The 230,172-nt window shown below is 59.9% G+C and carries 192 protein-coding genes, 4 tRNA genes and 4 pseudogenes (2 of these 200 running past the window's edge); 112 read left to right on the top strand and 88 right to left on the bottom strand.

The genetic code is table 11. The annotated features are described in order from the left end of the window. Positions 1–50: the end of an anti-sigma factor antagonist RssC gene (rssC, locus tag PSH90_RS17735; RefSeq protein ID WP_003226553.1), read on the top strand. The gene continues 433 nt to the left of window position 1, outside the view; only the last 50 of its 483 coding nucleotides appear in the window; its start codon lies off the left edge, out of view; it ends in the stop codon at positions 48–50. Between the two features lie 129 nt (positions 51–179). Here rssC and tal read toward each other — a convergent pair whose 3' ends face one another. Beyond that, the gene (gene tal, locus PSH90_RS17730) at positions 180–1,106 is read right to left on the bottom strand and encodes a transaldolase (RefSeq protein WP_041477315.1); all 927 of its coding nucleotides are present in this window, start codon (positions 1,104–1,106) and stop codon (positions 180–182) included. Between the two features lie 202 nt (positions 1,107–1,308). Beyond that, positions 1,309–2,265, bottom strand: a complete 957-nt coding sequence (locus PSH90_RS17725) for a glycosyl hydrolase family 5 (protein ID WP_095182384.1) — start codon at positions 2,263–2,265, stop codon at positions 1,309–1,311. Between the two features lie 289 nt (positions 2,266–2,554). On the opposite strand from PSH90_RS17725, the gene PSH90_RS17720 reads away from it, so the two are divergent. The 8 genes from PSH90_RS17720 to PSH90_RS17685 all read left to right on the top strand — a co-directional run bounded on the left by PSH90_RS17720 (position 2,555) and on the right by PSH90_RS17685 (position 12,126). After that, positions 2,555–2,995 (top strand): low molecular weight protein-tyrosine-phosphatase, encoded by a 441-nt coding sequence (locus PSH90_RS17720; protein ID WP_073471426.1) that lies wholly within the window; start codon positions 2,555–2,557, stop codon positions 2,993–2,995. Positions 2,996–3,034: 39 nt separating this feature from the next. Further along, positions 3,035–5,257 (top strand): polysaccharide biosynthesis tyrosine autokinase, encoded by a 2,223-nt coding sequence (locus tag PSH90_RS17715; RefSeq protein WP_305381186.1) that lies wholly within the window; start codon positions 3,035–3,037, stop codon positions 5,255–5,257. A gap of 40 nt (positions 5,258–5,297) precedes the next feature. Further along, the gene (locus PSH90_RS17710; RefSeq protein WP_116657877.1) at positions 5,298–6,380 is read left to right on the top strand and encodes a glycosyltransferase; all 1,083 of its coding nucleotides are present in this window, start codon (positions 5,298–5,300) and stop codon (positions 6,378–6,380) included. A gap of 15 nt (positions 6,381–6,395) precedes the next feature. Then, positions 6,396–7,508, top strand: a complete 1,113-nt coding sequence (locus PSH90_RS17705) for a polysaccharide pyruvyl transferase family protein (RefSeq protein WP_305381185.1) — start codon at positions 6,396–6,398, stop codon at positions 7,506–7,508. Further along, complete coding sequence (locus PSH90_RS17700) at positions 7,505–8,737, top strand: oligosaccharide flippase family protein (RefSeq protein ID WP_370695106.1); 1,233 nt, start codon at positions 7,505–7,507, stop codon at positions 8,735–8,737. The genes PSH90_RS17705 and PSH90_RS17700 overlap by 4 nt, the downstream gene beginning before the upstream one ends. After that, entirely contained in the window at positions 8,728–9,831 is a 1,104-nt protein-coding gene (locus tag PSH90_RS17695) for a hypothetical protein (RefSeq protein ID WP_056791467.1), read from the top strand. The genes PSH90_RS17700 and PSH90_RS17695 overlap by 10 nt, the downstream gene beginning before the upstream one ends. 12 nt (positions 9,832–9,843) lie before the next feature. Next, a complete protein-coding gene (locus PSH90_RS17690; protein WP_305381182.1) occupies positions 9,844–10,890 on the top strand; it encodes an acyltransferase family protein in 1,047 nt (348 codons plus the stop codon). A 105-nt stretch (positions 10,891–10,995) separates the two neighbouring features. Then, a complete protein-coding gene (locus PSH90_RS17685; RefSeq protein WP_305381181.1) occupies positions 10,996–12,126 on the top strand; it encodes a GDSL-type esterase/lipase family protein in 1,131 nt (376 codons plus the stop codon). 99 nt (positions 12,127–12,225) lie between these two features. Here the strand turns inward: PSH90_RS17685 and PSH90_RS17680 are convergent, their stop codons facing one another. Continuing rightward, a complete protein-coding gene (locus PSH90_RS17680) occupies positions 12,226–12,639 on the bottom strand; it encodes a mannose-1-phosphate guanylyltransferase (protein WP_016770593.1) in 414 nt (137 codons plus the stop codon). Between the two features lie 31 nt (positions 12,640–12,670). Next, the gene (galU, locus tag PSH90_RS17675) at positions 12,671–13,504 is read right to left on the bottom strand and encodes a UTP--glucose-1-phosphate uridylyltransferase GalU (protein ID WP_041477294.1); all 834 of its coding nucleotides are present in this window, start codon (positions 13,502–13,504) and stop codon (positions 12,671–12,673) included. 387 nt (positions 13,505–13,891) lie between these two features. Between galU and galE the strand changes: the two genes are divergently transcribed. From galE to PSH90_RS17645, 6 genes are all read left to right on the top strand, one after another. After that, entirely contained in the window at positions 13,892–14,908 is a 1,017-nt protein-coding gene (gene galE, locus PSH90_RS17670; protein WP_305381180.1) for a UDP-glucose 4-epimerase GalE, read from the top strand. A 230-nt stretch (positions 14,909–15,138) separates the two neighbouring features. Continuing rightward, positions 15,139–15,375 carry a hypothetical protein gene (locus tag PSH90_RS17665; protein ID WP_016775457.1) on the top strand — a complete coding sequence of 79 codons (237 nt, stop codon included), beginning with the start codon at positions 15,139–15,141 and terminating at the stop codon, positions 15,373–15,375. 145 nt (positions 15,376–15,520) lie between these two features. After that, on the top strand, positions 15,521–16,582 hold the full coding sequence (locus PSH90_RS17660) for a polysaccharide biosynthesis/export family protein (RefSeq protein WP_052269119.1): 1,062 nt from the start codon (positions 15,521–15,523) through the stop codon (positions 16,580–16,582). A gap of 12 nt (positions 16,583–16,594) precedes the next feature. After that, the gene (locus tag PSH90_RS17655; protein WP_305381179.1) at positions 16,595–17,260 is read left to right on the top strand and encodes a YjbF family lipoprotein; all 666 of its coding nucleotides are present in this window, start codon (positions 16,595–16,597) and stop codon (positions 17,258–17,260) included. Then, positions 17,257–18,018, top strand: coding sequence for a capsule biosynthesis GfcC family protein (locus PSH90_RS17650; RefSeq protein ID WP_252867995.1), 762 nt, complete (start codon positions 17,257–17,259; stop codon positions 18,016–18,018). Before PSH90_RS17655 ends, PSH90_RS17650 begins: the two co-directional genes overlap by 4 nt. After that, positions 18,015–20,093: a YjbH domain-containing protein gene (locus PSH90_RS17645; RefSeq protein WP_252867994.1), complete on the top strand. Its 2,079-nt coding sequence runs from the start codon at positions 18,015–18,017 to the stop codon at positions 20,091–20,093. Before PSH90_RS17650 ends, PSH90_RS17645 begins: the two co-directional genes overlap by 4 nt. 323 nt (positions 20,094–20,416) lie before the next feature. Here PSH90_RS17645 and PSH90_RS17640 read toward each other — a convergent pair whose 3' ends face one another. The 3 genes from PSH90_RS17640 to PSH90_RS17630 all read right to left on the bottom strand — a co-directional run bounded on the left by PSH90_RS17640 (position 20,417) and on the right by PSH90_RS17630 (position 23,879). Beyond that, complete coding sequence (locus tag PSH90_RS17640; protein WP_252886552.1) at positions 20,417–21,811, bottom strand: undecaprenyl-phosphate glucose phosphotransferase; 1,395 nt, start codon at positions 21,809–21,811, stop codon at positions 20,417–20,419. Between the two features lie 390 nt (positions 21,812–22,201). Beyond that, positions 22,202–22,861, bottom strand: coding sequence for a helix-turn-helix domain-containing protein (locus PSH90_RS17635; protein WP_041477289.1), 660 nt, complete (start codon positions 22,859–22,861; stop codon positions 22,202–22,204). A 277-nt stretch (positions 22,862–23,138) separates the two neighbouring features. Beyond that, a complete protein-coding gene (locus PSH90_RS17630) occupies positions 23,139–23,879 on the bottom strand; it encodes a winged helix-turn-helix domain-containing protein (RefSeq protein ID WP_305381177.1) in 741 nt (246 codons plus the stop codon). 573 nt (positions 23,880–24,452) lie between these two features. On the opposite strand from PSH90_RS17630, the gene PSH90_RS17625 reads away from it, so the two are divergent. After that, on the top strand, positions 24,453–25,286 hold the full coding sequence (locus PSH90_RS17625; protein ID WP_150741238.1) for an undecaprenyl-diphosphate phosphatase: 834 nt from the start codon (positions 24,453–24,455) through the stop codon (positions 25,284–25,286). Here PSH90_RS17625 and PSH90_RS17620 read toward each other — a convergent pair whose 3' ends face one another. Both PSH90_RS17620 and dusA read right to left on the bottom strand, forming a co-directional pair. Further along, positions 25,287–25,658, bottom strand: coding sequence for a DUF2388 domain-containing protein (locus tag PSH90_RS17620; protein ID WP_056791440.1), 372 nt, complete (start codon positions 25,656–25,658; stop codon positions 25,287–25,289). Positions 25,659–25,733: 75 nt separating this feature from the next. After that, positions 25,734–26,708, bottom strand: a complete 975-nt coding sequence (dusA, locus tag PSH90_RS17615) for a tRNA dihydrouridine(20/20a) synthase DusA (RefSeq protein WP_256810666.1) — start codon at positions 26,706–26,708, stop codon at positions 25,734–25,736. A gap of 266 nt (positions 26,709–26,974) precedes the next feature. Here dusA and PSH90_RS17610 point away from each other — a divergent pair. From PSH90_RS17610 to PSH90_RS17600, 4 genes and pseudogenes are all read left to right on the top strand, one after another. Continuing rightward, positions 26,975–27,111: pseudogene (locus PSH90_RS17610) on the top strand (Lrp/AsnC family transcriptional regulator); the annotation flags it as partial. A gap of 421 nt (positions 27,112–27,532) precedes the next feature. Continuing rightward, positions 27,533–28,561 (top strand): annotated as a pseudogene (locus tag PSH90_RS27570) (methyl-accepting chemotaxis protein); the annotation flags it as partial. A gap of 33 nt (positions 28,562–28,594) precedes the next feature. Beyond that, the gene (locus PSH90_RS27565) at positions 28,595–29,467 is read left to right on the top strand and encodes a methyl-accepting chemotaxis protein (protein WP_370695147.1); all 873 of its coding nucleotides are present in this window, start codon (positions 28,595–28,597) and stop codon (positions 29,465–29,467) included. A 141-nt stretch (positions 29,468–29,608) separates the two neighbouring features. Next, the gene (locus PSH90_RS17600; protein ID WP_305381175.1) at positions 29,609–30,418 is read left to right on the top strand and encodes an EAL domain-containing protein; all 810 of its coding nucleotides are present in this window, start codon (positions 29,609–29,611) and stop codon (positions 30,416–30,418) included. A 58-nt stretch (positions 30,419–30,476) separates the two neighbouring features. Here the strand turns inward: PSH90_RS17600 and PSH90_RS17595 are convergent, their stop codons facing one another. The 5 genes from PSH90_RS17595 to PSH90_RS17575 all read right to left on the bottom strand — a co-directional run bounded on the left by PSH90_RS17595 (position 30,477) and on the right by PSH90_RS17575 (position 34,191). Beyond that, positions 30,477–30,896 carry a DUF6691 family protein gene (locus PSH90_RS17595; RefSeq protein ID WP_305381173.1) on the bottom strand — a complete coding sequence of 140 codons (420 nt, stop codon included), beginning with the start codon at positions 30,894–30,896 and terminating at the stop codon, positions 30,477–30,479. A 2-nt stretch (positions 30,897–30,898) separates the two neighbouring features. Further along, the gene (locus tag PSH90_RS17590; protein WP_305381171.1) at positions 30,899–31,333 is read right to left on the bottom strand and encodes a YeeE/YedE family protein; all 435 of its coding nucleotides are present in this window, start codon (positions 31,331–31,333) and stop codon (positions 30,899–30,901) included. Between the two features lie 190 nt (positions 31,334–31,523). Beyond that, positions 31,524–32,309: a transporter substrate-binding domain-containing protein gene (locus PSH90_RS17585; protein ID WP_252867942.1), complete on the bottom strand. Its 786-nt coding sequence runs from the start codon at positions 32,307–32,309 to the stop codon at positions 31,524–31,526. A 34-nt stretch (positions 32,310–32,343) separates the two neighbouring features. Continuing rightward, entirely contained in the window at positions 32,344–33,612 is a 1,269-nt protein-coding gene (locus tag PSH90_RS17580; protein ID WP_252867941.1) for a hypothetical protein, read from the bottom strand. 108 nt (positions 33,613–33,720) lie between these two features. Beyond that, positions 33,721–34,191, bottom strand: a complete 471-nt coding sequence (locus PSH90_RS17575) for a hypothetical protein (RefSeq protein WP_252867940.1) — start codon at positions 34,189–34,191, stop codon at positions 33,721–33,723. Positions 34,192–34,355: 164 nt separating this feature from the next. Here PSH90_RS17575 and PSH90_RS17570 point away from each other — a divergent pair, with 164 nt between their 5' ends. Next, positions 34,356–35,024: a ribonuclease T2 gene (locus PSH90_RS17570; protein ID WP_095182419.1), complete on the top strand. Its 669-nt coding sequence runs from the start codon at positions 34,356–34,358 to the stop codon at positions 35,022–35,024. 177 nt (positions 35,025–35,201) lie between these two features. On the opposite strand, the gene PSH90_RS17565 is transcribed toward PSH90_RS17570, so the two are convergent. After that, positions 35,202–36,059, bottom strand: coding sequence for a LysR family transcriptional regulator (locus PSH90_RS17565; RefSeq protein WP_252882388.1), 858 nt, complete (start codon positions 36,057–36,059; stop codon positions 35,202–35,204). 109 nt (positions 36,060–36,168) lie between these two features. On the opposite strand from PSH90_RS17565, the gene PSH90_RS17560 reads away from it, so the two are divergent. The 3 genes from PSH90_RS17560 (at position 36,169) to PSH90_RS17550 (ending at position 39,404) form a co-directional block, all read left to right on the top strand. After that, entirely contained in the window at positions 36,169–36,876 is a 708-nt protein-coding gene (locus tag PSH90_RS17560; protein ID WP_305381170.1) for a haloacid dehalogenase type II, read from the top strand. Positions 36,877–36,887: 11 nt separating this feature from the next. Further along, entirely contained in the window at positions 36,888–37,661 is a 774-nt protein-coding gene (locus tag PSH90_RS17555) for an aldolase (RefSeq protein ID WP_305381168.1), read from the top strand. A 174-nt stretch (positions 37,662–37,835) separates the two neighbouring features. Then, entirely contained in the window at positions 37,836–39,404 is a 1,569-nt protein-coding gene (locus PSH90_RS17550) for a sensor domain-containing diguanylate cyclase (protein ID WP_305381166.1), read from the top strand. A 161-nt stretch (positions 39,405–39,565) separates the two neighbouring features. Here PSH90_RS17550 and PSH90_RS17545 read toward each other — a convergent pair whose 3' ends face one another. After that, a complete protein-coding gene (locus PSH90_RS17545) occupies positions 39,566–39,925 on the bottom strand; it encodes a hypothetical protein (protein WP_095182427.1) in 360 nt (119 codons plus the stop codon). 189 nt (positions 39,926–40,114) lie between these two features. Here PSH90_RS17545 and PSH90_RS17540 point away from each other — a divergent pair, with 189 nt between their 5' ends. The 4 genes from PSH90_RS17540 to PSH90_RS17525 all read left to right on the top strand — a co-directional run bounded on the left by PSH90_RS17540 (position 40,115) and on the right by PSH90_RS17525 (position 44,893). Next, positions 40,115–40,555 (top strand): carboxymuconolactone decarboxylase family protein, encoded by a 441-nt coding sequence (locus PSH90_RS17540; RefSeq protein WP_016775423.1) that lies wholly within the window; start codon positions 40,115–40,117, stop codon positions 40,553–40,555. A 252-nt stretch (positions 40,556–40,807) separates the two neighbouring features. Beyond that, the gene (locus PSH90_RS17535; protein ID WP_252878582.1) at positions 40,808–41,299 is read left to right on the top strand and encodes a sigma-70 family RNA polymerase sigma factor; all 492 of its coding nucleotides are present in this window, start codon (positions 40,808–40,810) and stop codon (positions 41,297–41,299) included. Positions 41,300–41,387: 88 nt separating this feature from the next. Then, entirely contained in the window at positions 41,388–42,371 is a 984-nt protein-coding gene (locus PSH90_RS17530; RefSeq protein WP_305381164.1) for a FecR family protein, read from the top strand. A gap of 98 nt (positions 42,372–42,469) precedes the next feature. Beyond that, positions 42,470–44,893: a TonB-dependent receptor gene (locus PSH90_RS17525; RefSeq protein WP_305381162.1), complete on the top strand. Its 2,424-nt coding sequence runs from the start codon at positions 42,470–42,472 to the stop codon at positions 44,891–44,893. 85 nt (positions 44,894–44,978) lie between these two features. On the opposite strand, the gene PSH90_RS17520 is transcribed toward PSH90_RS17525, so the two are convergent. Continuing rightward, the gene (locus tag PSH90_RS17520) at positions 44,979–46,130 is read right to left on the bottom strand and encodes an MFS transporter (RefSeq protein ID WP_150634866.1); all 1,152 of its coding nucleotides are present in this window, start codon (positions 46,128–46,130) and stop codon (positions 44,979–44,981) included. 244 nt (positions 46,131–46,374) lie between these two features. On the opposite strand from PSH90_RS17520, the gene PSH90_RS17515 reads away from it, so the two are divergent. Further along, positions 46,375–47,355: a diaminopimelate epimerase gene (locus PSH90_RS17515; RefSeq protein ID WP_305381161.1), complete on the top strand. Its 981-nt coding sequence runs from the start codon at positions 46,375–46,377 to the stop codon at positions 47,353–47,355. 129 nt (positions 47,356–47,484) lie between these two features. On the opposite strand, the gene codA is transcribed toward PSH90_RS17515, so the two are convergent. From codA to PSH90_RS17490, 4 genes are all read right to left on the bottom strand, one after another. After that, entirely contained in the window at positions 47,485–48,720 is a 1,236-nt protein-coding gene (gene codA / locus PSH90_RS17510; protein WP_039763460.1) for a cytosine deaminase, read from the bottom strand. Between the two features lie 14 nt (positions 48,721–48,734). Then, on the bottom strand, positions 48,735–50,006 hold the full coding sequence (gene codB, locus PSH90_RS17505; protein ID WP_056791386.1) for a cytosine permease: 1,272 nt from the start codon (positions 50,004–50,006) through the stop codon (positions 48,735–48,737). 245 nt (positions 50,007–50,251) lie between these two features. Further along, positions 50,252–50,608 (bottom strand): 6-carboxytetrahydropterin synthase QueD, encoded by a 357-nt coding sequence (gene queD / locus PSH90_RS17495; protein WP_007915588.1) that lies wholly within the window; start codon positions 50,606–50,608, stop codon positions 50,252–50,254. Between the two features lie 85 nt (positions 50,609–50,693). Then, positions 50,694–51,773, bottom strand: a complete 1,080-nt coding sequence (locus PSH90_RS17490) for a patatin-like phospholipase family protein (protein WP_305381160.1) — start codon at positions 51,771–51,773, stop codon at positions 50,694–50,696. A 291-nt stretch (positions 51,774–52,064) separates the two neighbouring features. On the opposite strand from PSH90_RS17490, the gene PSH90_RS17485 reads away from it, so the two are divergent. Genes PSH90_RS17485 through PSH90_RS17470 form a run of 4 tightly spaced genes read left to right on the top strand, consistent with a single transcriptional unit; the run spans position 52,065 to position 54,666 of the window. Continuing rightward, entirely contained in the window at positions 52,065–52,373 is a 309-nt protein-coding gene (locus PSH90_RS17485) for a PepSY domain-containing protein (RefSeq protein WP_305381158.1), read from the top strand. Beyond that, complete coding sequence (locus PSH90_RS17480; protein ID WP_016775413.1) at positions 52,373–52,684, top strand: PepSY domain-containing protein; 312 nt, start codon at positions 52,373–52,375, stop codon at positions 52,682–52,684. The genes PSH90_RS17485 and PSH90_RS17480 overlap by 1 nt, the downstream gene beginning before the upstream one ends. A gap of 3 nt (positions 52,685–52,687) precedes the next feature. Then, a complete protein-coding gene (locus PSH90_RS17475) occupies positions 52,688–53,356 on the top strand; it encodes a response regulator transcription factor (protein ID WP_016775412.1) in 669 nt (222 codons plus the stop codon). Next, positions 53,353–54,666, top strand: coding sequence for a sensor histidine kinase (locus PSH90_RS17470; protein ID WP_076563606.1), 1,314 nt, complete (start codon positions 53,353–53,355; stop codon positions 54,664–54,666). Before PSH90_RS17475 ends, PSH90_RS17470 begins: the two co-directional genes overlap by 4 nt. 202 nt (positions 54,667–54,868) lie before the next feature. On the opposite strand, the gene PSH90_RS27560 is transcribed toward PSH90_RS17470, so the two are convergent. Continuing rightward, positions 54,869–55,573 carry a methyl-accepting chemotaxis protein gene (locus PSH90_RS27560; RefSeq protein WP_370695146.1) on the bottom strand — a complete coding sequence of 235 codons (705 nt, stop codon included), beginning with the start codon at positions 55,571–55,573 and terminating at the stop codon, positions 54,869–54,871. A gap of 201 nt (positions 55,574–55,774) precedes the next feature. Then, a pseudogene (locus PSH90_RS27555) lies at positions 55,775–55,831 on the bottom strand (hypothetical protein); the annotation flags it as partial. Between the two features lie 1,579 nt (positions 55,832–57,410). Between PSH90_RS27555 and PSH90_RS17460 the strand changes: the two are divergent. The 3 genes and pseudogenes from PSH90_RS17460 (at position 57,411) to PSH90_RS27545 (ending at position 60,612) form a co-directional block, all read left to right on the top strand. Next, a complete protein-coding gene (locus PSH90_RS17460) occupies positions 57,411–58,727 on the top strand; it encodes a Na+/H+ antiporter family protein (protein WP_056791374.1) in 1,317 nt (438 codons plus the stop codon). Between the two features lie 202 nt (positions 58,728–58,929). Next, positions 58,930–59,706: pseudogene (locus PSH90_RS27550) on the top strand (cache domain-containing protein); the annotation flags it as partial. An 84-nt stretch (positions 59,707–59,790) separates the two neighbouring features. Continuing rightward, on the top strand, positions 59,791–60,612 hold the full coding sequence (locus PSH90_RS27545) for a methyl-accepting chemotaxis protein (RefSeq protein WP_370695145.1): 822 nt from the start codon (positions 59,791–59,793) through the stop codon (positions 60,610–60,612). Between the two features lie 201 nt (positions 60,613–60,813). Here the strand turns inward: PSH90_RS27545 and PSH90_RS17450 are convergent, their stop codons facing one another. Further along, positions 60,814–61,749 carry a LysR family transcriptional regulator gene (locus PSH90_RS17450; RefSeq protein ID WP_095182150.1) on the bottom strand — a complete coding sequence of 312 codons (936 nt, stop codon included), beginning with the start codon at positions 61,747–61,749 and terminating at the stop codon, positions 60,814–60,816. Positions 61,750–61,862: 113 nt separating this feature from the next. Between PSH90_RS17450 and PSH90_RS17445 the strand changes: the two genes are divergently transcribed. The 3 genes from PSH90_RS17445 (at position 61,863) to PSH90_RS17435 (ending at position 63,481) form a co-directional block, all read left to right on the top strand. Beyond that, positions 61,863–62,348 (top strand): DMT family transporter, encoded by a 486-nt coding sequence (locus PSH90_RS17445; RefSeq protein WP_252884527.1) that lies wholly within the window; start codon positions 61,863–61,865, stop codon positions 62,346–62,348. A 3-nt stretch (positions 62,349–62,351) separates the two neighbouring features. Continuing rightward, positions 62,352–62,804, top strand: a complete 453-nt coding sequence (locus PSH90_RS17440; protein WP_095182148.1) for a DMT family transporter — start codon at positions 62,352–62,354, stop codon at positions 62,802–62,804. Positions 62,805–63,313: 509 nt separating this feature from the next. Beyond that, on the top strand, positions 63,314–63,481 hold the full coding sequence (locus PSH90_RS17435; protein ID WP_016775405.1) for a metallothionein: 168 nt from the start codon (positions 63,314–63,316) through the stop codon (positions 63,479–63,481). Between the two features lie 22 nt (positions 63,482–63,503). Here the strand turns inward: PSH90_RS17435 and PSH90_RS17430 are convergent, their stop codons facing one another. Together PSH90_RS17430 and PSH90_RS17425 are read right to left on the bottom strand one after the other, a co-directional pair. Next, positions 63,504–63,776 carry a hypothetical protein gene (locus tag PSH90_RS17430; protein WP_071172989.1) on the bottom strand — a complete coding sequence of 91 codons (273 nt, stop codon included), beginning with the start codon at positions 63,774–63,776 and terminating at the stop codon, positions 63,504–63,506. Between the two features lie 49 nt (positions 63,777–63,825). Continuing rightward, positions 63,826–64,053 carry a DUF6555 family protein gene (locus PSH90_RS17425; RefSeq protein ID WP_016775403.1) on the bottom strand — a complete coding sequence of 76 codons (228 nt, stop codon included), beginning with the start codon at positions 64,051–64,053 and terminating at the stop codon, positions 63,826–63,828. A gap of 137 nt (positions 64,054–64,190) precedes the next feature. On the opposite strand from PSH90_RS17425, the gene PSH90_RS17420 reads away from it, so the two are divergent. The 11 genes from PSH90_RS17420 to mnmH all read left to right on the top strand — a co-directional run bounded on the left by PSH90_RS17420 (position 64,191) and on the right by mnmH (position 79,167). Continuing rightward, on the top strand, positions 64,191–64,967 hold the full coding sequence (locus PSH90_RS17420) for a helix-turn-helix transcriptional regulator (protein WP_305381156.1): 777 nt from the start codon (positions 64,191–64,193) through the stop codon (positions 64,965–64,967). A 211-nt stretch (positions 64,968–65,178) separates the two neighbouring features. Beyond that, on the top strand, positions 65,179–65,352 hold the full coding sequence (locus PSH90_RS17415; RefSeq protein WP_073471384.1) for a DUF1427 family protein: 174 nt from the start codon (positions 65,179–65,181) through the stop codon (positions 65,350–65,352). Between the two features lie 31 nt (positions 65,353–65,383). Further along, on the top strand, positions 65,384–66,340 hold the full coding sequence (locus PSH90_RS17410) for a zinc-binding alcohol dehydrogenase family protein (RefSeq protein ID WP_305381155.1): 957 nt from the start codon (positions 65,384–65,386) through the stop codon (positions 66,338–66,340). 270 nt (positions 66,341–66,610) lie between these two features. Further along, positions 66,611–68,614, top strand: coding sequence for a type VI secretion system tip protein TssI/VgrG (gene tssI, locus PSH90_RS17405; protein ID WP_305381153.1), 2,004 nt, complete (start codon positions 66,611–66,613; stop codon positions 68,612–68,614). Then, the gene (locus tag PSH90_RS17400; RefSeq protein ID WP_150634879.1) at positions 68,611–69,477 is read left to right on the top strand and encodes a DUF4123 domain-containing protein; all 867 of its coding nucleotides are present in this window, start codon (positions 68,611–68,613) and stop codon (positions 69,475–69,477) included. The genes tssI and PSH90_RS17400 overlap by 4 nt, the downstream gene beginning before the upstream one ends. Continuing rightward, positions 69,474–73,064: a toxin VasX gene (locus PSH90_RS17395; RefSeq protein ID WP_370695105.1), complete on the top strand. Its 3,591-nt coding sequence runs from the start codon at positions 69,474–69,476 to the stop codon at positions 73,062–73,064. Before PSH90_RS17400 ends, PSH90_RS17395 begins: the two co-directional genes overlap by 4 nt. Beyond that, entirely contained in the window at positions 73,054–74,169 is a 1,116-nt protein-coding gene (locus PSH90_RS17390) for a hypothetical protein (protein WP_305381150.1), read from the top strand. The genes PSH90_RS17395 and PSH90_RS17390 overlap by 11 nt, the downstream gene beginning before the upstream one ends. Positions 74,170–74,400: 231 nt before the next feature. After that, complete coding sequence (locus PSH90_RS17385) at positions 74,401–75,516, top strand: hypothetical protein (RefSeq protein WP_305381149.1); 1,116 nt, start codon at positions 74,401–74,403, stop codon at positions 75,514–75,516. Positions 75,517–75,717: 201 nt separating this feature from the next. After that, positions 75,718–76,857 carry a hypothetical protein gene (locus tag PSH90_RS17380; protein WP_305381148.1) on the top strand — a complete coding sequence of 380 codons (1,140 nt, stop codon included), beginning with the start codon at positions 75,718–75,720 and terminating at the stop codon, positions 76,855–76,857. A 172-nt stretch (positions 76,858–77,029) separates the two neighbouring features. After that, on the top strand, positions 77,030–78,064 hold the full coding sequence (gene selD / locus PSH90_RS17375) for a selenide, water dikinase SelD (RefSeq protein WP_056788639.1): 1,035 nt from the start codon (positions 77,030–77,032) through the stop codon (positions 78,062–78,064). Then, the gene (gene mnmH / locus PSH90_RS17370) at positions 78,064–79,167 is read left to right on the top strand and encodes a tRNA 2-selenouridine(34) synthase MnmH (RefSeq protein ID WP_073471374.1); all 1,104 of its coding nucleotides are present in this window, start codon (positions 78,064–78,066) and stop codon (positions 79,165–79,167) included. Before selD ends, mnmH begins: the two co-directional genes overlap by 1 nt. A gap of 108 nt (positions 79,168–79,275) precedes the next feature. Here mnmH and PSH90_RS17365 read toward each other — a convergent pair whose 3' ends face one another. Then, positions 79,276–79,950, bottom strand: coding sequence for a histidine phosphatase family protein (locus PSH90_RS17365; protein ID WP_305381147.1), 675 nt, complete (start codon positions 79,948–79,950; stop codon positions 79,276–79,278). Positions 79,951–80,233: 283 nt separating this feature from the next. Here PSH90_RS17365 and PSH90_RS17360 point away from each other — a divergent pair, with 283 nt between their 5' ends. Together PSH90_RS17360 and hemB are read left to right on the top strand one after the other, a co-directional pair. Next, positions 80,234–80,932, top strand: a complete 699-nt coding sequence (locus tag PSH90_RS17360; protein WP_122611212.1) for a glutathione binding-like protein — start codon at positions 80,234–80,236, stop codon at positions 80,930–80,932. 255 nt (positions 80,933–81,187) lie between these two features. Then, positions 81,188–82,162 carry a porphobilinogen synthase gene (gene hemB / locus PSH90_RS17355; protein WP_150634882.1) on the top strand — a complete coding sequence of 325 codons (975 nt, stop codon included), beginning with the start codon at positions 81,188–81,190 and terminating at the stop codon, positions 82,160–82,162. Positions 82,163–82,258: 96 nt separating this feature from the next. Here the strand turns inward: hemB and PSH90_RS17350 are convergent, their stop codons facing one another. From PSH90_RS17350 to PSH90_RS17340, 3 genes are all read right to left on the bottom strand, one after another. After that, positions 82,259–82,702, bottom strand: coding sequence for a hypothetical protein (locus PSH90_RS17350; RefSeq protein WP_252867917.1), 444 nt, complete (start codon positions 82,700–82,702; stop codon positions 82,259–82,261). A gap of 122 nt (positions 82,703–82,824) precedes the next feature. Then, entirely contained in the window at positions 82,825–84,351 is a 1,527-nt protein-coding gene (locus PSH90_RS17345; protein ID WP_252876610.1) for an FAD-dependent oxidoreductase, read from the bottom strand. Between the two features lie 201 nt (positions 84,352–84,552). Beyond that, a complete protein-coding gene (locus PSH90_RS17340; RefSeq protein ID WP_305381145.1) occupies positions 84,553–86,757 on the bottom strand; it encodes a TonB-dependent siderophore receptor in 2,205 nt (734 codons plus the stop codon). Positions 86,758–87,025: 268 nt separating this feature from the next. Between PSH90_RS17340 and PSH90_RS17335 the strand changes: the two genes are divergently transcribed. Next, entirely contained in the window at positions 87,026–88,108 is a 1,083-nt protein-coding gene (locus tag PSH90_RS17335; RefSeq protein WP_305381144.1) for a DUF1615 domain-containing protein, read from the top strand. A gap of 70 nt (positions 88,109–88,178) precedes the next feature. Here PSH90_RS17335 and PSH90_RS17330 read toward each other — a convergent pair whose 3' ends face one another. The 12 genes from PSH90_RS17330 to PSH90_RS17275 all read right to left on the bottom strand — a co-directional run bounded on the left by PSH90_RS17330 (position 88,179) and on the right by PSH90_RS17275 (position 101,613). Further along, positions 88,179–88,697 carry a phage infection protein gene (locus tag PSH90_RS17330; RefSeq protein ID WP_217862971.1) on the bottom strand — a complete coding sequence of 173 codons (519 nt, stop codon included), beginning with the start codon at positions 88,695–88,697 and terminating at the stop codon, positions 88,179–88,181. Positions 88,698–88,829: 132 nt separating this feature from the next. Next, positions 88,830–89,522: an anti-sigma factor domain-containing protein gene (locus PSH90_RS17325; protein WP_305381143.1), complete on the bottom strand. Its 693-nt coding sequence runs from the start codon at positions 89,520–89,522 to the stop codon at positions 88,830–88,832. Continuing rightward, positions 89,519–90,046: a sigma-70 family RNA polymerase sigma factor gene (locus PSH90_RS17320; protein WP_095182134.1), complete on the bottom strand. Its 528-nt coding sequence runs from the start codon at positions 90,044–90,046 to the stop codon at positions 89,519–89,521. Before PSH90_RS17320 ends, PSH90_RS17325 begins: the two co-directional genes overlap by 4 nt. A 161-nt stretch (positions 90,047–90,207) precedes the next feature. After that, the gene (locus PSH90_RS17315; RefSeq protein ID WP_305381141.1) at positions 90,208–90,729 is read right to left on the bottom strand and encodes a DUF3455 domain-containing protein; all 522 of its coding nucleotides are present in this window, start codon (positions 90,727–90,729) and stop codon (positions 90,208–90,210) included. Between the two features lie 170 nt (positions 90,730–90,899). Then, positions 90,900–92,534, bottom strand: coding sequence for an ABC transporter ATP-binding protein (locus PSH90_RS17310; protein WP_305381140.1), 1,635 nt, complete (start codon positions 92,532–92,534; stop codon positions 90,900–90,902). A 1-nt stretch (position 92,535) separates the two neighbouring features. Beyond that, complete coding sequence (locus PSH90_RS17305; RefSeq protein WP_056788667.1) at positions 92,536–93,558, bottom strand: ABC transporter permease; 1,023 nt, start codon at positions 93,556–93,558, stop codon at positions 92,536–92,538. Then, on the bottom strand, positions 93,558–94,622 hold the full coding sequence (locus PSH90_RS17300) for a microcin C ABC transporter permease YejB (protein WP_305381139.1): 1,065 nt from the start codon (positions 94,620–94,622) through the stop codon (positions 93,558–93,560). Before PSH90_RS17300 ends, PSH90_RS17305 begins: the two co-directional genes overlap by 1 nt. Before the next feature lies 1 nt (position 94,623). Further along, entirely contained in the window at positions 94,624–96,489 is a 1,866-nt protein-coding gene (locus tag PSH90_RS17295; protein WP_305381138.1) for an extracellular solute-binding protein, read from the bottom strand. Between the two features lie 226 nt (positions 96,490–96,715). Further along, a complete protein-coding gene (locus PSH90_RS17290; protein ID WP_305381136.1) occupies positions 96,716–99,427 on the bottom strand; it encodes a TonB-dependent receptor in 2,712 nt (903 codons plus the stop codon). A gap of 207 nt (positions 99,428–99,634) precedes the next feature. Next, entirely contained in the window at positions 99,635–100,036 is a 402-nt protein-coding gene (locus PSH90_RS17285; RefSeq protein WP_095182129.1) for a biopolymer transporter ExbD, read from the bottom strand. Beyond that, a complete protein-coding gene (locus tag PSH90_RS17280) occupies positions 100,036–100,743 on the bottom strand; it encodes a MotA/TolQ/ExbB proton channel family protein (RefSeq protein WP_041477200.1) in 708 nt (235 codons plus the stop codon). The genes PSH90_RS17285 and PSH90_RS17280 overlap by 1 nt, the downstream gene beginning before the upstream one ends. Before the next feature lie 45 nt (positions 100,744–100,788). Next, complete coding sequence (locus PSH90_RS17275; RefSeq protein WP_305381135.1) at positions 100,789–101,613, bottom strand: energy transducer TonB; 825 nt, start codon at positions 101,611–101,613, stop codon at positions 100,789–100,791. A 1,071-nt stretch (positions 101,614–102,684) separates the two neighbouring features. Here PSH90_RS17275 and PSH90_RS17270 point away from each other — a divergent pair. Beyond that, entirely contained in the window at positions 102,685–103,308 is a 624-nt protein-coding gene (locus PSH90_RS17270) for a glutathione S-transferase N-terminal domain-containing protein (RefSeq protein ID WP_073471360.1), read from the top strand. A gap of 177 nt (positions 103,309–103,485) precedes the next feature. On the opposite strand, the gene PSH90_RS17265 is transcribed toward PSH90_RS17270, so the two are convergent. Beyond that, entirely contained in the window at positions 103,486–103,926 is a 441-nt protein-coding gene (locus PSH90_RS17265; protein ID WP_041477195.1) for a CBS domain-containing protein, read from the bottom strand. Here PSH90_RS17265 and PSH90_RS17260 point away from each other — a divergent pair. Both PSH90_RS17260 and PSH90_RS17255 read left to right on the top strand, forming a co-directional pair. Then, positions 103,925–104,146 carry a hypothetical protein gene (locus PSH90_RS17260; RefSeq protein WP_143170064.1) on the top strand — a complete coding sequence of 74 codons (222 nt, stop codon included), beginning with the start codon at positions 103,925–103,927 and terminating at the stop codon, positions 104,144–104,146. The two genes, PSH90_RS17265 and PSH90_RS17260, sit on opposite strands and share 2 nt — an antisense overlap. A 175-nt stretch (positions 104,147–104,321) precedes the next feature. Then, on the top strand, positions 104,322–106,682 hold the full coding sequence (locus PSH90_RS17255) for a DNA polymerase II (RefSeq protein WP_305381134.1): 2,361 nt from the start codon (positions 104,322–104,324) through the stop codon (positions 106,680–106,682). On the opposite strand, the gene PSH90_RS17250 is transcribed toward PSH90_RS17255, so the two are convergent. From PSH90_RS17250 to PSH90_RS17240, 3 genes are all read right to left on the bottom strand, one after another. Continuing rightward, positions 106,647–107,117 (bottom strand): DUF1810 domain-containing protein, encoded by a 471-nt coding sequence (locus tag PSH90_RS17250; protein ID WP_305381133.1) that lies wholly within the window; start codon positions 107,115–107,117, stop codon positions 106,647–106,649. The two genes, PSH90_RS17255 and PSH90_RS17250, sit on opposite strands and share 36 nt — an antisense overlap. A 24-nt stretch (positions 107,118–107,141) precedes the next feature. Continuing rightward, a complete protein-coding gene (locus tag PSH90_RS17245) occupies positions 107,142–107,963 on the bottom strand; it encodes an aldo/keto reductase (RefSeq protein ID WP_305381132.1) in 822 nt (273 codons plus the stop codon). A 249-nt stretch (positions 107,964–108,212) separates the two neighbouring features. Next, entirely contained in the window at positions 108,213–109,361 is a 1,149-nt protein-coding gene (locus PSH90_RS17240; RefSeq protein ID WP_056788705.1) for an aldose epimerase family protein, read from the bottom strand. Between the two features lie 345 nt (positions 109,362–109,706). On the opposite strand from PSH90_RS17240, the gene PSH90_RS17235 reads away from it, so the two are divergent. The 3 genes from PSH90_RS17235 to PSH90_RS17225 all read left to right on the top strand — a co-directional run bounded on the left by PSH90_RS17235 (position 109,707) and on the right by PSH90_RS17225 (position 112,224). Continuing rightward, on the top strand, positions 109,707–110,456 hold the full coding sequence (locus PSH90_RS17235) for a hypothetical protein (RefSeq protein WP_016775367.1): 750 nt from the start codon (positions 109,707–109,709) through the stop codon (positions 110,454–110,456). Positions 110,457–110,691: 235 nt separating this feature from the next. Continuing rightward, positions 110,692–111,477, top strand: a complete 786-nt coding sequence (locus PSH90_RS17230; RefSeq protein WP_125927590.1) for a sulfite exporter TauE/SafE family protein — start codon at positions 110,692–110,694, stop codon at positions 111,475–111,477. A 186-nt stretch (positions 111,478–111,663) separates the two neighbouring features. Then, the gene (locus PSH90_RS17225; protein WP_095182121.1) at positions 111,664–112,224 is read left to right on the top strand and encodes a DUF4174 domain-containing protein; all 561 of its coding nucleotides are present in this window, start codon (positions 111,664–111,666) and stop codon (positions 112,222–112,224) included. 282 nt (positions 112,225–112,506) lie between these two features. Here the strand turns inward: PSH90_RS17225 and ampC are convergent, their stop codons facing one another. Continuing rightward, a complete protein-coding gene (gene ampC / locus PSH90_RS17220) occupies positions 112,507–113,673 on the bottom strand; it encodes a class C beta-lactamase (RefSeq protein ID WP_305381131.1) in 1,167 nt (388 codons plus the stop codon). A gap of 160 nt (positions 113,674–113,833) precedes the next feature. On the opposite strand from ampC, the gene PSH90_RS17215 reads away from it, so the two are divergent. After that, entirely contained in the window at positions 113,834–114,706 is an 873-nt protein-coding gene (locus tag PSH90_RS17215) for a LysR family transcriptional regulator (RefSeq protein WP_305381130.1), read from the top strand. A 118-nt stretch (positions 114,707–114,824) separates the two neighbouring features. On the opposite strand, the gene gudD is transcribed toward PSH90_RS17215, so the two are convergent. Continuing rightward, positions 114,825–116,168: a glucarate dehydratase gene (gene gudD / locus PSH90_RS17210; RefSeq protein ID WP_236169587.1), complete on the bottom strand. Its 1,344-nt coding sequence runs from the start codon at positions 116,166–116,168 to the stop codon at positions 114,825–114,827. A gap of 25 nt (positions 116,169–116,193) precedes the next feature. Beyond that, positions 116,194–117,540, bottom strand: a complete 1,347-nt coding sequence (locus PSH90_RS17205) for an MFS transporter (protein WP_305381128.1) — start codon at positions 117,538–117,540, stop codon at positions 116,194–116,196. A 354-nt stretch (positions 117,541–117,894) separates the two neighbouring features. On the opposite strand from PSH90_RS17205, the gene PSH90_RS17200 reads away from it, so the two are divergent. After that, positions 117,895–118,608 carry a FadR/GntR family transcriptional regulator gene (locus PSH90_RS17200; protein ID WP_016775357.1) on the top strand — a complete coding sequence of 238 codons (714 nt, stop codon included), beginning with the start codon at positions 117,895–117,897 and terminating at the stop codon, positions 118,606–118,608. Between the two features lie 91 nt (positions 118,609–118,699). Further along, complete coding sequence (locus PSH90_RS17195; RefSeq protein ID WP_305381127.1) at positions 118,700–118,930, top strand: hypothetical protein; 231 nt, start codon at positions 118,700–118,702, stop codon at positions 118,928–118,930. Between the two features lie 159 nt (positions 118,931–119,089). On the opposite strand, the gene yegQ is transcribed toward PSH90_RS17195, so the two are convergent. Then, a complete protein-coding gene (gene yegQ / locus PSH90_RS17190; RefSeq protein ID WP_305381126.1) occupies positions 119,090–120,418 on the bottom strand; it encodes a tRNA 5-hydroxyuridine modification protein YegQ in 1,329 nt (442 codons plus the stop codon). 156 nt (positions 120,419–120,574) lie between these two features. On the opposite strand from yegQ, the gene PSH90_RS17185 reads away from it, so the two are divergent. Next, a complete protein-coding gene (locus tag PSH90_RS17185) occupies positions 120,575–121,636 on the top strand; it encodes an AI-2E family transporter (RefSeq protein WP_041477173.1) in 1,062 nt (353 codons plus the stop codon). Here PSH90_RS17185 and PSH90_RS17180 read toward each other — a convergent pair. From PSH90_RS17180 to PSH90_RS17170, 3 genes are all read right to left on the bottom strand, one after another. Continuing rightward, positions 121,633–121,815 carry a hypothetical protein gene (locus tag PSH90_RS17180; protein WP_041477171.1) on the bottom strand — a complete coding sequence of 61 codons (183 nt, stop codon included), beginning with the start codon at positions 121,813–121,815 and terminating at the stop codon, positions 121,633–121,635. The two genes, PSH90_RS17185 and PSH90_RS17180, sit on opposite strands and share 4 nt — an antisense overlap. Positions 121,816–121,918: 103 nt before the next feature. Continuing rightward, a complete protein-coding gene (locus PSH90_RS17175) occupies positions 121,919–122,113 on the bottom strand; it encodes a hypothetical protein (RefSeq protein ID WP_056789862.1) in 195 nt (64 codons plus the stop codon). A gap of 230 nt (positions 122,114–122,343) precedes the next feature. Next, positions 122,344–122,724 carry a hypothetical protein gene (locus PSH90_RS17170; RefSeq protein ID WP_024013471.1) on the bottom strand — a complete coding sequence of 127 codons (381 nt, stop codon included), beginning with the start codon at positions 122,722–122,724 and terminating at the stop codon, positions 122,344–122,346. Between the two features lie 243 nt (positions 122,725–122,967). Between PSH90_RS17170 and PSH90_RS17165 the strand changes: the two genes are divergently transcribed. Both PSH90_RS17165 and PSH90_RS17160 read left to right on the top strand, forming a co-directional pair. Next, on the top strand, positions 122,968–123,786 hold the full coding sequence (locus tag PSH90_RS17165; protein WP_305381125.1) for a shikimate 5-dehydrogenase: 819 nt from the start codon (positions 122,968–122,970) through the stop codon (positions 123,784–123,786). A 187-nt stretch (positions 123,787–123,973) separates the two neighbouring features. Further along, positions 123,974–124,492 (top strand): cupin domain-containing protein, encoded by a 519-nt coding sequence (locus PSH90_RS17160; RefSeq protein WP_252876595.1) that lies wholly within the window; start codon positions 123,974–123,976, stop codon positions 124,490–124,492. Positions 124,493–124,624: 132 nt separating this feature from the next. On the opposite strand, the gene PSH90_RS17155 is transcribed toward PSH90_RS17160, so the two are convergent. Further along, positions 124,625–125,269, bottom strand: coding sequence for a YceH family protein (locus PSH90_RS17155; protein WP_041477166.1), 645 nt, complete (start codon positions 125,267–125,269; stop codon positions 124,625–124,627). Between the two features lie 125 nt (positions 125,270–125,394). On the opposite strand from PSH90_RS17155, the gene PSH90_RS17150 reads away from it, so the two are divergent. After that, positions 125,395–125,904 carry a DUF1993 family protein gene (locus tag PSH90_RS17150; RefSeq protein WP_041477165.1) on the top strand — a complete coding sequence of 170 codons (510 nt, stop codon included), beginning with the start codon at positions 125,395–125,397 and terminating at the stop codon, positions 125,902–125,904. Positions 125,905–126,061: 157 nt separating this feature from the next. On the opposite strand, the gene sstT is transcribed toward PSH90_RS17150, so the two are convergent. Next, positions 126,062–127,294, bottom strand: a complete 1,233-nt coding sequence (gene sstT, locus PSH90_RS17145) for a serine/threonine transporter SstT (RefSeq protein ID WP_095182114.1) — start codon at positions 127,292–127,294, stop codon at positions 126,062–126,064. Between the two features lie 307 nt (positions 127,295–127,601). Between sstT and PSH90_RS17140 the strand changes: the two genes are divergently transcribed. Next, complete coding sequence (locus tag PSH90_RS17140; RefSeq protein WP_024013467.1) at positions 127,602–128,759, top strand: MFS transporter; 1,158 nt, start codon at positions 127,602–127,604, stop codon at positions 128,757–128,759. Here the strand turns inward: PSH90_RS17140 and nhaR are convergent. Beyond that, the gene (nhaR, locus tag PSH90_RS17135) at positions 128,754–129,653 is read right to left on the bottom strand and encodes a transcriptional activator NhaR (RefSeq protein WP_016775345.1); all 900 of its coding nucleotides are present in this window, start codon (positions 129,651–129,653) and stop codon (positions 128,754–128,756) included. The genes PSH90_RS17140 and nhaR overlap by 6 nt on opposite strands. Before the next feature lie 133 nt (positions 129,654–129,786). On the opposite strand from nhaR, the gene PSH90_RS17130 reads away from it, so the two are divergent. Next, positions 129,787–130,029, top strand: coding sequence for a hypothetical protein (locus tag PSH90_RS17130; protein ID WP_024013465.1), 243 nt, complete (start codon positions 129,787–129,789; stop codon positions 130,027–130,029). Between the two features lie 29 nt (positions 130,030–130,058). Continuing rightward, on the top strand, positions 130,059–130,808 hold the full coding sequence (locus PSH90_RS17125) for a TerC family protein (RefSeq protein WP_056788748.1): 750 nt from the start codon (positions 130,059–130,061) through the stop codon (positions 130,806–130,808). A gap of 190 nt (positions 130,809–130,998) precedes the next feature. On the opposite strand, the gene PSH90_RS17120 is transcribed toward PSH90_RS17125, so the two are convergent. Next, on the bottom strand, positions 130,999–131,163 hold the full coding sequence (locus PSH90_RS17120) for a hypothetical protein (protein WP_252867897.1): 165 nt from the start codon (positions 131,161–131,163) through the stop codon (positions 130,999–131,001). A 235-nt stretch (positions 131,164–131,398) separates the two neighbouring features. Between PSH90_RS17120 and PSH90_RS17115 the strand changes: the two genes are divergently transcribed. The 3 genes from PSH90_RS17115 to PSH90_RS17105 all read left to right on the top strand — a co-directional run bounded on the left by PSH90_RS17115 (position 131,399) and on the right by PSH90_RS17105 (position 132,586). Then, positions 131,399–132,070, top strand: a complete 672-nt coding sequence (locus tag PSH90_RS17115; RefSeq protein WP_305381124.1) for a peptidase C39 family protein — start codon at positions 131,399–131,401, stop codon at positions 132,068–132,070. A gap of 90 nt (positions 132,071–132,160) precedes the next feature. Then, positions 132,161–132,367: a DUF6021 family protein gene (locus PSH90_RS17110; protein WP_056788754.1), complete on the top strand. Its 207-nt coding sequence runs from the start codon at positions 132,161–132,163 to the stop codon at positions 132,365–132,367. Between the two features lie 12 nt (positions 132,368–132,379). Next, positions 132,380–132,586, top strand: a complete 207-nt coding sequence (locus tag PSH90_RS17105) for a hypothetical protein (RefSeq protein ID WP_041477156.1) — start codon at positions 132,380–132,382, stop codon at positions 132,584–132,586. 54 nt (positions 132,587–132,640) lie between these two features. Here the strand turns inward: PSH90_RS17105 and pbpG are convergent, their stop codons facing one another. Then, on the bottom strand, positions 132,641–133,579 hold the full coding sequence (pbpG, locus tag PSH90_RS17100; protein WP_095182110.1) for a D-alanyl-D-alanine endopeptidase: 939 nt from the start codon (positions 133,577–133,579) through the stop codon (positions 132,641–132,643). Between the two features lie 230 nt (positions 133,580–133,809). Further along, positions 133,810–134,664, bottom strand: a complete 855-nt coding sequence (gene folD, locus PSH90_RS17095; RefSeq protein WP_016775338.1) for a bifunctional methylenetetrahydrofolate dehydrogenase/methenyltetrahydrofolate cyclohydrolase FolD — start codon at positions 134,662–134,664, stop codon at positions 133,810–133,812. A gap of 275 nt (positions 134,665–134,939) precedes the next feature. Here folD and PSH90_RS17090 point away from each other — a divergent pair. The 11 genes from PSH90_RS17090 (at position 134,940) to PSH90_RS17035 (ending at position 145,932) form a co-directional block, all read left to right on the top strand. Continuing rightward, positions 134,940–135,016: transfer RNA gene (locus tag PSH90_RS17090), tRNA-Arg, on the top strand. Positions 135,017–135,048: 32 nt separating this feature from the next. Beyond that, positions 135,049–135,124, top strand: a tRNA-His gene (locus tag PSH90_RS17085). A gap of 57 nt (positions 135,125–135,181) precedes the next feature. Beyond that, a tRNA-Leu gene (locus PSH90_RS17080) sits at positions 135,182–135,266 on the top strand. Positions 135,267–135,343: 77 nt separating this feature from the next. Beyond that, positions 135,344–135,419: transfer RNA gene (locus PSH90_RS17075), tRNA-His, on the top strand. 401 nt (positions 135,420–135,820) lie between these two features. Then, entirely contained in the window at positions 135,821–137,131 is a 1,311-nt protein-coding gene (gene tig / locus PSH90_RS17070) for a trigger factor (RefSeq protein WP_016775337.1), read from the top strand. 92 nt (positions 137,132–137,223) lie between these two features. After that, positions 137,224–137,859 (top strand): ATP-dependent Clp endopeptidase proteolytic subunit ClpP, encoded by a 636-nt coding sequence (gene clpP, locus PSH90_RS17065; RefSeq protein WP_016775336.1) that lies wholly within the window; start codon positions 137,224–137,226, stop codon positions 137,857–137,859. A gap of 112 nt (positions 137,860–137,971) precedes the next feature. Further along, positions 137,972–139,255, top strand: a complete 1,284-nt coding sequence (gene clpX, locus PSH90_RS17060; RefSeq protein ID WP_016775335.1) for an ATP-dependent Clp protease ATP-binding subunit ClpX — start codon at positions 137,972–137,974, stop codon at positions 139,253–139,255. A gap of 163 nt (positions 139,256–139,418) precedes the next feature. Next, positions 139,419–141,815: an endopeptidase La gene (gene lon, locus PSH90_RS17055; protein ID WP_016775334.1), complete on the top strand. Its 2,397-nt coding sequence runs from the start codon at positions 139,419–139,421 to the stop codon at positions 141,813–141,815. Between the two features lie 149 nt (positions 141,816–141,964). Next, entirely contained in the window at positions 141,965–142,237 is a 273-nt protein-coding gene (locus PSH90_RS17050; RefSeq protein WP_016775333.1) for an HU family DNA-binding protein, read from the top strand. A 227-nt stretch (positions 142,238–142,464) separates the two neighbouring features. Next, entirely contained in the window at positions 142,465–144,336 is a 1,872-nt protein-coding gene (locus tag PSH90_RS17045) for a SurA N-terminal domain-containing protein (RefSeq protein ID WP_236168547.1), read from the top strand. A gap of 741 nt (positions 144,337–145,077) precedes the next feature. Further along, entirely contained in the window at positions 145,078–145,932 is an 855-nt protein-coding gene (locus PSH90_RS17035) for a DUF2242 domain-containing protein (RefSeq protein WP_252886453.1), read from the top strand. Positions 145,933–146,318: 386 nt separating this feature from the next. Here the strand turns inward: PSH90_RS17035 and PSH90_RS17030 are convergent, their stop codons facing one another. Both PSH90_RS17030 and PSH90_RS17025 read right to left on the bottom strand, forming a co-directional pair. Beyond that, the gene (locus PSH90_RS17030; protein ID WP_056788764.1) at positions 146,319–147,359 is read right to left on the bottom strand and encodes an AraC family transcriptional regulator; all 1,041 of its coding nucleotides are present in this window, start codon (positions 147,357–147,359) and stop codon (positions 146,319–146,321) included. Between the two features lie 3 nt (positions 147,360–147,362). Continuing rightward, complete coding sequence (locus PSH90_RS17025; RefSeq protein ID WP_252882308.1) at positions 147,363–148,493, bottom strand: nitrilase-related carbon-nitrogen hydrolase; 1,131 nt, start codon at positions 148,491–148,493, stop codon at positions 147,363–147,365. A gap of 208 nt (positions 148,494–148,701) precedes the next feature. On the opposite strand from PSH90_RS17025, the gene PSH90_RS17020 reads away from it, so the two are divergent. Both PSH90_RS17020 and PSH90_RS17015 read left to right on the top strand, forming a co-directional pair. Then, on the top strand, positions 148,702–150,741 hold the full coding sequence (locus PSH90_RS17020) for an NADPH-dependent 2,4-dienoyl-CoA reductase (RefSeq protein ID WP_150634907.1): 2,040 nt from the start codon (positions 148,702–148,704) through the stop codon (positions 150,739–150,741). A gap of 125 nt (positions 150,742–150,866) precedes the next feature. Then, complete coding sequence (locus tag PSH90_RS17015; RefSeq protein WP_305381122.1) at positions 150,867–151,790, top strand: 1-aminocyclopropane-1-carboxylate deaminase/D-cysteine desulfhydrase; 924 nt, start codon at positions 150,867–150,869, stop codon at positions 151,788–151,790. 141 nt (positions 151,791–151,931) lie between these two features. Here PSH90_RS17015 and PSH90_RS17010 read toward each other — a convergent pair whose 3' ends face one another. Then, positions 151,932–152,438, bottom strand: coding sequence for a collagen-like protein (locus PSH90_RS17010; RefSeq protein WP_082530311.1), 507 nt, complete (start codon positions 152,436–152,438; stop codon positions 151,932–151,934). Between PSH90_RS17010 and PSH90_RS17005 the strand changes: the two genes are divergently transcribed. Then, the gene (locus PSH90_RS17005; protein WP_143498023.1) at positions 152,416–152,757 is read left to right on the top strand and encodes a hypothetical protein; all 342 of its coding nucleotides are present in this window, start codon (positions 152,416–152,418) and stop codon (positions 152,755–152,757) included. The two genes, PSH90_RS17010 and PSH90_RS17005, sit on opposite strands and share 23 nt — an antisense overlap. An 86-nt stretch (positions 152,758–152,843) precedes the next feature. On the opposite strand, the gene phnX is transcribed toward PSH90_RS17005, so the two are convergent. Both phnX and PSH90_RS16995 read right to left on the bottom strand, forming a co-directional pair. Then, positions 152,844–153,671, bottom strand: a complete 828-nt coding sequence (phnX, locus tag PSH90_RS17000) for a phosphonoacetaldehyde hydrolase (protein WP_095182103.1) — start codon at positions 153,669–153,671, stop codon at positions 152,844–152,846. A gap of 142 nt (positions 153,672–153,813) precedes the next feature. Then, positions 153,814–154,923, bottom strand: coding sequence for a 2-aminoethylphosphonate--pyruvate transaminase (locus PSH90_RS16995; protein ID WP_305381120.1), 1,110 nt, complete (start codon positions 154,921–154,923; stop codon positions 153,814–153,816). A gap of 113 nt (positions 154,924–155,036) precedes the next feature. Between PSH90_RS16995 and PSH90_RS16990 the strand changes: the two genes are divergently transcribed. Then, positions 155,037–155,897, top strand: coding sequence for a LysR substrate-binding domain-containing protein (locus PSH90_RS16990; protein WP_305381118.1), 861 nt, complete (start codon positions 155,037–155,039; stop codon positions 155,895–155,897). A 96-nt stretch (positions 155,898–155,993) separates the two neighbouring features. On the opposite strand, the gene PSH90_RS16985 is transcribed toward PSH90_RS16990, so the two are convergent. Beyond that, on the bottom strand, positions 155,994–156,866 hold the full coding sequence (locus tag PSH90_RS16985; protein ID WP_122612111.1) for a LysR family transcriptional regulator: 873 nt from the start codon (positions 156,864–156,866) through the stop codon (positions 155,994–155,996). A gap of 271 nt (positions 156,867–157,137) precedes the next feature. Here PSH90_RS16985 and PSH90_RS16980 point away from each other — a divergent pair, with 271 nt between their 5' ends. Both PSH90_RS16980 and PSH90_RS16975 read left to right on the top strand, forming a co-directional pair. Further along, positions 157,138–158,463 (top strand): MFS transporter, encoded by a 1,326-nt coding sequence (locus tag PSH90_RS16980; protein WP_305381117.1) that lies wholly within the window; start codon positions 157,138–157,140, stop codon positions 158,461–158,463. Positions 158,464–158,535: 72 nt separating this feature from the next. Then, entirely contained in the window at positions 158,536–159,927 is a 1,392-nt protein-coding gene (locus PSH90_RS16975; protein ID WP_305381115.1) for an FAD-dependent oxidoreductase, read from the top strand. Positions 159,928–159,935: 8 nt separating this feature from the next. Here PSH90_RS16975 and PSH90_RS16970 read toward each other — a convergent pair whose 3' ends face one another. Then, positions 159,936–161,324: a type VI secretion system Vgr family protein gene (locus PSH90_RS16970; protein ID WP_305381114.1), complete on the bottom strand. Its 1,389-nt coding sequence runs from the start codon at positions 161,322–161,324 to the stop codon at positions 159,936–159,938. A 221-nt stretch (positions 161,325–161,545) separates the two neighbouring features. Here PSH90_RS16970 and PSH90_RS16965 point away from each other — a divergent pair, with 221 nt between their 5' ends. Continuing rightward, positions 161,546–162,250, top strand: coding sequence for a YebC/PmpR family DNA-binding transcriptional regulator (locus tag PSH90_RS16965; protein WP_252882301.1), 705 nt, complete (start codon positions 161,546–161,548; stop codon positions 162,248–162,250). Positions 162,251–162,352: 102 nt separating this feature from the next. On the opposite strand, the gene PSH90_RS16960 is transcribed toward PSH90_RS16965, so the two are convergent. The 4 genes from PSH90_RS16960 to PSH90_RS16945 all read right to left on the bottom strand — a co-directional run bounded on the left by PSH90_RS16960 (position 162,353) and on the right by PSH90_RS16945 (position 166,472). Next, a complete protein-coding gene (locus PSH90_RS16960; protein ID WP_252882300.1) occupies positions 162,353–163,666 on the bottom strand; it encodes a leucine-rich repeat-containing protein kinase family protein in 1,314 nt (437 codons plus the stop codon). Between the two features lie 207 nt (positions 163,667–163,873). Continuing rightward, complete coding sequence (gene zapE / locus PSH90_RS16955) at positions 163,874–165,004, bottom strand: cell division protein ZapE (RefSeq protein ID WP_305381112.1); 1,131 nt, start codon at positions 165,002–165,004, stop codon at positions 163,874–163,876. Positions 165,005–165,213: 209 nt separating this feature from the next. After that, entirely contained in the window at positions 165,214–165,969 is a 756-nt protein-coding gene (locus PSH90_RS16950; protein ID WP_110600761.1) for an anti-sigma factor, read from the bottom strand. Continuing rightward, entirely contained in the window at positions 165,966–166,472 is a 507-nt protein-coding gene (locus PSH90_RS16945) for an RNA polymerase sigma factor (RefSeq protein WP_056788806.1), read from the bottom strand. The genes PSH90_RS16950 and PSH90_RS16945 overlap by 4 nt, the downstream gene beginning before the upstream one ends. Before the next feature lie 156 nt (positions 166,473–166,628). On the opposite strand from PSH90_RS16945, the gene PSH90_RS16940 reads away from it, so the two are divergent. Beyond that, positions 166,629–167,735, top strand: a complete 1,107-nt coding sequence (locus PSH90_RS16940) for a catalase family peroxidase (RefSeq protein ID WP_236168558.1) — start codon at positions 166,629–166,631, stop codon at positions 167,733–167,735. Further along, the gene (locus tag PSH90_RS16935; RefSeq protein ID WP_129999585.1) at positions 167,732–168,277 is read left to right on the top strand and encodes a cytochrome b; all 546 of its coding nucleotides are present in this window, start codon (positions 167,732–167,734) and stop codon (positions 168,275–168,277) included. Before PSH90_RS16940 ends, PSH90_RS16935 begins: the two co-directional genes overlap by 4 nt. Positions 168,278–168,336: 59 nt before the next feature. On the opposite strand, the gene PSH90_RS16930 is transcribed toward PSH90_RS16935, so the two are convergent. Next, positions 168,337–169,488, bottom strand: coding sequence for a M14-type cytosolic carboxypeptidase (locus tag PSH90_RS16930; RefSeq protein WP_236168559.1), 1,152 nt, complete (start codon positions 169,486–169,488; stop codon positions 168,337–168,339). A gap of 95 nt (positions 169,489–169,583) precedes the next feature. Between PSH90_RS16930 and PSH90_RS16925 the strand changes: the two genes are divergently transcribed. Next, positions 169,584–169,802, top strand: a complete 219-nt coding sequence (locus PSH90_RS16925) for a hypothetical protein (RefSeq protein WP_143979101.1) — start codon at positions 169,584–169,586, stop codon at positions 169,800–169,802. Positions 169,803–169,906: 104 nt separating this feature from the next. On the opposite strand, the gene PSH90_RS16920 is transcribed toward PSH90_RS16925, so the two are convergent. Then, the gene (locus tag PSH90_RS16920; RefSeq protein WP_041477380.1) at positions 169,907–170,305 is read right to left on the bottom strand and encodes a DUF3077 domain-containing protein; all 399 of its coding nucleotides are present in this window, start codon (positions 170,303–170,305) and stop codon (positions 169,907–169,909) included. A 130-nt stretch (positions 170,306–170,435) separates the two neighbouring features. Between PSH90_RS16920 and PSH90_RS16915 the strand changes: the two genes are divergently transcribed. Continuing rightward, entirely contained in the window at positions 170,436–171,095 is a 660-nt protein-coding gene (locus tag PSH90_RS16915; RefSeq protein WP_071172928.1) for a LexA family transcriptional regulator, read from the top strand. Positions 171,096–171,137: 42 nt separating this feature from the next. Here the strand turns inward: PSH90_RS16915 and PSH90_RS16910 are convergent, their stop codons facing one another. The 4 genes from PSH90_RS16910 to PSH90_RS16895 all read right to left on the bottom strand — a co-directional run bounded on the left by PSH90_RS16910 (position 171,138) and on the right by PSH90_RS16895 (position 176,803). Beyond that, positions 171,138–173,087, bottom strand: coding sequence for an acetyl/propionyl/methylcrotonyl-CoA carboxylase subunit alpha (locus PSH90_RS16910; protein ID WP_305381110.1), 1,950 nt, complete (start codon positions 173,085–173,087; stop codon positions 171,138–171,140). Continuing rightward, positions 173,087–173,899: a gamma-carboxygeranoyl-CoA hydratase gene (locus tag PSH90_RS16905; RefSeq protein WP_305381108.1), complete on the bottom strand. Its 813-nt coding sequence runs from the start codon at positions 173,897–173,899 to the stop codon at positions 173,087–173,089. The genes PSH90_RS16910 and PSH90_RS16905 overlap by 1 nt, the downstream gene beginning before the upstream one ends. Before the next feature lie 120 nt (positions 173,900–174,019). After that, positions 174,020–175,627 carry a carboxyl transferase domain-containing protein gene (locus PSH90_RS16900; RefSeq protein WP_305381106.1) on the bottom strand — a complete coding sequence of 536 codons (1,608 nt, stop codon included), beginning with the start codon at positions 175,625–175,627 and terminating at the stop codon, positions 174,020–174,022. 12 nt (positions 175,628–175,639) lie between these two features. After that, the gene (locus tag PSH90_RS16895) at positions 175,640–176,803 is read right to left on the bottom strand and encodes an isovaleryl-CoA dehydrogenase (RefSeq protein ID WP_130903010.1); all 1,164 of its coding nucleotides are present in this window, start codon (positions 176,801–176,803) and stop codon (positions 175,640–175,642) included. Positions 176,804–177,103: 300 nt separating this feature from the next. Between PSH90_RS16895 and PSH90_RS16890 the strand changes: the two genes are divergently transcribed. Then, complete coding sequence (locus tag PSH90_RS16890) at positions 177,104–178,801, top strand: AMP-binding protein (RefSeq protein ID WP_305381105.1); 1,698 nt, start codon at positions 177,104–177,106, stop codon at positions 178,799–178,801. A gap of 656 nt (positions 178,802–179,457) precedes the next feature. Here the strand turns inward: PSH90_RS16890 and PSH90_RS16885 are convergent. The 3 genes from PSH90_RS16885 to PSH90_RS16875 all read right to left on the bottom strand — a co-directional run bounded on the left by PSH90_RS16885 (position 179,458) and on the right by PSH90_RS16875 (position 182,030). Beyond that, positions 179,458–180,357 (bottom strand): hydroxymethylglutaryl-CoA lyase, encoded by a 900-nt coding sequence (locus tag PSH90_RS16885; RefSeq protein ID WP_252886437.1) that lies wholly within the window; start codon positions 180,355–180,357, stop codon positions 179,458–179,460. A gap of 145 nt (positions 180,358–180,502) precedes the next feature. Then, positions 180,503–180,901 (bottom strand): MerR family DNA-binding transcriptional regulator, encoded by a 399-nt coding sequence (locus PSH90_RS16880; protein WP_039763349.1) that lies wholly within the window; start codon positions 180,899–180,901, stop codon positions 180,503–180,505. Positions 180,902–181,100: 199 nt separating this feature from the next. Next, positions 181,101–182,030, bottom strand: coding sequence for a LysR family transcriptional regulator (locus tag PSH90_RS16875; protein ID WP_262135995.1), 930 nt, complete (start codon positions 182,028–182,030; stop codon positions 181,101–181,103). Between the two features lie 171 nt (positions 182,031–182,201). Between PSH90_RS16875 and PSH90_RS16870 the strand changes: the two genes are divergently transcribed. Next, on the top strand, positions 182,202–183,431 hold the full coding sequence (locus PSH90_RS16870; RefSeq protein WP_305381103.1) for an acyl-CoA dehydrogenase: 1,230 nt from the start codon (positions 182,202–182,204) through the stop codon (positions 183,429–183,431). Positions 183,432–183,552: 121 nt separating this feature from the next. Here the strand turns inward: PSH90_RS16870 and PSH90_RS16865 are convergent, their stop codons facing one another. Both PSH90_RS16865 and xthA read right to left on the bottom strand, forming a co-directional pair. Continuing rightward, positions 183,553–184,887, bottom strand: coding sequence for a phosphate ABC transporter substrate-binding/OmpA family protein (locus PSH90_RS16865; RefSeq protein ID WP_305381101.1), 1,335 nt, complete (start codon positions 184,885–184,887; stop codon positions 183,553–183,555). Between the two features lie 179 nt (positions 184,888–185,066). Then, complete coding sequence (gene xthA, locus PSH90_RS16860) at positions 185,067–185,879, bottom strand: exodeoxyribonuclease III (protein ID WP_305381099.1); 813 nt, start codon at positions 185,877–185,879, stop codon at positions 185,067–185,069. Positions 185,880–186,139: 260 nt separating this feature from the next. Here xthA and PSH90_RS16855 point away from each other — a divergent pair, with 260 nt between their 5' ends. The 7 genes from PSH90_RS16855 to PSH90_RS16825 all read left to right on the top strand — a co-directional run bounded on the left by PSH90_RS16855 (position 186,140) and on the right by PSH90_RS16825 (position 197,434). Continuing rightward, complete coding sequence (locus tag PSH90_RS16855; protein ID WP_305381097.1) at positions 186,140–186,790, top strand: N-acetyltransferase; 651 nt, start codon at positions 186,140–186,142, stop codon at positions 186,788–186,790. A 66-nt stretch (positions 186,791–186,856) separates the two neighbouring features. Beyond that, on the top strand, positions 186,857–188,584 hold the full coding sequence (locus tag PSH90_RS16850; RefSeq protein ID WP_056788842.1) for an autotransporter assembly complex family protein: 1,728 nt from the start codon (positions 186,857–186,859) through the stop codon (positions 188,582–188,584). Continuing rightward, positions 188,581–192,255 carry a translocation/assembly module TamB domain-containing protein gene (locus PSH90_RS16845; RefSeq protein ID WP_305381095.1) on the top strand — a complete coding sequence of 1,225 codons (3,675 nt, stop codon included), beginning with the start codon at positions 188,581–188,583 and terminating at the stop codon, positions 192,253–192,255. Before PSH90_RS16850 ends, PSH90_RS16845 begins: the two co-directional genes overlap by 4 nt. 251 nt (positions 192,256–192,506) lie before the next feature. Next, a complete protein-coding gene (locus PSH90_RS16840; RefSeq protein ID WP_016775300.1) occupies positions 192,507–192,989 on the top strand; it encodes a MarR family winged helix-turn-helix transcriptional regulator in 483 nt (160 codons plus the stop codon). After that, positions 192,979–194,448: an efflux transporter outer membrane subunit gene (locus PSH90_RS16835; RefSeq protein WP_305381094.1), complete on the top strand. Its 1,470-nt coding sequence runs from the start codon at positions 192,979–192,981 to the stop codon at positions 194,446–194,448. The genes PSH90_RS16840 and PSH90_RS16835 overlap by 11 nt, the downstream gene beginning before the upstream one ends. A gap of 15 nt (positions 194,449–194,463) precedes the next feature. Next, the gene (locus tag PSH90_RS16830) at positions 194,464–195,666 is read left to right on the top strand and encodes an HlyD family efflux transporter periplasmic adaptor subunit (RefSeq protein WP_305381092.1); all 1,203 of its coding nucleotides are present in this window, start codon (positions 194,464–194,466) and stop codon (positions 195,664–195,666) included. Positions 195,667–195,904: 238 nt separating this feature from the next. Further along, positions 195,905–197,434, top strand: a complete 1,530-nt coding sequence (locus PSH90_RS16825) for a DHA2 family efflux MFS transporter permease subunit (protein WP_024013426.1) — start codon at positions 195,905–195,907, stop codon at positions 197,432–197,434. A gap of 179 nt (positions 197,435–197,613) precedes the next feature. Here PSH90_RS16825 and lpxH read toward each other — a convergent pair whose 3' ends face one another. Continuing rightward, a complete protein-coding gene (lpxH, locus tag PSH90_RS16820) occupies positions 197,614–198,360 on the bottom strand; it encodes a UDP-2,3-diacylglucosamine diphosphatase (protein WP_305381090.1) in 747 nt (248 codons plus the stop codon). Continuing rightward, the gene (locus PSH90_RS16815) at positions 198,357–198,863 is read right to left on the bottom strand and encodes a peptidylprolyl isomerase (RefSeq protein ID WP_095189877.1); all 507 of its coding nucleotides are present in this window, start codon (positions 198,861–198,863) and stop codon (positions 198,357–198,359) included. The genes lpxH and PSH90_RS16815 overlap by 4 nt, the downstream gene beginning before the upstream one ends. Before the next feature lie 251 nt (positions 198,864–199,114). Here PSH90_RS16815 and PSH90_RS16810 point away from each other — a divergent pair, with 251 nt between their 5' ends. Then, positions 199,115–200,812: a glutamine--tRNA ligase/YqeY domain fusion protein gene (locus PSH90_RS16810; RefSeq protein WP_024013424.1), complete on the top strand. Its 1,698-nt coding sequence runs from the start codon at positions 199,115–199,117 to the stop codon at positions 200,810–200,812. Positions 200,813–200,830: 18 nt separating this feature from the next. Continuing rightward, a complete protein-coding gene (gene cysS / locus PSH90_RS16805) occupies positions 200,831–202,213 on the top strand; it encodes a cysteine--tRNA ligase (protein ID WP_095182076.1) in 1,383 nt (460 codons plus the stop codon). 181 nt (positions 202,214–202,394) lie between these two features. Here the strand turns inward: cysS and PSH90_RS16800 are convergent, their stop codons facing one another. Then, positions 202,395–204,230 carry a sigma-54-dependent Fis family transcriptional regulator gene (locus PSH90_RS16800; protein ID WP_252876569.1) on the bottom strand — a complete coding sequence of 612 codons (1,836 nt, stop codon included), beginning with the start codon at positions 204,228–204,230 and terminating at the stop codon, positions 202,395–202,397. Between the two features lie 382 nt (positions 204,231–204,612). Between PSH90_RS16800 and PSH90_RS16795 the strand changes: the two genes are divergently transcribed. The 6 genes from PSH90_RS16795 to PSH90_RS16770 are packed head-to-tail and all read left to right on the top strand — an operon-like array spanning position 204,613 to position 210,565. After that, positions 204,613–205,707, top strand: a complete 1,095-nt coding sequence (locus tag PSH90_RS16795) for an ABC transporter ATP-binding protein (protein WP_016775291.1) — start codon at positions 204,613–204,615, stop codon at positions 205,705–205,707. Continuing rightward, positions 205,707–206,819, top strand: coding sequence for an ABC transporter ATP-binding protein (locus PSH90_RS16790; RefSeq protein ID WP_016775290.1), 1,113 nt, complete (start codon positions 205,707–205,709; stop codon positions 206,817–206,819). The genes PSH90_RS16795 and PSH90_RS16790 overlap by 1 nt, the downstream gene beginning before the upstream one ends. Further along, positions 206,816–207,682: a carbohydrate ABC transporter permease gene (locus tag PSH90_RS16785; protein WP_007912484.1), complete on the top strand. Its 867-nt coding sequence runs from the start codon at positions 206,816–206,818 to the stop codon at positions 207,680–207,682. Before PSH90_RS16790 ends, PSH90_RS16785 begins: the two co-directional genes overlap by 4 nt. Before the next feature lie 9 nt (positions 207,683–207,691). Beyond that, the gene (locus PSH90_RS16780; protein ID WP_073471306.1) at positions 207,692–208,492 is read left to right on the top strand and encodes a carbohydrate ABC transporter permease; all 801 of its coding nucleotides are present in this window, start codon (positions 207,692–207,694) and stop codon (positions 208,490–208,492) included. 10 nt (positions 208,493–208,502) lie between these two features. Continuing rightward, entirely contained in the window at positions 208,503–208,775 is a 273-nt protein-coding gene (locus PSH90_RS16775) for a DUF2160 domain-containing protein (protein ID WP_038861868.1), read from the top strand. A gap of 47 nt (positions 208,776–208,822) precedes the next feature. Next, positions 208,823–210,565: an ABC transporter substrate-binding protein gene (locus PSH90_RS16770; protein ID WP_016775286.1), complete on the top strand. Its 1,743-nt coding sequence runs from the start codon at positions 208,823–208,825 to the stop codon at positions 210,563–210,565. Positions 210,566–210,700: 135 nt separating this feature from the next. On the opposite strand, the gene PSH90_RS16765 is transcribed toward PSH90_RS16770, so the two are convergent. The 4 genes from PSH90_RS16765 to PSH90_RS16750 are packed head-to-tail and all read right to left on the bottom strand — an operon-like array spanning position 210,701 to position 226,421. Then, entirely contained in the window at positions 210,701–213,379 is a 2,679-nt protein-coding gene (locus PSH90_RS16765) for an RHS repeat domain-containing protein (protein WP_305381089.1), read from the bottom strand. Continuing rightward, complete coding sequence (locus PSH90_RS16760) at positions 213,376–217,986, bottom strand: SpvB/TcaC N-terminal domain-containing protein (RefSeq protein ID WP_305381087.1); 4,611 nt, start codon at positions 217,984–217,986, stop codon at positions 213,376–213,378. Before PSH90_RS16760 ends, PSH90_RS16765 begins: the two co-directional genes overlap by 4 nt. Beyond that, the gene (locus PSH90_RS16755) at positions 217,983–222,833 is read right to left on the bottom strand and encodes a neuraminidase-like domain-containing protein (protein ID WP_305381085.1); all 4,851 of its coding nucleotides are present in this window, start codon (positions 222,831–222,833) and stop codon (positions 217,983–217,985) included. The genes PSH90_RS16760 and PSH90_RS16755 overlap by 4 nt, the downstream gene beginning before the upstream one ends. A 9-nt stretch (positions 222,834–222,842) precedes the next feature. Next, positions 222,843–226,421 (bottom strand): Tc toxin subunit A, encoded by a 3,579-nt coding sequence (locus tag PSH90_RS16750; protein WP_305381084.1) that lies wholly within the window; start codon positions 226,419–226,421, stop codon positions 222,843–222,845. Between the two features lie 426 nt (positions 226,422–226,847). Here PSH90_RS16750 and PSH90_RS16745 point away from each other — a divergent pair, with 426 nt between their 5' ends. After that, positions 226,848–230,172 carry the 5' portion of a hypothetical protein gene (locus tag PSH90_RS16745; protein ID WP_305381083.1) on the top strand. 1,838 nt of this gene lie beyond the right edge of the window, so only the first 3,325 of its 5,163 coding nucleotides appear in the window; its start codon is at positions 226,848–226,850; its stop codon lies off the right edge, out of view.

Raw genomic sequence — 230,172 nt, 5'->3', positions numbered from 1 at the left:
CCAATCGTGAAGCGTTTCATGATCTGGTGAATGCGCTGGAGCGGCATTGATTCAGTGAATTGAGGATGCTTAGGCCAGCCTCTTCGCGAGCAGGCTCGCTCCCACACGTTGATCACCAGTCACCATAAAAAAGGGCGAACCCTCACAGGTTCGCCCTTTTTGCGTTCTACAGACTCAAATCACAGCTTGGCCTGCAGCAACGCTTCCAGCTTCTCCTGGTCGCGGGCGAACTGACGGATGCCTTCAGCCAGTTTCTCGGTGGCCATCGCGTCTTCGTTGGACAACCAGCGGAATTGCGCTTCGTTGAGGCTCAGACGCGCTTCACCGGCATTGCCCGGCGCCAGTTTGCGTTCCAGCTTGCCGGTATCGGCGGCCAGCTTCTCCAGCAGTTCCGGGCTGATCGTCAGGCGATCGCAGCCAGCCAGTTGCTCGATCTGGTTGATGTTACGGAAGCTCGCGCCCATGACCACGGTCTTGTAGTCGTTGGCCTTGTAGTAGTTGTAGATGCGCGTCACCGACTGCACGCCCGGATCATCGGCGCCGGTGTAGTCGTTGCCGTTGGCCTTCTTGTACCAGTCGTAGATGCGGCCCACGAACGGCGAGATCAGGAACACCCCGGCGTCGGCGCAGGCGGCGGCCTGGGCGAAGGAGAACAGCAGCGTCAGGTTGGTCTGGATGCCTTCCTTCTCGAGGATCTCGGCGGCGCGGATGCCTTCCCAGGTCGAGGCGATCTTGATCAACACGCGGTCGCGGCCGACGCCGGCCTTGTCGTACAGCTCGATCAGGCGATGCGCGCGCTTGAGGATCGCATCCTGGTCGAAGGACAGGCGCGCATCCACTTCGGTGGAGATGCGGCCCGGAACCACGTTGAGAATTTCTTTGCCCACTGCGACGCCGAAACGGTCGCTGGCCAGGCCGACATCGCCCTTGCAGTCGCGAACGCAATCGTTCAGCAGTTCGGCGTAACCGTGAATGGCCGAAGCCTTGAGCAGCAGGGAAGGGTTGGTGGTGGCGTCGACCGGTTTGACTCGGGCGATCGCTTCGAAGTCGCCGGTGTCGGCAACCACGGTGGTGAACTGTTTGAGTTGTTCCAGCTTGGAAGTCATGGGCGTGCTCTATCCTATGGGTCTGAAGACATTACCCGAGCGCTGACGGGCACTCAAGGGTGCATTGGTGGATCGATGGCCCCTGCGGCAACAACCTGAAAACGATTGTTTGAAAGGCGGGGCGCGGTGTCGCTGAATACGATGCCAAAACAGCCCACAGGTTCAAAGCAACCGACCTGTGAACAGGCCGGTCGCCCAACGCCTACTCAGCGTTCAACACACCTTCCACGGACAACCGCGCCGGTTTTGGCTGGCCGTCAGAGGTCAGAAAGCCGAAGTTCTTCTCGCGATCGTTGCTGCCTGAATCACTGTTCCGCCATTCATAGATAGAGGTCAGGGGAATATTGAGGCGTTTAACGTCGGTAATAAACGCATTGATCTTGGTTGCTTGCCCCTCAGGACCGCCGTTGGAGGCGAGGGCCGACACCCCCCATTCACTGATGACCCCCGGCAGATTGAAGTTCTGCTGGATGAAGGTCTGCGCGTTGCTGATCTGCGTGGCGGTCATGCCGTAAGGGTGGTAGGACACGGCGTTCAAGCATTTGGGGTACTCGCTGACGATACTTTTCAGCGCCACCGTCGACGCCGAGCCCGCGCTTGGCGGCCGGGCGAAGCCGAAACCGACCCGTGGTGTCGTCTGTGGCTGAGCTTCGAAGGCCTTGCACATGCCGGCCATGAACGGCACGAACGTTGTGTCGAAATTGCGCGTCGGCCAATAGGTTTCCAGGTCCGGCTCGTTCCAGATTTCGATCGCCACCAATTGCGAGCTCCAGGATTTTTCCAGCCCGGTCACAGTGTTGGCGAACTTACCGCCGGCGGCGTTCAGTTCCTCGGGCGAAGTGGCCGGCAGTGCCTTGATCGCGCGCACCGTCAGCAGCACCGGCAGGCCGGCGGAAGCGGCGGCGGCGAAGGCGTCACTGACCTGTTTCTGATACGTCTTGGCGGTGAGGCTGTCGCTCCACACACCGAAGCGCACAAAGCTGAAGCCTGCTGCCTTGATCTGCGCGGCATCGGCGGCGGTAAAGCTCTGGATTTTCACCTGCACGCCGATGGTTTTCGCCGGAAGGTTGGGGAACAGCTCACTGGCGTGAACCTGGCTGGCGGCACCGAGCGCCATCAGGGCGAGGGCGGCGAGTTTATTGCGCTGTGCTGTTTTCATGTCTGCTCTCCTGAAGAGAATGACAACTACGAATATTTATCCCGTTACTCAATTTCCGATAACGGTGATGGCACTAAGTGCGCGAATGTTATTTTTTGTCAGGAAAACAGCAACTGAAAATCACAGTTATTTTTAGTCCGCTAATTGTGGTTGGGGCGGCTTAAAACGCTGTGGTACTTAATGTTCCTGTACTAACAGGGCGAAGCTATTTCTGAGTGCAGGAAAGTCGTGAGGGTTCATTAACTTTCGCGACATGTTGGCTGTTTGATATTACACAGGAAAGCAAGACTTGTTCAAAAAGATCCTCGTTGTCTGCGTGGGCAATATATGCCGAAGTCCGACGGCTGAACTGCTGCTGCGCAACGCGCTGGGCCAGTCCGCCATCACCGTGTCCTCTGCCGGGCTGTCCGCCCGCGTGGGCGAGGGCGTGGAGGCCTCGGCGCGGCAGGTTCTCGAAGAGCACGGGCATTGCGCCGAGGCCTTCAAGGCGCGGCAACTGACCTCGGACATCGTCAATGACTCGGACCTGATCCTGGTCATGGAAAAAGCCCACGTCAATCAAGTGCTGAAGATTGCCTCGCACGCCCGAGGCAAAGTGTTTCTGCTCGGCAAGTGGCAGAGCGAGCGCGAAATACATGATCCGTATCGTCAAGGCAAAGCCGCGTTTATTCATGCCCACGCATTGATTGAAGATGCTGTTAGTTCATGGGCGAAGCGTCTCGGGCATTGATGAATATTCTTCAGAACAGCAAATGGTAAGAACAGACTTATGCAGTTACCGTCCGTAATCGGCACCCGCGACAATGATCAAGACAGTATTGATCTGCTCGGCATCTTCGGCAGCCTGATCGACCAGAAGTGGCTGATCGGCGTGCTGACGGGCGCCTTCATGGTCACCGGCGTCGCCTATGCGGTTCTGGCAACGCCGGTGTACCTGGCGAACGCGCTGGTGCAGGTCGAACCGAAAAAGAACGACATGCTCGGTTTCTCCGACCTCAACAGTATGCTCGGTGGGCAATCGCCGTCGGTGACCGAAATCGGCATCATCAAATCCCGCGCGGTGATCGGCAAAACCGTTGACGACCTGCGCCTGGATATCGACGTCACGCCCAACACGTTCCCGTTGATCGGCGGCTTCCTTTCGCGGCGCTATCGCGGTGACAGCGAGACCAGCGTCGCGCCGCCGCGTTTCGGTTTGAACAGTTATGCCTGGGGCGGCGAACGTCTGGAATTCACTCGGCTGCAATTGCCGAAAGACCTGCTCGGCAAGAAACTCACCCTGATCGCCGGCGAGCAGCAGCGTTTTCAGCTGTTCGATGAAAACGACAATCTGCTCGCCGAAGGCGTGGCCGGCGAAGCGTTTGCCAACGATGGCGTGGAAGGGCAGATCGCGCACTTTTCGGCCAACCCCGGCACGCGCTTTCAGGTGGTGCGCAATCCTCGGATTGTGACCATTCAGGGCTATCAGGACGCGCTGGATATCTCCGAACAAGGCAAGGAGTCGGGGATCATTCGTCTGGCGCTGGCCAGCTCCGACGCGGCCGAGGCGGTGAAGATCCTCAACAAGATCGCCTCGCTCTACGTCGAGCAAAACGTACGGCGCACTTCGGCGGAGGCCGCGCAGAGCCTGGCGTTTCTGCAGAGCCAGTTGCCCCAGGTCAAGCGTGATCTGGCCAAGGCCAGCGACGCTTTGAATGCCTACCAGACCCACGGCAAGACGGTGAACATTTCGCTGGAAACCCAGTCGGTGCTGGGCCAGTCGGTGGCGCTGGAAACGCGCATCTCCGAGCTGAAAATGCAGCAGGCCGAGCTCGATCGCAAGTTCACCAAACAGCACCCGGCCTATCGCGCCTTGATGACGCAGATCGGCGAATTGACCCAGCAGCAGAAATCCCTCGAAGGCAAGGTTCAGGACCTGCCGGCCACCCAGCAGGAATTGCTCAACCTGACCCGCGACGTCGAGGTGGCTTCGCAGATCTACACGCAGTTGCTGAACAAATCCCAAGAACTCGACATCGTCCGCGCCGGGGCCGTCGGCAACGTGCGCCTGATCGACACCGCCGATGTCGACCTGACCAATCCGATCAAACCGAAGAAACCACTGATCGTGCTGATCGCGACATTGCTCGGCGCGTTTGTCGGCGTGGCGCTGGTGCTGCTGCGCAAATCCCTCAGCCGTGGCCTTGAAGGCCCGGAAGGCATCGAGCAGTTGGGCCTGCCGGTTTACGCGTCGATTCCCTACAGCGCCTTGCAGGAAGAAGAGGACAACAAAAAGGGCCGCGCCCGCGATGGCGTCGACAAGCCGGCGTATCTGCTGGCGCTGCGCAACCCGACTGATCTGTCGATCGAATCGATCCGTAGCCTGCGCACCTGCCTGCACTTTGCCGGGCTCGATTCGACCAACAACCGCATCATGATTTCCGGGCCGAGCCCGCAGGTCGGCAAGACCTTCGTTTCGTCCAACCTTGCGGCGGTCATGGCCCTCAGCGGCCAGCGCGTGGTGCTGATCGATGCCGACATGCGCAAAGGGCACCTGCACAAAACCCTCAACACGCCGATCAGCAATGGTTTGTCCGACCTGCTGGTCAAGCGCTGCACCCTTGAGCAGGCGATCAACAAGGTCGAAGTCGACAACCTGCATTTCATCAGCCGGGGGCAAGTGCCGCCCAATCCTTCCGAGCTGCTGATGCATGCGAACTTCCGTGAGCTGCTGGCAGAACTCAGCGAGCGCTATGACCTGGTGATCATCGACACGCCGCCGCTGTTGGCAGTGACCGATGCCGCCATCGTCGGTCGCGAGGCCGGCATCAGCCTGATCGTCACCCGCTTTGGGGTGAACCCGGCCAAAGAGATCGAACTGACCATTCGCCGCTTCGCCCAGAACGGCATCGAGTTGAAAGGCGCGGTGTTCAACGGCGTCGAGAAGCGTGCGGCCAGCTATTACGGCGGCACTGGCTATTACAACTACGAATACGCGTCCGACAAATCCTGATGGTTGCCGATTGTTCTTTCCTGTTTGAAGTGGGTGAGTTGTGAAAAAAATACTGCACGTGGCAGAGACGATCAAAGGTGGCGTGGCGACGGTGATCCGCACGATCTCGGCATCCCCCGAAGATGACGCAGCGAATTATCAACTGGTCTATCTGGTACCCGAGGATCAGGCCAAGGAGCTGCACGGCATCGCCCCGCAACAAGTGCGCACCTTCCCGCGCAGTGGCCGCAACGTGCCGTCGCTGCTGCGTTTCGCCTGGCGCCTGAGCCAGGTGCTGCTCAAGGAAAAGCCCGACGTCGTGCATTTGCACAGCACCTTTTCCGGGGTGATCGGCCGTGTGGTGTGTGTGCTGTTGCGACCATGGCGCAAGCCGAAAATCGTCTACTGCCCGCATGCGTTTTCGTTCCTGATGGAAAGCTCGCCGACCAAGCAGAAGGTCTACGCGTGGATCGAGCGCGTGCTGCAGAAAGTCACCGACGTGATCATCTGCGTCAGCCAGTACGAGCTGGATAAAGCCGCGCGTTTCGGTATCGAGCGCAAGCGCATGAAGCTGATCTACAACGGCATTCATCACAAGGATGACGCGCCAAAAACCGCTGGCGCCGAGCCGATTCATCTGCTGTTCGTCGGGCGCCTGGATTACCAGAAAGGCTTCGACGTGCTGCTCAAGGCCTACGCCAAGGTCAACCGCAACGACCTGAAACTCACCGTGGTCGGCAGTGCGGTCAACGAAGATTCGGTCGAGTGCCCGCCGATGGATTCGGTCGAGTACCTGCCGTGGGTGACCCCTAGTGAAGTGCAGGCGCTGTATCAGAAAGCCGATGCGCTGATCGTACCGAGTCGCTGGGAAGGCTTTGCCATGGTGCCGCTGGAAGGCATGGCCATGGGGCTGCCGGTGATCGCCAGCAACTGCACTTCACTGCCGGAACTGGTCACCAATGAAGTGTCCGGCTACGTCTTCCCCTCCGGCGATCACCAGGCGCTGGCCGACGTTTTGACGATCATCCAGAAGCCGCGCCTGCTCGACCTCGGCAACGAAGGCCGGAGCATTGTCCGCGAACGTTTCAGCGCCGCGTTGATGATCCGCCAGACCTACGACCTGTATCACGCTCCCACTTATTAAGTAGAACTCAAGCTTATGAACGTAACGATTTTGCATGGCTACAGTGCGTCCAACTCCGGTGACGGTCTGCTCGTCGATCTGGCCATTGCTCTGGTGCAGCGTAACTTCGGTGAAGACACCGCGATCAGTGTCGTGGCGTCCGACCCCGAGTCGTTCAACTACTTGCCGCACCCGCGTTTCGATGCGCCGGTGATGGCGGCCAAGGGTCTGGGGCGGGTCAAGCAAGCGGTGTTTCTCAATCAGTCCTATGCCGGGCTCGCTGATCTGCTGAAGAAGACCGATCTGATCGTCGGTGTCGGCGGCGGTTACATGCGTTCGAAAAGCGCCTTCGAGCACATCAAGCTGAAGCTCGGCCATGCCAAGCAACTGGAAACCGCGATTCTCAGCAAAGTGCCGTCGGTGTACCTGCCGCAGAGCATCGGCCCGTTCCACGGCGAGAGCAGCAAGATCGTCGAACACTACGCCAGCGCCGATGCGGTGTTCGTGCGTGACAACCGTTCCTCGGCGATTTTTGACGCTTGCGAAAACGTCTACCGCGCGCCGGATCTGGCCGTGCAGTCGCTGGCGAGCAAGATTCTTCAGCAACCGAAATTCACCCGCTGCGCCGCCTCGCCGGCGACCGTCTGCGTGGTGCTGCGCAAGCCACCGGAGTGGAGCAAAGAGAAGAAGGTCGCTTACGTGGCCAATCTGAAACTGCTGCTGCAGCGTCTGAAGAACAAAAGCAAAGTGGTCTGCGCGGTACAGAGCGCGGTGCGTGGCAACGATGACGGCGCGTTCTACCGCGAGCTGGGCATCAACGAAGACCTGCTGTCGCTGAAGGCAACCATCGCCAAATACCAACCCGATCTGGTGATCTCGGTGCGTCTGCACGGCGCCATCGAATCGCTGCTCTCCGGCGTGCCGGCGTATCACATCAGCTACGAGCGCAAAGGCTTTGGCGCCTATCAGGACATGGGCGTCGAGGACTGGGTGATCAATGGCGGCGACATCGACGTCGACACCATCATCAACACCGTTTACGCGCCCAATGCCTTGGCGGATTTCGGCAAGCGCCTGAACGACACCTGCCGCGAAATCGAAGCGAAAACCGTGGCCATGGACGAAATCATCAAGGGTGTCGTTCGATGATATTTCGGCTGTTGCTTCGCGGCGGAGCCTTGGGCGCGAAGTTCTTGCTGGTGTTGGCCATCACCCATTACCTCGGTTACGAGGCGCTGGGTTTTTACGGTGTGGTGGTCGCGGCTTCGCTGATCGCTTCGAAGTTCTACAGCGTCGGCTTCAGTTCCGAAATCAACCGTTTGATCAGCGTCGGCGGCAGCTCGCGGCGGTTGGTCGACAAGGTTCTGCTGCTGTATCTGGCGGTCGGGCTGTTGTTGTCGGTACTGACGGTGCTGGTCTATTCGCTGTTCCAGTCGGTGGAAGCGACCGCCACGCTGATCCTGTGCGTGACCCTGGTGCTGCTCACCGAGCACCTGTCGTTCGAAATCAATTCCTTCGTGTTTTCTGCGCAGAAAGCCACCGCCGGCGCCTTGCTGTTCTTCATCAAGACCGGCCTGTGGGCGGTGTTGGCGGTGGGCGGCATGGTGCTCGGCTGGGTCGCGGGCATCGCCAGTGTGTTGTGGCTGTGGGTCGCCGCCAACGTGCTGGTGATCATCGCCGGTTATCTGATCGTGGTGAACGTGCACAAGGGCCGCGAAGCCGCGCCGCTGGATACCGCGACGGTGTGGAAGGCCGGGTTGCCGTTCTATCTCGGGACCGGTCTGATCGCCCTGAGTCAGTACGCCGAGCGCTTTCTGATCATCGACCTGGAGCCCTACGCCAGCCTCGGTAAATATGTGTACGCGTGGTCGGCGGCGAACACTTTGCAGGCGTTGTCGTATGCGGTGGTGGCGGTGGTCGGCATTCCGGTGTTGGCCAAGCGTTTCCAGGCCGATCAACAGGCGTTCACGGTCAGGCAACTGTTCGTCAACAAATGGGTGATGCGCTCGCTAGCGGTCTCCGCCGTTGTGGCCGTGGCGATCTATGTGTTTTTCAATGTGCTGCTCGATTACGTCGCCGCCAGCGTGCCGCGTCCCGATAACGCGATTCTCGCGGTGCTGATTTTTTCCTTCGCGTTGCGGGCGATTGGCGACATCGTCTGGGGCGGTTTGATTGCTTCGAAAAACAGCCGGGTGTCGCTGGCCAGCGCGGCGCTCTGCCTGCTGATTTCGGTGCCGGTCAGCTATGTGCTGATCAAGCATTACTCGATCTACGGCGCGGCGTGGGGCAATGTTTTCGCCATCGTCGTGCAACTTGGTGTGATTGCAGTGTTGACCCGTGTCACCGGCGCAAAGAAGGCTGCGCTGTCATGGGCCTGAAACTGCCGCGCATCGAGTTTCGCGGGCGCACATTCGATTCGTCGATTTCCTTTCTGATCCTGTTCACCGGACTGTTTCTGTCAGTGGCGATGCCGCTGTTGGTGCCGCGTGATCCGGGGCCGGATGCGATGACCTTGTGGTCGTCGTATGCGCGTGCCGACAACTGCAATTTCTGGAACCCGTTCTCGCCGGATCGCTCGTCCTACGAGTGTTCGGCGTTCCTGCTGCGGCCCACCGGGATCAATCTGACCAATGCCTGGGCCTACGGCATGTTCTGCAATTTCTTCCTCACCGCAATTCCGGTGGTGGTGTTTCGGCGCATGCCGCTGACCATTTTCGGCACTCTGTGCCTGTGGGGCATCGTGCGCTCGTTTTTCCTCGAGAACCTGACCAAGGAAATCATCGTGTCCGTGGCGGTGTTGAGCATTCTGCTCAGCGCATTGACGCGCAAATATCGCGGCGGGTTTTTTCTTTCAGCGGTGATTTACGGCGTGCTGATCCGGCCGTACTGGATTCTGTTTTCGCTGTCGTGGGTCGGCGTCTGCGTGATGAAAAAATACGTTTCGCGCTTCACCTTCTTTCTGATGCTGTTCCTGTTTTATCTGGCGGTGGCCATGGCCATTCAGCTGGCGCTGGGCTTTCCGGTGTCATCGATCCGGGCGAGCAACAACGAGCTGCGCACGGCGGGCGAGGAGGGCTCGAAGTCGCTCATCGTGTCGTGGCTCAGCGGCAGTGACTTCGTCTCCCAGGCACTGGATTCGATGATCATTTTCTTCCGCCTGTCGTTCCCGGTTGAGCTGATTCTGCTGTCCGGGCCGGGGCAGGTGATCTTCGTTGCGCTGATGATCATGACCGCGCTGCTACTGTTCAAAGTCATCACTTCGACCGACTACAAGGGCGCGCCGATCCAGACCAAACCCAAGGAACTGATCGCGATTCCGCTGGCGTTTCTGTTGGTGCAAGGCTTGTTCGAGCCGGACTTCGGCTCCTTTGCCCGCCACTTCTCGATGGTCGTGCCGGTGTTGTTCGTCGGCCTGGGCTTGATGCTGCGCGCGAACAAACCGGTGCAGGTCGAATCAAGAATTCTCACTTAAGGCAGGTGCTCTATGTCGAGCAAGAAAAAATCCCTGGAGATCGAAACCCTGCGCGGCCTGGCGTGCCTGCTGCTGGTTCTCTATCACGTCATCGGTCCGCTGGGCGGCGGCTTGAAGATCGACATCGGCTCACCGTTCCGGGTCATCGCCGACTCGATGGTGTATGTGCGCATGCCGCTGTTCACCTTTATCTCCGGCTACATCTATTCGATCTACAAGATTCGCGGCAATGACTTTTCCGCCTTCTTCGCTGGCAAGGTGCGGCGGCTGATCGTGCCGCTGTTCTGCGTCGGCGTGCCGTTCTCAGTGCTGCAAGCGGTGGGGCCGGGGGTGAACAAGGACGTCGGCGTGATCGACGCGTTGTTGTCGTTCTGGGTACCGATCAACCACTTCTGGTTCCTGCAGGCGGTGTTCAGCATTTTCATCTTCGTCGGCTTGCTGGAATGGCGCGGCCTGCTGCGTTCAGCAACGCGGCTGTATGGCTTGTTTGCGTTTGCGGCCGTGTTGTTCCTGCTGCCGCCGTTGCCGCTGGATGCTTTCGGTATCAACGGTGCGATTTACCTGCTGCCGTTTTTTGTTGCGGGGATGATCGGTCAGGAAAATGTCGATGTTTTGAAGCAGCGTTTCAAAGTGATCGGGCCGCTATTGTTTGTGCTGATCTCGCTGACGTTGCTGTACGTCGCGGCGATTGATCGAGAGCTGATTGTCGATCGCCGCAGCCTGATTGGTTTGACGGTGGGTTGCGTGTCTTGCATTGCGTTGCTGTCGAGTGACATGCGTTCGAAAGCGCTGACCTGGCTGGGCGGGTACTCCTATGCGATTTTCCTCTTTCATGTGCTGTTCGCAGCGACCTCGCGGTTTGTCCTCGGGCGCCTGGGCGTAAAGGATGAGAGCTTGCTGGTGCTCGGTGGTCTGAGTTGTGGATTGCTCGGGCCGGTGCTGTTGGCGATGGTGTTCAGTCGGTTCAATTTCACTTCGGTGTTGTTCCTTGGCGAGCGTGCGGCGAAGAGGAAAGCACCGGTGATTGTCGCTTCGGTGGTGCAGACGCAGAACAGCTGAAAGCTTCGCGAGCAGGCTCGCTCCCACAGAGGTTGTGTGGATTGCGTCTTTTGTGGGAGCGAGCCTGCTCGCGAAGGGGCCATCCCGGACAAAGGAAAATATTCAATGATGCCAGTAGACGCCCCTCAAACAGTCGCCACCTCGGCCATCACGGTAGACGATGCCCGCCAGCGCTTTGCGCAGTGGCGCGACGGCAAGACCGGCAAGGTGCTGGCGGTTTCGGTGATCGGCGACAGCTACACCGCCGGGCAGGATTTCTACCTGAACAAACTGGTGCAGCGAGTGGCCGCCGAGGTGGGTTTTGCCGGCCCCGGTTACGTCGGTTTCAACCACGGCGCGGCGCTGGGCGGCACGCACTTCAAATACACCCGCAGCAGCGACAAATACTTCGGCGGCGGCTGGAAGGTTTCCGACCTGGGCCAGGCCAGCCCGGACAGTCGCACGATCAGCGGCAAGCCGGGTGCCTGGTTGCAAGTCGATGCCAGCCCTTCGCCGCGCATCGATACCACGGTCACTCAGGCGAAACTGTTGTATCTGGGCAATGGCGAGTCCGATGAGTTGCGCTATCGCTGGTCGCCCGCCCAAGACTGGCAACCGTTGAAACTCGCAGGCTCAGGTGTTCAGAAAGTCGCGCTAGCGGGCGCTCCATCAGCCGCAGACTGGTCATTCAGACTGGAAGTGGTGAAGGGCGCGCCGACACTGTTCGGCCTGTGGCTGGGTAACCATCAGCAGGGCGTGCGAGTGTCGAAACTGGCGGCCTCCGGCGCGGCATCGGCGGATTTCTATCACGCCGATCCGCAGTGGCAGACGCAATGGAAAGCTGTGGTGTCGAAGATTCCGGCCGACGTGTACCTGATCATGCTCGGCGGCAACGATCAGGGCTTCGGCGTCAAACCTGCGCAGTACCTGCAGAACGTTCAGGGCCTGGTGAGCATGCTGCGCGAGATCCAGCCAGCGGCGAGCATCAACCTGATCATGCGTCAGGACACTACGCGCTCCAGCGCTTACCCGATGTCGGCCTATGCGCAGGTGCTCGAGCCGTGGGCGCGTGAGCAGCAGCTCGGTTTCGCCAACCTGCAATGCGCGTTCGGCCCCGACGTCAAACGCTACGCCAGCGCGATGATCGGCCCGGACAGGATTCATCCGTTGCCGGCCACGGGCGGGAAGGTGATTGCCGATTACTTTTATGGCTGGATAACTGGTACGAGTACCGGTTGCGACGACTCGCCACCATGATCGTTCCCACGCGGAGCGTGGGAACGATCAATGCTGACTGTGCTGGCGCTTTCGGGAGCAGGCTCGCTCCCACAATGGATCGGCGTGAAGCCCGGGTGATCAGGCGTCGTGCTTGAAGGCGTCGATGAGCCCCAGCAGTTCGTCAAGCTTGCGCGGCATCAACCGCGCATCACAGCGCGTCTCGACGTTAATGATGATCGCCGGGTCGTTGCAGCAGATGCGCACGCGAAAGCGCCAGTCGCTGAAGATCACTTTCAGGCCATCGCGGTCATCCATTTCCAGCGCCTGTTCGCCATACAACGCCTTCAGGTGCGCGAGCAGCGGATAGGGATCGCGCAGCGGCCGGCGAATATCGCCGGACGCAGGGAACACGCCGATCCGCTCCACCAGCAGAATCGTGCCCAGCCAGGTCTCGTTGGCGCTGGGCAGCGGTTGATGGCGCGACAACCAGCTCATCACCCCGAGGTTGCCCACCTCACGTTCAATCTCTGTCGAATGTTGTGCAATGTTCATGGTTGCCTGCCTTTGGTGGTGGGGAGCCGTCTCAGCGGCCCTTGAGGTACACGTTGTCGTAGCAGAAGTTGGTCGCCTGCAAGTAACCCTCGGCATCGCCGCAATCGAAGCGCAGGCCTTTGAATTTGTAGGCCAGCACGCAGCCGTTCTGCGCCTGTTTCATCAGTGCGTCGGTGATCTGGATTTCGCCGCCCTTGCCCGGTTCGGTGTCGGCAATCAGGTCGAAGATGTCCGGGGTGAGGATGTAGCGCCCGATGATCGCCAGGTTCGACGGCGCGTCCTGCGGCGCCGGTTTTTCCACCATGTTGTTGACCCGGTAGATGCCCTCGGAAATCAGCTCACCGGCAATCACGCCGTACTTGTGAGTCTGGTCGGCCGGGACTTCCTGGATGGCGACGATCGAGCAGCGAAATTTCCTGTACAGCTGAATCATCTGCGACAGCACGCCGTCGCCTTCGAGGTTCAGGCACAGGTCGTCGGCCAGCACCACGGCAAATGGCTCGTCGCCAATCAACGGGCGGCCGCTGAGGATCGCATGCCCAAGGCCTTTCATTTCCACCTGACGGGTGTAGGAGAAGGTGCAGGTGTCGATCAGCTCGCGGGTGCCGGCGAGGAATTTCTCTTTCTCGGTGCCACGGATCTGGTGCTCGAGTTCGTAGCTGATGTCGAAGTGGTCTTCCAGCGCGCGTTTGCCCCGGCCGGTGACGATGGCCATGTGTTGCAGGCCAGCGTCCCGTGCTTCTTCAACGGCGTATTCGATCAACGGCTTGTTGACAATCGGCAGCATCTCTTTCGGCATGGCTTTGGTCGCCGGCAAGAAACGCGTGCCGTAGCCGGCAGCGGGGAACAAACATTTACGAATCATAAAAGTATCCTGGACAGTCATGGAACACAGGCGACGGTTGCGCACCAGAAAGTGGCGGCAAGTTTCAATGATTATTGAAGGCTTACTTTAATACCCGAGTCAGGTTGTTGCTGGCAATTAGTTGCGCTGTTAAAAAGCGCTAATGTTATGAGATGTCGACTACTTGGTTATAAGTTATTTTTAGTCGGTATCTGTCGATAGTGATAAGTATCCAGGGAGTGCTAATAAGTACCCGTCAAACAGTTTGACCGGCAAAAATAATTATTGCCAGTGGTTGAACTAAATTTGTTTGAGGCTGTTGTCGCCCTGTTTGTGTGAATTGCTCCGCATATCCACCAGGCATGGCTTGACACGCTACCGGGTATTTATTCAATGACGGACCGCGCTATGAAAATTCTGGTAACGGGTGGTGCCGGCTATATCGGCTCGCATACCACACTTGCATTGCTTGAAGCAGGTTATGAAGTTGTCGTTCTGGATAATCTTTGTAACAGCAGCGACGCAGCACTTCACGCCGTTGAGGCCATTTGCGGCAAAAGTGCATGGATGATTCGCGGCGACGTCTGCGATCGCGCGTTGCTGGATCGTATTTTCCGCGAGCATCAGATCGACGCCGTGCTGCATTTCGCCGGGCTGAAAGCCGTGGGCGAAAGTGTGCGTAAACCGCTCGAATACTACGAAACCAACGTCGGCGGCAGCATCACCCTGTGTCAGGCGATGGCAGCGGCGGGGGTGTTCCGGCTGGTGTTCAGTTCCTCGGCAACGGTGTACGGCGAGCCCGAGGAAATGCCGATTCGCGAGGATTTTCCGACGGGCAATCCGACCAATCCCTACGGCCAGTCCAAGCTGATCGTCGAGAACGTGCTGCGCGACCTGAGCCTCGCCGAGCCGCGCTGGAGTATCGCGCTGCTGCGCTATTTCAATCCGATCGGCGCCCACGCCAGCGGGCACATGGGCGAAGACCCCAACGGCATCCCGAACAACCTGGTGCCGTATATCAGCCAGGTCGCGGTCGGCAGTCTGCGCGAACTGTCGATCTTCGGTAACGATTACCCGACCGCCGATGGCACCGGCGTGCGCGATTACATCCATGTCGTCGATCTGGCGGATGGGCATTTGAAAGCGTTGCAGTCGATCAGCGAGCGCACCGGCATTCACACCTGGAACCTCGGCACCGGCGATGGCTACAGCGTGCTGCAAGTGCTGCATGCCTTCGAACAGGCCTGCGGGCGGCCGGTGCCGTACCGGATGATGCCGCGCCGCGCCGGTGATATCGCCGAGAGTTTTGCCGATGCTTCGAAAGCGGCGAAAGAGCTCGGCTGGAAAGCCTCGCGCAACTTGCAGGACATGGTTGCCGACACTTGGCGCTGGCAGTCGAATCATCCCAATGGTTATTCAGGGTGATGGCCATTTAGTCCGATGTTAGTTTCAGTCAGGTTGTTAGATAACGTCGGGAAATTACAGTGGCAATGCCTTTTGCAAGTCCGTAGATATAAACCTGCCGTTCGACTTTAGCAGTTGCACAGGACTGTGAAAGAACAACGGATCTTGTTCGCGCTCTTTGCGGACTTGAAAGCTACCAGCTCTGACACAGATCTGTTTTTTAACAGTTCGAATGTTAGAAAGGAGTTGTTATGAAAAAAGTGATGGCAGTTGCCCTGTTGACGATGTTGAGCAACTGGGCTGCCGCCGCTGAAGCACCGTTGACAGCGGTAACCAATGTAGGTGGCAGTGTGGCGGCTTCGCAAGCGCCCGCGGCCAGTACTGCAATGGTTGCCAGTGCTGTAGCGGCGTCCAACAGCGGTGGCAGTGCCAACGGCGGTACCACCGGTACGACGGGTACCACCGGTACAACCGGCACGCATAACTAACAGGAACATTTGTTAGTGCAGTACAGAGTCGCCCGACGCAAGTCGGGTGACTTTGTTTTTTGGATTCGCCCTTGAATAGCGTAGTGCCATTATGACTCGTAGTGTTTATCTTTTAATGTTGGCAAGTCTCGCTTTGCAAGGTTGCATGTTTTCCCCCGGCCAGTACCTGAGCACCAGCGATATCACCCGCCAGGGTGCCAGCGAAAGCAGTCGGGTCGAGCTGATCCCGATCACCCCGAAGCTGATCGCCATGAACCGCGCCACGCAAAAGCGTGAGTCACTGCCGGCGGAGCTGCTGGTGACGCCGGCGGAATATCGCATCGGCAACAACGACGTCCTGTACATCACCGTCTGGGATCACCCGGAGCTCACCGCCCCCTCCGGCGCGCAACAACAGATCGATGCCAACGGCCGACTGGTGCGCTCCGATGGCACGCTGTATTACCCGTTCATCAAGGAAGTCCAGGCCGCCGGCCGGACCATCCAGCAACTGCGTGCGGACATCGAACAACGCCTGTCGGCATTCATCGCCGAGCCGCAGGTCGACGTCGCGGTGTTGCGCTTCGCCAGTCAGAAAGTCGTGGTCACCGGCGCCGTGACGAAGGCCGGCCCGCAAGCGATTTCGACCAATCCGTTGAGCGTGGTCGAAGCCCTCGGTTCCGCTGGCATCGACACCAATAACGCCGACTTGTCGGGCCTGCTGCTGACGCGCAACGGGCGGGTCTATCCACTCAATCTCGACACGCTCAATCAGCAGGATTCCGAACTGCAGAACGTCTACCTCAAGGGCGGCGATCAGCTGTATCTGCCGTACAACGACAACAAGCGCATCTACGTCATGGGCGAGGTCAACCAGCCGCGCGCGCTGAGCTTCAAGACCGCAACCATGAACCTGTCCGACGTGCTCGGTTCGGTCGGTGGCCTGAGTCAGACCAGCTCCAACGGCAACGCGGTCTATGTCATTCGCGGTGTGGAAAATCTCGACGTCGAGCCGGCGAAGATCTATCAGCTCGAAGCCGAATCACCGACCGCCATGGCACTGGCTTCGCACTTCCAGGTGCGGCCGCAGGATGTCGTCTATGTCGGCCCGGCCAACGTCACTCGCTGGAACCGTTTCATCAGCCAGTTGGTGCCGTCGGCGTCGATTGTCGGCACCGGGGCTTCGGCAGCGAAGAACTGGAGCGAATACAGCAACAACAGCAAATAAGGCCGCCCGACTGTGAACCTATTGAAAGTGGGCGTCTGCCTGATGGCGGCCTCGTTGCTGTGCGGCTGCAATCCTCTGATGAGCGCGTCGCTGAACAACCTCAAGGCCGCCGTCGTCGGCCCCGACGAGGTTGATGTGACAGCGGCTGAGGTCGCCGGGGTCAACTACCCGCAACTGAAACTGACCACGCCATCCGGCTCAGGCGTGCTGGCGCTGGTGCGCGAGCGTGAAGACCTGCAATTCTGGGTCGCCTCCGGCAAGCAGGTTTTGCTGCTGCGCGATGGCCTCGCCGTGCGCAGCATCGGCCTCGGTCTGCAAGGTGATCTGGATGGCACACGGCTGGCCGATGACTCGCCGTTCAAGCAAGGCCTGCATCACGTCGCCGACGGTTTCACCACGCGCCGCTGGATCGATCTGTACAAGGGCCAGGAAGTCGGCGTGATCGTCAACAGCCGCTTTTCGCGCCGTTCCACCGAGACCCTGGAGATTCTCGACAAGGCTTACTCGGTGCTGCGCGTCGATGAACAGATCGACGCCCCAGCCATCGGCCTCAGCGCAACCAACCATTACTGGGTCGACCCGCGCGACGGTTTCATTCTGCAAAGCGAGCAACAACTGACCACGCAATTGCGCGTCAAGCTGGTTCAGCTGACTCCTGATCGCAGGCATCTGCCGTGAAGCGCTTAAGCATTTTGGCTGCGGGTCTTTTGCTGATCGCTGGGGTGAGTCAGGCCGCTGTCACGGTGTCCGGCGACGTCGCCAATCCCGGTCCGATCGCATTGCCGCCGGGTGGACGCCTGTTCGATGTGATCAGCGAAGCCGTGCCCAATGCCGAAGGCTATTGGCTGGCGGGCGGCTTGTTGCGCCAGTCGCTGGTCGAGGAACAGACACGGCTCAAGGTTGGTGTGCTGTTCGATCTCGAGGTGCTGCAGCGCATGGCGACGCTGTTTGATCGGCCAAGCCGCGCGGCACTGGCACAGCGCGTTGCTGAAGAAGTCCGGCAAATGCCAGTGACCGGACGGCAGATCGCTGACCTCGATCCGGTGGCGGTGGAAGTCGGCTTCGCGCGCAACATTCGCCTGGATGACGGCGATCGGCTGATCTATCCGAAACGGGTTGATGAAGTGCAGGTGTTGGGCGCGGTCACCGAGCCGTGCCACCTGCCGTACCAGCCATTGCAGGAGGCCCGCGAATATCTCGAAGGCTGCTCGATTCTCGACGATGCCGAGGCCGATTACCTGTGGCTGATCCAGCCCAACGGCGTGTCGCGGCGCGTCGGCATCGCGCACTGGAATCGCGAGTCCGGGCAGTTTCCGGTGGCCGGCAGCAGGATTCTGGTGCCGATAAAAAATGATGATCTTGATCCGCCTCTTCCTGAATTGAATCAGCAGTTGGCCGAATTCATTGCCACGCAGCTGGCCGAGGTGGTTCGTTGAAGTTACGTTTTGCAGCTGTGTTGTTATTGCCCTGCGGTCTGGCCCACGCCGAGCCGCGCATCACCCAGAATGACTTCGGTGGCACCGGTCTGTTGCAGACGCCAACGGCGCGCATGGCCCCGGCCGGCGAGCTGAGCGTCAACGCCAACCGCACCGACCCGTACAGCCGCTACAGCGTGTCGTTGCAACCGCTGGACTGGCTCGAAGGTTCGTTTCGCTACACCGCGATCACCAACCGGCCCTACGGCTCGGAGGCCCTCAGCGGCAGTCAAAGCTACAAGGACAAGGCGGTCGACGCCAAAGTGCGCCTGTGGCAGGAAAGCCACTGGGCGCCGGAAGTGGCGCTGGGCTTTCGAGATATTGGTGGTACCGGTTTGTTCTCCAGCGAATTCTTCGTCGCCAACAAGCGCTTCGACAATTTCGATTTCAGCGCCGGCATCGCCTGGGGCTACATCGGTAATCGCGGCGACTTCGACAACCCGCTGGGCTACGTCAGCAATCGCTTCGATACGCGACCGGCGCTGGAAGGCACCGGCGACGTCAACTCCGGCTCGTACTTTCGCGGCAAGCCTTCACTGTTCGGTGGCGTGAGCTACCAGACGCCGTGGGATCGGCTGAGCCTGAAGCTGGAATTCGAAGGCAACGACTACAAGAACGAGCCGAAGGACAACGAGATCAAACAGGACTCGCCGATCAACCTTGGCGCGGTGTTCAAGGTGACCGATTCGATCGATCTGAGCGCTGCCTGGGAACGGGGCAATACGGCGATGTTCGGCGTGACCTTTCACACCAATTTCGTCAGCCGCAAAGCGCCGGCCAAGACTTACGATCCGACTCCCGAACCGCTGCCGGCGAAGGCGCCGACGACCTCGATGGAACAGGTCAACTGGGCCGATGTGTCGCGGCGTTTGCAGCAGAACGCCGGGTACAAGGTCGAGCGCATCAGTCAGCGCGATTCCGAACTGATCGTCTACGGCGAGCAGCAGCGGTATTTCCATTCGTCCAAAGCCGTTGGCCGCGCGAGCCGGATTCTCGACAACAGCGTCAACGACGACATCGACTGGTTTACCGTGGTCAACAAGCGCTACGACCTGCCGCTGGAAGAAACCAGCCTGCCGCGCCAGACCTTCCGCGAAGTGATCAACAATGAAGAACCGTTGGAGTCGCTGCATCGCACCACCGAAATCAACCCGGCGATGCCGCGCAATGAGAAGACCCTCTACACCGAAGCGCCGCAGCATTTCAGCTACGGCGTGGGTCTGGGCTTCAAGCAGAACGTCGGCGGCCCGGATGGTTTGCTCTATCAATTCAGTGCTGATGCGGACGCGGAATATCGCTTCAACCGCAACACCTGGTGGAGCGGTTTGCTCAGCGCCAACCTGGTCAACAACTTCGACAAATTCGTCTACGACGCGCCGAGCGGATTGCCCCGCGTGCGCACGGATTTGCGCCAGTACCTGACCACCTCAAACACGACCATGCCGTTGTTTCAGCTCAGCCATGCCGAGCAGTTGGATAAAGACCTGTACGGCATGGTGTACGGCGGCTATCTGGAATCGATGTTTGCCGGCGTCGGCGCGGAAGTGTTGTTCCGCCCGACCGGCGAGCGCTGGTCGCTGGGCGCGGATCTGAACTGGGTGCGCCAACGTGATTTCGATCAGGGTTTTGCCTTGCGCGATTACTCGGTGGTGACCGGGCATATCACCGGCTATACCGACCTGCCGTTCGACACGCTGGCGGCGGTCAGTGTCGGTCGTTATCTGGCCGGGGATTGGGGCACGACCGTGGATATCTCGCGTGAGTTCTTCAATGGCGTGCGCGTCGGTGCCTGGGCAACCATCACCACGGCCAGCAGCGCCGAATATGGCGAAGGCAGTTTCGACAAGGGCCTGTACCTGTCGATCCCGTTCGACGAGATGATGAGCATGTCGACCATGCGCCGCGCCAACCTGGTCTGGGCGCCACTGACCCGAGATGGCGGCGCCAGACTGAGCCGCAGCTATCAACTGCACTCGATGACGGATAGCCGGGAAGGGGACATGTTCTATCGCAACTTCGAGAAGATTACCGAGTAGGCGCTGGTCTGTGGGAGCGAGCCTGCTCGCGAATGGTCCGGCACATCCAATATCTCCAGTGCCTGACACACCGCTTTCGCGAGCAGGCTCGCTCCCACAGTTGATCGGCGTCACGCCACACATCCAGGTCATCACCCGAATCCCTGTGGGAGCGAGCCTGCTCGCGATAGCTTCGTGTCAGCCGACATCGTCATTGACTGACCCACCGCCATCGCGAGCAGGCTCACTCCTACAAGGTTTGTGCCGGTAGTCGATACCGGTTACCAAAATCCCGCCCACAAAAAAGGGGACTTTCGTCCCCTTGTAATCTGCAGCGCTGAGCCTCAGTAAATATCCTTCGACAACAACGTAAACGGCGTCTTCACCAGGATCTTCAGATCCAGCCACAACGACCAGCTGTTGATGTACTGCAGGTCGATCTCGACACGCTTCTGCATCTTGTCGATGGTGTCGGTCTCACCCCGGCAGCCGCTGATCTGTGCCAGGCCAGTGATGCCCGGTTTGATTCGGTGACGCGCCATGTAAGCGAGGATCTTGCCCGAGTAGTAATTGTTGTGCGCCACCGCATGCGGCCGTGGCCCCACCAGCGCCATGTGCCCCTGCAACACGTTGAACAACTGCGGCAACTCATCCAGCGAAGTACGGCGGATAAAACGACCTACTGCGGTAATGCGCGAGTCATTGCGGCTGGCCTGTTTCACTTCGCGGTCATCGTGGACACGCATCGAGCGGAATTTCCAGACCTTGATCACCTTGCCGTTCCAGCCATGGCGGTCCTGCTTGAAAAACACCGGGCCGGGCGAGTTGATTTTCACCGCCAGAGCGATGATCAACAGCAGCGGACTGAGCGCAATGATCGCCAGGAACGCCACGGTTTTCTCAACCAGACTCTTGCTCAGGGCAGCGGTGGGGCGGCTGGTCAGCGGACTTTCGTTCAAGTAGATCGCCGGCAGGCCGTCCACGACTTTCACCGAATGATTGAGCAGGGTCAGGCTGTTCAAGTCCGGCACCCACACCACATCGACGTTGGCGCCGAGCAAGTCGACATACATCGCTTCGATCTTCGCGGCTTCGCAAAGCGGCAGGGTGATGTACAAGCGGCGGATGTCGTGGGCTTCGATCAGCTCGAGCAACTCGTCCTGAGCGCCAACGACACGCGGTGCGTCGGAAGCGAGGACCGGTTTGTCACCGTTGCTGACCAAGCCAATCAGCGGCAGGTTTTCCAGTTGGCTGAGTTTTTTCGCCAGGCCCAACGCCAGTTCGCCGGTGCCGACAATCAGCGTGCGGTGTTCGCTTTTACGCGAACGCTGGTAGAACTTGGAAAACGCATGCAGCGGAGCGTAGAGGAACGCCTGACCGAGGAAGCCATACACCGCCCAACTCAGAATCACCTGACGGGAAAACAGCTCATCGGCCTGGCAGACAAACGCGATGCACGCCAGCGCGGCCATGGTCATCGACCAGCCCATGAACAAGCGGCCGAGGCCGGTCAGGTAGTTGTCGCGTTTGCGATAAACGCCGCTGAATGTGTAAGCCGGCACCGAAGCCAGAACGGCGAGGGTGGCGCACATTCGGTAGTAGAACGCGACGGTGCCGGTATGCTGTTCAGCGAGGATGAACAGCAGCGTCACAACGAAGGCCTGTGCCAGCGCCCATTGGCCCCAAAAGGTCAGTCCCTTGAGGCCCGTGCTTCGATTAATACTGAGAGAAAGATCCATACGATATCCCCAAAAGACGTCCATTCAGGTTTCAACAGTTGAAAGCCGAGTTGTTATGCAGACTTATTATTTTTGTTTTAGCGAGTGTCTTGAGGTAACAACATCGAGAGCCGAACTGTCGTCAGCCAATAGACTAAGTTATTGCCGGGAATGGTGTCTGACGAGTTCTAACAAGATGGCGCAATGCCAACTTTTTAATATTTAAATAGAAGGTTGTTAGAAAAGGTCGTAGAGCGAGGGATGAAAAAGTGAGGGTGTATTTGTTACTGTTGAAGGGTGGAGGCAGGGAAGCTTTTATTGAATCAGGGAGGGAAAACCAGACAGAGTGCTCTTCTTGTTGTTGTAGTCGCACTTTATATCTGTCTGTCTCGGTTTTAGTGGCGCCGGTGATTACGCTACGACTTCCTGGATCAGGCAATATCCGCGATTTCTTACGGCTCGGAACAATCGCTCGCCATTACTCGCACTCTTGAACTTGTCCTGCAATCGGCTCAGGCACATTTCCAGGCCACGGTATTGCTCGGGTTCCCGACCAATGCTGATGATCAGGTCATCACGACTGACCACGCGCTCTTCATGGCTCAGCATTTTCCTGACCAGAGCGGTTTCCAGGCCAGTCAGGCTGATCGCAACATTGTCCTTGAGCAACACGCCTTGTTCATCGTCGAGATGCCAGGTATCGCTGCAAGGCTCAGTGCTCTCGCTGACATTGGAGATATGAGCGCGTTCTGCACTGCGTGTCGGGAAGCTTTGAAACGGATTGTCTGTTTGCGCGGCTCGCCATTCATTTTCAAGAGTGGCCAGTATGCGTTGAGTATCATGTTCGATACTGCGCGCAACATTCTTTCGGCTGAGGCTTGGGTAACTGAACTCCATGACCATCGGGGCGGAAGAGGGCGAAGCAACACCTTCAACAAACATTTGTGCCTGCGACGTGCCAAACGAATTGAAACGCTCACTGGACAAGATGCTTTCCAGTTCACGTTGCGACGTTGTGCTGTGCGTCACAACAACAAAATATTTTCTGGGGAGGGTTGTACTCGTTTCCATGTCTCTCTCCTAAATACACACCAAAATTGGCTAAAAGATAAATCGGCAGGCGAGCAATGACTTCCTCGGAAGTAATCGTAGGCAGGGTTCTGGCCGAAAATGGCCATCGATAAATTCCACTCGATCTGCTGCTATGTTATGGAGTTTTATTGTTATGTGGCGTGATGCCGTGCTCATTCAAGTGCTTGAGTTTTAATAAGTATGAGGCGCAATTGGAACGATATGGTTGCATCAGACGATCCTTCGTACGTATGCAAAAGGGAAGACTGCCCGAGACTCAGGCAGTCGATATCAGGCCCCGCATCAGGCGATAGCCGTAGCCGCGGATGCTCTGAATCGCGTTTGTACCATACATGTCCTTGATTTTTCCACGCAAGCGACTGATTGATTTTTCCAGTGCCCGAGGATCGTAGAAATTGCTGTTGAGGCCCATGATGCTGGCGATTTCATCATGACTCAGAATGTGATTGCCGGTGTGCGCAAAGGCCTCGAGGATCTTCATCTCGGCGAAAGAGATATCTAGTTTGCGCCGACTGTCCATCAGGCAGATCCGCGTCGGATCAAGCGTGAGATTGATATCTCGTTGCCAGTCTTCGCTGTTGAAGAACTCCGCGAGCAAGTCTTCGCTGTCATCGCTCAATGTGTTGAGCTTGATACAGGCATCCGCCCCGGCGAGGAAATATTTGATCTTGTTGACGGCGCCGCGGCCGGTGACAATTGCGCAAATAAGTGGCTTCAAGTTGTCATCGCGCAGGTTCTGCACCAAGGCCAGATTTTCTTCGATGGCTTGTGGATTATCGATGATGACGAAAATGGCGCGGTAGGAACCGATGTAACCGTGCTGCTTATATGAACTAGTGAAAGCACCTGTTTCCAGAGTCATATCGGGCTGCACGTGCTTTGCGATCACCGATCTCAAATGATCAGCCACACCCAGTGTACGACCCAGCGCAAGAACACCGGATTCATCATTTGTCGGGCGCGGACTTCTCGTCGCCAAGTTCCCTGAGAGCATCATGCGTTGACTCGAATTAGGTGCTGACATCGGGATGTTAAAGCACCGGTTCTCATCTGTGACTGACAATTGGTAACATTTGCGCGGATTTTAGACGTGCCTCCCGAGTTTTCTAACAATAACTAAGCTTTTCAGGCTTTTAGTTGATTTTCTCGGGCTTGTGAACTAATGGAAAAGTGATGGCTATATGCGATGGTGCCACTATTTTGAGCTTGTGACGATGGCGTTGTCTATGTCCTTTTGCCACTGATTGGCCATGTCAACAATGTGTGAAGTTGATCACACTTCATATCTGAACTGAAATATTTGTTGTAATAGATGTAAATTTTTTCCGTTTAGTTCGTCGGCCGACGATTACTAACATGACTTGAGTGTGGCAGTCCGTTAAACCTATTCTTCGAAATCAAAAGGTCGCGGCCTTCGGCAGCTTCTACATGGAAATGCATTCCAAATGTAGGAGCTGTCGAAGGCTGCGATCTCTTTAGATCTTTATATGCGCCAATTGTGTAATTCAGATACTCAACCCCTGAGTGTTATTGACTGGTCGCTCACCCTGAGTGCTCTGACGGAGGATTAATGGATTTCTGGACCCTTTTCCAGGTATTGATATTAGGCGCGGTTGAAGGCCTGACCGAGTTCTTGCCCATCTCGAGTACCGGCCACCAGATTATTGTCGCCGACCTGCTCGAGTTTGGCGGCGAACGCGCCATGGCGTTCAACATCATTATTCAACTGGGGGCCATTCTTGCGGTGGTCTGGGAGTTTCGTCCGAAGATCTTCGAAATCGTCAAAGGCCTGCCCACCGAGCGCAACGCGCAACGTTTCACCCTTAATCTGCTGATCGCGTTTTTCCCGGCCGTTGTCCTCGGTGTGTTGTTCGCCGACGCGATTCATGAATACCTGTTTAACCCGATCACCGTTGCCGTCGCCCTGGTTGTCGGCGGCATCGTCATGTTATGGGCCGAACAGCGAAGCCATGTGGTCAGCGTCGAACATGTCGATGACATGCGCTGGTCTCACGCGTTGAAGGTCGGTTTCGTACAGTGCCTGGCGATGATTCCCGGCACCTCACGCTCCGGCTCGACCATCATCGGCGGTCTGCTCTTCGGCCTCTCGCGCAAAGCCGCCACCGAGTTCTCGTTCTTCCTCGCCATGCCGACCATGGTTGGCGCTGCCGTGTACTCCGGCTACAAATACCGCGACCTGTTCCAACCCAACGACCTGCCTGTCTTCGCCCTCGGCTTCGTCACCGCATTCATCTTCGCCATGATCGCCGTGCGTGGCCTGCTGAAATTTATCGCCAACCACAGCTATGCCGCGTTCGCGTGGTATCGGATCGCGTTTGGTTTGTTGATTCTGGCGACTTGGCTGTTCGGCTGGGTGAACTGGACCGCCGCAGCGGCCGCCTGATCACTGAGCGCTGATCAACGCCGCCACGGCGAGATCATTTAACCCCGAATCCGCCGACTCCTGGCGATAGCGCTGCAAGGCCGAGGTGAAATACGCGGCTTGCAGCATGCCGTCGCTGGCCAGATAGAGTCGCGCGTCTTCTTGCTCCTCGGCAGAGTAAACACGCTTGTGACTGTCGGTCGTTTCCTGGCTAGACGAAATAGGTGCGAGGATCAAAGACACCAAAGTGAAGCCGGAAAACTGCGTCACCTCCCACGGCGTATCGGTACGGCCCATGCAAAAGCCATCGCAGTGCGCATAAACGTTGGAGGTGAAGCTGAACAAAGCGAGGAGGGTGAAACGCTTGAAACCTGAACAAGTAAACGCGGGCATAAACGAAAGACATCCTGTCAGTACATCAAAACACCGGGCAACGCTCATGCGTCGCCCGCACGCTCAATCCATCAATCAACGACCTTCAAGCAACTCAGCCGCCTGATCCAGCAACGCCAGCGGATCCTTGGCCTTGTGAATATCCACCGACAACAACTGACGGAATTTCCGCGCCCCGGGGAAACCGGTGCCCAGGCCCAGCACATGCCGAGTGATGTGATGCATCGCCCCACCGGCCAGCAGATGTTCGGCGATATACGGCCGCAACTGCGCCAACGCCTCAGCCCGACTGATCACCGGCGCGGTACTGCCGAACAGTTGCTGATCGACCTCCGCCAGCAAATACGGATTGTGATAAGCCTCACGCCCCAACATCACGCCATCGAACGTCTGCAGATGCTCATGGCAGGCCTCCATGGTCTTGATCCCGCCATTCAGCACAATCTCCAGCTCCGGAAAATCCGCCTTCAGCTGCGCCGCGACGTCATAGCGCAACGGCGGAATGTCACGATTCTCCTTCGGCGACAACCCCTCCAGAATCGCAATCCGCGCATGCACGGTAAAACTCGTGCAGCCGGCATCCCGCACAGTACCGACGAAATCACACAGCTCAGCGTAACTGTCCCGACCGTTGATCCCGATGCGATGCTTCACCGTTACCGGAATCGACACCGCATCACGCATCGCCTTCACACAATCGGCCACCAACTGCGGATGCCCCATCAGGCACGCGCCGATCATGTTGTTTTGCACACGATCACTCGGGCAGCCGACGTTCAGGTTCACCTCGTCGTAGCCGTGTTCCTCGGCCATGCGCGCGCAGGCGGCGAGATCCAACGGAACACTACCGCCGAGCTGCAAGGCGAGCGGGTGCTCGGCTTCGTTGTGGCGGAGGAAACGCTCGTGATCGCCGTTGAGCAGCGCGCCGGTGGTCACCATTTCGGTGTAGAGCAGGGCGTTCTTCGACAGGAGGCGTAGGAAGTACCGGCAGTGGCGGTCCGTCCAATCCATCATGGGTGCCACACTGAAGCGGCGAGACGGCTCAGGCATGGATTTTACTGGGCTGAAGCTCTGATTCTGGACCATTTTACTCAACGTGTTTTCGGCGTGCTTTTGGGCGTTTTCAAGGGTGTTCAGCATCTGGTTGGTACGATGTACCAATTCGAAGCCAATGCGTACCACTTTCGTTTATGGCAGCTGTCAGGACATGAAAACTGGCGGATGGCAGCATGCGCTACACCGCATCCGGCGGAATGGAGTGCAAGTCTACCAAGACAGCCACATTTTCGCCCCGGAAACGGACTACGCGATCTGGATTGCTGGCAGAGGATCTTGATAGCTCCAGCAACTTCATCGAGCAGGTGCTCCGGCGTCAGATGGGGATTGCCTCTATTGAGTCCCGTGCTTGCGCGAGGCCACGACCGGTAGGCGTATTGCCATTCCCACCTGGTAAAGGATTGAGTCGCCAAGCGTTTGAATGCGCATTTTCAGCCCCCGTTTCACGCCGATAGCGATGTGCCACAAATCATGATGGCAATGCGTCATTACGTCGCTCAAAAAGTTCAACGATTATACAAAAATATAAAGTTGTACAAGTTTTCGCAAAATTAATAGCATCCCTTCAGACACCTTTGCTGAAACGATAAATCCAGCCTGCATATGCTCTGTTGCGACGTGATGGCTTTGTCTGCCGGTGCTCGCGTCGGGTTGTTTTCGACGCTTCAACAGCATCGGCATTTGCATTTCAGGGACCGCTGGAGCGTCCCGTACTACGCCCTGGATGACGACCCCCGAATGTCTGGACGGTGACTGTGGTTACCGGAGATCAATTTTTTTGTGCCTGGCGTTTCGCGTCAGGACGTTTGAGGCTGAATATGGCAGTAGCATCGAATTTCCTCGGTGACATCAAAGTTTCCCGCAAGCTGGGAACCGGCTTCGGCATTCTTCTGCTGGCCGTTTTGGCGGTTGCCTTCATTGGCTATAACAGCAACAGCGTGCTGGTTGATCGCTTGAGTACGACGCGTCTGATCGGCACGTTGAATGACGCTACGCAAAATATGCGTCTGTCCGAGAAACAGTACGAAGCCGCCGCTGACGCAGCCTTCGCCGAGTCCTATAACGCGCAGTTGAATGTCTTGCAGGGCCTTGTGGGCAAGGCGCTGGACACCTTGACCCGCGCTGAAAACCAGCAAGCCTTGAAGGCTTTGCAAACCACGATTGTTGCCTACGACCAGAAGGTCAAACGGCTGATCGCTGCCGATCAATCGACCACCGATGCGCTGAAACCGCTGACGGCGCTGTCGGACAAGTACGCGCAAACTTTTGCCGGCATGCTTGAAGGCACCACGACCAGTGCCTTGGCGTCTGCCGATGGTGAACGCGTTCGGGAGCTGCGCACGGTGGCCGATTTGCGCAATGGCATGACCACGTTTCGCCTGATGTTGCGTCGTTACATCGCGGTGCCCAACGACGTGAACAAAAAACTGCTGATGGAAACCATCGATAGCTTCTTGAGTGATATCAGCAAGGCGCGCACCAGCCTGCCGACGGCGCTGTCGAGCCAACTGGAAGAAGCCCACTCCGGCATGCGGCGTTATCGCGAAGTATTGGTGGAAGTGGCCGGGCTGTTTGAGCAGAAGCAGAACATGCGCGAGCAGGTCGACCAGCAAAGCAAGGCGATGGACAAGATCATGAGTGGCCTGATGGACACCCAGCAGCGCCTTGCACATGAGGATCAGCATTCGGCTTTTATTCAGATGGCGGTATTGACTGCGTTGGCGCTGGTGATCGGGCTGTTGGCTTCGGTGGTCATCTCGCGCCAGATCACTGCGCCGCTAGCGCTGACGGTTGATCTGGCACGACGGATTGCCAAAGGCGACCTGACGGTACAGGCCAGGTCTGCGCGCAAAGATGAGTTGGGCGATCTGCAAAATGCGATGCAGGAGATGGCGCAGAACCTGAACACGCTGGTGCAAGGTATCGGCAATGGCGTCACGCAGATTTCCACCTCTGCGGAAAAGCTCTCGGCCATGAGCGAGCAGACCAGCGCAGGTGTACGTCAGCAAAAAAGTGAAGTGGATCAAGTTGCCACAGCGATGCACGAAATGGCTTCGACGGTGCAGGAAGTTGCGCGTAACACCACCGATGCCTCCGCTGCCGCGACCCTCGCCGATCAGCAGGCGCGCCATGGCAGCACGGTGGTCAAGCAGGCGACGGTGCAGATCAGCGAACTTGCCATGGCCATTGAGGAGTTGGGCGGTGCGATGAATGTGCTGACTCAGGACAGCGAGCAGATCGGCAAAGTCATCGATGTGATCAAAGCCGTCGCCGAGCAGACCAATCTGCTCGCGTTGAACGCCGCTATCGAAGCCGCGCGGGCGGGTGAGCAGGGTCGTGGTTTTGCTGTGGTGGCAGACGAAGTGCGCTCGCTGGCGCAGCGCACGCAGGACTCGACCAAGGAAATCGAAGCGCTGATCGTCACCCTGCAACAAGGCACGCAAGCGGCCGCGACGCTGATGACCTCAAGCCGCGAGCGCACCCTCGATACGGTGGTACTGGCGCAGAAGGCCGAATTGGCGATTACCGAGATCAATCAGTCCATCGGTACGATCCAGGAGATGAGTCTGCAGATCTCGGCCGCCGCCGAGCAGCAAAGTGCCGTGGCCGACGAAATCAACCGCAGCATTGTCAGTGTGCGTGATGTGGCTGACCAGTCGGCTGTCGCCAGCGAAGAAAGTGCGGCGGCGACGATCGAATTGGCGTCCCTGGGGCAGGACCTGCAGCGAATGACCGCGCATTTCCGCACCTGATCTTTTCAACTTGGCGCACGCGGTGCCTTCAACTATTCAGGCGCCGCAGGGCTACAGTTATTGCCTTGTTTGCAGATAACTAAGGCCAGCAGCTGTTTTATTTATCGCCATGGAAGGTTGCACGCCGTCATCAGGTGGTTCATGACCGACTTTCCAAAATCATTCGCGTCTCCCGGTGGCTGCCAGGGCTGTAGAAACAAAGGTGTGCCAGAGATGGATTTCGCCTTCGCTTTCCAGCCCATTGTGGATCTGCGCGATCAAACGACGTTTGCCCATGAAGCGTTGGTTCGCGGCGTAAACGGTGAAGGCGCCTTGTCTGTCCTGGAGCAGGTGGACGATCAGAACCGTTATCGATTCGATCAACTGTGTCGTGTGCGGGCGATTTCCACGGCGGCTGAGTTAGGCATGACGCAGTACCTGTCGATCAACTTTCTGCCGAACGCCGTGTACCGTCCGGAGATGTGTATTCGCAGCACGCTGGAAGCGGCGCGCACATACGGCTTTCCGCTGGAGCGGTTGATCTTCGAGGCTGTGGAAGGCGAGCACGTCGAAAGCAACAAACACTTGATGAATATCTTGCGTGAGTATCGTGAGTTTGGTTTCAAGACGGCCATCGACGACTTTGGCGCAGGCTATTCCGGCCTTAACTTGTTGGCGGATTTTCAGCCAGACCTGATCAAGCTGGATATGGCGCTGATCCGCAATATTCACCGTGACCGCGTACGCCAGACCATCGTGCGCAACGTGGTGAACATGTGTAGAGAGTTGGGCGTGGAAGTGATCGCCGAGGGCATAGAAGATGCCGAGGAAAGAGACTTTCTCGCCGATTGCGGCATTTACCTGATGCAGGGCTACTGGTTCGCCAGGCCGGCCTTTAAATCATTGGCGCAGATCTCGACGAGTGCGTGGCAGGGGAGATCATCCAATCCGCGATCTTGTGCAAAACATTGATCACCACCAACACTGGCTGCCGTGGGTGCCCTGCGCCTTAATGTCGGTTGTTCTGCGGTCACGGGTTGCGTCGGGTTTCCAGCAGCGTAAATAGCCCCATGCCTGCGAGCATCGCCAATACGAAAACGATTGCTTGCCAGTGGCCCGTCAACAGGATGGTCACTGCCGGGCCAGGGCAGATGCCGGCTATCCCCCAACCGACCCCGAACAGCAGGCTGCCACCAACCTGACGTCGGTCCAGCTCTTTTCGGGCGGGTAGTTGCATGGGGTTGCCCAGTACCGATTTGCGTTGCCGGCGTGCCCAGGTCAGCGGGCCGATAGCGATGGCAATGGCGCCCACCATGACCAATGCCAGCGAGGGATCCCAGGCCCCGGCCACGTCGAGGAACGCCAGGACTTTCGTCGGATTGGCCATGCCCGCCAGAAGTAATCCGACGCCGAACAGCAGGCCGGCCAGGAATGCATTGAGTTTGAGCACGTTCAAACTCCCGTCAGATGGCGCAGGACAAATACGGTGAAGAACCCGCTGAGCATAAAGCAGGCAGTGGCGAGCATCGAACGTGGCGAAAGGCGCGATATGCCGCAAACGCCATGGCCGCTGGTACAACCTGAGCCATAGCGTGTGCCAAGCCCTACGAGTAACCCTGCGAGAATCAGCCCTGACCAGCCGCTCTGGAACTCGATCGGCGGTAACGCCTTGAACAATCCCCACAACAGTGGCGCCACCAGCAGGCCAAGGATGAACAGCGCCTTCTCGCTGGCGCCTTCACGATTGCGTTGCAGCAGGCTGCCGATCAGGCCGCTGATGCCGGCAATACGTCCATTGCCGACCACGAACAGACTCGCGGCCAGGCCGATCAGCGCGCCGCCGGCAAGGGAAGACCAAGGCGTGAAATTGAGCCAGTCGACATTCATGGGACGCCTCAAGCGCAGTAGCGGTGGATGTGCGGTATGCATCGCGGCGGAAGCGAACGTGTCGCTGTGATTTCAGTGTAGGCCTTGTCTGCTTTTTGGAATTACGGCTGCCACTTTTCTCCACCGCGTGCCGACCGCGTGCATTGAGCGAACCGTTCCCTCAATGCGCGCGTCGGCCGGGTTCCTTGGCTTACTGCGGCACCGCAATCCACTCACTCAACGTCTGCTGATACTTGCCAGTGACCTTGCTCAAATGCAGCCACTGATCGACATACAGTTTCCAACTGATGTCATCGCGCGGCAGCAGGTAAGCCTTCTCGCCGTATTGCATGTATTGATGCGGATTCACCGCGCACAAACCGGGTTTGAGTTTCTGCTGATACAGCGCTTCCGAGGCGTCGGTGATCATCACGTCGGCTTTGTTGTCGAGCAGTTGCTGGAAGATCGTCACGTTGTCGTGCAGGGCCAGTTGCGCTCTGGGCAGGAAGGCGTGAACGAAAGCTTCGTTGGTGCCGCCGGCCGGTTCCACCAGGCGCACGTTGGGCTGGTTGATCTGGTCGATGGTCTGGTATTTGGACTGGTCGGCGCAGCGCACCAGCGGGATTTTGCCGTCAGTGTCGAGGGTGTTGCTGAAGTAGGCTTTTTTCTGCCGTTCCAATGTGACCGAGATGCCGCCCATGCCGATGTCGCATTTGCCGGCCTGCATGTCGGGCATCAGGGTTTTCCAGGTGGTCTGCACCCATTGCACCTTGACGCCGAGGCTGTCGGCCAGGGAGCGGGCCATGCTGATGTCGATGCCTTCGAAGTCGCCATCGCTGCGCTTGAAGGTGTAGGGCTTGTAGTCGCCGGTGGTGCAGACACGCAACTGGCCTTGTTGCTGAATGCTGTCGAGGTGGGAAGTGCCTGGAGCGGCGTGAGCGCTGGCGGCCAGGGTCAGCAGGCCGCAGAGGATCATCGTGCTTTTTGGAGTTGTCATGAAATCCGTCTTGTTCAAGGGGCGGTGGGCCAGTCTAGTGAATGGTTCTTTCACGTGTCATCCCAATGGTTCTCAATCGAGGAGTTTCTACACGTGCAGAGTCTTGTGGTGGTGAAGTGATCGGTGTCAAAACTGCTGAATGAACTGTCTCCCAATTGAGCAAATGTTCCGCCCTTTGTTGCCATGTAAGTCCGCGAGTCATCGCGGGCCGCAACGGTTTTCGCGTTACCTTGCTGTGACGGGTTGCTATACAGAAAGGGGTATAGCGAGGCAATTCGTACAAATTCAGATAGCGCAGGTCGCTACTGCATAAAAGCAGAATGTCTCCGAATGAAAACAGTGGAAACGCGGTAACTTCGACCTTTTTCTTTTCGTTGAGCCGAGTCCGCCATTGCCGGTTGTCCACGTCTCCAAGACTGATCTCCGCGTCGAGAATAAAGCGTGCCGGACCTTGCTGACGTATCGCCAGATTCCCGGCCGCAGCGTATGTAATGGTTGGCATGGCGCCGGGCGACAGGAGCAGAAACGCAGCGAAGAGCACCAATGCCGCCACGGCTCCATACGCGATGCGCGCAAGGAAGTGACCTTTACTGATGTAAAAGATGAAAACGGGAACCAGACTCAGGATGAGTGTGCCGAGAGAAAACAGGCCAATAATTGTCACGGCTTTAGCGTTGTCTTCCCCAACGTAGGTAGAGAGGATCAGCAACGTTGGCAGTGAAGCAAACAAAACTGCGAGTCCTATGACACCCCCCACAAACAAGCGAAAGCCATTTTTCTTCCACCTGTTCAAGTGCATTGTGTCTTCATCGACAATGGCTCGAAATTGTCTGAAAAAGAACAATGCAAAGTAGGCGGTCAGTGTGAGGAAAAAGATCATTCCTACTGAAATTCCGGCACTGAAAGTGTTCGGGTAGATAAACAACAAAATAATGAACACACAGAAACCGATGCACAGGGGAAGCAGCAACCAAGCGGCGACTCGACTGTGCTTTTCCGGCACTTTGTCAAACATTGATACGGTGACGCCATAGAACCAGGCGCTGGCAAAAAGTACACCCAAGTAGCCGACCATGATCAAAACGATCAACAGCAACCAGAGCGCCAATGCAGCTTTCGCATCGATGGCTGCTAGAAACAAGTCTGTGCGGCCAATTGCGCGCGTGTAAATGTACAAGCCGAGAATAGCCATGCCTGCACCCAGGAACCCTAGCGTAACGGTGATTTGACTCCAGTAATCGAGGACGTGTTTGAAGTTGCGTTTAAAGAAAAGCGAGAAGGTCGGGGCGGTTGAAGCATCCATGTAATCAGAGATTCCATTCATTGGTTGTGAGTCTAAAAAGCGGCCGGCCTTCGTCGGAAGGCAGGCCATATCAGCGGGGCGGGTATCGCAGTCACGAAAAGCGAGGAGCTAAAGTCCCAACCCCTCCTGGACCACTTGCAGCAGATTATTTTCGGTCAAGGCAATGGCATCCAGCTCCTGCCCGGTTTCAACCGTCTGCAACCACCAGTGACTTTCGTGGTGTTCATCGACAGTGCGCAGCAGATAGGTATTCCTGTCTTCCAGAGTAATCTGCACGCGCCCAGCGCCATCCTCGGTAAACCGCGCAATCGGATCGAACGTAAGGCTGTGATGATTAGCCTCGATTACCAACTGGTCGATCGCGTAATCATGGCTTTCACCATCCGGCGAACTTTCGCAAACGTGCGTAGGATTTCGCCGAATCTTCAGTCCTACTTCGGTGACTGGTTGCAGCCAGCCCTCAATGCGGTGGTACAAGTCGTACACCTGAGCAGGCCAGCAATCGATTTCCAGCGCCGCATCAGCCTGGGTGTGCCGTGTCTGCTTGAGTCTGGCGGCGAGTTCGTCTGCTTTACTCATGTCGGTTCCCTTGTTGGATGTCTGCCTGTTCAGCGTAGACCTTTGCACGGCGCAGGGCCTTGCCTTGCGTCATGCGCTTGCAATACAAGCGTGTCGAAATCAGCACTGGCCAGGTCTGGCCAACAACGAAAACCACGGACGCAGGCGTCCCAAGGAACGGGTTAATGAAAAAGCTGTTTACAATTCTGGCGCTGATCGCGCTGACGGCCGGTAGCATCGGCACGAGTTCGGCGCGTCAGCCGGCGTCGAACAAAGCGCAGGCCGAATCGGTGGCGGGGGTGTTCGACTACTACCTGCTGGCGCTGTCCTGGTCGCCGACCTTTTGTCTGACGCACAAGGACGATGCGCAGTGCACCGGCAAGGGTTATGGTTTTGTCCTGCACGGTTTGTGGCCGCAATACGCCAAGGGCGGCTGGCCGCAATCCTGTCCGCCGCTGACCAGGCTGTCGGCGGCAGAAACCAGCAAGGGCCTGACGATGTACCCGACGAAAAAACTCCTTGATCACGAATGGTCCAAGCACGGTACCTGCAGCGGTCTTGGCGCAATGGGTTATCTGGACAAGTCCGATCAGGCCCTCGGCGCGGTGAAGATTCCGCAGGCGTTACAGCCGTTCGGCTCGACGTCGTACTACTTCGAAGCGCAAGAGATTGTCGATCTGTTTCGCAAGGCCAATCCGGGTATTCCCGAGGATGGAATTGCGGTGATTTGCAGCGGCCCGCAGCTGTCGGAAGTGCGGGTGTGCATGGACAAGGATTTGCAGTTCGGCGCGTGTGGCAAAGGGGTGAAGACGCAGTGTCGGGCGGGGGATATTCGGGTGCCGCCGGTACGGTGAGCCATCCGTAATGAGCCAGGAAAAACAGGCGCTCCCGTGAGCGCCTGTTTTTTTGGTCTGAGGATTTTGAAATGTGAATATGAATACGAACCACGCTACTACTCAAACACCATGAACATCCCCACCGCCGACCTGCTCCGCGAAATCAACAAACCCGAATAAGGATCCCCGGGGGGTTCAGGCAAATCCCCCCGCATCCACCCCCAATTCTCCACGCAAAAACTCCACCAGCCCCCGCTGCAAGCCGCTCAACACTCCCTCGCGGCTGACCAGCGCCAGTTCTGTCGGCGCCAACTCCGGCAGATCCCTACACACCTCGTGCTCTGGCAATACCGCCGAAACCGGCAGCACCGAAACCCCCAACCCGGACGCCACTGCGGCTTGAATTCCGGTCAGGCTGTGGCTGCCGAACGCCACTCGCCACGGTCGCTGCGCCACATCGAGCAGGCGAATCGCCCGTTGTCGGTACAGGCAGCCCTGCGGAAACAGTGCCAGCGGCAGCACACCGCTGGAGGTGTCGAACTCGGTGCCTTTGACCCATACCAGTCGTTCCGGCCAGGTAGCCCATGCCGGGCCGCTGTCGGGTTCGCGTTTGATCAGGGCAATGTCGATGTCGCCGGCGTCGAGGCGTTGGCGCAGGTCGAGGCTCATGCCGCTGATGGTTTCCAGGCGCGCCTGCGGATGGTTGCGGGTGAAGCCGGCGAGGATCAGTGCCATGCGCCGGGCGTCGAAGTCTTCCGGCATGCCGATGCGCAGCACTTCCAGGTCGACGTCGCTGGCCAGCGCTTGCGTGGCTTCGGCGGACAGCGCCAGTAACCGGCGCGCGTAGTGGATCAGCAGTTCGCCGTGTTCGGTGACCGCGACGTTCACTCCGGTGCGGTCGCGCAGGAGTAGCGGGTGGCCGACCAGATCTTCGAGTTTGCGCACCTGCTGGCTGACCGTCGATTGGGTGCGATGCACACGTTCGGCAGCACGGGTGAAGCTGCCTTCATCGACCACGCAGACAAAGGTTTTCAGCAATTCCAGATCCAGCATGGCGGTATTCCTGATAGTTGTTTTGCGAATGAGGATTGAGTGTTTATTTAATTTCACACTATCACCGCACGCTCATAAGCTGAAGTCCTCACTGTGGAGGAATCGACCGATGACCTTGAACAACACGCCGCGCCCGCACTGGCTGACCTTCGATTGCTACGGCACGCTGATTCAGTGGGATGAAGGCCTGAAAGCCGTGGTCGAAAAAATGCTCAGCGACAAGGGCGAGCACGCCGTCGACGCCACTAAGTTGATCGAAGTCTACGACCGTCACGAGCACCGTCTCGAACAAACACCGCCGCACCGTTCCTTTCGCGAACTGAGCACACTCGGCCTGCAACTGGCGCTGGCAGAACTGGGCTTGCCGAGCCAGCCCGAGGACAGTCAGCGTCTGGCGGCGGCCATCCCGAACATGCCGCCATTTGCCGAAGTGGTCGACACCCTCGCGCAGCTCAAAGCCATGGGCTTCAAGCTGTGCATTGTCTCCAACACTGACGACGACATCATCGCCGGTAACGTCGCGCAACTCGGCGGCCATATCGACCGGGTGATCACCGCGCAACAGGCCGGTGCCTACAAACCGGCGCCGCGCCTGTTCGACTACGCTCATGAGCAATTGGGCGTGACCCGGGATGAAGTGGTGCACATCTGCGCCAGCCCCATGCTCGATCACACGGCGGCGCGGGACATGGGTTTTCGTTGCGTGTGGATCGATCGCGGCACCGGGCGCCAGTTGTTGCCCGACTATCGCCCCGACGCGATCCTGTCCAGCCTCGATCAAGTGCTGCCGCTGTTCAAATCCCTCGGCTGGACCTAAGGAGGATTGCCATGGCTCATATCTTGAGCGGCACTGGCAAAGCCAGACCAACCGCGACGCTGAACCTGGAAACCGAAGCGATCATCACCGCCCGCAACGAACTCGCTGCGTGCTTTCAACTGGCCGAATTGCATGGTCTGGAGGAGGGCATCTGCAATCACTTTTCGGCGATGCTGCCGGGGCATGATGATCTGTTTCTGGTCAATCCATACGGCTACGCTTTTTCGGAAGTGACCGCGCAGAATCTGCTGGTCTGTGACTTCGCCGGCAACGTGGTCGATGGCGAAGGCGAGCCCGAGGCGACCGCGTTCTACATCCACGCGCGCCTGCACAAACAACTGCCACGGGTAAAAGTCGCGTTCCACACGCACATGCCGCACGCCACCGCGTTGTGCCTGTTGCAAGGCCCGCCGCTGCTGTGGCTGGGGCAGACTGCGCTGAAGTTTTACGGGCGCACAGCGGTGGACGAGGATTACAACGGTCTCGCACTGGACGCATCCGAAGGTGACCGCATCGCCAGCGTCATGGGCGACGCCGACATTCTCTTTCTGAAAAACCACGGGGTGATTATCGCCGCGCCGAGCATTGCCGAAGCCTGGGACGATCTGTATTACCTGGAACGCGCCGCGCAGGTGCAACTGCTGGCACTGGCCACTCAGCGCGAATTGAAACCGGTGCCCCATGCGATTGCGCAGCGCGCCTATGAACAAATGCGTGAAGGCGATGCGCAAAGTGCCCGCGCACACTTGACCAGCGCGATGCGACGCCTGGCCCTGCACAACTGATTAACCGTAAAGAAGCAATCGTAAATAAATCGACGAAAAGCGATCATCCAAACTCGCGACGCGCCGATAACTGGGCGGGAGGCGGGCGTTTGCCCGGTACATCCCGGTGGGCTACGCTCACACATACAAGGGTTTCGGGCTCGCGCCCCTGTCGTACCTGCCCAGGACATGCTTTTGCCAATCCCCAATCACGATCCGCATCAAGCCCCCGGCACGCTCAAGCGCCTGCCGCTACGCAAAGCGGCGGTGCTGTTTATCGTTGCGGTGAGCCTGTGCCTGTGCGGTCTGCTGTACCTGCAACTGGAGCAGTCGCGGCGTCAGGATCTGGCGGTGGCGAAAATGGCTTCGGGCAACCTGACCCGGGCCATGGCGCAGCAGGCCGAAGACACTGTGCGTGCAGCGGATCTGGTGATGACCAGCCTGGTCGACTGGATTCAGGACGATGGTTACGGGGCGTCGCAGCGCCCTCGGTTGCAGCGGATCTTTGCCCGCCGCGCGCAGCAACTGGATCAGTTGCATGGCATCTTTCTCTTCGATCGCGAAGGGCAGTGGGTCATTACTTCGTTCGCCGATCTGCCTCGTGGCAATGGCGTGGCCGATCGCGAATATTTCAAGTTCCATCAGCAGAATGCTTCGACGGTTGCGCACATCGGCCCGGCGATTCGCAGCCGCGAAAACGGCGAGTGGATCATTCCGATTTCCAGACGCGTCAACGACCAGCTCGGCAACTTTCAGGGCGTGCTGATGGCGGGCATCCGCATGTCCTACTTCGATCAGTTCTTCAAAAGCTTCAGCCTCGATGACAGCGGCATCATGTTTCTGGCGCTGACCGACGGCACCTTGCTGGCGCGACGGCCCTTTGATGAGTCGTTGATCAACACCTCGGTGGCCCACGGCGAGATCTATCAAACCCTGCTGCCGAACGCTAACGCTGGCACCGCGATGCTCAACTCCGTGGTCGACGGCGTGACCCGCTTGTATGGCTATCGACAGCTCGCCTCGTATCCGCTGGTGGTCTCTGCTGCGACGTCTCAAGACACGATTCTGCAGGGCTGGTATGACCGCGCCTTCCAGTCCAGCGTAATTGTCGCGCTGGTGATCCTCGGGGTTGGCCTGTTCGGCTGGGTGTTCATTCATCAAGTGCGCGACGGCGAGCGTATCGAGAAAAACCTGCGCAAGGCGCAACTGGCGCTGGAGCAGATCGCCACCCACGACAGCCTCACGGGACTTGCCAATCGGCGCTTGTTCGAGCGCTCGCTGGACATCGAATTTGCCCGGGGCGCGCGCCAGGTCAGTCCGGTCAGCCTGATCATGCTCGATATCGATTTCTTCAAGCGCTACAAAGACGCTTACGGACATGTCGCCGGCGATCAATGCCTGGCGCAGGTTGCGCAAGTGGTGAAGGCCTGCTGCCAGCGCAAGTCGGATCTGGCGGTGCGTTATGGCGGCGAAGAGTTTGCCGTGCTGTTGCCGGACACGGACATCAACGGCGCGCTGGCGATAGCCGGGCAGATTCGCCGCAGCGTGATCGACAAGCACATCATCCACAGCGGCTCGCCGACCGGTTATCTCACCGTGAGCCTGGGCTGTTATTCATTCATTCCGCATGGCAACGACAGCCCGCAGGTGTTTATCCAGCGCGCGGACGCGGCTTTGTATGAGGCGAAAAATGCCGGGCGCAATCGCGCGGCGGTGTTTACAGCTGAAGAGGGTTTTGCCGAGCTGATGCGTTCGGATCGCTGATTTTTTTTCAATCAACAGACATCAGAAGTGGGAGCGAGCCTGCTCGCGAATCGGTGTGTCAGCTTGCATCAAGGTTGGCTGACAGACCGCTTTCGCGAGCAGGCTCGCTCCCACATTGGGTCCTGATGTAAGCAGGACTATCTGGGATGGCTCTTGTTCGTTCAGCTGCCCGTGCCACCGCCCGCACCACCCGTGCCGCCGCCGGCCGAGCCGGTGCCGCCACCCGCGCCGGAACCCGAACCACTGGCGCCGCCATTGGTGCCCGTGCCAGTGCCCATGCCCGAACCAGTTCCTGTCCCTGTCCCTGTCCCGGTTCCTGTGCCAGTTCCGTTATTGGTTCCACCCGAATTGCTGTCAACGGAAGGCGAGCCCGGCGTGCTGTCTGGCGGCATGGTTGAACTGCTGGCGCCGCCGGACTTGGTGCCCGTCGCATCGGTGCTGTCGTTGGCAGCGAAGCTGGCGGCGGATGCCGTGGCGAGCAGGCCGGCCAACAATAACGAAGTGAATTTGCGCGTCATCATGGTACGTCTCCTGATAAAGGGGATTACCTGATATTGGTCAGGCGCACTGAAACCTTGGTGCCCGTCGAGTGACGAGCGGTCAGTCGCCGCGCCAAGTGGCCTACCGTTCTTCTGCAATATTGGCTATTTGCCGAACCACCCCCGGGGACTAACGTAGCCACACATTCAATCGCTACCCCGGAGCCCACCATGCAACCTCGTGCCGATTTCTACACCGCTTCCCCCGATGCCATGAAAGCGATGATGGCGCTGGAAAATGCCGTCTCGAAACTGTCGCTGGAAAAGAGCCTGCTCGAACTGGTCAAGCTGCGCTCTTCACAGATCAACGGCTGCGCATTCTGCATCGACATGCACACCGCCGACGCGATCAAGGACGGCGAAACCCCACGCCGCCTGTTCGCCGTGACAGCATGGCGGGAAGCGCCGTTCTTCAGCGAGCGTGAACGTGCCGCACTGCTGTGGACCGAGTCGCTGACGCAACTGAGCCTGACCCACGCGCCGGACGAAGACTATGAAGTCGTCGCTGCGCAGTTTTCGCCGAAGGAACTGGTTGACCTGACGGTGGCGATCAACACCATCAACGGCTGGAATCGCCTGGCAGTGGGCTTCCGCAAACTGCCGCAGGCCTGAGACATTCACGCTTTTACCTTGTGGGAGCGAGCCTGCTCGCGAAGGCGACGTGTCAGTCACCATCATCGTTGCTGACATACCGCATTCGCGAGCAGGCTCGCTCCCACAGGGTCCTATTCAATGCCCATCGGAGCTCGGCGTCGTCGGTGCTTGTACCTTGCGCATCAAGAACACCATCACAGCGTGCATTGCTTTGTATTAATACGAAGCATTACTATTCACGCCCCTTTCTCACCACGCCGCCCATCCCCCATGCGCTCCCGCAGATCCGGCTTTTTCGAGCATTACGAAGAGTTGATCGGCACCTGGACTCGTCGCCTGCGCAATCGCGCGCAGGCCGAGGATCTGGCGCACGACACCTTTGTGCGGGTGCTCGAGGCGGATTCGGCGGCGGTGCAGCAGCCGCGTGCGTATTTGCATCAGACCGCGCGCAATATCGCCGTTGATGGTTATCGGCGTGAGGACCGGCGGGGCGTCATGGAGGCGGAGGCGGTCGAGGACAGTGCGTCGTCGGCGGGCGATCCGGAGCATTACATGCACGCGATCCAGTTGGCCGATTCCATCGAACGCGCGCTCACCGAGCTGCCGCTCAACTGCCGCAAGATCTTTGTATGGCAGAAGATCGAAGGCCTGACGCAGGCAGAAATCGCCGAACGCCTGGGGCTGTCCAAGAACATGGTCGAAAAGTATATGATCCGCACCCTGCGCCATCTGCGTGAGCGGCTGGATGGCTTGCAGTCATGATGACGTGTGACGTCGAAAAGATCGCAGCCTTCGGCAGCTCCTACAGGGGGGCCTGCCTGCTCTCAACCTCAGCCGGACAGAATATTCCATGATGGAGACGAGAGATTGCGCCTGTGGGCAAGCGGCGGTGCGTGACGAGGCGGCGGCATGGTTCGTGCGATTGCAGGAGCCGAATGTCAGCGTCGAGCAACGGCAGCGCTTCGAGGCCTGGCTGAACGAGCATCCGCAGCACCGTGCAGAATTCCAGCTGCTACAGGACTTGTGGGCGGCTGCTGATCTGCTGCCGACGTCGCGTCTGCAGGCCCTTGCCGAAACTCCGCCAGCTCGCCGCCAACGTCGGCCGATGCTGCGTTATGCCGTCGCCGCGAGTGTTCTGGCCGTGGCGCTGGGGCTTGGCCTGTTCAGCGGGCTGAATCATCCAGGCGGTTACCGCGCTGAATTCGCCACGGCGCCGGGCGAGCGCAAACATGTGGCGTTGCCGGACGGTTCGGTGATCGATCTGAACAGTCGCAGCCGCTTGCAGGTGCGTTATGAGCAGGATCGACGGGTGATCGAATTGAGCGCGGGCGAGGCGATGTTCAGCGTTGAACACGACGCCTCGCGTCCGTTTATTGTCGAAGCCGGCAGCGGCAGGGTCACGGTCACCGGTACGCGTTTCGATGTGCGCCGCGATGCCACGCAAACCCGCGTGGCGGTGGAGCAGGGCACGGTGAAGGTGCAGGGAAGTGCTGCCCCGGACAACGAGTTCATCAACCTCACCGCAGGCCTCGGCACTGCGGTCGATGCCCAAGGCCAAGTGCTGCCGGCTTACGCGGTCAACCCGGCGCAGCTGACCGCATGGCGCAACGGCAAACTGGTATTCAACAACGCCAGCCTCAGCGAAGTAGCGGTGGAAGTATCGCGCTATCGCGACAAACCGCTGACGGTATCCCAGCCGAATGTGGCCAGCCTGCGCCTGACCAGCGTGTTCAAATCCGACGACACCGACGCCTTGCTCAAAGCCTTGCCGAGCATCCTGCCGGTGACGGTGCGCACCCTTGCCGATGGCAGTCAGGAAATAATTTCCAGATAGCATTCAGGTTTTTTCCCCGCTCATCGTCTTCCTGTTCAACTGCAACTGGTTTGCATTAACAGCCGCACACTCTTGCGATCCACAGGACTCCGTACGACGTGAACATCACAACCCCCAATAAAAAATCCCCTTGGTTGCCACTGGCCTTGGCGCTCGCGGTCATTGCCGCGATGCCGTTGGCGTTTGCCGCTGAAGCCATTCATATCCGCGCGCAACCGCTGGGCCAGGCCTTGAGCGAACTGGGCCAGCAAACCTCGCTGCAGGTGTTTTTCAGCCCCGAGCTGGTGGCCGGCAAACAAGCTCCAGCGGTAGACGGCGACCTTTCGCCAGAGCAGGCGCTGCGGCAGTTGCTGCAAGGCAGCGGCCTCGATTATCAGATCAGCGAAGGCTCGGTGACGCTCGCCCCGGCCGCCACTTCCGCAGCCAGCAACGGCCCGCTGGAACTGGGTGTGACCGACATCAAAGTGGTCGGCGACTGGCTCGGTGACGCGGACGCTGCGGTGGTGCAGAACCACCCCGGCGCACGCACGGTGATTCGCCGCGAAGCGATGGTCGAGCAGGGCGCGATGAACGTCAGCGACGTGCTCAAGCGCGTGCCTGGCGTGCAGGTGCAGGACTCCAATGGCACCGGCGGCAGTGATATTTCCCTCAACGTCGGCGTGCGCGGTCTGACTTCGCGCCTGTCGCCACGCTCGACTGTTTTGATCGATGGCGTGCCAGCGGCGTTCGCGCCTTACGGCCAGCCGCAACTGTCGATGGCGCCGATTTCCTCGGGCAATCTCGACAGCATCGACGTCGTGCGCGGCGCCGGTTCCGTGCGCTACGGGCCGCAGAACGTCGGCGGCGTGATCAACTTCGTGACCCGCGCGATTCCGGAGAAAACCACCGGCGAAATCGGCACCACCCTGGAAACCACGCAGTACGGCGGCTGGAAACACATCGACACCGCGTTCGTCGGTGGCACCGCCGACAACGGCATGGGCGTCGCGCTGCTGTACTCCGGCGTCAACGGTCACGGTTATCGCGAGCGCAACAACGGCAATGACATCGACGACGTGCTGCTCAAGACGCATTGGGCGCCGACCGATAAGGACGATTTCAGCCTCAACTTCCACTACTACGACGCCAGTGCCGACATGCCGGGTGGCCTGACTCAGCGTCAGTACGATGACAAACCGTACGAGTCGGTGCGTGACTACGACCAGTTCACAGGCCGGCGCAAAGACGTGTCGTTCAAGTGGATCCGCCAGATCGACGAGCGCACCCAGGCAGAAATTCTCACCTACTACACCGACAGCTTTCGCGGCAGCACCATCGCCGCGCGCGATCAGCGCACCCTCAGCTCATACCCGCGTTCCTACTACACCTTGGGCATCGAACCGCGCGTGTCGCGGGTGTTCGATGTAGGCCCGACCACCCAGGAAGTCAGCGTCGGTTATCGCTATCTGAAAGAGGCGATGCACGAAGAATCGAGTCGTCTGGCGCTGGTCAACAACCAGCCGGTGGTCACGCCGACCTCCGACGGCCATGTGTTCCAGGATCGCACCGGTGGCACCGAGGCCAATTCGGTGTATGTCGACAACAAGATCGACGTCGGCAACTGGACCATCACCCCGGGCATTCGCTTCGAACACATCAGCACCGATTGGCACGACCGCGCCGTGCTCGACACCGCTGGCCGCCCGGTACCGGAGAAAAACCGCAGCATCGAAAGCAACGAACCGCTGCCGGCGCTGAGCGTGATGTATCACCTGTCCGATGCCTGGAAGCTGTTCGCCAACTACGAAACCTCGTTCGGCAGCTTGCAATATTTCCAGCTCGGCCAGGGCGGTTCCGGAGACAGCACCGCCAACGGTCTGGAGCCGGAAAAGGCCAAGACCTACGAGATCGGCACGCGCTACAACGATGATGTCTGGGGCGGCGAGGTGACGCTGTTCTACATCGATTTCGATGACGAGCTGCAATACATCAGCAACGACGTCGGCTGGACCAACCTCGGCGCGACCAAGCACCAGGGCATTGAAGCCTCGGTGCATTACGACATGGCTGCACTCGACCCGCGCCTCGATGGCCTGACCGCCAACGCCGGGCTCACCTACACCCGCGCCACTTATAAAGGCGAGATCCCCGGCTTCAAGGGCCGCGATCTGCCGTTCTATTCGCGGCAGGTTGCGACAGTCGGTTTGCGTTACGACATCAACCGCTGGACCTGGAACATCGACGGCTTTGCCCAATCGAAACAGCGTTCGCCGGGCACCGGTGTGAATGCGGATGGCAGCTTCAATGGCAACTACATCACCGAAGGCACAGCAGACGGGCAGTACGGCGACATCCCGGGTTACGTGACCTGGAACGTGCGCGGCGGTTATGACTTTGGTCCGCAGGTGTCGAACCTCAAGCTTGGTGCCGGGGTGAAGAACGTCTTCGACAAGCAGTACTTCACCCGCTCCAGCGACAACAACTCGGGGATGTATGTCGGCGCACCGCGCACGTTCTTCGTGCAGGCCAGCGTCGGCTTCTGATAGAGCGCGGTGCCTCCTTCGCGAGCAGGCTCGCTCCCACATGGACCACTGAAACCCTGTGGGAGCGAGCCTGCTCGCGAAGCTTTCAGACCTTGAGGACTTTGCCGCCGATCGCCACAGCCACCAGCAATACCGCCATCAGTCCAAAGGCAAAACTCAGGCTGCTGGCATGGGCGACAAAACCGATCACTGCCGGCCCGGCGAGAATCCCTGCATAACCCAGCGTGGTAATCGCCGGCACCGCGATGCTCTCCGGCATCACCGTTTGTTTGCCCACCGCCGTGTACAGCACCGGCACGATGTTCGAGCAACCGGCGCCGACCAGCGCATAACCGAGCAGCGCCGCTTGCCAGCTCGGCGCGAAGGTGGCGAGAAACAGTCCCGCCGCCGCCAACAGACCGCCGAACAGAATGATCCGCGTAGCCCCCAGCTTGCGCACTATGCGATCACCAAGCAGACGGCCGACGGTCATGGTCAGGGCAAACGCTGCGTAACCCATTCCCGCATAAGCCGTGTCGATCCCGCGTTCCTGAGCGAGGAACACTGCGCTCCAGTCCAGCGCCGCGCCTTCGGTGAGGAACACGATGAAGCACATGCCGCCGATAAACAGCACGATGCCATGGGGAATGGCGAACGCCGGGCCGGAGCTTTCGCTGCCGTAGGGCAACATGTGCGGCACGCACTTGAGCAAGGCGCCGATCAGCAAAACCACTACCACCAGCATCGCCGCCAGCGGTGTCAGGCCGAGGCCGAGCAGGGCGCTGACACCCGCCGCACCGACGATGCCGCCGAGGCTGAACAGGCCGTGGAACCCCGACATCATGTGCTTGCCGCTGGCGCGTTCAACGATCACTGCTTGCAGGTTCACCGTCGAATCCACCGTGCCGAGACCGGCGCCGAACATGAACAGCGTGGCGATCAGCGCCGGGATCGATGACACCGTCGCCAGCAACGGCAGTGCCGCGCAGATCAACAAGGTGCCGGCGGTTGCTACACGTCGGCAACCAAAACGTGTGGCAAGAATCCCCGCCAGCGGCATCGCCAGAATCGAGCCGACGCCCAGGCACAACAGCAATAACCCCAGCGTGCCCTCATCCAGCCCGGCCCGCGCCTTGGCATACGGCACCAGCGGCGCCCAGGCGGCGATGCCGAGGCCAGCGATGAAAAAAGCGACGCGGGTGGACATCTGTTGCAGACGTCCGGGGACGAACGTGTCTTGGGGGTTGAGGCTGGTCATATCGATCCTTGGCAAAAAAACAACTGCATCCCGAGTGACATTCTGACGGCGTTGAGGTTCGATCTCAGGCCTTTCGGGGCATAACGGTGAACATCCTACCCTGTGGGAGCGAGCCTGCTCGCGAAAGCGGTGGGTCAAATATGGAATTGTCGACTGACGCACCGCCTTCGCGAGCAGGCTCGCTCCCACACTGGTTTGCGGTTTACAGTCGGATTTTCGCCAGCATGGAATATGGGAACAAGGCATGACGACGTTCTACGACGCACGCGGCAATATCTACGCCGTGGTCTCACCCCAAGCGTTGCGCGAGGCCGGGATTGCTTTGCCGGCCAGCGCCGCCGAGTGCGCCGGGTCTCGGCAGCAATGGAGCGAAGCCGCCATCGCCCTGTGCTGCGATTGGCCGGAAGGCCAGCGTCCGGCCAACAGCAAACCCCACCGCAGCGACGGCCTGCTGATCGGCCCGTTCCAGGCATCTGCGCCGTTCGATGTGCTGATCGTCAACACTGACGGCAGCCTCGCCGAGCGCAGCGGTAACGGTCTGACGATTTTTTCTCAGGCCTTGACCGAGCAAGGCTTGATGCCGGAGCAGGGCGCCATGCTGCGCGTTCATCATGACAAGGGCGAAGCGCTGGAAACGGCGGTGACACCAGCCGAAGTCGAAGGCGTGCGCGGTTTCTGGCTCGACCTCGGTCAGCCCAAATTTGGCCCGGAGGTTGTGGGTGCGCATACGGTTGAAAGCGTTCAGTTCAACAATCGCGACGTCAGCCATGTCCAGCCCCTGGCACAACTCGATCCTGACTGGGAGCGCAGCCAGTTCGTACGCATCGGCAATCCGCATTGCGTGACGCTGCTAAGCGATCCGGCCATGTTGCCGAGTAACGAGCAGATGCTTGAATCACCGCTGAACGAAAGGCTGACGGCAATTGCCTATGCCATGCCCACCGGTGCCGGCAATCCCTGCCCGGCGGGCGTCAATCTGCAATGGGCCGCGCTGGCGTCGCCGCAGCAAATCCTCGCCCGGGTATTCGAACGTGGTGAGGGACCGACCGCGTCATCCGGCACCAGCGCCAGCGCAGTGGCGTGTGCTGCGTGGCGGGTGGGTTGGGTCGAGGCGGGTGAAGTGCGGGTGGTCATGCCGGGTGGCACCGCACCGGTTTTGCTTGAGGTTTCGCAAGGGGAGTTGCTGCGCGTCAGATTGTTTGGCACGGCGCGGTTGATGGATTGACTCGGCCGACGCTATCGCTGGCAAGCCAGGCTCCCACAGGGTTTTGCATGAGGGCCCAATCATGTGCTCAACACAAAACCTGTGGGAGCCTGGCTTGCCAGCGATGAGGCCATCAGCCCCAGCGCAATCTCAACTGAACTCCACCACCGGCATCTGCCGCTTCATCAACACCTTGCCGCCGCGAATCGAATACAGCGGCAGGCCTTGGCTGCGGATCACTTCGTAGTCGCTGTCCGCCGAGAGAATCAGCAGGTTCGCCGGGCGGCCCTGTTCGAGTCCGTAACGCTCGCCCAGGTGCATGGCTTTGGCGCTGTTGTCGGTGACCAGATCCAGCGCGCTTTGCAGGTTGCGATAACCGAGCATGTGGCAGATGTGCAAACCCGCTTCAAGCACGCGCAGGATGTTGCCGTTACCCAGCGGATACCACGGGTCGACGATCGAATCCTGACCGAAACACACGTTCATGCCGGCTTCGAGCAGTTCGTTGACGCGGGTCACGCCCCGGCGTTTCGGGAAGTTGTCGAAACGTCCTTGCAGATGAATGCTTTCGGTCGGGCAGGAAACAAAACTGATCCCGGAATGGCCGAGCAGGCGGAACAGTTTGGCGCAGTAGGCGTTGTCATAAGAGCCCATCGCCGTGGTGTGGCTGGCGGTGACGCGGGCGCCCATGTCGCGGCTGCGCGCTTCTTCGGCAAGCACTTCAAGGAAACGTGAATGCGGATCGTCAGTCTCGTCGCAGTGCACGTCGACCAGGCAGCCGGTACGCTCGGCCAGGTCCATGAGGAACTTCACCGAGCTGACGCCCTGATCGCGGGTGTACTCGAAATGCGGAATGCCGCCGACCACGTCAGCGCCCATGCGGATCGCCTCTTCCATCAGCTCGCGCCCGTTGCGGAACGACTCGATGCCTTCCTGCGGGAACGCGACGATCTGCAGGTCAATCAGGTGACGGCTTTCCTCACGCACTTCGAGCATGGCTTTGAGCGCGGTGAGTTGCGGGTCGGTGACGTCGACGTGGGTGCGCACGTGCTGAATGCCGTGGGCGGCCAGGGCCTGAATGGTCTTCTTGGCGCGGGTCTTGGTGTCTTCTTCGGTGATGGTGACTTTGCGCTCGCCCCAGCATTCAATGCCTTCGAACAGCGTGCCGCTCATGTTCCAGCGCGGCTCGCCGGCGGTGAGGGTGGCGTCGAGGTGGATGTGCGGCTCGACGAAGGGCGGCACCACCAGATTGCCGCCGGCATCGAGGTCATCCGCGCCGAGGGTCGGCGCTTCGGTCTGACGGGCGATGCTGTGGATCAGTCCGTCTTCGAGGTGCAATTCGTGCAGGCCTTCCTGGTTGCGCAGGCGGGCGTTGATGATGTGCATCAGGCAAATCCTTTTTATAGGTCTTGTAGTGGTGCGCTGACGCGACGGGCGCCCAGCACACCGGTGACGATGACATACGTTAGCGCGGCAGCGGCAATGCCTACCAGCGGCGCGACCCAGGGCGAGCTGAACGCAGCGACGGTTCCGACCCCGTAGGCCCCGAGGCCCGGCCAGTTGAACGCTGGCAACCGTGCGTCGGCCAGACGCGGATAGTGCCCGCGCCAGCGGTAGAAGAAGTCAGCCATGATCACCCCGCCAATCGGCGGAATCACCGTGCCGAGCAGGATGAGATACGGCACCAGCATGTCGTACATGCCCAGCAGGGCGAGCAGAGTGCCGATCACCGCGCCACCGAGGGTCACGGTCTTGCGCCGCCCGGTGCGCAGCAGGTTGCAGCCGGCGACGGCGAAGTTGTAGATGGTGTTGTCCTGAGTGCTCCAGATGTTCAGCAACAGCATGGCCATCGCGGCCATGGCGAAGCCCTGCAACAGCAGCACTTCAACCACATCCGGCTGTTGATAGACGATCGCGCCGTATGCGCCGATCAGCACCATCAGGCCGTTGCCGATGAAAAAACCGATCAGGCTGGCCAGCACTGCCACCTTTGCCGAGCGGGAAAATCGCGTCCAGTTGGTGGCTTGCGTTGCGCCGCTGACGAAGGTGCCGAACACCAGCGTGATCGCTGTCGACCAGTCCAGAGAACCGCTCGGCACCACGCTGAGCAAGCCTTCGAAGCCACCGACTTTCACGGTCGCTGCCCACATCGACAGCATCAGCAGCAACATCATCGCCGGCACCGCGATGTACGAGAGAATTTCCAGTCCGCGATAACCGATGTACGCCGTGGCGCAGAAGCCGAGGCCGAACAGCACCATCAGGACCAGCACGGTGCTTTCATCGAGATTGAAATACTTGCCGATCACCACCGCCGCCGTCGCCGTGCCCCACGCGTACCAGCCAATCTGGGTGAAGCCGAGAATCAGATCGCTGAGCTTGCTGCCGACCTCGCCAAAACAGAAACGCCCCATCAGCACCGAATTGAGGCCGCTCTTGAAGGCGATGTAACCCAGCCCTGCGGCGTAAAGGCCCAGCAGCAGATTGCCAACAATGATCACCGCCATCATCTCGGCGAAACCGAACGCGACCCCGAGCTTGCCGCCGGCAAACATGGTCGCAGTGAAAAACGTGAAGCCCAGTAACACCATCGCCGTCGAGGCCAGGCCTTTGCGCGCGTGCATGGGGACTTCACTGAGCGGGTAATCGTTGCCGGAGGCGTTCTGCGTCATGGGGCAGTCCTTGCTGGAAGGGGAAGACGCAGAAGGGTTGCAGCGGTCGTGCCAAGCGGCGCAAGTGACCGAATGTGGAGACGCGACTGGGGTTTTCAGCGCAAAAGCAGTGCACTGAAAGCACCAGGAGCCCAATGTGGGAGCGAGCCTGCTCGCGAATACGGAGTGTCAGTCACCGAATAAATTGACTGGAACGACGCTTTCGCGAGCAGGCTCGCTCCCACAGGGGCGGGGAGATCTGTTGCTTATTCGCCGCGATAGATGCAGCCGCTGGTGCACGTCTCATGAATGCGGATCGCGCTGAGTTCCGGCAGCAATGGCTTCATCTCATTCCAGATGAATTTGGCCAGCACTTCGCTGGTCGGGTTTTCCAGGCCAGGAATGTCGTTCAGGTAGTTGTGGTCGAGGCGCTCATACAGCGGCTTGAAAATCGCTTTGATCTCGGAGAAATCGCGAATCCAGCCAGTGTGCGGATCGAGGTCGCCGCTCAGGTGCAGCGCGACCTTGAATGAGTGGCCGTGCAGGCGTCCGCACTTGTGGCCGTCCGGGACGTGCGGCAGGCGGTGGGCGGATTCGAAAGTAAACTCTTTGAAGATTTCCACGGTATTTTCGGCTCTGTTCAGATGGCGTTCGCCGCAGCGATTCGGGCAGGCGGCGAGTTTATCAGCTTGTCTTTGGCCGTGCTGACTAAAGGGTCAGCAAGCGGTCGGCGAGGCGTCCGTTGGCCGTCAGCTCGAGGAATTCGTCACCCAGTCTCCGGCTCTCGTCCATCGCCGTGTGCCAGTATTTCTGCCGGCCCGGCGCATCGCCCATGAAGCGTTTGAAGTCGTTGCGATCGGGCAGTTTGCCGTAGGGCAGGCGCGCCAGATATTCCTTCGATGGCGCGACCAGCAGCACATCCTGCAGACGCTGCACCGAAGCGCGGCGCCATGGCAGCGTCTTGTCGAACCAGCCGGGAATCACCCGATCGGTGAAGTGCGGATAGAGCACGATGCCGTCGCCGCTGTAGGGCAGGTCGAGGTGGTAGTCGAGCAAACCGCCGTCACGGAACGTACCCGCGCCGGCGCCGGGCAGGTCGCGCACCCCTTCCATGACCATCGGAATCGACCCGGAAGCGAGCAGGGCCTGGCGCAGGTTGCCGGTATTGAGCGCAACGAAACGCGAGGGGAAATCGGTCAAGGCATCAAGCGGCGGCGCCAGGCGTGGATCGTGGATGATCAGCCGCTCAAAGTGTCGCGACAGCCGTGCACGGCCGCGCAGGTTGTCGGCGATCACTGAACCTAGTGCCAGACCGAGGCGCCCGCGATGGTCTTCGGCGAGGCGGCCCTGGCTTTTCACCACCATGATGTTCAAGCGGTAATCGGCGTTTTCAAGAATGCTCGCATCGCGGCCGTCGAGCAGGTCGTTGAGCATGCGCTGCGAGCTTTGACTGATCTCGGCCATGGTCACGCCTTTGTTGAAATGCTGCTCGGCGTATAACTGGCCGAGGCGGCGAATGCCTTCGGCGGCGTCCGGCAGGCAGGCGCTGGCGAAGCGCCAGGAACCCACCGAGGCGCCGATCAGCGAACGCTCACGCGGCGCACCCGGCAGCCACTCGCCGAACAACGCCAGATCCAGCCCCTGTATCCCCAACGCCTTCGGCCCACCGGCCGCACCGGGCAGGGTGCCGACGTCTGCGGCGTGCAAACCCTGCGCACGAATCCGCGCCATGGCCCGTGGGCCGGCCTTGAGGGTGAGGGCGGGAAACTTGATGTGGATGGCGGTCATACCGGTCTCGATCGTTAGCAAGCTGGCGATTATAAGCACATGTTGCAGGCCCATGTAGGAGTGAGCCTGTCCCACAAACGGGGCAGACGCAAAACCAGTGTGGGAGCGAGCCTGCTCGCGAAAGCGGCGGGTCAGAAACATCGCTGCAGCTGACACTCCGTCTTCGCGAGCAGGCTCGCTCCCACAGGGAATCTTGCCAACAGTGGGGCACAATGATGGCCATTCAGTTTCAGTTAAGTTGACCTCGCTATGGTGCCCACCGTAAGCAACATATAAGAATTCGGAGACACCATGAAAACCCTGACTGCCCTGACCACTGCCTCGATCCTCGCCCTTGGCGCCAACACTGCGCTGGCGCGCGATCTCGGGCCTGACGAAGCGCTTCGTTTGCGCGACGCTGGTACTATCGTCTCCTTCGAGAAGCTCAACGCCATCGCGCTGGAAAAACACCCCGGTTCGGAAATCACCGAGACCGAGCTGGAGGAAGAGTACGGCAAGTTCATTTACCAGATCGAACTGCGCGACCCGAAAGGGCTGAAGTGGGATCTGGAGTTGAACGCGGTCGATGGTGAAGTGCTCAGGGATCATCAGGATACGTAATGAAGCTGAATAGTCGCGCCACCCGCCTGACGGCGCTGGCGCTGGTGTTGTTGTGCAGTACGGCCATGGCTCGCGACCTCGATCAGGACGAGGCGCTGGCCCTGCGTCGCGATGGTGTGATCCTGCCGCTGGAGCAAGTGCTGCAGCAGGCCATGGATCGCTACCCCGGCGCCAAACTGCTGGAAGTCGAGCTGGAAGAAAAACACGACGTGTACATTTACGAAGTCGAATTGCTGACGGTCGAAGGCGTGGCGCGCGAGCTGCACCTGAAGGCCGATACCGGCGAGTTAGTCAAAGACAAGGAAGATTGATCGATGCGTTTGCTTCTGGTGGAAGACCACGTACCGCTGGCCGACGAATTGCTCGCCGGCCTGCAGCGCCAAGGCTACGCGGTGGATTGGCTGGCCGATGGTCGTGATGCGGTGTATCAGGGCAGCAGCGAGCCCTATGACCTGATCATCCTCGATCTCGGCCTGCCCGGCGTGCCGGGGCTGGACGTGTTGGCGCAGTGGCGCGCGGCCGGTCTGGCGATTCCGGTGCTGATCCTTACCGCGCGCGACTCCTGGGCCGAGCGCATCGAAGGGCTGAAGGCCGGCGCTGACGATTACCTGACCAAACCGTTCCACCCGGAAGAACTGTACCTGCGCATTCAATCACTGTTGCGCCGCTCCAAGGGCCAGGCCAACCAGCCGACCCTGCAAGCCGCCGGCCTGCATCTGGACGAAGGCCGCCAGTGCGTGGTTCGCGACGGCGCCGACATCCAGCTGACCGCCGCTGAATTCCGCCTGCTGCGTTATTTCATGCTGCACCCCGAGCAGATCCTCTCGAAAAGCCACCTCGCCGAACACCTCTACGACGGTGAGACCGAGCGTGACTCCAACGTCCTCGAAGTCCACGTCAATCACCTGCGGCGCAAGCTCGGCAAAAGCGTGATCGAAACCCGTCGCGGTCAGGGATACCTATTCGGCGGACAAGCTTCATGAGATCAATCCAGCGCCGTTTGAGCCTGGGTCTGATCAGCGTGATGGTGGTGGTCGGTCTGGTACTGGCGCAAACCAGCCTGTGGTTGTTCGAAGTCGGTTTGCAGCGCTACCTCGAAGCCGGCCTGCGCAACGACAGCGAAAGCCTGCTGGTTGCGCTGGTGCGCGGCCCGCAAGGTCTGCAACTGGATGAACGGCATCTGTCGCCGGCCTATCAGCGACCATTTTCCGGGCATTACTTTCGCATCGATTTTTCCGACAGCCACTGGCGTTCGCGCTCGCTGTGGGATCAGGAACTGCCGCTGCTGCAACACCCGGGGCTGCACAGCAATCTGCAACTGGGCCCGGGCGGGCAACGCTTGTTGATATTGCGCTCGGACTATCGACGCCTGGGTCAATCGATCTCGATCAGTGTCGCCCAGGATTACACGCCGGTCAGCGACAGCTTTCAGCGCATGCGCCAGATCGGCCTCGGTCTGGGGCTGGCGGCGTTGCTGTTGATCCTGTTCCTGCAACGCCTGACCGTGCGCCGCGCGCTGAAACCGCTGGAACGCGCGCGCGAGCAGATCGCTCAGTTGCAGCAGGGCCAGCGCTCGCAACTCGACGATCAGGTGCCGGTGGAGCTGGAGCCGCTGGTGGCGCAGATCAACCATTTGCTCGCCCACACCGAAGACAGCCTCAAGCGCTCGCGCAATGCCCTGGGCAACCTTGGCCACGCGCTGAAAACCCCGTTGGCGGTGCTGCTCAGCCTGGCCTCCAGCGACAAGCTTGATGACCATCCCGAGCTGCGCAGGATTCTCAAGGAACAACTGGAGCAGGTGCAGCAGCGCCTCAATCGCGAACTCAATCGCGCGCGGTTGTCGGGGGATGCGCTGCCCGGCGCGTTGTTCGATTGCGATGCCGAGCTGCCAGGGTTGCTGGCGACGCTGAACATGATTCACGGCGAGCATCTGGCCCTGAGCTACGTCGCACCGCCGGGCTTGCAACTGCCGTGGGATCGCGAGGACTTGCTCGAACTGCTCGGCAACCTGCTCGACAACGCCTGCAAATGGGCGGATGCCGAAGTGCGCTTGAGTGTGATCGAACGGTCTGACGGCTTTGCTCTGAGCGTGGAAGATGACGGCCCGGGGATTCCCGAAGAGCAGCGGTCTCAGGTGTTCAGCCGTGGCACGCGGCTGGATGAGCAGACCCACGGGCATGGGCTCGGCCTTGGGATCGTGCGGGATATTGTCGATACCTGGGGTGGCTTGCTGGTGCTGGGCGAAAGCGAGTGGGGCGGGTTGAAAGTGGTGATTGAACTGCCTCGGCGGTGAGCCCTTGAAAAGCCCCTCACCCTAACCCTCTCCCAGAGGGAGAGGGGACTGATTGTGTTGTTCTTGAGAGATGCACCCACTTGAAATCCGAGTCGAACTCAGGACTTGAATGGCATGAGGATCGGCTCCCTTTCCCCCTCGCCCCTTGGGGGGAGAGGGCTGGGGTGAGGGGGGATTGGAACTGACACCCCGCACTTGTGCATCAAACGCGAAACTGATCCATCAACCGCTGCTGCTGATTCGCCAGGCTGTTGAGCGACTGGCTCACGCGCGCCGATTCATTGGCCTGCCCGGACAGCGACTCGGTCACATCGCGAATCGTCGCCACGTTGTTGTTGATCTCCTCAGCCACTGCGCTCTGCTCTTCGGCGGCACTGGCGATTTGCAGGTTCATGTCGCTGATCACCGTCACCGCATCGCCGATCTGCCGCAACGCCGTGACAGCCTGACCCACCTGCTCAACGCTGCCCTGGGCCTGACGATGGCTGTTGCCCATCGCACCGACCACTTCCTGCGTGCCGTTCTGCAATTGCTCGATGACCTGGCGGGTTTCCTCCACCGACTCCTGAGTGCGGCGCGCGAGGTTGCGCACTTCATCGGCGACCACAGCAAAACCGCGTCCGGCTTCACCGGCACGGGCGGCTTCGATGGCGGCGTTGAGTGCGAGCAGGTTGGTCTGCTCGGCGATGGCGCGGATGGTTTCCAGCACCGTGCCGATCTTCTCACTGTTGGCGGCCAGGCCTTCGACCTGGACCATCGCTGCGCTCATGTCGGCGGCGAGGGTGTCGATGCTCGCGGTGGTGTGGTCGATCACGGTCAGACCCTGGCGGGTGGCGCGGTCGGCGTCCTTGGCGGCTTCGGCGGCCTGGGCGGCACTGCGCGCGACGTCCTGGGCGGTGGCGCTCATTTCGTGGGACGCGGTGGCGACCTGATCGACCTGACGGTATTGCTGCTCCATGCCGGCGCTGGTCTGGGTGGCGATGGCCGAGGACTGGTCGGCAGTGTTGCGCGCGTCCTGCACCGAGCGCTTCACCTCGGCAATGATCGGTTGCAACTTGTCGAGGAACTTGTTGAACCAACCGGCCAACTGGCCCAGTTCGTCCTGCTTGTCGTAGGCCAGGCGCCGGGTCAGGTCGCCTTCGCCGCTGGCGATGTCTTCAAGCATGTGCGCCACACCGAGGATCGGCTTGGTCACGCTGCGCGCCATCAGCCACACCAGCAGCAGACCGATCAGGGCGGCGAACAGGCCGAGGCTCAGTTCGATCAGCGTGCCTGAGGTATTGCTCGCATCCAGTTGCTGCTTGAGCGCTTCGGCACGGCTGACCAGGACTTGCTCCGGCACATCGAGCAACACACCCCACGCCGGTCCATCGGGAATCGGCTGGAACGGCGACAGCACTTTCAACTGGCCATTGCTGTGCAGGCTGCTCACGCCAGTGCTCGAGGCGAGCAGGCGCAGCAACTCGCTGCCGCTGGCCTGATCTACCGCATCCAGGCGCTGGCTGAGTTTGCCGGCATCCGGGCTGTAACCGGCGAGCAGGCCGGCGGGGCTGACAATACTGACGGCGGTCTGACCGTCGTAAAGCTTGCGGCTGGCGTTCTGGCTGATCGCTTGCAGGCTATTGAGGTTGATGTCGACCGACAGCGAGGCGATGACTTTGCCATTGACCTGCAGCGGGAAGACGATGCTGGTCATCAGCACTTTCTGGCCATCGATGACATAGAAGTACGGCTCGATCACGCAGGGTTTGAGCGTGGTGCGCGGGCAGGTGAACCAGGCATTCGCAGCCTGACCGCTGGGGCCGGTGCTGGTGTCGCTCATGTCGCTTTCCGGCAGCGCCATCGAAGTGACTTTGCCCGGGGTCGGCTGCGACCAGTACAGGGCGAAACGGCCCTTGTCGTTGCTGCCCAGTTCAGCCTGATCGGCGAACAGTTCGTCCTTGCCGTCCAGCGCATTGGCTTCGAACACCAGCGACAGGCCGAGCAGGTCCGGGTTGGCTTGCAGCGCGGATTTGACCTGACGGGTCATGTCCTCGCGCAGGTCGAAGGCATCGAGAAAGCGCTTCTCGGCCTGCTCACGCAAAAACAGTACCTGCCGCGAGAAACCGTGGCCGTACTGATAGGCGTCCATGAATTGCTGACGAATGCCGGCGGCCTGCACTTCACCTTGCGATTCGATCCGCGCCTGCGCCGACTCGGTGAGCATCTCCATGCTCGAGGCCTTGACCAGCGCCGAGCTGTGTTCCATGCGATACAGCGAAAGACCGACCAACAGGGTCACGATACCGGCCAGGCAGAGGCCGGCGAGCAGGGTGATTTTCCACTGGATGGAAAGTTGTCTGAGCGACATGGAAAACATCCTTATCCGATAAATATCTGAGACTTTGCACTGTAGCGGCCGCGTTTCGGCTTTCTTTATGCCGTGAGCGCAATATGACCGATTGCCGCATGCGGGGCCTGTGGTCCTGTGGTCCTGTGGTCCTGTGGCGAGGGGATTTATCCCCGTTCGGCTGCGAAGCAGTCGTGACACCTGCGTACAGGGTTGATTTAAAGTTTGCCGGGGGCGGCTTCGCCACCCAACGGGGATAAATCCCCTCGCCACAGGGCTTTGACAGCGCCGCCACTCTGCGGCACAGTGCGCGCCCTCTAATAAGACCCTTCATACAAATCCGCCGGCCAACCCCGGGCGGACTCATCCTGTCTGGCGGTGTGTTTTCACCCGCAGTGTTTTTTGAGGTAGTGAAATGAATGCAGTCATAGCAGCCGTCGGCGTCATGCTGATCCTCAGCCTGTCGCGCGTGCATGTGGTGATCGCGCTGATCGTCGGGGCGCTGGTCGGTGGCCTGACCGGCGGTCTGGGCATCGACGCAACACTCAAGGCGTTCAACAGCGGCCTGGGCGGCGGCGCGACGGTGGCGTTGTCCTACGCCTTGCTCGGCGCGTTCGCCGTGGCGATTGCCAAATCCGGTCTGGCCCATGCGCTGGCCGACAAGGCCCTGGCCATGGTGGATCGGCAGCACGCAACCGGCGGCGGTAACGTCAAATGGCTGCTGATCGGCCTGCTGTGGGTGGTGGCGATTGCCTCGCAGAACATCCTGCCGATCCATATCGCGTTCATTCCGCTGCTGGTGCCGCCACTTCTATATGTACTGACCAAGCTGCAACTCGATCGCCGTCTGATCGCCTGCGTCATGACCTTTGGCCTGATCACCCCGTACATGTTTCTGCCGGTGGGTTTCGGCAACATCTTCCTCAACGAAATCCTGCTGGCCAACGTCGCCCGCAGCGGTGTCGACATCAGCGGCATCAATGTCACCCACGCCATGGGCATTCCGGCGCTGGGCATGGTTTTCGGACTGGCGATCGCGTTCATCAGCTACCGCAAGAAGCGCGTTTATGACCTGGCCAAAATCGAACAGGTCGAGCAGACGGCGGTGCACTACAACCCGCTGAGCCTGATGATCGCCGGTGTGGCCATCGCTTCGGCATTCGTGGTGCAGTTGCTGCTGGACTCGATGATTATCGGCGCTCTGGTCGGCTTCCTGATTTTCTCGGTGTCGGGCATCGTCAAATGGCGCGAGACCGATGACCTGTTCACCGAAGGCATGAAGATGATGGCGATGATCGGCTTCATCATGATCGCCGCCTCAGGCTTTGCCGAAGTGATGAAGGCCACCGGGCAGGTGCAGACGCTGGTCGAATCGTCGGCGGCCTGGATCAATCACAGCAAAGGCGTCGGGGCTTTGTTGATGCTGCTGGTGGGCTTGCTGGTGACCATGGGCATCGGTTCGTCGTTTTCCACCGTGCCGATTCTCGCAGCGATTTTCGTGCCGTTGTGCGTGCAACTGGGCTTCAGCCCGATCGCCATCGTCTGCATCGTTGGCACTGCCGGTGCGCTGGGCGATGCCGGTTCACCGGCCTCGGACTCGACCCTCGGCCCGACCTCCGGCCTGAACATCGACGGCCAGCATCACCACATCTGGGACACCGTCGTACCGACCTTCCTGCACTACAACCTGCCGCTGCTGGTGTTTGGCTGGGTGGCGGCGATGGTTCTCTAAAAAATCCACAATTGCCCCATGTGGGAGCGAGCCTGCTCGCGAAGGCGTCGTGTCAGTCGACACACAGGTTGCTGAGCCAACGCTTTCGCGAGCAGGCTCGCTCCCACAGGGGGGGCGGCGATGTTTCAAGACTCAACTTTTGCCCCGGCGTGCCGTTAAAGCCTTTAACCACGCCAACAAAATCAAAAGAGTGAGTCCCCCGATGCGCCTGAGTCTCAAGGCTAAAGTCCTGTCCCTTGCCGTTCTGCCGGTGCTGCTCTTTGCGCTGGTCATCAGCGTGACCACGCTGTTCATCCTCCAGGAACAGGCGCGCAAGGAGGTCGAACAGACCCGCGAGCGGCTGCTCAGCGACGCCAAAGCCACCCTGCAAAGTTACGTCGCCGTGGCCATGACCACGATCAAACCGCTGTACGACGCCGCCGCACCGGGCGACGACGCGGCGCGGGCGCAGGCGATCAAGTTGCTCTCGGGCATCCGCTACGGCAAGGATGGCTACTTCTTCGGCTACGACTCCGAAACCGTGCGCCTGTTCAAGGCCAACGACCCCGACGGCGTGGGCAAAAGCTTCAAGGACAACCGCGATCCGAACGGCGTCTACGTCAACCTCGGCCTGGTCAAAGTGGCCAAGGACGGCACCCACTATCTGCAATACAGCTCACCGCTGCCGGGTAACGCCAAGGTGCTGGTGCCGAAACTCGGCTACACCGAATACCTGCCGAAGTGGGACATGGCGGTCGGTACTTCGGTCAACCTCGACGGCATCGAAGCGCAAGTGGCGCAGGTCGAGGCGCAAGTGCAGGAGCGCGTGCAAGGCGTGGTGCTGAGCATTGTCGGCGTTGCGGTGCTGGTGCTGTTGGTGATCGCGGCGGCGGGCATGCTGCTGGCCAACACCATTCTGCGCCCGCTGACCCTGATGAAAGCCAACCTCGACGACATCGCGGCGGGCGAGGGCGACCTGACCCGGCGCCTGAACATCACCAGCCAGGACGAACTCGGCGAACTGGCCGGCTCGTTCAATCGTTTCGTCGACAAGATCCACGGCCTGGTGCGGCAGATCACCGAGATGACCACGCAACTGACCGGTCTGGTCACCCAGGTCTCGGAACAGGCGCAGCGTTCCGATCAGGCCATGGAGCGTCAGCGCCACGAAACCGATCAGGTCGCCACGGCGATCAACGAAATGTCCGCCGCCGCTCAGGAAGTGGCGAAGAGCGCGCAAAACGCCGCCGTCGCCGCTCAGCAGACCGACGAAGAAGGCCAGAGCGCCAAGCGCGTGGTCGCGGGCAGCATCAAACAGATTCATGCACTGGTCGACGACATCCGCAACAGCGGCGTGTCGCTGGACAGCCTGCAGCAGGACGTCAGTTCGATCGTCGGCGTGCTTGGGGTGATTCGTTCGATTGCCGAGCAGACCAACCTGCTGGCGCTCAACGCCGCGATCGAAGCGGCACGTGCCGGTGAGGCCGGGCGCGGGTTTGCGGTGGTTGCGGACGAAGTACGCGCGCTGGCCAGCCGCACGCAGATCAGCACCCAGGAAATCCAGGGCATGATCGACCGCTTGCAGGCCGGCACGCAGCAGGCGGTCGAAGCGATGCGCCGTTCCAGCGAGGCCGGCGACGGCACTTCGCAGCAAGCCAATCAGGCCGGTGCATCGCTGGACGCCATGGCGCAGTTGATCGCGACGATCAACTCGATGAACGCGCAGATCGCCAGCGCAGCGGAAGAGCAGACGGCGGTGGCCGAAGAGATCAACCGCAGCGTGCATCAGATTGCCGTGGCGGTGGACAGCGTCGCCGATGAAACGCAACTGGGCGCGCAAACGTCGCGCAGTCTGGCGGAGCTGGGGCAGCGGTTGGGCAAGCTGGTGGGGCAGTTCCGTATCTGATGGCCTGAAAAGCCCCTCACCCTAGCCCTCTCCCAGAGGGAGAGGGAACCGATTGGGGAATATTGCGGGATTACGCCGACCTGAAAGTCCTGCTTTGAATCCATAATCGACGCGGTTTTTCAGGTCGATGCAGTAGGTGGGACACCTCGGTCGGTTCCCTCTCCCTCAGGGAGAGGGCTAGGGTGAGGGGGCTCTTGATCTTCAGGCTCTGTCCCAATAGGGAATCTCGCCAAAGCACTCGACAAAAAAATCAATTACCGTCCTCACCTTCACCGACAGCCGTCGGCTCCCCGGCCACAGCACGGCGATCTGCTGCGGTTCCAGGCTGTTCGACACCTGATACTCCCTCAGCACCGGCACCAGCGTGCCCTCGCGCACCGCTTCGCCAATCAGCCACGACGGAAACATCACCAGCCCGAGGCCTTGCTGAGCGGCCTGGGTCAGGGTGTCGGCGTGGTTGCCGGTGATCGGGCCTCTGACCGTGTATGGCGTCCAGTCCTCGCCGTCGCGGCGGAAAAACCAGCGCTGCTGACCGGCCGCGCCTTTGTAGGCCAGGCACTGATGTTGCGCGAGTTCGTCCGGGTGCTGCGGCGTGCCGTGGCGTTTGAGGTAGGCCGGGCTGGCGGCGACCTGAAAACGGTGCGGCGCCACAATGCGTGCCTGCATGCTCGAATCGTGCAGCGCGCCGATGCGAAACAGCAGGTCGGCGCCTTCCTGTAGCGGGTCGACGTAATGGTCGGTTTGCTGGATATCCAGTTGCAGCTTCGGATAGCGCGCGCAGAGCTCGCCCAGCCAGGGCGTCAGATGGCGTTGGCCAAACACCACTGGCGCGTTGATGCGCACCAGTCCGGTGGGTTCGCTTTGCTGTTCCTGCAACGCCTGTTCGGCCTCTTCCAATTGCACCAGCAGTAACCGCGCATGGTGGCCGAGCGTGCGCCCGGCTTCGGTCGGGGTGACGGCGCGAGTGTGGCGGTAGAGCAATTGCTGGTTCAGCGCCTGTTCCATCAATTGGATCTGCCGCGAAATGGAGGAGGGCGCGACCCCTTCGCGGCGGGCGACTTCGGAGAAACTGCCGTGGTCGAGGACCGCCACAAACAGCCTTAACGCTTTGAATCCGAGTTCGTTGAGCCCGTGCATGCCGTGTCTCGCTGTGCGTGTTGCGCAAAAGTGTTGTCCGGATGCTCCCATTTATCGCACAGCGGCACCAGCCGATAATTCGCGCCATTGTTTTTGAGCGTGGAAGGTTATGTATGCAGACGTTGGCTGAAGGGGTGGTTGCTGCACCGGTGAAAAAATCGGTGTTGCGTCTGCTGTTGCTGCCGCTGGTGATTCTCGCTGGCATGGGCTTGTCGGTAGAAGCCGGATTGCTCGGGCCGCTGGGTGAGCAGGTCGGGCATTTGTGGGCGACGTTGAGCATCTTCGGCGTGGGTTCGGCGATCCTGTTTTTGCTGTTGCTGTTTGCCGGTCCGCAAAAAGGGCCGGCGCTGACCGAACTGCCGCGCTGGCAGTTGATCGGCGGTTTTCTCGGGCCGATCTACGTGGTGGTGCTGACGCTGGCGACGCCGCACATCGGCATTGCCATGACGATGATTGCGATTTTGTCCGGTCAGGTCGGCAAGAGTGTGCTGATCGACCATTTCGGCTGGTTCGGCGCGACGCGCAAGAAGGTCAACGGCGAGCGCTGGCTGGCGTTGGGCTTGATTGTGGTGGCTTTGGTTCTGATTGCGCGGGGGTGAGTGATGGGTCTGGTGATTTTGTTGGTGGTGGTGGTATTGGCCGGAGCGGTGTTGAGTGTGCAGGCCGCGATCAATGGTCGTCTGGGTGAAACGGTGGGGGTGCTGCGTAGCAGTCTGCTGACCTTTGCGGTGGGCGCGGTGGTGACCGGGTTGTTGATTCTGTTTTTCGAGCCGGCGCAGGCGGTGAGTCTGCTTGAGGTGCCGAAGTGGCAGTTGACCGGGGCGCTGTTCGGCGTGGTGTACATGATGGTGATGGTGGGTGCGGTGCCGGTGGTCGGGACGGCTGTGGCGACGGTGGCGGTGATTGTCGGGCAGTTGGGGATGGGGATGTTGATCGACAATTTTGGCTGGTTGGGGAATCCGGCGATCGGCTTGTCTCCGAGTCGGATGTTGGCGATGGTGTGTCTGGCGGTGGCTTTGGTGTTTATGTATCGGAGCAGTTTGCGTTCTGAGTGATTGGATTTGAGTACATATCCGTTGCTGCGGTTGTTGCTGATTACGGTTCCGCTCTTACAGCGGGTCACTTTTTCAGACGCCAAAAAGTAACCAAAAGGCTTGGCCCCGGCGTTCGGCCCGCTCGCTGGGGCTCGGGGTTCCTTCGCTGCGGGATCGATCCTGGCGCAGCGGCTCCGGTTTGCTTCGCTGCACCTACACTCGCTGTGTTTGGCTGCGCCAAACGGTCGCTGCGCTCCCACGCCCGGATCGATCCCTCCACTCAGCCTGCCGATGGGGCCGGCACGGCAAGATCAAGGGCGGTACGCGAGCTTGCGCTCATTGTGTGTAGGAGCTGCCGAAGGCTGCGATCTTTTGCTTTTGCTGTTCTGTGGGAGCGAGCCTGCTCGCGAAAGCCATCTCTGCGTCGCCCAATCTCTCAACAGTTGGCCAGCCTGCAACACCACCTTCTACACTGTCCCTTATGGCTTGATCGCAAGCCTCAGACAACCACTACGCAAGGAGTCTGTCCCATGTCCGATAAAAAATGCGACTGCCCGGGCTGCAACTGCACGATCAAAGAAGGCGAACATTCCTACGCTGTACACGGTAAACACTATTGCTGCGAGGCTTGCGCTCATCACCACAAACACGGTGAAGAGTGTGCGATGAAGGGTTGCGGTTGCGCTCATCCGAAATAAGCGCGGCAAAAAAAAGTGGAGCCTAATCAGGCTCCACTTCCATTTTCAGACTGTCGTCTTCCTGTCGTTCAAAGTGCCTCACCGTGCCTTGCAGTGTTCGCCCTTCGACCTTGACCACCACAACCTTGGCTTGGTGGAGGTCTTCCGGTACCGGTGCCTGGACGCACAAGGTGAAGCGGTAAGGGTCATCCGCGACCGTTTCCAGTGCGACTGCGCAATTCACCGTTTTGGTGATCTGGCCGAAGAAGGTGGTCAGGCCGTAGTCCAGTCGGGCCGGGTGATAAGTGTCGGTCATCGGTCGATTCCCCCTGTCGATTGCCAAGCCTGCGGTGGAGGCGGTGGGGTCAGTTGGTCTGGCGCCAGGTGACGTTTTCCAGGCCGAATTTTTCTGCCATCGGTTTGCTGGTTTTTTGCACTTTCTCGCGGCCGAAGCGCGGGATGCGACCCACGCCCGCGTCGCAGCTTGCCCAATGCCAGGCTTCGGCGTTGTCCATTTTGTCCGAGCGGATAATGAACGACTTGGGGGTGCCATGCAGTGTGTAGTCGATGACGTAAAGTTTTGCGTTGTTCATAAAGCCCGAATTCCTCCCTGTGGTATTAAACGGATCGCGCTGTGCCGGGAAAATTCATTCGGATTGTCCGACGGTATCTATCGTTGGCGAGTGCGCGGCGTGCTGGTTACCATGGCGGCTTCGCCAACCCCCTGTGAATGCTCGCCATGGCCCTCGCCGCGCCCCCTGATCTGACCGACACCGATGTGCCCGTGCAACCGCTGGCGCGGACCTATCCGCGTGGTTTGTTCATCGAGCCGCACGAGCATGTCTGGGGGCAGTTGCTGTATGCGATGAGCGGGGTGATGTGGGTGGAAACCCCGCACGAAGCGCTGGTGGTGCCGCCGCAGCGGGCGGTGTGGTTGCCGCCGGGGGTGCCGCACGGGATTCGTGTGGTGTCGGATTTGCAGATGCGCAATATCTACCTGCGCCCGGCGCTGGCGGCGACCCTGGATACGACGGTGCAGGTGATTGAAGTCGGTGGTCTGCTGCGCGAGTTGATCGTCGGGCTGGTGGCGCAGGGCGATGACGGCGAGGCTGAGTATTACGATGCGCTGGTCGGGCTGGCATTGCTGGAACTGCGCCGGGCCAGGCGTTCGCAGTTGAAGATTCCACTGCCGGACGAGTCCGACCGGCGTTTGATGAATCTGTGTCAGGCCGTGATGGCCGCGCCGTCGCTGGAGATCCCGTTCGAGCAGCATGCGGAAAACGCCGGGGCCAGCGTGCGTACGCTGGCGCGGTTGTTCAAGGACAGCCTCGGCATGGGCTTCGCCGAATGGCGGCGCCAGGTACAGTTGGCGACGGCGGTGGCAGCATTGATTCAGGGCGTGGCGGTGAGCGTCATTGCTCGCGAACTGGGTTATTCACCGAGCAGTTTCAGCGACATGTTTCGCCGGGAACTTGGCGTAGCGCCTTCGCAATTCTCGGCAACTTGAACAGATCCATGTGGGAGCGAGCCTGCTCGCGAAAGCTTTGCACCAGGCAATGAAGTGCTGACTGGAAGACCGCATTCGCGAGCAGGCTCGCTCCCACACGGTTCTATGGCGGCTGCAGAAGGTTTGTCCGAAATTCAGAAGTCCTTGGCCGATACCGCTCCGGCTCATTCCCTAGACTCTGCCCATCACTTATCGCGGCGGAGTTCCTTTCATGAACTACCTCATTTCTCTGGCCATCGGCCTGGGCGTCGGCCTGCTCTACGGCGCGCTCGATTTCCGTTCTCCCGCCCCACCGGCCATCGCGCTGGTCGGTCTGCTTGGCATGTTGGCCGGTGAGCAGTTGTGGCCGCTGGGCCGGCAACTGGTCGCTGGCTGGTTGTCCTGAATTTCCCTTTTTCTTTTCGGTGGATGTGCCCATGAAAGCGTTGCAATTCGATCAGACCGGCGACCTGTCTTCCCTGCGTTTCGTCGACGTTCCGACCCCGGTGCCCGGCGCCGATGAAGTGCTGGTGCAGATCAAGGCTGCCGGGCTCAACCCCAGCGATGTGAAAAACGTCCTCGGGCGTTTTCCCTACACCACACTGCCACGGGTTCCGGGGCGGGATTTTGCCGGGGTGGTGGTCGAGGGGCCGCAAGCACTGATCGGTCAGGAAGTCTGGGGTACCGGGCGCGAGCTGGGCTTCTTCGCCGACGGCGCCCATGCGCAATTCGTCAAACTGCCGGCCCGTGGCGTGTCGCACAAACCGGCGCATTTGAGTTTTGCTCAGGCGGCCAGCCTTGGCGTGCCGTACACCACGGCGTGGGATGCGCTGGAACGCAGCCTGGTCAGCGCCGACACGCGCTTGCTGGTGATCGGCGGCGGGGCAGTGGCAACTGCGGCTTTGGCCCTGGCAAAAGTGCGCGGCGCGCAATTGCTGGCGGCGGCGCGCCGGCCCGAGCAGGTCGCCGATCTGCAGCAGCAGGGCTATCAGACGATTCAACTGGATAAGCCAGAAGACCTCGGTGCCCAGGTCAATGCGGTGTATCGCGGCGGCGCCGATGTGATTTTCGACACCACCGGTTTCTGGCTGCCGGCCTCGGTGGCGGCACTGGCGACCTTCGGCCGCATCGCCATCATCGCCGCACCGGTCGACGGCCATGTGCAATTGCCGGCGCTGGCGCTGTATCGCAAGGGCGGCTCGGTGGTCGGGATCAACTCGTTGTTGTACGGCGTTGAGGCGTGCGCGGCGATGCTCGAGCAGTTCGGGCGCTTCTTCGATGAGGATCGCTTGCCGCTGCCGCAGGGCCTGATGCAAGTGCCGCTGGCTGAAGGGCTGGCGCGCTATGCAGAGGTCAATCAGGGTGGTGGCGACAAGATCATCTTGCTGCCCTGATTCACGCAAATCCCTGTGGGAGCGAGCCTGCTCGCGATGACGGTAGATTAGTTAAACGGTCGGCGACTGACACACCGCTTTCGCGAGCAGGCTCGCTCTCACAGGGGAAAGGCATAGGATTCGGGATCATTTCCGTAGGACCCCGGGCGTTTCTCTGTGGGCCACGTCCTTTTCGCTCGCAGACCGGCAAAACAGGGAAACCTCTGACTTCACCCATTGCAGTGCACCGTTGCACAGTCCCGTCTTTCACTCAGACACAGGGACAGGTGGATGCGCATCGCTGGCAGGCCCGTTGTTTTCACTCTCGAGATAGAAGGCGTTGCCCACGATCTTCAAGTGTTCGGTTTTCGCACCCGGGAAGTGCTCAACCAGACCTATGAACTGGATCTCGAGCTGGTCAGCGAGCGGCCCGATCTGGATCTGGAAGGCTTGCTGCATCGGCCGGCCTTTCTCTGTTTCGGTGCCGACGGTAGCGGCATGCACGGGCTGGTCTATCGGGTCGGTCAGGGTGATTGCGGTGTTCGGCTGAGCCGTTACCAGATCACCCTGGCGCCACACCTTGCCTACCTCGCGCATCGGCGCAATCAGCGGATTTTCCAGAACCTGAGCGTGCCGCAGATCATCGCCAATGTGTTGAGCGATCACGGCATGCAGGCCGATGCCTGGCATTTTCAGCTCAGCGCCGAGTACCCGGCGCGGGTGTATTGCGTGCAATATCAGGAATCCGATCTGCACTTCATCCAGAGGCTGTGCGAAGAGGAGGGTCTGCACTTTCACTTCCGTCACCGCCGTGAGGCGCACCTGTTGGTGTTCGGCGACGATCAAACGGCGTTCCTCAAACACGACGTGACGACGCGCTATTTGCAGGGCAACGGCCTGGTTGCCGATGCGCCGGTTATCGACCAGTTCACTGTGCGCCTGGAGCCACGCTCCAACCTCGTCGAGCGCCGCGATTATCACTTCGAAAAGCCTGCGGTGCAGTTGGACGCCAAGGTCAGTGCAGCGCGGTTTCCGCTGCTGGAAGATTATGAGTTTCCCGGGCAGTTCACCCATCGCGAGCGCGGCAAGCACCTCAGCCAGCGTGCGCTGGAGCGCCATGGTGCCGACTATCGTCTGGCTAACGGACGTAGCAATCAGGCGCTGATGCGCGGTGGCAGTTTCATGACCATGGCGGATTACTCGCGCGCCGACTGCAACGATTTATGGTTGCTGACCGAGGTCGAGCACATCGGCAAACAGCCGCAAGTGCTCGAGGAAGCGTTCACCGAGCAGGCTGACGCAGATGGTTTCAGTCAGGGCTATCGCAACCATTTCGTCGCGACGCCGTGGGACGTGGTGTTTCGCCCGCAGCTCAAGCATGTCAAACCGCGCGTCAGTGGCAGTCAGTTGGCGGTGGTGACCGGCCCGCCCGGCGAAGAAATCTACAGCGATGCCTACGGCCGCGTGAAAGTGCAAATGCTCTGGGATCGCGACGGCCAGCGTGATGAACAGTCAAGTTGCTGGCTGCGCGTGGCCACTGCCTGGGCACATGACCGCTACGGCAGCGTGCAGATTCCTCGCGTCGGTATGGAAGTGCTGGTGGGGTTCACCGATGGCGATCCGGACAAACCGCATGTGCTCGCCTGCCTGCCAAACGCCGAAACCCCGGTGCCACTGGACCTGCCGGCGCAACAGACGCGTAGCATCTGGCGCAGCCAGAGCAGTCCCGGTGGCGGTGGTTACAACGAACTGCGCATCGAGGACCGGCAAGGCGCGGAAGAAATCTCCATCAGGGCGCAGCGCGACTTGGTGCAGCACGTGCTCAACGACTTGCGTGTGCAGATCGACAACCTGCACAGCCAAGTGATTGGCGGCGTCTCCAGCCTTGAGTTGCGCGACGAGGAACATCACCTGACCCACGGCAATCGCCTGACTGAACTCAAGCAGGACGATCATCTGTGGGTGCAGGGCGAGCAGCATGTGCGGGTCGCCAGCCAGCGCGTCAGTGCCGCGCAGCAGCTGCATTTCGGCGCGGGCGAGCAGGTGGTTTTCAACAGCGGCCTGCAGATCACTCTGGCTGCTGGCGGGCATTGGCTGACGGTCGGCGCCGCCGGCATTTTCAGCAGTGTGCCGGTGGTGCAGGGCGGGGCGCCGACGGTGTGTCTGCCAGCGGAACCCTTGCTGCCGGGGGCCGCGCCGTTGCTCAAGGCGACGTTCGATGCCGTGCAGCAACGGCATGCGCTGCTGACCACGCGGACCTCGCGTTGCCTGATTTGCGAGGCGGCCCAGGCATGAGCCTTTTGACGGATTGGCCTGAAGGTTTGCCGTGGGCTGAGCAGCAGGCGTTTGTGCTGCTCGACGGTGCGACGATCGCGGATTTGCCGGCGCAACTGCGAAGGCTCGACCCCGCCGCCAACGCTTTTGCGCTGTACGACCAGCCACCGTTTTCGGCCCTGCGTGACGTCTCGCCGCTGCTGGTGGCGCTCGCTGACGCCGACGATCCGGTGGCGCGGTTTTATCGCCAGTACGCCCAACAGGAATGGGGCGTGCTGTTGTTCAGCGCCGCGCCGGCGCATGAAATCGTCGCGCACTTGCGTCAGTTGCTGATCGTCGAGTTGCCGGTCGGCTCGCCGGTGTTGTTGCGGCTGGCGGATGCCGCCGTGGCGCAGGCGCTGTTTGCCAGCGGCGATGCGAGTCTGTTCGGGCCGCTGGGGTGCGTGGTCACGGCGGATGGCGCGCGGGGAGTCTGGCACTGTCAGCGACCTCGGCACGGGCAGGGTGGGGCGCTGGTGGCGCCGTATCGGTTGAGTGCGGAGCAGGATGCCGCGCTGGATCGGGTGGATCGGCGGCGAGTGTTGCTCGACATCGATACCCACCTGCTCAAGCACTTTCCTGACTTTCATGTCGGGGACACGGCAGTTGAACGTTGGCAATTGCTGGAACGCATCCACGCCCATGCCAGCGAGCTTGCCTTGAGCAGCCCGTCCGAGATTCTGCTGTACGCCAACGTGGTGGCATGGCTGGACGATGCAGCGTGCAGTCGGCATCCGCAGATCCATCAGCTGATGCACACACCTTCGCTGCAATCCCCCGGCGAGCGCGTTGCGATTGCCGCTGCAATAGCCTTTCGATGGGCCTCTGAGAGACATCAATCATGAACCACCCCGCCAACCTCGATGCGTTAGCCGCCTCGAAAGCACCTATTGGTGCACCCGCCGCCTGCCCCTTGCGCAACACCCACGTGCAACTATTGCCCCTCGCGTACGGCCTGGTGGAAAAACCCTTCGACCCCAGCACCGAAATCACGCTGCCGTACACCCTGACCACGCGCCCCATGGGCATCCGCCGCCTGCGCGATGGCTGGCTGTACATCGTCGACAGCCTCAGCGGTGAGCTCTACGAATACCGCGTGCTCGACGGCGTCATCAGCGCATTGCTGCATCGCGGCAAAAGCGTCAGCGAGGAGCAGCGCAGCGCCATCGAAGAACGTCCGGCTTTGATCTTCTCGCGTAAAAGCACCCTCTACGTGACCTTCGCCGACGTGCAGTTGAGCGCGGCGAAGTGCCGACAGGTGCTGGACAGCGCGGAGGAGCGCGAGCACTTCCTGCAGGCGGTCGATCTCGGCCCGGTGCATTGTCTGATCGGCGGCGAGCATCTGCTCACCGTGGCCCAGGCGAAACAGTGGCTGGCGGAAGTGGCCTGCACAGCGAAACCGCTGGCCGAGGCGGACGCCACGCGGATGCCGACGGTGCAGGTCAGCGATGCGCCGGAGCATGAGCGAGAACCTTATTTGTGGGAAAACCCACGGCGTTTTCGCGAGGCGCATATCGGCGAATTTCTTGGTCGGGTGCGCGGACCTTATCAGGACGACACGCTGTTTCTGCTGGTCAACGACGACCTCGGGGTGATGCGTGATCTGGCTGATTATCAGGACCTGGTGGTCGGCTGGATCGAGCAGTGGAGCAACACCGACAACAACGAGCGCGACTACCTGCTGGCCAGTTACATCGAGTCGCTGAGCCAGCTCGGATCTCAGGACTTCGACACTTTGGCCAAGGCCAGCGACGATCCGCGCGCCCAGGCATTGTTTGCTGAACTGGAGCAATTGCCCGAACCGGATCGGGAAAATACCCGGCAGGCGCTGCTCGACTATTTGAACAAGGGTGGTGAGGTCGAGCCAGTTGCAGTCGAAGCCACGCCTGAGTTGCAACAGCTTCGCGAAAAGGCATTGGACGAGTCACTGGCGCTGAACCGCTTCGACGGCGTTGCCCCGGATTTCACCGCGCACGCTCGCGTCACCGCCGAGGCGGACCGACGCTTTTACACCCGCGAATATTTTTCTGAAGTCGCCCCGGCCGATTTCGTCGAGCGTCATCTGAGCACACTGGCCGAGCTCGGCAAGGATCAGAGCCGACGCATGAAAGACGTGCTCGACGGCCCGCTGCTCAGCGGCAAACGCGGCATCAACGACCTGATCGACCGCCCGGCCATGGACGAGGTGCTGAACAGTCATCGCGACAACCTCGGACGCTGGAATCGCCTGCTCGAACGCATCACCGCCGATCGCGCGCAACTGCTGTGCGCCGGGCGTTTCCATCGCTCGGCTTGGTATTTCGACGGGCAACTGCCGGCGCAGATCGATCAGGCGCTCGCCAGCGAATACGCCTGCCTCAAGGACATCGGCCGTAGCGACGCGGCCAATGAGCAAATGCTCGGTTACCTCGAGCAGCACCCGCAACTGACACGCCCGTTGTTCTACACCTTGCCGCTGCGCTTGCAGACCGAGCAGGCCGGGCAATATTCAACGCTGTTCAACGCCGGCATGGCGATGTTCAACAACCTGCCGGACTGGCTGGCCAAATTGCAGAGCATCGAGCAGCCACAGCTTCCAGCCCTCGACGATCTGCCGGCACACAGCCGCGTCCTCGCCGATGCCGTGCAAGACACCTACAGCCCGGCGCTGAACCTCGGCCTGAGCCGGGCGCTGGAAGGCTTTGATCTCGCCGGCGAGAAAATCCCCGACCTCGACGAACTGTTCCAGCGCCTGCCCAAAGCCCTGCGCCTGCGCGTCTTCGACGCCGCGCGAACCAGCGGCGTGACCTTCACCGTATCCACCCCGGCGGAACAAGCGGCGCTGCAAGCCACGATCAAGGAAGTGCTGCGCGAGCGCGACTACCTGAAAACCCTCAACCGCGAACGCAACCAGCTCACCCACAACAAAAACCGCCAGGGCCACAAAACCGCCCGGGCGGTGGAAATGCAGCAGGAAATCGTCCGCGTGCGCACGCAACTGGCCTTGTTCGAAGGCCGCCTTGCGGCAGCGCTAAGCCCGATTGACGAACTGCCGGATCGCTCGGCACGGCTGTATGGCGCCACCCCGGCGAAAGCGGGCGTGACGGTGGTGTTTCCGCCGGCGCAGCACGGGGAATTGCGAGGGTTGCTGGAGAATATTCGCGCGGGGGTGGCGGGGGTTTCGAAGGCGAGTCTGGTGCGGACGGAGGGGATGGGGTTGTTGGTGGTGATGGTGCAGGTGGTGAATTTGGTGGGGGCTTATCGAGAGGTGATGAAGCAGACGAGGGACAGGAAGAAGCGGGCGGAGTTTTCCGCGGCCCTTGCCGCGACAGGCGCGGCGGGTTTTACCGCTGCGCAGGGGCTTGCTGATACAGCTTTGAAGGCTCGCAGCACGAGTCTAGTTGGGAGTTTGCAGCTTGAAGCGTTGCAACAGGTTCGTGTGCAAATGGGTAAGTTGCATGTTGGTTTGGGCTTTTTTACTTATTTTTTTGGTTTAAGAACTTCTATTACCAGCCTCGGAAACCAGGATCGAAAATGGCAAGACGCGATCCGCAGTGGCACTCCATCTGAGCAAAGGGCGGCTGCGCTGGCAACGTTGGGCGCTGCAGGTATGGTTGCAGCTAACGGATATGGAGCGAGTAACACTGTCTACGCTTCTTTCAAAGTGTTCACTGCACCTAATAGCTCGGCACGCACGGCCGCTTGGGCTGCAGCTGGTACACGTCTTTCTTTAGTGTTCTTTCGCTTCAATTTGGCCGGTGCGTTGTTCACCGTGCTGGAGTTCGTCGGTACTTGGCTGTTCAATCGTTACAACCTTTCTGCCCATGAGAAGTGGCTGAAAATTACGCCTTGGAGCCGTGATGACGAGATGCGCGGAGACCACTCTCTGGATGACTATCAAAATTATCTGGCGTTTTTGATACACGCTCCTTACGCCCAATCAGGACCTGATCCCAGTGACACCTGGCTGAAGACTTTATTATTTGGCGCCAAACCCAGTGATATCCATTTGGTTCTGCCGAGGCTGGCACTAAATGATCTTCTGCCACCGTTAAACGGTAAACCGAGTCAACGCTTGGGAATCGGTGGCCATAGACTTGTTGCACCGCTGCATGGTCGCGGTGTGCCGCAAGTACGCAAGGAAGTCATTAGTGAGGAGATATTGAGCAGTCTGCGAATCGTGAAGTCATCGACAGATGGTTTGGTGCTTTGTCTTCAGTACCCCATCCGTCACGATTCTGACTATACGCCTGCAAAGGAAACGCTCGAACTTGCCATATGTATCCAGACCGTCAATGGCAAAGGTGGGGCGGAGTCAAGAACGCGCGTGATTCATATTGACCCTCTGGATAGCGGTCATTTTGCTGTAGTAACTCCTGGCTCGGTTAAAGACAATCCTCCGGTTTTGCTGGTAGAAACTCAATACCTCGAATGGGCTGACCATGCTGAATAATCGCAGTAATCCTCTTTCCAGTTCGGAATATGAGGGGGTTAAAAAAGCGGGCGATATTGAGCCGTTTCCTAGCGGGAAGATTACCTATCTCGCACCGTTGCCATTACCTACATCAATGCCGCCTTACGGACCTCATATCGGAGCGTTCAATGACGGATACATGGATTTTGGTCTCGGCTCACTGGAGGTATTCCCATGGCAGCTAATTTTCGGCGGAACGACCGCAGGCACTTTTATGGTGCTCGTTTTATTTCCTTTGTTCACGGGCTTGCTAGGAATTCTTTTTGGCTATGGGAACGAGGCAATTTGGGAATCAATGGTAGGTGTATTCGAAGTGGCATTGGAAAATGAGTTAATTTGCGGCCCCTTGACCCTGTTCATCGGCCTCGGCGTCTGGCACCACGTCCACAAAAAGCGCCTCTCCCTCATCCCAACCCGCTTCAACCGCCAACGCCGCGAAGTCTGCTTCATGCCCGAAGGCGCCATCGAGCCAGTCTTCGTCCCATGGGAATCGCTGTCTGCCTGGATCATCGAAGCCAAAGGCGCCACCCAGTTCGGCATCCACCGCCAATACGGCATGGGCATCGGTTTCTACCAAGGTGAAACCCTCATAAGCCAGGAATTCCAATGCGCCGGCCTGGAGCTCGCGATCAGCCATTGGGAGGCGATTCGCGGTTACATGGAGTACGAAGTCAACGACCTCAAATCAATTCAGGATTTGCAGGATCTGCAAGGCCCGGACGACCCGCCCTACGAAGGCCTGCACACTTTCCGTAACGCCCGCGCGCGGATGCACCAGCAGATTCGTGAAGGCCGCCGCTCGCGGCTGTCGGGGTTCTTTTGGTACCTGTATCACGTCATGACTTTATGGACGATTCCAAACCGTTTGGTCGAATGGGAAGTGCGCCGACTCGAAAGAATCGGCAAGCAGGCGCTGCCGGAAGTCATGCGCGCCTGGTCCGAGCCGCTGCCGAAAGAGCAATGGGCCAAGCCCAGTGAAGAGTTGTTGCGACTGGGTGAACAAGTGCGGCGGATGCACAAGCGCCAGCCGCATCGGCCGATTACACAGATTTTTGCTGAGGTTTGCAGGCGGGCTGTGGACTGATGCAGAGCAGTTTTGTGACCAGAGGAGGGGAGGTTTTTTGCCTGTTTGAGCGCCTTCGCGAGCAGGCTCGCTCCCACAGGGGACCGCGTTGGATGCGGATGTTTCGGTTGATCTTGGCCAAAGTGGGAGACCCTCGGGGTGGCGGCCATTTCTCAATTGTTGCTCCCGGGTCGGTCAAGGAAAACCCGATGGTTCTGCTGGTAGAAACTCAATATCTCGAATGGGCCGACCATGCTGAATAATCACAATGAGCCTCTTGTTGATGCGCAAAGTGAGGTGATCAGAAAAGCGGGCGATGTAGAGCCGTTCCCAAGCGGAAGAATTACCTATCTCGCACCGTTGCCATTACCTACAGCAATGCCGCCTTATGGGCCTCATATCGGAGAGTTAAACGACGGATACATGGACTTTGGGCTTGGATTGCCAGAGGTATTTACGTGGCAGCTAATTTTCGGTGGGCCAACCGCAGGCGCCTTTATGATTATCGTTTTATTTCCTTTAGTTACAGGGTTACTAGGCGTTATTTTTGGCTATGGAAACGGGGCCATTTGGGAATCAATGGTTGGTGTGTTCGAAGCGGGTTACGAGAACCAATCAATTTGCGGCCCCTTGATCCTTCTTATTGGCCTCGGCGTCTGGCACCACGCTCACAAAAAACGCCTCTCCCTCATCCCAACCCGCTTCAACCGTCAACGCCGCGAAGTCTGCTTCATGCCCGAAGGCGCCACCGAACCTGTCTTCGTCCCATGGGAATCGCTGTCCGCCTGGATCATCGAAGCCAAGGGCGCCACCCAGTTCGGCATCCATCGCCAATACGGTATGGGCATCGGTTTCTACCAAGGCGAAACCCTCACCAGCCTCGAATTCCAATGCGCCGGCCTGCAGCTCGCGATCAGCCATTGGGAGGCGATTCGCGGTTACATGGAGTACGAAGTCAACGACCTCAAATCGATTCAGGACCTGCAAGACCTGCAAGGCCCGGACGACCCGCCCCACGAAGGCCTGCACACTTTCCGCAATGCCCGCGCGCGGATGCATCAGCAGATCCGTGAAGGCCACCGCTCGCGGCTGTCGGGGTTCTTTTGGTACCTGTATCACGTCATGACTTTATGGACGATTCCCAACCGTTTGGTCGAATGGGAAGTGCGCCGTCTGGAAAGAATCGGCAAGCAGGCGCTGCCGGAAGTCATGCGCGCCTGGTCCGAGCCGCTGCCGAAAGAGCAATGGGCCAAGCCCAGTGAAGAGTTGTTGCGACTGGGTGAACAAGTGCGGCGGATGCACAAGCGCCAGCCGCATCGGCCGATTACACAGATTTTTGCTGAGGTTTGCAGGCGGGCTGAGTGCTGATGTTGAGCAGTTTTGTGACCAGAGGGAGGGAGGTTTTTTGCCTGTTTGAGCGCCTTCGCGAGCAGGCTCGCTCCCACAGGGGACCGCGCTGGATGCGGATGTTTCGGTTGATCTTGGCCGAGGTGGGAGACCCTCGGGGTGGCGGCCATTTCTCAGTTGTTGCTACCGGGTCGGTCAAGCAAAACCCGATGGTTCTGCTGGTTGAAACTCAATACCTCGGAAGGGCTGACCATGCTGAATAATCACAATGAGCCTCTTGTTGATGCGCAATGTGAGGTGATCAGAAAAGCGGGCGATGTAGAGCCGTTTCCAAGCGGAAAGATCACCTATCTCGCACCGTTGCCACTGCCCACACCGATGCCCCCTTATGGTCCACATATCGGTGAGCTCAATGATGTTTACATGGACTTCGGATTAGGCCAGCCGCAAGTTTTTATGTGGCAAATGACGTTGGGGGGGCCGGTCAGTTTAGCGGTTATGGTCATTTTCATATTCCCCTTGATTACGGGAATGCTGGGTGTCGTATTCGGCTATGGTCCAACACTCATTTGGGAATCAATAGTGGGTATATTCCAAGCAGGATATGAAAGCGCTTTACTGACCGAGCCTTTGATTCTACTGATCGGCCTGGGCGTCTGGCATCACTTCCACAAAAAACGCCTCTCCCTCATTCCAACCCGCTTTAACCGCCAACGCCGCGAAGTGTGCTTCATGCCCGAAGGCGCCATCGAGCCGGTCTTTGTCCCATGGGAATCGCTGTCCGCCTGGATCATCGAAGCCAAGGGCGCCACCCAGTTCGGCATCCATCGCCAATACGGTATGGGCATCGGTTTCTACCAAGGTGAAACCCTCATAAGCCAGGAATTCCAATGCGCCGGCCTGGAGCTCGCGATCAGCCATTGGGAGGCGATTCGCGGTTACATGGAGTACGAAGTCAACGACCTCAAATCGATTCAGGACCTGCAAGACCTGCAAGGCCCGGACGACCCGCCCCACGAAGGCCTGCACACTTTCCGCAATGCCCGCGCGCGGATGCATCAGCAGATCCGTGAAGGCCACCGCTCGCGGCTGTCGGGGTTCTTTTGGTACCTGTATCACGTCATGACTTTATGGACGATTCCCAACCGTTTGGTCGAATGGGAAGTGCGCCGTCTGGAAAGAATCGGCAAGCAGGCGCTGCCGGAAGTCATGCGTGCCTGGTCCGAGCCGCTGCCGAAAGAGCAATGGGCCAAGCCCAGTGAAGAGTTGTTGCGACTGAGTGAACAAGTGCGGCGGATGCACAAGCGCCAGCCGCATCGGCCGATTACGCAGATTTTCGCTGAGGTTTGCAGGCGGGGCTGACTGGGCGGTGCAGGCAGGTTCGATAGCTTTCGCGAGCGGGCTAGCTCCCACAGGAGACCACCGTACAAATGTGGGAGCGAGCCTGCTCGCGAAGGGGCCGCTCGGTCAGCACAAAAATCTGCGCTCTCGCGCTCTGCTAGAATCCGCCCCATTCATTGCCAGAGACTCTCCCATGAGCGAGCCGATTCGTCTGACCCAATACAGCCATGGCGCCGGTTGTGGCTGCAAGATTTCCCCACAGGTGCTGGAAGTGATCCTCGCCGGCAGCGGCGCACAGAACCTTGATCCAAAACTCTGGGTCGGCAACGCATCGCGCGATGACGCGGCGGTGTATGCGATCGATGCCGAGCGCGGTGTGGTGTCGACCACCGATTTCTTCATGCCGATTGTCGATGACCCGTTCGATTTCGGCCGCATCGCCGCAACCAACGCGATCAGCGACATCTACGCGATGGGTGGCGATCCGTTGATGGCGATCGCGATTCTCGGTTGGCCGGTGAATGTGCTGGCGCCGGAAGTGGCGCGGGAAGTGATTCGTGGCGGTCGCTCGGTGTGCGACGCGGCGGGCATTCCGTTGGCGGGGGGGCATTCGATCGATGCGCCGGAGCCGATCTTCGGCCTCGCCGTCACCGGCCTCGTGGAAAAGCGCCACATGAAACGCAACGACACCGCTACCGCCGGTTGCCTGTTGTACCTGACCAAACCGTTGGGCATCGGCATCCTCACCACCGCCGAAAAGAAGGGCAAGTTGCGCGCCGCCGACGTCGGTGTCGCCCGCGACTGGATGTGCACCCTGAACAAGCCTGGCAGCCGCTTCGGCAAACTCGCCGGCGTTACGGCGATGACCGACGTCACCGGTTTCGGCCTGCTCGGGCACTTGGTGGAAATGGCCGACGGCAGCCAGTTGACCGCGCGCATCGCCTACGACCGCGTGCCGCGTCTGGACAGCGTCGAGTACTACCTCGATCAGGGCTGCGTGCCGGGCGGTACGCTGCGCAACTACGACAGCTATTCGAGCAAGGTTGGCCGCGTGCAGGAACTGCACAAACGCGTGCTGTGCGATCCGCAGACCAGCGGCGGTCTGCTGATTGCGGTCACGCCTGAAGGCAATGACGAGTTCCTCGGCGTTGCCGCCGAACTGGGCCTGAACCTTGCGCCGATCGGCGAACTGGTTGAGCGACAGACGAACGCGGTCGAGGTGATTTGATGCTCCGCGACTGCACCGACTACCGCGACATTTTCCTCAACGACCGGCCAATGATGGATGTCCGCGCGCCGGTCGAGTTTCACAAAGGCGCGTTCCCCGGCGTGGTCAATCTGCCGCTGATGAATGATCTGGAGCGGCAGAAGATCGGCACCTGCTACAAGCAGCATGGCCAGCAGGCGGCAATCGAGCTGGGCCACCAACTGGTGTCCGGCGCAGTCAAGGCCGAGCGCATCCAGGCCTGGGCCGAGTTCGCCCGGGCTCATCCCGATGGTTATCTGTATTGTTTTCGCGGTGGCTTGCGCTCGCAGATCACCCAGCAATGGTTGCGCGACGAGGCCGGCATCGACTATCCGCGCGTCGGCGGCGGCTACAAGGCGATGCGCAGCTTTTTGATCGACACCCTTGAGCAGGCCGTCGCGCAGTGTGATTTCGTTTTGCTCGGCGGCATGACCGGCACCGGCAAGACCGAAGTGCTGGTGCAGTTGCGCAACGGTGTGGATCTGGAAGGCCACGCCAACCATCGCGGCTCCAGTTTCGGCAAACGCGCCACCGGGCAGCCGTCGAACATCGATTTCGAGAATCGCCTGGCCATCGACTTTCTGAAGAAACGCGATGCTGGGATCGAGCAGTTTGTGCTCGAAGACGAGAGCCGTGTGGTCGGCAGTTGCGCCTTGCCGTTGACGTTGTATCAGGGCATGCAGCAGTACCCGATGGTCTGGCTGGAAGATCGTTTCGAGGATCGTGTCGAGCGGATCCTGCGTGATTACGTCATCGATCTGTCGGCGGAATTTGCCTCGCTGCACGGCGAAAACGGTTTTGCGCTGTTTTCCGAACGTCTGCTGGAGAGCCTCAACAACGTACAGAAACGCCTCGGCGGTGAGCGCCATTCGCGGATGCTGGCATTGATGGAACAGGCGCTGGCCGAGCAGGGCCGCAGCGGCGCGGTGGACCTGCATCGCGGCTGGATCGAGGGTTTGCTGCGTGAGTACTACGACCCGATGTATGTATTCCAGCGCGAGAAGAAGGGCGGGCGGATCGAGTTTGCCGGGGAGCGTCAGGCGGTGATCGAGTATTTGCGCGCGAGGGTGAGTCAGAAGGCTTGAGGCGCAAGCGGATGGCCTCTTCGCGAGCAGGCTCGCTCCCACAGTTGAAATGCGTTTCCCTGTGGGGGCGAGCCTGCTCGCGAAGACGCAAGGTCAGGCGATACAAACTCAGGTCGGGCAAGTGTCCTTGCCGTTATCCAGTCCCTGTTTGTAGATGTGGCTCTGCAAACTGGCCTTGCCGTTGTGCCACTTCAGGGTCAGCACATACAGCGAATCGAAGTCATCGCCGGCCCAGTCATCGGTGATCTTTTGTCGCTCGCCCACTGCGTTGCCGGCGACCTTGTTGATCAGATCCGGCAGATAACCGTGGGACCAGGCGGTGTAGATCGTCGAGTTGTGATACTTCTCGTCCAGCAGCTCGCGGGCCAGATCGCTGGTGTCGTTGGCGGAGAACTCGATGTTCACCGGCAGGCCGAGCTTGATCGCGGCCGGGCTGATGGTCATCAGCGGACGAATGTAGCTGTAGGAATTGTCCAGCTCGCCTTCCTCGACGTTGCGCGTCGGGTTGGCGGCGAACACGTAATCGGCCTTGCCGAATTTTTCCGGCAGCAGCGTCGACAGGTCGATGGCGCGGTTCAGGCCCTGGCAGTTGAGCTGGCCGAGGCCGCCTTCGGGCTTTTCCGCGTGGCGCAGGAACACCAGCGTCTGTGTGCCGTCCGCCGGTTGGGCGCGGCTTTCGCTGGATTCGAGGGACAGAAAAAGCGCGCTGACTGCCAGCAGGAAGGGCAGGGCCACGTACGCGCGATGTTTGAAACGTTTGGCGAAACTCATCAGGTTCGTCATCAATTCGAGGGTTCTTCAGCAAAATCGGTTAAGGCTGACAAACCTTGGCACCGCGGGCTCCCAGCACCGGGTGTTTCCCTGTCATAAACAGCTTCCTCTGCGAGAAAGGCATAACTCAGAGTCCTGTAATGCCCGTTTGGTTCGATCCGGGCCAGTGCGCAGCACTCTAACGGCAACCTTTGCGGGCATGCAGGCAGGTTAGCGACAGGATGTTACGGTTCGTGTAGGCGCAGCGGCAGGCCTACTTTATGATCGGTTTTCAATTTGTGACTGGATGCTTCCAATGACCGATCTGTCTGCATTCCCGATTACTCAGAAATGGCCGGCGCAGTACCCGGACTGGATTCAGCTCTACTCCCTGCCGACCCCCAACGGCGTCAAAGTGTCGATCATGCTCGAAGAGATCGGCCTGCCGTACGAGCCGCACCGCGTCGGTTTCGACACCAACGACCAGACCTCGGCGGAATTTCTCTCGCTGAACCCGAACAACAAGATCCCGGCGATCCTCGACCCGCATGGCCCGGAAGATAAACCCCTGCCGCTGTTCGAATCCGGCGCGATCCTGATTTATCTGGCCGACAAGAGCGGCCAGCTGCTCGCTCAGGAAGGCGCGCTGCGCTACGAGACCATCCAATGGCTGATGTGGCAGATGGGCGGCATTGGCCCGATGTTCGGCCAGCTCGGTTTCTTCAACAAATTCGCCGGCAAGGATTACGAGGACAAGCGTCCACGCGATCGGTATGTCGAGGAGAGCAAACGCCTGCTGAATGTGCTCAACACTCGCCTCGAAGGCCGCGACTGGATCATGGGCGAGCGCTACACCATCGCCGACATCGCCACGTTCCCGTGGGTGCGCAATCTTCTCGGGTTTTATGAGGCCGGGGATCTGGTCGGCATTCAGAATTTCCCCAATGTCACCCGAGTGCTGGAGCGGTTTCTAGCTCGCCCGGCCGTCATTCGTGGCCTGACCATCCCATCCTGACTTTCAGTTGTACACATGCCCCCTGTGGGAGCTGGCTTGCCAGCGATGAAGCCAGCACAGTCAACCTCATTGGTGACTGACCTGCCGCCATCGCTGGCAAGCCAGCTCCCACAGGAATTTGAAATGTACATGCAGGATTATTACAAGCCCGGTAACGCTCTCTTGATCGATCCAGGTTTGTCCCGCACCCGCCGCAAGGCATAAGCTTCGCCCCCTACGACTTTCGTCTCATCCGCTGTTTTCAGGAAAGGCCCCATGTCCAGTCAGTTCCCCGAAGCACGTCCCCGCCGTCTGCGCCGCAATGCGAGCCTGCGCAGTCTGTTCCAGGAAACCGAGTTCAGCCTGAACGATCTGGTCCTGCCAATCTTCGTCGAGGAAGACATCGACGACTTCGTGCAGATCACCAGCATGCCCGGCGTGCAGCGCATCCCCGAGCGTAAACTGGCCAGTGAAATCGAGCGCTATGCCCGTGCCGGGATCAAGTCTGTGATGACCTTTGGCGTGTCCCATCATCTCGATGCCAACGGCAGCGATACCTGGCGCGAAGACGGTCTGGTGTCGCGCATGTCGCGCATTGCCAAGGACGCCGTGCCGGAAATGATCGTGATGTCCGACACCTGCTTCTGCGAATACACCGATCACGGCCATTGCGGCGTGATGCACAACCACGAAGTCGACAATGACCAGACCCTGATCAACCTCGGCAAACAAGCCGTAGCGGCCGCCCGCGCCGGTGCTGACGTGATTGCGCCGTCGGCGGCGATGGACGGCCAGGTGCGCGCGATTCGCCAGGCGCTCGACGCTGCCGGCTTCACGCAGATTCCGATCATGGCCTACTCGACCAAATTCGCTTCGGCACTCTACGGCCCGTTCCGCGAGGCTGGCGGCAGCGCGCTCAAGGGCGACCGCAAAAGCTATCAGATGAACCCGATGAACCGCCGCGAAGCCCTGCGCGAATCGCTGCTTGATGAACAGGAAGGCGCCGATGCGCTGATGGTCAAACCGGCCGGTGCTTACCTCGACATCATCCGCGACATCCGCCAGGCCTCGAACCTGCCACTGGCGGCGTATCAGGTCAGCGGCGAGTACGCGATGATCAAGTTCGGCGCCCAGGCTGGGGCGATCGATGAGGATCGCGTGGTCCGCGAAAGCCTTGGCGCAATCAAGCGTGCGGGGGCGGATCTGATCTTCACTTACTTTGCGATGGATCTGGCGTTGGCGGGGATCTGAGAAAGGAATCGCAACTTGCAGCATTGCCTATATGGAATGGTTGCTCCTTGTAGGCAGAGGCGTCAGGTTGCGATCGTCTCCATGATCCGATTTTTATCAGAAAAGAGCTTTGCTGAGTTTGACACCTAGCGACGCAGTGACATACAGCGTTGAAGCACCAGTTTTGTGTTCGACTGGATCGAAATCAGCTTTGATTACTCCACTGAAACGAGTTTTATTTTCAGAAATCGTTAGATGCAAGATTGATTGATTGGGCGATGCGTACGTCCAACCTGCATGATTTGCAAAGTAGAATGCGGCGTACTGGTAGTAGGTCGAAGGTATTTCATATGTTCCATCTTCCAGATCGCTGAAAATTTGAAATATAAAAGACCTGTCGTTGGCCTCCGTTCTCCCTCGGAACTCATATTTTACCCGCTGGGTTGAACGCAACTCGATCAAAGCAGCATTTAAAGGTTGGTGGTCGGCGACTTCGAACAGTGCGTTTAATGTTCCAGTGACCTCTATGTCTTGCACTTGTTCTGCGGTGGACAGTTCCATCTTGATTGCTCCTTGAAAACGGTGAGCAATGATTAGAGGTGGCGCTGCGCAATGCGTCCACTGTCAGAGTTGACAGGTGTTCAGGTCTTTCCGACGAATGGCTGGCCAACAAAGTGTGAAGGTCACTGAAAAGGCCGGATGCCGTGATCGAGGAAGTAGCGTTCGATCACCTTCGGATCGGCGCTGCTATCGGCAATCGCCACATAGGTATCCGGCCGCAGCAGGTAAAACCCGTTGCGCCCCAACCCCGCCGTTTTGAACGCCGGGCGCCAGTCGAAGACGTGCAGCGGCAAGTGGTGTTCGGCGCACCAGGCGATCATCTCGTCGCTGGTGTCGCCATAGACATGCACCTGCCAGCATGGCTGCCGTAGCGGTTCGAAATTATCCCCTTCGCCATCATGCGCCCACGGCAAGCGGTCGCCGCCGTGCACGTGGCCGGCTTCACCCTGGCTCAGTGGCATGCCGCGATAGTTGAGGGTGACTTGCGAGACCGTGCGAAACAGGAATTCGCGGCTGGCTTCGAACCCGGCCATTTTCGGCAGCAGAAACGGCGCCACACGCATCCGTAGCAGATCGGCCATGCGACCCTGCGCGGTGACGAAACTGAAGACCTTGTCGGTGGTGGAGACCAGTCGGCGAGCGAAGGCGATGCGCTCGGTTTCGTAGGTGTCGAGCAGTTTCGGTTCGGCACCACCGCTGAGCACGGCGGCGAGCTTCCAGGCCAGATTGATTGCATCGCCAATGCCCGTGTTCATGCCCTGGCCACCGGCCGGACTGTGTACATGGGCGGCATCGCCGAGCAGAAACGCCCGGCCGTTGCGAAAGTGCTCGGCCACGCGGTGATGCACGCGGTAGGTGGAGAACCAGTGCACGTCTTCGATATGCACTTTCAGGTGTTCGATGGCGCGGCTGCTGACGTCGGCAAATTGCAGGGTTTCGGCACGCTCGGCGCGTTCGTCACGCACCGTGCCGATCAGTCGCGCGCGGCCTTCGCCGGCCAGTGGAAACACCGCGAGAAAATCCGCTTGGTCCAGGTCCAGATGCAACTCGCCATTGAGCGCCGGGCCGCTGGCCGTGATATCGGCGACGTAGAAAATCTGCTGATAGGTGCCGCCGGGGAAGTCGGTGTCGAGGGCTTTGCGCACCACCGAACGGGCGCCGTCGCAACCGGCCAGATAACAGGCCTGACAGACTTCCTGCCGGCCATCGGGCAGGCGCAGGTGGGCGGTGAGGGTGTCGCCGGTTTCCTCGAAGCTGTCCAGTGCGGTATTGCGCTCCACACTGACGCCGTAATCTTCGAGGCGCTCAAGCAACAGCCGTTCGTGCTCGTCCTGCGGGAAAATCTCGACAAACGCGTAGGGCGTCAGGCCTTCGCCGATGCGCTTGAGGGGCAACTGCGCGACCGGTTTGCCGTTGACCCAGAAATTCGCCGCAGCGACCTGATGGCCGCGACGCACGATGGTGTCGGCGAGGTCGAGTTGGCGATACAGCTCGAGGGTGCGTGCCTGCACGGCCAGAGCGCGGGAAGTGGTGCCTGGCGCCGAGGTCTTGTCGATGATGCGCACGCGCACGCCGAGTTTGCTCAGCCACAGCGCCAGGACCAGACCGGTCGGGCCGGCGCCGATGATCAGCACGTCGCTGCGGTTCATGGGGCTGTCCTCCTGTGGCTGTGCAGCAAGTATGGATCAGGTCGCCAGTTCCGGCCTCTTCGCGAGCAGGCTCGCTCCCACAGGGAACGCATTCCAGTGTGGGAGCGAGCCTGCTCGCGAAGCGTCCGGTCAAGCACCACAAAAACCAGAAAGGCCCCGCAACCGTGAAGCTGCGGGGCCTTTTCTGCGACGCAATGACGCTTAGAAGTCGATCGTCCCCGACAACTTCGCCACTCGCGGTTCGCCTTGGGTCAGGTAGCCGCCCTGAGCCGATTCCCAGTACTTCTTGTTCGCCACGTTTTCAACGCCGAATCGCAGCGTCACGTCCTTCTCCGACACCTTGAACGCATAACGCGCGCCTGCATCGAAGCGGTTCCACGTTGGCAGGCTGAGGTTGTTCGCTGCGTCGGCGTATTGCCCGCCGGTGCGCAGCATCCGCGCATTCAGCGCAACGCCTTGCAGGCCTGGCACGTCCCAGTCCACGCCAGCGTTGAACTGGAAGGTCGGTACGCCGATGGCGTGGTTACCGTCGTTGGCGCCATTGAGGGTGTTTTTCAGTTCGGTGTCCATCAGGGTCAGGCCACTGATCAGGCGCAGGCCGTCGATCGGCTCGCCGAACACGTTCATCTCCACGCCTTTGTTGATCTGTTCGCCTTCACGGACGTAGGTGCAAGTGGTCGGACTGTTAATTTCGCAGTAGCCATCGCTTGGCTGTTCGATGCGGTAAACACCGAGGCTCGCACCGTAGGTGCCCATGTCGACTTTCACGCCCAGTTCGGTCTGCTTGGAGCGTTTCGGTGCGTAGACCTCGTTGCCGTTGGTGACGCGGAAACCGCCGGAGCTGGTCGGCGAAGTCGGCCCTTGGGCCAGGCCTTCGATATGGTTGGCGTAGAACGACACATGCTCCCACGGCTTGAACACGATGCCGTACACCGGAGTGGTGATCGATTCGTCGTAGCTCGACGAACGCGGGCCGCTGCCGTAGCTGGCGTAGCTGTAACCCTGCACCACCAGTTGCTGACGACGCAGACCGGCGGTGACCAGCAGGCGATCGTCGAAGAACCCGAGGGTGTCGGAAATCGCCACGCTGCGGTTGAAGGTCTTGCCGACGATGCCCGGATCGTTGAGATCGCCACCGGCGAAGTTGCCGACCGGCGCTGGGGTAGTGATCGGGTGATAGATGTTGTTGGAGTAGCGGGTCAGGTCGAAGTCATAAGCGCTGCGCTGCTCGGCCCAAATCCCGGTCAGGCCGAAATTCAGCTTGTGGCTGACTGGCCCGGTGTTGAATTTGCCGTTGAGGCCGGCCATGACGCTGGTGTTGTCCTCATCGTGGGGGACGAACGAGCCGGTGGTGAACGAGGCGCCGCTGTTGCCGACCAGCGTGGTCGAGTTATAGCGCCCGACTTCACGGGTGTGCTTGGCGCCACCGGCGGCGTAGGCGGTCCAGTTGTCGTTGAGGTCGTACTCGGCGCGGAGCATGCCGAAGGTGTCTTCGATGTCGGTGTAACCCCATTTCGGCGCGTAGTTGGTGTCCGCCGATGGCGCATCCGGGATGTGCGTGGCGGTGCCGAGGTTGACCGAGCTGCGGCCGCCGTTGACGCGTTCCTTCTGATAGGCGAAGTCACCGGAAACCCGTAGCGCATCGCCGCGATAATCCAGACCGATGGCGAACAGTTTCGAGCGCTGGTTCTCGTGATCGATACCGGTGTCGCCTTCGCGCTGCGACAGGTTGACCCGCGCGCCGAAGCGGTTGTCTTCACCGAAACGCTGGCCGATATCGAAGTGATGACCGATGCGGCCTTCGCTGTTGATGTCGGTGGTGTAACGACGCAGCGGCACGTCGCCGGCGCGCTTGGGTTGCAGGTTGACGCCGCCGCCGATGCCGGAGCCGGTCGGCGTTACGCCGTTGATGAAAGCGTTGGGGCCTTTGAACACTTCCACGCGCTCCAGCGCATCGGTGGAAATGATCTGCCGGGGCAACACGCCGTACAGGCCGTTATAGGAAATGTCGTCGCCATTGAGCGGCAGGCCGCGAATCATGAAGACCTGCGCCTGGTTGGAGAAGCCCGAGGCCTGGCGCACGGAAGAATCGTTGAGCAGCACGTCGGCGACGTTTTCCGCCTGCTGATCCTGGATCAACTGCTCGGTGTAGGACGCCGCACTGAAGGGCACGTCCATCATGTCCTGATTGCCGAGCACGCCCAACTGGCCGCCGCGCGCAACCTGACCGCCAGCGTAGACCGGGGGCAGGGCGTTGGGTGTCGGGGCTTGGGCATTGACGTTGACGTCGTCGAGCACCAGCTCTTTGCTGTTTTGTTCAGCGGCGTGGGCGGTAACGGTCAGGGAGCACAGCAGGGCAAGCAAAGTCGGGCGAAATGGAGCGCCGAGTCGAGCTGAAGCGGGCATGTCGGATCCTGGAGGCGAGCGGCCAAAGAAAAATAAGGGCGGCGCGGAACTCCTTGCGCTAATGCGACTCCAGGCGCGAATGATAGGGTTTCGCAGTAACGTTTTGCAATCAGTTTGTCATCAGCGTGTAGGAGCTGCCGAAGGCTGCGATCTTTTGATTTTGATCTTGATCTGATCTGCAAAAAGCAAGATCAAAAGATCGCAGCCTGCGGCAGCTCCTACGGGGGTTGTGTATGGTGTTGTGGCTAATTTGATTGGATGGAGCAACATGCGATTACTCATTACTCTCGGCGCCGTGCTACTGCTCGCCGGTTGCGCCAGCCAGCCCAGCAACGAACCGGCGCCGCGTCCGCCGGCTGAAGTGAAGGCGGAAATTGTTCGGCTGTTGCCGGCAAAAACTGCCGACCGTCAGGGTTGGGCCACGGACATATATGCCGCGTTCGCCGCGCAAGGCATCAACACCACCACGCAGAATCTGTGTTCGGTACTGGCCGTGGCCGAGCAGGAGTCGACTTTCCAGGCCGACCCGACGGTGCCCGGGCTGGGCAAGATCGCCCGCGACGAAATCGACCGCCGCGCCGCCAAGGTGCACATCCCCAGCCTGCTGGTCAGCGGCGCTTTACAAGTGCGCTCGCCCAACGGCAAGAGCTACAGCGAGCGTCTGAATGCGGCGCGCAGTGAAAAGGAACTGAGCGCGATTTTCGACGACTTCATCGGCATGGTGCCGATGGGCCGTACGCTGTTCGGCGGCTTCAACCCGGTGCACACCGGCGGGCCGATGCAGGTCAGCATCGAATTCGCCGAGGAGCACGCCAAGGATTATCCGTACACGGTGGACGGCACGATCCGCCGTGAAGTGTTCAGCCGGCGCGGCGGCATGTATTTCGGCATCGCCCATTTGCTCGGTTACCCGGTGAATTACCGCGAGCCGTTGTATCGTTTCGCCGATTTCAACGCCGGCTGGTACGCCAGTCGCAATGCCGCGTTTCAGAATGCGGTCAGCCGCGCGTCCGGCATCCCCCTGACTCTGGACGGCGACCTGATTCGCTACGACTCGATCATGCCCGGCAGTACCGAACTGGCGGTGCGCACCCTCGGCAAGTCGCTGGGCATGCGCAACCCGACGATTCGCGATCAACTGGAGAAGGGCAAAACCCTGGAATTCGAAGAGACCAGACTCTATCAACGCGTGTTCGAACTGGCGGAGCGGGCCGAAGGCAAGGCGTTACCGCGCGCGGTATTGCCGGGGATTGTGCTGCAGAGTCCGAAGATCACCCGCAAACTCACCACTGCCTGGTTCGCCAAGCGCGTGGACGAGCGTTACAAGCGCTGCATGGCGAAGGCCGGATAAAACACGCAGACATAAAAAACCCGGCTGCGGGAGCCGGGTTTCTCTGCGGTGTTGCGCTTGCAGTGATGCATCAGGCAACACGGCGTTCGATCAGACGATCCGAGCCACCTTCAGCAACGCGGCGTTCGATCAGACGATCCGAACCACCTTCAGCAACACGGCGTTCGATCAGACGATCCGAACCACCTTCAGCAACACGGCGTTCGATCAGACGATCCGAACCACCTTCAGCAACACGGCGTTCGATCAGACGATCCGAACCACCTTCAGCAACGCGGCGTTCGATCAGACGATCAGAGCCACCTTCGGCAACGCGGCGTTCGATCAGACGATCCGAACCGCCTTCGGCAACGCGGCGTTCGATCAGACGATCCGAACCACCTTCGGCAACGCGGCGTTCGATCAGACGATCCGAACCACCTTCGGCAACGCGGCGTTCGATCAGACGATCGGAACCACCTTCGGCCAGACGGCTTTCGATCAGCTTGTCCGAACCGCCTTCGGCGATCATGGTGTGCGCCGGGGTGGCGGCGAAAGCGTTAACTGCGAAAACCGAGAAAGCAATGCTGAGAAGAGTCTGGCGTTTCATGATGGTGTGCTCCGGGGTGTTGTTGGTTGGTATGGAGCTGATGTTACGCCCGGAATTTTTTATGAGAACTTCATTGCCGTGATGGTGAACATCGACGTCGATGATGGTTGCGGACAACCGCGTAGCAGAGCCTCAGAGCACCTTCACCGCACGCCCGATCGCCTGAATCGGCCCGGTCGGTTTGCCGATCGGTGAGCCATTGGCGCCTTCCAGGGTCAGCTCAAACAGCTGGTTCGGTTGCAGCGGCGGCAACTTGTCCAGCGGCACCGACAACGCTTGCCCCGGTTTGACCAGTCCCAATGACACCGGTCTCGACCAGCCGTCAGCCTTGGTCCAGAACTCCAGCGCCTTGTCCGCCGGCACCTCGACCACCCCTAGCGGAATCAACTGGATCTCCCGCGCATTGCTCGCCTGAATCACCCAACCCGGCGCCTTGTCCTGCGGCGCCACCAGCACGACCAGATAACTCGGTTTCGGCGCAGTCTGGGTCAGTAGCATCGTGCCCAGAATCAGCGTCGCAGCCAGGCCCGCCGCACTCAGGCCACGCCACAGTGGCAGCAGATTCCACCACGAAGTCAGTGGTTTCTTCACCGTCAGCCGTTCGAGACTGCGCTCGATACGTGGCCATAACTGCGCCGAGGGTTGCTGAGGTTCGGCCAGATCGGTCAGCTCCAGCAGACGTCGCTCCCATGCGTCGACTGCCGCGCGCAACTCAGGATCGTTCGGCAGGCGCCGTTGCACCTCGATGCGCTGTTCGAAGGACAAGGTGCCGAGCACGTATTCGCCGGCCAGTTCATCCCGTTCCTGCGCTGATTCGCCGGTCATCCCATGCACTCCCGCAAAGCATTGAGGCTGCGCTTGATCCACGCTTTGACCGTGCCCAGCGGCGTGTCGAGGCGCGCGGAAATCTGCGCGTGGCTATAACCGTCGACGTAGGCATGGAGGATGCAGCTGCGCCGCTGCGGTTCCAGTTGTTCGAGGCAGCGATGAATGCGCGCCGAGTGAACATCGACCGCCTCATCAGACGCCGCTGTCTCATGTTCTTCGCTGAACGGCGTTTCCCGACTTTGCTTGCGCAACTGATTCAAGGCCAGGTGCCGGGTCACGCTGAACATCCAGCCCCGCGCCGAGCCGCGCGCCGGGTCGAACCCGGCCGCGCCGTGCCAGATCTTGATGAATGCCTCATGCACAATGTCCTCCGCCAGCGCCGTATCGCGCACCAGCCGCTTGGCCACGCCGAGCAGGCGCGGGCCTTCCTGCACATACAAATCGCGCAAAGCCGCGCGCTCGCCCCGGGCACAGGCGGCGAGGCGGGCTTCATAATCGAAAACGGATTCGGGTAAAGGCATGGGGTGCAATCTAGCTCACATTTCCCAAACATCCAGATGCATTGTTCCCAGTGGGAGCGAGCCTGCTCGCGAATGCGGTGGGTCAGAAAGTAATAAGGCGACTGACACTCCGTCTTCGCGAGCAGGCTCGCTCCCACAGGATTGTGCATTGCTTCCGAATATCAGTTCGCCGCCCAGAAAATATAATCCGCCTGGTACTTCACCACTTCCTGCTTGCCCTTGTTCGCCATCGTGCACTCACTGCCCGGCGCGACGCCGCCCTTGAGCGCGACACGCTGGATATAGCTGACCCCGGTCATTGCGCCTTTGCCCTCGGCGGGATTGGCCTTGACCAGTTGATAGGGCAGGTTGCCCGGGCTCGACGGTGCCACGGCGAGTTGTGTGCCGGTGACTTTCGAACCGTCCTTGGCTTGCCAGGTCGCTGGCGGGCCGAAATAGGTGCCGACCTGTTTGCCGCTGCGATCATTGAGCACCGCTTTCGGGCCGACAAAGGTCCATTCGGTCTGCCCGGCCATATTGGGCTTGTCGCGGCATTCGTAGGTGATCTCGCCAACCCCGGTGGTTTCCAGGGCAATCTTGTGCCCGTCCGGCACCTTGATCGCGTCGGGATAACTGCTCTGGGCGAAGCCGGTCGCGGTGAAAGCGAGCAAACCGGTGAAGCCAATCAGCTGGGTGATGTTCATCCGATGATTCTCCGAAAAGGGAAGGGCGCTGACAGCACCAGAGTGGGCTGTTACAGGGACTACCCGTGGCGGAGGCGATTGGATGCAGTGCCGGAAAAATATTTTTCAAACACCACCTATCAAACCTGTGGGAGCGAGCCTGCTCGCGAAAGCGTCGGGCCAGCCAGCACTTATGTGACTGATGCACCGCATTCGCGAGCAGGCTCGCTCCCACAAGGTTCTTCATCAGGCTTCAGGCCGGAGGCTTTCAGTAACTCTTGGGTGTATGGATGTTGCGGCGCAGCGAAAATCTCCCGCGACGGTCCTTGTTCAACCACCTTGCCGTCCTTGATCACCATCAAGTCATGCGCCAGCGCATGCACCACCGCCAGATCATGGCTGATGAACAGGTACGTCAGCCCATGCCTGATCTGCAACTGGCGCAACAACTCCACCACTTGCTTCTGCACCGTGCGATCCAGCGCCGACGTCGGTTCGTCGAGCAGGATCAGCGCCGGTTCAAGCACCAGTGCGCGGGCGATGGAGATGCGCTGGCGCTGGCCGCCGGAAAATTCGTGGGGGTAACGATGGCGGCTTTGCGGATCGAGGCCGACTTCCTTGAGCACGCGAATCACCGCTGCCTCGCGCTCGACCTCGCTACCGATGCCGTGGGTCAGCAAGCCTTCGGCAATGATCTGCTGCACCGACATGCGCGGGCTGAGGCTGCCGAACGGGTCCTGAAACACCACCTGAATCTGCCGGCGCAACGGGCGCATCAGACGCTGATTGAGCAGGCTCAACTGCTTGTTGCCGAAACGGATATTGCCCTCTGATTCGACCAGGCGCAGGATCGCCTGGCCCAGCGTCGACTTGCCCGACCCCGATTCGCCGACAATCCCCAGGGTCTTGCCGCGTTGCAGGGTGAAACTGACGCCGTCCACCGCTTTGATGTAATCCTGCTGGCGGCTGAAGAGTTTTTTCGGCAGGGCAAACCACACCTTCAAATCATCGACTTCCAGCAGGTTGTGCTCGTACTCACTGGGCACTGGCGCGCCGCTCGGTTCCGCTTCGATCAACAACCGGCTATAGGGGTGTTGCGGCGCTTGGAACAGCGTCTCGCAATCGGCCTGTTCAACGATCTCGCCCTGACGCATTACGCACACGCGCTGAGCGATCCGGCGTACCAGATTGAGGTCGTGGCTGATCAGCAACAGCGACATGCCGAGGCGCTGCTGCAACTCGATCAGCAGCTCAAGAATCTTCTGCTGTACGGTCACGTCCAGTGCCGTGGTCGGTTCATCGGCAATCAACAGTTCCGGCTCGTTGGCCAGCGCCATGGCGATCATTACCCGTTGGCGCTGACCACCGGAAAGCTGATGCGGATAGGCTTTGAGTCGCTGCAACGGCTGGCGAATACCCACCAGTTCCAGCAGCTCCAGCGTCCGCGCGCGGGCGGCGCGGCCCTTGAGGCCCTTGTGGATTTCCAGCACTTCGCTGATCTGTTTTTCCACCGTGTGCAGCGGGTTCAGCGAAGTCATCGGCTCCTGGAAAATCATCGCAATGCGATTGCCGCGCAGACCACGCATCTGCTGTTCGCTGGCGTGCAGCAAATCCACGCCGTTGTAGCGAATCGCTCCGCTGCTGCTGACGCTCTGGCCAGGCAGCAGGCGCAGGATCGAATGCGCCGTCACCGACTTGCCCGAGCCGGACTCGCCGACCAGCGCCAGACACTCGCCACGGCGAATATCGAGGCTCACACCGTGCACCACTTCTTGCCCGGCGAAGGCCACCCGCAGGTCGCGAATTTCAATCAGGTTGTCTTGCATGTCAGCTCCTCGGATCAAAGGCATCTCGGCACGCTTCACCGATGAAAACCAACAAAGACAGGATCAGCGCCAGGGCAAAAAACGCCGTCAGCCCCAGCCACGGTGCCTGCAGATTGCGTTTGGCCTGGCCGATCAACTCGCCCAGCGATGCGGTGCCGGCGGGCATGCCGAAGCCGAGGAAATCCAGCGCGGTCAGGGTGGCGATGGCGCCGGTGAGAATGAACGGCAGGTAGGTGAGGGTGGAAGTCATGGCGTTGGGCAGAATGTGCCGGCGCATCAGTTCGCTGTCGGTCAGGCCCAGCGCGCGCGCGGCTTTCACGTATTCGAGATTGCGCCCCCGCAGGAACTCGGCGCGCACCACGTCGACCAGCGCCAGCCAGGAAAACAGCGCCATGATCCCCAGCAGCCACCAGAAACTCGGCGAGACGAAGCCGGACAGAATGATCAGCAGATACAGCACCGGCAGCCCCGACCAGATTTCCAGAACGCGCTGCCCGAGCAAGTCGACCCAGCCGCCGTAGTAGCCCTGCAAGGCCCCGGCGAGAATGCCGATCAACGCGCTGATCGCGGTGAGGATCAGCGCGAACAGAATCGAGATCCGCGTGCCGAAAATCACCCGCGCCAGAACATCGCGAGCCTGATCATCGGTGCCCAGCCAATTGCTTGATGACGGCGGGCTGGGCGCCGGTTCGGTGAGGTCGTAGTTGACCGTGTCGTAACTGAACGGGATCGGCGGAAACAGCATCCAGCCGCCCTGATCCTCGATCAGTTTGTGCACATAGCTGCTGGCGTAATCCGGTTGGAACGGCAACTCGCCGCCGAAATCGGTTTCCAGATAATCGCTGAGGATCGGGAAGTAAAAGGCGTCGTGGTAGCGGATCACCAGCGGCTTGTCATTGGCGATCAGCTCGCCACCGAGGCAGATCAGGCACAGTCCGATAAACAGCCACAGCGACCAGCGCCCACGGCGGTTGGCCTTGAATTGCGCGACGCGGCGCTGGCCCAGAGGCGACAGTGTGAACATCAGGCAGTCCTCGCCGAGAAATCGATGCGCGGGTCGAGCAGGGTGTAGCATAGGTCGCCGATCAGCTTGATCAGCAGGCCGAACAGGGTGAACAGAAACAGCGCGCCGAACACCACCGGATAGTCACGCGACACCGCCGCTTCGTAGCTCATGCGCCCGAGGCCGTCGAGGTTGAAGATGGTTTCGATCAGCAGGGAGCCGGCGAAAAACACTTCGATCAGCGCCGACGGCACGCCGGCCACCACCAGCAGCATGGCGTTGCGAAACACGTGGCCGTACAGCACGCGCCGCTCGGTCAGGCCCTTGGCTCGTGCAGTGATCACGTACTGCCGGCTGATCTCGTTGAGAAAGCTGTTCTTGGTCAGGATCGTCAGCGTGGCGAAGCCGCCGATCACCAGCGCCGTGACCGGCAGTACGAGGTGCCAGAGGTAGTCGCCGACCTTGCCCAATGTGCTCAGTGTGGCGAAGTCGTCCGAGACCAGTCCCTGCACCGGAAACCAGTTGACGTAGCTGCCGCCGGCGAACACCACGATCAACAGAATGGCGAAGAGAAGCGCCGGCATCGCATAACCGACGATGATCGCCGTGCTGCTCCAGACATCGAAGGCGCTGCCGTTCCTGATTGCCTTGCGAATGCCCAGCGGGATTGAAATCAGGTAGGTGATCAGCGTCGCCCACAAGCCCAGCGACAGCGACACTGGCAGCTTCTGCACGATCAGGTCGGTGACCTTGGCGCCGCGAAAGAAGCTGTTGCCCAGATCCAGTTGTGCGTAGTTTTTCAGCAGCAGCCACAGGCGTTCGTGCAGCGGTTTGTCGAAGCCGTAATGGTGTTTGATTTCCTCGATCAGCGCCGGGTCCAGCCCACGGCTGCTGCGCCCGGCACCGCCGACCGCCGCGACTTCGCCACCGCCGCCCATGCTGTGCCCGCCAAAGCCTTGCAGGCGAGCGATGGCTTGTTCCACCGGGCCGCCGGGTGCGGCCTGCACGATAAGAAAATTCACCACCAGAATGCACAACAGCGTGGGGATGATCAGCAGCAATCGGCGACTCAGATAACGCAGCATGTCACTGGCCTCCCGCAAGCTGAGCGCTCATCTGCTGAGTCGTCAGCGGCCTGGCCGAGACTTCCCACCAGGTGTTGAGACCTTCGTCATACGAAGGTTGCACGGCGGGCATGCCGAAGCGGTTCTGATACACCGTCGGCGTGCCTTTGGAGTAGTAGTTGGGAATCATGTAGTAACCCCATTGCAGCACCCGGTCGAGGGCGCGGGCGTAATGCACCATGGCTTCGCGGCTGTTGGCCTGGACCAGCCCGTCAATCAGTTGATCGATTGCCGGATCGGCCAGCACCATCGCGTTCGAGCTGCCGACTTGCGTGGCACTTTGCGAGCCGTACAGGCTGTACAACTCGCGGCCCGGGGAGACGATCGGATCGCCACTGCGCGGGAACGCGCAGACGATCATGTCGTAATCGCGGGCGTTGAGACGGTTGATGTATTGCGCCGAATCGATGCGGCGCAGATTGAGCGTGATGCCGATCTGCGCGAGGGTGCGTTTGAACGGCAGCAGCATGCGATCGAAGCCGCCCTGGCCATCGAGAAAGGTGAATTCCAGCGGCTCGCCGGCGGCGTTGACCAGACGATTGTTTTTCGCCGTCCAACCGGCTTCGGCGAGCAGCTTCAGCGCTTGCAGTTGCTTGTCGCGGATGTAGCCGCTGCCATCGGTTTTCGGCGCTTCATAGACCGTGGTGAACACCTCGTCAGGGACCTTGCCGCGCAGCGGTTCGAGGATCTTCAATTCCTCGGCATCGGGCAGGGCGCTGGCGGCCATTTCACTCTTGGGCCAGAAGCTGTTCTGACGCACGTAGAAGCCGCGCATCATCTGTTTGTTGGTCCACTCGAAATCCCAGAGCAGGCTGATCGCCTGACGCACGCGGCGATCCTTGAAGAACGGGTTCTGCAGGTTGAACACGAAGCCCTGAGCGGCGGTGGGTTTGTCCGGGGCGAGGATCGACTGCTGCAAGCGGCCGTCACGCAGTGCCGGGCTGTCATAGCCGACCACGTAACCAGAGGAGGAGAACTCACGGTTGTAGTCGAACGCGCCGGCCTGCAACAGCTGGCGGGCGACGTCGGTGTCGCCGTAGAAATTCACCGTCAGGCTGTCGAAGTTGTACATGCCGCGACTGACCGGCAGGTCCTTGCCCCACCAGTCCGGGTCACGCTGGAAACTGATGCTGCGCCCGGCGTCGACCTTGCTCACCCGGTACGGGCCGCTGCCCAGCGGTGGCTCGAAGCCGCCGCCGTTGGCGAAGTCGCGGGTTTTCCACCAGTGCTCGGGCAGCACGCGCAGCGTCGCCAGATCCAGCGCGAGGGTGCGATTGAGGTTGTTCTTGAAGGTGAAACGGACCTGCCGTGGACTTTCGACCAGCACGTCCTGCACGTCGGCGTATTGCTGGCGGTAACTCAGGCTGCCCTTGGTCATCAGCAGGTTGAAGGTGTAGCGCACGTCTTCGGCGGTGATCGGCGCGCCGTCGGCGAAACGTGCCTTTGGGTTGAGGGTGAAACGCACCCACAAGCCCTCGGGGTCGCGCTCGATCTGCTGCGCGACCAGAGCGTAAACCGTGTAGGGCTCGTCCAGCGAGCGGAACGCCAGCGGCGCGTATACCCAGTCATTGACCTGCACTACCGAAATGCCCTGATCGGCATACGGCGTGATGTAGTTGTACTGACCGATCTCCATCGACGCACGGCTGAGCGAACCGCCCTTGGGCGCGTCGGGGTTAACAAAATCGAAATGCTTGAAGCCGGCCGGATACTTCGGCGCCTCGCCGTACACCGTCAGCGCATAACTGCCGCCGGCCAGCGCCGAAGTGCCGAAGCACAGCAGCGCACTGCCGAGCAGCAGGCCAGCCATGTTGCGCAAAAAACTCATGAAGTCACCCTTGAAATCCCTGAAGGAACCCGGACCCCCGGTGGGAGCGAGCCCTTGTGGCGAGGGGATTTATCCCCGATCGGCTGCGCAGCAGTCGCAAGATCAATGCATGCGGTACTTCTGATTCTCCGCGTCGGCAGGTCTTGGGGGCGCTTCGCACCCCATCGGGGATAAATCCCCTCACCACAAAGGCTCGCTCCCACAGGGGGATGCGCTTTATCTCGGGTTAGAAGTGGTAAGTCATGCGCGCAAACAATGTCCGGCCCAGCGGGTCGGTGTAGCGCGGGTCATAGCCGCTCTGGAAGTTGTAGGCCTGGTTGGAGAACGGCGGGTTGCGGTCGAAAACGTTCTTCATTCCGGCATCAACGTCGAGCACTTTGTTGAAGGTGTAACCGGCCGACAGATCCCACACCGAATACGACGCCACCCGCGCGTGCGTCTCGCGGTCGTAATCGTTGTAACCGGTGGTGAAGCGGTTGGTCAGCGCTGCCCGCGCCGCACCGAGGCTCCAGCTGCCGGTGAGGTTGTGCTTCCAGCGCGCGATCACGCCGTCACCCTGAAAGTCGCCGACCTTGTCGGTGAACGGGCCTTTGATGGTGCTCTGGAAGTCGTACTCGTCGACATAGGTGCCTTGCAGGCCGAGGCCGAACTGACCGTACGGCGTGTTCGGGAAGCGATAGTCGAGCGACACATCGACACCATTGGTTTCGACGATGCCGAGGTTGGCGTTGCCGGTGACGATGTAGTTGAGCGTGCCGTCGGCGTTGCGCACGAAGCGGTCCGGATAGGCGCCGGCCTGATCGAACACGGTGGATTCCGGGAACGGCTGGATCTGGTTGGAGATGTGAATCCACCAGAAATCCAGACCCACCGACAGATTGCTGATCGGCTGGTAGACGAAGCCCAACGTCACGTTGCGCGCCTTCTCCGGGGCCAGATCTTCGTTGCCACCGATCTGGTTGAGGAACTGCTGACCGCAATCGCGGCCGCCGTTGCCGCCCGGTTGCACCACGCCGCCGGTACACAGCACCGGATCGTTGTAGTAACCCTGAGTGAACGTGATGCTGCGCGGCGAATACAGCTCGTACAGCGATGGCGCGCGGAAACCTTCGCTGTAGGCACCACGCACCACCAGCTCTTTGATCGGCTGATAACGGAACGAATATTTCGGGTTGGTGGTGCTGCCGAAGTCGCTGTATTTGTCGTGGCGCACAGCGGCGGACAGTTCGAGGCTGTCGAGCACCGGCACGTTGAGTTCGGCATAGGCGGCCTTGACGCTGCGGTCGCCCTCGACGCTGCCGGCCGGGTCGATGCCGAGGCTCTGGATGTCGCCGGCGAACGACTCGAAGTCCTGATGGAATTTCTCCTTGCGGTACTCGCCGCCCAGAGCCAGGCCGGACGGACCTGCGCCGAACCAGTCACCGATTTCACGGCTGACGCGACCATCGAACCCGGCGACGCGACCCACGGCTGTGGAGTAGGCGCCGTGGTAGGCGGCGGCATCGATGTACTGCTGGCCGGCAGCGGTCTGCGGGCCGAACGGGTTGAGCAAACCGCTGGCCAGGCCGTCAATCATCGCCTGATCGCTGACATAGCCACTGGTGACGCTGGAGACGATTTTGTTCTGGTTGTACGAGGCGCCGACGTTGTAATCCCAGCCGCCAACCAGACCATCGAAGCTCAGCAGAAAGCGCTGGCTGGTGTTCTGGTCTTTCGATTCACGCGGGCCGGCAGCGGTTTCACGCCAGTTCACATCGACCGGCTGCGTCGGGTCGAGGGCGAAATCGGTGGGCGCCGGGGTGATGCCGTTGCCGGGGTAGTACGGCGACGAGGAATCCAGGCTCAGACCAGTCAGTGGCGCCGGGCCGACGGCGACGGCGTTGTTGTTGCGCGACCAGAAATATTCAAGGTTGGCGTTGTGATCATCGCCGAGCTTGGCGGTGGTCTTGCCGAAGAACGAGGTCTTCTCGGTCTGCGGCACCAGATCGATGTATTCACGGGTGCTGAAGCGGCACAAGCCGTCGCGGGCGATCAGGTTGGGGCCGTTGCAATTGCTGTTGGCCAACGGGTTGGTGGCGTTGCCGTTCTGGCTGTAGTTGCCGGGGAACGCGGTGCCGGAAGTCTGATCGAGACCGCGACCGGGCGCATAGTCGGTGGCGAAGGAGCGGTCGTTGGCGTCGAGGTTCTGCTGCTTGTTGTAGTTGAACACGCCGAGGACGTTGAAGCGGTCTTCTTCCAGATCGCCGTAGCCCCAACTGGCGCTCATGTCCTTGGTCGCGCCGCCACCGCTGTGGGTCGGCGTTTCGCCGCCCAGGGTCAGGGCGCCATCGGTGAGAGATTTTTTGGTGATGAAGTTGATCACACCGCCGATGGCGTCGGTGCCGTACAGGGCCGAGGCGCCGTCGCGCAGCACTTCCACGCGTTCGATGGCGGCAAACGGGATCATGTTCAGATCCACCGCGCCGCCGGCCGAGTTGGTCCCCGACAGGGCGTTATTGGCCAGGCGTCGACCGTTGAGCAGCACCAGCGTTTTGTTCGCGCCGATGCCGCGCATGTCGGCAAACGACGCACCGCCAGTGGCCGCGCCGACGGAGCCGGCGCTGTTGTTGATCGACTGGCTGCCGGTGATGCGCTGCACCAGTTCGGCGGTGGTGGTCACGCCCTGTTTGCGCAGCTCGTCAGCCTTGAGGATGGTGATCGGCACCGCCGTTTCCGCATCGACCCGGCGAATCGCCGAACCGGTCACTTCGACCCGTTGCAGTTGCGTGGTCGGCGCCGCCACGACAGCGGCTGCCGGCGTGGCACTGTTGTCGTCCTCGGCCGCTTGCACGGTCCCGGCGCCCATCCCCATGGCCACCAGATACAGCGGAACGAAACGGTGGCGAGACATCGTTGCCACCAAAGGTTTGAGCGTGAAGCGTGGAGTGTTCATCAGCATGGTTGTTTCCGATTTTCAGACGTTATCGAATTGGCCTTGTGAGCCGCTCATTGCTCCGCTTCCGGTGATACCGCGCGCGGAAAACCACTTTCTTCAAGCAAGCCGATCCCCTCCGAAGACGCGTGGCGTTTTTTCGGTCGGCCGGGTGCGACGGGATTTCTTTCAGCGGCGCCGGGCGGATGTTTCAACACCCATCCGGCACCGCACTCAGTGGGTGGTCATCACCGAAATCTTGCTGATGCCGGAGCGCTCGATCGATGCCATCGCCTTGGCCACCTGGCCGTAATTGACGGCGGCATCGGCCTGCAACTGCACGCGCACGTCGGCGTCCTTGGCCTTGACCTCCTTTAGATTGGCCTCGAGGGATTCCGGGGCCAGTTCGGTCTTGGCCAGATAGAACTTGCCGTTCTGATCGACGCTGACCACCACCGGGTCTTTCTTTTCGGCAGGGGCGACGGCGTCGGTTTTCGGCAGGTTGACCTTGATCGCGTTGGTCATTAGCGGCGCGGTGACAATGAACACCACCAGCAGCACGAGCATCACGTCGACCAGCGGCGTGACGTTCATTTCGCTGAGCACTTCATCGCTGTCTTGAGTGGAAAACGACATCAGCTAGCCTCCCGCACGGCGGTGGTGCTTTTGCTGGCAATGGCCTGGCGGCTGATGGAAAAGGCACTGCGCGAGGCGAGGGCGTCGAAGTCGTGGGCGAAGTCGTCCATGTCCGCTGAGGCCAGTTTCAGCCGACGCAGGAAGAAGTTGTAGATCAGCACCGCCGGCACCGCGACGGCGATGCCCACGCCAGTGGCGATCAGCGCGTGGCCGATAGGCCCGGCGACCGCCTCAAGGCTGGCCGAGCCGGTTTCGCCGATGCTTTGCAGGGCTTCCATGATTCCCCACACGGTGCCGAACAAACCAATGAACGGCGCGGTGCTGCCGATACTGGCGAGGATCGCCTGGCCGTTTTCCAGCGAGCGACGTTCCTTCTGGATCTGCTGGCGCAGGTTGCGTTCCAAGCGATCGGAACGGTTGATGGTGTGCGCCAGTTGCTGCGTGGTACGCGGCGAATCTTCCACCAGCAGGGCTTCAAAACCGCTGCTGGCGATGCGCGCCAGCGAGCCCGGATACTGGCTGGCGTGTTCGGCGGCGGTGAGCAGGTCCGGCGCGCTCCAGAAGGCTTTGGCGAACTGTTTGTTCTGCGCTTTCTGGCGCAGGTACTGGGCCGACTTGACCAGCAGGATCGCCCAACTGACCACGGAAAACAGCACCAGACCCCAGAGCACACCGGGGACAATCATCGAAGACAGTGAATCGTTCATGGCTACACCTCGCTTGCGTTAATCAGTAATGAGTCGGTTGCGCCGTCATTGCGGCAATTTGAAATCGATGGTCTGGGTGGCGAAGCCGTCGATCGGCGTGTCACCGCGCTTGGCCGGAATGAACTTCCAGTTCTTCACCGCCGCGACGGCCGCCTCATCCAGTTGCGCCTTGCCGCTGGACTTGGTCACCGTCACCGCACCGGCACGGCCGTTGGCCAGCACCTGAATGCGCAGCACCACGCTGCCTTCCCAATTGCGGCGCAGCGCCAGCGACGGGTATTCCGGCGGCGGGTTGCCAAGGCTGGCCAGGCCGGAAATCGCCGCCGACTCCTTGACCGGAGCGGGCGCAGCAGGTGGTGCCGGTGGTGCGCTCGGTGTCGTCGGCGCCGCAGGTGCGGCAGGTTGCGCCGGGGCCGGCGGCGCTTTCGGTGGCTCGACTTTCTTCACCGGTTTGGGTTTCTCGACCGGTTTTGGTTTTTCGATTGGCTTGGACTTCTCCACCGGTTTGGGCGGCGGCTTGACCGCGTCCTCGTCTTCCACCGGCTGCTCGGGTTCCGGCGGCGGTGGAGGCGGGGGCGGCGGTGGTGGTTCCGGTGTCGGTGGGGCCGGAGGCGTCGGGCTGGTCAACTCGACGGTCATTTCCGGAATTTCCGGCGGCGTCGGCAGTGGCTCCGGCCGCGCCTGATGGAAGAACCACCACGCGCCGCCGTGTATCAGCGCCGATACCGCGATCAGCAAAAGCATCTGTGGTTTGTTCAACCCGCCGGGTCGTGACGTGTTGGCTGCAAACGCCGGCTTGCCCGTTGCCGGCGGGACCGGCGCTTGCTGCAACGGCCCCGGCAGGGTTTTGTGCTTTACCGCATCGTTCATTAAAGCTCCCTCGGGTCAGATGAAGGGCAATAAGGTGCCGTCCGAACATATGGCTGATGTTCGAGTGAGTGGGTGCAACTTTCTTCAAGGTGTACGCGAGCCGATAGTTGGACTATCTGTTTAAACGGCCTCGAACAAACTTAATGGCTTAGTAGCATCTATATCGATTGTTCATTATCCATTCCGTGGCTTGTTGTTGTGCGGAGACGTGAGCTGTCTCAGGTTTGTTACAGTTTGCAACAGGTGTGCCAGATGTTGCTGAAACCGGTTGAACGCATATCTTCGGTGTTACTGATGTCGCATTTATATAAGTTTCAAATTCGCATACGGTTTATTCAGCGCGAAGCGGTTCTCAAGTCCTCGCAGAAGGGCTTTTTCCAGAGCGAGTCAGAGGGAACGCTGTATCACGCCAATCGACGGGATAGAGCGGCTGCTCGGTGATCAGGCTTAGCACCTATCGGTGCGTAGCGAATCGATTTGGTGCAGGTCAGTCATTCAGCGGCTCACGGGACAAGTTCCTTATTTTGATTCTGGAGTATTGGTAACTGCATCACATTTGGGCGTGCGCTTTTGGTGCAGCTTCAATGACGGGTAGTCATTGTTCGAGAATCTTGTTGTTGTGCCTTTTATTAATTGCCGTATTTAAAAAATAAATAACACTCGGCGCCCGGCGATCGCTCGATCGCCAGGCACGCAAAGTGTGCATTGGGTTTCAGGTAATAAAGGAGAAGCGCGCCAGGCTGAATAGGTTCGGCTGAACTTGGGGCTGGATTTGCGAGTAAGTCGGGTATGTCGTACGGCGGAGCATTTGAAGATTCACGGGTGAACTCCTTGTTGCCAGCTCGGACAGGCGAACTTTTGGTTCGCTGTCGCACCTTACAAGAACGCGGATAGCGTTCGATGAATGCTCTTGGTGCGGGATGGGCACCGCCAGCGCTGATTGGCGAAGGTTGATTTCGCAAGTCGGCAGTGCATGGGAAAAGCGTGCCAATCACGACACATTTGCAGAATTTTCTACGTCATGCCAGCCAGCCATCTACCCTGTGCAAAGGCCTTATTGGGGGAACGGACATGTACCAGCTCTACGGGCACAAGAATTCCGGCGCGGCTGCCATCGAGGCGGCACTGGAGTTGTGCCAGATCGCCTATCGCTTCATTGATACCGAAGCCAGCGCCGAGGCCGACGAAGCGCTGGGCAAACTCAATCCGCTGAAACAGATACCGACCCTGCAACTGCCGGACGGCAGCGCCATGACCGAAAGTGCGGCGATCCTGATTCACTTGGGCCTGACGTTTCCCAAGTCCGGCCTGCTGCCGAGCAAGGCTGCCGATCGTGATCAGGCGATTCGCGGCCTCGCCTATATCGTCAGCAATTGCTACGCAGCGGTCGGCATCATCGATTACCCCGAGCGCTGGTTGAGCACGCCCGACGAGAGCGCACGGCAAAACCTGATCGCCGGCACCCGCCAGCGCCTGCACTTCAGTTGGGAGGTGTTTGCCGATCAGTTTTCCGGGGAGCTGTATCTGGATGATGAAACGCCCGGCGCACTGGATGTGCTGGCGGCCGTGGTGAGCCGCTGGGCCGGCAGCCGCGAACACCTGCGCCAGACCCGCCCGGGCTTTTATGCGTGGCTGCAAAGGATCGACCGGCACCCGGTGCTGGCACCGGTGTTTGAGCGGCACTGGCCGGCCTGAAAGGCGAGATCGTTCCCACGCTCTGCGTGGGAATGCCTCAACGGACGCTCCGCGTTCGGCTTTAGAGGGACGCGGAGCGTCCCGGGCGCATTCCCACGCAGAGCGTGGGAACGATCATCACTGACCTGGCGCATTCGCGAGCAGGCTCGCTCCCACAAGGGGATCACGGCGGTGGGCTCAGTCGCCGCGGATGTACTGCTCCAGCTGTTTGATCAGCTCGGCCTGTTCGGCAATTGCCTCTTTCACCAGGTCGCCGATCGACAGCAAACCGATCAGTTGCCCGTCCTCGACCACCGGCAGGTGGCGCAGGCGTTTGTCCGACATGATGCCCAGGCAGGTGTCGACGGTTTGTCGGGTATCCACGGTAATCACGTCCTTGACCATGATGTCGCGTACTGGCGTGCCCACCGAAGAGCGTCCGTGCAGTACCAGTTTGCGTGCGTAATCGCGCTCGCTGATGATGCCGACCACTTTGTCGTCTTCGACCACCAGCAAGGCGCCGACGTTTTTCTCGGCCATCTTCATCAGCGCTTCGAGCACCATGTGATCGGGTTTGATCTGGTGCACTTCCTGATTTTTCTGATCTTTGAGCTTGAGCAGTTGGGCGACGGTCTTCATGGCGGTTACTCAGGTGTTGTCGTTGTTCATCAAGCATCGTAGACGCAGCCGCGCAGAGCAAGGTGGCAAAGCGGCAGTTAGCGTGCAAAAAACGCCATTTGCCGGAAAAAACATCTTTGTATCGGTAAATGAAGCATCTGTGGCCAAGGGATTTATCTGTAACAAGGGGGGTTATCTGTGGCAGAGGATTTTCTGTGGCGATGGGATTTATCTGTGGTGATGGGATTTATCTGTAGTGATGGGATTTATCTGTGGCGAGGGGATTTATCCCCGCTGGCCTGCGCAGCAGGCCCTTTCATTAAAAGCGGGGCCGCTTCGCGGCCAGCGGGGATAAATCCCCTCGCCACAAATGCTGCGTAGAATGGCGCTCTGATTGAAACGTTGAGGTCGCAGTGGTGGATTTACAGCAGGGCTTCGTCCTGACCCGGCATTGGCGCGATACGCCGGCCGGCACCGAAGTCGAGTTCTGGCTGGCGACCGACGCCGGGCCGCGCCGTGTGCGTCTGGCGCATCAGCCATCGGTGGCGTTTATTCCCGCCGCCCAGCGGGAAGCGGCCGAGCGTCTGCTGCACGATGAAAAGAATGTGGAACTGCGACCGTTGGCGCTGCTGGATTTTCAGCATCGTCCGGTGCTCGGTCTGTATTGCCAGCAGCACGGCCAGTTGATGCGCCTCGAAACCGCGCTCAACCGCGCCGGCGTCGACGTCTTTGAAGCCGACGTGCGCCCCCCGGAACGCTATCTGATGGAGCGCTTCATCACCGCGCCGGTGCTGTTTGGCGGCACGCCTGATGCTGACGGCGTACTGATCAACGCCCAACTGAAACCCGACCCTACTTACCGGCCGAAACTGCGCCTGGTCTCACTCGACATCGAAACCACCGAAAACGGCGAGCTGTACTCCATCGCGCTGGAAGGCTGTGGCGAGCGCCAGGTGTACATGCTCGGCGCGCCGAACGGCGACGCCAGCATTGTCGATTTCGACCTTGAATACTGCGATTCGCGCACGCTCATTCTGAAGAAGCTCAACGACTGGTTCGCCCGCCACGACCCTGACGCGATCATTGGCTGGAACGTCGTGCAGTTCGATTTGCGCATCCTCCATGAACACGCACGGCGTCTCGGCGTGCCGCTGAAGATCGGTCGTGGCGGCGAAGAAATGCAGTGGCGCGAGCACGGCAGCCGCAATCACTACTTCGCCTCGGCAGCGGGGCGGCTGATCATCGATGGCATCGAGTCGTTGCGTTCGGCGACCTGGAGTTTTCCCTCGTTCAGCCTGGAAAACGTCGCGCAGACCCTGCTCGGCGAAGGCAAGGCGATCAACAACCCATACCAGCGCATGGACGAGATCAACCGCATGTTCGCCGAGGACAAACCGGCGCTGGCCAAGTACAACCTCAAGGACTGCGAACTGGTCGCGCGGATCTTCGCCAAGACCGAACTGCTGACGTTTTTGCTTGAACGCGCCAGCGTCACCGGTTTGCCGGCCGACCGCAGCGGCGGTTCGGTCGCCGCGTTCACCCATTTGTACATGCCGTTGATGCATCGCCAGGGCTTCGTTGCACCCAATCTGGGCACCAATCCACCGCAGGCCAGCCCCGGCGGGTTTGTCATGGATTCACGCCCGGGGCTTTACGAATCGGTGTTGGTACTCGATTACAAAAGCCTCTATCCGTCGATCATTCGCACCTTTCTGATCGACCCGGTGGGCTTGATCGAGGGCCTGCAACACCCGGACGACGCTGACTCGGTAGCGGGTTTTCGTGGCGCACGCTTCTCGCGCAGCCGGCATTGTCTGCCGTCCATCGTGGCGCGGGTGGCCGAAGGACGCGAAACCGCCAAGCGCGAACACAACGCGCCGCTGTCCCAAGCGTTGAAGATCATCATGAACGCCTTCTATGGTGTGCTCGGCTCCAGTGGTTGCCGTTTTTTCGATACCCGGCTGGCCTCGTCGATCACTTTGCGCGGCCACGAGATCATGCTGCGCACCCGCCAGTTGATCGAAGAACAGGGCCACGCGGTCATCTACGGCGACACCGATTCAACCTTCGTCTGGCTGCGCCGCCTGCACGGTCAGGAAGAAGCAGCGCAGATCGGCCATGCGCTGGTCAAGCACGTCAATGATTGGTGGCGCGCGCATGTGCGTGAGGAATACGGGCTGGAAAGCGCGCTGGAATTGCAGTTCGAGATTCACTACAAGCGCTTCCTGATGCCGACCATTCGCGGCGCGGAGGAGGGCAGCAAGAAGCGCTACGCCGGACTGGTCACCCGCGCCGATGGCAGCGAGGAAATGGTCTACAAGGGCCTGGAAACCGTGCGCACCGACTGGTCGCTGCTGGCCCGGCAATTTCAGCAAGAGCTGTATGAGCGGATTTTTCAGCGCAAGCCGTATCAGGATTACGTGCGCGACTACGTGCGCAAGACGCTCGCTGGCGAGTTCGACGATCGGCTGATCTACCGCAAGCGCCTGCGCCGCACCCTCGACGATTATGAACGCAACGTGCCGCCGCACGTCCGCGCGGCGCGGCTGGCCGACGAATACAACGCCGAGCACGGGCGGCCACGGCAATATCAGAACGGCGGCTGGATCAGCTACGTCATCACCCTGGCCGGCCCGGAGCCGCTGGAGGTGCGCCGCGCCGCTATCGACTACGACCACTACATCACTCGGCAGCTGCAACCGGTGGCGGATGCGATTCTGCCGTTTGTCGACGACGACTTCTCAACCCTGATCGGTGGGCAACTGGGCCTGTTTTGAGTCGAGCAATTGCAGCGTCCATTCATCGAGAATACCGTGGAAGTAGCGCTCCAGTGCCTGATGGAACAGGCTGTCCTCGGCGCTGAACTGGGCGAACAAAGTCATCGAAGAATGAAATTTCAGGTCATCGGGATGGCCGAAAATGTCTGCAATCGAGCGCTGCGGCACATTCAGCACCAGTTGCGTGCAAGTGCGCAGCCGCGCCCCGAGCAGCTCCTGGGCCAGATACGCCTGGGCTTCCTCGGCTGAACCAATGGCAAAGCGCCGGGCCATCTCGCTGCCGCCCAACCCGGCGAATTGCGGGAAGACGAACCACATCCAGTGGCTGCGCTTGCGGCCCGTCTCGAGTTCACGCTGGACCCGTTCGAACACCGGGTCCTGAGCCTGGACAAAACGTTGCAGGTTGTACGGGTCGTGCAGATCTGTGCTTCTCATGGCGAAGCCCTCGCAGTCGGCAGCTCAGACCATGGCCAGTCGCTGCTTGCGTTGTGGCGCCGGAAACACCTTGTCCAGCGCCGCCAGATCCCCGGCGTCCAGTTGCAACTGCGCCGCCTCGGCATTGAGTTGCACATGCTCCGGGCGCACAGCCTTGGGAATCGCAATCACGCCGTCCTGACGCAGGAGCCACGCCAGCGAAACCTGCGCTGGAGTGGCGTTGTGACGGCTGGCAATGTCTTGCAGAACCGGCTCGGCGAGCATCGCGCCGCCCTGGCCGATCGGGCAGTAAGCCATCAACGGCAGGCGCTGATGCTGGCACCACGGGAGCAGATCGAATTCGATGCCGCGCTCCTCGAGGTTGTACAGCACCTGATTGGTGGCGCAGGCCGAGCTGGAGAGTTCTTCGAGGTCGTCGACATCGAAATTCGACACGCCCCAACGGCCGATCTTGCCGTCCTCGCGCATGCGTTCGAAGGCTTCGACGGTTTCCTCCAGCGGATACTGACCGCGCCAGTGCAGCAGATACAGATCGATGTAGTCGGTGCCGAGCCGACGCAAACTGCGCTCGCAGGCTTGCGGGATGCCCTGGCGGCTGGCGTTGTGCGGATACACCTTGCTGACCAGAAAGACTTGATCGCGCAGACCGGCGATGGCTTCGCCGACTACCGTTTCGGCACCGCCCTCGGCGTACATCTCGGCGGTGTCGATCAGGGTCATGCCGAGCTCGATGCCCGTGCGCAGCGCCGCCACTTCACGGCTGTGCGCCGAACGATCCTCGCCCATGCGCCAAGTGCCCTGACCAATCACGGGAACCTGTACGCCGGCCAATTCAAGAGTACGCATCCAAACCTCCTGCCTTAAAGAGTCGATATCTTTAGTGGGCAGCAGGATAGAGCAAGGGTTCCCGGAAGGAAGGAGGAGTCAAGGATGAAACCGGTCAATCGTGGCGAGGGGATTTATCCCCGCTGGGCTGCGAAGCAGCCCCGATCCTGCAACTCGCGCTGTATCAGACAGCGTTCTATTGCAGGTTTTTGGGGCTGCTTCGCATCCCAACGGGGATGAATCCCCTCGCCACAGGGGGAGCATGGCAGGTTACTTGGTGGAGAACTTGAGGATCACGCTGTGGGCGTAAGTCTGCCCCGGATCAAGCCGCGTGCTCGGGAAGTCCGGCTGGTTCGGCGAATCCGGGTAGTGCTGGGTCTCGAGGGTGAACGCGCCCCAGTGTGGATAGACCTTGCCGCCCTTGCCCTTGACCGTGCCGTCGAGGAAGTTGCTGGTATAGAACTGCACGCCCGGCTCGCTGGTGAACAGTTGCAGGACGCGTCCGGATTGCGGATCGCTGACTTCGGTGGCGAGCTTGCTGACATCGCCCTTGGTGTCCAGCGCCCAGTTGAAATCGAAGCCGCCCTGTTTCGGCTCGGCGAATTTCAGCTGCGGATGATCAGCCTTGATGTGCGTGCCGATTGCCGTCGGTTTGCTGAAGTCCATCGGCGTGCCGGCGACAGCCGCCAGCTCCCCGGTCGGGATCAGTTTGGCGGTGACTGGCGTGTAATGGCTGGAGTTGATCATGGCGACTTGCTTGAGAATATCGCCATTGCCGGCACCGGCCAGGTTGAAGTAGCTATGGTTGGTCAGGTTGAGCACGGTCGGCTTGTCGGTGCTGGCCTTGTAGTCGATGCGCAGCTCGTTGTTGTCGGTCAGGCGATAGGTGACTTCGGTGGTCAGATTGCCCGGGAAGCCCATCTCGCCGTCGGCCGAGAGGTAGGTCAGGGTTACGCCAACCGAATCCTTGTCCTTGGTTTCTTTGGCCTTCCAGACTTTCTTGTCGAAACCTTCGGGGCCGCCGTGCAGGGCGTTGGATTTGTCGTTCTGCGGCACTTGATAACGCTTGCCATCAAGTTCGAAAGCACCTTCGGCCAGGCGGTTGCCGAAACGGCCGATGGTCGCGCCGAAGTACGCGGTGCCTTTCTGATAGCCCTGCACATCGTCAAAACCCAAGACGATGTCGTCGAACTTGCCGTGCTTGTCGGCGACTTTCAGCGCTTGCAGGGTCGCGCCGTAGGTGATCACGGTGGCCTGCATGCCGTGGCTGTTGCGCAGGATGTATTGTTCGACGGGCGTGCCGTCATTGGTTTTGCCGAAGGCTTTGTGTTCGGCGGTCAGGCCCGCCGCGTTGGCGGAAAGGGTAGCGATCATCAGGGACAGTCCGAGGCCGGAGAGCAGGTGACGGGATTGAAGCATGGTTGACCTTCCTTTTTGTTGTTGTTTTCGTATTGACCGTAGGAGCTGCCGAAGGCTGCGATCTTTTGATCTTCATCTTGATCTTGATTTTTAGAAGCAAGATCAAAAGATCGCAGCCTTCGGCAGCTCCTACATGTCACTAGTCATGCTATTTGAGTCGAGAGAGAAGATTTATAGCGGATTTACCGTTTTTGGCAAATATAAAGTCCGACTAATTGACATGGCGAAAAGCGCCGAAGGTCGGCTTCACCGCCGGAGCACTGCACTTTTTCGCAATCGGCGGCTCTATGCATGGCCAGGATGCGGTGACTCCCGCCGCACAGGAATGTGCCTGTCCGAGATTTCATGCCGAGTGTTTTTGCCCTGATCACCGCCGCTCACCGCCGCCCGTGCCTGCTGCTGGCCTGTCTGTTGTCGCTGTTGCTCAGCGGCTGCAGTCACCAGAACGGCAATGGATTTTTCAATCAGATACGTGAAGGGCAGCCGCAGGAATTTCTGCAGACCAGCGTCGACCGCATGGCCACCCTGGCGATGCGCGACAACCTCGACAGCCTCTATCGATTGATGGGCAAGCTCTACCTGCGCAACCCGGAAGAACTGCGCAAATCCGGTTTCCTCACCGTCAACGCCGCCGTGAAACAGGTGCGTCTCGCTGTCGAGCAACAGCAGCCGTTGCCCGTGCTGGGCGGGCGCAAGGATCTGGCGGCGCTGAGCTATGCGATGAGTCCGGAATTCCTCGGCGACCGCGTCGGCGCCTTCATCTATGCGATCGGCAGCATGCTGGTTACCGCCCACGGCAATCGCACCGAGTTCTACATGACCGACGCGATCAACCCGACGTTCGTGCACAACGCCGCGCGTAACATCGAAAAAGCCATGTGGATTCTGTCGCAACGGCAGAACAAGGAAGGCCAGCCGTTGCTGTTCTCCAACGAAATCTCGGAGGAGGGCAGCAACCTCAGCTTCGCCACCGAATTCAGCAAAATCGTCGCGCGCCTCGACCTGCTCACGCAGATGCTCGATGAGCGCTATCGCAGGATCGGACTGAATTACGCGCAAAGCCTCTTGTTCTTGAATTTCCTGCCGGTGCAGTGAACCCGGCAAGTTTTCTGTAGCGCCAGGGGCCACTGTGGGAGCGAGCCTGCTCGCGAAAGCGTTGCATCATTCAACTCATCGGTCGGCTGACACCCCCTTCGCGAGCAGGCTCGCTCCCACAGGGATCTGCGGTAAATTCGATATGGCATAACGATAGACCGCATCGATATATGTGGTTATAAGAAAAATCGCTATGCTGCGGGCCAGATTTTCCTGTCGTTTTCTGGACGTTTGAATGGAATTGGCAAATTTCGGCCTGGTGATTGCCGGGCTGGTGGTGGGGTTTATCGTCGGCATGACCGGTGTGGGCGGCGGTTCGTTGATGACGCCGATCCTGCTGTGGTTCGGCATCAACCCGGCGACGGCGGTGGGTACGGACCTGCTGTACGCCGCGATCACCAAATCCAGCGGCGTCCTCGTTCACAAGAAGAACAAGAACATCGACTGGGCGATCACCGGCTGGCTGACCCTCGGCAGTGTGCCAGCCGTGGCCATGACCCTGTGGTTCCTCAGCACCCTGCACACCGCGCCGGACGCGATGAACGCCATTATCAAACAGGCGCTCGGTTTCGTCCTCTTCGCCACGGCGCTGGCGATTTTCTTCAAAAAACGCTTGCTCGAATTCGCCCACAAACGCGCGGGTGGCAACTACAACCCGAGCGGTTCGCGCCTGAATATCATGACGGTGATCACCGGTCTGATCCTTGGCACCATGGTCGCCCTGACCTCGATCGGCGCCGGCGCACTGGGCACCGTCGCCTTGTTCATCCTCTACCCGCTACTGCCAACCCGGCGCCTGGTCGGCACCGAAATCGCCCACGCCGTACCCCTGACCCTCGTCGCCGGCCTCGGCCACGCAAGCATGGGCAACATGGATTGGGGCGTGCTGGGCTTCCTGCTGATGGGCTCGCTGCCCGGCATCTGGCTCGGCAGCCACCTGACCGGACGTATCTCCGACGAAGTCCTGCGCCCGTGCCTGGCGACGATGCTGGTGTTGATTGGTTACAAGTTGGCGTTCTGACTCAGCCTGGAGAAAACACTTCCTGTGCAGCGGCCGTAGGGAGGTGCCGATGATCGCTTACGTCATGTTGCGCAAAGTTCTCCCTGACCTAAGCTTCTGACAGGGCAATGCCTTTTTGCCAGACGCCGCCGGAACAATCGCCACGATGCGCAATCAGTAGTGCGTGGATATCAAAAGGAGATGCGCATGCTCATCAGGTCCCTGACCCTGACCCTCTTGCTGGCAATCGCCGGCCCCCTGTTAGCCGCCGACAGCGATTCACCCCTGGCCGGGGACGTGGGCCGCGCCCGTCCGCTGATCGTGATTGCGCAAAGCACCGTTGATCCGGTGTGGCTGAGCCTGAAAAAGTCACTCGAAGACCCGGCCAACAAAAAGGGCGTCACCGACCGCAACATCAAGGTCTACACCATCCTCAGCATGTCCGGCCAGCTCGACGGCAAGGACATGGGCCAGCAGGACACCATGGCCCTGCTGCGCTCGCTGAAGCTCGGCGCCGGCGCCTATCCAAAAGTGTTCCTGGTGGGCAAGGACGGCGAAACCAAGCTCTCCGCCTCGGGTGATGAAGCCAAGGCATTGAGCCTGGCGAAGATCTTCGAAACCATCGACGCCATGCCCATGGCCGAAAAAGAAGCCGCCGCTGCGGCCGCAGCGCAAACACCCGCCGCCACCGAGCCGGAACCGGCCAAAGGCGCGAAGGGCAGCAAACCGGCCAAACCGAGCAAACCGCCGCAGATGCCGGATGATTGATTGCGCGTTGCGTGAGTGAAGCAAAATCCCTGTGGGAGCTGGCAAACCAGCTCCCACATTTTTTTGTGAAGTGCACAGTTCAAATGTGGCAGCGAGCCTGCTCGCGATAGCGGTTTTTCAGGCGCTGAAAGGTGACTGATCGAGCGCATTCGCGAGCAGGCTCGCTCCCACAAGTCATCTGCTGATCGAAAGTTGTTGCAGCCTGCGACACCTCCAACGTTAACCGAGTGAAAACCCGATCCTGTAGGAGCCGCAGAAGGCTCGGGCTGCGATCTTTTGCTCTTAATCCGCCAACGCCGCGAAAACCGTGTGCGCAATCTTCACCCGTTCGACGTTCGGGTAATTCTTGTTGGCCAGAATCACGATGCCCATGTCCCGCGACGGCACGAACGCTACATACGCACCAAAGCCCCGTGTAGAACCGCTTTTGTTGAACAGCACATTGGCCGGCTCAGCTTGCGGTGGGGTCAGCCACTCGACTTTGTGAGGTTCCATGGCCATGGGGGTCGAGTTGCCGTTTTGCAGTTTTTCCAGGCTGATCGGGTAGGCGTAGCGTTCCCAGCCCAGGCCTTGGGTCATGTCGTCGACGCGGTAATAACCAATGTGCGTGTTGGCGATGGCTTGGTGCAGATCAGGCCCAAGGCTGGCCGGTTTCAGTTGTGCCTGGACGTAACGCAGCAGGTCGGCGGCGCTGGTTTTGATGCCGTAGGCCTCGGCGTCAAGGGCGCCGGGGCTGACGCGCACGGGTTGGTCGGCGCTGTCGTAGCCTTGGGCGTAAAGCTTCGACTGCGCTGGCGGCACGCTGAGGAAGGTGTGCTGCAAACCGAGTTTCGGCAGCAGGGTTTGCGTCATTGCCTGCTCGAACGGCTGGCCGAGGCTTTTCGCCGTCAGGTAGCCGAACAGGCCCAGGCTCGGGTTGGAATACAGGCGATGGCTGCCGGCGGGAAATTGCGGTTTCCACTGTTGGTAATAGCCGAGCATCTTGTCGGAAGAATCCGCCTCGGCAGGAAATTGCAACGGCAGACCGCCAGCACTGTAGGTGCCCAGTTGCAGCACGCTGATGTTGTCGAAGGCGCTGCCCTTGAGCTCCGGCCAGAGCTGGCTGGCCTTGCTCGACAGGTCAAGTTTGCCGGTGGCCTGGGCGTAACCGGCGAGGGTGGCGGTGAAGGTTTTACTCACCGAGCCGACTTCGAACAGGGTGTTTTCACTGACTTTTTGCCCGGTGTCTTTGGCAGCGACTCCGTAATTAAAGTAATGCGCCTGGCCATTCAGCGTGATCGCTACGGTCAGCCCCGGGATGTTGTTTTGCTGCATCACCGGGGTGACGGCTTGGCTGACCAGTGCCTGCAATTGCGCATCCGTCGGCGTTGCGGCATGACAGGCAACGCTGCCGAAGAACAGTGCGAAAGCGCTGTGGGAAAAGACCTTGCTCGGGTTGAAGGAACACATGAGTGAATCACTCTCCATGAGTGTCGTTTGTTGTATCCCGCTACACTGCGGGTGATTTTTTCATCGGGCGGCTGATCAGCGCGGTTAATTTAGGCACTTTGCCGACCTTCGACAAACGATGAAAACTCGCACGAACCCTTAGAAAAATTTGGGACAACCCATGATTCGACCGCAACTGCCGCTCAACGCTCTGCGCGCGTTTGAAGCCTCGGCACGTCATCTGAGCTTCACCCGCGCCGCCGTCGAACTGTGCGTAACGCAGGCAGCGGTCAGCCATCAGGTCAAAAGCCTGGAAGCGCAGCTCAACCTGACCCTGTTCAAACGCCTGCCCCGTGGTCTGATGCTGACCAGTGAAGGCGAAACCTTGCTGCCGGTGCTCAGCACCTCATTCGACCACATTGCGCAGATGCTCGAGCGTCTGGCTGGTGGGCAGTATCGCGACATGTTGACGGTCGGCGCGGTGGGCACGTTTGCCGTGGGCTGGCTGTTGCCGAGGCTGGCGGACTTTCGGGCGAAATATCCGCTGATCGATTTACGCCTCTCGACGAATAACAACCGGGTCGATGTGGCGGCGGAAGGGCTGGATTACGCGATTCGTTTCGGCGCTGGCGCCTGGCATGGCATTGAGGCGACACGCTTGCTCGATGCGCCGTTGTCGGTGTTATGCGTGCCGGAGATTGCCCGGCAACTGCACGCGCCGGCGGACTTGTTGCAGCAGACCTTGCTGCGTTCCTATCGCACTGATGAATGGCCGCAGTGGTTTCAGGCGGCGGGCCTGGCGACCCAGGCTGCGCCACCGCAAAGCATCGTCTTCGATTCGTCGCTGGCGATGATTGAAACGGCGTTGCAGGGCGGCGGCGTGGCGTTGGCGCCGCCGCTGATGTTCGCCCGGCAACTGGCAGCGGATGCGATCTGCCAGCCGTTCGCGATCGAGATCACCACCGGCAGTTACTGGCTGACGCGGTTGCAGTCGCGAGCGGAAACGGTGGCGATGAAAGCGTTCAAAACCTGGTTGCTGCATATCTCAAGCTGAAAACCGATTTGTAGGAGCTGCCGAAGGCTGCGATCTTTTGATTCTGTTTTGAAGATCAAAAGATCGCAGCCTTCGGCAGCTCCTACTCCCACAATTGAAATCAGCGGCGCCTGCTAGATCACCGCACCAGACACGGCCGCTTGTTATCGAATTTCCACCCCGGAATCAGGAACTGCATCGCCACGCTGTCGTCCCGCGCGCCGAGGCCCATGCCTTTGTACAGTTCGTGAGCCTTGGTCACTTGATCCATGTCCAGTTCCACGCCCAGTCCCGGTTTCTGCGGCACTTGCACGCAGCCGTCGACAATTTGCAGCGGTGCCTTGGTCAGGCGCTGACCGTCCTGCCAGATCCAGTGGGTGTCGATGGCCGTGATCTCGCCGGGTGCGGCGGCGGCGACGTGGGTGAACATGGCCAGGGAAATATCGAAGTGGTTGTTGGAATGCGAGCCCCAGGTCAGGCCCCATTCGTGGCACATCTGCGCGACCCGCACCGAACCCTGCATGGTCCAGAAGTGCGGGTCGGCCAGCGGGATGTCCACTGACTGCAACTGAATCGCGTGGCCCATTTCTCGCCAGTCGGTGGCGATCATGTTGGTCGCGGTTTTCAGCCCGGTGGCGCGGCGGAATTCAGCCATGACTTCGCGCCCGGAATAACCGTTTTCCGCGCCGCAAGGGTCTTCGGCGTAGGCGAGTACGTGGTGCTGATCGCGGCATAGACGAATCGCCTCTTTCAATGACCATGCACCGTTCGGATCGAGGGTGATCCGCGCGTCGGGGAAGCGCTCGGCCAGTGCCGTGACCGCTTCGATTTCGGCATCGCCACTGAGTACGCCGCCCTTGAGTTTGAAATCCTTGAAGCCGTACTTGGCGTGCGCCGCCTCCGCCAGACGCACGACCGCTTCGGCGGTCATGGCCTTCTCGTGGCGCACACGGAACCAGTCGTTGTCGGCGTCCGGTTCGCTGCGGTAGGCGAGATCGGTTTCGTGTTGATCGCCAACGTAAAACAGATAACCGAGCATTTTCACTTCGTCGCGTTGCTGACCTTCACCGAGCAGCGCCGCCACCGGCACGTCCAGATGCTGGCCGAGCAGGTCGAGGAGGGCGGCTTCCAGGCCGGTGACCGCGTGAATGGTGATGCGCAGGTCGAACGTCTGCAGGCCACGGCCACCGGCATCGCGGTCGGCGAAGGTCTGGCGCACCTGATTGAGAATTTTCTGGTAGGTGCCGATGGGGCTGCCGACCACCAGATTGCGCGCGTCTTCCAGTGTCTGGCGAATGCGCTCGCCACCGGGCACTTCGCCGACGCCGGTATGGCCGGCGTTGTCCTTGAGGATGACGATGTTGCGGGTGAAAAACGGCCCGTGGGCGCCGCTCAGGTTGAGCAGCATGCCGTCGTGACCGGCCACCGGAATCACTTGCATGTCGGTGATGATCGGAGCTTTGGCGGTGTCGTGAACAGTCATTATTGTTTTCCTTGTCGAGACGAAGTCAGGCGTGTTTCGGCGCGGCGTCGGCCACGGCTTTTTCAGCAGCGGGTTTCGGCGTGGTGCGCGCAGCGAAGACGATGATTGCGGCGATGATCGAGGTCGCGGCCAGACCATAGAGGCCGCCCTGAATCGAGCCGGTGTGTTGCTCCAGCAGGCCAAAAGTGGTCGGTGCGACGAAGCCGCCGAGGTTGCCCACCGAGTTGATCAGCGCGATTACTGCCGCCGCAATGCGTGCATCCAGATAAGCCTGGGGAATCGGCCAGAACAGCGACGAGGCGGATTTGAAACCCAGCGCCGCAAAGCAGATCGCGACGAAGGCAAAGATCGGCCCGCCAGTGGTGGACATGAACATCCCCGCTGCGGCGATCAACAGGGCGGTGGCGACCCAAGCTTGTTGATGTTTCCACTTCGCCGACAGCGAGGCGAAGGCGTACATGCCGACGATCGACAGCAACCATGGAATCGAGTTGAACAGGCCGACCTGCACCTCGCTGAGTTCGCCCATCTTCTTGATGATGCTCGGCAGCCAGAAAGTCGCCGCATAAATGGTCAACTGAATGAAGAAGTAGATTAGGCAGAACAGAATGATCTGCCGGTCCTTGAGCAGTTTGCCCAGCGACGGCCGGATCGGCGTCGCCGCTTCGCGGGCCTTTTGCTCGTCGTCGATGGCGCTGACCAACGCATCCTGTTCGGCGCGGCTCAGCCATTTCGCGTCGTGGGGTTTGGCGTCCAGCCAGAACCAGACAAACACGCACAGGCACACCGAGAACATCCCCTCGATGAAGTACATCCATTGCCAGCCGTGCATGCCCAGCCCATTGATCTGCAGGAGCAGACCGGACAGCGGGCCGGAGATCAGCGAGGCCACGGCAGAGCCGCTGAGGAAGATCGCGATCGCCTTGCCGCGCTCGACGCCGGGCAGCCAACGGGTGAAGTAATAAATCACCCCGGGAAAGAACCCGGCCTCGGCGACACCGAGCAGGAAACGCAGAATATAGAAGTGGGTTTCGTTCTGGATGAAGGCCATGCAGGCCGCGACTATGCCCCAAGTGAACATGATGCGGGTCAGCCAGATGCGTGCGCCGACTTTCTGCAAAAGCATGTTGGACGGCACTTCGAACAGCGCGTAACCGATGAAGAACAGCCCGGCGCCGAAGCCATAAGCGGCAGCACCAATGCCCAGATCGGTTTCCATGTGGGTGCGGACGAAGCCGATGTTCACCCGGTCAATGTAATTGACGATGAACATGATCACGAAGAGCGGCAGGACGTGGCGTTTGACTTTGGAGATGGCTGAGGCGAGCGTCGGGTCGACGCTGTCCTGCATCCCGGAGATGGAGGTTTTCACTGATGTTTCTCCCACTGATTATTTTTATGCGGGTAGGACTGGGTGCTGCATTGTTGCTAGACATCATACAACTGTAATTTTTTGTCCTACAAGTGGGGAGGGCGATCAAATTCTTCTGATTGTTCGTTTTTTTATGCGAAAACCGGATTCTAGCTCGTATTCATTGAAAATTTCGCCAGTCGAGCGCAGCGCCTTTTTGAGGTATGAGTGGTGATGCGTGATGGCTGGCTATCGAAAATATTCGACGTAATTGAGTGTTGTCATACAAGTTGATGTCCCATCGACCGCTAAAATCCATCTCAACCGTCATCCCGCAGTGCTACGATCGGCAAGCCCCGATCACCGGAACCGACCATGCAAGAAGACCTCGACGCGCCCGCGCGCAAACGCACGCACAACCTCGCTCATGACCTGGTGGAAAAGCTCACCCAGAGCATCCTGCTCGGGCAACTGTCGCCCGGTGACAAGCTGCCTTCGGAGAACTCCATCGTTCAGGAGCACGGCGTCAGCCGCACGGTGGTGCGCGAGGCGATTTCCAAGTTGCAGGCCTCGGGGCTGGTGGAGACGCGCCATGGCATCGGTACTTTCGTCATCGAACGTGCAGCGGAGCAGGGCCTGCGCCTGAACGTCGATACGGCGCTCGGCGTGCGCAGCATTCTCGAATTGCGCATGGGCCTGGAGACGCAAGCGGCCGCACTGGCGGCGCAGCGGCGCAGTGAGCAGCAGGTCCAGCAGATGCGTCAGGCGCTGGATGACTATCAACGGCTGCTGGCCAACAATGACAGCTGCGTGGAAGCCGATCGGCGTTTTCATCTGCTGATCGCCGAGGCCACCGGCAACGCTTGTTTCAGCGAGATCATGCAGCACCTGGGCAGTGCGATGATCCCGCGCAATCGCCTGAATGCCGCCGAGCGCGGCGCGGCGGATCTGAGCAAGCTCGGCCACTTGGCCAATCTGGAACACGAGGCGATTCTGAATGCGATCAAGCGTCAGGACGCCGATGCCGCCCGCGCCGCGATGTGGCTGCACCTGACCAACAGTCGCGATCGCTTTATCGCCCAAGGCTGATGCCGCTGGTCTGATCTATCGCACGCCGTCAAAGGTCGCGCTTCCAAACAATACGCCCCGGATAATCCGGGCCAGTATTGTGAGGTGCAGCATGGCTGATGACGCACTTGTTCCCGGTGGCATCGCGCCCACTGAGCAGACCCGCCCCGTATCCGGCACTGACGAGCCGACCCTGAGCGATCACGACGCACCGCCGGGCATGGACCCGGGCCGCGACCCATTGAGCGATGCCGACCGGCCGGATGACTGGAAGGATCCGCCGGATGACGACAATGTACCGCCGGCGGACGAGCCGACGCCGTTGTCGGATGATTTGCGCTGAGGTCTGGATTATTCATTGAGTGGGCCGGCCTCTTCGCGAGCAGGCTCGCTCCCACAGTGGATGACACAAACTCCCTGTGGGAGCGAGCCTGCTCGCGAAGACGGCATCGGCTTCGCTGCAAATTACGGCCATGCGGCGAGTGCCAGACAATATCGCCAGTCAACCAACTCGCAAATCCCGCATCAACAACCCAAAGCGCAAATCCACCGCATCCGGAATCGGCAGATACACCGTATGCCCGTCCCCTGGCGCCACTTCGATCGCTTGGCCGCTGACACTCTGCAATTCATGCAGATCAAAATGGAAATTGCCCTTGGGCGTCATCAGTTCCAGATGATCGCCCACGGCAAAACGATTCTTCACTTTCACTTCGGCCAGGCGATCACGGCGCTCGCCGGTGAGCTCGCCAACGAACTGCTGACGCTCCGACACCGAACTGCCGTGTTGATAATTCTGATATTCGTCGTGCACATGTCGGCGCAGAAAACCTTCGGTGTAGCCGCGCTGGGCCAGCGATTCCAGATCCAGCATCAGGCTGCGATCGAACTCGCGCCCGGCCACGGCATCATCGATCGCCCGGCGATATACCTGGGTGGTGCGTGCGCAGTAGAAATGCGATTTGGTCCGGCCTTCGATTTTCAAGGAGTGCACGCCCATGCGCGTCAGCCGTTCGACATGCTGCACCGCGCGCAGGTCCTTGGCGTTCATGATGTAGGTGCCGTGTTCGTCTTCGAAAGCCGGCATCAATTCGTCGGGGCGGTTGGCTTCCTGGAGCAGGAAGACTTGATCGGTCGGTGCGCCGAGACCCAGCGTCGGCTCGGGTTCAAAGGTCTGGACGATCTCGCCGAGCTGGTTTTCCGTCGCTTCTTGCGCCGTGTACTTCCAGCGGCAGGCGTTGGTGCAGGTGCCCTGATTGGCATCGCGCTTGTTCATGTAACCGGAAAGCAGGCAGCGCCCGGAATAGGCCATGCACAGCGCGCCGTGCACGAACACCTCCAGCTCCATGCCCGGCACCTGCTCGCGGATTTCACCGATTTCTTCGAGCGAGAGTTCGCGCGACAGGATGATCCGGCTCAGCCCCTGTTGCTGCCAGAACTCGACGCTCGCCCAATTCACCGTGTTGGCCTGCACCGACAGGTGAATCGGCATCTGCGGAAAATGCTGGCGCACCAGCATGATCAGGCCCGGATCGGACATGATCAGCGCATCCGGGGCCATCTCGATCACTGGCGCCAGATCTTTGAGAAACGTCTTCAGCTTGGCGTTGTGCGGGGCGATGTTGACCACGACGTAGAAGCGCTTGCCCTGCGCCTGCGCCTCACGGATGCCCAGCGCCAGGTTGACATGATCGAACTCGTTGTTGCGCACCCGCAGGCTGTAGCGCGGCTGGCCAGCGTAGACCGCATCGGCGCCGTAGGCGAAGGCGTAGCGCATGTTTTTCAGGGTGCCGGCGGGGGCGAGAAGCTCGGGGGCGATGAGAGTCTGCATTTGGATGTCAGTCGCAAAAGCCGCGCAGGGTAGGGCAGCTGTTGCGAGGGTTCATTGATCTGGATCTATGCTCCATGAATAAACATGGCACTCGCGCGCTCGGCGGCTGACTAAGTGGGGCGGGCGGGCGTGACGCCTGACTGACATGGACCGGATATGAACGAAAAGAGTCTGCAATTCAAATCCCTGACAGTGCTGCTGGTGCTGGTCACGGTGGCCTTTATCTGGATTCTGCTGCCGTTCTACGGCGCGGTATTCTGGGCTGTCATCCTCGGCATTCTGTTTGCGCCGGTACAGCGCAGGTTGCAGCAGAAGTTCGGCTGGCAACGCAACGTGACGTCGCTGTGCACCTTGAGCCTGTGCCTGGTGGTCGCGATTCTGCCGGTGATCATCGTCAGCATCCTGCTGGTGCAGGAAGGGGCGACTGTCTACAAGAACATTGAAAGCGGCGAGCTGGACATCGCTGCGTATCTGGCGCAGTTCAAACACAGCCTGCCGCCTTACTTTCAGCACTTGCTCGACCGCTTTGGCATGGGCGAACTCGACAGCCTGCGCGAGAAGATCGTCAAAGCGGCGATGCAGGGCAGCCAGGCGCTGGCGACTCAGGCGTTCAGTTTCGGCCAGGGCACGTTCGAATTCGTGGTGAGCTTTTTCATCATGCTGTATCTGCTGTTTTTCTTTCTGCGTGACGGCCCCGAGCTGGCGCGCAAGATGCGCACTGCTGTGCCGCTGGAAGAAAACCACAAGCGCCGCCTGCAACTGAAGTTCAACCGCGTGGTGCGTGCCACGGTCAAGGGCAACGTGGTCGTGGCCGTGACCCAGGGCGCGCTGGGCGGGCTGATTTTCTGGTTTCTCGACATTCCCAGCGCGTTGCTCTGGGCGGTACTGATGGCGTTTCTGTCGCTGTTGCCAGCGGTGGGCGCGGGGATTGTCTGGGCGCCGGTGGCGGTGTACTTCCTGCTCAGCGGCATGATCTGGCAGGGCGTGGTGCTGGGCTTGTTCGGCGTATTCGTGATCGGCCTGGTCGACAACGTGCTGCGTCCGATTCTGGTGGGCAAAGATACCAAGATGCCCGATTACCTGATTCTGGTCTCGACCCTCGGCGGCCTCGCGGTATTCGGCCTCAACGGCTTTGTGATCGGGCCGCTGATTGCCGCATTGTTCCTATCGAGCTGGGCGCTGTTCGTCGAGACCAAGCCCAAGGTGCAACTGCCCTAAGCGTGAAACGTGCTGCTGGCGACCTGTTGCGACAAGGCCTGCGCCGCTGGTAACGAGGTGAGCGGGCCGCTGATCGGCTCGCCATCGCGCACCAGATACCAGCAAGCGAGCAAACCGGATGCACGCAGCGAAGCGGGAACTGCGCTGCCGATCACCGACATGATTTGAACCTGTGCCATGGGAAAACCTCCATCAAACTGATGGGGCTACCTTAGGGATTTGCCGGCACGACGGACAATCAACGATTTCGATAGTGGTCATTGATGCCAGTGAGGTCTGGCGTCATTCGACCACTTGATCGAGCATGTGCATGACTTCGCGCTCATTGAGCAGGCCCTTGTGCACGAGGTTCTCGGCGAGCAGGGACAGCAGCTTGGCGCAGCGATGGCCTTCCAGGTGCTTGAGCTCGGTGAGCGCGCTGTACACCTTGTTCGAGGTGCACAGACCGACGATGCGGTGCGGGTTTTGTGTGGGCATACAGTCGTCCTTGTTGTTATCGATCTGTTGTTTACGGACGGATTCAGATTGCGGTTCCGTCATGACAAAGCGGTGACCGTTTGATGAAAAAAATCTCTACGGTCGATTCCATCATGCCGACTTTAGCTGCTCGGACTGTCCTCACAGCGACCTTGGCGAGATTTTTTCAGACGTTGGCCGACCAGCGGTCATAAAAAAGCCCCGCTTGAAAACAGGGCTCTGTGTTGCGCTTACCAGCGTGGACCGCCGTAGTAGCCATGCGGGCCGCCGTAGTAGCCGTGGGGGCGACCGTAATAACCACGAGGCGGGCCGTAATAGACGGGGGCCGGCTGCACGTAGACCGGTTGTTGTACATACACCGGCGCCGGCTGGTAATAGACCGGTGGCGGCGGTTGCTGCACGTAGACCGGTTGCGGCTGTACATAAACCGGCTGCTGCTGCACGTACACCGGCCGATCCTGGTTGATCAGTGCCGAGCCGATGATGGCCGAGCCGACGATCGCGCCAAACACTGCAGGGCCCTGCCAGCCATGGCCACCACCCGCTTCAGCCTGGCCGGTGACGGCGAGTGCGCCAATCAACAAAGCCATGATGGGAAGTTTACGAATCATGATAAGTCCTCGGTTCTTCGACCCGGCGCCGCGGCCTGAGTCAGGCCCACAGTTGTCGCGGGGATACAGCTAAGACAGCAAATTTGCGAAATTCAGCACAGCCGCTGGGTAAATTTTGTGTAAGGTCTGTACCGGCTTCTTTACCCGGCTACGCGGCGCCACAAACAAGCCCAAATGATGATTCAGAACCCGGTGGGCTGGCCAATCCCGTCCATCCGAAAGTGCGTTTGAAGGAGAAGTTTCATGCAGATGAACCCGAACAAAGACACCCAATTGTGCATGTCCCTGTCCGGGCGGCCGGGGAATTTCGGTCTGCGTTTTCACAACCATTTGTATGAACAGCTGGGCCTGAACTTCTACTACAAGGCGTTCAGCAGCCAGGACCTGACCGGCGCGGTCGGCGGCATCCGGGCACTGGGCATTCGTGGCTGCGGCGTGTCCATGCCGTTCAAGGAAGCCTGCATTGCGCTGGTCGATGAGCTGGATGCGTCGGCGGCGGCGATCCAGTCGATCAACACCATCGTCAACACTGGCGGCCACCTCAAGGCCTACAACACCGATTACATCGCCGTCGCGCAATTGCTGGAAAGCAACGCGGTGCCGAAGGATTCCACCTTCGCCCTGCGCGGCAGCGGCGGCATGGCCAAAGCGGTGGCCAGCGCCCTGCGCGATGGTGGCTACAAGAACGGTTTGATTGTCGCCCGTAACGAGCGGGCCGGCCGCGCCCTGGCGGATTCGCTGGGTTATCGCTGGCAGGCCGAGCTGGGTGACGAGCGCCCGCAGATGCTGATCAATGTCACCCCGGTAGGCATGGACGGCGGGCCGGAGGCGGGGCAACTGGCGTTCGAGCCTGAAGTGATCATGGCGGCTGAGACTGTATTCGACGTGGTGGCGATCCCTTCGGAGACGCCGCTGATTGTGCGGGCGCGGGCCGAGGGCAAGCGAGTGATCACCGGGCTGGAAGTGATAGCGATCCAGGCGCTGGAGCAGTTTGTGCTGTACACCGGGGTGCGGCCGAATGAGGCGCAGTTTGCGGCGGCGGTGGATTTTGCGCGTAGCTGATTGATCTTTTAGTGGCTGGGCTGGCCTCTTCGCGAGCAGGCTCGCTCCCGCAGGTTGAGCTGGAATGCGATTGAATGTGGGAGCGAGCCTGCTCGCGAAGGCCGCGCTGCGGTTCTGGATCACTATCTATAATCCTCGCCAGCACGCACAGACCTGCCCACCACAAAAACCATAACCGAGGCCGCCCATGCATCCGCCCATCCTCAATCTCAACGAGGTCGAACTCGAAGCCCTTCCCGAAGCCCTGGCCCCTGAAGGCGACACCGCCGGTCGTTATCTGCAGCGTTTCGCGCGGATCGGCCAGCAACTCGGTGCGCAGAAACTCGGTTACCGTCTGTACGCGCTGCCAGCAGGCATGCGCGGTAGTCCATTCCACAGCCATCGGGTCAATGAGGAGATGTTCTACGTGGTGGCCGGGGAGGGCGAGGTGCGGTTGGGAGGTGAGCGTTTTCCGATCCGCGCCGGTGATGTGATCGCCTGCCCACCGGGCGGACCCGAGAAGGCGCATCAGATCATCAATACCAGCGCGGATGAGCTGCGTTATCTGGCGATCAGCACTCAGCAGCAGCCGGAGATCTGCGAGTATCCGGATTCGAACAAGTATGCGGTGATGGATAATTTCACGGTGGATGCCGAGGGCAAGGCCTCGGGCTTTGTCGCTGTCGCGCGGCAGGTGGATGGGGTGGATTATTGGGATGGGGAGTGATGCGGGCTGCTGAATATCGCGCAGACCCTGTGGGAGCGAGCCTGCTCGCGAAGGCGGCGGGTCATCCAAGATCGTGGTGACTGACACTACGCTTTCGCGAGCAGGCTCGCTCCCACAGAGGTTCTGTTGCGATTATTCGAGGCGGGCCAGGCGTTCTTCCAGTGCTGCGATCCGCGCTTCCAGTTCTTCGATACGCTCCAGGGAAACGCCAGCGCTCGAGCGCTCCCCAGGATTTTGCCGCGCCGCCAATATTGCCTCGATATCCGCCGGATCGCCCAAGGCGTGGGTGTAGCGATCCTCACGCTGCCCGGCCTGACGCGGAATCAATACCGCCAGACCGCGTGCGATCAGCCGTTCAAGCTGATGAACTACCTGCTCGGCGTCCTCGAACTCGTGCATGCGCCCGCTGCGGGTCAGCAGTTCGTTGACGGTCTGCGGGCCGCGCAGAAACATCAAACCCGTCAGAATCACCTGTGCCGGCACCAGTTCCAGCGCCTTGTCGACCTTGTGCTCCCAGCGGTCGGCGCGGCTGCCCATGACCAGCCGGGTAAACCCACGACCTTCCAGCGCCCGCAGGCTCTGCCCGACCTGACCCTGATTGAGGTTCATCACCGGCTCGCGACTGGTTTTCTGATTGCAGGCCAGCACCAGCGCGTTGAGGGTCAGCGGATAGGTTTCCGGGCTGGTGGCCTGTTTTTCGATCAGCGCACCGAGAATGCGGATTTCCGTGGCATTTAACCGTGGCTGTTCGGAGGTGGATTCTTGTTCGTTGCTCATCGCGCGTTCCCTCTGCAGTCGAAGCCGCCTAGCCTAATCCTTGCCAAACAAAAGGCAAGCCGTGTGCTCATCAAGCATGGCTATAATCGCCACCACGTATTACCCAGCCATCACATGAGACTGCCATGACCATTTCACTGTACGCCGCATCCGTCCCGGTTTTTCAACAAATGCTCAACGCCCTGAGCGATGTGCTGAAAAAGGCCGAAGCCCACGCCAGCGCGAAAAACATCGACCAGAGCGTTTTCCTGCAAGCGCGTCTGTACCCGGACATGTTCCCACTGGTGCGTCAGGTGCAGATCGCCGTGGATTTCGCCAAAGGCGTGTCGGCGCGTCTGGCCGAAGTCGAACTGCCGAAGTACGACGACACTGAAACTACCTTTGCCGAACTGCAAGCGCTGATCACCAAGGTTCTGGCCTTCATTGGCGAGATCAAGCCAGAGCAGATCGACGGCAAGGAAGGCATCGAAATCGTGACCCGTCCGGGCACGCCGAAAGAGAAGCGCTTCAGTGGTCAGGCGTATCTGCTGACTTACGGCTTGCCGCAGTTCTTCTTCCACGTCACCACCACCTACGCGCTGCTGCGTCATAACGGCGTTGAAGTGGGCAAGCGCGATTACATGGGCGCGTTCTAAACGCCCGGATACGAAAAGCCCGCCAAGGTTCGCGCCTTGGCGGGCTTTTGTTTTTCTGTGGGAGCGAGCCTGCTCGCGAATGCGGCGTATCAGGCGATATTAATACTGAATGTCTCGCCCCTTTCGCGAGCAGGCTCGCTCCCACAAGGTAAGGCGGTTACGCCGTACGCTGAGCTTTTTCTTCCTCGCCCAGGCAAGCCGCCGCTGTAAACAGCACGTCAGTCGACGAGTTTAGCGCGGTCTCCGCCGAATCCTGCAGCACGCCAATAATGAAGCCCACCGCCACGACCTGCATGGCAATCTCGCTCGGGATGCCGAACAGGCTGCACGCCAGCGGAATCAGCAGCAGCGAACCACCGGCCACACCCGAGGCACCACACGCGCAAATGGCTGCGACGACGCTGAGCAGGATTGCGGTCGGAATGTCCACAGCGATGCCCAAGGTGTGCACCGCCGCCAGGGTCAGCACGGTAATGGTGATCGCCGCACCGGCCATGTTGATGGTCGCACCCAGCGGGATCGATACCGAGTAGGTGTCTTCGTGCAGGCCCAGGCGCTTGCTCAATTCCAGGTTGACCGGAATGTTCGCCGCCGAGCTGCGGGTGAAGAACGCGGTAATGCCGCTTTCACGCAGGCACATCAGGGTCAGCGGGTACGGATTGCGGCGCAGCTTCCAGAACACGATCAGCGGGTTCATCACCAGCGCGACGAACAGCATGCAGCCCAGCAGCACCGCCAGCAGGTGCGCGTAGCCGAGCAGCGCGCCGAAACCGGAGGTGGCCAGTGTCGACGCGACCAGGCCGAAGATGCCCAGCGGCGCGAAGCGAATGACCACACGGACGATCACGGTGACGCCGTTGGACAAGTCACCCAGCACCTCGCGGGTGGTGTCGCCGGCATGCCGGATGGCAATGCCCATACCGATCGCCCAGGCCAGAATGCCGATGAAGTTGGCATTCATCAGCGCGCTGACCGGGTTGTCGACGACGCTCAGCAACAGGCTTTGCAGCACCTCACTGATGCCGCCGGGCGCAGTGACCGCAACGTTTTCCGTCGAAAGCACCAGATTCGACGGAAAGCTCATGCTGGCAACCACGGCCACCACCGCTGCGGCGAAAGTGCCCAGCAGGTAGAGGAACAGGATCGGCCGGATGTGGGTTTCCTGGCCGTGCTTGTGGTTGGCGATCGAGGCCATCACCAGCACGAACACCAGAATCGGCGCCACGGCTTTCAACGCCGAGACAAACACCTTGCCGATGAACGCGGTGGACTTCGCCAGCTCCGGTGCAATCAGGGCCAGGGCAATACCGGCGATCAGACCAATGACGATTTGGCTGACCAGACTCAGGCGTTTCAGGCGTTGCAGTAACGAAGGGGATGAAGCGGTCATAGCGGCATCTCTGTTTTTTATAGGGTGCGAAGCGTCGTGGGCAGTCACGAAACGCCTGTCGAAGTGACATCAACGCCGCCAAACGGCACGTTGAACGGCTGTACGATTTTCAGGGCGCGGACTTTATCACAGCCTAGGCGTGAACCTTCAGGCCTGTGCCGATCTGCCACCGGATCGGCCCGGCAGATCGGCAGTTTTGGGCAACTCAGTGCGGACGCAGTCTGTTAAGCTTCGCCATCCTCATTTTCAAGTTCTGCCAGCGGGCCTCCGGGTCATCGCTGGTGTCGTCGTTTTGCTGGAGTTGCGCATGCTGTTGCCTATTCTTCTGTTGTCCGCCGCCGGGTTCACGGTGCTGACCACGGAATTCGTCATTGTCGGCCTGTTGCCGGCGATCGCCCGAGACCTCGAAGTCAGCATCCCGCAAGCCGGGCTGCTGGTGACCTTGTTCGCCTTTACCGTGGCGCTGTTCGGCCCGTTTCTGACCGCGTATTTCGCCCGATTCGAACGGCGCAAACTGTTCATCAGCATTCTGATCATGTTCGGTCTGGCCAATACCGTTGCAGCGTTGGCGCCGAATATCTGGGTGATGGCCATCGCGCGTCTGATTCCGGCGTTGGGTTTGCCGGTGTTCTGGGCCTTGGCCAGCGAGACGGCGGTGGATATCGTCGGCCCGGATTTCGCCGGCCGCGCCATCGCCAAGATCGGTTTCGGCATCGTCTGCGCTACGGTGTTCGGCATTCCGGTCGGTACGCTGATTTCCGACGCGTTCGGCTGGCGCAGCGCCTTCGGCATTCTGGCGTTGATCGCGTTTGCCAAAGCCTTGCTGCTGTTTGTCTACCTGCCGAAAACCAGTCTGCACCAGCATCAGGTCAGCTTCCGTTCGCAGTTCAAGATCCTGCGCAGCCCGCTGATGCTCGGCCATATCTTGTTGTCGATTCTGGTGTTCAGCGGCATGTTCACCGCTTACACCTACCTTGCCGACATCCTCGAACGACTTGCCGGATTCAACGGCACCGTGGTCGGCTGGTGCCTGATGGCGTTTGGCGCAGTCGGGCTGATCGGCAACTCGCTTGGCGGGCGTGCGGTGGATCGGCATCCGCTGGGGGCGTCGGTGTTGTTCTGTGCGTTCATGATCGCGGGCATGGTCTCGCTGGTGCCGAACATTCATTCGCCAGTCGGCCTGGCGGTGGCGATGGGCATTTGGGGCGTGACCCAGGCGGCGTTGTTCCTGGTCAGCCATGTGCGCCTGATGAAAGCCGCGCCGGAAGCGCCGGCCTTCGCCGCGTCGCTGAACATCGCCGGAGCCAATCTCGGCATCGGCCTGGGCGCGATGGTCGGCGGCCGGGTGATCGACAGTGCCGGGCTGGGCTTTCTCGGCTTTGCCGCTGCCGGCTTCATTTTGCTTTCGGTGTTCCTCGCCATGGTGCTGATGACGCTGAAGCCGCGTGAAGTCTGCGCTTCATAACCCGGTAAACAGCTCGCGTCGGGCGCCCTCGGTAATCGCTACGATGCCAGGGTGCTTGACCTTGCGCTCCACCGAGATGGCATAGAACGACTCGCTCACGGCGTCGGTCTGGCCGATCAACTCGACGCCGTACTGGCGCTTCACTTCCTCGGCAATCACGCTCGGGCCAATAAAAATCCCGCTGCCGGATTGGCCGAAGGCCTGCATCAAAGCACTGTCATCGAACTCGCCGACAATCTGCGGCTGGATCTGCTGTTCGGCGAACCAGCGCTGCAAACGGCTGCGCACCACGGTTTCCGCGCCGGGAATCAGCAACGGTGCGCCGTGCAGGCTGCGCGGGAAATCCTGGCCATACTGCGCGGCAAGTTCGGCGGTGGCGAAGAAGCTGATCCCGCACTCACCGAGCTTCTGGCTGTAGCCTTTGATGTCCAGATGCGAAGGCATCGGGCTGTCGGAAATCACCAGATCCAGACGCTGGATGGCCAGATCAGCGAGCAGACGTTCGAGTTTGTCTTCGCGACAGGTGATGCGCAGCGGCTCGCTCAATTCCATGGTCGGCGCGATCAGGCGATAAACAATGGATTTGGGCACCACGTCGGCCACGCCGACGCGAAAGAGGATCTGCTGCTCGTTGGGCTGCGCTCGCAGCATCAGCTCCAGCTCGCCGCCCAGTTGAAACATCTGCTCGGCGTAGGGCAGGGCCTGGCGCCCGGCTTCCGTGAGCTCCAGCTGTCGGCCAACCCGGCGAAACAATTCCACGCCATAGGTTTGTTCGAGCAGTGAAATCTGTCCGCTGATCGTCTGTGGCGTCAGGTTCAGCTGCTCGCACGCCCGGACGATGCTGCCGGTTTTGGCTACAACCCAGAAGTAATGCAGTTGTCGGTAATTGAGCATAGTGATGGCCACTTCGTGAAAACCGAAGTATAGCCGCTAAAAATACGAATTTTCCTGAAGTGTTCATCTCCCTAGAATGCCCAGCCATCGACGGCCGGTGTGTGCGCCTGTCTGTTCATTCGAAGGAAACCTTATGAAATACACATTTCCCGCAGTGATGTTTGCGTCTTTACTGGTTCTGGCCGGTTGTGATCAGGCGGAAAAAAGCGCCCAACAACTGATGGGCGCGGCGGCTGAAACCGCCAAACAAGCAATCGACGACACCCATAAAGCCGCTGAGCAAGCGCTCAGCGATGCCACTGGTGGTTTGATCGAGAAAAAAGAAACACCGGAAAAACAAGCGGAAGAATCCGAATCTTCCTCCAAGACCATCTAAACCGTCTTACACAGAGTCAGGACTGACCCATGGAATATCTGTTAGAACTCGCCGCCAGCCCCACCGCTTGGGTTGCTTTGGCCACACTGGTGGTAATGGAAATCGTGCTCGGCATCGATAACCTGATCTTTATTTCGATCCTGACCAACAAATTGCCCGAACAGCATCGGCAGAAGGCGCGTCGTATCGGTATCGGCATGGCCCTGATTCTGCGTCTGGCCCTGTTGAGCACCATCGCGTTCATCGTGCAGTTGACCGAGCCTGTGATCGAAATCCTTGGCCAGGCGTTCTCCTGGAAGGACATGATCCTGATCGCCGGTGGCCTGTTCCTGGTGTGGAAGGCCACGACCGAGATCCATCACAGCATGGACCCGTCGCCGGAAGACCCGAAGACCGCGACTTCGACCGTAACCCTGGGTTTTGCCGCGGCCATCGGTCAGATCCTGATGCTCGACATGGTGTTCTCGATCGACAGCATCATTACCGCTGTCGGCATGACCGAACACTTGCCGATCATGATCATCGCGGTGGTGGTGTCGGTGCTGGTGATGCTGCTGGCGGCTGATCCGCTGGCCAAGTTCATCAACGACAACCCGACCGTGGTCATGCTGGCGCTGGGCTTCCTGATCATGATCGGCATGACGCTGATCGCCGAAGGCTTCGGCGCCCATGTTCCGAAAGGTTATGTGTACGCGGCCATGGCGTTCTCGGCCGGTATCGAAGTGTTGAACATGCTGTCGCGCCGGGCGAAGCAGAAGAAGGTTGTTCAGCAGGCGTAATCGCTGAGAACACAAAAAACCGCCTGGGCTGTTGAGCTCAGGCGGTTTTTTTTCGCTTTGATGTTGGGGGGTGTGGTTTAGAGCTTGCCCCTCATCGGAACGCCGCCCGCCCAGCCCTCTCCCGAGGGAGAGGGGGCCGGTCAGTTCCCTCTCCCTCCGGGAGAGGGCTAGGGTGAGGGGCTCTTGATCTTCAATGCGCAGCAGCGTGCCGCACTGGATGCTTCTCTGTTTCCTCAACCGGCATCGTCTGCACCGGATGATGCCGCCGCGAAATCCGCAGCACACCCCACAACATGGCAGTCGCCACGGCCAGCCAGCCGGCTATCAACATTACGATGGTCATGGTCAGGCTCATTGGTGCCTCCTCTTCGCCCTGCGTCGGGCGCTCGCTTTTCGCAATTCGCTCTATTTCAGTGACAGTCTAGTCAATGGGGTGTTTCAAGCTATTGACCAAAGGTCGTTAGTGACCAATCAGTTTGCTCTATGCAATCGCCCGCTCTGCCGTTTAAGGCTATACCTCTGGCGGGTGCGGCTCTATGATCGCTGGCGTTGCCGGAACACGATGACCGGCGTCTGGAAGAGAGTGATTGATGGTGCAGGTATTTTCTCGAGTGCGCGGAGCGTTGCTTGCCGGCGCTTGCGCGGTGGTGCTGAGCGGATGTGCGGGCAACGTAGCGCCAGAAGTCAAACGCTTGCCAGAGCGAGTTGAACTCAGCGGCACCTTCTATCGTGGCGAAGCCAACCAGAGTGGGCCACAGGTGCTGGCCAGTCTGCTGTCGCAACAAGGCATCGTCATCACCCCGGGCCTTCTGGAAAAACCGCTGCACTTGCCGGGGGCTGAGGACAAGCTGCAGCAGAACATGCAGAACCTCGCCCGCGAATATGGCCTGGTGGTTTATCCGCTCGACAGCCAGCTGCCAGCCTTGCTGACCCAGGTCGCGGCGGGCTACCCGGTCATGGTGCGTTTCAGTGAAGGTTCGGCATTCTGGGCCGAGCCGCGTTACGCGATCCTGTCCGGCTACGACCGCAACAAACAGAAGGTCCTGCTGCGCGCCGGCATGAATCGTCGGCAGTTGATGGATTTCGGCAGCTTTCAAGCAGCGCTCGAAAAGGCCGGTGGCTGGGCGATCCTGATTCAGAAACCGTCGCAGATCCCGGCTGCCGTCGACCGCTCCCTTTGGCTGAAAGCCGCCGATGAACTGGCCCAGGCCGGTGAAGAAAACGCTGCGGCGCAGGCGCGAAAGGCTCTGGCGGCGCAATAAACCTCCGTTCGTCATCTGCCGGGCACGACTGCGCCGGGCCGGCCTCTGAAGATTAATGCCCGTGCTTCGCGGGTGAATCAAGGAGGCAACATGGCAGATTCCCAAACCCCGAAAGGCCCACACTCGTCCGAACATTCCTCGGGCGATGATCTGGGCTTCGATCCGGATTCGCCGGACCTCGAGGATCCGCAAGTTGATCCGGTCGGTCCGGCTAAGGCCCCGCAGGATGTCGAGCCCGGTGAAGATCCGAAGAAACCGGCCAAGCCCTATGATCCGTTAGCCGATCTGAAACCTTGATGTGAGGTGCGTATGAGTACCGATTCAAGCTTCGATGACCACAAACCTGACAGCGTACCGACCACGCCGGAGCCGGAGGTTGATCCGGTGCTGGACCCGGACAGCCCGATGCGCGACCCGATGGCGCGGCCAAATGTGCTGACGCCGGACGTTTCGCCAGAGCCGAGCTCGGGCGATGGCATTCCTGATGACGACAAGATGCCACTGCCCAACGACTGACGCGCAGACGAAAAAAAGCCCCGAACATTCGGGGCTTTTTCATGATTGCCGGATCTACTTTGCCGCTTCGACCACGCCGCTCTGACGGCTCTTGAGGTTCTTGTCGGCTTTGTATTGCTGTGCCACGGCAGGCACGTTGGCGCTGCGCCCGGTTTCCACCCAGCTGCGGATACGGCTGGCGTCGGCAAAATGCGTGTATTTGCCGAACGCATCGAGAATCACGAGGGCGACCGGACGGTTGCCCATCTTCGTCACCAGCACCAGGCAATGGCCGGCCGGGTTGGTAAAACCGGTCTTGGTAATCTTGATGTCCCAATCGGCCTTATTGACCAAGTGGTCGGTATTGCGGAAGCCCAAGGTGTAGTTGGGCTTGCGGAACGCCACGGTCTTTTCCTTGGTGGTGGTCAGTTGCACCAGAAGCGGTTGCTTGTGCGCGGCCACCAGCAATTTGCTCAGGTCGCGGGCGGTGGAAACGTTGCGCTCTGACAGGCCGGTCGGCTCGACAAAGTGCGTGCTGGTCATGCCCAGCGCCTTGGCCTTGGCGTTCATTGCCGCAATAAAAGCAGCGTAGCCACCCGGATAGTGGTGCGCGAGGCTGGCGGCGGCGCGGTTTTCCGAAGACATCAAGGCGATCAGCAGCATCTCGCGGCGCGGCAGCTCACTCTTGAGTTTGACTCGGGAGAACACACCCTTCATTTCCGGAGTGTTCCTGATGTCGACATCGATCCATTCGTCCATGTTCTGTCGAGCTTCCACCACGACAAGGCCAGTCATCAGCTTGCTGACGGAAGCGATCGGTACGATCACGTCAGGATTGCTGGAATAAATGACTTTGTTGGTCTGCATATCCATGAGCAGGGCGCTGCCGGAAGCGATCTTCAATGTCGAAGCGTCACGTGGAGCAGCGGTGGTTTCCGCAGCGTTGATCGTTGGCGTGATGAATGTGCCTGTAACAGCAAACAACAGGCTCAGAATCGAGAGACGAATTTTCACGCGGGCGAACTCTAAAAGGTTGGATATACCGTTAGTTTGTAACGGGTTATTTCTCAAAACCGGCGCATTTTAGGAGTATGGCTGAAGAACTGTCGATGGTTGTTTGTAAGACCTGAAAATCTCGTGAAAAGGCCTGTAAAAAGAGCGGTTTCCGGCGAACGGTTGAAGTTTTTTCTCAGGCAAGAAAAACCCCGCACGAGGCAGGGTTCTGATGCGGCGTAAAAACCCGGTCAGACGTGCAGGGTTTCTGCGGCGTAGAGCGTGTTTTCCAGCAGGCAGGCGCGGGTCATCGGGCCAACGCCGCCCGGTACCGGGGTGATCCAGCCGGCGCGGGGCAGGGCGGTTTCGTAAACGACATCACCGACCAGTTTGCCGTCGTCCTGACGGTTGATGCCGACGTCGATCACGATCGCGCCTTCCTTGATCCACTCGCCCTTGACCAGGCCCGGCTTGCCGGCGGCGACGACCACCAGATCAGCGCGGCCGACGTGGCCCGCCAGATCCTTGGTGAAGCGGTGAGTCACAGTGACGGTGCAGCCGGCCAGCAGCAATTCCATGGCCATCGGGCGACCGACGATATTGGAGGCGCCCACGACTACCGCGTCCATCCCGTAAAGATCAGCGCCAGTGCTTTCCAGCAAGGTCATGATGCCTTTCGGGGTGCATGGGCGCAGCAGCGGAATACGCTGGGCCAGGCGGCCGACGTTGTACGGATGGAAACCGTCGACGTCTTTGTCCGGGCGGATGCGTTCCAGCAGCTTGGACGCGTCGAGGTGTTCGGGCAGAGGCAACTGCAGGAGAACGCCGTCGATAGCCGGATCGTCGTTGAGGCGATCGATCAGATCGGTCAGGGCGTCCTGAGTGGTGTCGGAGGGCAGGTCGTAGGCTTGAGAGAGGAAGCCAACCTCTTCACAGTCTTTACGCTTGTGCGAGACATAAACCTGAGAGGCAGGATCGCTGCCGACCAGGATCACCGCGAGGCCGGGCGTGCGCAGGCCTTGCTGGCGACGCTCGGCAACTCGTTGGGCGATCTGCTGGCGCAGGCTGGCGGCGATCGATTTGCCGTCGATTAGTTGTGCAGTCATTGCGCGTGATTAACCATCGAGAGGGGAAAAAATGAGAACGCATTCTCGCATGTCGAGCGGTGAGGGCAAAGGCGCTTGGTCAGCAAATTCCTCTAACTCCTTTAATTAAATGAATTTTTTTCAAAAAGGATTTGACGACCTTTGGAGCCCTCTATACTATTCGTCGCACTTGTCGGGCACAGCCTAGCACTGGTTAAGAAGGTGAAGCGGAATCAAGGTTCTGCGACGCTGGAAAGCACTTAGTTTGTAGTCCTTTAAGAGTACAGATTAACAAGGCGCCCGTAGCTCAGCTGGATAGAGCATCCGCCTTCTAAGCGGATGGTCGCAGGTTCGAGTCCTGCCGGGTGCGCCATTAGGCAGCTTTGGCACAAGTAACGCGATATGGTGGGCGTAGCTCAGTTGGTAGAGCACGGGATTGTGACTCCCGTTGTCGTGGGTTCGATCCCCATCGTCCACCCCATATTTCGAAAGGCGCCAGATTTAACGGTCTGGCGCCTTTGCTTTAAAAGCTTCATCCGCGGATGTGGTGGAATTGGTAGACACACTGGATTTAGGTTCCAGCGCCGCGAGGCGTAAGAGTTCGAGTCTCTTCATCCGCACCAAATAAAGCTTCATCTGTGCCTAGGGCCTGATGAAGTTTCGACAAAGAAGTTGTTTGGCTTTTTTGTTACGCAATATGGTGGGCGTAGCTCAGTTGGTAGAGCACGGGATTGTGACTCCCGTTGTCGTGGGTTCGATCCCCATCGTCCACCCCATATTTCGAAAGGCGCCAGATTTAACAGTCTGGCGCCTTTTTTGTTTTAGCGGTTTCGAAATCCGGCCATGGCCGATTTCGAGGCGCAGGGCAGGGCACTTCATCGCTTTTAAAGGATCGGATGACGCTGAACTGCTCGTCGTTCCGGTTTTGCTGGAACACCTGTCGGGGCGGATTTGATAGTTGCTTCTATATATAGAAGCGTTGCTGCAGAGCCCTGACGTGATCGCTTGTATTCGCCAGTGGAGTGCACGGCATTCGTGCGGCGCTCCCTATAAATTGCCTGCTGTTTTTTTACCCGTTTCCAGTAGGGTGACTTCTTGAGTTTGACCCACTAGAATGCATGCCCTTGATTCTGGGGTCGGAAACGGCCGGCTAACGTCTGTGCAACGAGGAATATCCATGCAAGTTTCTGTTGAAAATACTACTGCTCTCGAGCGCCGCATGAGCGTCACCGTGCCGGCAGAGCGCATCGAGACTCAGGTCAACAAGCGTCTGCAGCAGACTGCCCAAAAGGCCAAAATTGCTGGCTTCCGTCCAGGCAAAGTGCCAATGAGCGAAATCAAGCGCCGTTTCGGTGCTGATGCGCGTCAGGAAGCGGTAGGCGACGTCATCCAGTCTTCCTTCTACGAAGCTGTGGTCGAGCAGAAGCTCAACCCTGCCGGTTCGCCTTCGATCGAGCCAAAGTCGCTCGAAGCGGGCAAGGATCTGGAATACGTTGCTGTATTCGAAGTCTTCCCTGAGTTCACCGTTGCTGGCTTCGAAGGCATCACCGTTGAGCGTCTGAGCGCTGAAGTGGCTGACGCTGATCTGGACAAGATGCTCGACATCCTGCGCAAGCAGAACACCCGTTTCGAAGTGGCCGACCGTGCTGCCCAGAACGAAGACCAGTTGAACATCGATTTCGTTGGCAAGGTTGACGGCGAAGTGTTCGCTGGCGGCTCCGCCAAGGGCACTCAGCTGGTGCTGGGTTCCGGCCGCATGATCCCGGGCTTCGAAGAAGGCCTGGTTGGCGCTAAAGCCGGCGAAGAACGCGTTCTGAACCTGACCTTCCCTGAGGACTATCAGAACCTGGACCTGGCTGGCAAAACCGCCGAGTTCACCGTGACCGTCAACACTGTATCCGAGCCTAAGCTGCCTGAGCTGAACGAAGAGTTCTTCGCTCAATTCGGCATCAAGGAAAGCGGCATCGACGGCTTCCGCACCGAAGTTCGCAAGAACATGGAGCGTGAACTGCGTCAGGCAATCAAATCCAAGGTCAAGAATCAGGTAATGGACGGTCTGCTGGCCACCAACCCGATCGAAGTGCCAAAGGCTCTGCTGTCCAACGAAGTTGACCGTCTGCGCGTGCAAGCTGTTCAGCAGTTCGGCGGCAACATCAAGCCAGATCAACTGCCGGCCGAGCTGTTCGAAGAGCAAGCCAAGCGCCGCGTCGTGCTGGGTCTGATCGTTGCTGAAGTGGTCAAGCAGTTCGATCTGAAGCCTGATGAAGCTCGCGTTCGCGAAATGATTCAGGAAATGGCTTCCGCTTACCAGGAGCCAGAGCAGGTCGTGTCGTGGTACTACAAAAACGAGCAGCAGCTGAACGAAGTGCGTTCGGTTGTGCTGGAAGAACAAGTTGTGGATACTGTTCTGCAGAAAGCTAGTGTGACCGACAAATCGGTCTCCTACGAAGAAGCAGTCAAGCCGGTAGAAGCTCCAGCAGCCGACTGATTGATTTTGCGTTAGAAGTGCACACCATAAGCCAGCTCTCGAGCTGGCTTATGCGTATTCAAGACATAACTATTTGGGAGCGACTGCAGAGCATGTTCCGTAATTCTTATATTCAGCAGAACTCTGATATCCAGGCCGCCGGCGGCCTGGTCCCGATGGTTGTCGAGCAGTCCGCTCGTGGCGAACGCGCCTACGACATCTACTCGCGCCTGCTCAAGGAGCGAGTGATCTTTCTGGTGGGCCCGGTAGAGGACTACATGGCCAACCTGATCTGTGCGCAACTGCTGTTCCTTGAAGCGGAAAACCCGGACAAGGACATCCATCTGTACATCAACTCGCCGGGCGGTTCGGTGACTGCCGGCATGTCGATCTACGACACCATGCAGTTCATCAAGCCGAACGTGTCGACCACCTGCATCGGTCAGGCGTGCAGCATGGGCGCATTCCTGCTTACCGCAGGTGCACCGGGCAAGCGTTTCTGCCTGCCGAACTCGCGCGTGATGATTCACCAGCCACTGGGCGGTTTCCAGGGCCAGGCGTCGGACATCGAAATCCACGCCAAGGAAATCCTCTTCATCCGCGAGCGTCTGAACATGCTGATGGCCAAGCACAGCGGCCGTACTCTGGAAGAAATCGAGCGCGATACCAATCGCGACAACTTCATGAGTGCCGAAGCTGCGAAGGAATACGGCCTGATCGACGAAGTGATCAACCAGCGTCCAGCTTAATATAAGCAGCGCAAAACAGGCCTGATCGGCATGTCCGATCAGCGGCGGGCTTGAAAAAGCCCGCAATAGCCTTCATCTTGTGTTGCAAGCCTATCGGATTTGGATCGAACGAATGACTGACACCCGCAACGGCGAGGACAACGGCAAGCTGCTCTATTGCTCCTTCTGTGGCAAAAGCCAGCATGAAGTGCGCAAATTGATTGCCGGCCCCTCGGTCTTTATCTGCGACGAGTGCGTCGACCTGTGCAATGACATCATCCGCGAGGAGGTGCAGGAAGCACAGGCCGAAAGCAGCGCGCATAAATTGCCTTCGCCTAAAGAAATCAGCGGCATCCTTGACCAGTACGTCATTGGTCAGGAGCGTGCGAAAAAGGTTTTGGCCGTAGCGGTGTACAACCACTACAAGCGCCTGAACCAGCGTGACAAAAAGGCTGACGACGTCGAACTCGGCAAGAGCAACATCCTGCTGATCGGCCCGACAGGCTCCGGTAAAACCCTGCTGGCTGAAACACTGGCCCGCTTGCTGAACGTTCCGTTCACCATTGCCGACGCAACCACCCTCACTGAGGCCGGTTACGTGGGTGAAGATGTCGAGAACATCATTCAGAAGCTGCTGCAGAAGTGCGATTACGACGTAGAGAAAGCCCAGATGGGCATTGTCTACATCGATGAAATCGACAAGATTTCCCGCAAGTCCGACAACCCGTCGATCACCCGCGATGTTTCCGGTGAAGGCGTGCAGCAGGCCTTGCTCAAGTTGATCGAAGGCACGGTCGCTTCGGTACCGCCGCAAGGTGGCCGCAAGCATCCGCAGCAGGAATTCCTGCAGGTCGACACCCGTAACATCCTGTTCATCTGCGGTGGTGCGTTCTCCGGCCTGGAAAAGGTCATTCAGAACCGTTCCACCAAAGGCGGCATCGGCTTTAACGCCGAAGTGCGCAGCAAGGAAGAGGGTAAGAAGGTTGGAGAATCCCTGCGTGAAGTCGAGCCTGACGATCTGGTCAAGTTCGGTCTGATCCCGGAATTCGTCGGTCGTCTGCCGGTCCTGGCGACACTGGATGAGCTCGACGAGGCTGCGCTGATGCAAATCCTCACCGAGCCGAAAAATGCTCTGACCAAACAGTATGCCAAGCTGTTCGAGATGGAAGGCGTGGATCTGGAATTCCGTTCCGACGCGCTGAAATCGGTCGCCAAGCGTGCGCTGGAACGTAAAACCGGTGCCCGTGGCCTGCGTTCGATTCTCGAAGGTGTATTGCTCGACACGATGTATGAAATCCCCTCGCAGTCCGAGGTGAGCAAAGTCGTGATCGATGAAAGCGTGATCGAAGGCAAGTCCAAGCCACTGTATATCTACGAAAACAGTGAGCCGACGGCCAAGGCAGCGCCGGACGCGTAAGCGTCCACCGCGCCGCAACAAGGAAGGGGCCTTCGGGCCTCTTTTTTTTTATGTCGATTTTTACACCCGCTTTGCGCTTGTTTTTTTTCGAGGCAGCCCCCATCTTGGTTTCAAGCTTAATTCCATCTGATTACGGCCATACGGCCGCCGTAGAGGCGAAATCATGAAGACAACCATCGAATTGCCTCTCCTGCCATTGCGTGATGTCGTGGTTTATCCGCACATGGTTATCCCGCTGTTCGTGGGGCGCGAGAAATCCATCGAAGCCCTCGAGGCAGCGATGACGGGTGACAAGCAGATTCTGCTGCTGGCCCAGCGAAACCCGGCTGACGATGATCCCGGTGAAGACGCTCTCTATCGCGTAGGTACGATTGCCACGGTACTGCAACTGCTGAAGCTGCCTGATGGCACTGTCAAGGTTCTGGTCGAAGGCGAGCAGCGTGGCACCGTCGAACGCTTCAGCGAAGTCGATGGCCACTGCCGCGCCGAAGTTTCTCTGATCGAAGAAGTCGACGCCGCCGAGCGCGAGTCGGAAGTCTTCGTGCGCACGCTGCTGTCGCAGTTTGAACAATACGTCCAGCTGGGCAAGAAGGTTCCGGCTGAAGTCCTGTCGTCGCTCAACAGCATCGATGAGCCCGGTCGTCTGGTCGACACCATGGCCGCGCACATGGCGCTGAAAATCGAGCAGAAGCAGGAAATCCTCGAGATCATCGATCTGTCGGCCCGTGTCGAGCACGTGCTGGCACTGCTGGATGCCGAAATCGACCTGCTCCAGGTTGAAAAACGCATTCGCGGCCGCGTCAAAAAGCAAATGGAGCGCAGCCAGCGCGAGTACTACCTGAATGAGCAGATGAAGGCCATTCAGAAAGAACTCGGTGACGGCGACGAAGGCCACAATGAAATCGAAGAGCTGAAAAAGCGCATCGATGCTGCCGGCCTGCCGAAAGATGCGCTGGCCAAGGCCACCGCTGAGCTGAACAAGCTCAAGCAGATGTCGCCGATGTCGGCTGAAGCCACCGTGGTGCGTTCCTACATCGACTGGCTGGTGCAAGTGCCGTGGAAGGCGCAGAGCAAAGTACGCCTCGACCTGGCCCGTGCGGAAGACATTCTCGACGCCGATCACTACGGCCTCGAAGAGGTCAAGGAGCGCATCCTTGAATACCTCGCCGTGCAGAAGCGCGTGAAGAAAATCCGTGGTCCGGTGTTGTGCCTGGTCGGTCCTCCAGGTGTGGGTAAAACCTCGCTGGCGGAATCGATTGCCCATGCCACCAATCGCAAATTTGTACGTATGGCCTTGGGCGGCGTGCGTGACGAAGCGGAAATTCGTGGTCACCGCCGGACCTACATTGGTTCGATGCCGGGAAGATTGATTCAAAAGATGACAAAAGTGGGCGTACGCAACCCGCTGTTCCTGCTCGATGAAATCGACAAGATGGGCAGCGACATGCGTGGCGACCCGGCTTCGGCGTTGCTGGAAGTGCTCGATCCCGAGCAAAACCACAACTTCAACGATCACTATCTTGAAGTCGATTACGACCTGTCCGATGTGATGTTCCTGTGCACCTCGAACTCGATGAACATCCCGCCAGCGCTGCTGGACCGGATGGAAGTCATCCGTCTGCCGGGTTACACCGAAGACGAGAAGATCAACATCGCTGTGAAATACCTCTCGCCGAAACAGATCGCCGCCAATGGTCTGAAGAAGGGCGAGCTGGAGTTCGATGAGGAAGCGATTCGCGACATCATCCGTTATTACACCCGTGAAGCGGGCGTGCGGGGCCTCGAGCGACAGATCGCCAAGGTCTGCCGCAAGGCAGTCAAAGAGCATGCGCTGGAAAAACGCTTCTCGGTAAAAGTGACAGCTGACCTGCTCGAGCATTTCCTCGGCGTGCGCAAGTTCCGCTACGGCCTGGCCGAGCAGCAGGATCAGGTGGGGCAGGTGACTGGCCTGGCGTGGACTCAGGTTGGCGGTGAATTGCTGACTATCGAAGCCGCAGTGATTCCGGGTAAAGGTCAACTGATCAAGACCGGTTCGCTGGGTGATGTGATGGTCGAATCGATCACTGCCGCACAGACCGTTGTGCGCAGCCGCGCCAAGAGTCTGGGCATCCCGCTGGACTTCCACGAGAAGCGCGACACGCACATTCACATGCCGGAAGGTGCTACGCCGAAAGACGGCCCAAGTGCTGGCGTCGGTATGTGCACGGCGTTGGTTTCGGCATTGACCGGTATTCCGGTGCGCGCCGATGTCGCCATGACCGGTGAGATCACTCTGCGTGGGCAAGTGCTGGCAATTGGCGGTTTGAAAGAAAAACTGCTGGCGGCTCACCGCGGCGGAATCAAGATTGTGATTATTCCGGAAGAAAACGTCCGCGATCTGAAGGAGATTCCTGACAATATCAAGCAGGATCTGCAGATCAAGCCGGTTAAATGGATTGACGAGGTCCTGCAAATTGCGCTGCAATACGCGCCGGAGCCCTTGCCGGATGTGGCTCCGGAGATAGTTGCCAAGGACGAAAAACGCGAGTCTGATGCCAAGGAAAGAATTAGCACGCATTAATACGTTTTAGCCTGGGGGGCTTTCCTTGACAGCATTTTAGAGCCCTTGTTATAAAGCGGCTCTTAAGTGTCTGTAGGCCATTCAGCACTCGTTTTTGCTTTCACCAAAAAACTTAGAAACATCTCAAAATAGATATAAGGGGACTTAGAGTGAACAAGTCGGAACTGATTGATGCTATCGCTGCATCCGCTGATATCCCGAAAGCTGCTGCTGGCCGTGCGCTGGACGCTGTAATCGAATCCGTCACTGGCGCTCTGAAGGCTGGCGACTCCGTTGTTCTGGTTGGTTTCGGTACTTTCTCCGTGACTGACCGTCCGGCTCGTACCGGTCGCAACCCGCAAACTGGCAAGTCTCTGGAAATCCCGGCTGCCAAGAAGCCAGGTTTCAAAGCCGGTAAAGCGCTGAAAGAAGCTGTTAACTGAGTTTCCAGGTTTTTACCCATCCGGGTCGGGGTCAAGCCTGACTTGGCAGCGGAGCGGTAGAGCAGGTGGCTGGAACAGGCACCTGTAACGCCGGGATCGAGGGTTCGAGCCCTGTCCGCTCCGCCAGTTACGAGAAGGCGCATCCTCGGATGCGCCTTTCTTCTATCCGGATTCTACCCACGCTCCACGGTTGCCTAAATTGAAGTTCAACCGTTTCTGGGGGACGCATGCTGCAAAATATCAGGGACAATTCACAAGGCTGGATTGCCAAGACCATTATCGGGGTCATCGTTGCACTGATGGCCCTGACCGGTTTCGATGCCATTTTCCAGGCCACGACTCACAAGAACGAGGCGGCCAAGGTCAACGGTGACGAAATCAGCCAGAACGAGCTGAGCCAGGCCGTTGATATGCAACGCCGTCAGCTGATGCAACAACTGGGCAAGGACTTCGATGCGTCCTTGCTCGACGAAAAAATGCTCCGCGAATCGGCGCTCAAAGGCCTGATCGACCGCAAGTTGCTGCTGCAAGGCGCCGAACAGGCGAAGTTCTCGTTCTCCGAAGCCGCGCTGGATCAAGTGATCCTGCAGACGCCTGAATTCCAGGTCGACGGCAAGTTCAGCTCCGAGCGCTTCGACCAGGTGATCCGTCAACTGGGCTACAGCCGCATGCAGTTCCGTCAGATGCTGGCTCAGGAAATGCTTATCGGCCAGTTGCGCGCTGGTGTTGCCGGCAGCGGTTTCGTCACCGACGCCGAAGTGCTGGCTTTTGCCCGTCTGGAAAAACAGACCCGTGATTTCGCCACTCTTAACGTCAAGGCCGACCCGGCTGCGGTCAAGCTGACCGATGACGAGGTCAAGGCTTACTACGACGAGCACGCCAAGGAATTCATGACGCCGGATCAGGTGATCATCGATTACGTCGAGCTGAAGAAATCGTCGTTCTTCGATCAGGTTGCGGTCAAGGATGAAGATCTTGAGGCGGCTTACCAGAAAGAGATCGCCAACCTGTCGGAACAGCGTCGTGCCGCGCACATCCTCATCGAAGTGAACGACAAGACTACCGAAGCGCAGGCAAAGGCGAAGATCGACGAAGTCCAGGCGCGTCTGGCCAAGGGCGAGAAGTTCGAAGCGTTGGCCAAGGAGTTCTCGCAGGATCCGGGTTCCGCCAACAATGGTGGTGACCTTGGTTATGCCGGTCCTGGCGTTTACGACCCGGCTTTCGAAAAAGCGCTGTACTCCTTGTCGAAAGACCAGGTGTCCGAGCCGATTCGTACCGACTTCGGTTATCACCTGATCAAGCTGTTGGGCGTGGAAGCGCCTGAAGTGCCGACCCTGGCCAGCCTGAAAGACAAGCTGACCCGCGAGCTGAAAGCCGCTCAGGTCGAGCAGCGTTTTGTTGAGGCGACCAAGCAACTGGAAGACTCGGCGTTCGAAGCTTCTGACCTGGCGCAGCCAGCAGCGGATCTGAAACTGACCGTGCACACTTCCAAACCGTTCGGCCGTGAAGGTGGCGAAGGTGTTGCAGCCAACCGTGCCGTGGTCACTGCCGCGTTCAGCCCGGAAGTGATTGATGAAGGTGCCAACAGCACCGCCATCGAGCTGGATCCGGAAACCGTGATCGTGCTGCGGGCCAAGGAGCATCTCAAGCCTGCGCAATTGCCACTGGAAAGCGTCAGCGCGGCGATCCGCACTCAGTTGACCAAGGAGCACGCCAGTGCCGAGGCCAAGACCCGCGCCGAGAAGCTGATCGCTGATCTGCGCGACGGCAAGGCGCCGCTGGACAAGGCCATTGACGGTCAGAACTGGAAGATCACCGAAGCGGCCACCCGTGGTCAGGAAGGGGTTGATCCGGCTGTGCTGCAGGCACTGTTCCGTATGCCGAAGCCGGCTGCCAAGGACAAGCCGACGTTCTCCAGCGTTACCTTGCCGGATGGCAGCCTGATGGTGGTGCGCCTCAACGGTGTTAACGAAGCTGCTGCGCCTACTGATGAAGAGAAGGCGCAATATCGTCGCTTCCTGGCTTCCCGTGAAGGGCAGCAGGACTTTGCGGCGTATCGCAAGCAGTTGGAAGCTGAGGCGAAGATCGAGCGGTTCTGATCTTTTGACTGACGTTTGAAGGAGCCCCGGCCTGGTTGGTCGGGGCTTTTTTGTTTTTTGGGCGTGGCGGCCTTTGGGCCGGCCATGCTCTGGGTGGTTTGGGTGAATATCCGTTTCTTCGGGTGCGGCGGCTGGCGGTTTCGCCCTTACGGCGAGGCACTTTTTCCAGACGCCGAAAAAGTACCCAAAAAGGCTTGCTCCTACGTTCGGCCCTCGCAGGCTCGGGTTCCTTCGCTGCGGGATCGATCCGGGCGCAGCGGCTCCGGTTTGCTTCGCTGCACCTCCTTCCGCTGTGTCTGGCTGCGCCAGACGGTCGCTGCGCTCCCACGCCCGGATCAATCCCTCCACTCAGCCTTCCGACGTCGCCGGTGGATCAAAAGCAAGATCAGAAGCACTCGAGCTTGCGCTCATTGTGTAGGAGCTGCCGAAGGCTGCGATCTTTTGCTTTTGCCTTTCTGTGGGAGCGAGCCTGCTCGCGAAGGCGGCTTGGCAGCCGACCTGATCTTGAGTTTTTACCTTTCTTTTGCTTTAGAACACGCCGGTCGGTTCTGGGGTGTTATGGCCGTCGAGCCGACAAGCCATGGCGAAATTGCGCGCGTTGATCGATCATTTGTCCACGCGGCTTTTTCCTGACGGCCATGACCGGTAAAGTTGTAACCGATTCTTGACACTATTCCATGCGCCATGGGGCAACGATCTGTTGCACAATACGCCCCGGACTGTTTTCCCTCAGGATGTTCAATGTTGATTTCCACTCCCATGCGTGTTGTCGGGCTGGCGCTGTTATTGACTGCGGTGGCCGGTTGTTCGAAGGACAAGCCGATCTATGAGCATGAGAACTTCGATGACTCCGGCACCTTTTCGCGCAATTACCCGGTAACCGACACCGCCAGTTGCGAAGCGGCCCGGCGCGCGTTGCTCAGTCAGGGCTACATCATTACCAGCAGTGATCCGAAGCTGGTCAGCGGGCACAAGAGCTTCCAGCAGACCGGCGAGACGCACCTCGAGATCAGCTTCAACGTGGTCTGCGCCGAAGATGGCAGCGCCGGGCATCATGCGACGGTGTTCGCCAACGCCTTGCAGGACCGTTATGCGCTGAAGAAGACCAACAACTCGGCCAGCCTCGGGGTTGGTGTGTTGGGCTCGGTGTCGATGCCGATCGGCTCCTCGGACGACTCGATGGTCAAGGTCGCCAGTGAGACGGTCATTGCGCAGAAGTTCTACGAGCGTTTCTTCACGCTGGTGGAGCAGTTCCTGCCCGCCGATGCGAAGAAAGCTGCACACATCGAAGAAAAGCCGAAAACCGATCTTGGTGTGCCAGAACCAAAAGCGGCACCTGCACCTGCGCCTCTGGCGCCGACACCTGCAGCGGAACCGGTCCCCGTGCCGGCTGCGGAAACTGCACCGGCCCCGGTTGAAACCGCGCCAGTGAGTTCCGAACCGATGGTGCCCCCAGCGGAGTCGACGCCGATTACGCCTGCGCCAGCGCCCGTGGAAGAGCCAGCGCCGGCCAGCGAAACCATCACTCCGCCGACCAACCCGGATATTCCGCCACCATCCGAGCCGATTCCGGCGATGCCGGCTTCGGGCCAATAAGAAACCAAGCGAAACCCTGTGGGAGCGAGCCTGCTCGCGAAGCGGTGTATCAGTCGACAGATGATTAGACTGACACACCGCTTCGCGAGCAGGCTCGCTCCCACAGTGGTTTTCGGGTTGGCTTAAAATCTGGTAACACACCTGCGGCATCATCGCCGCGATAAATCCCCAACCACCTGCTACGTTTTATTCATGAAGGCAGCGTTTCACTTTTCCTTCACACGGGCACTTTATGCTCGGGGCACAGGTCGATTGATCAGGCCATTTTCATAGCGAGCAGTTGGGGGATTCATACGATGGATGAGTATCAGGAAGAACTGCTCGAATACCAGGCCTTTGAACTGGATCAACCAGAGCCGGCTGACGACGCGACGGAACTCTGAGCTTCAGGCTCCCGAGCGGTAATTTCGTCGGGATTCGCCGGGCGTCTGCCCGCTCCAGCGCTTGAATGCGCGCTGGAAGGCTTCAGCTGAGGCGAAGCCCAGCAGGTAGGCGATTTCGCCGAATGCCAGTTCGGTGTCGCGGATGTAGGTCATCGCCAGGTCGCGGCGTGTGTCATTGAGGATCGCGCGAAATTGCGTGCCTTCCTCAGTGAGCTTGCGCCGCAAGGTCCAGGTCGGCAGTTTCAGGCGTGCCGCGACTTCTTCTAGATCCGGCTCGCGGCCGCCATTGAGCAGCGGGCCGAGCAATTGGGTGATGCGCTCGCGCAAACTGCGGGTGCGGGTCAGTTGTTCCAGCTCCCGCTCGCACAATTGCAGCAGATGTCGCCAGGTGCTCGGGCAATGTTCAGGGTTGCGCAGGGCGAGGCTGCTCAGGCTCAGGCGCAGTTGGTTGCGCTCGGCGCTGAACTGGATCGGGCAGTCACCGAGCATTGTGTAGGCGTCGCGGTAATCCGGCGCTTCGAATTCGATTTCGATTCTCTCTGCGCGCAACGTTTCGCCGCAAAGGCTCGACAACTGATGCAGCCAGCCGGCGAGGATCGAGTCGACCACGAAGCGGTTATAGGCGTTGTATGGGCTGATCGAGTAGAAGCGCAACCAGGCACCGTTGGCATCTTCATGAAAACTGGACTGCCCGCGATAGTTCGAGCCGTAAAGCGGCTCGAAGCGCGTCAGGCAGCGGGCCGCTTCACGCACGGTGGGTGCTTGCGCCGCAGTGATGCCGGCCAGACCGGCTTGATTCAAGCGGATCATTCGGCCCATGCGCAGGCCCAGGGCCGGGTCGCCGGTGAGTTGAATCGCCGCATGGCCCAGGCGCATGTAACGCGGGATCGACAATCGCGCCCCGGCCTCGGCCAGTCGCGCTGCATCAAGGCCATATTGTTCAAGCAGAGGCAGCGGATCGACGTCGTGGCTGCGCACGGCGTCGGCCAGACTATGGACGAAACCCACCGACAGATCCCCGAGGCGCATCGGCTGCGGCTTCATGGTTTACAGCCAGACGTTCAGCAAGCGCGCACCACGGGCCTCGCCATCGGCGAACTGCTGGCCGTTGCTGCTGAGGAAGCTTGTGCCGGTACTCGACTTGTCCCAGAACTGCCCGCGCATGAACACACTGACGCCGGCAATCGCGCGGCTGCTCGGTGGTTGTGCGGTGAGGGTCAGTCGGTGCCAGGCCTGACCTTCACTGAGGTCGCCGGGCTTGAGGCTGACCGAGCCCGGCGTGCTCGAACCCTTGTAGCCACGCCATGGCTTGTCCCAGGCGCCTTGGCCAATAACCTGCGCCGGCACGGCCACCAGTTGCGCGCCTTGCTCATCGAGGGTGCGGTAGTTGCCGGGGTACCAGCTGTCACTGCCGATCAGGATGCCCAGGCGTCCGGCCGGGGTATCGACGACCTGTATGGCGTGTTTGTCTTCGGCCTTAATCACACCTTGCTGATCAAAGATCGGATGCATCTGCCGCTGCGGCTGGCCCAACGGTACGCCGTCGCGACCAAACACCACGCTGCTGTTGAACAGGGCGCCGCTGCCGGGCTTGAGCCGGCCGTCGCGGATGCTTGGCTCCGGCAGCACGATGGAGCCTGCCACCAGGGTGACCTGGAACTCCTTGGCCAGACCGCCGAACAGCGCTTGGTAATCCTTGGCCATGGCCTTCGCTTTCATCCGCAGATAAGCGTCATCCAGGCGTTGCTCGCCCTTGGCCCGCAGCCACGCTCGGGCAAACAGCAGTGGATTGCTCGCCGCCAGCCAGTTCATTGCCTCCGCCAGCGTTGGCGCCTGATACAACTCGTCTTTCTCGCCGCTGATCATCAACCAGGTGCCGACGTGCTCGGGCAACACCACCACGGTTTTTTCGTTGAGCAAGCCTTGATCACGGGCCTGCTGCAGATACGCCGCGAGTTTGCGGTGCAGGCGTGCGGAGCTTTGGTAATCGGTGGGGAACAGTTCGGGCTGGATGCCGAGCAGATTGCCACGATCGCCGGGCGTGCCCTGATTGACGGCGAGCTTGATGCGCAGGTCCGACAGGTAATGTCCCGCCGGCCGGTCTGCCGCCCACATGGCGTAGGTGGTCAGGGCGGCAACGAGGGCCATGGAGAAAAACAGATACAGAAGTTTGCGCATGAAAACCAACAACAACCGGGTACAGGATGTGCCGACTAGGGTAGGGCCCATGGCCCGGGTTGCCAAGGGGCGCTGCGCATTTGGATCAATAACTTGTCAGTTACGGTCATTGAGTGACAGCGGTGCGACTCTTAGTCTGTCGAACATGACTGACGGGGGACGCAGAGCTCCCGCAACTTTTCCGTGATCGCTCGTTGTGGAGTTACCGATGACCGCCGCTCATTACCCGCATCTGCTGGCCCCGCTGGACCTGGGATTCACCACGCTGCGCAACCGTACCCTGATGGGCTCGATGCACACTGGCCTTGAAGAAAAGCCGGGTGGCTTCGAGCGCATGGCGGCGTACTTCGCCGAACGTGCCCGTGGCGGTGTCGGCCTGATGGTCACCGGCGGCATCGGCCCGAATGACGAGGGCGGGGTGTATTCCGGCGCGGCCAAGCTCACTACCGAGGAAGAGGCGCTCAAGCACCGCATCGTCACTCGCGCGGTGCACGAGGCGGGTGGCAAGATCTGCATGCAGATCCTCCACGCCGGGCGTTATGCCTACAGCCCGAAACAGGTAGCACCGAGCGCGATTCAGGCGCCGATCAACCCGTTCAAGCCCAAAGAGCTGGACGAAGAGGGCATCGAAAAGCAGATCAGTGATTTCGTCACCTGCTCGGTATTGGCGCAAACCGCCGAATACGACGGCGTCGAGATCATGGGCTCGGAAGGTTACTTCATTAACCAGTTCCTCGCCGCGCACACCAACCACCGCACCGACCGCTGGGGTGGCAGCTACGAAAACCGCATGCGCCTGCCGGTAGAAATTGTCCGTCGTGTGCGCGAAGCGGTCGGGCCGAATTTCATCATCATCTTCCGCCTGTCGATGCTCGATCTGGTCGAAGGTGGCAGCACCTGGGATGAAATCGTCATGCTGGCCAAAGCCATCGAGCAGGCCGGTGCGACCATCATCAACACTGGTATCGGCTGGCACGAAGCGCGGATTCCGACCATCGCCACCAAGGTTCCGCGTGCAGCGTTCAGCAAGGTCACGGCCAAGTTGCGCGGCTCGGTGAGCATCCCGCTGATCACCACCAACCGCATCAATACCCCGGAAATTGCCGAGCAGATTCTTGCCGAGGGCGATGCCGACATGGTCTCCATGGCCCGACCATTCCTCGCCGATCCGGACTTCGTCAACAAAGCCGCCGAAGGCCGCGCCGACGAAATCAACACCTGCATCGGCTGCAACCAGGCGTGCCTCGACCACACCTTTGGCGGCAAGCTCACCAGTTGCCTGGTCAACCCGCGCGCCTGCCACGAAACCGAACTCAATTACCTGCCGGTGCAGCAGATCAAGAAAATCGCCGTGGTCGGTGCCGGCCCTGCCGGCTTGTCTGCCGCCACCGTGGCCGCCGAGCGCGGTCATCAGGTGACGTTGTTCGATTCGGCCAGTGAGATCGGTGGCCAGTTCAACATTGCCAAGCGCGTGCCGGGCAAGGAAGAGTTTTTCGAAACCCTGCGCTACTTCAACCGCAAACTGCAAACGACGAATGTCGAGGTATGCCTGAACACCCGCGTCGACGTGGCCAAGTTGGTTGAAGGCGGCTACGACGAAATCATTCTCGCCACCGGTATCGCCCCGCGCGTGCCGGCGATTCCGGGCGTCGAGAATGCCAAGGTGCTGAGTTATCTGGACGTGATCCTCGAGCGCAAACCGGTCGGCAAGCGTGTCGCGGTAATCGGTGCTGGCGGGATCGGTTTCGATGTCTCCGAATTCCTCGTTCATCAAGGCGTGGCCACCAGTCTTGATCGCGCGGCGTTCTGGAAAGAGTGGGGCATCGACACGCAACTGGAGGCCCGTGGTGGTGTGGCGGGAATCAAAGCGGCACCGCATGCGCCGGCCCGTGAGGTGTTCCTGTTGCAGCGCAAGAAAACCAAGGTCGGCGACGGTCTGGGCAAAACCACCGGCTGGATTCATCGCACCGGTCTGAAGAACAAACAGGTGCAGATGCTCAACAGCGTCGAATACCTGAGCATCGATGACCAAGGCTTGCACATTCGCATCGGCGAATCCGGCGAGCCGCAACTGCTGGCAGTGGACAACATCGTGATCTGCGCGGGGCAGGATCCGTTGCGTGAATTGCACGACGGTCTGGTTGAAGCCGGGCAGAACGTGCACTTGATCGGCGGCGCGGATGTGGCGGCGGAGCTGGACGCCAAGCGGGCGATCAATCAAGGTTCGCGGCTGGCGGCTGAGTTGTAAACACATTCTGTAGGAGCTGCCGAAGGCTGCGATCTGTTGATCCTGATTTCAAAAGCAAGATCAAAAGATCGCAGCCTGCGGCAGCTCCTACTAGTATGTGGTCTTTTCCAGATTGTGCAGTGCCCATGCTTTTGCCTCCCCCCAACTGGCTACCCCCGGCCCCTCTCGAACCGCTCCATCTGGACTGGCTTGCAGCTGCCGGCATCGAGGTTGCGATCCTGCGCCTGGACCGCATCGACCCGCTGATCAGCGGCAACAAGTGGTTCAAACTCGTCGAACACCTCAAAGCCGCCGAGCGTGCCGGCGCCGAGGGCATCATCAGCCTCGGCGGTGCGCATTCCAATCACCTGCATGCGCTGGCGGCGGCGGGCAAACGGCTGGGTTTCAAAACCATGGGACTGCTGCGCGGGCACCCGCAGGACACGCCGACAGTGCGAGATCTGCAAGCGTTCGGCATGCAGTTGCATTGGCTGGGTTACGCCGGCTATCGCGCGCGGCACGAAGCGGGATTCTGGGTACCGTGGCACGCGCAATATCCGACGCTGCATGCAGTGCCCGAGGGCGGTGGTGGCGTGGCCGGCGCACTGGGTTGCGCAGCGATCAGGCAGCAAGCCGAAGAGCAATTGGCCAAGCTGGGCTGGGATGATTTCGACGCCTGGTGGCTGGCCTGTGGCACCGGCACGACACTGGCCGGGCTGGCGCTCGCCGAGAAAGGCAAGCGCGTGGTGTACGGCGCTCTGGCAGTGCCGGATGATCACGGCGTAGCGCCGAACATCGAGTCGATCCTCGCGCCCGCCACCGAGCATGCGGCGGGCTATCAACTGATCGACGCCAGCCGTGGTGGTTTCGCCAAAGTTGACGAGGCGTTGCTGACCTTCATCGATCAGACCGAGCAAACCAGCGGCATCCCTTTGGAGCCGCTGTACACCGGCAAGGCCTTGCTGGCGCTCAAGCAGCATGTCGAAGCAGGCGAATTTGCCATCGGCACGCGTCTGATCTTTATCCACACGGGGGGCTTGCAGGGGCGACGCGGATTTGCAATGACATAGCCGATGGACGCGATCAGTACATGCCAGCGTTTCGGCGTAATGATATTTGCAACACACAAAAGTCTTATTTGTACGGTTTATTATTTCTGCTTATTTAAAGTTGTTGGTGTGCGTTGAACTGTGGGCGTAACTCTATGTTGCTTATATCTTGTAGGTTCTTTTGGTTTGAATAGTTTGTTGTGCGTGATTATTGTTGGTTCGGCTCTTTAGTTTGTTATTAAAGATCATAATTATATTTGTAAATTTGAGTGTGAATATGAAAAGTCCGATCTCCAAGCCTCGCCCCACTACCACTACACCAAAGCCAGTGGCGCCAACCAAACCCGTAGCACCGACCAAACCCGTAGCACCGACCAAACCAGTGGCACCAACCAAGCCAGTAGCACCAACCAAACCGGTAGCGCCGACCAAGCCGGTAGCGCCAACCAAGCCAGTAGCACCAACCAAACCGGTAGCGCCGACCAAGCCAGTGGCACCAACCAAACCGGTAGCGCCGACCAAGCCAGTGGCGCCAACCAAGCCAGTAGCACCGACCAAACCAGTGGCGCCAACCAAACCGGTAGCCCCAACCAAACCAGTTGCGCCGACCGCACCAGTAGCGCCGGTCGATACCAAGCGTCCGCCAATGCCATGGCCGACCCTTAACATCAACATCGATCCGGTGGCCTTGATTACGCTGATTCAAACACTCGGTGCGACCGTCAATGTCGATGGTTCGACCACACTGCCTGACGGTAGCGTGGTTGACGTTGATAAGACTTCGATCAAGCGTCCCGACGGCATCATTCAATATGACGACGGCCGGGTAGAGTATCCGGACGGGCGAATCGTATGGTCTGATAATACCGTTGAATATCCGGATGGCCGTATTGTCTGGGAAGATGGTACTGAACAATTGCCTGACGGAAGCGTTAAACATCCCGATGGTAGTGCGTACGACGCAGAGGGCAACCTTGTTTCAGAGTAAGTAATAACCGGGCAATATATTTATTTAAGACAGTGCAAAAAAACACCGCTGATTGTCATGGATCAGCGGTGTTCCGGTTATCGGCCTCAGGCGTTTTGCGGCATCTCACCGTTGGCCAGACGCTTGTTGATGTCGGCGATCACTTCCGGCAGATCGCTGATGGTGTCGATCATGTAATGCGGCCGCGAACTTGCGAACAGCGCGTGGATGCGCTGGCGCTCGCTGGCCAGTTCATCGCTGCCCAGCGCGCGGAAACCCTCATAATCCAGACCCAGCGCGTTGCCCGAGCAAATCAGCGCAACCGTCCACATGCCGGCCCGGCGACCTTCGAGAATGCCCGGCACGGTGTCGTCGATCTTCACGCACGCTGCAACATCGTCGATGCCCAGAGCGATCACGTTGGCCAACGCTTGCGCCGGCCATGGACGACCGTTTGGCACTTCGTCGGTGGCGACCACGTGGTCGGCGACGTAGCCGTTGCTGGCGGCGAGTTCGACGACTTTGTCCATGACCGCTTTCGGGTAACCGGAGCAGGAACCGATCTTGATGCCTTGTGCGCGCAGTTGGGCGATGGCGTCCAGCGCGCCGGGAATCAGTGCCGAGTGCTCGGCGATTTTCTCGATCTGCAACGGCATGAAGCGGTTGTAGATAGCGGTGACGTCATCGTCGGTCGGCGTGCGACCGAATACCTTGCGATAACGCTCCGCCACTTGCGGCTGATCACAGAGGGTGCGGATGTGATCCCACTTGCCCATGCCCATCGGCCCACGGGCCTCTTCAATCGACACCTGCACATCGAACTCGGCGAAGGCTTCGACGAAGATCTGCGTCGGCGCGAACGAGCCGAAATCGACCACGGTACCGGCCCAGTCGAGGATCGCGGCTTGCAGCTTGCTTGGATTGGTGTAGTTCATGGTAATCAATTCCTGATTTGAAAATGAGATCAAAATGTGGGAGCGAGCCTGCTCGCGAAAGCGGTCTGACATCAGCGTATGTGTCGCCTGGGACGACGCTTTCGCGAGCAGGCTCGCTCCCACAGGGGATTTTTGGTGAGGCTCAGATATCGAGCACTTCCATCTCGCGCAGCACTTCACCTACTGCTGCTACGGCCTGGCGCATTTCGTCCGGGGTGACGTGGCCGATGCAGCCGACGCGGAAAGTTTCGACCTGGGTCAGTTTGCCGGGGTAGAGGATGTAACCCTTGGCCTTGACCCGCTCATAGAAGTCCTTGAACTGGTAGCGCGGATCCTGCGGGGCATGGAAAGTGGCGATGATCGGCGCCTGAATCGCCGCCGGCAGGAAGCTGCGCAAGCCGAGCTCGTTCATCTCTTCCATCAGCGCCTGACAGTTGGCGGCATAACGCGCATGCCGCGCCGGCAGACCGCCTTCTTCGCGGTATTGCAGCAACGCTTCGTGCAGCGCCGCGACCACATGGGTGGGCGGGGTGAAGCGCCATTGCCCGGTTTTCATCATGTAGGCGTGCTGGTCGTACAGGTCCATCGCCAGCGAGTGCGAGTTACCGGCAGATGCGGCCAGCGATTCCTTGCGGGCGAAGACAAAACCCATCCCCGGTACACCTTCCAGGCATTTGCCGGAGGCGGCGATCAGCGCGTCGAACGGTACTTTTTGCGCATCCACCGGCAACGCGCCGAATGAGCTCATGGCGTCGATGATCAGACGTTTGCCGTGTTGCGCGACGACCTCGGCGATTTCTGTCAGCGGATTGAGAATGCCGGTGCTGGTTTCGCAGTGGATCAGCGCCACGTGGGTGATGTCAGCGTCGGCGCGCAGCAAGCGGTCGACGTCGGCGGCGGTGGTCGGCTCGTCTTCGGCGGTTTCGAAGGTGCTGAACGAGCGGCCGAGCACTTCGCAGATCTTCGCCAGGCGCTTGCCGTAAGCGCCGTTGATCAGCACGAGGATTTTGCCATCACGCGGTACCAACGTGCCGATCGCCGCTTCGACAGCGAACGTGCCGCTGCCCTGTAACGGTACGCAATGGTGGCTGGCGGCGCCGTTGAGGATGGCCAGCAATTGCTCGCACAGGCTGGCGGTCAGCTGGTTGAAGCGGTCATCCCACGAACCCCAGTCGACCATCATGGCCTGACGGGTGCGGGCCGAAGTGGTCAACGGGCCGGGAGTGAGCAGAATCGGTGCGGCGGTACTCATTCGGGTGTCCTCGCGAAAACGCTGTGGGATGAAGCTACGGGGCCTACGTTGCAATTCGCCGCTTCATCAATCAAATTGTTTGTTGTTATGCCAGCCATCAGTGAGGGTTATCCATGAATCTGTTTCAGCTGCGCGCCTTCGATGCCGTGGCCCGCGAAGGCAGCTTCACCCGCGCGGCTGCGCGGTTGTTCATCAGCCAGCCGGCGGTCACCGGACACATCAAGGCGCTGGAAGAGCACTACCAGATCACCTTGCTGCGGCGCACGGCGCGACGGGTGGAACTGACCGAGGAGGGCACCAAACTGGCGGCGATCACCCGCGCCATGTTCGGCCTGGCTGAAGAAGCGCAGACGCTGCTCGAGGCCAATCGGCAATTGTTGACCGGGCGTCTGGAGGTGGCGGCGGATGGGCCGCACATGGTCATGCCGATGCTGGCGAGCCTGCGCGCACGCTATCCGGGGATCACCGTCAACCTGCGTCTGGGCAACGCGCAGGAAACCCTGGCGGCGCTGTTGTCGGAACACGCCGATGTCGCGGTGCTGACCGAGGTCGAGCCGCGCAAGGGCCTGCATCTGCAAGCGCTGAGCGAATCGCGGATCTGCGCGCTGGTGCCGGCGGGGCATCGCTGGGCGAATCGCTCCGGGGAAGTGAAACTCAAGGAGCTGGACCAAGTGATCATGGTTCTGCGCGAGCCAAGTTCGATTACCCGGCGCACGTTTGACCAGGCGTGTATGCAGGCCTCGATTCAGCCGCGGGTGTTGCTGGAGCTGGACAGTCGCGAGGCGGTGACCGAAGCGGTCGCGGCCGAGTTGGGTATCGGTGTGGTGTCATCGGTGGAGGTCAGTCATGACCCGCGCGTGGTGGCGATCCCGATTGCCGGGGAAGGGCTGATGAACCGGCACATGATTGGCTGCATGGAGCGCCGGCGCGAGTTGCGCTTGATTCAGGCGTTTTTTGATCTGGCGCCAGACTGAAAACCGAGGCGACTTTTTCGCGAGCAGGCTCGCTCCCACACTACAGAGCGCGGTCCCATGTGGGAGCGAGCCTGCTCGCGAAGGGGCCAATACTGTTTACACAAGGCTCTCGCGAACCATATCAAGAAACGTCGCCACCACCCGCCGCGAACTCTGTTCGCGCAAGCACACCAGGGTTTCGGTCAGGCGCCTCGTGCAATCGGTGATCGGCAACGCGCAGACCCGTGAGTCGGCGCCGAACTCCGCCGCTGAAACCACACCAACCCCGATCCCCACCACCACGGCTTCGCGCGCCGCTTCCCGACCTTCAACCTGAATCGCCGGGCGGATGCGCAAACCTGCGCGGGCCATTTCCTCTTCCAGGGTCTGCCGGGTCACCGAACCGATCTCTCGCAGCACCAGTGGCGTGTCATCCAGATCGGCCAGACAGATCGATTCGCGCTCGGCCCACGGATGATTGCGCGAAACGAACGCCACCATCGGATCGTTGCGCAACGGCACACACAGCAAGCGTTCATCGGTTACGTCGCGGCCGAGCAGCGCCAGATCGGCCTGATAGTTGAACAGGCGAAACAGCGATTCATCGGTATTGCCGGTCTCGATTTTCACGCTGATGCCCGGGTAGCGCTCGCAGAACCGTGCGATCTGCGGCAACACGTGGATCGGCGCGTCCACCGCGAGAATCAGGCTGCCGGTCTGCAGGGCCTGGGATTCTTGCAGCAATTCCTGCGCTTCGGCTTCGATCACGAACAGGCGCTGGGTGATCGCCAGCAGGCGCTCGCCGAGATCGGTCAGGCGTACGGAACGTTTATTGCGGTGAAACAGCAGCACGCCGAAGCGTTCTTCGAGTTTGCGCACCTGGTCGGAAATCGCCGGTTGCGTCAGATAAAGCCGCTCGGCGGCGCGGGTGAAGCTGCCATGGACGGCCACCGCGTGGAACGCTTTGAGTTGGGCGTGAGAGACAGACATGGTGGCTCCAGTAACAAGCTCGGCTTATTTGTGAAATACGATAAATCGATTTTATTTATTAAACAGTAATTGCTTTGGTCGGCTCACGCCATCGCTGACTGCTCGGTCGAGCAGCGGCGCCGGCCCATGAGCCTGTGCGTGCAACAGCAGACTCATCTGACCGTTATCGCCGAAGGGAAGGGGCGGTATCGCAGTGCTCAACAATAAAAAACACAGGCGTTTTTCTTAATCGATTCTGCCGGCACACTCACACCCTGAGGTCAGAACCACCATGAACAAGCACATCGGCACCCTGGCGCGTTGGCGCGTGCAGATCTTCGCTATTACCTGGCTCGCGTACGCCGCCTTCTACTTCACCCGCAAAGCATTTTCGGTAGCCAAACTGGGCATCGCCGAAGACCCTGATTTCACCCTCGACAAAATGGCCATGGCCAACCTCGACGCGATCTATCTGGCGGCGTATGCCCTCGGACAGTTCACCTGGGGCATGCTCGCCGATCGCTTTGGCCCGCGAGTCGTAGTGCTTGGCGGTTTGCTGATATCCGCCGCTGCGGCGCTGGTGATGGGCAGTTTCGCTACATTGCCGATCTTCGCCACGTGCATGTTGATTCAAGGTCTGGCGCAGTCCACTGGCTGGTCGGGGCTGTGTAAAAACCTTGGCAGCTTCTTCCCGTCAGAGCAGCGCGGGCGCGTGCTCGGCTTGTGGAGTTCCTGTTACGCGTTTGGTGGTCTGGTCGCCTCGCCGTTCGCCGGCTGGTGGGCCTACACGCTGGTCGGCACCTGGCACGCGGCATTCATTTCCAGCGCGGCGGTGGTCGCGGTGGTGGCCGTGCTGCTCTTTATCTTCCAGCGCAACAAACCGGAAGACGTCGGCTTGCCGGCGGTGGAGCCCGAGCCGGAACTGACCGCCGAGGAAACCGCAGCCAACAGCAAACTCAGCGTGTGGGAGCCGTTAAAGGAAATCCTGCGCAACCGCACGGTGCTGGTGCTGGGCCTGGCGTATTTCCTGCTGAAACCGGCGCGCTACGCGATTCTGTTGTGGGGCCCGGTGATTGTTTTCGAGCAGATGCCCAGTGTCGGCAAGGTCGGCGCGGCGATCATTCCAACCGCGTTTGAACTGGCCGGATTGCTCGGGCCGATCATGATCGGCCTGGCCTCGGACAAACTCTTCGGCGCCCGACGCATGCCGGCCTGCGTGCTGAGTCTGTTGGCGCTGACCGTAACGCTGGCGCTGTTCATGGCTGCGCTGAACACCGGCAGCGTGTTGTTGGTCGTCGCGTTGCTGTTCGTCATGGGCCTGACGTTGTACGGCCCGGACTCGATGATCAGCGGTGCGGCCGCCATCGATTTCGGCAAGGCCAAGGCCGGTGCCACCGCCGCCGGTTTCGTCAACGGCTGCGGCTCCGTTGGCGCAGTGCTCGGCGGTTTGCTGCCGGGCTACTTCGACTCGGTGACGGTGTTTATCGTCTTCGCCGGATGCGCGCTGTTCTCGGCGCTGGTGCTGATTCCGCACTGGAACAGTCGGCCGGTCGGCGTGATGGAGCCGCGCGCGGCGATCCCCAACTGCCCGCTGAGCGTCAAACCGCTGCGTTCCTGAAACCCTTCGCCCCGTGGCCTGCTGCGCGGTGCGCGGCAGGCTGCGTCGTGGCTTTCTGACTGGAGATTTCCCATGCGACCGTTCTGGCTCGAGCAAGCCTTGCAGGCCGACCCATCCGAACAGTGTCCACCGCTGCAAGGCGAGGTGCGCACGGATGTGTGCATTGTTGGCGGTGGTTACACCGGATTGTGGACGGCGATCATGCTCAAGCAGCAAAACCCGGAGCTGGAGGTGCTGCTGATCGAAGCTGACATCTGCGGTGCCGGCGCCAGTGGCCGTAATGGTGGTTGCGCACTGTCATGGTCGGCCAAGTATTTCACCCTGGAGCGCTTGTTCGGCGTCGAAGAAGCGGTGCGTCTGGTCAGGGAATCGGAGCGCAGCATCCATGCGATCGGCGAGTTCTGCGAGCAGTACGGCGTCGATGCCGATTACCGCCTCGACGGCACGCTGTACACCGCGACCAATCGCGCTCAGGTCGGCGCAACTGACGCGGTGATCGCGGCGCTGGAGCGTAACGGCATCAACTCGTTCAGCCAGCGACCGCTCGCCGATGTGCAGCGCATGGCTGGTTCAGCAAAACACCTGGAGGGCTGGTTTTCCCCGGCGGCTGCCAGCGTGCAACCGGGCAAACTGGTGCGCGGCCTGCGCCGGGTGGCGCTGCAATTGGGCGTGAAAATCCATGAAGGCACGGCGATGACCGGGCTGGAAGAGGGCCGCCCGGCACGCATCCACACGCCCGGCGGGAAGGTCATCGCCGACCGGGTGGTGCTGGCGATGAATGCGTGGATGGCCCGCGCGTTTCCTCAGTTCGAGCGCAGTGTGGCGATCGTTTCCAGTGACATGCTGATCACCGAACCGCGCCCGGACCTGTTGCAGCAAATCGGTTTGACCAGCGGCGTCATCGTCCTCGATTCGCGGATTTTCGTGCATTACTACCACAACACCCCGGACGGCCGGATCATGCTCGGCAAGGGCGGCAACACCTTCGCCTATGGCGGGCGGATGCTGCCGGTGTTCGATCAGCCGTCGCCTTATGCCGGCTTGCTCAAGCGCAGTCTTGCGGATTTTTTCCCGGCGTTCGCCGAGGTCAAAATCGACGCGACGTGGAACGGCCCGTCGGATCGTTCGGTGACCGGTTTGCCGTTCTTCGGCCAGATGAGCGGTGCGGGCAATGTGTTTTACGGCTTCGGTTATTCGGGCAGCGGCGTCGGCCCGTGTCACATGGGCGGGCAGATTCTCGCCGCGCTGGTGCAGGGCCTGGATAACCCGTGGACCCGCTCGCCGCTGGTCAACGGGCCGCTGGGTTATTTCCCGCCGGAGCCCATCCGCTACCTCGGCTCGTTGATGGTGCGCAACGCCATCCGCCGCAAGGAGCGCGCCGAAGATCACGGGCGTCGGCCTCGGCATCTGGACGTGCGCCTGGCCAAGTTCGCGGCGGCGGCGGGCAAGGCGGACAAAGGCTGAGGCGCCGATCAATGCTCGGCGCGGTGGCTCAGCCAGTCGAGCAACAGGCTGTCGCGCACGGGCTCTGATTCGCGCTCCGGCGGCTGGCGTGCGTGGCTGAGGCACAGGATCGGTCGGTCCGGATCGCTGTCGAGGAAACTCACCCACACTTCACTGCCGGCGCGCGGTAATTGATCGACCGCGACAGGGCCGCTGAGCCGGCTCATGGCGATCGGCAGCCACAGGGCGTCGCTGGCGGATTTATCCGCAGACGGCCACAGGCTTACAGCGAGGCAGCCGTTTTCGTCCACTTGCGCAGGTTGCCCAGGCGCACCCGCCACTTTCGCCAAGTGATAACCGGCAATATTCGGGCGAGCTTGTTTGAGTGGCGGACGGAAGTCGGTCGACCAGGGCTGCGCAGTGAAGTCGTTGTGATAACGCTGAACGCTTGGCGCCGGATCAAGGATCGAAGGGTGCTGCCCGTGGTGGCGCACCGCGCTGATCAGCCATTGTTCGTTGAAATGATGAATCGGGTGGTCGGCCACAAGCAGCAGTCGGCCACTGAGCAAATCGCTGCAATCACTGCGCCCGTGAATGGAGCGCAACTGGCAGCGTTGGCGTTGCAGATGACGTCGACTGCGTTGTTCGGCGTGCAGACGTTCCGGCGATCGCGCGGGCATCGGCAACTCGGTCGAGACCTCGTTGGCGGCTTCGGCATTGCCGGTTGGCTGACCGCGATTGCGCACCGCATGCAGCATCGGTACAGGCGCCGCGCGATGCTGTTGATAGAGCGCGCTGACGCAGGGCGACGGTGGTTGCTCATCAGCATTGAAAGGGATTTCAACCGGTTCCTGCGGCAGGCTCAGGCTGTCGTCAGCGAACACCACGACGTGTCCGTCCGGCCCATGTTCGAAGTGATAGTGGATGCCTTCTTCTTCGCATAGCCGCTGCGCCAGTGCCAGATCGCTTTCTTCGTACTGAATGCAAAACGCCCTTGCCGGGTAGTGACCGACGCTCATTTCAATGCGGTAGCTGTGCGCTGGCAGGGCATGTTCTTCGAGCAGTTGTTGAATGATCTGCGGCACACTCAGGTGAGTAAACACGCGGCGCTTATGCGTTTGCGCCAGTTGTTGCAGATGCGGCACCAGAATCAGTCGATAGCCGACCCGATGCGTCCCGCGATGTTCGCAGCTGGCGCTGGAAATGACGCCGTGGAATCCGTGCTGCTCACTGAGCCGCAAAAAGGCTGGCCTGTGCAGGAAGGATCCCGGGACGATGGCCGGGGCCAGTCCGAGCAGTTCGATGTCGAAACGGTAAGGCTGGTTCAGCGCTTCCTCGCCGCGAAAACGCACCACCGGCAGGCGCAATCCGCTGTCGGTCAGCGTAAGGGTGAAGGGACTTTCCTTGTCATTGAGCATTCGAGCAGGCCCTGTCAGGCGATACGGGGTTTCAAGGGTACGAAACCGTCGGGCTGAATGGTCATGTCAAAGGCGCTTTTCAGAATCCCCCTACATGCTTTGGTGAAGATGTCGATTCCGTCGGCTGTTTTTTTGGTCGATTGCCGACTTTAGGCCGTATAAACTTGCCGCCACGCGTCGGCCAATAGATGTCTCGGCGCCACAGATCAAGAGAGTGAGTAATGGGCGCACAGTGGAAGGTTAAACACAAAGAAGCGGCAGCCAACGCCAAAGGGAAGATCTTCGGCAAACTGGTGAAGGAAATCACCATTGCTGCGCGCAACGGTGCCGATACCGCCACCAACGCACACCTGCGTCTGGTGGTCGAACAGGCGAAAAAAGCCTCGATGCCAAAAGAAACCCTCGATCGCGCGATCAAGAAAGGCGCCGGTCTGCTGGGTGAAACCGTGCAATACCATCGCGTGACCTACGAAGGCTTCGCGCCGCATCAGGTGCCGCTGATCGTCGAATGCGTCACCGACAACATCAACCGCACCGTCGCGGAAATTCGTGTGGCGTTCCGCAAGGGCCAGTTGGGCGCTTCGGGTTCGGTGGCGTGGATGTTCAACCACGTCGGCATGATCGAAGCCGCGCCGGACAGCCCGGAAGCCGATCCGGAAATGGCTGCGATCGAAGCCGGTGCCCAGGATTTCGAGCCGGGCGAAGAGGGCGCGACGCTGTTCCTCACCGACCCGACCGACCTCGACGCTGTGCAGAAAGCCCTGCCGGAACAAGGCTTCACCGTGCTCTCGGCCAAGCTCGGCTACCAGCCGAAGAACCCGGTCAGCGGCTTGAGCGACGAGCAGATGGCTGAAGTCGAAGCGTTCCTCGAAGGCCTCGACAACCATGATGACGTGCAGGACATGTTTGTTGGTCTGGCTGGCTGATCCGTCGCGCCAGGAATGACCTCTTCGCGAGCAGGCTGGCTCCCACATTTGCAATGCATTCCAATGTGGGAGCGAGCCTGCTCGCGAATGACCGCGCAGCGGTCACAGATTCTCCAGCATCTCGATGACTTCACTGAACCCCGGCCGCCCCAGCACATCCGCCTGACAGCAACGTCGTTCCAGCGCCTCCAGGTGCGCGCGCCGCTCCGTACTCAATCCTGAGTCGACACGCTCCAGCAATTCCCCCAACAACACACCGAACGCACGTACTTCCAGGCGCTGCAATGCGCGCGTCTGCACATCATCGCGGGTTGCATGAAACGACGCCGCGCCGAAATCCCCGAGCAGACAATCGCCGCGATCGTTCAACAGAATGTTGTGGCCATAGAGATCGCCGTGGGTAATGCCTTGGTGGTGCAGGTGCTCGGCCGCTGAGGCGATGCCTTGGGCGACGCGCAGGGCAACCTCCGTCGTGAACCGGCAGTCCTCGGCATAAACATCCCGCGAGCACGAGGCCAGGCTCGGCAAACCGGCGAGATTGCCGAAGCTCGGATCAATCAGTTGCATCACCAGCCCCTGCTGCTGATCGGGGTGGCCGCTGATGCGCCCTTCGACGCGGATCAGGTTCGGGTGCAGGCCGGCGGTGATGCAGGCGTTCATCTCATGCAACGGCGAGCCGTCGCTGGTCATCTCGCCTTTGTACAGCTTCACCGCAACCGCCTGCGCCGTGCCATCGTCGCACTGCCAGACCGCCCGGGAAATCACCCCGGAAGCGCCTTCGCCCAGTTGCTGTTCCATGCGCAGCGTCGACCAGTCGATCAGCGGCGTGGCCTCAAGGGCAGCGGCATCGGCTTCGGTCTCCAGCGGATTGCCGGCGTAGGCCAGCCAGGTCAGGCTCGGCAAGGTCAGCAGCCATTGCGGCAGCTCGTTGAGCTGGTTGGCGGCGATGCGCAGCAATTCCAGCCGATGGCAGTGACGCAGGGAGTCTGGCAGCGAGCGCAGGCAATTGCCGGCGAGCATGAGCTTCTGCAAAGCGCGGCGTTCGCCCAGTTCCTTCGGCAGGCTCTCGATGCGGTTATCGGTGAGGATCAGCCAGCGCAGCTGCGGCGGCAGAGCGTCACCAGGGACATTGACGATGCGGTTGGCCTTGAAGCCGACCATGGTCAGCGCGGTGCACTGGCCGAGGCACGCCGGCAGCTCGGTGAACTGGTTGTCGGAGCAGAACAGCACGCGCAGGCGGGTCAGGCGATGCAGGTCATCGGGCAGGCTGCTCAGCGCGTTGCCGCTGAGGTTGAGCACTTCCAGCGTGTCGGCCAGTTGGAATATTTCGCGGGGGAATTCGGGCAGCCCGCAGGACAGGTCGAGGCGGGTAATGCCTGACAGCTCGCCGGCGCGCAGTTGAGCAAGGGTGTGCATGTCTGGTTTCGCTATTGATCGGTGGAGCGACGCGGGGGCGCGGGAATGGGCGACATGATAGCGGTAAAGCGGATGCTGAACGGATTTTGAGTTGTCCCGGGACCTTGTGGGAGCGAGCCTGCTCGCGAAAGCGGCGTATCAGTTAAATGAACTCTGACTGACATACCGCTTTCGCGAGCACAGGGCTCGCTCCCACAGGGTAGGGTGTCAGTTGGGAGCGTGGATTTCCTGCAATTGCCCCAACCGGCTGCGCGTGCGCGCCAGGTCGATGGCGTGACCTTCCAGGCTCTGGCCCAGCGGCAGTTGGCCGAGCAGGGTCAGGTGCTTGTCCTGATCGTAGAGCACGTCGATCAAATTGATGAAGCGCTGTTGCACGGCGATCGGACACTCGCCGAGCGGCGGCAGGTCATCGATGATCCACTGGTCGAAACGCTGGCACAGTTGCAGATAATCCATCACTGCCGTTGGCTGTTCACACAGGTCGTTGAAGGTGAACGCGACTCGCCGGCCTTGGCAGAAACGGGCCTGAAGCTGGCGCTTGCCAACTTCGAGGGCAAGGGCAGGCGCGTCGGCCGGTGGCAGGTCCAGAGCCTGGCGCTGCGCTGTTGTAGCCGGCCAGACGTAATGCCCTTGGGTAAACACTTGATGCGAATGCTGGCGGTTCAGCGTGCGGTAGTCGTGGTCGCCGCCGACTTCCATCACCTGCATGCGCGTGTTGATCAGCTCGATCACCGGTTTGAAGCGTGCGTGATACAGCGGGTTGGGCAGCAGGCCTTCCGGCGCGTAGTTGGAGGTTACCAGCAACATGATCCGCCGTTTGAACAGGGCCTTGAACAAACGCGTGATCAGCATCGCGTCGCCGATGTCGTGCACATGAAATTCGTCGAAACACAGCACCTGGCAATCTTCCAGCAACTCATCCAGGGTGATTTCCAGCGCGTCTTCCTCCTGGCGGTGACGGAACATGCCGTCGTGCAGCCGGGCAAAAAACTGATGGAAGTGCAGGCGACGTTTGCGCGGGATCGGCAGTGCCTGGAAAAAACCGTCGAGCAACCAGCTCTTGCCGCGCCCGACGGCTCCGTACAGGTACAGACTCGGCGGCGTGTGGCCGCTGTCGCCCAGCAGTACGCTGGCCTGCTGCGCCATGCAGTCGATGACGTGCTGCTGGCTGTGGCTGAGGGTGTAGCCCTGGCTTTTGGCCTTGTCGCGGAAGTAATCGCGGATGGTCGCGGCATGAGCATCGTGCCCGGCGCTGACGGGCAGGCTTTTGCCGAACAGGCGGCGCAACAACGGCCAGCGTTGGCTCAGTCGTGATCGTTTCGGCGTTCGGGCGGGCACGCGGGAAAGGCTCCTGGTTGATCGGGCGGGCTCCACCGGGAGCGCGGTGGCCCAAGTGTAACCAGAGCTCAGGGGCTGGCTCCATGAAATATGTGCACGGTCCCCTGTAGGAGCTGACGAGTGCAACGAGGCTGCGATCTTTTGATCCTGGGTTGCCGCGAACAGATCGCAGCCTCGTTGCACTCGTCAGCTCCTACAAGGGGCGGATTTCAGAACGGCGGCGATTGCTTGAGCAACTCTGCTGCCGGCGAGTCGGTCGGGCTGACCACCGCATAGTTGTAGCCCGGCCCTGACCAGTAATCGGCCTGCAGATCGCCATCGCTGCGCGAACCGCGCGGCAGCAGGGTGTTTTTCGGCCCCGGTGGACGCAGGTAGAAACTGACCTTGTGACCGCTGCCATCCTCATACATCACCATCGCCGCCGCGCCTTCATCGGTGCTGAGCAAACGCCCGCTGACCGGCTCGAATCCGGCAGCTTTCAAGTCCGGCAAGCGCCCGGCACCGCTGAAGTAGCGGTCGAGCCAACGCTGCATGTCGCCGTCGCTGTCGACCTTGTAATCGGCGGGCAGTACGCCTTGCTGGGCGATCAGGCGATAGGCTTGCAACGCGTCAGTCATCGGCAATTGCGCAGGGCGCGCCAGGGTCATTTCCCGTGCCTGCCAGCCACTGAAACCGCCAATGCTCACGGCAATCAGCAGCACCGCCGCGCTGGCCAGGTGCCGACGGGACTGCTGGCGGCGGCGCTGGCGAATCATCATCGGGTCAAGCGCCGGATTGGCCGGTTGCTGCAACGCGCCACTCAGCGCTGCGCGCAGCTGCTGGGCGTCGCGTTGCCAGGCGCGCACCTGCGCCGCTTCTTCAGGGTGACTGGCCAGCCAGGTCTCGAGCACGCGCCGATCGGCGTCGCTGAGCTGGTGGTCGACATAGGCGTGCAAATCACGTTCGCTGGGAGGCAGGCTGATCATTTGAGTATCCGCAAGGAAGGGCTGCTGATTTCGCCGTCGCTGAGTTGGCGCAAGGCCTGGCGGGCGCGGGACAGGCGCGACATCACGGTGCCGATCGGGGCGCCGAGGATCTCGGCGACCTCTTTATAGGACAGGCCTTCCACCGAGACCATCAGCAGCAAAGCGCGCTGTTCGGTCGGCAGGCGTTCGAAGGCTTGCAGGGTCGACTGGGCAATCACCGTGCGTTCCACAGACGGCTCGGCATCGTCGCGACCGGTGAAAAATTCCAGCATCCGCGCATAGCGCCGCGAACGACGGTGCGCATCGAGAAATTGCCGATAGAGGATCGCGAACAGCCAGGCGCGCACGTCGCCATCAGCGCGTTTTTCGCCCCACGCCGAGAGTGCCCGCTCGAGGCTGGCCTGGACCAGATCGTCAGCGCTGCTGCTGTTGCGCGTCAACGACACGGCGAAGCGGCGCAATCTGGGAATGATTTCTCTCAACTGTTCGTCGAATTCGCTCATGAATGTCTGCTGGTCGCTACGCTGTGGACTAGGAAGACGCCCGTCAGCGCAGGTTATTCCCCGTGCGCAAAAATAAATACCGCGCCGTGGAATAAACCCGGACGGGGTGCGTCTTGCTGACTCTTTCCACTTGTGGCCGATGGCCTGGAGATATTCATGGTTGATCGCTCGTCCCCAAACGCTGCACCGCCCGGCAGGCCGCCGCGCGAGCCACTGAGCGCCGCGAGCCTGGTTTTACGTCTGGGCGGCATTGCCGTGATTGTCGCTGCCGTGGCCGGGGCGTTTGCCTACGTGCATGGCAATCTTGACCCACAACGATTGACGCCAAAAGCGTTGGTCGATGTGCTGGAAAAGAACAACGGCGTGCATCCCGGCTTTCGTCGCAATCACGCCAAGGGTGTCTGCGTGATCGGCCATTTCGAAAGCAGCGGCGAGGCGCGCGCGTTCTCCACGGCACAGGTGTTCAACCTGCCGCAGACACCGGTGGTGGGGCGTTTCGCCTTGCCGGCCGGCAATCCCTACGCGCCGGACAGCGCCGTACCGATCCGCAGCCTGGCGCTGCGCTTCACCCAGGCGAACGGTCAGCAATGGCGCACCGGGATGAACAGCATGCCGGTGTTTCCGGTGGGCACGCCCGAAGCGTTCTACCAATTGCAGCAGGCGCAGTCGCCGGATCCAGCCACCGGCAAGCCAGACCCGACGAAGGTGCCGGCGTTTTTTGCCGCACATCCGGAAGCCGTGCCGTTTCTGACGTGGGTGAAGACCGCCAAGCCTTCGGCCAGCTACGCCACCGAAACCTATAACAGCATCAATGCGTTCTATCTGGTCGATGGCAACGGTAAAAAACAGGCCGTACGCTGGAGCATGACGCCGCTGGCGCAGGACGCGGCGGGTGCCACGGCTCCTGAAGGCGCGGACTTTCTCGAGAAGGATCTGGTGCAACGCCTGGCCGCCGCACCCTTGCGCTTTCAGTTGAACATCACCCTGGCCAACGCCGGTGACCCGGTGAACGATGCCAGCAAGACCTGGCCCGCAGATCGCAAAGTGTTGAACGCCGGAACCCTGGTGCTGGTGAAGACCCAGCCGCAACTCAGTGGCGAGTGCCGTGACATCAACTACGACCCGCTGGTGCTGCCGGCCGGGATTCAAGGATCGGAAGATCCACTGCTGGCCGCGCGTTCTGCCGGCTATGCCGATTCCTACCTGCGTCGCACCAGCGAAGTCAGCCAGTTGCCCGCCGCCAAACAGGAGGCTCGTCCATGAACAAGCAACCGACGCATTTCGTTTTGCTGGCGCGCCTGCTGCACTGGCTGATGGCGCTGATGATCATCGCCATGCTGTTTATCGGCGCGGGCATGGTCACTTCGGTGTCGTCTCGCCATGAATGGCTGATTCATCTGCACAAGCCCCTGGGCATCGCGATTCTGGCGCTGGTGATCGTGCGCCTGCTGGTGCGCTTCACCACGCGCCAACCGCCGCTGCCGGATGATCTGCCGGGCTGGCAGGTGCTCGCAGCCAAGGCTTCCCACGTCTTGTTGTATGCGTTGATGCTGGTGTTGCCGTTGCTCGGCTGGGCGATGATCAGTGCCTCGGGCGAGCCGGTGATGCTCTCGGCGTCGCTGCATCTGCCGCCAATTGTGCCGGCCGACGCGCAACTGTTTGCGTTGCTGCGCAAGTCCCATGGCTATTTGGCGTATCTGCTGTTTCTGACAGTGCTGCTGCACCTGGCGGCGGCGCTGTTCCATGGCTGGGTGCGTCGTGACGAAGTGCTCGACAGCATGTTGCGCGGGCGCGATCGCGGCTGACCCTATAACGCAAAAGATCGCAGGCCGGCTGCGATCTTTTGTTGTTGCAGGGAAGGGGATCAGCGCAGGGTGTCGACCATGTCGGCGAAGGTGGTCAGCACATCCTTGCCCAATTGCTTGGAACGTTTGCCCGACCAGCCGGTGATCTTGTCCGGGTGGTCGTCGTGGTCCTTGAACGGCATCTCCAGGGTCAGCGACAGGCAGTCGTATTTCTGTCCGACGCTGTTGCAGGCCAGGGTCATGTTGGCCTGTCCCGGTTCGTCGCGGGTGTAGCCATAGGTGGTCTGGAAGTCTTTGGTGGTGTGCTTCAAGTGGCTGCGGAAATGCTCTTCAAGCTTTTCGATGCGCGGCGTAAAACCAGGATTGCCTTCACAGCCGGCGGTGAAAACGTGAGGTATGGTTTCGTCGCCGTGTACGTCGATAAACGCATCGACGCCATACTTTTGCATCTGCTGCTGAACGAATAGCACTTCCGGGCTGATGTCCTGGCTGGCGTTCTGCCAGGCCCGGTTCAAGTCCTGCCCCATGGCATTGGTGCGCAGGTGGCCGTGGAACGCGCCGTCCGGGTTCATGTTCGGCACCAGATACAGATCGGCGCTGGCCAGCAGTTTGTTCAATACCGGATCGTCCTGTCGTTCCAGACGCTCGATCACACCTTCCATGAACCATTCAGCCATGTGCTCGCCCGGATGTTGCTGGGCGATGATCCAGATTTTGCGCTGGCCTTCGGCACCGGTGCCTTTGCGCAGCAGCTGAATGTCGCGGCCCTCGACACTTTTGCCGGTCGCCAGCAATTCGGTGCCAGCCTTGCTTAGCGCTTGCTCGATCAACCAGTCGTGGCGGCCGCGGCTGTAGGGTTCGAAGTAGGCGAACCAGGCGTGGGTCTGTTCCGCTTCGAGGCAGAAGCGCAGGCTGTCGCCTTCGAAGCTGGTGGGGATGCGGAACCAGTTGACGTGATCATACGACGCCACCGCTTGATAGCCCGGCCAGCCTTTGCTGTAGGTCGATTGGCTGGCGTTGACCAGGCGAAACCAGTGTTCCTGGTGCACATGCAGGCCGCTGGCCTTGAAGTGGAACCACTGAAAATGAGCGCTGCGGGTGTCCGGGCGGATGGCCAGGACGGGACTGAGCGGGTTGCTGATATCGATGACTTGGATATTGCCGCTGTCGAAATTGGCGCTGATGTCGAACGAAGATTTGGCCACGGTCATGGTCGGTTCCTGATCAGGATTTTTATGACCGGTACTTTACACGCAGGCAGGGCTGAAACCGAGGGGAATCGCGGGTGTAGCGGGGGGCGTCTTCCGTGACGCGCCAGCAGCTTAGAGGCTATGCGATTGATTCTCAAGTGCTGATTGCCATTAGTTTCGCCCAATGTGGCTGGGCTCGGCTTGCCAATCAATATTCTTTTGATATTATCCGCGCCATCGAATTTGCAGCACCCAAAGACTTCATTAGCCTGAAGACACAAGCCCGAAAAACGGGCAAAAAAAGACCCGGCAAAAAGCCGGGTCAAAAACCGTGATTAGCCTGATGAGGAGATAGTCCAGAAGACCGACCTAAGGTCTCTGGTCCATCGACTGATCTCGCGACCAGCTGCTTGCAATAATAATCATTATCATTTGCAAGTCAAATGTTTTTATCTGCGCGATGGGAAAATTCTTTCCTGTCCGCCCGTACCTTGTCCGCCGTGACTTCATCGTTGTCGATCGAATGGTCGACCATCGCCCGCGCCATATCCACCATGTGCACCACCGAAAAGGCCAGATCGCGACTGGTGCCTTGCAGGTTTTCTGCGGCCTTGAACGCGGTGGCGGCTGCACATCGCAACAAGTCCGAGGCATGCACCAGCGCTTCTTCGCCGCTGAGATGGTTTTTGACATTGAAAAAACGTTCGTCCGTCTCGGATTTCGAAACAGTCGGTTTCAAGTAGTAGTCCAGCGCGCGCTGTGCGGCGGCATTGCCCTGAGGGGAGGTGAAGCTGGTGTCGATTTGCAGATCGGGCAGGTCTTTGCTGCTGATGTTCATCATGAAACGTCACTCCATGTTCGATTGAAAGTCCGTTCCTCTAGGATAGTACCGCCTGTATTTGTGACTAGGATTTAAAGACTACAATATGTGTTTTGCCGGTCGAAGACGTCCGCGTAAGGTGCGGCACATGGATAAATGGATTGAGTTGGTCAAGGCCAAGATGAGTGAACTCAAAGTCACTCAAACAGAGCTCGGAGAGCGCGTCGGCATGTCCCAGGGCGGGATCGGTCATTGGCTGAACAAGCGTCGCGAACCCGGTGTTACCGAAATGAACCGCGTGCTCAAAGCGCTGGGAATGGACTTCCTCGAAGTCGTTCTGGTGATCCGCGAACCGCAGCCGACGCCGGAAGACGAAATGCCGCTGGCGCAGAAGTACAACCCGTACTTCCGTTATCCGGTCTGCGATTGGCGTGCACCGTGCGAAGTGCGTGACACTGCGGCGAGCTATCCCGGAGCATCAGCGAAGCAGCGCTTCGAACTCACGGATTACCACGCTCGCGGCGGTGCGGCGTTCTGGCTGACAGTAACCGGGGATTCGATGACCGCGCCGAGCGGCCAGAGTGTTGCCGAGGGCATGCTGATTCTGGTCGATCCGGAGTTGGAGGCAGTGCCTGGCAAACTGGTGATCGCCCAGTGGCCGGACAGCGAAGAAGCGATTTTCCGCAAGCTCGACGAACAGGCCGGCCAGCGTTACCTGGTGCCGCTCAATCCGACCTGGCCGAAAACCCTGCTCACCGATGAATGCCGGATCATCGGCGTGGTGGTTCAGGCAACGGCGCGTTACTGAACGGATCGATCCTCGCTCAAGGCCAGGATCGATCCTTTTATTTCATCCCTCTTCCAGTTCAACCAAAGCGCTGCCTTCACTGACCATATCGCCTTCCCGGCAATACAGCGCTTTGATCACACCGGCCTGCGGCGCACGGATGCTGTGTTCCATCTTCATGGCTTCAAGCACTACCAGTTGCGCCCCGGCCTCAACCGACTGTCCCGTTTCGACCAACACACGCACGATGCTGCCGTTCATTGGCGCGGTCAGACCGCCCTGATGGCTGTGGCTGGCCTCGACGGCGCTGATCGGATCGAACGCTTCGATGCGCCGCAACTCGCCGTCCCATTCCAGATACAACACGCCACCCTGACGAATCGCCCGCAATGTGCGGCGCACGCCGTCATGCTCGACGATTTGTGCTTCGCCCAGCAGTTTTGCATGGGCCGCAGTTCTCAAGGTCAACGCGCGATCCTGTCCCTCGCAACTCAAATGCAAGGTGATTTGCGCCGGCAAACCTGCGCGCAAACCACTACCGCAAGACCAGGGCGAGGCGGGATCATCCGCCCGAGCACGCTGCGGCAGACTCTTCGCAAACGCCTGCGCCGCCGCCTGCCAGAACTCATCGCTCAACGTGCCTGGTGCGGGCAGCAATTGCTCCTGATAGCGCGGAATGAACCCGGTATCCAGCTCTGCCGCCGCAAACGCCGGATGCGCGATGATCCGGCGCAGGAAATTGATGTTGGTCTTCAGCCCGCCAATCGCAAACTCGTCGAGCATGCTCAACAGACGCAAGCGTGCCTGTTCGCGATCTTCACCCCAGGCAATCAGCTTGCCGAGCATCGGGTCGTAGAAGGGCGATATCTCGTCACCTTCCTCAACGCCGCTGTCCACCCGCCGCCCCGGTCCCTGCGCCGATTCGCGATACAAGTCCAGACGCCCGGTGGCCGGCAGGAAATCATTCGCCGGATCTTCGGCATACAAGCGCACTTCGATCGCATGACCATTGAGCGGCACCTGCGCCTGAGTGATCGGCAGCGTTTCCCCACGGGCGACGCGAATCTGCCAGGCGACCAGATCGAGCCCGGTGATTGCTTCGGTCACCGGGTGCTCGACTTGCAGCCGCGTGTTCATCTCCATGAAGAAAAACTCGCCGCGCGCATCCAGCAAAAACTCCACGGTACCGGCGCCGACATAACCGATCGCCTGCGCCGAACGCACGGCCGCTTCGCCCATTGCTCGGCGCAACTCGGGCGACAGGCCCGGCGCCGGGGCTTCTTCGACGACTTTCTGGTGACGACGCTGGATCGAACAATCGCGCTCGTTGAGATACAGGCAGTTGCCGTGCTGATCGGCGAACACCTGAATCTCCACATGACGTGGCTTGAGCAAATACTTTTCCACCAACATCCGCGAGTCGCCAAACGACGATTGCGCTTCGCGCTGCGCCGAGGCGAGGGCTTCAGCCAGTTGGCTGACATCCTCGACGACTTTCATGCCTTTACCACCGCCGCCGGCCGTAGCCTTGAGCAGCACCGGATAACCGATGCGTTCGCAGGCTTCGCGGAAGGTGTCGAGGTCCTGCGCCTCGCCGTGATAGCCCGGCACCAAAGGCACACCGGCCTTTTCCATCAACGCTTTGGCGGCGGATTTGCTGCCCATCGCGTCGATGGCCGAGGCGGGCGGGCCGAGGAAGATCAGCCCGGCGGCTTCGATGGCGCGGGCGAATCCAGCGTTTTCCGAGAGAAAGCCATAGCCGGGATGAATCGCCTGGGCACCGCTGGCCTTGGCGGCGGCGATCAATTTATCGATTTGCAGATAACTCTCGGCGGCCTTGCTGCCACCCAGATCGACGCGGATATCGGCTTCCCGGCTGTGCCGCGCATCGCGGTCGGTGGCGCTGTGCACAGCGACGGTAGTCAGGCCCAAGGCCTTAGCGGTGCGCATCACGCGGCAGGCGATTTCGCCACGGTTGGCCACCAATAGGGTGGTAATCACAGGTGCGCTCATCAACGCGACTCCTTGGTGGATGCGGCTTGCCAGTTCGGTGGGCGTTTTTGCAGGAAGGCGCGCAAGCCTTCTTGGCCTTCAGGGCTGACGCGAATCCGCGCGATGGCATTTTCGGTGTAGCGGCGCAGGGCCGGGGTCAGCGCGCCGTTGCCGACTTCACGCAGCAAGTCCTTGCTGGCACGCATGGCCGCGGGGCTGTTGAGCAACAGGTTGTCGATCCACTGTTCGACCTGATGCTCCAGTTCAGCCGCAGGATAGCTTTCGGCGAGCAAGCCAATCTCCCGCGCCCGCTGCCCGTTGAAGCGCTCGGCAGTCAGCGCATAGCGCCGCGCCGCACGCTCACCAATCGCTTGCACCACGAACGGGCTGATTACCGCTGGGGCCAGACCGATGCGCACTTCCGACAGGCAGAACTGCGCGTCATCGGCGCCGATCGCCATGTCACAGCAACTGATCAAGCCCAGCGCGCCACCGAACGCCGCGCCTTGCACCACGGCCAGCGTGGGGATTTTCAGCTTGGCGAGGTTGTACATCAGCTCGGCCAGCTCGCGGGCGTCATCGAGGTTGGTGTGGTAATCGAGTTCCGCCGATTGCTGCATCCACGCCAAGTCGGCGCCGGCACTGAAGTGCTTGCCGCGCCCACGCAGCAGCAGGAAACGCAGGTTCGAATCGCTGGCCACCTTGTCGAGGGCGAGGATCAGTTCGCGGATCATCTCGGCGTTGAACGCGTTGTTTTTCTCGGCGCGGTTGAGCCATAACGTCGCAAAACCGCGTGGATCGGTTTGCAGTTCGAGGGTATTGAAGTCGCTCATATTCATCTGTCTCCACGGTTCTTGTGGGAGCGAGCCTGCTCGCGAAAGCGGGGTATCAGTCGATCTATCCGCTGCCTGACAGAGCGCATTCGCGAGCAGGCTCGCTCCCACAAAAAAACATCACATCCGGAACACACCGAAGCGGCTCGGTTCGATTGGCGCGTTCAGCGACGCGGACAAGGCCAGGGCCAGTACATCGCGGGTCTGCGCCGGGTCGATGACGCCGTCATCCCACAGCCGCGCGCTGGAGTAGTAGGGATGACCCTGTTCTTCGTACTGATCGAGAATCGGCTGCTTGATCTCGGTCTCCTGCTCGGCGCTGAACGCCTGACCGCTGCGTTCGGCCTGTTCGCGCTTGACCTGCACCAGCACACCGGCGGCCTGTTCGGCGCCCATCACGCCAATCCGCGCGTTCGGCCACATCCACAAGAAACGCGGATCGTAAGCGCGCCCGCACATGCCGTAGTTGCCGGCACCGAAGCTGCCGCCGATGATCACGGTGAATTTCGGCACCTTGGCGCAGGCCACTGCGGTCACCAGTTTCGCGCCGTGTTTGGCGATGCCGCCGGCCTCGTATTTCTGGCCGACCATGAAACCCGTGATGTTCTGCAGAAACAGCAGCGGGATGCCGCGCTGGCAGGCCAGTTCGATGAAGTGCGCGCCTTTCTGCGCGGCTTCGGCGAAGAGGATGCCGTTGTTTGCCAGAATCGCGATCGGGTAGCCGTGCAAGTGCGCGAAACCGCAGACCAGCGTGGTGCCGAACAGCGCTTTGAATTCATCGAACACCGAGCCGTCGACCAGCCGCGCGATCACTTCGCGCACATCGAATGGCTGTTTGGCGTCAGCCGGAACCACGCCGTACAACTCGTCGCAGGCGTACAGCGGCGCGATCGGCGTGCGTTGCTGCACCTCGCCGAGCTTGCGCCAGTTGAGGTTGGCGACGCTGCGGCGGGCGAGGGCGAGGGCGTGTTCGTCGTTCTCGGCGTAATGGTCGGCCACGCCGGAGGTCTTGCAGTGCACATCGGCGCCGCCCAGATCTTCGGCGCTGACCACTTCGCCGGTCGCGGCTTTTACCAGCGGCGGGCCGGCGAGGAAAATCGTCGCCTGGTTGCGCACCATGATCGCCTCGTCCGCCATCGCCGGCACATACGCGCCGCCAGCGGTGCACGAGCCCATCACCACGGCGATCTGCGGGATGCCCATGGCGCTCATGTTGGCCTGATTGAAGAATATCCGCCCGAAATGCTCGCGATCCGGGAACACTTCGTCCTGACGCGGCAGGTTGGCGCCACCGGAATCCACCAGATAAATGCACGGCAGGCGATTCTGCTGGGCGATGGTCTGCGCGCGCAGGTGTTTTTTCACGGTGAGCGGGTAATACGAGCCACCTTTCACCGTCGCATCGTTGGCGACGATCATGCACTCGACGCCTTCAACGCGACCGATCCCGGCGATCACACCGGCAGCCGGGACGTCTTCGCCATACACGGCGTGAGCCGCCAGTTGGCTGATTTCGAGAAACGGCGAGCCGGGGTCGAGCAAGCGATTGATGCGCTCGCGCGGCAGCAATTTACCCCGCGAGGTGTGGCGTTCCTGCGCTTTGACACCGCCACCCTGCGCCACTTGGGCGAGCAAGGTGTGCAGCGCGTCGACCTGTTTGAGCATCGCCGCACTGTTGGCGGCGAACTCCGCCGAGCGCGGGTTGAGCTGAGTGTGCAAAGTTGCCATGGTCAGCTCCGTTTAGCGCGTTTCGTTGAACAGTTCGCGGCCGATCAGCATGCGGCGGATTTCGCTGGTGCCTGCGCCGATTTCGTAGAGCTTGGCGTCGCGCAGCAGGCGACCGGCGGGGAATTCGTTGATGTAGCCGTTGCCGCCGAGAATCTGGATCGCGTCGAGGGCCATTTGTGTGGCGCGTTCGGCGGTATAGAGGATCACCCCGGCAGCGTCCTTACGGGTGGTTTCGCCGCGCTCGCAAGCCTGGGCCACCGCGTACAGATAGGCGCGGCTGGCATTGAGCTGGGTGTACATGTCGGCAACTTTGCCCTGGATCAGCTGGAATTCGCCGATGCTCTGGCCGAACTGCTTGCGGTCGTGGATGTACGGCACGATCAGGTCCATGCACGACTGCATGATCCCGGTCGGGCCGCCCGAGAGCACCACGCGTTCGTAATCGAGGCCGCTCATCAGCACTTTCACGCCACCGTTGAGCACACCGAGGATGTTCTCTTCCGGCACTTCGACGTCATCGAAAAACAACTCGCAGGTGTTGGAGCCACGCATGCCAAGTTTGTCGAATTTGTTGCTGCGGCTGAAGCCTTTCCAGTCACGCTCGACGATGAACGCAGTAATGCCGTGCGGGCCTTTTTCCAGATCGGTCTTGGCGTAGATCACGTAGGTATTGGCGTCAGGGCCGTTGGTGATCCAGGTTTTGCTGCCGTTGAGTACGAAGCGATCGCCGCGTTTGTCGGCGCGCAGCTTCATCGAGACCACATCGGAACCGGCGTTGGGCTCGCTCATCGCCAGGGCGCCGACGTGCTCGCCGCTGATCAGCTTCGGCAGGTATTTGGTTTTCTGTTCGTGGTTGCCGTTGCGGTTGATCTGGTTGACGCAAAGGTTGGAGTGCGCGCCATAGGACAACGCCACCGACGCCGAGCCACGGCTGATTTCTTCCATCGCCACCACATGCGCCAGATAACCCAGACCTGCGCCGCCGTACTCCTCCGGCACGGTGATGCCGAGCAGGCCCATGTCACCGAATTTGCGCCACATGTCGGCGGGGAACAGGTTGTCGTGGTCGATCTGCGCGGCGCGCGGGGCGATCTGATCGGCGACGAAGGACTGCACCTGATCGCGCAGCATGTCGATGGTTTCACCGAGGGCGAAATTCAGGGATGGATAGCTCATGAGGCACCTTTTGGCTTTTTTATCGGGTGGAGCGCACGACGAATCGGCGTTCAGCTTTACGTTAACGTAAAGCTTCCGGAGTTCGACTGTCAATCGGCTTTACGTAAGCGTCAACTTGGGCGAGAGTAAGGACAGTTCAGGATCAGATATCGGTTTGTTTCTGGTGGGAGCGAGCCTGCTCGCGAAAGCGCTGTATCAGTCGCCCTCAAGGCTGAATGACGCAGCGTATTCGCGAGCAGGCTCGCTCCCACAGGGATTCAAAACCGGGAAAACCCACTAATAAAGACAATAGGGGTCGTCATGGATCTACCCAGTGCAAACCCGCAGCGCAGCTACACCCGTGGCTCGCAGGACAAAGCCCTGCTGGCGATGACCATCGGTCAGCGCTTCGATCAGACTGTCGCGCAATACCCGGACGGCGAGGCTTTGGTGGTGCGCCATCAACAGTTGCGTTACTCCTGGCGGCAACTGGCCGACGCGGTGGATGAGCAGGCCAGGGCCTTGCTCGCACTGGGCTTGCAGACCGGTGATCGCCTCGGCATCTGGGCGCCGAATTGCGCGCAGTGGTGCATCACCCAGTTCGCCACCGCGAAGATCGGCGTGATCCTGGTCAACATCAATCCTGCCTACCGCAGCTCCGAACTCGAGTACGTGCTCAAGCAATCCGGCTGCCAGTGGCTGGTCTGTGCCGGAGCGTTCAAGACCTCGAATTACCATGAAATGCTCCAGGGCCTGGCGCCAGAATTGGCCGAGCACGCCATCGGTCAGCTGCGCAGCGAACGCCTGCCGGAGCTGCGCGGGGTGATCAGCCTCAATGCCAATCCGCCGCCGGGTTTTCTGCCGTGGTCGCAGCTCAGCGATCTGGCCGTCAGCGTCTCGCCCGATCAATTGCGCGAACGCAGCGCCAGTCTGCATTTCGATCAACCGGTGAACATCCAGTACACCTCCGGCACCACCGGTTTCCCCAAGGGCGCGACCCTCAGTCACTACAACATTCTCAACAACGGCTACATGGTCGGCGAAAGCCTCGGCCTGACGACTGCCGATCGTCTGGTGATTCCGGTGCCGCTGTATCACTGCTTCGGCATGGTCATGGGCAACCTCGGTTGCGTCACCCACGCCAGCACGATGATTTACCCCAATGACGCTTTCGATCCGGCGCTGACCCTGCAAGCGGTGGCCGAAGAAAAAGCCACGGCGCTGTACGGTGTGCCGACCATGTTTATCGCCATGCTCGATCAGCCGCAGCGGCAGACCTTCGACCTGTCGAGCCTGCGCACCGGGATCATGGCCGGCGCGACCTGTCCGATTGAGGTCATGCGCCGGGTCATCAACGAAATGCACATGAGCGAAGTGCAGATCGCCTACGGCATGACCGAAACCAGTCCGGTGTCGCTGCAGACCGGTCCAGCGGATGAGCTGGAGTTGCGTGTCACCACGGTCGGCCGCACCCAGCCGCAACTGGAAAGCAAGATCATCGACACCGCCGGCAACCTTGTGCCGCGCGGCACCATTGGCGAATTGTGCACGCGCGGTTACAGCGTGATGCTCGGCTACTGGAACAACCCGCAGGCTACTGCCGAAGCCATCGATGAGGCGGGGTGGATGCACACCGGCGACCTGGCGAGCATGAACGAGGAGGGTTACGTCAACATCGCCGGGCGTAACAAAGACATGATCATTCGTGGCGGGGAGAACGTTTATCCCCGTGAGCTGGAGGAATTCTTCTTCACCCATCCGGCGGTGGCGGACGTGCAGGTGATCGGTATTCCGTGCTCGCGCTACGGTGAGGAAATCGTCGCCTGGATCAAATTCCACCCCGGCCACAGCGCCTCGGAGCTGGAGCTGCAAGCCTGGTGCAAGGAGCGCATCGCCCATTTCAAGACACCGCGTTACTTCAAATTCGTCGACGCGTTTCCGATGACGGTGACGGGCAAGATCCAGAAATTCAGGATGCGTGAGATCAGTATCGAGGAGCTGAAAACAATCGAGGGATAATCACAAAATTTCTGTGGGAGCGAGCCTGCTCGCGAATGCGGTGTGTCATTCAGCGCAAATGTGTCTGGCACACCGTTTTCGCGAGCAGGCTCGCTCCCACAGGGATGCAGTGATAGAGAGACGAATTGCAGAAAGCACAAAGGGGAGCCGAAGCTCCCCTTTAATTTGTCGTTGCGTGCTCTTTTTATTATTGAGGGTCGGTCTGTTGTTGTTTTTGGCAACCGTGGCCCTGTACAGCTTTTGGCGACCCCCATCCGGGGTCAAGAGCAAACGTATTTTTTTGAGCGCTGATCTGCTTTCTCGTTTAACGATCCAACCGATTCGGGAGCTACCTGAAGGTAGTTTTATTGTTCTCTGCCCGGTTGCGGGTCACTCCTGAGAGCACCCTGAAAAGCACACCTTCTCCAAAAAAATCTGTTAGCTGCGTCTCTGCCGTGTTGTTCTTGTTATGTCAGAGTCGTTTCGTCTTGTTTTTATTGGTTTGCGGCTTTTTATTCTTGTTATGCCATAGAGATAGCAGGTGTCGTGCCAACTTTTAAAAAGGCTTATAAATCAGTGATTTAAGTTTTTCGGGCTTTTTCACCTCAGGGCAAAGCCAGACAATTTGTTTCCGTGTTACTCGCTTTTGCCCACTTCACTGATCCAGCGGTAACACCTCACTGCGCGCTGCGTGCCTTGGCCACTCGCGAACCGCTTGGACGGCCGAGCACTGCACTGATCTGCTGGCCCGCAGCAATCAAGGCGTCCAGGTCGATACCGGTCTCGATGCCCAAGCCATCCAGCAGGTACACCACGTCTTCGGTCGCGACGTTACCGCTCGCGCCTTTGGCGTAAGGGCAGCCGCCAAGGCCGGCGATAGAGCTGTCGAACACCGCAATGCCTTCGAGCAGGCTGGCGTAGATATTGGCCATGGCCTGGCCATACGTGTCGTGGAAATGCCCGGCAAGCTTGTCCCGTGGTACCTGCGCCGAGACCACCTCGAACAGGCGCCGGGTCGCGCCCGCCGTGCCGGTGCCGATGGTGTCGCCCAGCGACACTTCGTAGCAGCCCATCGCGTACAGCTCGCGCGCGACCATCGCCACTTGCTCCGGCGCGACCGTGCCTTCATACGGGCAGCCCAGCACACAGGAAACGTAACCGCGCACGGTAACGCCGTGTTGTTTGGCGGCCTCCATGATCGGCGCAAACCGCGCCAGGCTTTCGTTGATCGAGCAATTGATGTTGCGCTGCGAGAACGCCTCGGAGGCGGCGGCGAACACCGCGACTTCCTTGACCCCGGCGGCGAGCGCGTCTTCAAAGCCGCGCAAGTTCGGCGCCAGCGCGCCGTAGGTCACGCCGGGTTTGCGCTGGATCTGCGCAAACACCTCGGCGGAGCCGGCCATCTGCGGCACCCATTTCGGCGAGACGAAACTGCCGACTTCGATGTAGCCGAGCCCGGCGGCGCTCAGGGCATCGACCAGTTGCACCTTGTCAGCCACGCTGATCGGTTGGGCTTCGTTCTGCAGGCCATCGCGCGGGCCGACTTCGATCAGGCGTACTTGGGAGGGGAGGGACATGGGTGGGACCTGCCTGTTTTTTTAGTTCACGAAGAACCCTGTGGGAGCGAGCCTGCTCGCGAAAGCGGTGGATCAGTCACCGTTAATGTTGGATGACAGAATGCATTCGCGAGCAGGCTCGCTCCCACAGGGGCGCCAGTGTTGGCTAGACCGCCTGCTGGCTCTTGAGCGTCTGCTCCAACGCCTGCACGCAGCGCTCTTCTGCTGTATCCAGCTCAAGCTTCATCTGTTCGATATCCAGCAACTGCTGTTCGAGCTGTTCGCGGCGTTCGCTGATTTTTGCCAGCATGCTGTTGAGCTGTTTGGTGTTACCGCCGGACGGATCATAGAGTTCGATCAGCTCGCGGCATTCGGCAAGGGAAAAACCGATGCGCTTGCCGCGCAGGATCAGCTTCAGGGTGACCTTGTCGCGCGGCGAATAGATACGTTCCTGGCCACGACGCTCGGGGCTGAGCAGGCCTTGCTCTTCATAAAAGCGGATCGCCCGGGTGGTGATGTCCAGCTCGCGGGCGAGATCGGAAATGCTGTAGGTCTGACTGCTCATGAAAGCGCTCGGAAAAGGGGCATGGCGCTAAGCTAATCGGTGGTTTACGTTTACGTCAAGCGGGATGGTTTTGGGGTGTCCGTACAGGCCTCTTCGCGAGCAGGCTCGCTCCCACATTCGACCGCGTTCCTTCAGATGAAATGCAATTCATTGTGGGAGCGAGCCTGCTCGCGAAGAACGATAACGCGGTAAAAAAGCCCTACACCTTCTCCAGCTTCTTCTCCTGCGCCGTCACCTGTTGGCACAACTCGATCATCTGCTCGCGCATCCAGCGGTTGGCCGGGTCCTGGTCGGTGCTTTCGTGCCAATACAGGTGCGTTTCCACCGAGGGCACATCATTCACCGGCAAATTGAACGATTGCAGATCATGGCGGCGGGCGAAGCGTTCCGGCACGGTCATGACCATGTCGGTCTGCTGCATCACTTGCGAGGCCATCAGATAGTGCTGCGAGCGCAGGGCGATCTTGCGCTGGATGCCCATTTTGCCCAGCGCCAGATCGACATAACCCAGACCACTGCGGCGGCTGGAAATATGGATGTGAGTCAGCGACAAATAGTCATCGAGGCTGAGTTTTTCCTTGCTCGCCATTGGATGGCCCTTGCGCATGGCGCAGACGTAACGGTCGTCCATCAGCTTGACGTGGCGCACCTGCGGGTCGGTGTTGAGCGGCGCATCCACGGCGAAATCCAGACGCCCGGCGGCCAGTTCCTTGGTGGTTTCCCGGCGCTTGGACAGAAAGCTTTCGATGATCACCGTCGGCGCGAGGCGGCGCAGGCGCTGGAACAGTGGCGGCAGAATGATTGCCTCCGTCAAATCGGTCATGCTGATGCGGTAAGTCTTGGCCGCCTGCGCCGGGTTGAAGATGCGGCTTTCCTGCACCGACACGCGCAGCAGCGACAGGGCGTTGCGCACCGGGCCGATGATGTTCTGCGCCATCGGCGTGGGCACCATGCCCTGAGCGGTACGCACGAAGAGCGGGTCGTTGAAGGTTTCGCGCAACCGCGCCAGGGCATTGGACACCGCCGGCTGGGTGATGCCGACAATCTGCCCGGCGCGGGTCAGGTTGGCTTCGGTGTAGATCGCGTCGAAGACGATGAAAAGGTTCAGGTCGACCTTGCTCAGATTCATAACGCGGCTTCTCTTGTTATTAAGTGCAAGTGTTTTGGGGCTGACGATCAGCGGATCATATATTGGTGATGAATGTTTATACACGCCGAGAATAGGCTAGGTAAATGATCAGCGCTGTTCTAGCATCGATTGCATGACTTGAACAACCTCTGCCCGAGAAGGTAACTACCCATGGATTTCGCTTATTCGCCCAAGGTTCAGGAACTGCGTGAGCGCGTGACTGCGTTCATGGACACTTACGTTTACCCGGCCGAAGCGGTGTTCGAACGCCAGGTCGCCGAGGGCGATCGCTGGCAGCCGACCGCAATCATGGAAGAGCTCAAGGCCAAGGCCAAGGCTGAAGGTCTGTGGAATTTGTTTCTGCCTGAGTCCGAGCTGGGCGCCGGCCTGAGCAACCTCGAATATGCGCCATTGGCGGAAATCATGGGCCGTTCCCTGCTGGGGCCGGAGCCGTTCAACTGCTCGGCGCCGGACACCGGCAACATGGAAGTATTGGTGCGCTACGCCAACGAAGAGCAGAAACAGCGCTGGCTCGAGCCGCTGCTGCGCGGCGAGATCCGTTCGGCGTTCGCCATGACCGAGCCCGACGTGGCATCTTCCGACGCGACCAACATGGCCGCCCGTGCTATGCGTGATGGCGATCAGTGGGTGATCAACGGCAAGAAATGGTGGACTTCCGGCGCCTGCGATCCGCGCTGCAAGATCCTGATTTTCATGGGCCTGAGCAACCCCGACGCGCCGCGTCACGCCCAGCACTCGATGATTCTCGTGCCGGTCGACACCCCCGGGGTGAAAATCGTCCGTCCGCTGCCGGTGTTCGGCTACGACGATGCACCGCACGGTCACGCCGAAGTGCTGTTCGACAACGTTCGGGTGCCGTACGAAAACGTCCTGCTCGGTGAAGGACGCGGCTTCGAAATCGCCCAGGGTCGCCTTGGCCCAGGCCGCATTCACCACTGCATGCGTTCGATCGGCATGGCCGAACGTGCGCTGGAACTGATGTGCAAACGCTCGGTGAGCCGCACCGCGTTCGGCAAACCGCTGGCGCGTCTGGGTGGCAACATCGACAAGATCGCCGACTCGCGGATGGAGATCGACATGGCGCGCCTGCTGACGTTGAAAGCGGCGTACATGATGGACACCGTCGGCAACAAAGTGGCGAAAAGCGAGATTGCGCAGATCAAAGTCGTCGCGCCGAATGTCGCCCTGCGGGTGATCGACCGGGCGATTCAGATGCACGGAGGGGCAGGGGTGTCGAACGATTTCCCGCTGGCCTATATGTATGCCATGCAGCGCACCCTGCGTCTGGCCGACGGCCCCGACGAAGTGCACCGCGCGGCGATTGGCAAGTTCGAGATCGGCAAGTATGTGCCGAAGGAGATGATGCGTAGCGGTCAGTAATACCGAGTTGCCTCATTCGCGAGCAGGCTCGCTCCCACAAGATTTGTGCACGCCACAGATCCAATGTGGGAGCGAGCCTGCTCGCGAAAGGGCCTGCACATTCAGCAGATCGACATCAGGATCAATACACCCAAACCTCAACCCGCCGATTCTTGATCCGCCCTTCATCCGCGCTGTTGGTCGCCACCGGCATCAGCGCACCAAAGCCGCGTACTTCGCGCATGACCACACCGTTTTTGACCAGCTCGCGCCGCACCGCCATTGCTCGCAGCTTCGACAGTAGATCAGCCCGCGCCGGGTCATCCTTCAAATCACCAAACCCCACCAGCGTCACCGCCCGTTCGGTCTTGCCATTGCGCTTTATATAGTCGAGCACCCGCGCCAGATCCTGCCGCGCCTTGTTGTCCAGACTGGCGCTGCCCTCGGCAAAACGGAAATTCACTGTCAGACGCTGGGCATGCCGGCTGAGAGATTGATAACCCTCTGGCATCAGCGCATTCGGCGCCACGCTCATGGCCTGCACGGTCTGGCTGACAAAACCGCTGGTCGCGACGATCGCCTGTCCCTGTGGACTTTGCGCGAACGTTGCCAACGCCTGCGCCCACGGATTCTGGATGTCCGGCGGTAGATAAAAGAACAAGCGCCGCGACAGCGGATAGTCTTCGGTGGCGATCAGGCTGTTCAGCGGCAGCATCGCTTGCGACGCGCCGTCGGCAATCGCTACGGCTTTGGCTTGACGCACATAGGGCAAGCCGATGAAGCCGATACCTTGCGGATCGTTGCTGACTGCATCGGACAATTGCTCGCTGGATTCGAAACGTTTCGCCGCGCTGCTCAGACTTTTCCCACGCCGGCTCAGGACCAGTTCCTTGAACGTGTCGTACGTCCCCGATTGATCATCCCGCGCATATAAATGAATGGCGCCGCCACGGCCACCGAGTTCTTCCCAGGTTTTCACTTCGCCGGCAAAAATCCGCGCCAGTTGCTCGGTGTTCAACTGCTCAAGCGGGTTGGCCGGGTTGAGGATGATCGCCAGGCCGTCGATGGCAATGACTTGTTCGGCCGCCGGGCTTTTCAGATCGCCGAGGGTTTGCAGGGCAAGCAGTTCGCTGTCCTTGATCTCACGGGAAGAGGCGGCCAGATCGGCGCTGGCGTTTTTCAACGCAGCGAAACCGGTGCTGGAACCGTGAGCGGCAACTTCGATGATCACGCGTTGCCCTTGTGCGGTCTGGCCGACGATGCGTTGTTCGTTGGCGGTGTCCGGGGTTTCGCGGTGGATTTTCAGCAGGCCTTGTTCCTGCAACAGGCCTTCGACCAGCGCCGGACCCAGATCGGCACCGATGGTGTTGGAACCCTGAATGCGCAATGCCGGGCCGTTTTCGGGGATCGGCAGGGCGGCGGCGTAGATCGACAGCCAGCCACTCAACAGGAAAACGCAGAGAACACGCAGGGTCATGCCGGCACCGAATCAAGCCAAGGGGATTGCCGGGGAGATTAAGTCAGGCGCGTGACCGAAATATGACAGGGGATTACCTGTGGGAGCGAGCCTGCTCGCGAAGGCGCCGTGTCAGTCGAAAAATTCGTCGCTGATCCACCGCATTCGCGAGCAGGCTCGCTCCCACAATGAAAATTCCCTCAGGCCAGCTCAAGCCAGATCGGCGCATGGTCCGATGGCTTTTCCATGCCGCGCAGTTCGTAGTCCACGCCGGCATCCTTGACCCGTGGCAGCAGGCCATGGGACGCCAGAATTACATCGATGCGCAGGCCGCGTTTGGGCTCATCTTCAAAGCCACGGCTGCGGTAGTCGAACCAGCTGAACATGTCGCTCACGTCGGGATTGAGGTGACGGTAGCTGTCGGTCAGGCCCCAGTTTTTCAGGCGCGCCATCCACTCGCGTTCTTCCGGCAGGAAGCTGCATTTGCCGGTTTTCAGCCAGCGCTTCATGTTGTCCGGGCCGATGCCGATGTCGCAGTCTTCCGGGGAAATGTTCACATCGCCCATCACCACCAGCGGCTGTTCGTTGTGGAACTGGCTTTCCAGCAGCGCTTGCAGATCGCTGTAGAAACGCTCTTTGGCAGGGAATTTGGTTGGGTGATCGCGGCTTTCACCTTGTGGGAAATAGCCGTTCATGATCGTCACCGGCACGCCGTTGGCATCGGCAAAAGTGCCCCAGATAAAGCGCCGTTGCGCGTCTTCTTCATCGGTGGCGAAGCCTTTATGGATGGTGATCGGTTCGTTGCGCGAGAGCAGGGCGACACCGTAATGGCCCTTCTGGCCATGGAAGTGCACGTGGTAGCCGAGGGCGCGGATGTCGTCGTGGGGGAACTGGTCGTCGTGGACCTTGGTTTCCTGCAGGCCGATCACGTCGGGCTGATGTTTTTCGATCAGCGCTGCCAGCTGATGCGGACGGGCACGCAGTCCGTTGATGTTGAAGGAAACAATCTTCATGGTCGGCAGTCCTGGCAAAAGGGCGATGCTAGCTGACATGGGGGAGATGGGCCAGCGTGGGACAAATCATTTTGGCCTGTGGGATTTGTGATGCCCTATGCAGCGCCTCTGTGGGAGCGAGCCTGCTCGCGAAGAGGCCGGCAAGATCGATGAAGATCCCGACTTGGTCTATACCTGTCAGGGGAACCACATCACCCGCCCAAGGTTCGTACCAACAAGCGCGCCAGCCTCCGAGCGCGCCCCCGGGGAGAATCACTGCAATGCCTGAAACCCAGTCCGCCGTTGCCGACATCCACATGCTCGACCGCGGCTATTCACGCGAAGCCCGCTCGTTGCTGTATCAGGCCTATCGCCACGAGCCGACCTTCGGCTACCTGTTCGAAGCCGAGCGTCCCGGCTACGAACAGCGCGTGCGCGCGACGGTGCGCGAGTTGGTCAAACAGCATTTTCTCCAGGACCTGCCGGCGATCGGCCTGTTGGTCAACGATCGCTTGATCGGCATCGCCCTGATCGCACCACCGCAACGGCGCCTGGGCGTTACCGAGAGCTGGGCGTGGCGCTTGCGCATGGTGCTCAGCACCGGTTTTCGCTGCACCCGGCGTTATCTGGAATACCACGATGCCGTCGCCGCGTGCGTGCCGGGTGACTCGGTGCACATGCTTCCGTTGCTTGGCGTTCACCCGCAGTTTCAGGGCAAGCACTTCGGCGAACAGTTGCTCACTGCCGTGCACAACTGGTGCGCGGTCGATGAAACCTCGCAAGGGGTGGTTCTCGACACCGGCAACCCGCGTTACCTGGAATTCTATAAAAGGCAGGGTTATCAGGAGATCGGCGAGGTTGCCGTCGGGCCGGTGCGCGAACACGTATTTTTCCACGCCAATCCGCAGGTGTTACAAACAGCAACGGGATAATGATCGAACTTCTTCACAAATTACCTGTTCTATCAGGCTCCCGAGCCCGTGATAGCATCCGCGCCTATGAAGTTTCCACGAAGATTTACCAGCGGCGTGCTGATGCTGTTATCCAGCTGCGCGGCGCTGGCGCAAAGTGAATTGGATGTACGGATCAAGCCGTCCAACGATGAACTCAAGGCCAATATAGAAGGCTATATCGGCAGCCTCGGCGATCGCGACGAAGAAGCCTTGCTGCGTTTCAGTCGCGGTGCCGAAGAGCAGGCGCGCAAAGCGGCTCAGGCGCTGGGCTACTATCAGCCGCAGATCGACAGTGACGTCAAGGGCGGGGAAAAACCGCGTCTGGTGCTGAACATCGATCCCGGCGAGCCGATTCGCCTGCGCAACGTCACCGTGCGCGTCGACGGCCCGGCGGCCTCGCTGAAATCCTTTCGCGTGCCGAAAAGCGACCTGCTCAAGTCCGGCGCCGTGCTCAACCATGGCCGTTACGAAGACGCCAAGCGCGTGATCCAGAATCAGGCCTCGCGCTTCGGTTACTTCAGCGGTCATTTCACCAGCCAGAAACTCATGGTCGATCCCCGCGCGGGCGTGGCCGACATCGAATTGATCTACGACAGCGGCCCGCGCTATGCGCTGGGCAAAGTCAGTTTCGAGGGCGACACGCCGTTCGACGAAGACCTGCTGCAACGCATGGTGCCGTTCAAGGCAGGCGAGCCTTACGATTCGGAACTGATCGCCGAACTCAATCGCGACCTGCAATCGAGCGGCTATTTCGAAGGCGTGCGTGTCGACGCGGCACCGACGGCAGCGCAGAACGATGTGATTCCGGTCGCCGTCAAACTCGACACGCGCAAGCCGCGCACCATGGGCCTGGGCCTCGGTTATTCGACCGACGTCGGGCCACGGATCAAGGCCAACTGGACGCGCCACTGGGTCAACCCGCAGGGCGACAGCTATGGCTGGGAGGCCGAGCTCTCGGCGCCCCGGCAGAACGTCGGGCTGTTCTACGACATCCCGCTCGACCCGCCATTGACCGACAAACTGCGCTGGGCCGGCGGCTATCAGTTCGAAGACATCGAAGGCTCCGACACCCTCAGCAAGCTGCTGACTTTCGGCCCGGAATGGCACAGCAAGTTGCCCAGCGGCTGGCAGCGGGTGATCTCGCTGAAATGGCAACGTGAAGAATACGAACTCGGCGACGACTCCGGCCTGAGCACGTTGCTCATGCCCGGCATCAGTTATTCCTATCTGAAAAGCGACAACCGCATCGATCCGCGTAACGGCTATCGCCTGAGCTTCGAAAGCAAAGTGGCCAAGGAAGGCCTCGGTTCGGACAACAACCTTTTATATGGCACCGCGCTGGTCAAGGGCCTGACTACGGTGTTCGACAAGCACCGCTTGCTCGGTCGCGTGCAGGTCGGCGGCAGCGCCACCAACGGCTACAACTCGATTCCGCCGTCGCTGCGCTTCTTTGCCGGTGGCGATCAGAGCGTGCGCGGTTACGACTATCAGAGCCTGTCGCCGAAAAACTCTGACGGCGACCGCATCGGTGGCCGCTACATGATTGCCGGCAGCGTCGAGTATCAGTATTCGATCGCCGAGAAATGGCGGGTCGCGACCTTCGTCGACCAAGGCAACTCTTTTAACAAACTCGAACTGCCCGACCTCAAGACCGGGGTCGGTGTAGGTGTGCGCTGGGTCTCTCCGGTCGGGCCGATCCGCCTTGACCTGGCCCATGCGCTGGACGACGACGGCGGCATCCGGCTGCACTTTTCCATGGGGCCTGAGCTGTGAAGCGTGGTGTGAAAATAACGGCGCTGACGCTGTTGGCGCTGGTTGTGTTAATCGTCTTGAGCCTTGCCGCGCTACTTGGCACGCAGGCTGGCAGTCGGTGGGCGTTGGGCCTGGTGCCCGGCTTGAGCGCGGAGAATTTCCACGGTCGCCTCGCTGGGCAGTGGAGTGCCGATCACCTGGTGTGGCAGCAGGACACCAGCCGCGTCGAGCTGAACAAGGCAATCTTCGCCTGGTCGCCGCTGTGCCTGACGCGCATGACCTTGTGCATCGATCAGCTCAAGGCCGCTCAGGTGATCCTGCAATTCCCGCCGAGCGAAGAAACCACCGAGAGCGGCCCGATCAAACTGCCGGACCTGCAATTGCCGTTGGCCATCGAATTGGGCGGCGTCGAGGTCGGCAGCCTGTTGTTCAACGGCAGCGAACAGCTCAAGGGCTTGCAACTGGCGGCGCACTGGACCGCACAAGGCCTGCAGATCGACAGCGTGAAATTGCAGCGCGACGAGCTCAGCCTGAACCTGTCCGGCCTGCTGCAACCGAGCGGCAACTGGCCGCTGACGATTCAGGGCGATTTGACTTTGCCTTCTCCCGGCAGCGAGCCGTGGACGCTGGCGCTGAAAGTCGACGGCGACCTGCTGAAAACCCTCAACCTGCAGGCCGACAGCCGTGGCTACCTCGACGGCCAGTTGAACGGTGAACTGCAAGCGCTGGCGGAAAACCTCCCGGCCAAGCTGCGCATCACCAGCGATGCGTTCAAGCCGAGCGCCGATCTGCCGGACACCCTGCAATTCAATCAGCTTGTGCTCACGGGCGAAGGCGACCTGAAAAACGGTTATCAACTGCTCGGCAACGCATCGTTGCCCGCCGAGAAATCACCGGTGGCGCTGCTGCTCAAGGGCAAGGTTGACGCCAACGGCGCGCAGATCGCCGGGCTCGACCTTAATGCCAACGACAAGCAAAGCCTCAAGCTCACCGGCAATGTCGACTGGAGCAAAGGCCTTAGCGCTCAGGCCAATATCAACTGGCAAGACTTCCCGTGGCACCGGCTCTATCCGGAAATCGACGAGCTGCAAGTGACGTTGCGCACCTTTACCGGCGAAGTGTCCTACACCGACGGTCAGTACCTCGGCAACTTCGACGCTGCGTTGGATGGCCCGGCCGGGGCGTTCACCTTGAGCAGTCCGTTCAGTGGCAGTCTGGAACAGATCGCCTTGCCGCAACTGGTCATGCAGGCCGGGCAGGGCAAGGCCGAAGGACACGTGAATGTGCGCTTCGCCGATGGCATCGCCTGGGATACTGCGCTGGATCTGTCGGCGCTCAACCCGGCGTACTGGGTCGCCGAACTGCCGGGTACTCTGGCCGGGCCGTTGAAGAGTAAGGGCGAAATGAAGAATGATCAGCTCAGCCTCAGCGCCGACCTCGACCTCAAAGGCAAATTGCGCGGCCAACCGGCGATTCTGCAGGCCAAGGCTGACGGCGCGGGTGAGCGCTGGAACCTCAATGCCCTGCAGATCCGCCTCGGCGACAACAGCATCAACGGCAAGGGCAGACTGCAGGACAAACTCGGCGGACAGATCGACATCAAGCTGCCGCGTCTGGCCCAGTTGTGGCCGCAATTGCGCGGGCAGATCAACGGCCAGATCAACGTCGCCGGTACGCTGAAGGCGCCACAGGGCAAGCTTGATCTGCAAGGTTCGCAACTGGCCTTCCAGGACAATCGCCTGCAAAGCCTCAACCTCGACGCCACGCTCGACAGTGCGCAGCGGGCGAAGATTAATCTCAAAGGCAGCGGCATTCAGACCGGCGATACCTCGCTCGGCACCCTGACCGCCAGTGCTCAAGGCGATATCAAAAGCCAGAAACTCAATCTCGACCTGATCGGACCGAAGCTGAAATTGGCGCTGGGGCTGGACGGCAATCTGGACAAGGGCAACTGGCGCGGACGCTTGGCCAGTGGCGACATTCAGGCCGGTGGCCAGGACTGGAAGCTGCAAAGCCCGGCCAGAATGGAGCGCCTGGCGGACGGCCAGATCAATTTCGGCGCGCATTGCTGGCTGTCCGGCAATGCCAGCCTGTGTGGCGAAGATCAGCGCCTGATGCCCGAGCCTAAGCTGCGTTATCACCTCAAGCAATTCCCGATCGAAAGCCTTGCGCAATGGCTGCCCAAAGACTTCGCCTGGCAGGGCCGGCTCAACGCCGATCTGCAACTGGACCTGCCCGCCAGCGGCCCGAACGGCGTGATCAGTGTCGATGCCAGCGGCGGCACCCTGCGCGTGCGCGACAAGGATCGCTGGCTGGATTTCCCCTACCAGACCCTCAAACTCAGCAGCAAGCTCACGCCCAAGCGGGTCGACACCGAGCTCAATTTTGTCGGCGGCAAACTCGGCGAATTGCTGGTCCAGGCGCAGCTCAATCCGCTGCCGAAAAACAAACCGCTGAGCGGCTCCTTCCGTCTTTCCGGTCTCGATCTGTCGGTGGCGCGGCCGTTTGTACCGATGGTCGAGAAACTCACCGGCCGCCTCAACGGCAGTGGCACGATCTCCGGTGGTTTGCTCGCACCGCTGGTCAACGGCACCGTGCAGCTCAGCGATGGCGAAGTGTCCGGCGCCGAACTGCCGATGGAGCTGCAGAATCTGCAACTGACTGCGGCGATCGCCGGCGAGTCGATGCGCCTGGACGGAGGCTGGAACAGCGGCAAGACTGGCAAGGGCAGCCTCAACGGCAACGTCGCTTGGGGGCAGGCGCTGGTGGTCGATCTGGCGCTCAAGGGCACGCAATTGCCGGTCAGCGTCGAGCCCTACGCCAAACTGGAAATGGCCCCGGACCTGAAGATTTCCATGGCCGGCGATGAGCTGAAAGTTGCCGGCAAGGTGCTGGTGCCGAAAGGCGAAATCACCGTGCGCGAGCTGCCGCCATCGACGGTGAAAGTCTCCGACGACACGATCATCGTCGGCGCACAGACCGAAGAGGGCAAACCACCGATCGCGATGAAAATGGACATCGACGTGATCGTCGGCCAGGACAAGCTGAGCTTTGCCGGTTTCGGCCTGACCGCCAATCTGCAAGGTCAGGTGCACATCGGCGACAACATGGACACCCGTGGCGAACTCTGGCTCAACGACGGCCGCTATCGCGCCTATGGCCAGCGCCTGACCGTGCGTCGCGCGCGTCTGTTGTTCGCCGGTCCCATCGACCAGCCGTATCTGGACATCGAAGCGATCCGCCAGACCGACGACGTCATCGCCGGTATTCGCCTGAGCGGCAGCGCCGAACAGCCGACCACGCAGATCTTCTCCGAACCGGCGATGAGTCAGGAACAGGCGCTGTCGTACCTGGTGCTGGGCCGCCCGCTGAGCACCAATGGCGAAGACAACAACATGCTCGCGCAAGCCGCGCTGGGCCTGGGCCTGATGGGCAGCGCCGGGGTCACCAGTGGTCTGGCCAAGGATCTGGGCATCGAGGATTTCCAGCTCGACACCCAGGGCAGCGGCAATGACACCAGCGTCGTCGCCAGCGGCAACATCTCCGAAAAACTCAGCCTGCGCTACGGCGTCGGCGTCTTCGAACCGGCCAGCACCATTGCCTTGCGCTACAAGCTGAGCAAGAAGGTCTACGTCGAAGCGGCGAGCGGCGTGGCGAGTTCGCTGGATATTTTCTACAAGCGGGATTTCTAGAGCGCGTTCTCTCCAATGATCGTTCCCACGCTCTGCGTGGGAATGCCTCAAGGGACGCTCTGCGTCCCGGCTCTCAAAAAAAACGGACGCAGAGCGTCCCCGGCTGCATTCCCACGCGGAGCGTGGGAACGATCCCGCGTGGCCGGTCAGTGATTAATTACAAAGCCCCCTAACTATTGCGTTGACATTCGCTGCCTAAGCAGTAACATCTCGACATACATTCACTGCCTAGGCAGTTATCAGGTCGACCCATGAAGCATTTCACTCCGGAAGAATTCAAACATTGCCACCTCGGCCTGTTGCTCGGTCGTGCCGCGTTGCTCAAGGACCGGATCATCGATACCCACATGGAACCGCACGGCATCACCGCCGCGCAGTTCAAGGTGTTGATCATCATGGCCCAGTTCGGCGTCGACACGCCGGCCGAGCTGTGCCGCCATCTGTCGCTGGACAGCGGGTCGATGACGCGCATGCTCGATCGTCTCGAGCAGAAGGCTTTTCTGCTTCGTCAGCGCAGCGAAGGCGACAGGCGTCAGGTGCAGTTGAAACTGACCGAGCAGGGCCAGCAACTGGCTGATCGTCTGCCGCACATCGGTGCCGATGCGATGAATGAGCTGGCCGGCGCGATCTCCCGCGAAGAGCTGAAAACCCTGGAATACATCCTCAAGAAAATCCTGCTGGCCGCCGGTGACCCGATCACCATCCAGCGTCTAGGTGATCACAATGAGCGCTAACACTTTGCGCAGCAGTCTGACGCTGCTGTTGTCGGCGATGATCCTCGCCGGTTGCGCCAATTACAGCGGCCTCGACACTGAAGGCCAGCGCCTCGACGCGAAGAGCCTGAAGACAGCGCAGTCTCTGGAAGGCGTCAGCCTGTCGCCGGCGGCGTGGCCGAAAAGCGATTGGTGGAGCAGCCTCGGCGATCCGCAGCTCGACGGCCTGATCCGCGAAGCCCTGCACGACAGCCCGGACATGCAGATCGCCGCAGCCCGCGCTCATCAGGCCAGTGCCGCCGCCTATGCCGCCGATGCCGAGCGTTATCCGACCCTCGACGCCAGCGCCGGCATCAGCCGTTCGCGTCTGGCTCGTGACCAGGATCCGCGGGGGCAGGGCGGGGCTTACGCGACGGTGCGCAATGTCAGCGCCGGCTTCAATTACAACTTCGATTTGTGGGGCGGCCAGCGCGATGCCTGGGAAGCCGCACTCGGCGAGGCCCGCGCTGCTGAAGTCGACCGTCAGGCCGCGCAGCTGACCCTCGCCGCTGACGTCGCTCGTGCTTACAGCGATCTCGGTCAGGCGCACATCGTTTACGACCTTGCCAGCGAAGACCTCAAGCGCACCCGGCAAATGCTCGACCTCAGTCAGCGCCGCTTGAGTTCGGGGATCGATAGCCAGTACCAGTTCCAGCAAACCCAGAGTCTGGAAGCCAGTTCTCAAGCGAGCCTGATCGACGCGGAAAAACGCCTGAACAGCGCGAAAATCGCCTTGGCGGTATTGCTCGGCAAAGGCCCGGATCGTGGCAACGAAATCGCTCGACCGAAAGTTCTGCAAGCCAGCGCCGTGGCAGTGCCATCGGTGTTGCCGGCGGAACTGCTCGGCCGCCGCCCGGATCTGGTTGCGGCGCGCTGGCGTGTCGAAGCGGCGAGCAAAGACATCGATGCGGCGAAAACCCGCTTCTATCCCAACCTCAACCTGTCGGCCTCGGCCGGCGCCGAGTCGTTGCTGGGTGATGCGATGTTCGGTTCGGCCAGCCGTTTCTTCAACATCGCGCCGACCGTATCGCTGCCGATTTTCGATGGCGGACGCCTGCGCGCCAACCTCGATGCGCGCGACGCCGATTACGATCTGGCGGTGGCGCAGTACAACAAAAGCCTGGTGAAAGCCCTCGGCGATGTCGGCGATACGATCAATCAGCTGCGCGATATCGGCCGGCAGATCGGCGCGCAGCAACATGCCACCGACATTGCTCAGGATTCTTACAACACCGTCGTCCAGCGTTACGGTTCCGGCATCGGCAACTACCTGGACGTGCTCAGCATCGAGCAGCAATTGCTCCAGGCCCAGCGTCAGATGGCGACCCTCAATGCCGAGCAGATCGACCTGTCGATTCAACTGATGCAAGCGCTGGGCGGCGGCTTTCAGGGTGAAAACCTGAACGCAGCCAACGCCAGCCCCGCCTCGTCGCACCATTAATTCAAGGTATTTGTCATGGCCACTGCCGAAAACACCCAAGCTCAAGACGACACCCCGGACACCGGCAACCCGCGCAAACGCAAGGTGATGCTGCTGGCCCTCGCCGTGGTCGTCCTGCTCGCCATTGCCGGCGTCTGGGCCTATCACGAATTCATCGGGCGCTTTAACGAAAGCACCGACGATGCCTACGTCAACGGCAACGTCGTGGAGATCACGCCGCTGGTCACCGGCACCGTGGTCAGCATCGGCGCCGACGACGGGGATCTGGTCCAGGAAGGCCAGGTGCTGGTCAACTTCGACCCCAACGATGCCGAAGTCGGCCTGCAAAGTGCCAAGGCCAAACTGGCGCGCACCGTGCGTCAGGTGCGCGGTTTGTACAGCAACGTCGACGGCATGAAAGCCCAGGTCAACGCGCAGCAGGCCGAAGTGCAGAAAGCCCAGGACAACTACAACCGACGGAAAAATCTCGCCCAGGGCGGGGCGATTTCCCAGGAAGAACTGTCCCACGCCCGCGACGACCTGACCTCGGCGCAGAACGCTCTGGCCAACGCCAAACAGCAACTGAAAACCACCAGCGCACTGGTCGACGACACCGTGGTCTCGTCGCATCCAGACGTGATGTCGGCCGCTGCCGATCTGCGTCAGGCCTATCTGACCAATGCGCGCAGCACCTTGATCGCGCCGGTCACCGGTTATGTCGCCAAGCGCACCGTGCAACTCGGTCAGCGCGTGCAGCCGGGCACCGCGTTGATGGCGGTGATTCCGCTGGATCAGCTGTGGATCGATGCCAACTTCAAGGAAACCCAACTGCGCGACATGCGCATCGGCCAGCCTGTCGATATCGAGGCCGATATTTATGGCAGCGACGTGAAATACAGCGGCACCGTCGACAGCCTCGGTGCCGGTACGGGTAGCGCGTTTGCTCTGCTGCCGGCACAGAACGCCACCGGTAACTGGATCAAGATTGTTCAGCGTGTGCCGGTGCGTATCCACATCAATGCCGAAGAACTGGCCAAGCACCCGCTGCGTGTCGGTCTGTCGACCAATGTCGAGGTCAATCTGCACGACCAGAGCGGCCCGGTGCTGGCCCAGCAACCGCCGCAAAAGGCCTCGTTCAGCACCAACGTCTACGAGCGCCAACTGGCTGAGGCGGACGCGATGATTGCCCAGTTGATTCACGACAACAGCGCAGCAGCAGGCAAGACCGCACAGCGCTGAGAGCACACCGGATCAGAAGTAGGCTCTGTGGTGAGCGGTTATCTGTAGTGAGGGGATTTATCTGTGGCGAGGGGATTTATCCCCGCTGGACTGCGCAGCAGGCCCGTTTTTCCTGAGCCAAAAGAGGGGCCGCTTCGCGACCCAGCGGGGATAAATCCCCTCGCCACAAGGGCCTGTTACCACAGGGCCTGCTGTGTTCATCAGACCGCAGCGACCATCAGGTTTCATAGGATTCACAATGAGCAATAACGCTTCTTTCACGCCGCCCAGCCTGTTGCTCAGCACCATCGGCCTGTCGCTGGCGACGTTCATGCAAGTGCTCGACACGACCATCGCCAACGTGGCGCTGCCGACGATTTCCGGCAACCTCGGGGTGAGTTCGGAGCAGGGCACCTGGGTCATCACTTCGTTTGCCGTGAGCAACGCGATTGCGCTGCCGCTGACCGGTTGGCTCAGCCGCCGCTTCGGCGAGGTGAAGCTGTTTCTGTGGGCGACGATGCTGTTTGTACTGGCGTCGTTTCTTTGCGGTATCTCGACCTCAATGCCCGAGCTGATCGGCTTTCGTGTGCTGCAAGGCCTGGTGGCCGGGCCGTTGTATCCGATGACGCAGACGCTGTTGATCGCGGTGTATCCACCGGCGAAACGCGGGATGGCCCTGGCATTGCTGGCGATGGTCACGGTGGTCGCGCCGATTGCCGGGCCGATTCTCGGCGGCTGGATCACCGACAGTTACAGCTGGCCGTGGATCTTCTTCATCAACGTACCGATCGGCATCTTTGCGGTGATGGTGGTGCGTTCGCAACTGGCGAAACGGCCGGTGGTGACCAGTCGCCAGCCGATGGATTACGTCGGTCTGATCACGCTGATCATTGGCGTCGGCGCGTTGCAGGTGATCCTCGACAAGGGCAATGACCTGGACTGGTTCGAATCGAACTTCATCATCGTCGGCGCGGCGATTTCCGTGGTCGCCCTGGCGGTGTTCGTGATCTGGGAAATGACCGACCGCCATCCGGTGGTCAACCTGCGCCTGTTCGCCCATCGCAACTTCCGCATCGGCACGCTGGTGCTGGTCTTGGGTTACGCCGGGTTCTTCGGCATCAACCTGATCCTGCCGCAGTGGCTGCAAACACAAATGGGTTACACCGCGACCTGGGCGGGACTTGCCGTGGCGCCGATCGGGATTCTGCCGGTGTTGCTGTCGCCATTTGTCGGCAAATACGCGCACAAGTTCGACCTGCGTCTGCTCGCCGGCATTGCGTTTCTGGCGATTGGCCTGAGCTGTTTCATGCGCGCCGAGTTCACCAACGAGGTCGACTTCCAGCACATCGCTCTGGTGCAGTTGTTCATGGGTATCGGTGTGGCGCTGTTCTTCATGCCGACCCTGAGTATTCTGATGTCGGACTTGCCGCCGAGCCAGATTGCTGACGGCGCAGGCCTGGCGACTTTCCTGCGGACATTGGGCGGCAGCTTTGCGGCGTCGCTGACCACCTGGATCTGGATTCGCCGGGCCGATCAGCATCATGCGTATATGAGCGAAAGCATCAGCACGTTTGAGCCGGCCACCCGCGAGACCCTGAATCAGTTGGGTGGGGCGAGCCAGTCGGCGTATGCGCAGATGGACCAGATCCTCACCAGCCAGGCGTACATGCTTTCGACCGTGGATTACTTCACGTTGCTAGGGTGGGGATTCATGGGGCTGATTTTGATTGTATGGCTGGCGAAACCGCCGTTTGCCGCCAAGGCCGGGCCGGCAGCTTCGGGGCACTAGAATCAAGAGCCCCTCACCCTAACCCTCTCCCGGAGGGAGAGGGGACTGACCGCGGTGCATGTTCGAGGTACATCGACTTGCGATACCGAGTCGAACTCAGGTTTTGAACTGCATGCGATCAGCTCCCTTTCCCCCTCGCCCCCCTGGGGGAGAGGGCTGGGGTGAGGGGGTAAAGCTCTTCAGCCGTGCGGCAATGCCAGCGGCGGGGCGAAATCGAACGGCGCCAAGGCATACCCACTCTCATCCACCTGCAACGCCCAACCCTGACGATCCCAATCCCCCAGCACAATCCGCTTCGCCGCTTGTTCACCAAGCTGCAGCTTGTGAATTGCCGGGCGGTGGGTGTGGCCGTGGATCAGAGTCTTCACGCCGAATGCCTGCATCACTCGCGGAATCTCTTCCGGGGTGACATCGACGATGTCATTGGCCTTCATCCGCGTCTGTGCGCGGCTTTCGCTGCGTAGCTTGCGCGCCAGTTTATGGCGGCTGCGCAGTGGCAGGTGACGGAGGATGAACAGTGTGATCGGGTTACGCAGATAACGCCGCAGCTTCATATAGCCAACGTCGCGGGTACACAGGCTGTCGCCGTGCATCAGCAGCACCGGCTCGCCGTAGAACTGCACGACACTCGGATCCTTCAGCAAGGTGCAGCCGGCCTGTTTGCAGAAGGCCTTGCCGAGCATGAAATCGCGATTGCCGTGCATCAGAAAGATGGCCGTGCCGCTGTCGCTCAAATCGCGCAGGGCCTGGCAGATGGAGCGCTGAAAGGGCGTCATGGCGTCGTCGCCAATCCACGCCTCGAAGAAGTCGCCGAGGATGTACAACGCACTCGCCGAGCGGGCGCGTCCGGCGAGCAAATCCAGAAACGCCCGGGTAATGTCCGGGCGCTCCTCTTCCAGATGCAAGTCTGAAATCAGCAATATCACGCTTCGATGATCTCGGCTTTCTCGATGATCACGTCGTCTGCCGGTACGTCCTGGTGGCCGGCCTTGGAAGTGGTCGACACGCCTTTGATCTTGTCGACAACGTCGGTGCCGGCGGTCACTTTACCGAATACCGCGTAGCCCCAGCCCTGCACGTTCTTGCCGCTGTGGTTGAGGAAGGTGTTGTCGGCGACGTTGATGAAGAACTGCGCCGATGCCGAATGCGGCTCCATGGTGCGGGCCATGGCGACGGTGTATTTGTCGTTGGAGAGACCGTTGTCCGCTTCGTTCTGGATGCTTGGACGCTTGTCTTTCTTCTCTTTCATGCCTGGCTCGAAACCGCCGCCCTGGATCATGAAGTTACCGATGACGCGGTGGAATACGGTGTTGGTGTAGTGACCGGCGTTGACGTACTCGATGAAGTTGGCAACGGTGATCGGCGCCTTTTCAGCGTTCAGTTCGATGACGATGTCGCCATGGTTGGTGGTCAGTTTGACTTGAGTCATGGTCATTACTCTTCATAGGGAATTCGTGGTTCTGGGACATTGAGCCCCACAACCGGTTCAGCCTGCTTCGGCCAAGGTGCGCAGTTTAGCGTGACAGGCGCGAATTTCGAGGCGGTTTTTCATTTCCCGGCGATTAAATGCGTGCCTTTATAAGAGCTGCTCTGTCAGGCCCTTGACAGCATCGGCTATGATAGCGGCTTTGTTTTGTCTGGCCCCTCTTTGCGGCCGCGCACCTGTACGTCAAGGATCCTATGAGCAAGCCCACTGTCGACCCTACCTCGAATGCCAAGTCCGGCCCTGCCGTGCCGGTCAACTTCCTGCGGCCGATCATCCAGGCAGACCTGGACTCGGGCAAGCACACCCAGATCGTGACTCGCTTCCCGCCGGAGCCCAACGGCTACCTGCACATCGGCCACGCCAAGTCGATCTGCGTCAACTTCGGCCTGGCCCAGGAGTTCGGCGGCGTCACGCACCTGCGTTTCGACGACACCAACCCGGCCAAGGAAGATCAGGAATACATCGACGCCATCGAAAGCGACGTCAAATGGCTGGGCTTCGAATGGTCCGGTGAAGTGCGCTACGCCTCGCAGTATTTCGACCAGTTGCATGACTGGGCCGTCGAGCTGATCAAGGCCGGCAAGGCCTACGTCGACGACCTGACCCCGGAGCAGGCCAAGGAATACCGTGGCAGCCTCACCGAGCCGGGCAAGAACAGCCCGTTCCGTGACCGTTCGGTTGAGGAAAACCTCGACCTGTTCGCGCGCATGAAGGCCGGTGAATTCCCGGACGGCGCGCGCGTGCTGCGGGCGAAGATCGACATGGCCTCGCCGAACATGAACCTGCGCGACCCGATCATGTATCGCATCCGCCACGCGCATCACCACCAGACCGGCGACAAGTGGTGCATCTACCCGAACTACGACTTCACCCACGGTCAGTCGGACGCCATCGAAGGCATCACGCATTCGATCTGCACCCTCGAGTTCGAAAGCCATCGCCCGCTGTACGAATGGTTCCTGGAGAACCTGCCGGTGCCGGCGAACCCGCGCCAGTACGAGTTCAGTCGCCTGAACCTGAACTACACGATCACCAGCAAGCGCAAGCTCAAGCAACTGGTTGACGAGAAGCACGTCAACGGCTGGGACGATCCGCGCATGTCCACGCTGTCGGGCTTCCGCCGCCGTGGCTACACGCCGAAATCGATCCGCAACTTCTGCGAAATGATCGGCACCAACCGTTCCGACGGCGTGGTCGATTTCGGCATGCTTGAATTCAGCATCCGCGACGACCTCGACCACAGCGCACCGCGCGCCATGTGCGTGCTGCGTCCGCTGAAAGTGGTCATCACCAACTACCCGGAAGGCCAGGTCGAAAACCTCGAACTGCCACGTCACCCGAAAGAAGACATGGGCGTGCGCGCGTTGCCATTCGCTCGGGAAATCTACATCGACCGTGAAGACTTCATGGAAGAGCCGCCGAAGGGCTACAAGCGCCTGGAACCGGCCGGTGAAGTGCGTCTGCGCGGCAGCTACGTGATCCGTGCCGACGAAGCGATCAAGGACGCCGACGGCAATATCGTCGAACTGCGCTGCTCGTACGACCCGGACACCCTCGGCAAGAACCCGGAAGGGCGCAAGGTCAAAGGCGTGATCCACTGGGTGCCGGCCGCCGCCAGCGTCGAGTGCGAAGTACGTCTGTACGATCGCTTGTTCCGTTCGCCGAACCCGGAGAAGGCCGAAGACAGCGCCAGCTTCCTCGACAACATCAACCCTGACTCGCTGCAAGTGCTGACCGGTTGTCGCGCTGAGCCATCGCTCGGCAACGCACAGCCGGAAGACCGTTTCCAGTTCGAGCGCGAAGGCTACTTCGTCGCGGATCTGAAGGACTCGAAACCCGGTCAGCCGGTATTCAACCGTACCGTGACCCTGCGTGATTCGTGGGGCCAGTGAGTGAGTCAAGGAACTAACGTGCTAACGATCTACAACACGCTCACCAAGAGCAAAGAAGTCTTCAAGCCGCTTGATGGCAACAAGGTGCGCATGTACGTCTGCGGGATGACCGTGTACGACTACTGCCACCTCGGCCACGGCCGCAGCATGGTCGCGTTCGACCTGGTGACGCGCTGGCTGCGCTTCAGCGGTTATGACCTGACCTACGTGCGCAACATCACCGACATCGACGACAAGATCATCAATCGTGCGCGCGAGAACGGTGAATCGTTCGAAGCGCTGACCGAGCGCATGATCGCCGCGATGCACGAAGACGAAGCGCGCCTGAACATCCAGAAGCCGGACATGGAACCGCGCGCCACCGATCACATCGCTGGCATGCACGCGATGATCCAGACCCTGATCGACAAGGGCTACGCCTACGCACCGGGCAATGGCGACGTGTACTACCGCGTCGCCAAGTTCATGGGCTACGGCAAGCTGTCGCGCAAGAAGATCGAAGATTTGCGCATTGGCGCGCGCATCGAAGTCGATGAGTCGAAACAAGACCCGCTCGACTTCGTCCTGTGGAAAGCCGCCAAGCCGGGCGAGCCGAGCTGGGAATCGCCATGGGGCGCCGGGCGTCCGGGCTGGCACATCGAGTGCTCGGTGATGTCGACCTGCTGCCTCGGTGAGACTTTCGATATTCATGGCGGCGGCAGCGACCTGGAGTTCCCGCACCACGAAAACGAAATCGCCCAGAGCGAAGCGGCCACCGGCAAGACCTACGCCAACGCGTGGATGCATTGCGGCATGATTCGCATCAATGGCGAGAAGATGTCCAAGTCCTTGAACAACTTCTTCACCATCCGCGACGTGCTCGACAAGTACCACCCGGAAGTGGTGCGTTACCTGTTGGTCTCGAGCCACTACCGCAGCGCGATCAACTATTCGGAAGACAACCTCAAGGACGCCAAGGGCGCACTGGAGCGTTTCTACCATGCGCTGAAAGGCCTGCCGAGCGTGGCGCCGGCCGGTGGCGAGGCGTTCGTCGAGCGTTTCACCACGGTGATGAACGACGACTTCGGCACCCCTGAAGCGTGCGCTGTGCTGTTCGAGATGGTGCGCGAGATCAACCGTCTGCGCGAGAGCGATCTTGATGCAGCGGCGGGGCTGGCGGCACGTCTGAAAGAACTGGCGAGTGTGCTGGGGGTGTTGCAACTTGAGGCCGATGACTTCCTGCAGGCGGGCGCTGAAGGGCGTGTCGATGCGGCTGAAGTCGATGCACTGATTGCGGCGCGTCTGGCGGCTCGGGCGAGTAAGGATTGGGCTGAGTCCGATCGTATCCGTGATCAGCTGACGGCGATGGGTGTCGTGCTGGAAGACGGCAAGGGTGGGACTACCTGGCGTTTGGCTGACTAAGGCCCAAAGCCCCTACCATGATCGTTCCCACGCTCTGCGTGGGAATGCCTCAACGGACGCTCCGCGTTCGGCTCTGTAGGGACGCGGAGCGTCCCGGGCTGCGTTCCCACGCGGAGCGTGGGAACGATCGATCCCCTGTGGGAGCGAGCCTGCTCGCGAAGAGGCCCGTCCAGACAACTTGTCATTCAGCCTGCCGCAACCGCTTGTAAAGCGTATTGCGGCTAACCCCCAACCGCCGCGCCAGATGCGAAATATTTCCCCCGGCCGCCTTCAACTCGCGATTCAACGCCTCAACATCATTCAAATCCAGCCCCAGCGGCGCAGCCGTCTCAACCGGCTCCATCTCCAGATCGACAAAAAAATCATCCGGCAAATGCTCCGGCCGTACCGGTTGCTCCTCGGCCATGGCCAACGCCACCTGCATCACGCTGCTGACCTGACGCAAATTCCCCGGCCACGGATGCTTTTCAAACAACTCCAGAACTTCAGGGCTCAGCCCCGCCCATTGCGTCGGCTCGCGATGCTGCTCCCACAGTCGTTTGAACAGCGCCTGCTTGTCACTTCGTTCGCGTAACGGCGGCAGCTCCAGGGTCAGGCCGCCGATGCGGTAGTACAAGTCTTCGCGGAAACGGCCCAGTTGCACCTGCTCGCGCAACGATCGGTTGGTCGCGGAAATGATCCGCAAATCAACCGGGAACAACTCGCTGCTGCCCACCGGCTGCACGCAGCGCTCCTGCAACACACGCAACAAACGCGCCTGAGTTGGCAGCGGCATGTCACCGATCTCATCAAGAAACAGCGTGCCTTTGTCGGCCTTGCGGATCAGGCCGATGCTGCCTTTCTGGTTGGCCCCGGTGAACGCGCCTTTCTCGTAACCGAACAACTCAGACTCGACCAGTTCAGCGGGGATCGCTGCACAGTTCACCGCGATGAATGCCTGTTTTTGCCGGGAGCTGGCTTGGTGCAGGGCTTTGACGAACACTTCCTTGCCGACGCCGGTTTCACCGTGAATCAGTAGCGGAATGTCTTTCTCCAGCAAACGCTCGGCCTGGCGCACGGCTTTTTCCACACGGCTGTCGCCGAAATGCAGCGTGTTGAGGCTGATCACGCTGGCTGGCGCAGGCTTGTCCTCGGCGACAAACACTCGCGCCTGCACCGGTGCCTGTTTCGGCCGTTTCAGCAAACACTGGAAACGGTTGCGTCCAGAGGTCTGCAGGGCAAACGGCAGACCCTCGGGCTGATTGATCAACTCCAGCAGCGACACCTTGAACAGGCTTTCAACGCTGACGCGCGACAAACGCACACCGAGCAAATTGTCGGCGCGGCGATTGGCCGACAGCACTTGACCGCTTTCATCGAAGATCAGCAACCCGGCCCACTGGCTGTCGAGGTTGTTCAACCCGGTGTTGAATGTCAGTTGAAAGTGCTGGCCATGGAACAGGTTGAGGATCAGCCGGTTTTCCACGGTCTGGCTCATCATCTTGACCATGCCGAGGGTGTGCGAGGGTGGCAGATAGCTGTCGCTGGAGACATCGAGCACGGCGATGACCTTGCGCTCGGCGTCGAAAATCGGCGCGGCGGAGCCGGTCATGAAGCGGTTGGCCTTGAGGAAGTGTTCATCGTGTTCGATGTGCACAGCCTGCTCACAGGCCAGTGCGGTGCCGATTGCATTGGTGCCGCTGCTGCGCTCCATCCAGCTCGCCCCGGCCTGAAAGCCCCGGGCCAGATTCGGTTCGATAAAGCGCTGCGTGCCCCACGAGGTCAGCACTTGGCCCTGATTGTCGGCGAGCATGATCAGGCAGTTGGAATTGCTGAGGATGTTTTCGTAGTAGGGCAGGACTTCCTGATGCGTGGTCTGCACCAGCGAATGATGGCTGTCGAGCAGCCGCGCAATGCCGGCGGCGGGCAATTGATCGAAGGCCGGGGCGCTCTGGTGGTCGAGGCCGAACGCGCGGCAACGTTGCCAGGAGGTCTGGACGATCGCGTCGTGGGACAGCGGCGAAGCAGGTGCGGCCATGGGGCGAGCCTCTGAGTGCAGCGATTTTATTATTGTTATGAGCCCGATCTTCAAAACTACACAAATCCCCATGTGGGAGCGAGCCTGCTCGCGAAAGCGTCGGTTCAGTCAATGGATTCATTGAATGACACACCGCTTTCGCGAGCAGGCTCGCTCCCACAGGGATCCATTTTGCATTCAGGATTGGGCAAAAGCGTGCATAGAGTGTTGTTCACTATTGTTCATTGTCAATCACTCCGACTGTTCAAAAGTGTTCAGCTGTGAACGCCGCTTGCCCCCGTAAACACTGCTTCTCAAGACAAATCAACCACTTGCCATTTCTGGCACGAATGTCGCTCTGTTGCTCCGGTCGCTTGACTCCAAAAATAAAAAAGGCCGAGCCATGTCACTCACCCTGGAGCACGTCAGCCGTACCGTCGAGGGCCAGATCTGGATCGACGATGCGTGCCTGAAATTCGAACCCGGATCCTTCAACGTTCTGCTCGGGCGCACCCTGTCCGGCAAGACCAGCCTCATGCGCCTGATGGCCGGCCTCGACAAGCCCGACAGCGGCCGCGTGCTGATGAACGGCGTCGACGTCACCCAGCGCCCGGTGCGGCTGCGCAACGTGTCGATGGTCTATCAGCAGTTCATCAATTACCCGACCATGACGGTGTTCGAGAACATCGCCTCGCCACTGCGTCAGGCCGGCATCTCGAAAGAGATCATCCACAGCAAGGTGCAGGAAACCGCACGCATGCTGCGCATCGAGAAGTTCTTGCAGCGCTATCCGCTGGAGCTCTCCGGCGGACAGCAGCAGCGCACGGCCATGGCCCGCGCCCTGGTCAAGGATGCTGAACTGATCCTCTTCGACGAGCCGTTGGTCAACCTCGACTACAAGCTGCGCGAAGAGCTGCGGCAGGAAATGCGCGAGCTGTTCAAGGCGCGCCACACCATCGCCATCTACGCCACCACCGAGCCTAACGAAGCGCTGGCCCTCGGCGGCACCACGACCATCCTGCACGAAGGCCGGGTGATTCAGAGCGGCCCGTCGACCGAGGTCTATCACCAGCCGCAGTCGGTGCTCGCCGCTGAATTGTTCTCCGAACCGCCGATCAACCTCATGCCGGGACGCATTGCCGGCAACGAAGTCAGCTTCGCCAACTTCGTCCACTTTCCGTTGAACGTCGATCTGCGCCCGGTGGGCGAGGGTGAGTTCCGCTTCGGCGTACGCCCGAGTCATATCTCGCTGGTGCCGAGCAACGATGACGATCTCGAATTGGCCGTGACCGTCGAGGTCGCCGAAATCAGCGGCTCGGAAACCTTCCTGCATGTGCGCAACGAGCATTTTCTGTTGGTGCTGCACTTGCCAGGGGTTCACGAATACGACGTCGATGCGCCGATCCGCATCTATATCCCGACCCACAAACTGTTCGTTTTCGATGCGCAGGGCCGTCTGGTGCAAGCACCGGGCCGGCGTGTCGCGAGGGTTGCCTGATGGCCGAAATCCGTTTGCAGCACCTCGCCCACAGCTACAGCAAAACCCCCAGTGGCGCCGAGGATTATGCGATCCGCGAGATGGATCACGTCTGGGAGCAGGGCGGCGCCTACGCCTTGCTCGGCCCGTCCGGTTGCGGCAAGTCGACCTTGCTCAACATCATTTCCGGCCTGCTCAGCCCGTCCCAGGGCCACGTGTTGTTTGACGGCAAAGCGGTCAACGACCTCACGCCGGAGAAGCGCAACATCGCCCAGGTTTTCCAGTTTCCGGTGGTCTACGACACCATGACCGTGTTCGACAACCTCGCTTTCCCGCTGCGCAATCAGGGCATGGCCGAGGCGAAAGTGCACAGCAAGGTGCAGGAAATTGCCGAAGTGCTCGACCTGCAGAATCTGCTGAGCAAGAAGGCGCGCAATCTCACCGCCGACGAAAAGCAGAAAGTCTCCATGGGTCGTGGACTGGTGCGCGATGACGTCTCGGCAATCCTCTTCGATGAGCCGCTGACGGTGATCGACCCGCACCTGAAGTGGAAGCTGCGGCGCAAGCTCAAGCAGATCCACGAGCAGTTCAACATCACCATGGTCTACGTCACCCACGACCAACTTGAAGCCTCGACGTTCGCCGACAAGATCGCAGTGATGTACGGCGGCCAGATCGTCCAGTTCGGTACGCCACGGGAATTGTTCGAGCGGCCGAGCCACACTTTTGTCGGCTATTTCATCGGCAGCCCGGGGATGAATCTGATCGAGGTGCAGCCGCAGCCCGGGGGCGTCGGTTTCGCCTCGACGCACCTGCCGTTGTCCGACGCCTTGCAGCGCCATATCGAGCACGGCCAGTGGAAAAATCTCAAGGTCGGCATCCGCCCCGAGTTCATTCACGTGTGGGACGAGCCGTTTGACGACGCGATGCAGGCAAAAGTCGTACACGTCGAAGACCTCGGCACCTACAAGATCATGACTCTCAACCTCGACGGCGCGCCGTTGAAGGTGCGTCTGGCCGAAGACAAACCGGTGCCGCAGGGCACGGCTTACATCAGTTTCCCGGCGCAATGGCTGATGGTCTATGCCGATGAATTTCTCCTGGAAGTCAGCGACGAGGAGGCGCAGCCATGAACAAAGTGCAGAACAACAAGGCCTGGTGGCTGGTGTTGCCGGTGTTCCTGCTGGTGGCGTTCAGTGCGGTGATCCCGATGATGACCGTGGTCAACTATTCGGTGCAGGACATCTTTGACCAGTCCAGCCGCTACTTCGTTGGCGCTGACTGGTACAAGCAAGTGCTGCTCGATCCGCGTCTGCACGACTCGTTGCTGCGCCAGTTCATCTATTCAGCCTGCGTGCTGCTGATTGAAATCCCGCTGGGCATCGCCGTCGCGCTGACCATGCCGACCAAGGGTCGCTGGTCCTCGGTGGTGCTGATCATTCTGGCGATTCCGCTGCTGATTCCGTGGAACGTGGTCGGCACCATCTGGCAGATCTTCGGCCGCGCCGACATCGGGCTGCTCGGTTCCAGCCTCAACGCGATGGGCATCAGCTACAACTACGCGGCCAACACCATGGACGCCTGGGTGACGGTGCTGGTGATGGACGTCTGGCATTGGACTTCGCTGGTCGCGCTGCTGTGTTTCTCCGGTTTGCGGGCGATTCCCGACGTGTATTACCAGGCGGCGCGGATCGATCGCGCCTCGGCCTGGGCAGTGTTCCGCCACATTCAGTTGCCCAAGCTGAAGAGCGTGCTGCTGATCGCGGTGATGCTGCGCTTCATGGACAGTTTCATGATCTACACCGAGCCGTTCGTGCTCACCGGCGGCGGGCCGGGCAATGCCACGACCTTTTTGAGTCAGACGTTGACGCAGATGGCCGTAGGGCAATTCGACCTCGGTCCGGCAGCGGCGTTTTCGCTGGTGTACTTCCTGATCATCCTGTTGGTGTCCTGGCTGTTCTATACCGCCATGACGCACTCCGACGCCAACCGCTGAGGCCCGGCCATGAGCAAGAAAAAGCTTATTCCGTTGCTGGTGTACATCCTGTTCCTGCTGGTGCCGATCTACTGGCTGCTGAACATGTCGTTCAAGAGCAACACCGAAATCCTCGGCGGCCTGACGCTTTTCCCACAGGAATTCACGCTGGCGAACTACAAGGTGATCTTCACCGATCCGAGCTGGTACACCGGCTATCTGAACTCGCTGTATTACGTCAGCCTCAACACGGTGATTTCCCTGAGCGTGGCGTTACCGGCGGCTTACGCGTTTTCACGCTATCGTTTCCTCGGCGACAAACACCTGTTCTTCTGGCTGCTGACCAATCGCATGGCGCCGCCGGCGGTGTTTTTGCTGCCGTTCTTTCAGTTGTATTCGTCGATCGGCCTGTTCGACACGCACATCGCCGTAGCCTTGGCGCACTGCTTGTTCAACGTGCCGCTGGCGGTGTGGATTCTGGAAGGTTTCATGTCCGGCGTGCCCAAGGAGATCGACGAAACGGCCTACATCGACGGCTACAGTTTCCCTAAGTTCTTCGTGAAGATTTTCATCCCGTTGATCGGCTCCGGTATCGGCGTCACGGCGTTTTTCTGCTTCATGTTTTCCTGGGTCGAACTGCTGCTGGCGCGCACGCTGACCTCGGTCAACGCCAAGCCGATTGCGGCAGTGATGACGCGCACGGTGTCGGCATCGGGGATCGATTGGGGCGTGCTGGCAGCGGCGGGGGTATTGACCATCCTGCCGGGGATGCTGGTGATCTGGTTTGTGCGCAACCACGTGGCCAAGGGCTTTGCCCTCGGTCGAGTCTGAGGAGCTGATGATGGAATGGATGAGCTGGACGACACCGACCGCCGCGTTCTTCATCGGCATCGGTCTGATTCTGGTGGGCATGACCACCTGGGAATTGCGCTCGCCGAGCATTCTGCGGCGCGGGTTTCTGCCGATTGCCACCACCCGTGGCGATCGCTTGTTTATCGGTCTTCTCGGCAGCGCCTACCTGCATTTGCTGGTAATCGGCGTCACCGACTGGAGCATCTGGGTGGCGTCCGCGTTGTCCCTGGTGTGGCTGTTGGCTGTGATGCGTTGGGGCTAGTCGAATCGTTCGGCAACGCGGCTCCACAACTTAAACAGGAGGTCTCTATGTTCGATAAAAACAATAAGCTGCGACATAGCATTTCATTGGCAGCCATGCTGGCACTCAGCGGTCTGAGCGCATCTGCCTGGGCCGACGCCTACGAAGATGCTGCGAAAAAATGGATCGGCAGCGAGTTCAAGCCCTCGACCCTGACGGCCGAACAGCAGCTTGAAGAATTGAAGTGGTTCATCAAGGCCGCCGAGCCGTTTCGTGGCATGGACATCAAGGTCGTTTCCGAAACCCTGACCACCCACGAATACGAGTCCAAGGTGCTGGCCAAGGCCTTCAGCGAAATCACCGGGATCAAACTCACCCACGACCTGCTGCAGGAAGGCGACGTGGTCGAGAAAATGCAGACGGTGATGCAGTCGGACAAGAACATCTATGACGGCTGGGTCAACGACTCTGACCTGATCGGCACGCACTTTCGCTACGGCAAGACCGAATCGATCACCGACCTGATGGCCAACGAGGGCAAAAACTTCACTTCGCCGACCCTCGACATCAAGGACTTCATCGGCATCTCCTTCACCACCGCGCCGGACGGCAAGATCTATCAACTGCCCGACCAGCAATTCGCCAACCTGTACTGGTTCCGTGCCGACTGGTTCGAACGCGCCGATCTGAAAGCCAAGTTCAAGGAAAAGTACGGCTACGAATTAGGCGTGCCGGTGAACTGGTCGGCCTATGAAGACATCGCCAAATTCTTCAGCGAAGACGTCAAGGAAATCGACGGCAAACGCGTCTACGGCCACATGGACTACGGCAAGAAAGACCCGTCGCTGGGCTGGCGTTTCACCGATGCCTGGTTCTCCATGGCCGGTGGCGGCGACAAGGGACTGCCCAACGGCTTGCCGGTGGACGAGTGGGGGATCCGCGTCGAGGACTGCCACCCGGTCGGCTCCAGCGTGACCCGTGGCGGCGACACCAACGGCCCGGCGGCCGTGTTTGCCACCACCAAATACGTCGACTGGCTGAAGAAATACGCGCCACCGGAAGCGGCCGGCATGACCTTCTCCGAGTCCGGCCCGGTGCCCTCGCAGGGCAACATCGCCCAGCAGATCTTCTGGTACACCGCGTTCACCGCCGACATGACCAAACCCGGCCTGCCGGTGGTCAACGCCGACGGCACGCCGAAATGGCGCATGGCGCCGTCGCCTAAAGGCCCGTATTGGGAAGAGGGTATGAAGCTCGGCTATCAGGATGTGGGGTCGTGGACATTCATGAAATCCACGCCTGAGAAACAGAAACTCGCGGCGTGGCTGTACGCGCAGTTCGTCACCTCGAAAACTGTTTCGCTGAAGAAAACCATCGTCGGTCTGACACCTATTCGCGAGTCGGACATCAACTCGCAGGCGATGACCGATCTGGCGCCGAAACTCGGTGGTCTGGTCGAGTTCTATCGCAGCCCGGCCCGCGTGCAATGGTCGCCGACCGGCACCAACGTGCCGGACTACCCGCGTCTGGCGCAACTGTGGTGGAGCCATATCGCCGAAGCCGCCAGCGGCGAGAAGACCCCACAACAAGCGCTTGATGGCCTGGCCAAGGATCAGGACCGCATCATGGAACGCCTCGAACGCTCCAAGGCCCAGGCCACTTGCGCGCCGAAGATGAACCCGGAACGCGATGCGCAATACTGGTTCGATCAACCGGGCGCACCGAAGCCGAAACTGGCTAACGAGAAGCCGAAGGGCGAAACGGTGAGCTATAGCGAACTGCTGAAATCCTGGGCGGATGCGCGTAAATGATGTTGGAAATGTAAGAAGCGAACGGCACCGGAAGGTGCCGTTTAGCTTTCTTCCCATCGATCTGAAGCAATAGCAACCTGGCTTCCATATGTTTTGAGGTGCGCGCATTCCATCAAGGGCTTGAGGGAATGGAAGTCAGCGTTTCACGTTGCGAGCAAATTGAGTCAGCAACTGTTTTTTACTTCGCTCGTATGAGTCTATCGTGTACTGGGCAAGCTCAAAGGGGAACGGCTGCATGTCGACGGGGTAAACTTTAGTATCTCTCTCCGACCAGAGGAAATTATGGTCCTGTACATCCTGGTGATATAGGTCCTTTGCTTCCATTTCATTAAACATCTCCAAAAGTGCATTGGCGCCGCTTGCCGGAATGGAACCTTTCTTGATGTCGCCGAGGGGGATGCCATCGAGTTTTATCATCTTGAGGTAACTCTGATTGTCTTCAATAAGTGCCGTCGCCGAGCCTGCTCCATAGTAAGCATTGAAACCCTCGGCTTCGGTTTTTACATACCCCGGAATACTGTTTCGCTTGTCGGCTCCTCTGAACTTTTTATAGACATGTTTCCCGTCGGCGCTTTCGTATATTTCTCCTTCGCCCCCGCCGCCTATAGCTGGGCGACCACCAATATCATCGGCAATCGACGTTGGCTTGTTCTTCAGCGAAGAATCGGTCAATTGCACTTTCTCCATCAACATTTCGATGGAGTGGCTTGCGCTCTTTACTTCTGGAGACAATGGTGGTGTATCAGGAAATCCAAATCTCGTGCTTTCGTTAATGACAGAGTTTGCTGAAAATGGCGTTGATGATTGCGGCGAAGGCGAAGATCCGATGGTCGCTTGAGTCGGGTACTCCTCATTGACGCCTTCACGAATTCGCCCATCAGTATCGAAGTAGGCCAACGGATTGCCTTTCACCATGCTGAACAGATTCAGACCATCAATCGCCCCGGACGGATCCGGATTCAACCATCGCTGCCAACCCGCCACGTAATACCTGAACCCGTAATAATAAAGCCCGGTCGCATCCCGCTCTTTGCCCGAATAGCGCAGCGTTTTATAGCTTGTCTCGATTTCGCTACGCCCGGCAAACCACGCGGTGGTGCCGAAAGGGTGGTATCGCTCCTGACTGATGAGCTTGCCCGTGGCGTCGAGTTCCAGGGTGCAGGAACCCAAATGGTCGTTGAGGCTGTAACGCGCTTGATCGTTGTCGATGCCTTGGGGCGGTTCGGATTCCCAGTGCAACACCTGCACGCTGCTGCGCCCGGCCTGGACACTGATCACCTGCAGTATTTCTCCCGTACCACTGTGGGTACGGATTTGCAGATTCGGCAGATAACGCACTTCGTTCATCAGCGTTTCAGCGTTGGTCTGCATCAGCCGCACTTTGCGCACGCGCATGCCGTCTGCGGCGTATCGGTATTGCTCGTTATCAGCCGAACGGTCTTCACGCAAAACCAGCCGGACTTCACGCAATCGGTTACGCAAGTCCCAGTTGAAAGTCTGTCCTGGTTGCAGGCCAAGCAGATTGCCATTGGCATCGAAGCCGTTGCGCAAATCTTCCTCGCCCGGGTCCATGCCATCGCGCACCGGCAAGCAGCGGTTACTGTGCTTGGCGGCGACCAGGCGGTGACCGTGGCCTTGTGGGCCGTCGTGGATCAATTTGAGCAAATTGCCACCGCAGTCATAGTGGTAGGTCTGGGTGTAATTGGCGATCGCTGCAGGATCTGCCAGTGAAAACTTCGATGTCTGACCGGCCTCCCAACCCGTGGCCTCGATCAACTGATCGAGACTGTCATAACGGTAGCGGTTGACCGGTTCGATGCGCTGGTTGGCAAAGTATCGAATCGGGAGGGCGGCGTCTTCAATACTCAGCACGTTGCCTACCGGGTCGTAGACATAACGCAGGTCTTGCAGGATGTCATTGCCGCGCTGGCTTTGCAGGCTGATCAGCCTGCCATCCTCGGCGGCGTAGTCCAATGTGGTGATCACTCCGTTGTCAGCGGTTTCCCGAAGGGTATGTCCTTGGGCATCGTACTGGATGGCGCCGACCAGGGTTTTCGGCGCGGAGCCCTTCAATTGCAGTCGAACGTCTCGCAACTGGCCGTCCAGGGTCTGGCTGAAAAGCTGTCGGTGTCCTCTGGCGTCGATTTGTTCGATGGTTTCCGAGAGCGGGTTGAAACGCGAGTAGCTCGTGGCGGCAGGCGCGTCTTCGAGCAATTTGTCACGCTCGCTGAGCGATACCGGCCAGTCAGGAGGGTCGAGTGAGCGCAGAAAGCGTCGAGACTGAGCGATGATTCCACCGGTCAATCCGAACTGTTCGAACAACTGCGTGCCGGCCGGATCATCGAGGCGGATGATCTGTCCGCACTGATTCCGCGTGGCAAATGTCGGATTGCTGCCGGCATAACCATATCGCTCCGTGCACAAAGGTTCTCCGTCATCGGCGTGTTCGAACACAGCCAGTGGTCGCAGCTGTTCGTCATACTCGATGCTGCGCACGCTACCCCGGCCATCCCAACCGTGCAGCGGTTGACGCGCCTCGCCCCACAGACTGACGTGCCATCCGGCATCGACGCTGAGCGTGATCAGCACCTGACCGGTCAGTGAGTAAACCGTCCTGAGATTGGCGGGGGCTGATGCGTCGGCGAACAATCGTGGATCGCGCTGCGCCACCCGTCGCCCGGCAACGTCATGCTGAACCGCGGTGATGCGCGCTTCAGATTCGCTGCCATCTTCGCGCCAGTAGGCAACCTGCCGCACCGGTAAGCCTCGGGCATCAGTGACGCTAAGATGCGGTGTCTGCGCATGCGTGCTCACCTTCCTGTCCACCAGTTGCGTCGCCGTTGTTCCGGCGGCGGGTCGAACAGGTCATTTTCGTCGAAGGCGACGTTACACCAGATCCAGTACCAGACTTCCCGGCGCAGGGGTTTGAGCGTCGGTGGATTGCCTTGCAGCATTTGCTTCGCCAGCACGGTTGCGGTCGGTCGGCCCACCGCGTCGTAGAACTGCTGGTCGTGAAAAGCATGCTTGCGCATCGAGCGATCATTGATGTAGCGCGGTTGATCGGCGAAGTAGGGCCGGTAAATCCGCACAGTCTGGCCTTTGTTGTTGTATTCCACTGGCTCGCTGACACGCCAGCGTCGCTGGGCCTGGGCGTCTATTGGTTTACCATTGTCGTCGAGGACCAACTCACCGTTGTCATCGACCTGCCAGGCCACGCCCGGGGGGACCTCATGTTTGGTTTGCAGAGTGCGGCCGAAACCGTCCAGGCAAGCAATGCTGACTTGCACTTGCAGATCGGGATCAAGCGGATAGCGGTCGGCCACCAGAGAGACGGCATACACGGGCTCACGCTGTGCATTATCGATTTGCTGCTGGAGTTCGGTTTCATTCCGATCGGGATTTTCCACAGCGGCAAGGTACTGTCGGGCGCGATCGCAAATGTGTCCTTCGGGCAGAATGTAGCCTTGGCTTTTCGCCCAGTCCCACCACTCTTGGGAGCGTGAGGACGTGCGGGAGATGCAACCCATCCAACTGAACGTATCCCAGAAAGCGGCATGGGCGAAGTTGCCAATGGCTTGTTTCGGATCGGCGATGGCAATGGCCGGGTCGCGGTCTGCCGGCGGGACGTAGGTTTGCAGCGGGTCAAAACCCACCGCTTCTCCAAGTTCGGTGCCGTGGAAACTGCTCACCAGCGGCTCGCCGAAAGCGTTGTAGCGCGCTTCCTGCAGGTTGCGGTTGGCATCTTCAATGGCCGCAGGGAGGAAGGTGCGGTAGTCCACGTCGAGGCTGCGGGTAGTGCAGCCGTCCGGTAAGGTCACGGCGGTTGTCACACACCAATACGCGTCATAGGTAATCAGGGTTTCGCCGTGACTGCGGGTTTCACGATATTTCTGCACGTTATGAAAGCCGTCTAGCGTGTGGTAGGTGGGAAAACCTCTGTGCACTGACCACAGATAGTTCTTCGCATCGTCAGGATCATCGATCGGACCGTGGTCTTGCTCGGGCAGGAACAGCGGCATGATGTGGTAACCGACCTCCTGCGATTCGAGTTTTTCTTTCAGGTTGAAGGGTAATTGGCCATCCACCTCGAGTTTGTCATATGCGCTGAGGGCGACGGCGTCCAGTTCGGCCGTCTCCATGTAGGCGGGCAAACCCTCGAAAGTCGCGGCGCCCGGATCCAGCGTTGCACCGCTGCGAGGGTCGATGTAGCGCTGCAGCGTCAATGCAGACAACACTGCTTGCTGCGCCCATTCGCCATCCTCGCGGGCCATTAGCAAAATATGTTCATGGTGGATCGTTGCGGCACTCAGCGCCGCTTTTTCCAGCACCAGCGAATTGCTGCGCAAGCGGCAGGGCAATCCAAGGCGCCAGGCCTCGTCATTGGGCAAATGAATCGATTCTGACCGGAGCTGCGTCAGGTACCATTTTTGTTGCGCATCGTCATGAGCATCCTTCCACCAGTTCTGCTGATGCTCTTCAGTGAACGGCGGCGCATCGCTGCTGGTTTTGCGTCGCGCGTAGTTCACCGTGAAAGCATGCACCACACGGCCGTAGGGGTCCCATTCCAGATTCAACTGGTGCTGGCACATCGGATCGTCGGCAATTGCCGGTTCGTACTGATAACTGATGGATTCCGCGTCCAGGGGCAAGATCACTGCATAAGGCTGGTACTTGCCTTTGGGGCGCAGCACCCGTGCACCATAGCGATGTTCCTGGACCACATAGGGGACTGCGGTCGCCGCGTCGTCACCGGCGGCGAACACTTCCGAGCGCATCACTCGGCCGCTCAGGGTGCGGGCGATCTCTCGCGCAGTCTCCTCATCGGCTTCGGTGAAAGGTTGCGCGATGCGATCATTGAAGTGATAGAGCTGCAGCAGTGTGGGTTTGAGATCGACCGCATCATCGTCACGGCTGTAATAACCGGTTCTTGACGGGTCGATGGTTTCGCCTGTGTGAAACCAGGTCTTGCTGAGAATCGGCGCGGTGAACTCGGTTGCTGACGCTTCGGTGTCGCTTTGCAGCAGCAGGCGAAAACCACGGAATTCGCGCTCGAAACGGTCGTAATAACCGCCGCGATAGCTGAGGAGCTGTGTCAGTGTGTTGCCGGTGATCTCATCATGTTGGATTTGCTCGTGTACCAAGTGCATGGCCATGGGTAGACCGGACACCGGATTTTCAACACCGGCTGCCTGTTGCTCACGTTTTTCATCCAGCCATTCCTGCGCCGAACTGCGGTAATTCACGCTGGCGCTGCAACCCATGTTGTTGCAGCTTCTGTTGAGCAGATAGGGTTTGGCGTCGACGAAATCGTAACGCCAGTGCCTGGGCGACATGTGCGGCAATGTCACCACCAGGCTCGAGCAGCCCAGGCCTTGCAGATCTGCGCTGGTGACCTGCCAGAGCGCGTCATGGGCGAGGCCCTCAGGCCAGGGAAGATCAATGGATGTCTGGGCGAAACCGCTGCCGGCATGGTTCATGAAAATACGCAGGCGCTCGGCTTCCATGTAGATCAGGTCAGCCGCACCCGAGCCGTCGAGATCCGCCAGCAAGACCCGTGAGGCGTTGAATTCATCGTAGGCGAAGGGCAGGGTGCACAGCACAAAGCCTTTGCCGAAACGACCATGTCCCAAATTCGGCCAGCACTTGACTTCGTTATGACGGATCCGCACCAGATGTTGCTGACCGCTGCCGATGAGATCGGCGAATGCAACGATTTCGCTCGGTGTATTGCTCAGCACAGGCAGCTCATCATCATCGCCTGCGGCGGTTTTTTCCGCATGCGGCACGTCGACGGCCTCGGCGAAGCCAGCCGCGCGACGATTGGCATACAAACGCACGCTGCGCGGGCCGACCAGCGTCAGGTCGCTCAGGCCGTCACCCAGCAAGTCGGCGATCTGCGCCATCGGGTGGGAAAATTCGCCGGGAAATGCATCGAAGGGCACGAACCCTGACCAGTTGCGGTCTGGGTCGAGGGTGAAAAATCCGCACATGCCCGGCGCGGCGAGCACCCAGTCGAGCTTGCCGTCGCCGGTCAGATCGGTAAGCGACTGATGCACGGGTTTGCCGGCGTCGGACATCGGCACGCCTTCAAGAAGTTTCCACTCGCTGTACTCGACCTGGTCGCTGCCGGTCTCTGCGCGCAACGGCTCGCGGTAATACCAGCCGTGGTCATAACGGCAGAGCACACCCGCCAGGCCCTCACCGTACAGGTCAACCAACTGATATTGATGACCATCGTCGAGGCCGGGCATGGCCGTGAATTCTTTCCAGCCCTGCGGCTGCGGGGCGAGGTCGAACGTGTTGTAGCTGAACTCCATTGGCGGTCGGCTTTCGATCTGGCCGAGGCCGTCATAGGCCTGCTGATGCGCCGCGCTCAGATGGCTGTAACCCAGTGGGCTGAGGCGATATTGCAGGAGCAGGCGTTGCACCAGAACCGGATGGTCACCCAACTCTTTGGGGAAGTGATGAAACATCAGCACTTGTCGACACAGGCGTCGGTTGCCCAGCTCGAAACCGTAGGCGTAGATCCAGTAAGGGTCGCTGCGCTCGGCCCATGGCTGTTGTTCTTCAAACGTTGGCACTTGTTCCAGATCGCTGCTGCGTTCGCCATAGTCGAACACCAGTTGAAAGTGCCACAACTGTTTTTCCCGGCTACCGCTGTCCCAGGCATACAGGTGCGCTGAGGCTTTTTCGTTGCCATAACACACGCGTTTGAGATAGCGCTGAGCGCGATAGTCGCGATACTGCGGAGCGACTGGCAGCTCGGTTTCCGCCTTGTATTCGTAGATGATGTGTTCGCCGCGGGTATTGAGGCTTTCGTCGATCATCCAGACGCCGACGCGCTGCGGGTCGGCAGGGTCGGCCCGGCGTGAATTGGCGGTGGTGCCATAGATATGCAGGCTGCCGTCGGCACCGTGAATCAGCCAGAAACCGGCTTTGTCGGTCTCGTTCGACCAATGTTCGATCAAGGCGAATGCACCCTCGACCCGTGGCCAGTGGCGAACGACGTCATACGCTGTCGTCAGGGGCAAGCCGTTGTATTGCTCAGTAGTGCGGAAGATCAATTCACCGGTGCTTTCATTGCGCTCGGGCAGCCATACATCACCGTCAGGCCCCACGACCTGGTCAGTGCCGTCATAAGTCGGCACGCCATTGACCGTGCGCAGGGTCACCGCGTCAACCGTCAACTGCCAGCCAATTCCGCAGGAACTGTTGCCCGTGCCACTGCTATAGCCCAGACCCAATGGCGGGACAAAACCGCGTCCGGTGGAAATCGGCAACGACAGTTCCAGCGACGCAGTGCCTTTGGTACCCACGCCGGCCGATCCCTTGCCAATACTCTGGATGGCGCCGCCACCCTTGGGCAGGCTCGGTGGGTTGATCTGCATTGTCGACTGTTGCGGCGGCGGCTGTTCGTTCATAGCGAACCGCCTTCGCATCTCGCGGTGTAGCACACATGCAGGATGATGTCGGGCAAGCGCTGGAGTATGTGCTCCTGACCCTTGGGAAACGTCAGGATCCAGCGTGAAATCGCGCCGGTGTATTCGAATGGCAGATAGCGTTCGTCCTGGAAGTTGAGCTGAAACATGCCGTTGTCTTCCAGCGAACTCGACAGGGCGATCTGTTGACTGGATCGCAGGTTTTCTTTGACGCTGCTGCCGATCGTGGGGGCCATTTCAACTTTGCTGTAGGTCTGTTTCAGCACCGCCCGAATATCTTGATAAGGCCCAAGCACGGCCGGTAGCGTCACGCTTATAGTCTTGATCCGGCGCAGGTAATGATTTTGCCCGGCGTAATCATCGTCGAACATTTGCTGAGTCAGTTCCAATTCACACGTGCCGTTGTCGATCAGCGATTGCTTGATCTGTGCCCACGGTTTATTGATGGTTGAACTCGGATCCTTGCCGGTCAAATCCTTCAGTGACACGGTTTTCCTGATTTCCAGATCGCGGCGGTTGTGCTGCACGTACTGGCTGTACATCTGTTGCAGGCTCATCTTCAACTCTTCCCCGGCACCGAGGCCGCGGTACGTGGCATTCCACGCGCCGGGATGGACAAAGGTTCGGGTGAAATCGCCCATTTCGTATTGCCAGCAGGCCTCAGCGGCCTGGCATAGCGATTGTGCGTTGGTGAAGGCGGTATGGTAGAAACCGGCGAATTTGCTGTTGAGCCAGTCGTAGGTCTGCGATCGGCTGAAACGATTGCTGCTCAGCAGGAAATCGTGGGTGGCCTTGGCCTGGTTGAGTGCTGCTCGCGCCTGGCGCAGTTGCAGTTGCGTGGCTTTGTGTTGTTCGTCGTAGACGGCAAGCTGGGCCTTGATTTGCTCGGCTTCGAGTTTTGCCTGGTCGCGGGCCTGGGTCCACTCCTGGGCGCGGCGCCGGTATTGTTCGATGCGATCCATGGTTTGGCTTGCGCCATACGCAACGTGTGAAAACGCTTGCATATGGGCCGCGAAGCCGTTGGCAGCACCTTCCAGGCGTGCGCCACCGGCCGCCATGCCAAATATGTTCGGTGCTACAGTCATTGCCTGGCCGATTCCGTGGGCAATCGTCGCTCCGGTCTGGCCGAGACTTCCCAGCAGGTAAGAAGCTCCCGCGCCGATTTCCAAGGTGCTGACACCGTCTTTCAGCAATTTCTCGTAATAACTCACTCGGTCCAGAATGGTGTCCTGACTCGCCAGCAACGCCTCCTTGTTTTTTTCATCAATCTTCTCGGCCTGAACCTGTATTTGCACCGCCATCTCCGCGAGGTTCCACGCCTGCTGCTGTTGCAGTTCCAGGTACTGCGCCTGCTCCTTGCGTTCGATCAGCGACAGTAGCGTGGCGCCGAACGCGATCACGCTGTCCACCGCGTTCTGCGCGAGTGCGAACATGAAACTGAAGCGACAATGGGGAATCTGCGGGTTCAACAAGCGGCTGAGTGCTGCCCCGGACAAGCCTTGGCCCCAAGCGGCGAGCAGTGCGCGCGGATCCAGCGGCGTGGCGAATAACGGCAGGTTCAGCGGAGCGCCGGCCATATCGAGGTTATGTCGCAGGTTAAACAAGCGGCTTTCGGCTCGATCCCAGTGCATGATCAGTTCGGGGTTGAAGGGCCGACGGAAATACTCAGTGTCCGCGCTCGCCAGTAGCGGGTCATGGCCGTCAGGCCGCAGACACAATAGTGGTGCAGGCTGCGAAGCCGGGGCCCTGCCGATGCGCAAAGGTGGCTGTTGTTGCAGCTGCCGGTGCGCGCTGATCAGGCGCTGTTCGAATTGACGCAGTTGCACATTCTTCGACGAACTCAATTCGTCGAGCGTGAGCGGCAACCATTCGTCGATCTGGCGTACATCCGGGCGCGGTCCCAGCAGATCCATGATGTGGACGTAGCGCATCTTGGCTTCAGCCAGGCCGTCCGGCGTCAACTCTGCATACGCCAGATCAGCCTGGCGGCTTTCGATCTCGATAAACAGTTTCCACAGCGCCTTGCGAAAGTGCACCGGAAAACTCAAGGCAATCTGATGCGGATCGTCCGGGTACAGAATGGCCAGGCTGGGGTCGACCGGACCGGGCCATACCGGCTCTTCCAACGGTACGGCCTGCCAGTAACCGGGGTGTCCCGCGTCCGCGCTTTGTCGTGTCGGGTCAAACAGATACGCAAGCCACTGTTTCGCTTCGTCGTACTGCTGCTCTTCGTTCAAGCGGTAGGCCACCAGCCAGGGCAGGTACAGGAACAGTTCCAGGAAATACAGGTAGTAAGCGCCCGAGAAATCCATGGCTTGCGATCCCTGACCGTCCGGGATAGGTGGTTCTGTGTGCTGGGTCTGGGTTTCCCAGCTCAGCAGAGGTTCCATGCCGCCTTCGGCAAGGTTGATCAGTTGCCGGGCGAAGGTGGTGTTCATGCGCACAGCGGCCCGACGTGATCCTTCGGGTTCCTGCCCGTCGCTCAACTCGATGCCGGAGCCGCTGAAGTCAATGAATTGCGCCTTGCCCAAAGAAGGGCTGTCCCCCAAAGACGGGTCGATCATGCTGTTGATGCTGGGCGCTATTTGCAAGTTTGAGGGAGGCACTTCTGCCCATTCAACGGTCAGCGCCTTGAGTGCTCCGCCAATCAGCGTGGTTGCCAAGGAGCCTGCGTGATAAACCAGAACACCATAGATCAGCGGGATTTTCAGTTCCTTTGGATCCTCAGGCCACTCCACTGGCCAGCCGTCGGGCTGGAGGGTGGATTGATCGACCGAAAACGAATAAGTCAGCGAGGAGTCCTTCGACAGGCTATTGACGATGGCTGTAGACGCCAGCTTGCGCATTGCGCTGAATGTTTCAGGCGGCTTTGTTGACAGAACATTCAGCGGGTGTGCGATGAAAAACTGGTAGCCCACGCTGCTGTTATAGCGCCCTGCTGAAGGATGAAGATCGATTTCATTGTGATCGGTGGTAGAACGCCAAAAGGACGTAAACAAAACCATGCTGGAGCCGATCAGTTCATAGAGCACCCTTCGATTTGCATGTTTACCTGCAAGGCACGCCGTTTCTCCTTGCTTGGTGGCGGGTACCGTAAATTCAGTCGGATTCCCGACAGGGTCGGCGATCAAGCTACGCAGCCGATCAGGGTAGCCCTTGAAACAGAATGCCGTATCTGCGACATCCATGAAGTCGGTACCAACAGGTTCAATGATGGAGCCTGGAAGTAGCGGAACTTCAAGGTGATTTTCCGAAGGATCGAACACCAGCGTAACTTTGATGAGCTCCTTGTTTTCGTCGTGTTTGTCGAAGACGGAAAGTTTGAAAATCAGGAGGTTGTTGAATCCTGCCGCCAGCCTTGCGGTCAACTCGATATTGGACGCCGCCCGGTTATAGACAAAGTCGACGTCTTTCACGCTGGTCTCGATTCGCGACTGCCACCCCTGATAATCCCAGGTGGTCTTTTCGCTATCCGGTGTCTGGTACTCCACTGCACCAAACATTGGCGTGCCAGAGGGAAGCCAGTATTGGAAACGACCAGCGTTGCCATTGGCGAAAATATTGCCGATCAGCCTCACGTGGGCTTCGCCGTTCTTGAGGACCTCGACGGAGGGAGGTGAGGCCGGTCTGACCTCCGGCGCCATGCCGAATGACGGTGGCAGCGGTGTAACATTGAAGTTCTTGTCTATCTGTACCGTTCGCAGAAAATCATAGGTATCTGCATCGCCCGGAATCTCGGAAGGGACGCCCTGATAGTTCGAATACAGCATGAGCACCATCGACTCAGGTGACGTCGAGTGGTCATACACCGCAATGGTCTGGGTTTGCTCCGCAATTTCTTCCTGCGGTTTTTCGATCAGCGCTTTGGTCTGGCAGTAACTCTCGATGTAAACCCGCGGCGTGCTCCAGGTCTCGTCATATTTCTTGTAGCTGGCATATAGGCGGAACCTGGGATTGACCTTGACGCTCTGGTCGGCCTTGCCGTCAACGGGGGTCTGCATGGCGTCCGCATCCTGAAGCTCCAGCTCGGCCCAGATCACGAACAGACGATTGTTGAACCAGCACGGGCGAATGGTGTGTTCCAGCGCCTTTTCCGAAATGGGCACGTTGGCTTTTTGCCAATCCGACCAGGCATTGGGCAGCGGCTTGTCATATTTGACCGGGGTTTCGCCTGCTGCACTCGCGGGCGCTTTGACCGCGCGCTGCGACATGTCCAGTGAGCGCCAGTAATAAGCATTTTCGGCAGGGGATTTGCCGATGAAATAATAAGTACTGTTGGCAAAATCTTCCCCGTCAATGTAGCCATTGCAGATTTTCAGGTTGGCAATTTCTTCGAACCTGGCAAGGTAAGCCAGCACTGCGGTTTGTACTGTTTCGGGCTGAATCTGCGCCTGGTTGAGGTCATTCTCCAGTTGCTCGAAACTGGCGCTCTTGGTCAGGCGCAGGGTCGGGTCCAGATAGATGTCCGGGAACGTGCGCAACTGCTGGAGGGCGGGCCAGATCGAGTAGCGATTGAGGCCGTCGCGCCAGGTGCTGGTTTGCAAAGGCGTAAAGCTGTCATCGCTGTAACCGGGCTCCAGGTTCAGCATCATGCTGTTGATTTGCTGTTGGTAGCTGGCAATGGCGCAGGCCACCGGACTGGTCGGGACATCCTGGCTGACCAGTACATCCAGCAACCAGAATTCATAAAGGTCGTTGGCGGTCTTGATCGTTTGAGCCAGCCCTTGCTCGATCAGGTAGGGATCGCTGGGTATTGCTTCGTGCAGATACAGGGCGAGCATCGCGTCACGCAGTGCTTCGTTAAGCGGCGCATCGAAGGCAGTCGTCATGATCGTTCCTCAACCATTGTCACGTGATGGGGCGGCGTTAGAGTGGGCGGCCATGACTCCCTCACCGACGGCTTTCCAGGCCAGCAGATCGCTTTGTTCGCCCAGCGCGGTGGCTTGCAATAGGGTTCTGGCGGCCAAGCCGCTGGCCTGACAAGCGGCCTGGCAACGACGGACCCAGTCGACTTGAGCCATCGAGGTGGCGCGTTTATCGGGGAGCGAGCTGGTCAGCTCGGCAACTTGCGCCTGCGGCCAGTTCAGCAAACGAGCAAGGGCAGCATCGGCCGTTTCGCTGGCGAGCTGGCGCAGGGCCTTGTTTTTCAATTGGGCCTTGGCTGGATTGGCGCAGCTGAAATAACTCAGGACATGGTCTTCGGACTGGCTCTGGCTGTGGAACCAATGACTGAAGCGTTCAAGCAGATAGAGATCGGAAAGCGAAGGCATGCTGTTACTGCCTTCCTCGTATGCCGCGCCACCCAGCCACATCGGATTGATTGCAAACAGGCGCAGAGCGCTATTGCTCAAACGCAGCTCTCTGGCGATCTCGGCGTGGCGAGCCACCCGTTGATAATCCTCGATCAACGCTTGGGGCAGCGGGGTCTTGAGTGCTTGCTGCAAAATGCTATAGGGCGTGGCCCACGCCCAGTGAATGACCGCCCGGCAGCAATCCGGCGCGAGTTTCGCGGTTTCCTGGAAAAGCCCTTCGAGCAACTGGGCCTGACGGTCATGCACATCGAGCAGGAACTTGACGAGTCTGTCTGCGCAAGCATCTTTGACAGGTTGGGCCAGCCCTAGACCTTTGAGCGCTTGCGCGACATCGGCCTGTAACCAGGCAACGGGTTCATCTGTCAGGGTCAGTGTGCGATCAAGGCCAGACAGCAGGCCGTCAGCAGTGATCAGATGGTGTTCGATCAGCAACTGAAACCAGTTGATTTCTCCTCGCTTGCGTTTGCCATCCTCTTGCAGTGGCAGACCCAGCGCATTGACTTGCGCCTCGGTCGCCAGGCTGCGGCGCGTATCGCTCTGCAGCGTGGTCAGACGCGCCCGCAACTCATCGGGCAGGGGAGCTTGCTCGGCCAATCTGATCTGCTGATCATTTTCCTGCTCTTCGGGATTTGGCGGGGCATCGATGCCCAGGCGTTGCAATACCTGCGTCACGGTCTGCTGACTGTCTTTGAGCCAGGCGAAGGCCCAATCCAGTTGCATCAGCACATCGAGGATGTCCGGATTCGCATCCGCAGTCGTTGCACTCAAGCGGCCGCTGGCCAGTGCGGTTTTGTAAGACGAGCCTCCGAGAAGTCCCGCCAACGCCAGCAGTTCTTCGACCGAGTGACCGAACAACCGGGCTATCCGCGCCTGGCGGTACAACGAGGAAACGGTAGGCAAGTCACGCTTGAGCGCGCCCACGTGCTTTTCGGTCTGACGGGCAATTAACAGCAAAGAGTCTTCGGTGGGTTGCACACCGAGCCCGGCACAGAGTTGCAGCAGGGTTTTCTGCGTCGCGGCATCGAGGGTGGTCAAATCGATGGGTGTTTGATCAAGAATCAGCGGTGTGTCGAACAGTTGCACATGGTTGAACACTTGATCGAACAACGGCACCGCGTCCTTGCCGCTGGCATTGGGGCTGAGGTCGTGCAGCAGCGCCGCGAACTCTTCAGGTTCGATGCTGTAGCGCTGGTTCAGGTAGCGATAGACGCCCAGCGCACGCAGGGTGTTTGCGTTGAGTTCCATGCCCAGGTTTGATTCGCCCTCGGCGCGCATGGCACTGCAGATCAACGTGTCGAGCCCGGCGAAAGGAATGCCGCTCCAGCGTTGCAGGCGGATCATCCGCTGAAGACGATCGAGACGATCAAGTGAGGTTTTGGTCAGACGCCATTGTGTGTTGTCACCCGACGCTATCCGCTCCAGTCCTATGGCGTGGTCTGACTCATCGCTCAGGTCTGTTTCCGGGGCCGTTTCCGGCGCGTTGTCGGACAGTTCAGCACCGGGACCGATGCCATTGACGTAGCAGGCACCGTAGTGATTTGGAAAAGACCCGGTCAGCAGGTCAATCCTGTTCGGGGTCGGCTGCAGGTATGGACAATTGGGCGACAATCGCACTGCAAAGCTGCGGCGGGCCACAAGTTGCTCGACCTGTTCAGCGGTGAGGCCAGTGTGCTGCATGAAGTCGGTCAACAGGGTCAATTGCTGCACAGGCGCATCGCTGGTGACTTCGACACCGTAGGCGCCTTTGAAAAAGTTCTTTTCTGTCGTCGTCAGGCGGTACTGCTCATCCAGCGTAAAGGCGAAGCGCTGTCTGGCCAGACGGACCGGTTGCTCCACCGTCCCGGTGGCGGTGATCAGATCGAATCTGGCTGTGTATTCCTGCTCGGTCGGCGTGGGAAGGGTGGCAGCCTGGAAATGCACAACGATGGGTTTATCTATCGCAGCGTGCAGACGATTTATCAGCCAGCCAGTCCCTGTGAGGTCCGGCACGTTAGAGCTCAGATCGATACTGGCAGGCACGGTCTTGTCGTCTTTACGAAAGGTCAGTGAGACAACGGTTTTGGAGCCGCCTTGATTCGTTGGTGCGTCCGCCAACGGAGTCGCGACCACGTCGTCGGGCTGCCCGGACAGGAGCAAGTAACATCTGCTTGGTGTGGTATGTGGCCGCAGGTAGGCAGTGAGAGGGTTTTGCCAGCCGTTGATGAGATTGCTGCGGGTCAGATAAAAATGGCTGAACACCGGGGGGGCGAGCAGCAATTGCTGTTGTTGTGGGCTCAACCCGCACAGCAACCGTTGTGCCTGTAGCGCCGGTTGCTGCAATTGCCCATAGTCATTGACTGCCACCTGTTTGATCGGTAGCAACAGACTGGCCCGGTAATTCAACTCGCCCAGACGCGGCTTATTATCAGCGAGCCCAAGTTGGCATTGGTGATGATAGAAGTTGTAGGGCAGTTCGAAGGGGTAGCTCCGTTCGGCCAGTACCTGATAGGTGGATTTGCTTTTGTCGGGAAGATTGCCATCCAGATAGGTGCGCAGATGACTTTCCAATACCTGCGTGACAATTTCCAGCATTGGCCTCGGTGTGAAGGTGCTCTCCTGGCTGATCAACAGGTCCTTGAGGTCAGGACGGCGTTGATCCATCAACAGCCGCTTGGGATCCTCACTGGTGGCTTCCAGTTGAAGGGAGAATCTCCGCAGTTCAGTCAGGTAGGCCACCGGACTATCGTTGGCGGCAATGGCTCCGACCTTGGTGAACTCGTCCCAGTTTTCATTGAACATGCGTTGATAGGTAGCGCCCAGCGAAACCAGCGAACTCACACCACTGCGTTGAGCCAGTTGCTGCAACGTGCCGGAAGAGGTCTGGTATTCCCGATACAGGCGCGAAATGAGCGCCGCATATTTCATCGCATTGTCGTAGGCCACATCGGCGTTCGCGTCGCTGTATAGGGCGAGCTGGCGAGCGAACGCTGCTTTGGATAGACGGACGATGTCGAAAACTGACGTAAAGCCCATTTGCTGCATGGCGGTGGGGAAGTCGTTGCGGTCTTTCTGTACCGAAACGTGTGGCTTTACCAGTCTCTGCAGTAACGAGTTGTTGTCAGCCATGACGGTGATTCTCCTACTTTCAAGAGTGGCATTGAGGCAATGCGCGGTTAGAGCAAACTAACGGTAAACAACAGGGACGTAACCTGTCAGACCTGACAGGTATTGCCGCATTGATTAGAACTAATTCGAATAAGACGGAATAATTTAAGGGCTTTATGTGCTGGCGGCTTCGGTTGTCTTGGTTTTCGGTTTCGTCCGTTTTGTCTTTGATATCTCTGTTTTTATAATGAGAAGTCATTTTGTTTTGTTCTGGTAATCGCGATTTATTATAAAAGCCTGTCAGGAATGACAGTGTGAATGAGCTCTGTAGTGAATTACTGTGAACTGAAGTTTCCTTTCCATATAAAGGCACGCTTCGCTCTGTTTTGATTGTTGTCTGGCGTTGTGCGTTTGTCTGATATGAACCTATTCATCCGAGAAGCCATAATGGAAAATGACGTCACTAAGAAAGAAGACAGTTCAATTACTCAGAGAGAGGCTGCCGAAGGAAGATATGTCAGGCTTATTTCAACAATTACAATGCATGTGAAATATCCGGATTTATTCCTTCCGTGGGAGGCATTTCTTACAGTTGAATGTTTTTGGAATCCTTCAGGTACTTTGTTTACTTGTCACGCGAAGCAGTACGCGGCCACCAATAATGGCAGGCGAAAGGGCAATGTCTACTTGAGTTTCAGCTCGTCAGGGAGGTGGCCTGAGACGGAACTGACGAACGATGATGCGATTCAGGATGGTCGATGGCATGCTATCAGTGGTGGAGGTTCCGTAACAGGTAACAAACATTCGGCCGAGATCAATTTCAAGTTTGTGTTTGATCATGAGCTTAGTGCTGACAAGTCGAAAGATACCTCGGTAACCATGAGTTTTGAAGTTGACTTTCGTCCTCCCATTTTCGTGCATCCTCATGTTGTACATTCGCCGCTGCCGCAAATAAGTGGAACAGGCTATCCAGGCGCCTTGGTTAAACTGTATGAGGTTGATCAACTTGAGTTGGTGATCGGAGCTGCAATTGTAGACAACCATGGCAGATGGACGACTCCCCTGACAAAGCCTTTGTCCATGACCGAGAGCTTTTCGATAACAGCCTTGCAGCTCTATGAGAATGTACCCTCTCGCTGGGCAGTCCATTCCTCTTTTGCGGTTCTTTTTGCGCCCCACATTCTTGGCACAACTGTTACTCCGGAACGTAAACTCAGCGTCCACGGCGGCGGTGGCTTGGCGGGCGCGAAACTTGAGCTCTGGCTTGAAGACAAGAGCAAGGGAATTCAGTTAGCCACGACTGTCTGGCAGGACGGCACCTGGTTGGCGCTCAGTGTTGAAGCGTGGCTTCCTGGCAAGCATCTGCTCACTGCAAAACAGGTGGCATCGGTCAGCGGACAGAGCTCTGACTGGTCAGATACCTACGTCGTCAACGTAAAACCGCCAACTCCACGGATTGAAGTTCCACCCGCATCCAGCTCGGTAAAACAGGCGCTGAAGATTATGAATGTCTGGCCCGAAAGGGCATCCGTGCAAATATTCACTGACAAAGACGAAATTGTCGTTGGCACTTTCGATCGCTTCACATGCACTTTTACACCGTCGGGACAGTGGGCGGTAGGCACCACAAGCCTCAGGGCGGTGCAGACAGTGGACGGAGCGACATCCGACCCGAGCAGTGCGGTATCCGTCAAGATTCGACCCTCGAGACCGGTCATCGAGCCTCCCGCCGTCCCGATTGCAGCCCGGCAGACGCTGAGTATCAAATTCGTTTCACCCGATGCTACCTTGCTGGAAATGTTCAACGAAGTTGGCGAAAGCGTGTCGGGTGAATTTACCGGAAGTGGTACGTCCCGTACCTTCACCCCGGCGCAGGACTGGTCTGTATCCAGCCAGGTCAAAATCGTACAGACCGTAGGCGGTGTCCGCTCCAATCCAAGCGCGCTGGTGCCTATAGTGGTGAAACTCTTCATTGCTCCGCCATCTGATCCGGCAGCCGCGAAAGAAAAGCTGGCCATCAGTTTTTTCCTGGCCAGCGATGACGACTTGCGAATGTACATACAGGGCGGCGGATTGGTTGAAGGCACCTTCCTGGAAAGCGGCTCCGTCCGGTACTTCACCCCGAAGGAGGAGTGGAAGCAGGGAAAAACCACGGTCAGCGTTCACCAGGTCGTGGGTGGCGTCGTCAATTGGAGCAATCTGGTTACCCTTGCGGTACAACCCTCTGAACTGTCGCTTGCCAATCCGCCAGGCTCCGTGAGCTCGGACCTACAACTGACGCTTTTGTCGGCCCCTCCATCTTCCTCGGGCAGTGTGTTGCAGATGCTTACCGAAGCAGGCGCACCGGTGACGGGCGAATTCACCACTGGAACCCCACGCAAGTTCAAACCCTCGCCGCGGTGGCCAGCGGGCTACAATGCGGTCATGGCCGTGCAGTTCGTCGACGGAGTGCCATCCGCACCAAGCAACGTTGTCAGGTTTTTGGTCATACCCGCCAAGCCGGAAATCGAGCCGCCACCAAAACCTGCCTTGCCGAGACAGCGACTGAACATTATCGGGGTCGACCCCGGCGCCGTTACCTTGCAGATGCTTACCGAGGACGGGGCGGCGATTGAAGGTGATTTCACGGGAGTCGACACGTCTCGTATCTTCACACCCGCTGAGGACTGGGCAGGCACGCGCAAAATCGTGGTCGTGCAGACTGTCGACGGTGGCGCGTCGCAGCCTAGTAATGTTGTTACTGTGTATGCGCCCCCGCCGAAGCCGGAAATAGAACAACCACCCATCCCGGCAACATTTAGTCATGTGCTGAACATCAACAGGGGACGTTCATACGGTCCCGTCATCCTGCGAATGTACACGGCAGCGGGCATCAGGCTGGATGGCGAATTCAGCGCGTACAGTACTCCCGCCACCTTCACGCCAAGAAACGGGTGGCCACCGGGGAGGACCGAGGTCATGACAAAACAGGACATAAACGGCGTGGGTTCCGAGTTTAGCGATCCTGTTTTATTAGAGATCCTTCCCCGAAAGCCCTTCATCCAACCACCATACAACCCTGTCACTTCGAAGCACCAACTGAGCATTTCCAGCGTGTATGCCGGTGACGTGACCCTGCACATGTTCTACGAGGACGGCGAAACGGTGCCGGGTTATTTCAACGGCGATGGCGAATTCCGCACCTTCACGCCGGCCATTGACTGGACAGGAACCACCAAAGTCAATGTGGTACAGATCGTAGATGATGTACTTTCCCATCCAAGCGATCCGGTCACTGTTTCGGTAATAGGGAAGCTTCCCACACCCGTAATCACTCAGCCTTTACCCCACACCAGTCATCATGCCGATCTCAGGGTGCAAGGAACCTGCGTGGCTGGAGCGACGATCGCCGTGCAAGATGCCGCTGGCAACTTTCTGCAAGGCAACCTGACCTACAGTGGCACGACATGGTATTTCGAGTATGCCTGGCTGGCCGGTCCGCAACAGATCAAAGCACAGCAGAGCATTGGTGGGGAAACGTCTGAAGCTACCGAGATTCTTGAGTTCTCCATCAAGCCGGCGACGCCTGCTATCGAGCCGCCAAGCCACCCGGTCGCGCTGAAGCAATCTCTGAAAATCACCGGTGTAGCGTCAGGCGCCGTCAGCTTGCAAATGCTCACTGAGGCCAACAGACCGTTGGCTGGCAAATTCACTGCCAGCGGAGCCAACCGCCTCTTCACTCCGGTGGAGGACTGGTCGCCCGGCGAAAACACCGTCTACGTCATGCAAACAG

This window comes from Pseudomonas sp. FP1762, from assembly GCF_030687105.1.
Taxonomy (GTDB): domain Bacteria; phylum Pseudomonadota; class Gammaproteobacteria; order Pseudomonadales; family Pseudomonadaceae; genus Aquipseudomonas; species Aquipseudomonas siliginis.
This window is presented reverse-complemented; position numbering and strand designations above follow the sequence as displayed.

What these genes read in the sequence shown, in the direction of transcription:
- PSH90_RS17460 (WP_056791374.1), top strand. Translation starts at nt 57,411, where the DNA reads ATGAATGCAGTCATAGCAGCCGTCGGCGTCATGCTGATCCTCAGCCTG.
- PSH90_RS16870 (WP_305381103.1), top strand. Translation starts at nt 182,202, where the DNA reads ATGGATTTCGCTTATTCGCCCAAGGTTCAGGAACTGCGTGAGCGCGTG.
- PSH90_RS17310 (WP_305381140.1), bottom strand. Translation starts at nt 92,534, where the DNA reads ATGCAAGACAACCTGATTGAAATTCGCGACCTGCGGGTGGCCTTCGCC.
- PSH90_RS16775 (WP_038861868.1), top strand. Translation starts at nt 208,503, where the DNA reads ATGGAATGGATGAGCTGGACGACACCGACCGCCGCGTTCTTCATCGGC.
- PSH90_RS17660 (WP_052269119.1), top strand. Translation starts at nt 15,521, where the DNA reads ATGTTTTCCCCCGGCCAGTACCTGAGCACCAGCGATATCACCCGCCAG.
- PSH90_RS16750 (WP_305381084.1), bottom strand. Translation starts at nt 226,421, where the DNA reads ATGGCTGACAACAACTCGTTACTGCAGAGACTGGTAAAGCCACACGTT.
- PSH90_RS17235 (WP_016775367.1), top strand. Translation starts at nt 109,707, where the DNA reads ATGCCGAGTGTTTTTGCCCTGATCACCGCCGCTCACCGCCGCCCGTGC.
- hemB (WP_150634882.1), top strand. Translation starts at nt 81,188, where the DNA reads ATGTCCAGTCAGTTCCCCGAAGCACGTCCCCGCCGTCTGCGCCGCAAT.
- PSH90_RS17280 (WP_041477200.1), bottom strand. Translation starts at nt 100,743, where the DNA reads ATGAACGATTCACTGTCTTCGATGATTGTCCCCGGTGTGCTCTGGGGT.
- PSH90_RS17270 (WP_073471360.1), top strand. Translation starts at nt 102,685, where the DNA reads ATGTACCAGCTCTACGGGCACAAGAATTCCGGCGCGGCTGCCATCGAG.
- PSH90_RS17470 (WP_076563606.1), top strand. Translation starts at nt 53,353, where the DNA reads ATGAGATCAATCCAGCGCCGTTTGAGCCTGGGTCTGATCAGCGTGATG.
- PSH90_RS17165 (WP_305381125.1), top strand. Translation starts at nt 122,968, where the DNA reads ATGCAGATGAACCCGAACAAAGACACCCAATTGTGCATGTCCCTGTCC.
- PSH90_RS17630 (WP_305381177.1), bottom strand. Translation starts at nt 23,879, where the DNA reads ATGATGCTCTCAGGGAACTTGGCGACGAGAAGTCCGCGCCCGACAAAT.
- PSH90_RS17045 (WP_236168547.1), top strand. Translation starts at nt 142,465, where the DNA reads ATGCTGCAAAATATCAGGGACAATTCACAAGGCTGGATTGCCAAGACC.
- PSH90_RS16830 (WP_305381092.1), top strand. Translation starts at nt 194,464, where the DNA reads ATGGCCACTGCCGAAAACACCCAAGCTCAAGACGACACCCCGGACACC.
- PSH90_RS17590 (WP_305381171.1), bottom strand. Translation starts at nt 31,333, where the DNA reads ATGAATGTCGACTGGCTCAATTTCACGCCTTGGTCTTCCCTTGCCGGC.
- PSH90_RS17345 (WP_252876610.1), bottom strand. Translation starts at nt 84,351, where the DNA reads ATGAACCGCAGCGACGTGCTGATCATCGGCGCCGGCCCGACCGGTCTG.
- PSH90_RS17155 (WP_041477166.1), bottom strand. Translation starts at nt 125,269, where the DNA reads ATGAGCAACGAACAAGAATCCACCTCCGAACAGCCACGGTTAAATGCC.
- PSH90_RS17230 (WP_125927590.1), top strand. Translation starts at nt 110,692, where the DNA reads ATGGAATTGGCAAATTTCGGCCTGGTGATTGCCGGGCTGGTGGTGGGG.
- mnmH (WP_073471374.1), top strand. Translation starts at nt 78,064, where the DNA reads ATGCTCCGCGACTGCACCGACTACCGCGACATTTTCCTCAACGACCGG.
- PSH90_RS17260 (WP_143170064.1), top strand. Translation starts at nt 103,925, where the DNA reads ATGGCGGTTACTCAGGTGTTGTCGTTGTTCATCAAGCATCGTAGACGC.
- PSH90_RS17690 (WP_305381182.1), top strand. Translation starts at nt 9,844, where the DNA reads ATGTCGAGCAAGAAAAAATCCCTGGAGATCGAAACCCTGCGCGGCCTG.
- PSH90_RS16890 (WP_305381105.1), top strand. Translation starts at nt 177,104, where the DNA reads ATGGATCTACCCAGTGCAAACCCGCAGCGCAGCTACACCCGTGGCTCG.
- PSH90_RS17285 (WP_095182129.1), bottom strand. Translation starts at nt 100,036, where the DNA reads ATGTCGTTTTCCACTCAAGACAGCGATGAAGTGCTCAGCGAAATGAAC.
- PSH90_RS17025 (WP_252882308.1), bottom strand. Translation starts at nt 148,493, where the DNA reads ATGCGCAAACTTCTGTATCTGTTTTTCTCCATGGCCCTCGTTGCCGCC.
- PSH90_RS17450 (WP_095182150.1), bottom strand. Translation starts at nt 61,749, where the DNA reads ATGCACGGGCTCAACGAACTCGGATTCAAAGCGTTAAGGCTGTTTGTG.
- PSH90_RS17600 (WP_305381175.1), top strand. Translation starts at nt 29,609, where the DNA reads ATGACCGACTTTCCAAAATCATTCGCGTCTCCCGGTGGCTGCCAGGGC.
- PSH90_RS17400 (WP_150634879.1), top strand. Translation starts at nt 68,611, where the DNA reads ATGAGCCTTTTGACGGATTGGCCTGAAGGTTTGCCGTGGGCTGAGCAG.
- PSH90_RS16940 (WP_236168558.1), top strand. Translation starts at nt 166,629, where the DNA reads ATGGTTGATCGCTCGTCCCCAAACGCTGCACCGCCCGGCAGGCCGCCG.
- PSH90_RS16965 (WP_252882301.1), top strand. Translation starts at nt 161,546, where the DNA reads ATGGGCGCACAGTGGAAGGTTAAACACAAAGAAGCGGCAGCCAACGCC.
- PSH90_RS17410 (WP_305381155.1), top strand. Translation starts at nt 65,384, where the DNA reads ATGAAAGCGTTGCAATTCGATCAGACCGGCGACCTGTCTTCCCTGCGT.
- PSH90_RS17195 (WP_305381127.1), top strand. Translation starts at nt 118,700, where the DNA reads ATGGCTGATGACGCACTTGTTCCCGGTGGCATCGCGCCCACTGAGCAG.
- PSH90_RS16945 (WP_056788806.1), bottom strand. Translation starts at nt 166,472, where the DNA reads ATGAGCGAATTCGACGAACAGTTGAGAGAAATCATTCCCAGATTGCGC.
- PSH90_RS17125 (WP_056788748.1), top strand. Translation starts at nt 130,059, where the DNA reads ATGGAATATCTGTTAGAACTCGCCGCCAGCCCCACCGCTTGGGTTGCT.
- phnX (WP_095182103.1), bottom strand. Translation starts at nt 153,671, where the DNA reads ATGAACTACACCAATCCAAGCAAGCTGCAAGCCGCGATCCTCGACTGG.
- galE (WP_305381180.1), top strand. Translation starts at nt 13,892, where the DNA reads ATGAAAATTCTGGTAACGGGTGGTGCCGGCTATATCGGCTCGCATACC.
- PSH90_RS17680 (WP_016770593.1), bottom strand. Translation starts at nt 12,639, where the DNA reads ATGAACATTGCACAACATTCGACAGAGATTGAACGTGAGGTGGGCAAC.
- sstT (WP_095182114.1), bottom strand. Translation starts at nt 127,294, where the DNA reads ATGACCGCTTCATCCCCTTCGTTACTGCAACGCCTGAAACGCCTGAGT.
- PSH90_RS17570 (WP_095182419.1), top strand. Translation starts at nt 34,356, where the DNA reads ATGAAAAAGCTGTTTACAATTCTGGCGCTGATCGCGCTGACGGCCGGT.
- PSH90_RS16865 (WP_305381101.1), bottom strand. Translation starts at nt 184,887, where the DNA reads ATGACCCTGCGTGTTCTCTGCGTTTTCCTGTTGAGTGGCTGGCTGTCG.
- PSH90_RS16970 (WP_305381114.1), bottom strand. Translation starts at nt 161,324, where the DNA reads ATGCTCAATGACAAGGAAAGTCCCTTCACCCTTACGCTGACCGACAGC.
- PSH90_RS17245 (WP_305381132.1), bottom strand. Translation starts at nt 107,963, where the DNA reads ATGCGTACTCTTGAATTGGCCGGCGTACAGGTTCCCGTGATTGGTCAG.
- PSH90_RS16895 (WP_130903010.1), bottom strand. Translation starts at nt 176,803, where the DNA reads ATGAGCTATCCATCCCTGAATTTCGCCCTCGGTGAAACCATCGACATG.
- PSH90_RS17175 (WP_056789862.1), bottom strand. Translation starts at nt 122,113, where the DNA reads ATGCCCACACAAAACCCGCACCGCATCGTCGGTCTGTGCACCTCGAAC.
- PSH90_RS17035 (WP_252886453.1), top strand. Translation starts at nt 145,078, where the DNA reads ATGTTGATTTCCACTCCCATGCGTGTTGTCGGGCTGGCGCTGTTATTG.
- PSH90_RS17110 (WP_056788754.1), top strand. Translation starts at nt 132,161, where the DNA reads ATGGCAGATTCCCAAACCCCGAAAGGCCCACACTCGTCCGAACATTCC.
- PSH90_RS17575 (WP_252867940.1), bottom strand. Translation starts at nt 34,191, where the DNA reads ATGAGTAAAGCAGACGAACTCGCCGCCAGACTCAAGCAGACACGGCAC.
- PSH90_RS17010 (WP_082530311.1), bottom strand. Translation starts at nt 152,438, where the DNA reads ATGTTAAGGGTCGGCCATGGCATTGGCGGACGCTTGGTATCGACCGGC.
- PSH90_RS17315 (WP_305381141.1), bottom strand. Translation starts at nt 90,729, where the DNA reads ATGAACATCACCCAGCTGATTGGCTTCACCGGTTTGCTCGCTTTCACC.
- PSH90_RS17340 (WP_305381145.1), bottom strand. Translation starts at nt 86,757, where the DNA reads ATGCCCGCTTCAGCTCGACTCGGCGCTCCATTTCGCCCGACTTTGCTT.
- PSH90_RS17150 (WP_041477165.1), top strand. Translation starts at nt 125,395, where the DNA reads ATGACCATTTCACTGTACGCCGCATCCGTCCCGGTTTTTCAACAAATG.
- PSH90_RS17395 (WP_370695105.1), top strand. Translation starts at nt 69,474, where the DNA reads ATGAACCACCCCGCCAACCTCGATGCGTTAGCCGCCTCGAAAGCACCT.
- PSH90_RS17445 (WP_252884527.1), top strand. Translation starts at nt 61,863, where the DNA reads ATGCAGACGTTGGCTGAAGGGGTGGTTGCTGCACCGGTGAAAAAATCG.
- PSH90_RS17515 (WP_305381161.1), top strand. Translation starts at nt 46,375, where the DNA reads ATGACGACGTTCTACGACGCACGCGGCAATATCTACGCCGTGGTCTCA.
- PSH90_RS16835 (WP_305381094.1), top strand. Translation starts at nt 192,979, where the DNA reads ATGAGCGCTAACACTTTGCGCAGCAGTCTGACGCTGCTGTTGTCGGCG.
- PSH90_RS16810 (WP_024013424.1), top strand. Translation starts at nt 199,115, where the DNA reads ATGAGCAAGCCCACTGTCGACCCTACCTCGAATGCCAAGTCCGGCCCT.
- PSH90_RS17530 (WP_305381164.1), top strand. Translation starts at nt 41,388, where the DNA reads ATGATGGAGACGAGAGATTGCGCCTGTGGGCAAGCGGCGGTGCGTGAC.
- PSH90_RS27545 (WP_370695145.1), top strand. Translation starts at nt 59,791, where the DNA reads ATGACCACGCAACTGACCGGTCTGGTCACCCAGGTCTCGGAACAGGCG.
- PSH90_RS17385 (WP_305381149.1), top strand. Translation starts at nt 74,401, where the DNA reads ATGCTGAATAATCACAATGAGCCTCTTGTTGATGCGCAAAGTGAGGTG.
- tssI (WP_305381153.1), top strand. Translation starts at nt 66,611, where the DNA reads ATGCGCATCGCTGGCAGGCCCGTTGTTTTCACTCTCGAGATAGAAGGC.
- galU (WP_041477294.1), bottom strand. Translation starts at nt 13,504, where the DNA reads ATGATTCGTAAATGTTTGTTCCCCGCTGCCGGCTACGGCACGCGTTTC.
- yegQ (WP_305381126.1), bottom strand. Translation starts at nt 120,418, where the DNA reads ATGCAGACTCTCATCGCCCCCGAGCTTCTCGCCCCCGCCGGCACCCTG.
- PSH90_RS17015 (WP_305381122.1), top strand. Translation starts at nt 150,867, where the DNA reads ATGCTTTTGCCTCCCCCCAACTGGCTACCCCCGGCCCCTCTCGAACCG.
- PSH90_RS17180 (WP_041477171.1), bottom strand. Translation starts at nt 121,815, where the DNA reads ATGGCACAGGTTCAAATCATGTCGGTGATCGGCAGCGCAGTTCCCGCT.
- PSH90_RS17430 (WP_071172989.1), bottom strand. Translation starts at nt 63,776, where the DNA reads ATGACCGACACTTATCACCCGGCCCGACTGGACTACGGCCTGACCACC.
- PSH90_RS16990 (WP_305381118.1), top strand. Translation starts at nt 155,037, where the DNA reads ATGAATCTGTTTCAGCTGCGCGCCTTCGATGCCGTGGCCCGCGAAGGC.
- PSH90_RS17215 (WP_305381130.1), top strand. Translation starts at nt 113,834, where the DNA reads ATGATTCGACCGCAACTGCCGCTCAACGCTCTGCGCGCGTTTGAAGCC.
- folD (WP_016775338.1), bottom strand. Translation starts at nt 134,664, where the DNA reads ATGACTGCACAACTAATCGACGGCAAATCGATCGCCGCCAGCCTGCGC.
- PSH90_RS17540 (WP_016775423.1), top strand. Translation starts at nt 40,115, where the DNA reads ATGCAACCTCGTGCCGATTTCTACACCGCTTCCCCCGATGCCATGAAA.
- PSH90_RS17320 (WP_095182134.1), bottom strand. Translation starts at nt 90,046, where the DNA reads ATGCCTTTACCCGAATCCGTTTTCGATTATGAAGCCCGCCTCGCCGCC.
- PSH90_RS16755 (WP_305381085.1), bottom strand. Translation starts at nt 222,833, where the DNA reads ATGACGACTGCCTTCGATGCGCCGCTTAACGAAGCACTGCGTGACGCG.
- PSH90_RS16800 (WP_252876569.1), bottom strand. Translation starts at nt 204,230, where the DNA reads ATGGCCGCACCTGCTTCGCCGCTGTCCCACGACGCGATCGTCCAGACC.
- PSH90_RS16910 (WP_305381110.1), bottom strand. Translation starts at nt 173,087, where the DNA reads ATGAGCGCACCTGTGATTACCACCCTATTGGTGGCCAACCGTGGCGAA.
- PSH90_RS16780 (WP_073471306.1), top strand. Translation starts at nt 207,692, where the DNA reads ATGAGCAAGAAAAAGCTTATTCCGTTGCTGGTGTACATCCTGTTCCTG.
- PSH90_RS17005 (WP_143498023.1), top strand. Translation starts at nt 152,416, where the DNA reads ATGCCATGGCCGACCCTTAACATCAACATCGATCCGGTGGCCTTGATT.
- PSH90_RS17130 (WP_024013465.1), top strand. Translation starts at nt 129,787, where the DNA reads ATGAAATACACATTTCCCGCAGTGATGTTTGCGTCTTTACTGGTTCTG.
- PSH90_RS17705 (WP_305381185.1), top strand. Translation starts at nt 6,396, where the DNA reads ATGAACGTAACGATTTTGCATGGCTACAGTGCGTCCAACTCCGGTGAC.
- PSH90_RS17580 (WP_252867941.1), bottom strand. Translation starts at nt 33,612, where the DNA reads ATGGATGCTTCAACCGCCCCGACCTTCTCGCTTTTCTTTAAACGCAAC.
- PSH90_RS16935 (WP_129999585.1), top strand. Translation starts at nt 167,732, where the DNA reads ATGAACAAGCAACCGACGCATTTCGTTTTGCTGGCGCGCCTGCTGCAC.
- PSH90_RS17475 (WP_016775412.1), top strand. Translation starts at nt 52,688, where the DNA reads ATGCGTTTGCTTCTGGTGGAAGACCACGTACCGCTGGCCGACGAATTG.
- PSH90_RS17700 (WP_370695106.1), top strand. Translation starts at nt 7,505, where the DNA reads ATGATATTTCGGCTGTTGCTTCGCGGCGGAGCCTTGGGCGCGAAGTTC.
- PSH90_RS16975 (WP_305381115.1), top strand. Translation starts at nt 158,536, where the DNA reads ATGCGACCGTTCTGGCTCGAGCAAGCCTTGCAGGCCGACCCATCCGAA.
- PSH90_RS17335 (WP_305381144.1), top strand. Translation starts at nt 87,026, where the DNA reads ATGCGATTACTCATTACTCTCGGCGCCGTGCTACTGCTCGCCGGTTGC.
- PSH90_RS17425 (WP_016775403.1), bottom strand. Translation starts at nt 64,053, where the DNA reads ATGAACAACGCAAAACTTTACGTCATCGACTACACACTGCATGGCACC.
- PSH90_RS16840 (WP_016775300.1), top strand. Translation starts at nt 192,507, where the DNA reads ATGAAGCATTTCACTCCGGAAGAATTCAAACATTGCCACCTCGGCCTG.
- PSH90_RS17555 (WP_305381168.1), top strand. Translation starts at nt 36,888, where the DNA reads ATGGCTCATATCTTGAGCGGCACTGGCAAAGCCAGACCAACCGCGACG.
- PSH90_RS16980 (WP_305381117.1), top strand. Translation starts at nt 157,138, where the DNA reads ATGAACAAGCACATCGGCACCCTGGCGCGTTGGCGCGTGCAGATCTTC.
- PSH90_RS17290 (WP_305381136.1), bottom strand. Translation starts at nt 99,427, where the DNA reads ATGCTGATGAACACTCCACGCTTCACGCTCAAACCTTTGGTGGCAACG.
- PSH90_RS17105 (WP_041477156.1), top strand. Translation starts at nt 132,380, where the DNA reads ATGAGTACCGATTCAAGCTTCGATGACCACAAACCTGACAGCGTACCG.
- PSH90_RS17295 (WP_305381138.1), bottom strand. Translation starts at nt 96,489, where the DNA reads ATGAGTTTTTTGCGCAACATGGCTGGCCTGCTGCTCGGCAGTGCGCTG.
- PSH90_RS17020 (WP_150634907.1), top strand. Translation starts at nt 148,702, where the DNA reads ATGACCGCCGCTCATTACCCGCATCTGCTGGCCCCGCTGGACCTGGGA.
- nhaR (WP_016775345.1), bottom strand. Translation starts at nt 129,653, where the DNA reads ATGCTCAATTACCGACAACTGCATTACTTCTGGGTTGTAGCCAAAACC.
- PSH90_RS16950 (WP_110600761.1), bottom strand. Translation starts at nt 165,969, where the DNA reads ATGATCAGCCTGCCTCCCAGCGAACGTGATTTGCACGCCTATGTCGAC.
- PSH90_RS17350 (WP_252867917.1), bottom strand. Translation starts at nt 82,702, where the DNA reads ATGGAACTGTCCACCGCAGAACAAGTGCAAGACATAGAGGTCACTGGA.
- codA (WP_039763460.1), bottom strand. Translation starts at nt 48,720, where the DNA reads ATGCACATCATCAACGCCCGCCTGCGCAACCAGGAAGGCCTGCACGAA.
- PSH90_RS17140 (WP_024013467.1), top strand. Translation starts at nt 127,602, where the DNA reads ATGCTGTTGCCTATTCTTCTGTTGTCCGCCGCCGGGTTCACGGTGCTG.
- PSH90_RS17485 (WP_305381158.1), top strand. Translation starts at nt 52,065, where the DNA reads ATGAAAACCCTGACTGCCCTGACCACTGCCTCGATCCTCGCCCTTGGC.
- PSH90_RS16825 (WP_024013426.1), top strand. Translation starts at nt 195,905, where the DNA reads ATGAGCAATAACGCTTCTTTCACGCCGCCCAGCCTGTTGCTCAGCACC.
- PSH90_RS17440 (WP_095182148.1), top strand. Translation starts at nt 62,352, where the DNA reads ATGGGTCTGGTGATTTTGTTGGTGGTGGTGGTATTGGCCGGAGCGGTG.
- PSH90_RS16855 (WP_305381097.1), top strand. Translation starts at nt 186,140, where the DNA reads ATGCCTGAAACCCAGTCCGCCGTTGCCGACATCCACATGCTCGACCGC.
- PSH90_RS27565 (WP_370695147.1), top strand. Translation starts at nt 28,595, where the DNA reads ATGCAGGAGATGGCGCAGAACCTGAACACGCTGGTGCAAGGTATCGGC.
- codB (WP_056791386.1), bottom strand. Translation starts at nt 50,006, where the DNA reads ATGACGCAGAACGCCTCCGGCAACGATTACCCGCTCAGTGAAGTCCCC.
- PSH90_RS17620 (WP_056791440.1), bottom strand. Translation starts at nt 25,658, where the DNA reads ATGCCCGCGTTTACTTGTTCAGGTTTCAAGCGTTTCACCCTCCTCGCT.
- PSH90_RS17490 (WP_305381160.1), bottom strand. Translation starts at nt 51,773, where the DNA reads ATGACCGCCATCCACATCAAGTTTCCCGCCCTCACCCTCAAGGCCGGC.
- PSH90_RS17030 (WP_056788764.1), bottom strand. Translation starts at nt 147,359, where the DNA reads ATGAAGCCGCAGCCGATGCGCCTCGGGGATCTGTCGGTGGGTTTCGTC.
- xthA (WP_305381099.1), bottom strand. Translation starts at nt 185,879, where the DNA reads ATGAAGATTGTTTCCTTCAACATCAACGGACTGCGTGCCCGTCCGCAT.
- clpX (WP_016775335.1), top strand. Translation starts at nt 137,972, where the DNA reads ATGACTGACACCCGCAACGGCGAGGACAACGGCAAGCTGCTCTATTGC.
- PSH90_RS17665 (WP_016775457.1), top strand. Translation starts at nt 15,139, where the DNA reads ATGAAAAAAGTGATGGCAGTTGCCCTGTTGACGATGTTGAGCAACTGG.
- PSH90_RS17520 (WP_150634866.1), bottom strand. Translation starts at nt 46,130, where the DNA reads ATGACCAGCCTCAACCCCCAAGACACGTTCGTCCCCGGACGTCTGCAA.
- PSH90_RS16795 (WP_016775291.1), top strand. Translation starts at nt 204,613, where the DNA reads ATGTCACTCACCCTGGAGCACGTCAGCCGTACCGTCGAGGGCCAGATC.
- PSH90_RS17685 (WP_305381181.1), top strand. Translation starts at nt 10,996, where the DNA reads ATGATGCCAGTAGACGCCCCTCAAACAGTCGCCACCTCGGCCATCACG.
- PSH90_RS17545 (WP_095182427.1), bottom strand. Translation starts at nt 39,925, where the DNA reads ATGATGACGCGCAAATTCACTTCGTTATTGTTGGCCGGCCTGCTCGCC.
- PSH90_RS16915 (WP_071172928.1), top strand. Translation starts at nt 170,436, where the DNA reads ATGGATAAATGGATTGAGTTGGTCAAGGCCAAGATGAGTGAACTCAAA.
- PSH90_RS16790 (WP_016775290.1), top strand. Translation starts at nt 205,707, where the DNA reads ATGGCCGAAATCCGTTTGCAGCACCTCGCCCACAGCTACAGCAAAACC.
- PSH90_RS17535 (WP_252878582.1), top strand. Translation starts at nt 40,808, where the DNA reads ATGCGCTCCCGCAGATCCGGCTTTTTCGAGCATTACGAAGAGTTGATC.
- PSH90_RS17225 (WP_095182121.1), top strand. Translation starts at nt 111,664, where the DNA reads ATGCTCATCAGGTCCCTGACCCTGACCCTCTTGCTGGCAATCGCCGGC.
- tal (WP_041477315.1), bottom strand. Translation starts at nt 1,106, where the DNA reads ATGACTTCCAAGCTGGAACAACTCAAACAGTTCACCACCGTGGTTGCC.
- PSH90_RS17240 (WP_056788705.1), bottom strand. Translation starts at nt 109,361, where the DNA reads ATGCTTCAATCCCGTCACCTGCTCTCCGGCCTCGGACTGTCCCTGATG.
- PSH90_RS17170 (WP_024013471.1), bottom strand. Translation starts at nt 122,724, where the DNA reads ATGATTCGTAAACTTCCCATCATGGCTTTGTTGATTGGCGCACTCGCC.
- PSH90_RS16815 (WP_095189877.1), bottom strand. Translation starts at nt 198,863, where the DNA reads ATGACTCAAGTCAAACTGACCACCAACCATGGCGACATCGTCATCGAA.
- PSH90_RS16885 (WP_252886437.1), bottom strand. Translation starts at nt 180,357, where the DNA reads ATGTCCCTCCCCTCCCAAGTACGCCTGATCGAAGTCGGCCCGCGCGAT.
- PSH90_RS17560 (WP_305381170.1), top strand. Translation starts at nt 36,169, where the DNA reads ATGACCTTGAACAACACGCCGCGCCCGCACTGGCTGACCTTCGATTGC.
- PSH90_RS16785 (WP_007912484.1), top strand. Translation starts at nt 206,816, where the DNA reads ATGAACAAAGTGCAGAACAACAAGGCCTGGTGGCTGGTGTTGCCGGTG.
- selD (WP_056788639.1), top strand. Translation starts at nt 77,030, where the DNA reads ATGAGCGAGCCGATTCGTCTGACCCAATACAGCCATGGCGCCGGTTGT.
- PSH90_RS17250 (WP_305381133.1), bottom strand. Translation starts at nt 107,117, where the DNA reads ATGAGAAGCACAGATCTGCACGACCCGTACAACCTGCAACGTTTTGTC.
- PSH90_RS17275 (WP_305381135.1), bottom strand. Translation starts at nt 101,613, where the DNA reads ATGAACGATGCGGTAAAGCACAAAACCCTGCCGGGGCCGTTGCAGCAA.
- PSH90_RS17360 (WP_122611212.1), top strand. Translation starts at nt 80,234, where the DNA reads ATGACCGATCTGTCTGCATTCCCGATTACTCAGAAATGGCCGGCGCAG.
- PSH90_RS17625 (WP_150741238.1), top strand. Translation starts at nt 24,453, where the DNA reads ATGGATTTCTGGACCCTTTTCCAGGTATTGATATTAGGCGCGGTTGAA.
- PSH90_RS17365 (WP_305381147.1), bottom strand. Translation starts at nt 79,950, where the DNA reads ATGACGAACCTGATGAGTTTCGCCAAACGTTTCAAACATCGCGCGTAC.
- PSH90_RS17160 (WP_252876595.1), top strand. Translation starts at nt 123,974, where the DNA reads ATGCATCCGCCCATCCTCAATCTCAACGAGGTCGAACTCGAAGCCCTT.
- PSH90_RS17415 (WP_073471384.1), top strand. Translation starts at nt 65,179, where the DNA reads ATGAACTACCTCATTTCTCTGGCCATCGGCCTGGGCGTCGGCCTGCTC.
- PSH90_RS17640 (WP_252886552.1), bottom strand. Translation starts at nt 21,811, where the DNA reads ATGGATCTTTCTCTCAGTATTAATCGAAGCACGGGCCTCAAGGGACTG.
- PSH90_RS17390 (WP_305381150.1), top strand. Translation starts at nt 73,054, where the DNA reads ATGCTGAATAATCGCAGTAATCCTCTTTCCAGTTCGGAATATGAGGGG.
- PSH90_RS17585 (WP_252867942.1), bottom strand. Translation starts at nt 32,309, where the DNA reads ATGACAACTCCAAAAAGCACGATGATCCTCTGCGGCCTGCTGACCCTG.
- PSH90_RS16905 (WP_305381108.1), bottom strand. Translation starts at nt 173,899, where the DNA reads ATGAGCGACTTCAATACCCTCGAACTGCAAACCGATCCACGCGGTTTT.
- PSH90_RS17695 (WP_056791467.1), top strand. Translation starts at nt 8,728, where the DNA reads ATGGGCCTGAAACTGCCGCGCATCGAGTTTCGCGGGCGCACATTCGAT.
- PSH90_RS16930 (WP_236168559.1), bottom strand. Translation starts at nt 169,488, where the DNA reads ATGACCGTGGCCAAATCTTCGTTCGACATCAGCGCCAATTTCGACAGC.
- PSH90_RS17185 (WP_041477173.1), top strand. Translation starts at nt 120,575, where the DNA reads ATGAACGAAAAGAGTCTGCAATTCAAATCCCTGACAGTGCTGCTGGTG.
- PSH90_RS16760 (WP_305381087.1), bottom strand. Translation starts at nt 217,986, where the DNA reads ATGAACGAACAGCCGCCGCCGCAACAGTCGACAATGCAGATCAACCCA.
- PSH90_RS17120 (WP_252867897.1), bottom strand. Translation starts at nt 131,163, where the DNA reads ATGAGCCTGACCATGACCATCGTAATGTTGATAGCCGGCTGGCTGGCC.
- PSH90_RS17115 (WP_305381124.1), top strand. Translation starts at nt 131,399, where the DNA reads ATGGTGCAGGTATTTTCTCGAGTGCGCGGAGCGTTGCTTGCCGGCGCT.
- PSH90_RS17325 (WP_305381143.1), bottom strand. Translation starts at nt 89,522, where the DNA reads ATGACCGGCGAATCAGCGCAGGAACGGGATGAACTGGCCGGCGAATAC.
- PSH90_RS16875 (WP_262135995.1), bottom strand. Translation starts at nt 182,030, where the DNA reads ATGAATCTGAGCAAGGTCGACCTGAACCTTTTCATCGTCTTCGACGCG.
- PSH90_RS17725 (WP_095182384.1), bottom strand. Translation starts at nt 2,265, where the DNA reads ATGAAAACAGCACAGCGCAATAAACTCGCCGCCCTCGCCCTGATGGCG.
- PSH90_RS16995 (WP_305381120.1), bottom strand. Translation starts at nt 154,923, where the DNA reads ATGAGTACCGCCGCACCGATTCTGCTCACTCCCGGCCCGTTGACCACT.
- PSH90_RS16850 (WP_056788842.1), top strand. Translation starts at nt 186,857, where the DNA reads ATGAAGTTTCCACGAAGATTTACCAGCGGCGTGCTGATGCTGTTATCC.
- PSH90_RS16960 (WP_252882300.1), bottom strand. Translation starts at nt 163,666, where the DNA reads ATGCACACCCTTGCTCAACTGCGCGCCGGCGAGCTGTCAGGCATTACC.
- PSH90_RS17305 (WP_056788667.1), bottom strand. Translation starts at nt 93,558, where the DNA reads ATGTTCACACTGTCGCCTCTGGGCCAGCGCCGCGTCGCGCAATTCAAG.
- PSH90_RS17300 (WP_305381139.1), bottom strand. Translation starts at nt 94,622, where the DNA reads ATGCTGCGTTATCTGAGTCGCCGATTGCTGCTGATCATCCCCACGCTG.
- PSH90_RS17565 (WP_252882388.1), bottom strand. Translation starts at nt 36,059, where the DNA reads ATGCTGGATCTGGAATTGCTGAAAACCTTTGTCTGCGTGGTCGATGAA.
- PSH90_RS17330 (WP_217862971.1), bottom strand. Translation starts at nt 88,697, where the DNA reads ATGAAACGCCAGACTCTTCTCAGCATTGCTTTCTCGGTTTTCGCAGTT.
- ampC (WP_305381131.1), bottom strand. Translation starts at nt 113,673, where the DNA reads ATGTGTTCCTTCAACCCGAGCAAGGTCTTTTCCCACAGCGCTTTCGCA.
- PSH90_RS16880 (WP_039763349.1), bottom strand. Translation starts at nt 180,901, where the DNA reads ATGAGCAGTCAGACCTACAGCATTTCCGATCTCGCCCGCGAGCTGGAC.
- clpP (WP_016775336.1), top strand. Translation starts at nt 137,224, where the DNA reads ATGTTCCGTAATTCTTATATTCAGCAGAACTCTGATATCCAGGCCGCC.
- PSH90_RS17715 (WP_305381186.1), top strand. Translation starts at nt 3,035, where the DNA reads ATGCAGTTACCGTCCGTAATCGGCACCCGCGACAATGATCAAGACAGT.
- PSH90_RS16985 (WP_122612111.1), bottom strand. Translation starts at nt 156,866, where the DNA reads ATGTCTGTCTCTCACGCCCAACTCAAAGCGTTCCACGCGGTGGCCGTC.
- tig (WP_016775337.1), top strand. Translation starts at nt 135,821, where the DNA reads ATGCAAGTTTCTGTTGAAAATACTACTGCTCTCGAGCGCCGCATGAGC.
- lon (WP_016775334.1), top strand. Translation starts at nt 139,419, where the DNA reads ATGAAGACAACCATCGAATTGCCTCTCCTGCCATTGCGTGATGTCGTG.
- dusA (WP_256810666.1), bottom strand. Translation starts at nt 26,708, where the DNA reads ATGCCTGAGCCGTCTCGCCGCTTCAGTGTGGCACCCATGATGGATTGG.
- PSH90_RS17435 (WP_016775405.1), top strand. Translation starts at nt 63,314, where the DNA reads ATGTCCGATAAAAAATGCGACTGCCCGGGCTGCAACTGCACGATCAAA.
- PSH90_RS16770 (WP_016775286.1), top strand. Translation starts at nt 208,823, where the DNA reads ATGTTCGATAAAAACAATAAGCTGCGACATAGCATTTCATTGGCAGCC.
- PSH90_RS16900 (WP_305381106.1), bottom strand. Translation starts at nt 175,627, where the DNA reads ATGGCAACTTTGCACACTCAGCTCAACCCGCGCTCGGCGGAGTTCGCC.
- PSH90_RS17420 (WP_305381156.1), top strand. Translation starts at nt 64,191, where the DNA reads ATGCTCGCCATGGCCCTCGCCGCGCCCCCTGATCTGACCGACACCGAT.
- PSH90_RS27560 (WP_370695146.1), bottom strand. Translation starts at nt 55,573, where the DNA reads ATGAGCGCCACCGCCCAGGACGTCGCGCGCAGTGCCGCCCAGGCCGCC.
- PSH90_RS16920 (WP_041477380.1), bottom strand. Translation starts at nt 170,305, where the DNA reads ATGAACATCAGCAGCAAAGACCTGCCCGATCTGCAAATCGACACCAGC.
- PSH90_RS17480 (WP_016775413.1), top strand. Translation starts at nt 52,373, where the DNA reads ATGAAGCTGAATAGTCGCGCCACCCGCCTGACGGCGCTGGCGCTGGTG.
- PSH90_RS17265 (WP_041477195.1), bottom strand. Translation starts at nt 103,926, where the DNA reads ATGAAGACCGTCGCCCAACTGCTCAAGCTCAAAGATCAGAAAAATCAG.
- PSH90_RS17635 (WP_041477289.1), bottom strand. Translation starts at nt 22,861, where the DNA reads ATGGAAACGAGTACAACCCTCCCCAGAAAATATTTTGTTGTTGTGACG.
- gudD (WP_236169587.1), bottom strand. Translation starts at nt 116,168, where the DNA reads ATGACTGTTCACGACACCGCCAAAGCTCCGATCATCACCGACATGCAA.
- PSH90_RS17200 (WP_016775357.1), top strand. Translation starts at nt 117,895, where the DNA reads ATGCAAGAAGACCTCGACGCGCCCGCGCGCAAACGCACGCACAACCTC.